This is a genomic window from Borrelia sp. RT5S, from assembly GCF_021165755.1.
Lineage (GTDB): Bacteria > Spirochaetota > Spirochaetia > Borreliales > Borreliaceae > Borrelia.
Window position 1 is genome coordinate 57,672 of sequence record NZ_CP088936.1, and the last position, 230,686, is coordinate 288,357.

Below are 230,686 nucleotides of genomic sequence, written 5' to 3' on the forward strand. Positions count from 1 at the left end.
TACCAACTTAACTGATATTAAAATAACAACAACCAACGCTGCTGTCCTGATTGGTCCAGAGAGAGGATTTGCAGAAAAAGAGATAAACTTAGTAAGAGAAAGAGGATTTCTGTCGTATTCCATATCAACAAACACATTAAGAACAGAAACAGCTGCGATCATATCTTCCGGTATTATTGCATCCAAGATAACCAAAAAGTAAATTCCTCAAAAAGAATTACCACTAGATGCTTTAGCTAATTTACCACTGTTTGGTTTACAAGTTTATCGTAAATATAAAGCTCAATTACAGAGCCTTTTGCCGCTTCATAAGGCAACTTAATGGAGCCTCCCTTAGTTTTAAAAGAATAAAGCAAAGAACTATTCCCACTAGAGTCTTTTACTTTAACCATCACATCTACACTAGAGGGGTACCTATCCAGCTTATAAGTTAAAATACCAAAAACACTTAAATTATCTACTTTTGGCTCATTAATGGTAATTATCAACTTGCTTGAATCCTCGATCCTAGCGTTTACTGGCAAAGATTGCAGGACAACGCTTCCAAAGTTATTGCCCTTCACCAGCTCTATATCAAAAACAATCTCATCATTTAAAAGGAAAATAATTGCATCTTTATAATAAAGTCCAATATAGTTCTTCACATGCTTAACCAAATCTTTCGATTGTCCCTTGCTTACCAAAAGCTGAAGGTCAACTAGGCCCGTGATCTTAGTGCCCGGAGATGGTCCTTGTCGTATTATAGTCCCCTTTGAAAACTCACTCTCAACTTCAATAGGCTTTAGCATATGGTAAAACAATCTGTTATTGTTTATCGAATTAGCCTTTAAATTAATAAGCACATCATCAATATTTTTCCCAATAAAACTATCAACCTTGTTAACCACTGCACCTTTGCTTATAAATATCGTAACCTTATTGTCAAGTCTTAAAGCAGTACCAGCCTTAGGCCTCTGGTCTATTACCTTCCCTTTATCAAGGGAAGTTGATGAAAATTTAAGCTCAATATAAGGAATAAGATCTTTATCTTGAAGCTCGGTAATCGCATCTTCAAGATAAAGCCCACCAAGATTTGGAACAACAACAAGATCACTACTCTTTAAAAAAATAAAAAATATTGCACATGAAATAACCAAAGACCCCAAAATGGTAAGAATTAGCCCCTTAACTATGTAGCCAGACAAGAAAAAAGTTTCTTCATTAAAATTTCTATCTTCTTTCCGCAAACTACGCTGACTGCCCAATTCTCTATTATCCGAAAATAAATTATTCTGTTCTTTATTGTCACTCAATGCTAAACCATCTCCTTATGCTCAAGCTTTAAGAAACGCTTCCCTACCAAACCTCTGTTTCCATTATAAAAAGACTTGCAATCTAAAACTTTTCTTCCAGCCCTTTGAAGCTCTAATAACAAGAGAACCCCATCGCCTGTTTTTACAAAAAGACCCTTGTTGGGACAAAATGAAACAATTTCTCCTACTGCTTGCTCACAATAATTATTATCCTTTATAAAGTCTGCTCTATGAAAAATAATCTCATCTTCTTCTAACCTAGCTCTTACAAGTGGCCAAGGATTGCAAGCATTGATCTTATTCTTAATTTCAAAGGCACTTAAAGTAAAATCAATAATCCCATGATGCTTACTCAGAAAAGAACAATATGTTGCCTGGCTTGAATCTTGAGGAATTCCAACACTTCCCTTCTCTACCTTATCTAAAGCTTCCAAAACAATATCAGCACTATTTAGAGAAACGTATTTAAAAATATCAGCACTTGTGTTAAAGCCCTCAATCTCAAATTGTCTTTGAGCCAAGATATTCCCACTGTCCATTTCTAAAGCCATTTTTTGGACTGTAATTCCACTAGAGCTGTCACCATTTAAAATAGCTGTCTGGATGGGAGAAGGCCCTCTGTACTTCGGTAAAAGCGAAGGATGAACATTAATACTACCCAGTGGAAAAATATCTAAAAATTCCTGCTTAAATATTTTTCCATAAGAGAAAACCAACATAACATCCGGCTTTAATTCCTTAATCGCCTTTATTGTAGACAATTCAAGTACAAGAGGATCTAAAACTGGAATACCTTTCTTAATAGCTTCAACCTTAACCTCGTTTGCTTTTAAATTCAAGCCTCTGCCGCTCGGCTTGTCGGGCGATGTTAAAACACCAACAACATCATATCGATCCCTAACCTCCTTAAAAACTTCTAAAGAAATACTACTAGAACTTGCAAAAAAAACTCTCAACCTCTCACAATCTCCTCTTCTTCATATAAGATCTTAACAATTTACTTCTAAGTTTATCCTCATAATAATCAATAAAAAGAACCCCCTTTAAATGGTCCACCTCATGCTGTACAATCCTGGCTAAAAATCCCGAATTTTCGATTTTAAAAAATTTACCATTCTCATCGTAAGCCTCTACCACAATAGCCCTAGGCCTCACGAGATCATAAAAAACTCCAGGAATACTTAAACAACCCTCCCTCATAACAGAAAGCTCAAAGGAAGTCTCTGTTACTAAGGGATTAATAAAAATTAAGGGTTTTATTAACCTATCTTCTCTTACAACAAAAATAGACAAGTCAAGGCCTACCTGAGGAGCCGCTAAACCAACCCCACCACTAGCGTCCATCAAGTCTATCATCTTAAAAATAGTACTTCTGGCCTCATCATCAATACTCAAGACCGGCTGAGTCTGAACTCTAAGCAAATCATCGGGATACAAAACCATCTTCATAAATCTCTAAACCACCTATCCAAGACTATGTCTTTATCTTCCCAAAAAGCTTCCACTCTTCATTCCCTACTTCTGAAAAATAAATACTACCTCTTCTAGATTTGGGAAAAGCATAAAGTTTATCTTCGTTTTCATCTTTAAGTACCAAGTATTCCTTAAGTTCTATTTTTGACGAAAAGAGCTTTTTATCCTGTCCATTCATTCTCAATCTCCAATTACCATCCAGTGTTTTATAAAAGAAAACCTTGTCGTCATAAGTGTTAATCTCATAATTGCTTCCCGCATGAACAATATCATCCAGTTTAGAAGTTCCTAAAACATAGCTTAAAAAATCCTTATCAAACTGAACAGTGTCCTTAATAGACCCCACATAAGCGGCCTTAATCTGCTCACTTTTTGAATCAACAAAAAATAAAGTAGGACTTTTTTTCAAACTAATTTCACTAAAAATCTCATTGTGAACATCAATAACTAAAAAAATATTATTTTGCGTCACAATCTCAAGAGTTTTATCATCTTCAAAAGAATTTAGAAAATCATTTATTAAATTATCCCTAATATCCTTTCCAACCAAAATTAAAACATTCTTATTTAACTTTCGAGCCTCACTTATGGCATCTCTGTAAGAGCTATTAAACACAATACCCGATCTTAGTGCATATAAATCCACCAACCCGAAAACAATAAACATTATCAATAAGGTCATAATTTTCATATTTTACTGGTCAAACCCTCTAAGAATTTCAATTCTTCACTATTAAGATGTTCTTTTAAACTAAAGTATACGTTCTCATGATACCTGTTAATATACTGTAACTCATCTTCTGAAAGCATCTCACTTAAAATCAATTCTTTCTCAAAGGGAACAAGGGTTAAATGCTCAAATTCTAAAAAATTTCCAAATTCATTTAAATAACTTTGCTTTACAAAAACTAAATTTTCAATTCTAATCCCATGCTTAGAATCACGATAAAGTCCGGGTTCAATTGAAGCAATTTCAGACCCCTTAAAAGAATAAGTGGAAAAAGGACTAATAGAAACTGGAAGTTCATGCACATTTAAAAAAAAACCTACTCCATGACCAGTCCCATGAGCAAAATTTAAACCCCTCTTTAACAAAGGAAATCTAGCAATCCCATCAAGAGAGGCGCCTGAGGTGCCAAATGGAAATTTTAAAGATGCAAGGGAGATAAAAGATTTAAGAACCAAAGTGTAATCTTCCTTCTCCTCGTAAGAAGGTTCTCCAATCGAAATGGTCCTCGTAACATCTGTTGTGCCAAGTTCAATATAGGAACCCCCAGAATCTATTAAAAGCAACCCATTAGAATCCAATTTCCTAGCTCCTTTCTTGGGGCTGTAATGAGGCAATGCTCCATTTTCCTTAAATCCAACTATTGAGCCGAAGCTAGAACTAAAAAATTCATTATTCAATAATCTAAAACTCAAAAGCATATTTGCAACATCAACCTCATCCAATCTAAGTAACTCATCTCTATTTAAACTCTTGAAGCTATGTAGAAATTTTATTAAACTCACCGCGTCAATAATATGCGCCTCTTTCATCTTGCTAATCTCATAATCGGATTTTATCGCCTTAAACTCACTCACAACGCTCTGACCAAGAATTGCGTTCGACTCCCCAATAGATTTTAACACTTTAACATTGCTATCAACTGATACAAAAAACTTCCCTTCATGTCTAATTTCTCTTAAGAATGAATAAAAACTACCATAGTCTTCAATCTCAAATCCCTCCCCCTCAAGTATCTCTTTTAAGTCAGCGCCCAGATTTAAAACGTCAACAAAGAGAACATTTTTATGCCTCTTGCTTCTTGTAATAAATAAAAAAGCATAAAACAAAGCAGATGATTTAATATCCAACCCTCTTAAATTCAAAATCCAAGCTATTTCGTCTAAAGAACTTACAATGTAAAAATCGACCACTCTTTCTTCCAACTTTGATTTAAGATTATCAATCTTATCCGCTCGCTTATTGTTTCTCTGTGCTTCAGTTAGTTCAAATATTTTATTTCTTTCCAATGTAGGTCGATCATGCCAAATACTTGAAATCAAATCTTCATCTAAAGCCTCAATATCTGTATTCCTACAATTTTTAACCAGATCATTGTAAAGTCTTATACTAATATCTTCAGAGTAAAACCCAAGCCTCAAGCCCTTAAGATTTATGTTGATATAACTAAAAAGATCCGGATATCCTTTAACCCCAAGTTTCATTAGCTTAAACTCAGTACCCTCAAGTTCACTCTCTGCCTGTAAAAAATACCTGCCATCCGTAAAAAGGAGCACCTCTTTCTCAGTAACAATCACTGTTCCAGAGCTCCCTGTAAAACCTGTAATAAATTCACGAGCACTAAACCTCACATGAGAATACTCACTCATATGAGGGTCATAACTTGCTATTAGATAGGCATCAACTCCACTTCTCACCATTAAATTTCTTAAAAACAATACCCTAGTCTTAATATCCATAATAAGCAAGCTCCTTTAAACCAATAACTTAGCAATTTTCGTTTATTATAACAAATAATTCAATTTTAAAAAAATTCTTTATTTGTTATAATTTGGATCAAGAGTAAAATTCAAGGATACAATATGGAAAATATTAAGGCTGTTGTTTCTGATCTTGACGGAACACTTTTGCTTTCAAAGAGCCAGTTGGGTGCTTTTAGTGAGCTTGTAATAAAGAAGCTAACAAGAGAGAACAAAAAATTTATTATTGCAACAGGAAGAAGCAGAAGCGAGGTAATGCCTTTTACAAAAAATTTAGACTCAAGTGTTTCATTCTTCATAACATTAAATGGTGCTAGGGTTTATGATAATGAGTGGAAATTAATCAACAGATATGATTTGTCCTCTGAAATTGTAAATGAAATCTTAAACCTTAGAGAGGACAGGTATAGCGACATACCTCATTTTTTACAAAAATCCGATGGTGTGGACGACAGTCTTTATACTGACAGAGTAACTAACAACGCTGTTAACAAGAAGATAAGTGAATATGAATTATCAAGAAAACAGAAATACATGGAAAAAGAGTTAAAGGATAAAAGCATAAAATTTCATGAAGTCAATCACTTCAGAGAGCTTAAAAACTTCAACAATGTAGCAAAAATCCTTTTGTACGATGACGAACCAAACCTAATCAAATATGAGGCTATGATCCTAGAGAAATATAGACAAGAAATAAATGTTTATTTATCAACACCTCATTCACTTGAAATTGTTAATAAAAAAGTTTCAAAGGGAGGCGCACTGATGGATGTCTTAAAAATTGTTAACATTGACTTGAGTGAAGTAATTGCATTCGGAGATGGGTTTAATGATGTTGACATGCTGGAAAATGTAAAGAAGGGACTATTAATGGGAAACGCAAACTATAGGCTTAAGGTGATGCTATCTTACTTGGAAGTAATAGGGACAAATGATGATGAGGCCGTTGCTCACTACATTAATGACAATATTTTGGAAGAGCCTGTATAGGAGAAAGTATGGAAGAGGATTTAATCAAATATGCAGAACTTATTATTTTAAAAGGTATCAACTTACAAGAAAATCAGTGCGTACTCATTACGGGTTCCATTGGAAACTACGAATTTTTAAGAATTCTTACAAAAAAAGCTTATGAACATGGTGCTAAGTATGTGGAGCTAAATATTGAAGATGTTGATATTTTAAGAACCAGGCTAAAATACTCATCAGAAGATTTATTGGAATTCACCCCAAGGTTTAAGCATGAGTTTTTCAAAGAAGTGGTAGATGAAAAGTGGGCAAAGATACGAATTGATGATACGGAAAATTTAGATGGCCTGAAAGATGTTGACAGCAAGAAAATGTCGAAATACTTTAAGCAACTAAGACTAGCATCTAAAAATGTTTCAACTGCAACAATGAATAATGAACTGTCTTGGTGTGTGGTGTGTGCACCGGGCCCAAAGTGGGCCTCAAAAGTTTTAAACAAACCTAATAGTCAGAAAACTTTGGAAGAATTTTTTGAAATTCAGAAGAAGATACTACTACTTGATTCAGAAAATCCAATAAAGACTTGGGAAGATCATGGCGCAAAACTTCACCAAAGGTGTGCAGTTTTAAATAAACTTAACCTGGAAAAATTAGTCTTTAAAAATCAGAAGACAAATTTAGAGGTATATCTTCTAGAAACTTCTATCTGGACAGGAGGAAGCGAAAAGATAAAGGGCACAGAGCTTGAATTTAATGCAAACATACCTACGGAAGAAGTTTTCACGACACCAGACTATAAAAAAACTAAAGGAATTGTGTATGCTACTCGACCGGTTATGATACTTGGCAACTTAATAGCTGGGATATGGATGAAATTTAGTGAAGGGAAAGTAATTGAGTTCGGATGTGATGATGAGAACTCAAAAATAATACTTAAAAGACATATAGAAACCGATACGCAATCAAAATACATAGGAGAGGTTGCATTGGTAGACAGCAGCTCTCCAATTTATCAAAGTGGACTTACATTCTACAGCACGCTATACGACGAGAATGCAAGTTGCCACGTTGCACTAGGTAGTGCTTATTCTTCTTGCTTAAGTAATGAAGAAAAATTAAAGACTGATGTTGAAAAATTGGATTATGGATGTAACGTTTCTCTAATTCATACCGATTTTATGATTGGAAGTTGTGACATGGATGTTGTTGGAATTGATAGGAAGGGAGCAGTGCATCCAATAATGCGGAACGGAAGGTTCGTATTATGATGGATGGGTTGGAGTAGTTAGTGATGATAAAGGAGTTATTTACAAATGACCTTTTCTTGTCTTGTTTCGTTTCAGGAATTGTTGCGCAGGTTATTAAATATGCTATTCAAACAATGAAAACTAGAAGACTTAAATTAAACCCAACGTATCTTATAAAGAGCATCTTTTTAGAAACTGGAGGAATGCCTAGCAGTCACTCCTCAACAGTTACAGCTCTTGCAACTTCAATATTTATAACAGAGGGGATAAATACGAGCTTCATTATTGCCCTTGCTTTTGCCTTAATAACAATAAGGGATTCCTTTGGGGTCAGATACATGGCAGGTGTGCAAGCAGAATATCTTAATGATTTATCCGAACAATTAAAAATTGCAATTGAAATCGAACCTCTGAAACTCAAAGTTGTCAAGGGCCACAAGAAAAAGGAAGTATTTACAGGAGTGATTATCGGAATAATTTCCGCATGGGCAGTATGCTATCGAATAATATAGGCAGCAAGTTACAAGGGCAAAAATGAATCCATTCAAGCTTTTATGTATATTAACACTTTTCTTTTCTTGTAGTATGGCAGAGTTTGGGGATTACAAACCAATATACTTTAAAGGGGAGGAGGATTTAAAGATTGCAAATGATTATATAAATTCATTAGGGTACAGAACAATATCTGAATACACGACAAAAGTAAAAATACTGGATTTTCCAGATTTCAAGGAAATAGTGATCCGTGAGCTATTAAAACTTAATGATTATGACCTAAGAAAGGATCTATTTTTAAAAAATCTCCCTAATCTATTTAACCTGTCCAACAAAAAAATACTCTATGTTGATTCATCATTTACAAGTAACGAATTAAAGAAGCTTAAACGAGCAAAAAAAGTTGAAGGAGAGTTACACTCTTTTAACTACAAAACCAAAATTAACTATTTTTCAAATATGGTGTTCATGGTGATGATAACACTTTTATTGCTACTAAATATTCAATATTCGCCCTTTATGTTGTTATTTTTAATAAGTTCATGTACCATCCTGTTATTCAACAATGAAATGCTATACTTCTATCCTTTAACTATTCTTTCCTACTTACTATTTGTACTAATCGACAATTTCAATAAAAATTACAATAAGATATGCTTGCAAGATATCAGCTTTTTATTGCTAATTAAAAGAATAAAATTCCCAGTCTTTTTGTTTTTGTTCGTAGTGTTATACTATATTGTGATAATTAGTTTTTTAACTACTAATCTTGAACCAATTTTTATTATCTTTGTGTCAGTAACAACTCTTTGCATTTTCCTAATATTCACTTGGATCAAAACTGAAAGAAATTTTAAAAATACATTCTTGTTTTTAATTGAAATAAAGGAACAGAAGCGAAAATCAAGGATTATAAAATTAAAAATTATCGCGCATCTAACGCTATTTATAGCTTCTCTGATGCCCTTCTTTTATTCGCAATACATGATAACTTCTTACCAAAACTCAAATTATCTTTACAGCAAAAAATTAAACTATTTCGATTATTTAAACCCTAACAGCATTTATTTAATGGTGGGGTACAAAGAGGAAATTCCAAATATTATGGGATACATGTCTCATATTATTTATCAAAATGAGCTTAAATATAAAATAACATCTAGGTATGGTGAATCTAACAAAAATGTAGAGGAAGACTATTTTGAAATAGAGAATAACAGAATAACTATCAATCCAAAGCCTGTATATAAAGTAGACAAAGAATTCATATCCAAACATCTCAATCAAGAGCTTTCAAAATTATTTTTATACAACGGAAATCCCATTTTAATATACAAAGAAACAGATAGCAGCATTTTAACGGAAAAGAACAACTCCACAATTTTATTTTTTCTTTCTCTGCCTTTTTTCTTATTGCTATTCCTATTTAAGGCAATAAGATTTACAATTCTTCTAAATATTAACAAAAAAATATAGAAATACACTAAAGACTAGAGGAAAAATCTAAATGTCTAACTCAGAAGAACCAGAAATAAAAACGGCAATAAAAATAAGGTACATGGTAAATATAGACGAAATTCAAATTCCTGAATATGTTTTAATTCCACTAGAAACAGAAAATTCAAGGTCTACACTATACGTAATTGAGAATCAAAGAATTGAGGAAGGTCAAATATTATCAAAAAATATAAATGTAGATTTATACACATACTCTCCAATATCTGGGGTAATAGAGAAGATATACGTTGCTAATCTTCCAAATGGACAACAATTAAAATCAGCATTAATACGGTTTCAGGGAAGAATAAAAAATGAAAGAGAACAATCAGATGAGGTAGAATCAAGAGAAAAAACATTAGAAAAATTGATCAGATTAGGAATTCCTTGGTTTAATGACAATTCACTATTTCAATATGTAAGCAAATGCAAAAAAATAGATAAAATGATTTTATTAATAAATGGGAGAGATTCTTTTACGAACATCTCAGAAATACTTATAAAAGAAAAGTTAGATGAAATTCTTTATGGACTCGAAATAGTCGACAAAATCTTTAAGTTCAAAGAAATATTGATAGTGATAGGCAATTGTAGCCTAAAAAAAGAGCTTGAAAATTTAATTGATTATCAAGACAAAAGATTAAGAATTAGACTCATTCCAAATGTCTCACATCCATATTCAAACCACGAAATTATAATGCACTTTTTGTATAACGAAGAGAATATTCAAGAGAGCATAAACCCAAACAAAAACATACTCCTAGCAAATGTTGAAGACCTTTATAATGTGCACAGCGCAATTAAAACAAACATTCCATATAAAGAAAAGTTCATCACTATAAATGGTAATCAAAAAATACAAAGCAAGATAATAAAAGTCAAAATTGGAACATCAATCCGGCAAATAATAAATGAAGACATTGATATGACAAAATACGATGTATTTTTAAATAACCCAGTGAATAAAATAAAAATAAATAACCTAAACGTCCCTATAACAAGAGACATATATAGCATTACAATACTTAAGAAGAAATCAGCGTTGTTTAATCTAAAATTTTTTAAGATACCCAGTTTCTCCCCCATATATATTGAAGAGGTCATTTTTTCAAAAATCAAGGGCAAAAATAAACATGAGAATAAAAAATTTCAGTTCCTACAATACACTGAAACTGAGATAGAAGAAGAAATAAGCAAGGTTCAAAGAGAAATAAAAGAAAAGATATTAAATATCACTCCAAAAAATGAGCCAATATACACTGAGAATAATCTAAAAGACATCTACTTAACCATTGTACTAGCTCTAGCTCCTAGCCTAATTTTTTCTTTTTCAAACAACACAAAATTTTTAATTGATACTTTCACACTAATAATAGTAAGCCTAGTGGCTTACTCCCCAGTAATGTTTAAGGCAAAACATAAATGTCTATCATTCTTCATATATACCGCATTAATTACTAGCATGATATTTCCCTTAACCCTCTCTATCACGTTAAAAATAATGTCGCTACTTTTTACATTTTTAGTATTTTTTTATTTTTCTAAACTTTCCAAATTCCTTGTAAATCCCATATTAATTTCCTTTATGTTTTTATTACTCAATTTCCCCTCAAGCTTCAAACAAACATATTCGGAAGAACTATCAAGACAAGAAGATATGATTCCAACTTGGGATAAGGTAATGAAGAAAAACCCGAATATTAAGGGATTAGAAAGCTTAGCAGAAGTTAAAAGACATGAGAACAAGTACATTAATATGATTGAAGAGTTTACAAATGAGCAAATATTATCTCACTTAAACATCATCATACCGAGATTCCAAATTGAAAGCTTGTTTGGACTGCAAAACGAAAAATATCTATCTCCTATCTTGCTTTATATTGGATTTTCATTCATCCTTGGGAAATTTATTCTAAATAAATTAATACCATTATCTTTTTATGCAAGCCTTCTCCTCCTTGCTTACATATTTAAAAATATGAATATTTACAGTCATATTACTCTTGATATGTTGTCCCTAGCAACCTCGCCAATTCCAATGCTCTTAATATTTGCAATAAGCACAGAACTACAAACGGCACCCTCATTTAAATTTGAACAAATACTATATGGATGCATGCTGTCTCTGTTTTACCTTATGATACTAAGCCATATTCCATTTGAGACCCTATCGGCTATAATGTCCATTTTCGTACTACAGGTAAGTTCAACTTTAATTAAGAAATACAGCTTAACGTTTCAAATCAAAAAAATATTACATTATCTAAGCATAAATAAAGAAAAAGCAATAGAACACAAAAATGAAAATGGAGAAGAAATTATAAAATTATGATCAATAGCTTAACGATTTACTTATTAGTTAATAATCTATTATTAATACACTTCATCGGTATTGAAGATGTAAAAATAAAAGATAACCGGAAGTTAGCTAAAAAATATTTAATAATAGTAATAACTTCTTTACTAATTTACTCATTTCTTTTCTATTTTTATAAGTTGTTTACAGAACACGAATTATTGTTTATAATGCCGATCATATATGTAATATTACTCTATATAATAATAATGGGACTTAAAACTCTAAATAACATACTGATTGTTTACAACAAAAAATCTAAATACTCAAATGATTTTCTGTTATCCAACAGTGGGTTAGTAGCAGTGGTATTTTTTGCCCTAGATAAAAGTCATAGTTTCCTTGGAGGACTTGGAATAATTGTTTTATCTTCACTAAGCGTCTTAACGTCACTTATGTTAATAGTCTTAATAAAAAGAAATTTTGAAAAAAGACTAACATCTAAAATATTAGAAAATGAAGCAATGTATTTTTTTATAATGTTCATTTTATCTTTAATTCCAAATATAATTATACTAATAAATAGTAGCGAGAATTTATAATGCAAGAAAGAATTGATGAATTGCTGAAACAAATCGAAAATGTTTGGAGGAATCTTTGACAGTCATAAGATTAAGGCACAAATCAAAGAATACGACATACAGAAGAATGATAAAGATTTCTGGAATGACAACAAAAGAGCACAAGAGATTCTTAAAAAGCAAAATATTTTGAAAAATAAAGTGGAGCCTTGGGAAGATTTAATCTACAAACTCAAAGACTTGAAAGAGCTCTGCAAGCTCACAGAGAGCGATGAAGACATAAGACTATTAGAATGCGATTTTAAGGCAATAAGCGATAAATATAAAACCCTTCTCACATTGTCTTATTTTAAAGAAGAAATTGACATAAATAATGCCTTCTTAACAATACACTCAGGCGCAGGCGGTACAGAAGCATGTGATTGGGTAAGTATGCTGTATCGAATGTACTCAAGGTATGCAGAAAGACGAGGATATAAAACAGAACTTATAGACTTACTTGAAGCTGAGGGCGGAATTAAATCTGTTACGGTTGAAGTAAAAGGAGAATACTCGTATGGTCTTTTAAAAAGCGAGGTGGGAATACATCGGCTTGTAAGAATTTCTCCTTTTGATGCCGCTAAAAAAAGACACACCTCTTTTGCTTCTGTTTTTATTGCTCCTGTAATTGATGACAAAATCGAAATAATAATTAGACCAGAAGACATTAGAGTAGACACATATAGAGCCTCTGGTGCTGGAGGCCAACATGTTAATAAAACATCATCAGCAGTAAGAATCACTCACCTTAAAACGGGAATAGTAACTCAGTCTCAAAGCGATAGAAGCCAACATAAAAATAAAGAATTAGCAATGAAGGTACTCAAATCAAGGCTTTATGAGCACTACAGAGAAGTTGAACAACAAAAAAATAGATCTAAACAAGAGGAGAAAAAGGATATCTCTTGGGGCAATCAAATAAGATCTTATGTATTTCAGCCTTACAATTTAGTAAAAGATCACAGAACAAAATTTGAAAATCCTAATGTTATCTCTGTTATGGACGGGAACATTGATAACTTTATAGAAGAATATCTGAAGTGGAAAAGTTTAAGCTAAATACAATAATATTACTTTTAAGTTTAACAGCAAGTCTATTATATTCTCAAAGTAACATTGAGTACGGCTTCTCTTACATAATCAATGCAAAAGACAAAGATGAAAATCTTAAAGGAGGAATTGAAAAAACTCTAGATAAAATCTATGGGACAATAAATGAACATGTTGTTAATGACAATGACAAGGATTTTATCAGAAATCTCTACATACACCAGCATATAATAAGCAAAGAAAAAGAAATTAGCAGTCTTAGAGAAGAAATGGATAAAAAAAGACTTAAAAATTCAATAAGTTCAAGAGAAGAAAATAACACAGAAATAAAGATCAACGATCTTAGGCAAGATATTGACAATATTAAAATTAAACAAAAAAACCTTGAAGAGTATCTTAGTAATTTAAAGAAAATGAAAGCAAAATACAAGAAAATAAAAGAAAAAGTCAACTTATCAAATTTGAACTCAGAATTTTTAATAAGTGAAGAACTGTTTTTTATGAACTATATTAATTTTAAAAGAGTAGAAAAATATTATATTCTTGAAATTAATAACGTCAAACCTACGGGAGTTAAGGTTAAAAGAGAAGTTTTCAAATTGTCATCATCCGTTGATGAGATTGCGCACAGGATAGCCGAACTTAGTCTTGAAGAAATATTGGGAAGAGAATTTATCAGAATTAGGATAAACGTCCTAAATAATCTGGATGCCAAAATATATATAAACGAAAAATTTGTATCAAAAGGGATATACAACGATGATATATTCGATATTTCGGAGTTAGAAAAAAAAGAAATTAACATTCACATTACAAGCGCCTCTTTTAAACCCCATTCAGCAAATGTAAAGGTAAAAAACGGAGACAAAATTAACTTAAATGTTAGTTTACAAAAAGAAAACTCTAATAAAATATTAGTAACCAGTAATGTAGAGTCTAGAGTATTTAGGAAGGGAATATTTATAGGAGAGACCCCACTTGAGATTGAGGAGCCTAAAGAAATAGAGTCTATTTTACTTCAGGCTGAAGGATACAAAAACATGTTTAAATTACTAAAAAAAGAGGATAAAGAAATACATGTAGAAATGCTGAGAGATAATAAAAGCAAACTTATTGTTGCCAGAGACCTATTTTATATAAACCTTGGCGTTTTCACACTAAGCTTAATAGGCACTGTATTTGCAGGTACTCTGTACAGTGAATCATCAGAGCTTTACAATATGGCATCAGACCACCTCATTAGCAAAAAAATAACACCACAGGACCTATATAATGCAAAATCAGAACAAATGGTTATGACATTTTTATTAGGCACAGGCATAACCTTATCTATCGGTAGTTTTATCCCACTAGTAATCCATTTGGTGAAATATATTCAAGAAGCCAGCGAAGGTGAATAAATTATTGTAAAATTTATGAAGAAACAGGAGGATGGGGTTTTGGGCATTTTTAAGAAGATAAAGAACCTATTCAAAGATCAAAAGGAAGAAAAGATACTTAAAAATCTGGAAGATATCCTACTAGAAGCTGATATTAAAAGTGATATAGTAATTGAGATAATGGGAATAGTCAAAAAAATGAAAGTTAAAGGAGAATCTGAGATAATTTTTAAACTGAAAGAGTTATTGAAAGGCTATATAAACCAAGAACCCCTTAATTTAGCGAATGAGACTTTAAATATATTATTAATCGTTGGAGTAAACGGTGTTGGAAAGACTTCAAGTATTATTAAACTTGCAAACAAACTTAAGATTGAGGGCCAGAGTGTATTAATAGCGGCAGCAGACACCTTCAGAGCAGCTGCAATAGAACAAATAAAAATACAGAGTGAAAAAATTGGCATTAAAGTAGTGTCTCAAATCCAAGGCAGCGATGCGGCAGCAGTGATATTTGACAGCATTTCAAGTGCAAAGGCTAAAAATCATGATACCTTGCTCATTGATACTGCAGGAAGGCTCCAAAACAAGGATAATTTAATTAAGGAACTTCAAAAAATGGATAATGTAATTAAGAAGCAAATAGCTCACACAAACGCTAACTATAAAAAAATACTGGTAATAGACTCTACCTCTGGAAAGAATACAAGCAACCAAGCAGAAATATTTAACAAGGCAATAGAAATTGATGGCATCATAGCCACAAAGTTTGACTCATCCTCTAGAGCTGGTGGAATAATAAACATTTCAAAGTTATTTAGAAAACCAATATATTTCTTTACATATGGAGAAGAAGTAGATCATATCAAAGAATTTAATATTGATGAATACTTCGATAAACTACTATGACAAACAAGGCATTAATACTATTTTTAATATTTTCAATTCCCTCATACGGAAAGAACTATTTTTTATCAGATGTATTTTTTAATCAATATCAAGAGATATACGAAATCCCAGAAACAGGGTTTTATATTGAATATGAAAAAATCCACGAGACAGAAAAATTCAGTCTCTTTAAAGACCTACAACTAATAAAGTATAAAACAAAAGAAATAATAGAAGATACTCAGAGGGTAGTACACTACAATGAAAAAGAAATCAAAATAAAGGAAGAAACATATGACAATTTACATAATAAAATACAGGAAATGAGGTATAGCAATAAGGGAATAATACTTGAATCTATAAAGTACTTTTATAAAAATAACGATTTAATTTATAAAGAAATTAAATTTCTAAATCAAGAGCCGAGAAAACTACAGTATATGAGAAACACCGATGGAAAACTTTTAAAAATAACCGGATCGAATTTTCAAGTTTGGAATTACGACATCAATGGAGAAATAAAATCAACATACTTTGACATAAACAAATCTAGTGCAAAAGCAATAAAATATGACGAAAACAAAAACCACCTAGAAAGCGTAATAACAACCGACAATAAAATAAAATCTAGAGAAAAAAATCAATACATGGAAGATGAAACAATAAATACAGTTGAAGAAGGAGATATAAAAACTATATCCAAATACAAAGGAAGTAACTTAATGAAGAGAGAAGTGTACAAAAACGACTCAATAATTAAGGTAAGTGATTTTGAATATAACGCGTCTGGATTCATTACGATAGAAAATGTGACTGTAAAAGAAAAAAAAAAGGAGTACAATACTAGAACAGAATATGAGTATGAATATGATAATAAATTAAAGTTGAAAAGAATTTATGAAGATGACTTAATATCATTAAAAATTGAATACTTTGGTGAGAATGAGTATGAACAAGAAATGTACTACGGCGGAAAGGCTATCTTTAAAGTAAGATATAAAGATGACAAAGTTATTGAAGAGGTGAATCACAATATTACCAGAGACGGCAATGAAGCTAGATAAATTATTATTAAAAAGACTAATACTGGATGAGAGAAATAGCCTGTCGCTTACTGTCGTAATAATACTGAGTATAGTGCTTGGTCAGGTACTCATTATTATCATAATATCAATAATGAATGGGTTTCAAGATGACTTTTTTACAAGTGTATCCGCTTTGGAAAGTGGAAATTTAAAAATTGAAGGTAAATTAAATGAAGAAGAACTTGGTCATCTTAAGAAGATTCAAGAAATAATCCATATCAACAAAATATATGAGACACAGGGAATCGGAATTGAAAATTACTACTATCCAAGTATTTTAAATATCATCGCTATTGATACAAGAGATGTCATAAAGGATGAGAATTTTCTTCTTCTGACGGGTCTTGAAAAATTTGAACTTGAACTTAATGAAGATGAAATCATAATAGGAGATGTGCTTTCTTACAACCTAGGACTATCTGAGGGTGATCTGATAGGATTAATAGTAAGTGATGAAATACAGAATATTAAAACATTAAAGGACCAAATCAAACATTTTAAAATAAAATCCGTCTTTAAAAGCGATTATTCAAAAATTAACGAATCCACAGTATTTATAAACATTAACTACTTTTACAGAAAAGGGATTATAAAAGATTCAGACATCAGTTATCAAGTAAAAACACTAAACCTATATCCAAGTCCAAAATTAATAAATGATATAGAAAATATCAATCCAAACATAAAATTTAAAACATGGAACGAATACAATAAAGAACTCTATAAGGCGCTAAAAATAGAGAAAAACACAATGCTCATAATTTTAACATGCATATTTCTTGTTATTGCCGTTAATACATATTATTTACAAAAAAGAATACTGATAAACAAAAGCAAATCAATCTCAATACTATTATCTATTGGTCTTAAAACTCAAAAGATTAGGCAAATTTTTCTAATTCACTCAGCGATAATTTGCATTATAGGTAGTATTATTGGCCTTATTGCAGGTATTCTTATATCATTAAACATTAATGAAATACTAAATTTAATAGATCTCCTGATAAACAGTTTAATCAATGCTGTTAACTACCTATTAAACTTAAAAGTGCAAACTGTTGAGATCAAAATAGTGAAAAATATCATTACTCCTAAAATATTCTCAAGCGATTTACTATTTACATCTTCTTTTGCTTGTTTCTTTACAATGTACTCAAGCTTTAGGTTAACAACAAAGATTAAATACATCCAGAAAGTAAATGGGGCCATATAGATGACAAACATACTAACTATAAAAGAAATACACAAAACGTACATCAAAAATAAAACAAAGATAAAAGTGATAGAAAATTTAAGCATAAACGTAAAAAGTGGAGACTTTATTTCCATTCAAGGAAAAAGCGGATGCGGGAAATCAACACTTTTTAACATCATATCAGGAATTGATAAGATGGATTCAGGTGAAATAATATCTTGTGGAATTTCTTTAAAAGGCGCAAATGAAAAAACACTAAGTTTTTACAAAAATAAAAAAATAGGTCTTGTTTTTCAAAATCATAATTTAATTGATGAATTTAATGTGCTTGAAAATATCATTTTACCTAAAATAATTGAAGGACAAGATCACTTTGAGACAATAAATAGAAAAGCTCTAAATTTAATGAGAATATTGGAAATAGATTTAAGAGCAGAACATTACCCTTCAGAACTTTCGGGGGGAGAGGCGCAAAGAGTAGCGATTGCTAGAGCATTAATAAATGAACCAAATATGATATTATGCGATGAACCTACTGGTAACCTGGATATTAACACCGCAAAGACAGTTGAATCTCTATTAATAGATACTGCTAAAAAATTTAGAAAAACATTAATTCTAGTTAGTCATAATCTAGAATTTGCCAATAAGGCAGATGTAAAATACGAGCTTAAAGAAAAGAAATTGAAGAGAATATGATGCATCCCAATATTAAAGAACTTGCAAAAATAGCATATATAATCTTTATAAATTCAACAAACAAAAAGGCATTAATTGGTTCTGGGGTATCTTTAAGTTTAGTAATGATTCCTCTAATTATTGTTTATTACATGTCAACTAGTATCATGAACTCAACAATAAACAAATACATTGAAAGTGAAGGGTTTTCTTTACAGATTGAACACAACGAAACTCAAAAGTATGAACTTCTTAAAGAAAGATTAGAAAAATTTAAAAAAGAACATCAGTATGATCATACATTAAGATACTTTTTTGAAAAAAGAACCTATGGAATAATTGGGAACCTAAAAAAACAAGGAGCCTTAATAAGAGCAGTGGAGCCCAGATTCATTGACGAAAATAGGCATATAAAATTAGTAGATGGAAAGAAAAGTTTAAAACAGGATGAAATAATAATATCGAGACAAATCAAAGAGAAACTTGATCTGAATATAAACGAACCTATCTACGTAATGGTACCCAATAGTAAGCACCAAAGAACATTACCTAGAGTAAAACAGTTTAATATATCTGGCATCGTTGAAACAGGATTAAGAGAAATTGACAAAAACTTAGTTTTCATATCGCTACAAGATTCACACATAATGGCAGAGGAATTTTCTAAAGGCATCATGGGACTATCCCTTAACTTCACTACTAAAGAACAAATTGGTGACTTAAAGGAAGTTCTTGCAAAAGAATTTACAGAATATAGAATCAAAACATTTTATGAACTTTACTTTAACAAATACATGAATCTAGAAACCAGCAAAAAACTATTATTGTTCATAATGGCATTTATTGTAATATTTGCAAGTATCAATATATCCTCATCTCTTTGTATGTTAATACTTGAAAACAAAAAGAAAATTGCAATATTTAAATCAATTGGAATGAATAATTTAAGTCTTAAAATGATATTTATACTAATAGCCCTCGTTTTAAGCTTCATATCTTGCATCATGGGAATAATCATTGGCAACTACATAACCATTAATATCGAATATCTAATCAATATGATAGACATCATTACTAATATAATTTCAAAAATAATATTTGGAGTTGAAAATACGGAACTTTTAAGCTCTGAATATCACATCTCTGAATTTAACGTTCAGATAAGCATAAAATTTAGCCTAATTGTCCTAGTGTCCTATACCCTATTAAGCATTGCAACAACACTCATTCCCTTAAACATCATTTCAAAGCTTAAAGAAAAAGAAATTCTGAGGTAAATCTTTTACTTACGACTAAAAATTAACTTGAATACACATTAACAATCTTAATGGAAGATAACTCTTCTTTAATATTAGGATAGATCTCTGCTGGGAAAATAGTCTTTAATACAAAATTTTGCCTGGTATGTTTCTTAAGAGAAGAATTTGATTCAGAAATTAATCTTCGTCGCAAAGATCTAATAGTCAAACCTCCCTTATTAAGATAAGCAATCTCAACTTCCAAACTTTTAATATCATCTTTTAAGTTATTAAACACCTCTATTAAAGAATTTGCCTCATAAATTCCAAAAGATTGTTTGAAATAACTTCCAAGATATTTAAAACTTAAAATTGAAGAATCTGTGTTTAAATTAAAACCAGAAATATTGTCAATTCCACTAAAAAATTCAACCAAAAAAATATCAAGAACTATCCTTTTGGGGTGCCCTTTAATCTCTCTAGAAATGTTACATACAAAATCAAGTGGAACGTACACCCCTCTGCCCCATCTATTAGGCAAATCACTTATCCTTTCAAAAACTTTACTCAACATGGGTTTATTCAAATCATCATAAACAGTAACACCATAAGAAATTTTTTTAATAGGTTCTTTATTCGAAATAACCCCTGCTTTCAACTGATAAGAATGCGCATCTTCAAAAACTAATACCTTGGCCCCCTCAACTTCAACATGGTATAAAGCATAAGGGTCTGAGGCAAGACTAGCAGATTCAACGACTAAATCAGACGCCCTTGTAATGGAAGGCAATCCCTGTTTTATGACGGTCTCCGGTACTTCTTCCTGTTCTCTGCCAAAATTCTCCTCCCCACCAATAAAAGAATGTGCCATTGTATACGTGAAAAAAGAGACAATACCTATTAATACAAGACCCAACAATAATACTAGTATTATATGTTTAAATTTTATATTCTCATCATAAGAGCTTAAGTCAACTCCCCCCGCTATTCCAAATTCCCTGGCTTGTAATCCTACATGTACTAATCTGTTGTTTCCGTTTCCATTATTCAATTTTCTCACAACTTTCTCATAAAGATTTAAAAACGAAGTAAACATGTTCTTATTATGAAAGGCATACAAGTATATATCCTCGAGTTCTTTTAAAGCAGAATTCAATTGCCCCCCCTGTTCTAATCTTTGTGCTCTATCATATCCCCTAGAAAAATGTACTCTAATATTTTCAATATCATTATCAGACAAATCCGCCCGTAAAATAATATCTCTCATACTCTTTTCTCTTAATACCCTACTCCTATACTTACTTAACCTAGATAAATAAATCTTAATTCGTTCTTCAGAAGTCTTACTCATTATCCTCTAACTCATCAACCTTCTTTAAAAGCCAATAAGCAATATTCTTAGCGGTATCTTTTGTAATAGAAATTCCAACGAAAGAATTTATTAAAATCACCCTTTCCTTAGAGCCCTTCGGCCCTCCAGATATTTCTTCCAACGCTCCTTCTTTAGTCTTAGTAAACACAATCTCCTCAGGTATTTCTGTGGATTCAAAAACAAGATCACAAAAAATCTCTCCAGTATTAGTTACATTCCCATAAATATTATTAACAGGTACTAACTTATAATCCTCAGCCTTCTCAAACTTATAAATCATTTCTTTCATAACAACACGAATTATAACATAAAGATATACTCAAAATATAAAAGCTGAAGTCCACCCCCGCCTTAAAAGTAAAATACCAATTGCAAAATGATTCTCATTATAAAAATAAAATAATAAATAGTGTTATAATCTTTAAAACAAAGCCTTTCATTTTAGAATGAGTGAGCAAGGAAGCTTTTTAAAGATGAAACTTAATCAAATAGGCGATACAAACAAAAAAGCTAAAATTCTGAGGAAAGATTTTCCCATTTTAAATAAAACTGTAAATGATAAGCAAATTATCTATTTCGATAACGCTGCCACTTCTCAAAAACCACAAAATGTAATTTTATCTGAGGTTGAATTCTATGAAAATTACAATGCAAATGTGCATAGAAGTGGTCATGCACTTGCAATTCAATCCAGCCTAAAAATAGAAGAGACAAGAAAACTTGTAAAAAAATTTATTAATGCAGAATCTAGTGAAAATATAATATTTAATTCTGGGACAACAGATGGAATAAATACAGTGGCAAATTCATTACTTTTTTCAAAAATTTTAAAAGAAGATGATGAAATTATTGTAACAACTCTTGAGCACAACAGTAATTTGCTCCCTTGGGTTAATATTACTAAATATCTAAATCTAAAAATCAAGCTTGCAAGATTCAACGAAATGGGCCTTATTCTACCCTTGCAAATAAAAGGCCTAATTACAGATAAAACTAAAATTATTGCTATATCGGGTATAAGCAATATGCTGGGTACTACTCAAGATCTAGAAGAGATTGGAAAAATTGCTAGGGAAAATAAAATTATCTTTTTTGTGGATGCGGCTCAAATGGCACCCCATACAGAAATAGATGTGCGTAAAATAAACTGTGACTTTTTAGTATTTTCAGGACACAAAATGCTTGCTCCAACAGGAGTAGGAGTACTATATATATCCAATAAAATTATAAATAAACTCAATAGCTCCAAAATAGGCGGCAATACCATAGAAGATGTTTTTATAGAAAATGAAGATATTTCCTTTAAGCCTCTTCATCCACCAAATAAATTCGAATCAGGAACACCTAATATTGCAGGCATAATTGGTCTTGGCAAAGCAATAGAATACATTAATAGTATTTCAATGAAATTTATTAAAGATCATGACGAGGAGCTCATTAAATACTGCGTTGAAAAATTAGGAGAAATCGATGAAGTTGAATTTCTCCTAAATCAAAATATTAAACGAAAAGCAATAATATCATTTACAATAAAAGATATCCACTCACATGACATTGAAACATATCTTGATACAATGGGAATTGCAATCCGAGCTGGGAGAATTTGTTCCTACCTTGCATTCCTCTCAGAAAACATAAAAAAAAATCATCTCTTACGGCTGAGCCTCTATTTTTATAACACAAAAGAAGAAATTGATACTTTTATACTTTCTCTGAAAAGAACAATAAAGGAATTTAGCTAAATGCTTTCCAAGAATCACCATTGATTTAATTAACTAAACCCCTTAAAATTGAGCTATGCTATCAGAGAAAGTAAAAAAAGAACTAATAAGACTTAGCAGAATAAGTAAATACACATTTAAAATGGATAAGAATCAAGATTTGGGATATCAATCCAAATGCGGCGATCAAATAGCTTTTCAAATAAATATGAAGAATGGTAAGATAGGACTGAGATACAGTGCGTCTGGATGCATCATTCTTCTTGCAAGCGCTTATACATTAACTAGAATATGCAATAACAAACCAAAGGAAAAAATACTAGAAATCATAACAAAAGCGATTGATAAAAATTTTGAAAATTTAGAAGAAATTGACGCAAGTCTTAGAAATTTTACAAATTTCATACATACAAATAGACAAGATTGCTTCATGCTACCTTATCGAGCCCTAAATGAAAGCCTAAGCACAATTAAATAACTTAAAATAAAGGAGAATTTACATGAAAATATACTCCCACTCACCCATAGGATATGATGGTGAGCTAATTGAGATTGAAGTAGATATTAGAAAAGGAATGCCGGGAATTGATATTGTTGGACTTGCTGGAAGTGAAATTAAAGAATCAAGAGAAAGAATAAAAGCAGCCATTAAAAATTCAGAATTTGGTTTTCCAAAAGACAGGATATTAATCAATCTTGCACCAGCAGGTATAAAAAAAATTGGAACAGCTATTGACCTGTCAATTGCAACAAGCATTATCGCCATAAATGAAAACAAAAACAACGGTTTAGAAATTTTAATGTTAGGAGAGCTACAATTAGACGGTAAAATAAGGGCAATTAGGGGAGTATTACCTGCGATCTCACTTGCAAAGGAGAGAGGGATTAAGTGCATCATAATACCTTTTGATAACATAGAGGAAGGTCTTCTATTGGATAATCTAAACATTTGGGGAGTTAAAACCTTAAAAGAAACGCTGGAGATAGTGGAGCACCTAAACAATAACACATTTCCAAGAAAACAAACAATTGATTCTACAATGAAAGGTATAACAGAGATACCCAAAGAAAAATTTGAATATGATTTTAACAACATAAAAGGACAGCATAGAATAAAAAGGGCACTTGAAATAGCAGTTGCAGGCGGGCACAATCTAATGCTCTTTGGTCCACCTGGTAGTGGAAAAACTCTGAGCATCAAATGCATAAAGTCAATTTTACCGCCACTTACAAATAAAGAGTTGATTGAAACAAACAGAATTTGGTCAGTAGCCGGCAAACTAATAGATACAAAAATAATAAAAGAAAGACCATTTAGACAACCCCACCATACTGCAAGCAAAGAAGGTATAATTGGAGGGGGATCTAATGCATTGCCTGGCGAAGTATCGCTAGCACACAATGGAATTCTATTCCTAGATGAAGCGTTAGAGTTTCAAAAATCAATCTTACAATCACTGCGCGAGCCCATTGAAGATAAAACAATCTCAATTGTAAGGGCAAGCTCAAGATCCTTTAAGTATCCTGCGAATTTTCAGTTAGTCATTGCCACAAACCCTTGTCCCTGTGGTAATCTTGGTAAAAGAGATATAGAGTGTTTCTGTTCCCAACAAGAAGTTTCAAACTACTGGAAAAAACTCGGAGCAGCAATGCTTGATAGAATTGACATCAGAGTACCGACCAAACCAGTAGACAACGAAAAATTATTCCAGGAAGAAAGGGAAAGCTCAAGTGAGATAAGAAAAAGAATACTAAAGGCAAGAAATATACAAAGCAAAAGATATGAAAATACTGAAAGCACACACAAAAACTCCGACCTTAAACCGGAACAAATCACCCTATACTGTGAATTAGATAAAATACTACAAGACGAACTGATCTACATTTTAAATAAACTTAACATATCATCAAGAGCTACCCATTCAATGCTAAAAATTGCAAGAACCATTTCCGACTTAAGGGAAGAAGAGCACATCTCAAGAGAATCACTGCTAGAAGCCATTGAACACAGAAAAAGCGGTGAACAGCTTATAGAATTTTAAAGCCCACTGGGCTTTAAAATTCTATTTTATCAATATAACTTTTAAGCTGATTGGCAGAAGCCTTAAGCTTTTCAATTTCTCTATCACTTATATCAAAATCAAGAGTCTCCCTTACACCACCTTTACTTATCACAGAAGGTGCTCCAACATAAATACCGCGCCCAACCCCACCGTATTGACCATTAATGTATGAAGATATAGGCAGAATAAGATTTTGATCACTGATTATCGCATTTACAATATTTTTAATTCCAAGTCCAATAGCATAATAAGTAGCACCCTTAAGTTTAATTACCTCATAAGCAGCATTCACAACCCGACTATGAATCTCATCAAGCTCTTCTTCCCCTATTTTCCCCTCACTAATGTATTCAGATAAAGGCTTCATAGCTATTTTTGTTTCATCCCAAGTAACAAAAGAACTGTCCCCATGCTCACCCATAACATACGAATGCACATTCTGAGTATTTACACCAAAACGCTCCGCTAAAAAATATCTAAGCCTTGAAGTATCAAGTGTCGTTCCTGTTCCAATAACCCTATGCACTGGAAACCCAGAATACTTCATCGTAACATAAGTCATAATATCAACAGGATTACTTGCAACCACGAAAATACCACTAAAACCACTTGAAACAATGCTTGTTACAATTTCTTTAAATATTTTAGTATTCTTACTTACCAAGTCCAGCCTTGTCTCGCCCACCTTTTGGTTAAGACCTGCAGTAATTACAACAATATCAGCATCAGAACAATCTTGATAGGTTCCAAAGTTTATCTTAATATTCTTCCCCAAAAACATCTGTCCATGGTTTAAATCCATAACCTCACCCTTAGCCTTATCTTGCGCCACATCAATAATGACAAGCTCATGGACAAGCGAATTATCTATTGTTAAAGCATAAGCAAAACTCGAACCGACACCCCCAGCCCCAACAAGAACCACCTTATTACACTTAAGCATACACAAATCTCCATATAGAATTATTTAATACCAATAAGATAATCTTATAACATTTCGAAATACTTTTCCAATATTTTTAACAAGAACCACATGCCCAATAACCCACCAAAAATGCATTAAGCGCAACTCAAAGGCAAAACTATAAAAATAGACAATCTAGATAACAAAAAAATTAAATAATCTTAATAAATCTCTAATTAAAATTGACGTTATCATAACTTAATTTTATAAGTCTTTTAACATCTTCAAATTTAGATCCATTGCAAACAATTTCGATATTTCCAATGCCATGATGACCAATACCACTAATATCACGAGTAAAACCCTCCTCTATAAGCACCTTTTCCAAAGGAAGTGTAACAGTAATTATTATTACATCCCTCATAGGCTTAAATACCAAATCTGCAAAAAGTTTACCCCCAGCAACCCTAAATCCTGTATAATGCTTAGTATCGTATTTTTCAACATTACCCAAAGTAAAAATAAAACTCTCCAACATTCTATTTAGATTCTGTAATTCAACACTTGACATTGACAATTTCCTCAGATTCTCTGTTAATAAAAAATTATTGTCATTTTTTTGAGGAACTACATCACGCACCATTTCCGCTTGAGTCACAACCTTATTTTTTTTATTCCCAAAAACTTTACTATCGCTAACACCAGCTGCTGGATAAGTAGTTAATTTTAATGTTATTAAATTATCTTCATACATGTCATATTCTACAAGAATAATTTCCGAAGGATCTCTTTTGGCCTGATTTCTAGCTGCTACCTCAAATTTTCTGGCGACACAAACAATTTTAGTTAAATCAAAATCTACATTATTGTATCTCTCAGAACTTTGTCTAAATGTCTCCGACATCACGTACAAAAAATCACGCTTTCTGTCTTTCAATACCTCATCATACCCAACAGCCTGCAAAACATGCATAGGACTCGCATCTTTTTTATATTCAAATATCACAGGAACAACACAACTATTTGTCACCATAATTCCAAGTGTATCTATTCTTTTATCTCCTATCTTAAATTCAGTCGCCACTAACTTCACTTTGAAAAAAGCCTCTAAATTAGACTCAAATACTTTTTGTATATCTTTTTCAGCTTTAATATGTAGATTATTTAACTCCACCACTTTATTTTCAGAAAAAAGCTTAAAAAGTTTAACTGTATGCGTTAATTCTTTCATATCCGTAAATTATATACATAATCAATAAATAAATCCATGGATCAGGACCTAACATCATGAACAAAACCTCCCCTTAAAATTACCAAATTCAGTCCCTTTTTACTTCGTAACTAACAATTTGAAAAGGATCCTCACTAAACACTTCCTACAATTTAACATCCAACAACGATGGCTTTTTATTTTCTATTTATAAATCTAATAGATTTCAAATATTGAGAAATAAATCCTCTTTTATTTCCCTTGCAAATGATCTCATTACTCTTACATCAAAATTTCTTAAATTATCTCTACTTATCATCTGACTTAAGCACAGAAAGAAAAGCACTCTGTGGTATCTCAACATTTCCTATCATCTTCATTCTCTTCTTCCCTTCCTTTTGCTTTTCCAAAAGTTTTCTCTTGCGAGTAATGTCCCCGCCATAACATTTAGCAGTAACATCTTTTCTAACAGGTGAAACTGTCTCACGTGCAATAATACTCGACCCAATGGCCCCCTGAATCGCTATTTTAAACTGTTGTCTTGAAATCTCTTCCTTTAATTTCTTACAAATACTTGTAGCCTTTGCTCTTGCATTATTCCTGAAAACTAATTGAGATAACGCATCGACTCTATCCCCATTAACCAAAATATCCAATTTAACTAAATCCGTTGCCTCATAACCTAACAGTTCATAGTCAAAAGACGCATAACCACGACTTACGGATTTAATTTTATCGTAAAAATCAAAAAGTATTTCCGCAAGAGGCATCTTGTAAATGACCTCGACTCGTTTTGTATCAAGATAAATCAAGTTTTCTTGTACTCCCCTCTTAAGTAAACAAATACTCATAACATTACCCAAAAATTCGGTAGGAACAATAATATTAGACCTAATATAAGGTTCAAGAGCATATTCAATATGCTCATTTCCAAGAAATTGCTCTGGACTCTCAATAAAATAAGGATCTCCTTTTTTGGGAACAATTCTATAACGAACCGAAGGAGAAGTTAAGATTACATTAAGATCAAACTCACGCTCAATCCTTTCCTGAATTACCTCTAAATGCAATAACCCCAAAAATCCACATTTAAACCCATGGCCAAGGGCAGCTGAAGCATCCTTTTCAAAGGTGAGTGATGCATCATTAAGCTTAAGCCTGTCCATAGCCTTTAAAAGGTCATCATACTGATTAGCATCAACTGGATAAACAGAAGAAAATACAACAGGCTTAACTTCCTTAAACCCCTCAAGAGGAAAATTTGCAGGCTCATCGAAAAGAGTTACAGTATCCCCAATCTTAACATCTGATATATTTTTTATTCCCGCAATGAAATAACCAACATCACCAGCTTCCAAAAAATCTCTTCTTTCAAGCAGTATTTTAAAGACTCCAATCTCTTCAACTAAATAATCCCTATCTGCATGCATAAATTTAATCTTGTCGCCCGTCTTGATTCGACCTTCAAAAATTCTAAAATGAACAATAACACCGCGATAAGAATCGTAATGTGAATCAAAAATTAAAGCCTTTAATGCATTGCTAACACTACCCTCAGGCGATGGAACGTACCTACAAATAGATTCAAGTAACTCATCAATTCCCACACCATTCTTTGCAGATATTGATACAGCAATACTTGAATCTAGCCCCAAATCGCGCTTTATTTGTTCTTTTACAAAATCAACATTTGCACTCGGTAAATCTATTTTATTAATGACAGGAATAATTTCAAGATCATGTTCAAACGCCATATAAAAGTTAGAAACAGTTTGAGCTTCTATTCCTTGGCTAGCATCAATAAGTAAAATTGCCCCCTCACAAGATGAAATTGCCCTTGAGACCTCATAAGAAAAATCGACATGTCCCGGTGTATCTACAAAATTAAGCTCATAGGTATTGCCATCACTGCTATCATACTCGATAGTAACAGCTTGACTCTTAATAGTAATACCTCTCTCTCTTTCAATATCCATGCTATCAAGCATTTGACTTTTAAAATCTCGATCTGAGACTATTTTGGCCTTTTGTATAAATCTATCCGCCAAGGTTGACTTACCATGGTCGATATGAGCAATAATGCAAAAATTTTTCTTATAAGAACTAATCCCAAACTCCCTAAACTAACGTCCTCAGAAACAAAACAACTACACACTTTTATTGACTAAAAAAGTTTTGATCTGATTCTTTGATTTTAATACATAAGGCGAAGATTTAGGAGCAAGATCAACAATTAATTTCCACGTATCTATGGCCCTAAATTTGTTCTTGTGATTATCATACATATAAGTGGCATACGCAACTCTATATATTACTTCCCAAAAATTGGCAGATTCAAAGCTAGCTCTAATGTCCTTATACTCATTTATTTTGTGAACAAAAGACCTCAAATTTTTAAACTTGTAAAGAGGCTCGTGATAGCTAACATACTCATCCATCATAGTCAAAATACCAACAGCAGCAATAAGCCCGTGGGTAATTGAAAGCTCATAAGCACCTATCTTTAAGTATACTTTAGACAATAACTGATGAATATCGATAACATTATAATTCTTGAATCTATAAAGATTAAAAGTAAAATCAAGCCCAGAAGTTCCTCTTATATTCTTTAAGTAAGAATCCAGATAAAACCCCATGCTAAATTTACCACTCGACGCGCTTTCGCGCTTGTGCATAACATAATGATATTTATAGTAATCATCCTCGTTTGAAAACCTATCTAAGACTTCATTTAAGTAATCAATCATGTCTACATAATTATTTTCAAACTCAGCCAATGTGGCCAAAGAAAAAAGTATCTTTTTCTCAAAAGATTGATCCAATAAATAATCTTTGTCTTCCAAAGCTTTCCGAAGATGCAATTTTTCAAGGACAATATTACCAGTCCTTCCATAAACTATTGATAAATAATAATTAGCCTCGGGATAAATTCCCTTTCTAAGCAAAGCCTCTTGCAAATAACTAATAGCAACAGTAAGATTAGATTTAATGAATTTTTCCTTGGAGTAGATAAGCTGTCTCCCTCTCTCAAGCAAAATCCAATACGGCAACTCCCCACCTACCGAAGCACTTAAATTCAAGATCAAGCTGAGACCCAAGAAGGGTAAAAAACTCCTCACCATACCTACAAATATACTAAATCTTCTCATAAATTACGAGGAAACTTAACATTTAACTTCTCAAAATTTAAATATCATTAAGAACACCATTACAAAAAGGGCAACAGACTCAATTAATCCTAAAACCAAAAGATTTGTCGCAAACCCCCTTCCAGTCTCAGCAAATGCGTCACAAGCCCCAGCAGCCGCTCTCCCCTGTGCAAAAGCAGAAATAGAAATGGCAAGTCCTCCCCCAAAACCCGCTCCAAATAATAACCAAGGATTTACTTGCATCATTATACCCGATAAAGTATTCATCAATATATACCCATATATTATCTGAGTCAAAGGCGCTGAAACAAAAACAATTAACAAAAACGGAGCTGGTTTCCCCTGCACATAGCATCTCTTCCATGCTCCAATAGCAGCACTGCCCGCAGCCCCCATACCCAAAGCTGACCCTATTGCAGATATTGTTAAAGCCGAATTTACTCCTATTAAACCTATATCCATATTTATCTCCTTATTTATTTTTTATTTTTCTAAAGGGCTTATAAGAATATCCATTCCATTCTTGACCCAAATGGTTTGAAAATTCAAGCATATTAAGTCTTACTCCATGAACAACAACAGACAGTAAAGATAAAACTATATTTAAAATATGTCCAAACAGTATTACGACAATGCCACCTGTTATAAGACCAATATTAGACGATTTTAATAAAGATGCCGACATACTATTAAAACTATCAGAAATTGCAAGTCCTGCAAGCCCAACAGCAAAAAGCCTAATGTAAGATATTATGTCTGCAAATCCTGCTACCGTAGTCAAAAATTGTTCTATTACCCCCCCAAAACTCCTCAACACACATATAAAAAAGTTTGAACCATCTTGCCTCTGAAAAATAAAGACAAGAGCAACCCCAATATATATCATGTTTAAAACACCACCCCTCATGGGAAATCGATCCTCACCAAGTATTAAATTGAGAACCAAATAATAAAGACCAGCAATACCAACGAGCCAACCAATTTGAGAAATTGAATGTATATAGGGCCTTTCTTTTATTTGTCGGATAAAATTCCATACATGGGCTACAGATATTTGCAAAAGACCTATTGTAAAACATATAAACATAATATTTTGCATACTATTGCTGCCTGTTAAATATTCGAGTTGAAGAGACCTTAAAAAAGGAAATACCTCAAGCACAAAAGGACCACTCCCAAACCAAGTACCAGTCATCGATCCATATATAATCGCTGATATACTCAGATAAAATATTAAAGCATGCACGGACGTTAAAGGCTTCTTCTTTATAAAATTACGCACACTCAACACAACCCCTACTACCAAAAATAGTACCCCATAAGCCGCATCACCAACTATCATTCCAAAAAACACAAAGAAAAATAACATAAAAATAAAACTAACATCACGCTCTTTATATCCGGGAATTGTATCTAGCACATCAAAAATAGGCTTAGCAAGTCTAGCTAGACCCCTTCTTTTAACATAAGTCGGCACAATATCCCCATCTGGATCTGCAAATTGCACAGCAAATCTGCCCCCAGCTACCCTCTTAAGCTCATCCTGTTTACCTTCTGGAATAAATCCCGTAATATACACAAAATCACGACACTCCACACTCATGTCAGCTAAAACCTGCTCAAACTCAATAATCTGATTGCATTCTCCTACCTCATTTCCCAAAACATCTCTATATTTATTTAAAAGTGCTAACTGAGTTAATTTCCGCTCCAAAATCTCATCAACAATCCTTAATTTATTCTCAGCCAAGGCAAGATCAAACTCAAACCTATACTCTTCAGCCGTCTCTATTGTTTGCATAGAATCATTAACAGCTATAAAATAAGCCGTCCCTTTAACATTATTAATAAGGGCAACCTTATACTCAGAAGACGATAATAATTTTCTATATTCACTAATATGAGCCTTGAAAAATTGTACATAAACATCCCTCTCCCTCAATTCATTTACCAAATCAAGGGAGAAATATCCCCAAGGAGACACCATATTCCTCTTATGCAACAACTCATGTCTTGTATCTTTAAGATCTTTAATCTCAGCGCCCAAATTAACTACATCTTTTGCAACATCTAAAAAATTCTCACTCGAAGATTTTAAAGTTTTTACCTCGCAATCATCTTCAAGCAAGGATAAAGCCTGAATAAAAATTCTTCTAGTTTCAACAACCTCTTCTAAGGACCTTGAGACCTTGTTGTAAAAATCAACATGAACAACTCCCACTTCTCTTAAAGCCTCAACAGCCTCTCTTTTATATTTTAACAAAGTCAAAAGTAAAACTTTCTTCATTTTTACAATCATAAATTCAATCCCTATCCCCTGCTAATCAAGCTATCCTTAGCCATCTTCCCTCTTACAACAGCTGCTGTTTGCTGATCTCCAAGATACACATTAATCTTCTTTATGTTAATTTTAGTGGCAGGTATCATGACCTTCTCAAATAAATTTACTCTCTGAGAAGTAGTATTAAGCTCTGCCTCCAGCAACCTAACCTGCTCGCTTAAAACCTCAAGCTCCGCTTCTATCTGAATTACACTCTTAATAACTTCTATTCCTCTATCTACCCAATAAGGAGTCAATAAAAGATCATGTCTAATGTCTAAATACTCAACAGAATCAAAAACAGGAATAGAAATGCCTGCGATATTTGTATATCCTCTAACTACTCTCTTAATCTGAATCCAATCCTTGAAAGGAAACTCTTCCCCAAACAAAGAAACCCAAGAACCAATACTCTCCCTTATTACATCCTTTTCAAGCTCACGCTCTCGCTTAATACTCTCAATCTTCCTAATCTCCAAATGAAGCTGTTGTTTCTTAAGCTGCAACGTAGGCAAGTACCTATTAAACATCTTAAGTCCATCTTTTTGCTTCTTAAGCTCATTTTTGGTTAACCTGACTTTAGCCATGCCCTGCCTCTTTTCTAGGCCAATACTTTTCTACAAGCTCTGTCCTAATTCCGGTTTCCCTCGGCTCAAAACAACTGGAAAGTATCTCCCACCCTAAATTCAAGGCTTCTTCTAGAGGAATATTAACAGACAAATCCATCAATTTGCTTTCAAACATCCCACTGTACTTAAGTAACTTTTCATCCCACTCTGTCATATTAAATCCCATGGCCTTTTTTTCTATAGATTCCCTTGAAGATGCATAAAGTTTAATCATTGAATCCATAATTACCCTATGATCGTCTCTAGTCTTACCATTAACCATCTGCTTAAGTCTTGAAAGAGATCCAAAAGGCTCAATTCTTCCCCCTCTTAAATAATACTGCCCCTCGGTAATATATCCCGTATTATCAGGTACCGGGTGAGTAACATCATCGCCAGGCATAGTAGTAACCGCAAGTACAGTAATAGAGCCCGCCCCTTCAAAATCAATGGCCTTCTCGTATCTAGACGCAAGCTGTGAATATAAATCACCAGGATAACCCCTATTAGAAGGAACTTGCTCCATAGTAATAGCAATTTCTTTCATGGCATCAGCAAAATTAGTCATATCGGTCAGCAACACTAAAACCTTTTTCCCCTGAAGGGCAAATTTCTCAGCAACAGCAAGAGAAATATCAGGAACAGTTAAAGACTCAACAACAGAATCATTAGCCATATGAACAAAGAATATCGTTCTACCCAAAGCCCCTCCCTTCTCAAGAGAATCCTTGAAAGTCAAATAGTCATCATTCTTAAGTCCCATCCCTCCAAGAACAATCAAATCAACTTCAGCCTGAAGAGCTATCCTTAAAAGCAGTTCATTATAAGGCTCCCCAGATACAGAAAATATTGGCAGCTTTTGTGACTCAACAAGAGTATTAAATACATCTATCATCGGAAGTCCAGTTCGTATCATATTCCTCGGAATAATCCGCTTCGCCGGATTAGCAGAAGGCCCTCCAATTTCAATCAAATTGTCCTCAAGGCTAGGTCCTCCATCTTTTGGATTTCCAGCTCCATCAAAAACCCTGCCAAGCAAGTTCTCAGAAAATGCAACCCGCATCGGATGCCCTAGAAACTTAATTTGATCTGAAGTTGAGATACCTCTTGTCCCATTGTAGACCTGAAGAGAAACCTTATCCCTATCCAATTTAATAACCTCAGCTAAAGAACTCATATCCTTTGTCTTTACAATAGCAAGTTCTCCATACCTAACATCACATGCCGTAACAGTTATCACATTCCCTACAATAGATTCTATCTTACTGTATACCCTTTTCATCCTTAACACCCCTAAAATTTAATTTCCTAGAATTGATTAAATCTGTTAAAGCAAATTCCAATCTATTAAACTTTTCTTCTTTAAAGGGTATAAGATTCATATCTAAAATATTTTGCCTTAACTCATTAATAAAATTTCTTGCTTCCAACTTACTCTCAAATTTAAAATCTGACTTTAAAACATTATAAATTATATTAAACATATAATTCTGACGCTCAGGACTTACCGCTGCATCAACACTATCAAAAGAATTTTGCTGTAAATAGCATGCATCCAAAAGCTCTGCTTTCAAATAAACCAAAAAGTCATCATTACTTATTCCTTCCTCACCAACAACCTTCATCATTTGATTCACCTCATTACCCTTAATTAAAAAAGACTTTGCATACTCCGTCCTCTCCGCATCAACAACTCCCCCATATCTACTCCAAGATTCAAGAGGACTAATAGCCGGAAATTTTCTAGCATCCGATCTCTCTCTCGTAAGCCCATGAAATGCCCCCACAACCTTTAAAGTCGCCTGAGTCACCGGTTCTTCAAAATTACCCCCAGCAGGGCTCACAGATCCACCCACAGTCACAGAACCAACACCGCCATCTCTTAAAACAACGATACCCGCTCTCTCATAAAAAGATGCAATAACAGACTCAAGATAAGCAGGGAAAGCCTCATCCCCCGGAATTTCCTCAAGACGACCAGACATTTCTCTCATAGCCTGAGCCCATCTTGAAGTTGAGTCTGCCAGCAAAAGAACATCAAGCCCCATCTGTCTATAATACTCACCAATAGTAATAGCTGTATAAACCGAGGCCTCTCGAGCAGCAACTGGCATAGAGGATGTATTACAAATAATACATGTTCTCTCCATCAACGACTTACCCGTCCTTGGATCCGTAAGCTCAGGAAACTCCTTAAGAGTCTCCACGACCTCACCTGCTCTTTCTCCACAAGCAGCAATAATTACAATATCAACATCAGCATTACGGCTTGTGACCTGCTGAAGCACTGTCTTGCCAGCACCAAAAGGCCCAGGAATACAAAACGTGCCTCCCTTTGCAACCGGAAAAAAAGTATCTATTATCCTTGTTTGAGTCACCATGGGTTCACTAGGCATAATCCTCTCCCTATAGTTCGCAATAGGAATTTTAACGGGCCAGTGAAATGACATAGTTACAATATGCCTATCCCCAGCATCATTCTCAATAACCGCTATTTTGTCGTCTACGGTGTAATTGCCCTCATCAACAATTTCCACAAGAGTATAAAAATCCCTTCTATCAAATGGAACCATTACCTGATGATTAATCGTACCTTCAACAACAAATCCAAGATAATCTCCCGCAGTAACAGCGTCTCCTACTCTCGCAGTCACCTTAAAATTCCATTTCTTTTTCTTATCAAGAGCTCTTAAATACAAGCCTCTTTCTAAAAAAAATCCACACTGCGCTGCAAGCTCCGGCAAAGGATTCTGAAGCCCATCATACACCTGTGTTAAAAGCCCAGGCCCAAGCTCAACCGTTAAGAGCTTATCTGTAAACTCAATATCATCCCCAACAGAAATTCCCCTAGTCATTTCAAACACCTGAGCATCAACTTCCCCATCCCTAACACGAATTACCTCAGCTTTCAACCTCTTTCCAGCACTCTTAACAAAAATAACCTCATTCATGGCAACCGTGCCAACAACTTCAATAGTAACCAAATTCCCAATTACCCCTACTACTTTTCCTCTAGTTTCCATTAAAATTCCTCTTCTAAAACTTTTTATTCATATCAATGCTTAATTTTTGACAAATGTCTGCAAAATTCCTCTCGCCTAGCTTTTCCACAAACAGACTCCTTCTTGAGACTATCATCAACTTCAAAAAATAGATTACCAACCTCTCAAAATTAAACTCATTCCCCACTTCAAGATCTGTCAGAAATTGCCACTTCAACATATCAAGTCCTAATTCCACCTCAAAAGGATCTTCCTTAAGGCAAATAACTTTCAAAATTCCTAAGAAATAGCCTGAAAAATAAGAAGATTCCAAATAAACATCCCTTGAAAGACCCAACTTCTCGGCCCTAATGCAAGCTAATGCGTACTTCATTTTTTCCTCAAAATCAAGAAAACAATCAATAACCCCAAAACTCCCTCTGGCAGCACCAAACTCTGATAAATTCTTCAAAAAGACAAAATCCTGCTGTCCCAAAGCAATCTCAACATTCTTGAAAAAATCTGATACACTCCACACCATCCCACTCTTTATGTCAAGATAAGGCAACGACGACATCACATAGTAATAAGGACTCAGCATAACACCTCTCCCTAAACCACCTTAATCAACTCTTTAAATCTTGGATTTAAATACTCAAAAAGGATATCAGAAATAGTCTCTGAAGTGAAATCATAATGCAGACTACTATTCCTTTGCTGTATTTTAAATCCCTTATTTATCCCCCTGAAGGGCTTAATCTCAACATCACCCTTAAGTTTCTCTCCTATCTCCGACCTTAAAAGAGACAATAAATCAGAAAGATCAGCTTCATTAAGCATAACATCCATCTTATCTCCTCTACTCCAACCATCTACAACCCTAACAATAAGTTCGCTTAAAAAATTATTATCATAACTTCTAGAAACAGAATCCGTTAGCGCGGCTTCAAACAAAGACTTAATGCTTTTCTCAGCTCCAATAATCAAATCCCTAACTGCCTGGCGCGAGGCCTCCAGAGCATGCCTCCTATAATCACTAATTTCTCTCTCAGCCCTTATTTTTAACTCCCTAGCATCACTCTCAGCCTTCAAAACAATAGCCTCAGCTTCCCTCTTTGCATTATCAACAATCTCACTAGCCAACCTATCAGCTTCCTCAAGTCCATCCTTCTTAATCCTATTTATCAAATCCTTAACTTCAAACTGCATGAAAACCCCTTAGGTAAAGATAAAATAATTGAAAACATTCAATAAACAAAAAAACAGAGAAATTATATTAATAAATTTCAACATTGAAATACTAATACTAATACTTGAAATATTCAAGTGCATCTCACGTATTATTAAGTATAAACCAAAATTAAATAATTAAAATAAATATAATTTTAATTATTTCGATTCCTTTTAAACTCAACAGTTAATAAATTCAAAGATTAATTACCAAAAAAATCTCCAACAATTTTGTACACATTAATATCATGTACTATACATAGTTTTTTCTCTGGGAATTTTTCTCTCAACCTCTCTCTAAAAATTTTAATACCCCTCTCTGTCACTCTTTTAACAAACTCCACATCAATTACATCAAGAGTTATTACCTCAATGATAACCAAATACCCCCTTCCAAAATTAGAACCATATCCAGGGGTAAAAGACGTAGTTACACGAAAAAGCCCATCCAAAATACCATTAGCAGCTTTGCCCCTAGGAGGTCTGTTTGGATGCACCTCATAAGCACTACCAAATTCATTCTCAAGAACAGAATCAACATCAAGACATATGTTGAACAGTACATTCTCAAGCTCTTCAAACTTTGCTATGCCCATTTAAATCTCTACTATTGTCTTCCCAACCCCTCCATCACTAGGATGAGAAAAATAATACTTCTTAACAAACTTTAAGCTCTTCAAAAATTCATGAACACCGGCCATAAGAAGACCCTCCCCCTTGCCATGAATTATTTCAAATTTACCAACATTGCCTAATAACATATTATCTATTTTCTTACTCAAAAAATCTATGGCCTCAACTACTCTCATTCCTCTAATATCAAGCGTAAGCTCCAATGACTCACTACCGTAAGACTGTAAAGGAAAACTGAAGTTTTTCTTTACAGTCTTACGGTCTTCTTTTTTAATTAATACTCTTTCTAAATTAGAAGACGAAACTGTAATATTAAAAGCACCAGTATTTACCACAACTCCTTTTTTGGTAATACCAACTATTTCTCCTAAAACACTTGGATTAGATACCCGAACTCTATCCCCCACTTTAAATTCAACATCACTAGCAAACTCCTTAGCAAGAAGCTCGACCTTAGATGTCTTGCTCTCTATCCTGTCTGTAACATTGCAGATAAACTCTTTATTCTTGCGCAAATCAACCTTCCCTTCTTTGAGCTCTCTAACCAAATTTTCTAAAGTTTTCCTTGAATAATTTAAAAATTCTTTTTGTTCATTTATAAGTGTTTCTTCTATATTTTTCTCCTTAAGAATAAGGCCTTCTTGTAAGTCACTAAGTTTAATTTCTTTAAGTTCAATGAGCTTAAGTTTATTTTTCAATTTTTCTTCATGCACATATATTTCCCTTTCTTTATTTGCAAGTTTTGCAAGTAGTTCATGCACTTCCGTCTTATTGGATGAATAGATCTCTTGTGCTCTGAGTATAATGTCAGGATGAATAGAAGAATTGCTTGCTACACTGAAAGCAAAACTTTCCCCTGGAAGAGAAAAAATTAAATTGTAATTCGGTTCCATTCTTTCTAAATTCATCTGCATAGATGCATTAATGACGCCTTCGTGAGTATACGCGAAATACTTAAGAGCATTATAATGAGTGGATATAATTACATGACAGTTAATGTTGATTAAATGCTCAAGGATAGCTATAGCTAATGCCTGGCCTTGTTCAATATCCGTTCCAGAACAAAATTCGTCAAATACTACAAGACTATCTAATGTTGCTTGCATTAAAATGCAAGCAACATTCCTCATATGACTTGAAAAAGTTGAGAGTGAATTTTCAATTGATTGCTCATCTCCAATATCGATGAAAATATTATCAAAGATCTTAAAAGTACTACCCTCACCAACCGGAACAGGTATCCCAAACTGAAACATAGAACTCAATAGAACAACTGTCTTTAAAGTCGCAGTCTTTCCTCCAGCATTAGGGCCTGTAATAACTACAACTTTATTCTTTAAGGGACAAAAATTTATCTCCTTCGCATTCTGTATTAGAGGATGACGAGCATTTAAAATATTAAGTCTAGTACCAATATTGGGAAATATTCCTCGGGTTTTCATGCCATAAATTGCCCTAGCCTTAAGGGAGTCATAATATAAAAATTTATTATAAAGCTCTTTTAAGAGAACAATTTGTTTGCGAATTTCATCTGAAAGATCATGCAGTATTCTTAAAATTATGCGCGTCTTTTCTAGTCTTAAAAAAGTTAATCGACTGTTCTGGCTCACTATCTCACTTGGTTCAATATAAAATGTCTCACCAGAAGCTGAAATAGATATCACATTTCCCTTAATTTTATTTTTAAAACTAGCTTTAAGTGCAACAGTGTATCTATCTGATTTATAATAAACAAGGGTTGATGTTAAATATTCTGAATTTAAAGCTATTATTCCCTTTACCTGTTTTTCAGTTCTTTTGTCTAGCTTTTTAATCTCAAAATCAATCTCATCATAATCTTTAGAAACGCCTCCTCTTATCTTAAGCTCATCAGTATCAACGTACTCAGATAAAACCTCCAGTAAATGCCTAAGACTTGAATCTAGAAATAATAAATCTTTTAGACTTTCATTTTCATTCTTGGCTTTAAATTCATTTCTATCTAGGAAAAAATTTATTCTTAAGACTTCTTGAAGAAAAAAAATAATATTACTGATTTCTTCAATAGAAACCCTTGAATTTTCCTTAAAAAGAAAACTAATAGAATCACCTATACTTTCTAAATAAGAATTTGGATATTCATCATAAATTTCAACGAGATTTCCAATCAAATTAACAAGAAAACATATCTTATTAAGCTCTTCCTCCCTGCTCAGCATTTTCTGGCTGTTTAAAAGACTAATAGTATCTGGGATAGCAACATAAGAAGAAACTGAAGATAATATTTGATAAAAATTAATTTTTTCTAGATATTTATCTTGCATAGTTTCTATATCTCCTAAGCTCATCTAAGATTTTCAAGTAACTTTTATATCTAGCTTGTGAAACTTTAAATCCAATTTGACCTACTACAAAGCAATTTGGCTCATTTATATGCAGACAAGAATTAAACCTACATAAATCATTTAAACCTCCAAACTCTCTAAAACAATGTTTGAGTTTTAAGTAATCTAGTGTCTCAATCCCAAACTCTTTAATGCCTGGAGTATCCATTATTATCCCATTGTCTGAACGAAAAGCCACCGCATAAACTGTAGTGTGCCTTCCCCTCGCATATTTGTAAGATATTTCATTTATAGCCTGTGATGCATTTAAACTAACCAAATTTATAAGTGAAGATTTTCCCACACCAGATTGTCCAATAAAAGCAGTTTTTGAATTTTTAATAATTGATTTTAATTCTTCAATGCCCTTTAAAGTAGTAGCAGAAGTTTGAACAACTCTATAGCCTAACTCTTCGTAAACTCTAGCCAAATCTTTAACTTTATTACTTACATCCTCGTCCACTTTATTTAGCAAAATAATCGGAGTAATTCCTTGCTCCTCGGCAACTATTAGCACCCTGTCAATAAATGAACTTTTAATCTCAGGAAGACTAGCAGAATTAACAATTAAAATACTATCAATGTTTGAGACAATAATTTGCCTGATGTCAGCTTTTCTGTTGTAACGCCAAAAAATGTTCTTACGCTCTAACCTTTCCTTAATATACACTTTACACTCATCATAAACATTTCCTACCACAAAATCTCCAGGAACCAAAGGACTATATTCTTTATTTTGAATATTTAAGATCTTACCCTTAATGACCCCTTCATAAATTAAATTGGTATTAGCATCGATAATAGAATAAATATTGTTAACACCCCAAAGAACCTCAAATTTAAGGTCATTCAATCAATTACCCCCTTAAACTTAAGCCCATATTTCTCGCAACAATTCTTATAAAAACATAAATTTTCATCTTTCGTTAAGTAAAATGAGTTTATAAAATCACCACTATCGCTAATGCTAGCTTTAGCAACAGCCCTAGCAAGTTCATCTGTTACACATGCACGGTTTTCATAAACAGAAATTCCTAGAAAATTTTCAATCATATTTTTGATATGTAGATAATGAGTACAACCTAAAAAAATTACATCTCGTCTGCTAGCTTTAACCTCCAGTTTCAATGATTCTAAACACCCAAGCGCATCCTCTTTAAACTTATCCCCATACTCTACATAATTTATAAGCTCTCCAGCGGACTTTAAAATCAAATCACCATGTAATCTCTTTTCGTCCTGCACAAAGGTGCTATTAATAGTAGTGTCTGTTGCTATTAATAACACCTTTCTAGTCGCTAAGCTCTCTATTAAACTAATTGAGGGCAAGGTATATATTATAGGGAAAGCAAACTTTAACTTACCATATACACTAACAGATGCCGTGTTGCAAGCAAAAACCAATGAAGAAATATTACAAATCTTTTTCAATTTAAAAATCAATTCTAGAATCTCTTGTAGAAGAAACTCTGTGGTTTTCTCTCCATAAGGAAAATTTTTATTATCTGCAACATACAGATAGTTCATATTACCAAGTCGCCTACTTATATATTCAAAATAAGAAAGGCCACCGATCCCTGAATCAAAAATTACTACCACATCTTTTAAGTTGCCCATAGTCTTGTTCAATTCCAGTATAGATTATTAATTTATTTGCTTTCAATAATAGCAATAATATTTAAGCCACCATACGCTACCATATTCTAAAACTACCATATGTTTAAGATATAATAATTATAAATTAAGTTATATTAAGAGGAAATATGCACAAGAGTATAAAAGAAATTCTGGATAACCCAGTAGTAGAAAGTGAAGTTACAGTAAAAGGATGGGTTAGAACAAAACGTAGTAGTGGTAAAATTTCATTTGTCGAAATTAACGATGGTTCAAATATTAAGGGAATTCAAGCTGTAATTGATGAAGAAAATTCTAACTTTAGGGAGACAGAACTTAAAAAACTTGCGACAGGAGCCAGCATATCCTTAACAGGAATTTTAACTTTAAGCCCTGCAAAGGGCCAAACACACGAAATTAAAACGATAAATTTCAACATAATCGGAGAAGCAGACCAAGAAACATATCCTTTGCAAAAAAAAAGGCACTCCTTTGAATTCTTAAGAGAAATTTCTCATTTAAGAATACGTACCAACACATTTGGAGCTATCGCCAGGGTTAGGAATCAAATTTCTTATAAAATCCATGAATACTTTCAAAAAAATGGATTTGTATATGTAAATACTCCAATAATCACATCGAATGACGGAGAAGGATGCGGTGAAATATTTCGTGTATCCACTCTGGACCTTAATAAGATTTCGAAGAACAAAGAAATTGATTTTAAGGACGATTTTTTTGGAAGAGAAGTGTTCCTTGCTGTGACTGGACAGCTACATGGAGAAGCTTATGCGATGGCGTTGTCAAAAATATACACATTTGGACCAACATTTAGGGCAGAAAATTCTAATACAACACGCCATGCTTCAGAGTTCTGGATGATTGAACCCGAGGTAGCGTTTTTCACCCTTAAAGACAATATTAAATTAGCAGAGGATTGCCTTAAATATATCCTAGAAGGAGTGCTAAATAATAGTCGTCAAGACATGGAATTTCTTGACGACTATATTGAGAAGGGACTAATCAAAAAAATTGAAAATGTAATAAACTCAAACTTTGAAGTTATCACATATACTCAGGCCATTAAAAAACTTGAAAGTACAAATAAAATATTTGAAATAACACCCCGTTGGGGTATAGACTTGCAAACAGAACATGAAAGATATCTAACAGAAGAGATTTTTAAAAAACCCATAGTAGTTATTGATTATCCAAAAGAATTTAAAGCATTTTATATGAAAATGAATGAAGACAATAAAACTGTTAAAGGAATGGACATTTTGGTTCCACGCATCGGAGAAATCATTGGAGGTAGTGAAAGAGAAGATAATCTAGAAAAGTTGAATAAAAGAATAAAAGAGCTAGACTTGGGAGTTGAGACCCTTAATTGGTACCTGGATTTAAGGAGATTCGGTTCAACTCCTCACTCTGGGTTTGGGCTCGGACTTGAGAGATTGGTGCAGTATGTGACGGGGATGGCCAATATTCGGGATGTAATACCGTTTCCGAGAACCCCTAGAAACATTTGTTTCTGATCAAAAGTTAGGAGTGAATAAGATTGAAATTTTTGTACGCAACAATATTACTGCTATCGTCTTCTTCGGTGTTTTCTTCGGAAGGCCCAAGAGACACTCTGAAGTTGTCCTCAGACGTAGAGAAAGAGATTTCAGGCGGGGAGGCAGGCAAAAATAAAGGAAATGTCAACATTAATCGGTCGACTAGGATCAAGTATCCGCAGTCAAGGAGAGTTTACGGTCGTGACTTCGAGTTAGAAAATGATTCTAGAGAAATGGGTAAAGATTTATCCTATGGCAAGAATGAAGACGCAGGAATTGCTGTAAATAATGAAGACGCAGGAATTGCTGTAAATAATGCCATAGAAATAAGGCGATCAGACAAAATACAGTACCCACAGGTTGATATGCTGGGCAAGACAAGAAAAAAGTCAGAAAGGGGTACTTGGTATACCATCAAAATTTATCCAAACCACAACAGTGACAAATTTAAAGGAATAAAAACAATAAACGCAATCAACAGAGAGATGAAAACACAAGTAAATAAAAATTTTGCTTTAATTGGTCCAATCTCAGAGGACAATCTAGGGGCGATAACAAAAACATTAGCGACAAGAGGATATAATGAGTTGGAGTACATAAAAGTTAAATAAGCTTAGATTTTTTTGATAAAAATTTCAAGATGCTATTCAGTTCATCGTCTACATTCTCGAAGTTTAACTTGTATTCCTCCTCTGTTAACCCCGCAAGCTCGTGGTTACGATAATGGATCCAAGCATTTACTTCTGTGTTTGAGTATTTGTTAACATAGTAATCAGGCTCATACTTCACATTCCCCCGTTCCTTATAATCATAAACAGCGATTTTAATGTTTTGACTATCTATCCCTCTATTTAAAACCTCTTCCCGCAAATGGATAATTGTACGTCCAGTATCAAAAACATCGTCAACAAACAACACATTATCCCCTGTTCTTAAATATTTGGGATCATAAGTCCAACCATCTATCATTATCCTTTTTTGGTCATTGCAAACATCGTAAGACCTTGCTACAACGGCAGCATAAAGAAGGGGCTTTTCAATCTTAATAAATTTAAAAAACTCGCTAATAATATTACCAAGATAAGCCCCTCCCCTTAAAGAGACATAGATAATATCAGGAATAAATCCATCTTTATATATTTTATAAGCAAGTTTAAATCCATTTACTCTTATTTCTTCATAAGAAATGAACTTTTTCATCAACACGGCCTCTTAAAATAACACTAACAACCTCTAGCCATACCAACCCGTTGATGCTACCTAAACCAAATAACATCACCTGCACAGTATGAGTATTTAATAAAATCCAAGGTTGACGTAAAAGAAACAATTTTTACGTCAACTCCTAAAAAAGTCTATTTAAAAAGATACTTTTACAGTTTGGCCACCCCTTAATACACTGTATGTATTTTTCCCAAACTCAATAGCATCATAAAAATCCCTTAAGCTCTTAATATTTTTTGAATTAACAGCCGTAATCACATCTCCTGTTGAAATCTTAGCATTTTTCTCTATGCTCTTATCAACATTGTCAACAACAACTCCGTTGATCCAATTCCTTAACCCAAGTTGTGCCTTAGCCTCACTAGTTAAAGGATAAACAACAAACCCCGGGACCAATTTACCGTTTGTTAAAATTTCCTTATCCTCGGGTCTCACGGCCAACACAACCTCTATTTTCTTCTTCTCGCCCTTCCTTAAAACCTCAATCTCAACCTTTTCGCCTGCATAAAAATCACTAAGATAATGAATAACATCCTGAGAAATACTCATTGCTACTCCATTTACTTTAAGCACTATATCGCCAGGTTTAAGTCCAGATTTTATAGCAGGCGAGCCCACATAAATGTTTACAATAATAGCAGACGAAATAGAATCATCCTCATAGCCTAAGCTTTTAAGAACCGCCATGTCCTTGTCTCTATAATTATAAAAAGAAACTCCAAGCCAAGCTGATTCGATATTCTTCCCACTCATAAAAGCATCTACAATATTTTTAGCGTTATTAATAGGAACAGCAAACCCAAGCCCAACATTACCCCCAGAAGGAGAAGATATCCATGTATTAATTCCAACAACTTCGCCTCTAATATTTACAAGAGGGCCTCCAGAATTTCCACGATTAATGGCTGCATCTGTCTGAATAAACAGATTCCTAGCCTTTAAATTGGGATTTGCTGATCGATGAAGTCCACTAACAATGCCTGCAGTTACCGTAAAACTAAATTGATGGGGACTTCCAACAGCTATGACCCAATCCCCCACCTCAAGACCATCGCTATCTCCAAGTTCAGCTATTTTAATTTCCGCATCATCAGCCTCAAAACTAATAAGTGCAAGATCCTTCTTATCATCTTTACCTACTAATTTTGATTTATAAGTTTTATTACCATAAGTCCCAATCTCGAATTCAATAGCTTTATCTACAACATGACTATTTGTAAGAACATAAAACAAATTTGATTTCTTAGAATCCTTCCCAATTATTATCCCAGATCCAGCCCATTTAGCTTTCCTCTCAATATTAAACCCTGGCATATCAAAAAAGAAAAAATGAAAAGGATCTCTTTCCTTAATCACTCCAGTAGCATAAACTTCCACAGTAGACGGCAAAATTTTCCTAGACGCTTTTCTAAAAGAATCTTGAAAAGACTGTAAAGCATCTCCTTTCTCTTGCGCAAAAACAATAGTATTCTTATCGGGTTTTAAATAATGTATTCCAATAAAAAATCCAATACTTAAGGCTAAAAAACTAACACAAAATATAGAAAAAAAATTTTTCTTCACTTAAACACCTCCATAATATTCAACCAAATCTTTTAAATAATTTTTTAACACTCATTAAACTTCACTTAAAATCAAAGGAGATCCATCTACAACAGCAACAGTGTGCTCAAAATGAGCAGAACAACTTAAATCAGACGCAAAAACCGTCCAACCATCTTCCTTAACAGAAATTTTATGATCACCTAAATTCACCATCGGCTCAATTGCTAATACCATTCCCTCCCGTATTCGAACATTCTTAAAAAAAGGAGCATAATAATTAGGCACACTAGGCTCCTCGTGTAAAGCAAATCCGACTCCATGTCCCGTATAATCTCTAACTATCCCAAACCCAAACGGTTTAATATAATTCTCTATAGCTCTTGAAATATCTAAAATGCGATTGCCAACCCTCATCTCAGAAATACCTCTATAAAGAGCCTCTTCTGTCACATCTAATAACTTACTAATCTCGGGCTTTACCTGACCCACCTTGAATGTCCTAGCCATGTCGCTATAAAACCCATCTAAAATAACCCCACAATCAATACTAACAACATCACCATCCCTAAGCTTTCTCAATCCTGGTACCCCATGAATGACCTCTTCATTTACAGAAGCACAAATGACTCCCTTAAACCCATTATACCCTTTAAAAGCAGGTTTAGCCCCTCTGCTAGCAATAAAATCACCAGCAATAAAATCAAGATCCTTAGTGCTCACTCCAGGCGCAACACTCCGCTCAACCTCCAAAAGAGTTTGCGCCAAAAGACTTGCCGATGCCTTTACCTTTTCAATATCCCCCCTACACTTTAACCTTACCCCCAAGTTCAATTCCTTTCCTTAAAAACTTCAATCATATTCATATAAATCTTGCTCTCATTAGTTTCATAAAAACTATGAGAAGTTAAAATGGCTTCTCGCCCCTTGTCAAACTCACCCAAATAAAGATAGTTAATTCCCCTCTTTAAATAAACCTTCGCCGCACTCTCTCGCTCTTCTAAACTCATCTTACTTTTATCATTAAGAGTAAAGGGCAGAAAAGAAATTGCCTTCTTAAAATAATCCTCAGATTCTTTATAATTCTTTTGATGAAGTTTCAAAATTCCAAAATTGTAATACACGCCATATAAGTACTTTTGCACTTGTTTCTCAAAAACTACCTCCTTTGAAAAATCCAAGTCTTTTTTAAGAAAATCATAGTAAAACCTATAGAAATAATACCAATCATGCTCCTTATCAACGGGCTTATAAATTTTGAAAAACAAATCCAAGTCCCTTAAATCAAAATGAAGAAGCAAATTCCAAGCCAAAAGCTGAGCAATATCGGAACTATAATTTGACCTATAAAAAAGGCGCCACAAAAAAGATTTTTTAGCCTCATAATCAAGGTTTGAATAATTTAATACAAAGTAAAGCTTAAAAAATAAAGGGTCGTCTTTATTTTTTCTTGCAATTTCATTCGCACTAAAATAATCATTAGCTTCAAAATATGTATTAGCTAAATAATAATTCATCATCTTACTATCTTTAAACTTACTATTTGCTTTGTTCAAATAAGTAATCGCTCTTTTAAGATCGTTCTCCTTCCTAGCAATAAATGCCAAGCCAAGATAAATCATCATACTGTAATCAGGAAATCTAGTATAAAGCTTTAAATATTCAGCCTTAGCTCTAAGAATATCACCCCTCTTAAGATATGCGTCCGCTAGTAAAAACATCAAATTCGGTTCGTTGTTATCATTAATAAGTTTAAGGTTAGCAATAGCAAAATCCAAATTACCAAGACCATAAGAAATATAGGCAAGTTCCCTAGCAAAATCTTTATCTTCCCCTATTTTTAAAAGTATCCTCTTAGCAGAAGATAAATCTTTGTTCTCTACGTACAAAAGCATCGCATTAATCAAAAAAGCATTATTCCTAAGACTTAAACCTAAGTTTTCGAAAGTAAAAGCATCCTTTTCTTTCGCTATTTTGACCAGAAAATCTTTAACATTTCCCAAATCATAATTTAAAGATAAGTCCCTAATAAAAGCTTCCTCATACAAACTCCTATATTCTTCATGCTCCATAAGATATCGCTTTGCAATGACACAAGCCTCTGTAACAGAACCTAATTTTAGCTTAGAATACACTTCAAGGGCCCTAAGCTTTAAATTCCCAGGCAAGCTTTTGACCCCTAAATCAACAACATCTCTCATTAGCGAATAATCCTTAGCTTTAAGAGAATAAATCTTTACTTGCTTGATTAAAGAAATCCATTTAAACTCAGTATCTGCATAAGATGCAGCTAATCTTACAGTCCATTCCGCACTATATAAATCATTCTTCAAAAGATGTTTATCAACTTCCGCAATAAGTTCATTAAAATCTCTCTTTCCCTTTAACATATACAAAACATACAAGTTTGAGTTAAGGTAAAGAACACCCCCTGAAAGAATGACTAAAAACACAAAAACAAACATCAATTTTTTACTTGCTTTCAAATGAGCTCTCCATATCCTTCAATAAGCCATCAAGGATGCCATTAACAAATTTATAAGAATTCCTACTTCCATACTTTCTGGCAATTAAAACGGCCTCATCTATTACGGCCCTCTTAGGTACTTCCAAATCTTGAAATTTAAGCGAAAACACACTCAGCCTTAATATAGCAAGATCCACCTTATCCATACGTTCCAACCGCCAATTAAGGGAAATATCACTGATCAATTTGTCAATAGACTCCAAATTTTCATAAGTACCATTAACTAAGACAGAATAAAATAATTTCAACTCTTCGATATCCAACACATCCTCAAGGCTAAAAATATCATAGATATCACCCCCTGAATTGCGATTAATATCAATACTGTAAATCTTTTTGAAAGCTAACTCTCTAGCCTTATACCTCAAGTCCATAACTAAATAGTAAACATTCTCTCTATTTTAAATCAGAATCCAAAATTTGCACATTTGCAGATTTATTAAGTTTATCGTACATCTCCTGCTGCACCCTAGCAACAATCTGTTGTTGCTGAGCATTAACCATATTATTCCTTATAGCATCCCTTACGGTCATATCTACATTAGGAGATATCTTATCCTTAAGCCCCAAAAACTTTTGAGAATATGTCTCAGTGACTTTAATTATATGAAATCCCTCTTTTGACGATATCGGGTGAGAAATATCTCCCTTCTTAAGAGAAAAAACTTCTCGAATAAAATCCATACCAAGTACATTTTGTGCATTCTGCTCACCCCTTGCCAAAAACCCAAGATCCCCATTCTTAGATTTAGACCCCTCATCTTCTGAATACTTCCTTACGGCTTCCTCAAAGGTAATCTTTTTTGTCTTTATCTGACTTGCAATATCCTTCGCCCTAGCAAGAACATCCGATCTCTTCTTATCCTTAGAAGTAAAGAAAACATGACTCACCCTTGCTATATCTGGATTAACAAATTTAGTCTTATTAGCCTCATAGTACTCTACCACATCTTTCTCGTCCGGGGTCTTTACCTCCGAAAACTTAGGCTGAGCAACTTTTAAAACCAATTTTTGAGCAGAAAGAGACCTCTTCATCGAAGACAAAAGACTACTCCAATTAGTACCCTGATTCTCTATCATCTGCTTAATCTGCTCATCCGTAAGAGTTGTAAGTCCAAATTGAGTTCTAATCGTTTGCATAACCTCCGACTCTTCAACTTTGATCCCCTGCTTTAACGCTTCCTGACCAAAAAGAATATCAGCTATTAAGACCTGCAAAACCTGCTTTCTCTCGGAGGTACTCAAATCCCTTCCCTGCGTCTTCTTCAATGTATTAACCCTAGAATCAAACTCTGTTTTAGTAATAATTTCATTACTGTGCAAATTAACAACCACAACAGGCGCATTTTGAGCAAAAGAACCTGTTCCCACCACGGCAACCAACAGAAAAGATAAAAAATCACGCATAAAACCAACCTTACATCAATAGTCAAGATTCTAGCAAAACATTAAATTTAAATCTAGTTTTAAAATAATTAAAATAACTTATCTATACAGGTAAGAAGCTATACCCTGGCCTCCTCCTACACAAAGAGATGCAATTCCTTTACGTTTGTTATTAATCTTCATAAGACGCGCCAAAGTTAATAAAATTCTTGCCCCACTAACCGCAAACGGATGTCCTATTGCAATAGCCCCCCCCTTAACATTAACAATATTATCTTTAGTACCATAATTCTCATACAAAGCTTTCAAAACAGTTAAGGCTTGAGCCGAAAAGGCCTCATTTGTCTCAATAAAATCAATTTCACTAGGAATTAAGCTAAATTTCTTTATGATCTCGTCAATAGCAAGATATGCCCCAAACCCCATATGAAGAGGGCTAAGCCCAACGCTCCTAAATCCCCCAACATAGGCTAAAGGTTCAATTCCCATTTTTTGCATAACATCGTCGCCCGCCAATATCAAAAAACAAGCTCCATCGTTTAAACTGGAGGAATTACCTGCAGTAATGGTACCCCCCTCTTTAAAGATTGGTCTTAAAGCTGAGAGCTTGTCTAGAGTCAAATTATCTCGTATCTCCTCGTCACTAGATATAGTACTCTTACTATTCGTTTTCTTATCAACAAGAGATAGTGGATATATTTCATCATCAAAATACCCACTATCTCTTGCCGCTCGCGCCTTCATATGCGAATTATATGCAAATTCATCCTGCATCTCTCTTGTAATCTCATGCATTTCCGCCAAATACTCTGCTGTAAGTCCCATAACAGTACCACTCAGAGTATCTACTAAAGCATCTTTATATATTGAATCCTCTATCTTAAAGTCTCCAAATTTTAAACCATCAAATCTCACACCTCTTGGCAAAAGATAAGGTGCATTACTTAAATCCTCAACGCCTCCAGCCAAAACAACATCACTATTACCAAGAGAAATAGCGTTAAACGCAAATTCTAAAGATTTAAGCCCTGAACCACAAACTTTATTTACGGTACAAGCAGGTATATTTTCACTCAAACCAGCCTTTAAAACAATTTGCCTAGCTATATTCTGCCCAAGCCCTGCAGATATTACACTCCCAACAACAACCTCATCCACTTCATCAATATTGTTTCTCCCAAGCAAAGCCTTAACAATGTCCGAGGATATACCAACAATATCCAAACCCTTCATTGCCCCCCCCAACTTAAAAATCGGTGATCTAAGTCCATCAACAATTGCTACTCTTCTCATTTAAAACCTCGAATAAAAATTTCATTCAATCATATAATAACAAAATATCATCATAAAAAACAAAGCTCAAATATTAATGTATAATTGGAAAAAGTCATTACAAATGCTCCTCCTTTATACCCAAATATGATATAATCTTCCGTTAGGTGTGCTCGGTAGGATTCGTGTAATTATACTAATGACAATATTGGCGGTTGATGCCCATCCTTACAATCATTCGATAAGATATAAAAATGACAGGGTTGACAAGTACCACTTTGAAACACTAAATGATGGCTTTGGATTCTCGTTTAGTGATTTCTTTGATGACCTTAGAAGTGGTTCTTTAATATTTACTTATGAATCAAAATATAGTTTCATAATAAATGCAGAGGCTCATATGTTAACCTTTAGAGGATACAAAGATGACCCAGAACAAGTTAGAAAAAGAGTTGATCTTTTCGAGATTGGCTTTATGTATTATTTCCCATTCCTAATGCAATCGGGGGAAAAATATTTTGGAGAAATTAACATAGGCGTCGGTATTAAAAATCTACTTTATGGAAACTGGGGCGGCAGATTGATGCAGCAATTGGTACACTTCGTATTAAGGCAAATGCGCCCATTTCCTGTAAATTATGAAAAATATAACTACAGGGGGTTCCTAAGTGCGGCATTAAGCTATTCCTATATGAGGTTCTTAAATTTTGAAACTTACATTGACTTGTCTTACTTTATGGATTATTTTTTCAAAACGAGTATCGGAATGGATCTTAAAAATGAAGTCATGGGGCTTGAAACTAGAATATTTTATCAGACTCAAAGTAAAATACGCAGCATAGAAACATATGCAAAAGTACAAAAGGCGGAAAACGGAATCGGAATCCAATACAGACTTTACTCCAAAAATTTTTTTACAACAAATAATCTTAATTTAATAAACTTTTCAAATAATGAAAATTTCTTAAGCGTCGGGGGCTTTGGTATATCCTTAACCCAAGAATATGAAAATAACTGGGAAAATGATTTTCATATTGACAACCAAAATTTTTCTTTCGGATATGAGCTTATGATTCCACTACAAATAAGAAGTTTGGTATATTACAAAATCATGCCTGAATTGGACTGTTACTTTGCTATTGCCACAAACTATGATATTGATATAGCCGAAACAAATAGTTTTGCAAGTAGATTCTCATCTGGAATAAAATACGCATTATTTACAAAAAATTTATTCACACTGTACGCGGGATCCGGGATATTTTTATCTTACAACAAGGACAACAAGGATATCAAATCCATTTACAGGCCTTTAAAACTAAGAGACACACTTCAACTGGGTCTTGAATTTGAACCTGGTATACTAGTAGAGGCATTTAAATACAACAAAGCAAGATACAATTTTAAAATATTTACAAAAATTAACTACTCCCCACTCGTTTATAACACAGGCACCAGCAGATTAGATAAACACAAACTAACCTTTCATTATATCGGAATCGGCGTAGAAATTAAAACATAAACCTCTCCACACTACTCAACATGGAAACCAAAATAAAATATATTTTAACAAAATCCTAGTATTCATTCTCGTTATCTTTATTGACAAAACTAACAACATGAGGCAAAAACAATATATCAACCCTACCCGTTGGCCCATTTCTATGTTTGGCAATAATAACCTGAGTTTGTGCTACTGGATTCTCCTCATTAACAGAATTGCTTTTTAAATCTTTGTCTCTGTGGAGTAATATAACAATATCAGCATCCTGTTCCAAAGCCCCTGACTCTCTTAAACTTGCAAGATTAGGTTCTCTACCCTCAGTATCTCTTGTAAGTTGAGACAGTGCAACAATAGGAATTTTAAGCTCCCTTGCTAGCTCCTTAAGCGCCTTACTAATTGAAGCCACTTGCTCATGCCTTGGAATATTTTTAGCCTCAAGCGAAACAAGGCTAATATAATCAATAAATATTATATCCACACCAGAAAACTTCTTAAGCTTCCTAGCTTGAGCCGCTAACGCCAACAAACTTATATTAGCAGTATCTGCTATATAAAGCTCAGCGTTACTAAGATCATTCGCTGCATTATTTAATGCCTGAATTTCACGCCCAGACAATATGCTATTTTGAACCTTAAAGCTATCAATATTTGCCCTAGAAGCCATTATTCTCTTTACTAAAGCATCTGAAGTCATCTCAAGAGAAAAAAAACCTACCTTACGCCTTTTGTCACTTCTTAATGCAATATTTGACGCAATATTTAATGCAAATGCTGTCTTTCCAACACTAGGTCGAGCACCAATAATAATAAAATCGCTATCTCTAAATCCTCCTATAAGAGCATCAACTTTCCTAAACCCGCTTAAAATTCCAAAATTAGATTCTTTAGTCTTCATGCTTCTCTCATATATTTCAGCGTGTACTCTCTCAACAATAGTTTTTGCATGATGCAAATTCTTACTATCATAATCTAAATCAATCGAGAGCACCTGTCTTTGCGCTTCTTCTATAAATTGGTCAACTTTCTTTGTAGAATCATTTGCCAAATCATTAAGTTCTCTAGAAATTTTAGAAACATCCCTTCTAATGCGATATTCCTTAATAATTTTTGCATGTGCATTTACTGTTTTATCTGTCGGAAGGTATGCAGACAAAAGACCTAAATAATCCTGAAATCCAGTTAAAGTTTTAAAATCACCCAAAATCTGAGACTTAGGAGTTAAAGCAGACACCTCCTCAAAAACAGTTATTGGATCAATGTTTTCTCTCTTATCATAAAGAGATAGCATAGCCCTAAAGATCATCTGATGTGTGTTATTATAGAAGTCATCCGACTTTAAATACAGGGAAGCTTCTTCCAACTTCTCAGGGTTATAGAATATACTAGAAATAACCGCCTTCTCCGCCCCATCATTAAAAAAAAGCATAGGAGTATTGCTCATGGAAGCCACAACTCACACCCTCTCTAAATTTCCTTTTCGACCTTCTTAACTTTCTTAATATTACTCTTCTGCTCTTCTTTTTTTATCTCAACCTTAATAGTAGAACTAATTCCCTCATAAAGCTTAATATTCACCTCATAGAGCCCAAAAGTTTTTAACATACCATGATGTATATCTATTTTTCTTCTCTCAATTTCAAATCCAAGCTTTAAAAGTTCATCAACAATATTTGAGCTATTAATGCTATGGAATAATTTTCCTCCCTCACTAGACTGCATCACAAACTCTAACTTAACAACATCAAGTTTCTCCTTAAGCTCAAGAGCCGCCCTTTTCTTCGTCTCCTGTCTCCTAAGTATCGCCCTTTTCTTTTGACTAAAAATATCAATGTTATGCTTATTTGAAAAAACAGCGAACCCCTTAGGCAATAAATAATTCCTTGCAAAACCGTCCTTCACATCAACAGTATCACCTTCTTTACCAAGATTGACAAAATCTTCCTTCAAAATTACTTTCATAATCTCTCCTCAACCGCCCACTATCTCTTCACAAAGGGGAGCAATGCCATATACCTAGCCTTTTTAATCTCTAATGCAAGGCGCCTCTGATGCTTAGCAGATGTGCCCGTAATCCTTCTAGGCAGTATCTTACCCTGTTCCGTAATAAATTTCCTAAGGAAATCAAATTCTTTAAAATCTGGAACTCTGTCCATATCGCAAAACTTACATGTTTTTTTCTTAAAAAACCTAAAATTAGGATTCTTCTTAAAACCATCCTGATGTCCATCAGACCTCGAATCTCTCTGATGAAATTCTCTATCCTTATACATAACTTATCCCCCTAAAAAGGTATATCTTCGTTAAAACTGTCATCAAAGTCAATATCCTTAAATGTATCTGTCTTCTTATATCCTTCAAACCCAGAACTACCAGTACTCTGAGTAGTAGTTGATGCTCCAAACATCTGAAGCTCATCTACTAAAACACTAATCTTACTTCTTTTATCTCCAGTGTTTCTGTCCTGCCAACTCTCATATTTCAAAGAACCACTTACCACGACCTGCTTCCCCTTCTTAAGAAAAGCACTAAGACTTTCTGCCCTCTTTGAAAATACAACACACTCAAAAAACTGAGCATGATCAATCCATTCATCATTTTTCTTCATCCTTCTGTTATTAGCCAAACCAAACTTAAGAATAGCCATACCAGTCTCGGTATATGTAAGCTCAGAATCCCTAGTAAGCCTGCCAGACAACACTAACGAATTAATATCTGCCATCTAAACTTCCTCAACATCGGCAACACAGGAATTAGTACTAGTTCCTGCCATCTCCTTTTCCCTATTATCCCTAAAATTCTTTCTCTTAAATTTCCTAGCGTTAATCTTTTTATTAGCCTTAATCAAAATCATGTATCTTAACAAATTTTTAACAAGCTTTAATTGAACTTCAAGTTCTCTTAAATTATCACCCTCCATTTTAAATTCCATTATCTCATACCTACCACGATCCTGCTTTTTAATGGGATACTCCAACGTCCTCTCCCCAAGAGAACTTTCAACAACATCACTAGCACCGAAAGCCATCAATTGTTTACGCACTTCCTCCAAGGCTGCCTTGTATTCGAGCTCTTCACTCCTAAACAAAAAGCAAGACTCATACTTTCTTATCATCCTAACTCCTTATGGTCTCATTCGCACCACAAATCCCCTGAGGACCTGCGGCAAAGGTTACCTAAGTAGTATATAAAAGTGTCTAAAATTTTTCAATATCGAGCGAAACCCTTTTAAAATAAATCTCCCAAAACAACCAACCTCCCCTCCCCATTCTTCATTAAATTTTCTAAACAAACTACAACCCGAGACACCTCTCCCCGAACACCCCCCGCTTTTTCAAGCCTTTAAAACAAAATTAAAAAGAGATTATGTCATATCTCAACAGTTTAACTGCATCCAACCCAAAGATTCTACTCATTCTCTTCTTCTTTAGTAAGCTTATATTGCTTTCCTGTCTGCCCTTTCTTCTCAAGCTTGTCATCTTCCTTCATTTCCATATAGGCTTTAATTCCTTGTTTCACATGATCAGATGCAACAACAACACTAGATCTGAAAAGCTTCCTAGGGGAATAATTTTCAATAGCTTGTTTTATATAATAAACATGAGTTCCATAAGAAATTCTAATTGTATTACCATTCGCAATAACGTTTAAAGCCCCTGTTTCATTAAGTAAATCGCAAGACACAAGTTCGGGACTAAACACCACAAATCTTAGATCCGTTGACACAATATCAAACTCCCGTATATTATCAAGACCCCCTAACCCTTGCACCATAAGGTGTGCCACTCCAATTCCTTCGACTTTCCCCTCATTGCCCCCAAAAAATGGTTCGTCAACACCAAAAATCTGAAAATCAAAATAATTATAAAGCCACTTAAAAGTAAAATAATACAAACCGAAAAAGGCAAACCCCAAGGGCAATGCATAAATCCAATTTGTCTTATCGTGCCCCTGCAATACCCCAAACATGCAGAAGTCAAAAAATCCAGTAGAAAACGTGGCCCCAATAGCAATACCAAAAACATTGGCAATCAATAAAGCAAGCCCTGTATAAATAGCATGCACAAAGTAAAGCAAAGGTGCCGTAAAAACAAATAAAAACTCTAAAGGTTCTGTAATTCCCATTAGAAAGGCAGTAAGAGCACCTGAGAAGAGAATAGAAGAGACCTTGCTATTTTCTTCACAAATAATCCCCTTATAAACTCCAAGAGCAGCTCCAGGCAGCCCAAACATAATAGAAAGATAGAATCCACCGCTATATCTGGCAATACCTGAATAAAATTTGGCAAGCTGTGGGTCGGACAACTGAGCATGAAATATATTTTGAATACCACCAACCGCTTGGCCATTAATCATTTCTGTTCCCCCTAAAGAAGTGAAATTAAAAGGAAATGTAAGAATAGAATGAAGCCCTAAAGGGACTAATATCCTGTTTAACACCCCATACAGGAAACTACCAAAATAATCAAACCTAGAAATAAGAAGCCCACAAGAAGTAATTATCTCATCAAGATTTGGCCAAACCAAAGAGAATATCATTCCTAAAAAAATACAAAAAGGAAACACCAACACGGGAACAAACCTGGGACCAGAAAAAAAACTAAAAGGCAATGGCAACTTAATCCCACAAAATCTATTGTGTAGATATCCAACTAAAAGCCCAACCGATAAAGAACCAAAAACACCCGTATTTAAAGTTTGAATACCAAGGAAATTGACTTGCCCGATGGAAGACATCAAGCCGGGCTCAGCAAGCTCTGAAAACATATCAAGAAAATAATTCCCAGTCACATTGAAAAGCAAATATCCAACAACCGCCGAAAGCGCAGCAGGACCCTTTTGGACTCTTGCTACTCCAACAGCAATACCCACAACAAGCAACAATGGAATATTTAAGGTAATAATATTACCCGCAACCCTCATAAGGCCTAAAGCACCTTGCAAAACAACATTATCGATATAAATCAAACTAGAAGGATTCGACATCGCAGACCCAATCCCTAGCATCAAACAAGAAATCGGTAAAATAGAAATTGGCAAACTTATTGCACTTGCAAACTTCTGTAGCTTTGCAAACCCAAGCACTCTTAAAAAATTTATCACTCCCTTCCTCTCCACTTGAAAACTTAAAGTAGTAATTGTATAACTTTTTTCCAAATTTGAGAAGGAAATTGTGTGCTAGAGGTAAACTTAATCTTATCCTAACCGAAACTTGCATGTTGATTTCCTGTTATTACTTGAATTATAATTTTTTTGCATTAATAATGCTGGTGGGGACGGGTTTAAATTTACAAAGAGTCGGAATAGAGGGTAGGTTTATGTTTCTGAAGAACGAAGGCCATGGGCCTTGTGTGTGTCAGGTACCTAGAAATGAGTTGTTTAGTGCGTTGTCCCACTTGTTTGGGGTTGTTTTGTCAATAATAGGGAGTACCGTCCTTATTACTCTGTCGGTTGCTTCAAGAAAGCAGTTTCATGCGCTGATATTTTTTGCTTATGGCCTTTCGATGATATTGCTGTACACAATGAGCACTTTTTACCATATTTGCCTGAAAGGAAGTAGGGTAAAGAAAATATTTAGGAAGCTTGACCATATTTCCATATTTTTATTAATAGCGGGTACTTATACTCCACCTTGCCTAATTCTCATACCCAATATTTATGGAAAGATGATTCTTTCGACTGTTTGGGGCCTTGCCATCCTAGGGATTATCTTTAAATCGGTGTACGTGAACAGTCCTGGCTGGGTTAATGGACTAATATTCATACTTATGGGGTGGCTGATTGTGTTTGGGATTAAGTTTATTTATAATGCCCTCCCTTTAAGAGGATTTTTGTGGCTGGTGCTAGGAGGGGTTCTTTACACAATAGGAGGCGTGGTGTATGCGATAAGTAAAAAATTCAATCCCATAGTAAGTATGAGGGTGCATGACGTTTTCCATATTCTAATATTGATGGCTTCTTTCTCCCACTTTTGGTTCATGCTAAACTATGTATTGCCTGTAGATTAAATCTATCTTAGAATGTTGCTTAAATCATTAGAGAGTCCCAGAATAAGGAGTCCCAATACTAGAAAAATACCGACGCTGTAAAGGCGGTAAATGGATTTCGCTTTAAATCTCCTTCCACGCAAGATCTCGATCAAACTGATAAAGATTTGCCCCCCGTCAAATATTGGAATTATAACAAAGAATAGGTTCATACCAGCAACTAGCAAATTAAAAACGGCAATGGTATTAAGCCAATACAAGACCCCAAAGGCAGAAGAACTAGAAAGAACACTAATAACCCCAACGGGACCCACAACGTTTTTAAAGTTTTTTTTAAAATTCGTTAACAAATCAAAAATAGAATACAGAATGTTACTTAAAATATCCAAAACTTTATTAAAAGAATTTACAATAGCAATCCCTAAATTGTCTGCCCTAACCAATCTTTCCAAGCGAGGCAAAAAATAAACACCTAAAATTTTATTCGTATCTTGAAATACCAATTTTGAAGTTAAAATTTCTCCATTTCTATCGTATTTAATCTCTGCTACATCAACATCGAGATTCATAATGCAATCTTGCAACTGCTTGTTATTATTTAAAATAACATTATTGATGCTTACTATCCTATCATTCTGCCTAATACCTGCAACTTCTGCTGGAGAATTTGGTTCAACTTTAGAAATAATAAGGTCCACCCAAGGAGCAATTTCCTTGAGAAATTTTTCTAAATTTAGATGCTCTTCGAAATCAATTTTCTCATTGTCTCTTAAAACTGTGAAAGCTGTTTTGGATTCCTCCACAGGAAGAACTTTCTTTAAATCGGAAAAAGAACCTACATCCTTTTTATTAACACTTAAGATAATATCTCCATCTCTAAATTCACTCAAACCATTATTACTTAAAACGGTTATTTTGCTAGGATAATCAAGAGATATAACTCCTATAGTATCTATTACAATAAAAATAATGAATGCCAAAATCAAATTAAAAAGAGGGCCTGCTAAATATATTAATATTCTCTTAAAATTGGAGATCCCAAAAAGAGAATCCCTGTCTGCTTCAATTTGCCTATTTAATTTAAGCTCATTTTCCAAATGCTCAGCTCCTTTAAGCTTGCAATACCCCCCCAAAAAAATCGGGGAAAATCTATATTCCGTATCCCTTACCTTAAATTTAAAAATGCTAGGACCTATTCCAATAGAAAAAACTTCAACCTTAACCTTAAAAAGCTTTGCAAATAAAAAATGACCTAACTCATGGATGAATATTATTAAGGTAAAACCCACAATACTAAGCAAAATATGCATAAATCTCTCCTAACACTTTATGATAGACACAAATAAAATATGGGACCTGCTAAAAGAAATGAATCAATTGAGTCAAGAGCACCTCCTCTGCCAGGAATAATATTTCCAGAATCCTTAACCGATGCACTACGTTTAAGCCCAGATTCAAATAGATCACCAACAATAGTAAAAAATCCCATTAAAATACCAAAAATTACAGCTTCTCCATAGGTTAAATTTATAACTCCCAAAAATACTACAACTAACGCAACAAGAACGGAAAATAATATTCCACCCAAAAATCCCATTATCGTTTTATTGGGACTAATAATAGTAGGCCTATAGCTATTCTTTCCCAAAAAGTAACCAACGAGATAGGCAAAAGTATCATTACCACTCACCATAGAGAAAAGTATTAGCAAAAGAACAGGAGCTTTTGGTAAAGTAGTAATAGCAACAATAAATGAAATTAAAATACCGGGATATATAAGTATAAAAACTATTGAAGTAGCCTGCGATAGAAAATTGACAATTTCATGTTCCTTAATGAAAGCCAAACTAACGATCCAGTTGCTAAAAATCAAAGTTATTACTAAATAAAATATTATATTGATACCTAAATCAAAAATATTAAAGTGTACATATGTTAAAACTGGAGGCGCTATTCCTAAAAAAAATGCTAAAGCGTTTGAAATAGAAGAAGACTTAACCTTCAGCAAATCATTAACTTCCTTTGCGGAAATCCCACTAAAAATAAAAATTAAAATATTGATAAATAAATAATCTTTGAACTCTAAAAATATTAAAAACAAAACCAAGGGCACAAAAAATAAAAATGTCCCAAGTCGCTTAATGAAAGCCAACCTTTTAGACTTAAGTTCATACAAATTTCTATCTCCCAAAATTTCTTTTCCTTTTTCTAAAGCACCTTAAGTCCTCATTATAAAGAGAAATAGAATATTCTGGCCATAAAATATTTGAAAAAATAAATTCGCAATAAGCAACTTTCCACAAAAGAAAATTACTTACCCTCATCTCCCCTCCCGTACGTATTAAAAGATCAAGTTCACGAAGCTCCGGATTGTCTAAAAATCTTGCAAATTCAATCTCACTTAAAGAATCGTATTTTAAATCACTCTTCAGGATTTTCCTAACTGCCCTAACTATTTCATTTCGACCACCATAATTAATGGCTAAATTTAAAACAAGTCCACCAAAATTTTTAGTAAAATCAACAGCAGCAACAATCGCTTCTCTTACTTTTCTTTCCAAAGCCCCAATATCCCCAGAAACTACTATCTTTATGCTATTTTCACTATAAAAAGCAAACTCAGATTTTAAGTAATTAGCAATCAAAAACATCAAATATTCTACCTCACTCTTATCTCTGTTCCAGTTTTCTGTAGAAAATACATAAAGGGACAAACATTTTATGCCTATTTTACTAGAATGTTGAACTATGTCCCTAGCTCTCCTCAAGCCTTCTTGATACCCCTCAAGTAAAGAAACGCCCCTCTTTAAAGTCCACCTCCTATTACCATCCATTATGATGCCAACATGCATAGGAAGAGAATGTCTATTCATAAATTTAAACTTCCATGATCTCTTTTGTTTTTAAATCCAAAATTTCATCTATTTTCTTAATATAAGAATTAGTACCCTTCTGTACATCGTCTAAAATCCGACGTAAATCATCTTCCGTAATCTCAGAATCCTTTTCCTGGTTCTTCGCTCTACCATTTAACTCCTGCCTAATATTCCTAGCCATAACTTTGTGTTCCTCAGCGATCCTTTTTGCCTGTTTAGCCACCTCTTTACGCCTTTCAACAGTCAATGCAGGTACTTTAATCCTAAGTACTGATCCATCGCTTGAAGGATTCATAGAAAGATCTGAGTTAAGTATAGCCTGTTCTATTTTACCCAATAACGTCTTATCCCAAGGTTGAATTACAACAAGCCTTGCCTCTGGAATACTAATATTGGCAACCCTGGTTAAAGGAGTTTTTTCCCCATAATAATCAACTAGTATCCTATCAAAGAGAACACTACTCACCCTACCTGTTCTTAAGGATTTATACTCACCCTCAAGAGACAAAAGAACTTTATACATCTTTTCATCCAATAAAGCCTTATACTCCTCCACTAAAGCCTCCTTAAAATTGAAAGGAAAATATCAAATTATTACCCAACACATATACACTTAAAATCTATCACCTCTATCTTGCTTAGAATTAACCTTGAGATCTCTTCAAGCTTTTCTTTAACAGTAAATTTATCGTCCTTTACAAACCCCTGCTCTAAAAGAGCAATCTCCCCTAAATGCTTTTTAAGCTTCCCGGCCACAGTCCCCTTAACTATACTTTCAGCCTTTCCACTACTTTCCATTTGCTTAGTAAACACCTCTTCCTGTTCCCTAACGTAATCAGGACAAATATGATCAACACTTAAATAAAGCGGAGCAAAAGCTGCAACATGTAAAGCCAAATCCATCGCAAGACCATTCAGTCTCTCATCCTCTACCTTAGAAGCATCATCAACCCTTAATTTAACAAATACTCCTATTTTAGCCTGTTCCCCGTGAAGATAATTCTTAACAAGTTCATTGGATGAAATATCTGTAATAAAAATCTTCTTTACCTGAATATTTTCCTTTATCGTAGCCGCTAAATTCTTAATTCCATTTTCTTGTTCTTCATCTAAAGAATCTCTACCATTCTCAACTAGTTCTTTTACCAAAGAATTCCCAAAAGCCACAAAATCACTATTCATAGCAACAAAATCCGTTTCACATGAAATAAGCAAAAGACCCACTCTCTCTTTGTTTGCATAGGAAAACACGCGTCCCTCTTTAGCGTCTCTATCACTTCTCTTATCAGCCGACGCAATCCCCATCTCTTTAAGTTTTTTCCTAGCCAGTTCAAAATCACCACTAGCAAGCTCTAAAGCTTTCTTACAATCACCAAATCCAGCTCCAGTTGCATCCCTAAGTTTTTTTACCTCTTGAGGACTAATACCCATACCATTCTCCTTCTACTCTTTTAATTCTTTCTCATTATCATTCTTAACTTCAATTTCATTTACTAAGTCTTCCTCGTTCAAATTCTCAACTATTTGAATCCCAACTTCCTTGTCACTCTCAAGGATGGCATCAGATATAATTTTGGTAAATAAAGCAACAGAACGAATCGCGTCATCATTCCCAGGTATCGGACAGTCAATGACATCTGGATTACAATTTGTATCAACTACTGAAATAATAGGAATACCAAGATTCCTCGCTTCGTTAATAACTATTTGCTCCCGTTTAGGATCAATAATAAAAACCGCACCCGGAAGATCCTCCATATCCTTGATTCCCGTCAAATTCTTAGCCAGTTTCAACTTCTCACGATTAAGCTGAGAAACTTCCTTTTTGCTAATCATATCAAAAGTCCCATCAACTTCCATCTTCTCCAATTTTTTTAACTTTTGAACCGATTTCCTTATAGTATTAAAGTTTGAAAGCATACCCCCAAGCCACCTATTATTCACATAAGGCATATCACTTCTTTTAGCCTCTTGTTCAATTATTTCGCTTGCCTGTTTCTTAGTCCCAACAAACAATACCTTTTTACCGCTCTTGACTACACTCTGAACAAGCTCGTAAGAATCCTTAATTCCTTGCAAAGTTTTTTGTAAATCCAAAATATGTATTTCATTCCTCTCAGAAAAGATAAACCTCTTCATCCTTGGATCAAGCCTCTTCACCTGGTGCCCAAAATGAACTCCAGCTTCCAAAAGACTCTTCATAGTAATAACTGCCAAAACAACCCCCTAAATCCTTCTCTTTTACTCGCTACACACATAGCGGATGCTACTTATTCTCCAGTAAGAATATCACAAAATAAAACAATTGATAAGTACATTGTATCCAATCAGATTAATAGTGGCAAATAACATTTAAATTAGCTCCTTCTCTTTAAGAGTAAAAATAGAAAAACTAGTTCGTATCTAAACAAGGCTATCATTCCTGCTGTCAAGATAGAGTCATGAGGTCAATGCGATTATTGTACTAAAAGATTCTTTTTTATTTTTCACTACTTAATCGTCCCTATTTCTTATATTCAACAGCTCTAGCGAGATTAAACGAAAATGTTTTAAAAAACTTTGCTGTAAAAAATCAGAAACAAGGATTCTTGGATCCTTTACTATAAGTCGTTCTTATTTCTCTCAGAAAATCTTAATAAAGATATAAAAACTATTGAACCAATCATTGGAAATAAATAGAATAGGAAATCTATTTGTCTATTGTAGTAATCGGAATAAAAAAAGGATATAAAAAATAAAAATAAGACACTACCCAAAAAACTTACAGAATAAACCAATAAAAATCCAAACCTTAATACACCGAAAAAAATAACAAAAAAACTTACCAAAAAAGAAACAACAATATTGGTCAAAATCAAATGAAAAAAAAATGTTATCATGCAACTCTCTTACCTAAGGCTCTAATCTAAAACTATCCAAACTACCTATATCTAGAATAACACCATAAAAATCATCCTCTATCACATTACCCACAGCCATAACAAAAATTACTAAATTGTACTTAGGGGAAACATCTCGTGTGAAAAAATCATTACTAATATGCTTAAGGTCCAAAGGCCTTTTATCCCCATCCAAAACTTTACTCTTCTTAAGAGCTTCAGAAAACTCAGAATATAAACCATCAACAACATGAGATCTATATATGGTTTTAATATCAGTAAGGAGAGGTGCAGAAGAATCACTACCTCTCCTTACACTAATGAAAGCAGACCCAGGGGTACTCTTTCTTAAATCCTCAAAATTAAGTTCAAAATACAAAGGAAGCTTCCCATCAATCCAACTTTTATCTAATTTTAAAGTTGGCCTCCCTGAAAAACGCCGCTCATTTAAATTTATCTTATAAAATCCCCTATTATTAAACTCAGAAACATTATTAAAAATTCCCTTCAAAGCATCAAAATCTTTCTGTACCGTCTTTGCAAAACCATCGGAATGATAATTTGAACCTTCGGGGTAGAACTTGTAGTATATATCAAACCCCCTAATTTTAGCTGTATTCGGTTTGTTAAAATACCCAAAAGGTAACAAAAAAGCAAGAGTATCCCTGGAAGCCCTACTATCAACCTTAACAGGAGAGTCAACTATGACAATATCCTCAATGCCACACCCTAAACCCAACAAAAAAAAACTTAATAAACTACTAAAACCTTTTCTCACTTCACAATAATAAAATTGAGTCACTTAAGCTGCAAAAGCTTATTCCTAGCTATATTCACATACAAATTATTTTCATAAGAGAAGTTAGAAATCTGCTCATATATCTTTATAGCCATATTTTTATCCTTCCCCTCAACGACTAACGCCTTACCAAGCAAAGCCTTAACCTTTATAAACTCAAACTTTGTCTTCTTGATAATGTTATCATACGCTAACAAAGCATCTTCCATCTGTCCCATTTTTTCATAAATCACAGCCTTATTAAGGTAAGCGATTTCCTTCTCAATCCATTTTGACTTAAGAACAACATCCAAATCATCAAGAGCTTCCTTGTATAACCCCTTGCTCTGTAAATAAGTAGACCTTGCAAGATAAAATCTGGGAAAAAACTCGTGTGAAACATCCTCCATCTTACCTATAGATTCTTTTATCCTAAGTTCTATCTTATTTCTTTCCTCATCGCTTCTTTCCCTTAAGTAAAGATTTAAATCGCCCTCAAGTTTCTCTACTATCTCTCCTCCCGTCTTAACATAGTCCACATCCATAGAGCTATAAAAAACAACCACAATACCCGCAAGAACAACAGCAGCAAGAATACCTACAAAAATCTTACCCCTAAACATCAGCATTCCTCTTCAGTAAATTTGCAAACGGTTTATAAGACTCATCGTCATCTTCCTTAAACAAATAAGAAGAAATCTCCTCCCTTGATTTTTGACTCTCATACTCTTTATAAGAAAGCAAGACCAATTTATTCCTGGAGTCAATATTTGTCAATATAACTTTAAGCTTATCCCCAATATTCAAATTATCAAAAGTACTCATGCTAGATTCTTTAGTATCTCCAAGTTGTATTTTACTAATAAACCCCATGATCTTATTATAAACTCTTACTTGAAGCCCCTTAGACTTCTTCTCAACAACTTCCACCTCAAGAGAATCCCCCTTCTTATAGCTCCTGGCAAAATCATCCCAAGGATTCTCTTCCAACTGCTTAATTCCCAGTTTAATATTTTGTCTCTTTGCATCAAATTCAATAACTTTTCCACTAACAGAGCTTCCCACCTCAAAATAATCCTCTGGATTAACGTCGTCTACCCAAGAAATATCAAATTTACTAATGTAAGCATCTATACCCTCTTCGATATTAACAAAAGCACCCGTCTTCGTTATATTTTTAACAACCCCCTGTATAACTTTCCCAACAGAAAATCTCTCAGACAGATTATCCCAAGGATTCCCATTAACCTGCTTAATTCCTAAAGATATTCTTTGCCTTTCCTTATCTATCTCTAAAATCTTAACCTCCACAATTTGCCCAATCTTAACTACCTCTTGTGGGCTCTTTATCACTCTTACCCAAGAAAAATTACTTACATGAAGAAATCCTGATATCTCATTATCAAGTTCAACAACAGCACCAAAGGGTAATATCTTAACAACCTTTCCTTTAACAATGCTTTCAACTCCATACCTAGATTCAATAGAATCCCAAGGATTTGTCCTTAAAGCTTTAAGCGATAACTCCATCTTTGCTGTCTTCAAGTTCAGCTTAATGATTTTTAACTTCAACCTATCACCAATATTAATAAAATCCTCAATATTTTCAACACGAGTGTAGGCAATATTCCTTTTATTTAATATTCCTAAAACAAACTCCCTAACCCTTATAATAGCTCCATACTCTATGATCTTCTCAACAACTCCATCAACGATATCCCCCTCATTGTAAGAACTAACAAACTCTTTCCTTTTTTCAATCTCTCGTTCCTTTTCCAAAGTCCGCCTATCAAGAATAAGCTTCAAACCATCAGTCTTATTCGCTTCAACAACATAAAACTCAACAATAGATCCTCTTTTTAATTTCTCATCTTTAGACCTAGAGCTTAAATAAAGAGGCATAAATCCAGTAGTATTTTCATTAATCTGTACCTTATACCCACTAGGCATCTCAAACATAATCTTGCCCTTAACCACTTTCCTATCTGCAATATACTCATCAACCTTATCTTGAAAACTCAAAGAATCAAGCTTCTCTACGCTAAGAACCAAGCCCAACTCACCCCCTATCCTCGTAACTACCGCATCAATCCTATCTCCAATATTTGGAACGTTCTCAAACTCATCAACTCTAATAAATCCTTCGGATTTATAACCAACATCTACAAGTACATAATCTTTCATGATATTTACAACAATGCCAGTAACATTACTCCCAAGATCTACCCTTTCAAGAACCTTCAGATAATTTTCTTGCAAATCTTCTTGATTTTCCATGCTCACCTCTCTATATCATTTTTTTCAAATTCAAAGTTTCCACGATGCTATCACACGCATCTTCCAAACATTTATAACTTGTGTCAATATAAAAAACATCCTCAGCTAATTCTAGCCTGCCATACTCTTTATTCTTATCAATCTCATCTCGTCTCTCCAGTGCATGTTCCAACTCACTTAAATCCATATTTTCATTTCTTTGTACATGCCGCCTTAAAGCACGAACCTCAACAGAAGCATCCAAATACACCTTAAAATCCGCCTCTGAAAAAACCACAGTAGTAATATCCCTACCCTCTATTATATAATTGCCACCTTCTAATTTAACTATTTCTCTCAACTTTTTATTCACAATATTCCTAACACCCACATAGGAAGAATAAAGTGAAACTTGAAGATCTATCTTTTCATTAAAAATAAGATCGGTCACACTCTTACAATTAAGCAAAAACTCAGAGCCGTCAAACTTGATATCATTTTGGGAAATAAGTTCCAAAATTTTACCCTCGCAAAGTAAATCATACTCGTTTAAAGTAAATTGTTGAGCAATTAGAGTTATTATTCTATAGAGATAACCAGAACTAATAAACTTAAAGCCTAACCTCGCTCCCAATTCTTTCGCAATTGAACTTTTGCCCGAAGCTGAAGGACCATCAATCGCTATGATCACTTAATATTTCCTAAGAGTTCAGACTTTAATCTATTAACTGTAGCCAAAGGAATAATTCTGATTTGTCCTTCTTTTAAATCATCTAATCTAACACTCCCTACTCTAACTCTGTGAAGAGTTTTTAAAAAGATATTTCTACTTAAAAACACTTTGCGAATCTCCCTGTTCCTACCTTCTGTTAAAACCAATCTAGCAGAATTCCTGCTAAGCACGACGTAAGATTTTAATCTAAATATTTCCCCTTCTATTCTTATTCCACGTTTAAAATCAACAAGCAAACCCTCATCAATAACCCTCTTCGACTCAACCAAATATTCCTTTTCTACAGCACCCCTTGGATGAACAATATCATTTGCAAACTGCCCATCATTAGTGAAAAGCAAAAGACCAGAACTCTTAAAATCAAGTCTACCCATTGAAAACAACCTCTCTTTAAACAAAGGCTGAACTAAAGATATCGCCAATCTCCTACCATCTGGATCAAAATTAGAACACAAATAATTCCTGGGCTTATGTAGAGCAACATAGAGCTTGTTTCTAATTCCAAAGCCCTTAAAAACAAATAAACGCCCCCTATATTCTACGCTATCTCCCAAGCTAACTTTATCTCCAAGCCTCGCAAGGCTACCATTTATTCTAACATTTTTTTTTTAATGAGATCTTCGCAACGTCTCCTTGAGCCTACACCCTTTCCTGCTAAAAAAACATGAACCCTAAGTCCTCTAGTTTCTTCTTTCAACACTTTCCTCACTTAAAGCCAAATTAGCTTTCTCTTTCAAATTCCCAGGTTCAAAAAAATCTTCAAAAATTATCTTCCTAAGCTTACTCTCAAGTTCGCTAGTAAGTTCTTTTTCCTTAACAAGATAGTTAATAACACTTTCCCTGCCCTGTCCTAATTTATCATTTCCCATAGAATACCAAGAACCCGTTTTCTGTATCAAGGCATATTTAACCGAAGCATCCAAGATGCTAGCCTCCCGAGAAATACCTTTCCCAAAGTAAATGACAAGCTCCACCTTACGAAAGGGAGGAGCCACTTTATTCTTAACAACCTTAACCCTTATCTTATTGCCAACAACATCATCAGAAGAACTTCCCGTGACCTGCTCAATCTTCCTAACCTCAAGCCGAAGCGAAGAATAAAACTTTAAAGCATTCCCCCCCGTAGTAGTTTCCGGATTTCCAAACATAACACCTATTCTCATTCTTATTTGGTTAATAAACATAATACAAGAGTTGGCCTTAGATAATATCCCCGTAATCTTTCTTAAAGCCTTGCTCATCAATCTTGCCTGAAGCCCAATGTGAGCATCCCCCATTTCCCCATCTATCTCGGCCTGCGGAGTTAAAGCCGCAACAGAATCAACAACAATTAAATCAACACCCCCACTTCTAATCAAATATTCAGCAATTTCAAGCGCCTGTTCTCCCGTATCAGGCTGGCTAAGCCAAAGCTCATCAGTATTTACACCCAAAGCCCTTGCATAGGCAGGATCAAGAGCATGCTCAGCATCAATAAAAGCCGCTATCCCCCCTGTCTTTTGTACTTCAGCAATTGCCTGAAGAGTCAAAGTGGTCTTCCCAGAAGACTCTGGTCCAAATATTTCTACTATTCTTCCCTTAGGGTAACCCCCAACACCCATTGCCTCATCCAACAAAATAGAACCACTTGATATGCTCTCTATTCCCCTACCCACAGGAGACGCTCCCATCTTGATAAGGCTTCCTTTTCCAAAATCTTTTTCTATCTGAATCCTAGCGAGCTCAATAGCCTTTTCTTTATTTAATTTGTCACTCATACTCTCCTCTCTAGTCTTTATGGCCCTTAAATTCGACACTTTCTCTCTTCTAATTTATTTTGGCAGCCTCTATTTTTTTAACACAGTATCTAAACCGCGCATCATTTATCACAAAATCAAGATCATCGCCTTCCTTAGCATCCAGTAAATTTTCTCCAAAAGGAGATTTATAAGAGATAACACCCTCATCCGGCTTTGATTCCCAAGGTCCAAATATCAGGTAAGATTCCTCCTGCCCTGTGTCCTTATTAAAGATAGTAACTTTCGTTCCAAATCCAACAACAGAACTTTGAAGCTCTTTAGTATCAATAACTTTAGCTACTTCTATCTCTAACATGAGAGAATTCAATTTTTTTGTTAAAAATTGCTGCCTTTCCTTTGCAGAGTGATACTCCGCATTTTCCTTCAAATCACCAAGTTCACGAGCCTTACCAATCTCTTTCGAATTCTCCGGTATTTCCACATCCTTCAAATATTGCAACTCTTTCTGCTTTCTATTCAAGGAGCTTAAAATAGTTAAAAACCCTACTTCAGATTTATCTCCTGAGACTTGAATTTTCTCATCCTCAAATTCAACATCGCCAAACACAGATCTTATTACATCCTTAATAGCTAGGAGGTCTTTTGGTGGAAAATCTTTTATATAAAAACAAGTCATATATAACCTCTTAGCAAGCTCCTCATCCATAACTTCACCCAAAACTGAGCTAAGATACCTATCCTTAATCAAAAGATTAATAACCATTTTATAAGTCCTCTTGTTAGCAACAGAATTGTTCTTATTGTTAATCTTAATAACGCTGTCAGCTAGGATCTTGATTAAATTCACCAATAACTCTGAATCGGTATATTCCAAATTAAGTGAATAAGAACTATGATGTTTTAAAAGCCAAATATATGCGTCTTTATATACCTTATAATTTTTTATGATATAACCGAAAAGTTGCTCCGTCTCCCCCACGTCTTCCCTATAAAGGGCATCGACCAGCTTTTTGTTAACAAAGTATGGAAAAAGCTTCTTATAATAAACAACCCAATTACCCAACTCTTCCTTAACGAGAGCAACCAATTCCCTTTTAATTTCTGCATTCAAAATCGAATCAAAAAGATCAACAATATCTCTAGGGTACTCCCTTAAAAGAACCTCCAAATTGATGTCCTTCTCCATATTAACCTTCAAAGCAAGTGTACTTTCAGAATTTCTTAAAGATTTAAGTATTACATAAGAACTTATAACATAATGATCAACTTTTGTAAAATTATTCACATAAATTAAAAAATAATTAAGCATTTCCTCCTCAACATGCAAATTCCTTACAACACTACTAACGTTACAATAGTTCATAAAAATCTCATATCTCTTATAAAAATCTTTCTCCACTTTAAACTTGTCGTAGACTTTTTCATTGAAATTAGAAGCTCTTTCGTTATATACATAATAATCAATTTTGCCAGACGCCATCACAAAATGAGGATTATCCTTTAAAATTTGCTTCGCTTTAATACTCCAAGCATTCCAAACATTTTGAGTCATTAAACTAGGAACAAGCTCCTTTTTAATCCCCTTAAGGTCGATTGATTTATAGCTCTTAATGATTACCCTCAATGCCCATTCAACATCCTTTTTAATATTTTCTATAAGCTCTTCCCTTGGTCTAGTAGCCTTTAAAACCCTTATATCTTCTCTCTCAAGGGGAGCCAGCGCAGATATAGCCATATCAAAACTAATAAAATGCCCCCTCTTAGATACAAAATCCACCACAATACCCTGATCATTTACGTCCTTAACTATTCCAACAGACCAAGTTTGATGATGTACAAAATTACCCTTAGCAAAAAACAAATATTTTTCAAAATCAGAGTAAACATCGACAAAATTCTTATCCAGGTTTTCAATATCGGATTTTTCAAGATACTCTTCAATATTTTTAACGCCCTTATACTTCTCCCTTAAAAAGATAGCTAAATTTTCCCTAGCCTTCTGGTTTTTATTGTCAAGCTTTAAAATTCCCTTTAAAATCTCTATCGTTTCATCCACATTCCCATTTACAGAATAATGTTCATACAAGTCCTCATAAAGAACTACAACCTTTTTAAAGCCAAGCTCCTTCTCAACCTTTGCCAGTATAAGAAGAAAAGAATCAAAATCGTCAGATACATATCGAGTCAGCTTAGTCCATATTTCTCTAACACCTGACATCTGCTTTTTTTCAATGAAACGATAAATAGCTTTCCTAAAAAAATATATAGACTTTTGTAAATCAATATTTTCATAATGAGCAGCAAGTTGTCTTACAAAAGTAGTATCATCAGCATCAGCCTCAACAATACGAACCCAGATATCCGGGAGTTTGTCATTCTCGTTATTTTGAGCATATATCTTTGCAAGAGTATAAAGAGCGTGTTTATTCTCAGAAATTAAAAGCATTTTATTACATATATGTTCAACAAGAGTCCACTTAAGATTTTGAGAAAACAAATCCACAACTGTAAGCAAACTCATATCATTAAGAGGCCTTCTGCTATATATAAGCATACCCGAAACATAAAGACCAGCAATACTCTTCTTGATATCCTTTAAATGCTTACCACAAATATCTAAAGCTTCCTCTGTCAAATTTTCAGAAATTATATCCTCTATTAACTCATCCAATTCCTTTATCTTAGCAAGAGAATAATTATTAACAACTATCCTTGTCCACTTGTCCTCTTGTAAAACATCATCTAATTTTTCCATAGTAATATTAGACATTAAACTCTCCTAATATCAATTTTATTAAACCTAATTTACGTATTGCTGATATATCCCTATATCTATCTCTTTGATATAAGACAAAATTTCATCAATCCGAACCCGATCCTCTTTTATCCTCACATAGTGATCAATAAGCCAAAAATACTTATTAATAAGCCTTGGAAGCAATATGCTCTCGTTTATTGACCTATAAGATTTTGCCCTAAGCTCATTACGCAAACTATAAACAGACTGTTTCAAATGTCCAAGTTCAATAGGCCTTAATTCTCTTTTTATGTTAAAAACACCATTCAACGTCCCATAAACGGGTATCCACTCCTTAATAAGAGTATCTGATACATTCCTCTCACACTTAATGGTTTCTATTAATTTAAGTATCATCTCAGATTCAAGAGCATCTATATCTATCTTTTGAGGATTAATAAAAAAAGCTTCTCTAAACAATACCTTAGCTTCCTTAATCTCATCAATAAGGGCATAAGAATCCGCAAGCTCCGCTAACACATCTGAATTTTCCTTAGCATCTCCCAGTATCTGCAAGAAAACAGTTATAGCCTTCTCATAATTGCCCATCCCCTTGTAAGATTTAGCAATCTTTGTTAAAACATCTAGGTTTTCTGGTTGCAACTTGTATATATTTTTGTATATTTCCAAGCACAACTGAAACACAAAGTGTTTGATTGAATTACGTCCTTGAATAAAATCAAAATCCATCTTCTTTAAATATCTTCTTGCAAAATTATTCCATTCCCTTATTAAAAACTCAGCCCTTTCATACTCCTTGCCTATTCTATCAAGGCTTTCAACCTGACCATTCCAATACACAGAACTCTTAAGCGCAGTCAAAATTTCAACATTATCAAAATCAAGAGAATGTGCTTCTTCCGATTTTATCAAAGCTGCCTTAAAATCACCTTTTCTGAAGCTTAAGTAAATCTCCTTAGTTAATTCCGTGATTTTTTCCGATGACACATTCCCACCACTTTACAATTTAAATAAATCCCAAAAGAACTTGTATAAATTATATCATTAATCATTCTTTAGTCAAACCTGACTTTTTTAAACAAAAAACAATATTTTATTTATTATTTTTTTAAGATAAAATCTATGTGTGGCGATGTTAAAAATAAAATCATGAGGGTATCTTCCACTTATATGAAGCCTAATAAGATTATCAGTAAATCCATTTACTATTACAACTCTCAAAAATATTCCGAGGTTGTCAAGCTTTTAGAAAAGGAGATCTTTTTATACAAAAATTACTACTTCTATCATTATATTTTGGGGATGACTTATCTTAGAATGGGCAATTTAACAAACTCTCAAACATATCTAAAGAAGGCCTACACCTTAAACCCAACAGACCCGAATGTTAAGCAGTCGATTGCAATATTATTAGTAGCTCAAGGCAAGGAAGACAAAGCCGTACGGATATGGCTTAAAATGCTAGAAGAAAATCAAGACACAAAACGCGCAGAACTTTCTTTAGAAACTATCCGAAGAAATCCAATTCAGGGAACGCTATTTTTAAACAAAAAAAACACGTATGATAAACTGTTTCCAGAAATCAAAGCAAAAAGAGAGGAAGCCCTATCTGGGTTGATCAAAATATCATCAGCAGTAATGGGACTTATTGCCCTAGTACTAGCAATATTACTACTTATAAATTCTAGAGAGTTATTTACTCTGAAAGTTAGTTCAAAATCAAAAAATAAAAAAGGTATCAATAACATAACAGCATACATTGATGACATTAAAATAAATAACAAAGAAAAGATCGAAAACGATGAAGGACAATTTATATTCATACTTACCGAAACCGAAATTAAAAATTCATTTCAAAAAATAAAAACTCACCTAAAGGAAAATAAAGATAACTTTGCAAGAATTGAAATAAACAAAATACTAAACTCAAACGCATCAGAATCAATTAAGCTTAAAGCTAAGAATCTTGCCAGTTTCATCTCACGGCCAGATTTTATTACATTTGATGACTATTTGGATTTAAAAAAAATTAAAGAAACTCCATTAATTTACTCAAATGCATATGTAAAATGGGAAGGAATTGCAAATAATATCGAGAAGAGAGATAACATAATTTATTTTGATTTTTATGTAGGGTACAATAAAAACACCCTTGAAGGCATAATCACAACAAAAACAACTTTTGACATCGACATCGACTCTAGAGATTCAGTTGAAATACTCGGTCAGATAGACTACAACAAAAACAGACTTGCTTTAAATGCAATTACAATTCGAACAATAGAGAAATCAAAAAGCTAATTTCCTTTCATGCATACACTTAAGTAAGTTTGGCCTCATTTAAATTAAAAAGGTGTGCATAAAAATTTATCATTCCCCTTAATAGCCTTTATAGCCTCGCTGAAAGATAATAACAACTCTTCCTTTTTAGTTAAATCTCTCACTCTCACCTTATCCTCTCTATATTCCTCTTGACCAACAAAAACTAAAAATCTTATATCCTTATGAAGAGCATATTCAATTTGTTCCTTAATATTTTTGCCCTCTTTGTTCTTTGGATACACCTCGCAAGCAATATTATTCGACTTAGAATAATCATGCCTCCTAAACCTATCTGCAAGTTTGTAATAATAAGCTTCCAGCCCACTATCTATATTAACAATCAATACTCTAGAACTGGCTTTAGTAACAAACAATTTGATATAACTAAACTTTTCATTCTCAATCACATCTTTGATTCTATCAACCCCAAAAGAGCCCCCAACGCCTGAAACCTTTTGTAAAGAGCTAGAAAATGATGATACCAAATTATCATATCTGCCACCGCTACAAATGCTACCCATATCAATTCCTGATATCTCTGCTTCAAATACAACCCCAGTATAATAATCAAGCCCACGAACTATCTTAAGATTTAAATTAAAAGCATCTTGAATTCCTAATGAACTTAAATGCACAAAAATACCTTCAAGCCTCTTAATAGCATCATTATCGCCCAGAATGTTTTTCAAAGCCTCCAATTTTTCCCAAAAAGTTCCTTGCAAATTTATAAATTTCAAAATTAAATCAACATGCTCTTCGCTTAACTCCGTAAGCAAATTTTTCCTAACGTTTTCAATTCCAATTTTATCTAATTTATCTACATTTCTTAAAATAAAAATACTCTTGCCCTCTAGCCCCAACATGTTTACATAAGAATTTAATATTCCAACGTGAGAGAAATGTATAATAAACCTTCTATCAATACCTTCTATAAAATTTAAAAAAACCTCCTCAAGTCCACAGTAAGCAATGGATAAAATTTCAGCATCACTTTGAAAAGTATCCTCACCTATCATGTCAAAATCAAACTGCATAAATTCTCTGTATCTTCCCTTTTGCGTATTTTCACCTCTGAATACCTTTCCTATCTGAAACCTTTTAAAAGGAAACCTAAGCTTAGCTCTATTGGTAGCAATAAATCTTGCGAAAGGAACCGTCAGGTCGAAACGCATAGCAACATCTCTATCACCATTATCCTTAAACCTATAAGCTTGTTTTTCTACTTCATCTCCGCCTTTCCTGAAAAGAAATTCGGAATATTCAAGTACAGGAGTGTCTATTAAATCAAAATTATATGACATAAGAACACTATATATTTGCTTTATCACATGGGTACGGATCAAGGCTTCCTTGGGTAAATAATCCCTAAAACCTTTCAAAGTTCTAACGTTCACTATATTTAAACCTCTATTAATTTCAAATTTAATCTCATCGTAATATGATATTATAAATACGAGAAAAATTTAATATTTAAATTCTTAACAATTTAATGTTTATTATACATGAGGAGCACTAACAGCACTTAATGCGAAAAAATTCTACTAGCAAGTTAAGATTAAATATAGTTCTTATAGCCTTCTTAATAATTACAATATTATCAATATACAAGTACTTTGTTCTAATGTCTTTAAAAAACACAATTTATTTCCCTAAAAATATAGACTCTACTTCAAAAAGAGGAAGCATTTATGATAGAAACGGCAAAGTAATGGCATTCTCTTCACAATCATATTCAGTTGGTACAGACATAAGTAAAATAAAAGACATTGTAAATACATCAGAAACCCTTGGAGCAATTCTTAAGATTGAACCCGAAATACTTAAGAAAGAATTATCCGAAAAAAAAGGATTCATGTACATAAAAAGAAAAGTTCCAAGAGAAGAATCTGATTTGGTTAAAAGAATTCAATCAGAGGGTAGATTAAAAGAAATCACTCTTTATCCGGACCATACAAGAATTTATCCTTTCAGAGGATTATCGAGCAATATTACAGGATTTGTCGGCACTGATAATATTGGGCTTAACGGAATTGAATTATCTCTGAATAGCACACTAAATAAAGACCCCACCAAACAACAATCCATAAACGAAAACCTGAGTACAAACAACATATACTTAACAATAGACATGGACTTACAAAGGAATGTAAATCAAATAACTAAAAAATACTTTAAAGAAAATAATCCTGAAAGTATGCTTGCTATAATAATGGACGCAAAGAATGGAGATATTATATCTATGCTTCAATTTCCACAATATGATGCTAACTATTATTCAAAATATCCTAAAGATATATGGAATAATTTTGCCACTTCTTTGACTTATGAACCTGGCAGTATTAACAAAATTTTTACAGTTGCAATTATATTGGACAGTGGCCGCCTAAATTTAAATGAAAAATTCTTAGATAACGGAATATATCAAAAAAAATTTAAATCCGGAGAATTAATTACAATAAAAACCTTAAATCCTCCTTATGATTACATTGATTCTAGTGGAATTTTAATCCATTCATCGAATGTGGGGATAGCTCACATTACAGACAAAGTAAATAATGAATATTTCTACACAAAACTCCTTGATTTCGGTTTTGGAGAGAAAGTTGGATTTCCCTTTCCTGGAGAGACAAAAGGACTGCTAAAGCATCACTCTAAATGGTCAGGAAGAAGCAAACCCACAATAGGATTCGGACAAGAAATAGGGGTTTCAGCAATTCAAATACTGCAAGCCGCCAGCGTACTAAGCAACAATGGAATCATGATAAAACCCAAAATCATAAAAAAAATTAGTAATGAAACGGAAAATACGATTCAAGAATTTCAAAAAGAAGAAGTCAGAAAAGTAATATCCAGCCGTACAGCAAAAGAGGTTTTAAAAATGATGAGAGAAGTTGTAAATAAAGGGGGAATACCAAAACTTAAGATAAAAAATCTAAATATCTCAGCAAAAAGTGGCACCTCACAAGTTATTGACAAAACTACGGGAAAATATTCAGAAGAAGATTATACATCGTCAATATTAGTCATATATCCCACAGAAGAGCCCCAATACATCATATACATTGTGTATAGATACCCTAAAAAAATAATATATGGAACAAGAATTGCTGCACCGATGGCAAAAGAAATAATAGAATTAATTGAACATCGCAATAATAAAGACAAACATAACAAAATTAAACTACCCTCAAAAATTAGCTTGCCAAAGGCTACAATAAAATATAAAAAAACAGAATACATGCCAGACCTTACAGGAATCTCTAAAAGAGATTTAATGGAAATACTAAAAGACTACACAAACATAAAAATTAATACAAAAGGAAACGGATTCGTATACAAACAATCACACCCCCCTAGCACGAAACTAGAAGACATAGATACTCTGGAAATAAAGCTCAGGTAAACTTAAGAAAACAAATTCTTTATCTCATTCCTATAAAAATTTAAAATATAGTTACGCTTAATATCCATCTTAATCGACATCTCTTTACCCACCTCAAAAGGCTTCTCTAAAAGAGTAAATTTTAATATCTGCTCAAAAGACTTAAACCCATTGGCTTTGCTGATAAGTTTTCTTATCTCGTCATTAATAGCCTTGAGGACGACATTATTAGCAATAATCTGACTCCTGTTATCACGGTCAAGTATTTTCTGCCCCATATTCTCTAAATATTTATTTATCTCTTCAAAGTTAGGAAGAATCAATGCCCCCAGAAATTTTTGATCCTGCCCCACCACAACAGCCTTTTCTATCAACAAAGACTCTTCAAGTTTAACTTCAATTGGCGCAGGCTCGATATTCTCTCCATTATTTAAAACAATCGTATCCTTCTCTCTCCCAATAACTTGAACAACATTATCCTTTGATAACCTAACAATATCTCCCGTATTTAAAAATCCATCAGGACCAATAACCTGCCTTGTGGTCTCCTCGTCCTGATAATACCCAAGCATGATCTGAGGTCCCTTAACAAATAAAATACCCTTCCCCGGCTTCCTAAGTTTATTGCCATCCTCATCCCTAATCTCAGCAATAGTCCCAGGTAGGATCTTACCACAGGTTCCAAGTATAGTTCTTCCCTGCTCATTAGAAGCAACACCAGGGGCCGCCTCCGTTAACCCATAAGCATTAGCAAGCTCAATCCCGATTGAATTAAAAAATCTTACAACAGACAAAGCCATACTACCACCTCCGGTAATACCTACAACAAAACTACTACCCAAAACCTTCCTTATCTTCTTAAAGATAACTGAATCACCCAACATCCTAAGAGGAAACAACACAACTAAACCCAACACCCCTAATACCTTCTTTATAGGCATTAATAAATCGAATCCATTATCAGGATATAGCCCCCTAACCATCCGATAACAAATATCATTCAAACAGGCCACACTAACGAAAAACCCAAACAATAATCTAGCTAAGAAAGACTTCTTTGCCACCTCTTTGTAAATATTCTGTCTTATAGCAATCCAAAGCCTAGGCACAGCAGCAATATAATGAGGATTAATATTCCTAATATCATCAAGCATATTCCTTGGCACGATACTTGAAAATAAACAAACCATACCTTTAAGAAAAATATTGTAAGAAAATGATCTTTGAAACGAATGCCAAATCGGCAAAATACACATAAATATCTGACCTTCGCTAGTATTAGCCATCCGACTAAAGCTAGACACCTGATAAAGAAGATTAGAATGCGAAAGCACCACTCCCTTAGGGCTTCCCGTAGTACCAGAAGTGTATATTATAGTGGCCATGTCATGATTATTAATGCCACCTAAAGCCTTAATAATCTCATCATCTCTCCTCCCCCTATCCCCAATCGAAATACACTCCCTGTAAGAGTAAACCTTAAAGTCACCAAACCTTTCCCTGTCTTCATCCGATAAGTCATCAATAACAACAATAATAGGCTTTACCTGAAACTTAATCTGGGAAACCAAACTAAGTAAATTTAGACTCTCAACTATCACTACTCTAGACAGAACAGAATTAACAATCACCTCCGCCTCAAGAAGCGTAACATCAGCCCCTTTAGGCACATCCACAGCACCCAAAGACAAAATCGCAAAATCTACAACGGTCCACTCACTTCTATTCTCGGAACAAATAAACACCTTATCCTGATATCCCAAGCCCACTCCCTTCAAAAAAGAAGCAAACCTTAAAACATCATCTTTTAAATCCTTGTAAGTAGCCCTCAAATAGCTCTTGCCGCTCCTATATATCTGAGCAACCCCATCACCACGCCTATCGGCAACTTCAAAAAATGACCTTACTATTGACATACAATCTCACTCAACACCTAGGGTGTTATGCTCTAATTATACCATTTTAAATCAATAAATTGTAACTCCATTCTTCAACAACATCCCGCACCCTGGAATGATATCACATAAAACAACTATTACCAACAATGAATGATAAAAACACTAAATTAACAAAATTAGAAGATATCGCTCTTCTGACTCCATACATCATAAAACGTACCAAGATATCAAACACCCATAACAAAGAATCTAATCCCCTCTGTAGGATATTCTTTATCCAAACTCTCCACAACATTTTTTAACCTTTCTATAACAATTAAATTGCCAGTATAGACTATAAGAATAAAATTTTCTTCAGGCCAAACTCCGTTAGCCTGTTTTTCACCCTTTCTTCCTTTGCCATGGACATTATATATCTTAGAATAGTATATAGACTCACCCAACTCTTTTTCTATCCCATGAATACGTTCGTGAAGATCGTGCTCTAAAGATAAGTTAGAAATTATTTCTACTCTACACATATAAAACCCCCACTAATCATCATCCTCTTCAATAAAGAGGTTATTAACCTTATCATCATGCTTAACATAACCAACATTATTCCTCAAAGAACTCTTATTGGATAATTTTAATAACTTTGAAAAGATGAAATTTTTTACAGAGATTTTGGAAAAAATCTCAAAAACCATAGGAATAAAAAGTAAAGTAAGAAACGTACTGGCTGTCATTCCGCCTATAAAAGTAATAGCAATAGGCTTTACAAGAACACCGCCACTAGTATCTGAGAATGCAAGAGGAATAAGACCTATGATTGATGTTAAAGCAGACATTAAAACAGGCCTAAACCTAGACCTACCACCTTCAAGTACTGCTTCTTCAAGCTTAAAGCCCCTCTTAACTAATAAATTAATATAATCTATTAAAACAATACCTGTATTAACAACAACTCCAACAAGCATAAGCATACCAATACCTGTGAAAACAGAAATAGTTTCTCTTGTTATAAGGTGAATAAGCACAACACCCACTACAGTTAATGGAATTGTAAAAAAAATAATAAATGGCTTTAAAAGAGATTCAAATTGAGATGCCATTATGCCAAATACAAGCAAGATAGCCATAAAAATTACGGCCTTGAATTGTTCCATATTTTTAGTAAATGCGTCATATTCCCCTTTAAAATCAACCAATACACCGTCTCTTTGGGGAAATTTATTAGTCACAAAATCTGTTACCCTTGATGTGATTAAAGCTAAATTCTCACCTGGAGGAATACCTGCTTTAAGACGAACTACTGGAGATTGATCTTCTCTAGAAATAACTCCAACTCCCTTTGTTTTTCTAAACTTAGCTACTGAAGAGAGAGGAATTTTAACTCCTAATGTATTTTTAATAAATATCTTATCCAAATCTTTCAAATTAGTAATGTCACGCCTATCAAGCCTGAGTAAAATATCATAATTTAAGCCGCTCTCCGTGTATTTACCTGCAGAAATACCATCAATATTAGCCTTAATCTCTCTGGAAAGAGCACTCATATTAATTCCATAAGAATAAACCCTGTCTCTATCTATATCCACACTAATTTGGTTTTCTTCTTCCTTTACATTAAGTCTAATATTTACAAGGTTAGGGAATTCTCTCTTTAAAGCACTGACCAACAAATTCCCATAATCCCTTGCGGCCTCAAAATCAGAAGCAATAATCCTAATGTCAATAGGAGAGCCCCCAAAAAATCCACCCCCTCCCGAAGAAGCTTTAGTGCTCAAATAAGGATAAAGCTCTGCAATTCGCTCGTAAACTCTATATTGAAGAATTTCCGGTTCCGCAACAATTTTCTCACCTCTCTCCGCCTCTGAAAACAATCTAACTTGAAACATCACTTCACTTGAATACACTTGAGTAACAATACTTTTGTAAACTTTAATTTCGTCTTTTATAACTTCTAAAAATTTACCCGCATAAAATTTTGCACTTTCCAAATTTATCTTATCCGGAAACTGAAAGGAAAAATTAATGGAAGGTGACGTAACGCTAGGCCCAGAAGATACATTTAAAACCAAAAAAGAACATAAACTTAAAAAAAAACTAAAAATAATAATTAATGAAAAAATTACTTTGTGAGCCAAAACATACTTTAGTAATTTAACGTAAAAAACTTCTCCAACATAATAAATTCCATAAAAAAAATCATCAACTCTTTTAATAAATCTATTTTTGATGGGTTTTTGAAAAGTAGTGTAGAGTCCTACATAGTGAGTCGCAAGAACAGGAACTAAAAAAATTGCAACAAATAAAGAAGTTGCTAAAGATATAACGATAGTAAAGGCAAAATCCCTAACTAGATCGGCAATAAATCCTAACTCAGATCTAAAAACAAGAACGGGGGCAAACACACAAATTGATGTTAAAGTCGAGGATACAATCGGAAGCATCATTTCTTGAGCCCCAAGAATCGCAGATGGAATAAGCTTTGTCCCCTTTTGTCTATACTTGTATATATTATCTATTACAGAGATAGAACAATCAACAAGCATACCAACGCCCAAAGCAAGCCCCGAAAGACTTAACAAGTTAAGTGAAACATTTGCAAAATACATTAGACAAAAGGTAATAATTACAGCCAATGGTATTGAAATTCCAATAATAATTGTCGCCCTAAAACTTCTTAAGAAGAAAAAAATAATAAATATTGCAAGCATTGCTCCATAATAAGCTGAATCTGTGACAGAAGAAATAGACTCTTTAATAAATTCAGATGTATCTGATACAAGATCTAAGGATATATCTCTTGGAAGCGAAGGCTTGATTTTATCAATTTCTGCATTAACTACATTTGAAACTGCAATAGGACTTGCATCGCTATGTTTCTGCACACTTAACACAATAGAGGGTTTACCATTATAGTAACTGTAATCTGCTAGCTCCTTAAAAGCACTCTTAATTGTTGCAATATCTTTAAGCTTAACCTGAACAGGAGATATATTGTCTGTAGAATGGTTACTAGGGTTCCTATAAGAAACAACCACATTCTCCAAATCGTTAATTGAAGCAAATTTTGCAGTTACTTGTGTAAGGTACTCCAACCCGTTATCTATCATATTGCCAACCGACAATTCAAAGTTTTGAGAAGAAATTGACGCTGCTATCTCTGACAAGGTCAACCCATATGCCTCCAGTTTGTTTTGAGAAATTTCAATTAAAATATTCCTATCACTCCCGCCTAAAACCTCAACGAGGCCAACCCCATTAAGACTTTCTAATCTAGACTTGACAATACTAACAGCATATTTTCTAAGCTCTGAGACGGACCTATCTGAATAGATAACAAAAGTCAATACTGGTATATCACCCGAACGAAATCTCATAATCTTAGGTGAGCTAGCCTCTTTAGGTAAAAGATCTTTGAAGGATTCCAATACATCTCTTATCTCATTTAAAGCTAAATCCAAATTAGATCCATGATGAAATTTAATAAAAATATTGCTTGCTCCCTTAGAGGATGAACTGTCTATTTTCTCCACATTCTTTACAGAAGCAAGACCACTCTCAAGAACGCTAGACACTCTCTCCTCAACTTCTTTCGGAGAAGCCCCAGGATAGGATGTATAAATAGTGATTACACTATTTTCAATTGCCGGTAACAAATCTACCTTTAGCCTTGTAAAGGTGTAAACACTGACCATAGTTATTAATGAAAACAATATTAACATGGTTATTGGCTTGTCAACAACCTTCTTTACCAGCATACCTTTCTCCAATAAAAATTACACATTGTCTTCACTCGCAAGCCCTTCTCTAATCTCTGCTATATTTACATAGGCCCCATCGGAAAGAGCCGACATACCTTCAATCACAATTAAATCATCTTCATTAATCCCATCCCTAACAGACACGATATTATCTACTTCAAATCCCATTAGAGGGAACAACATCTGAACTGTTTTAGCATCTTCACTTATCCTGAATACAAATCGCCTACCTTCTCGCTCCACAACAGCACTACTTGGAATTTTTATTACATTTTTTAAGTGACTAGTGACAATTTTTACCTTTGCAAACATCCCAACAATCATTTTTTTTGTATTCTTCCCCACAGGATCAAGATATACTTCAGCTGCACGACTCTTAACATCAAGCACAGGCGACACTTCCGAAATTCTTGCTACAAACTTTTCACCAGGATAAGATTCAATCTCAACAACTGCATTATTACCAGGCTTAACATCTAGGATATACCTCTCAGATACATAAGCCCTAATCTGAGTTGTATCTATTCTACCTATTAAAGCAATACTTGTTTGAGGCCCAACTGTCTCACCAATTTTGCGATTAACAGTTAAAACATACCCAGAAATTGGTGCTTTTACTGGACTCTTTAAATAAAGAGCTCCTGGTTTTGATGGATCAAGCATTGCAATCACTTGTCCTTTCTGCACATAAGTTCCAAGCCTCACATTAAGAGTTGTTATTTTACCTGCAGTATCTGGAAATACATCTGCCTTAACCTTGGTATCTATATCTCCATTTAAAGCAATATAATCACTTAAAGTCCCTTTCCTAGCTCTCATGGCAATAACTGGGAATTTATAAGGATCATCAACGCCCTTTCCCATCGCCCCTTCTTGAACTTCTTTCCCAGAGCTCCTGTTACATGAGCAAAGAAACAACACACTTAAGCAAAATAAACAATACCTAACGCTAAACATAATATTCAAAATTAAATTCATAAAATATTCCTATCAATCCAATGCATTTATCAAATCTTTGTATTCAAGGATTGCATTCGCATAATTTAGTTTATCTCTTACAAACTGTAAATCGCTCTTTTTATAAGAAACTTCAATGTCATTTAATTTTAAAAGATCTATTCCACCTGAATTAAACGCATCAAACGCCATCTGATAATTTTTCCTAGATAATTCCAAATTCATCTTTGAGGCATCTAGGATAGATTTATATCTTCTAACATCTTTACGTTTATGCACAACACTAGACTTAAATTTACGAATTTCATTTGAAACTTGATTTTTCAAAATTTCTAATTGATAATCCTTATCCCATATATTTGTAAAATTTCCTGAAAATGGCATCATTCCCGTTAAATTATATTTCAGCCCCAATGAGGCAGTAAATCCATTCTTTGAAAAACCACCCAAACTGCCATTAAAAGGAATAGTAGCAGAATAAGAGACCCCTAAAGAAAAACTCGGCAGAAAAGTATCTAACCAAATAGAATCAAGAGATTTTTGAATGCTACTAGAAGAATTATTTAATGCCCTGACGTCTGGCAACTCATTCACATCTATGACTTCACTAAGTAAAGAAAAATCCAGCACCTCGTCTGACAATTCTCCTACAGTCTCAAAATCCTGCAAAACATCCAACCCTATTAGCATCTTGAATGCTTCTTTTAATTTTTCAAAATTAATAATTTGCTCATCTAAAGCAGGTTGAGACTTGTCATACTTAAGCTTAGCATCAAGATAGTCTAATTCAGATAAAAGCCCGTTATTATATGCAATCCTAGCTTGCTCAAATTTGAGCTTGCTATTCTTAAGCTGACTTTCTAAAACTTCCAAAGCAATTTTTAAAGCTATCAACTCATTATACATCTTAAGCACACCCAATCTAATACCCTTAACAGCCTTCTCTCTATCTATTCTAGCCCTTTCATAGTCAAGAATAGTCAATTGAAGTCTTTTGAAAACGGACGGAATTAACGCAAGATCAGCAGAAGCTCCAAGCCCCACTCCCCAATGATCTTTTTCCTCTGCATTAGGAATAGAAGAACCTGACCTTGAAAGCCCCGCATTAACACCCAAATTCGGTATGAAAACATTCCAAGAATTATCTTTATATAATTTTTTGATCTTCTCTCTATACTCGGCGCTCCTAGCATCTAGACTACTCTCCAAAGCCATACGAACAGCTTCTTCAGGAGCTATTTGAATGGTTTCTGCATAAGACGAAAACACTAAAACAAAAACCAATATCAATTTTTTAATATTCTCCCCCTAAGACACAAAGGCACATTCAAACTATATTAATTACACTACTCGGGTTCTTAGTGTCATGGATAAATCATAACATAGTATAATTTCAAACATGAACATCCTAAAAAAATTACTTCTAATACCCAACCTGACATTCATATTACTAGTCCTAGCATACCAAAAAACTTTTTCCAAAATTGTTGGGTTTCATTGCATATACGAGAATAGCTGCTCAAATTATGCCTTAGAATGCTTAAGAAAACACAACATTGTAACAGCGCTAATTTTAATCACGCTAAGACTACTGAGGTGTAATTCATTGTTTAAAGGAGGATACGAATCACTGTCAACCGAAAAGCCGATACTAAACTCGTTAAGGGAGTTTAAAAAAAGACTAATCAAATAAATTTTTATACCCCTCCGGCACCCAATTCTTAACAAGTTCCCTGTTATTATCGACAAATTCAATCGCATTCCTATATTCACGTCCAGGTTCCTTATAGTTCTTATCTATTAAAGGCAACAACAAACTATCATCCCAATAAAAGTTGTCAAATAAATAAAATACGTCAGGATCATACTCTTTAAGTCCAAACCTAACAAGAGTATGAACGCTTTCAGATCCACCCATTGACGCTAAGGGATCCTCTAAGAATTTAACATCATACCTGGCAAATGCCCAATGGGGTTTCCACAAAGGAACTACAATCCATTCATTCTTCTTAATAGCAGCTTCCAAACTTGCAAGCATAACGGTCTCGCTTGAAGGAATAAGTTCATATTCCTTCTCTAATTCGTAAAGCCTAAGAGTTTCCTCTACAGAAAGTTGAGTACCCGCCCCAGCATCTATTCCTACTATCTTGTTTTTAAACCCAGCTCCCCTTCCCTTAAGCTCAGCAATACTAGAAATTGTAACGTAACTTGGCACCACAAACCCCTGCAACGTTCCTTCATAGTTAGCGCCAAGATCAATAAACTTATCTTTAAGCTTTTCATAATAAAATTTATCGGCTGTTGGGAGCCAAGCAGAAACCATTCCGTCTACCTGACCCATCGCCAAATATTGATACATCACAGATGTTGTAACGGGAAATATTTCAACTTTGTAACCCATTCTCTCTAAAACTACTTTAACAACATTAGTAGCGGCTGTTTCCCCTATCCAATTAACATATGCAATTTTGACTGTTTTTGTATCTTCAGATACATCACCCTTATCGCAAGAAAACAGAGAAAAAATAAGAACCGGTAAAATAATGCTAGCTGGCTTCATCATCACAAACCTCCAACCACTCTCACAAACAAATATTGCTTGTTGTAGTACTACTTATTATACATTTCTAAAAATCTCTTAAATTTATTTTCTTTCTTAACTCCGTAATTATCAGTATTTAAATAGCTAAATTTAATAAAAATAGTTTGCATAATTCTATCCAGAATAATAGCTATCACAACGACAGCTAACCCCGATATTAAACCTTCTCCAAAATTTAACCTTTCAACAGAATATATAACAGTCCTCCCAAGGCCTGATGATCCAACCATCGCTGCAATAACTATCATAGATATAGCCATCATTATTGACTGATTAATTCCCTCTATTATGCTCTGAAGAGCCAATGGCAGCTGTATTTGAAAAAGAATACGGAAATTACTACTCCCAAAAGATTTTGCAGCCTCAACTACCTCTCCCGGCACCTGAACAATCCCTAGTCTTGTATACCTAATAACTGGAGGCATTGCAAAAATTATTGTAGCAAAAATAGCCGAAGAGGTTCCCATCCCAAAAAAGGGTATGGCCGGTATTAAATAAATAAACGGAGGCATTGCTTGCATTAAATCCAATATGGGCTTTAAGAATACATAAAATTTGGAATAATAGCCGCCTAAAATACCTACTGGAATCCCCAAAATTACCGAAAATAACACAGATACAAAAATAATCGATATAGTATCCATTGAAACTTCCCAAAGATTGAAGTACAAAATGAAACAAAACCCCAACATAATCAATAAAGCCAATCTTTTCTTTAAAAAGAAAACACTGAAAACACAAATAATAACAATAAAAAAAATAGGATTAATGAAAATAAATAATTTCTTTAAATTTTCGTAAAATAAAAGAACAACCCTTGAAAACCCTATACCACTAGAATTCGCAAAATTGTCAACCAAAAAGTTAAAAAATTCATCTATAGTAGACACTACAAAATCTCTGTCCATAAGCCCTATCTTGATAACAAAGTGGCAATTTCTCCCAAATCAATATATCCAACAATACCGTCTTGATCATCCGTTATTATCAAATAATTTAATTTATTCAAATACTGCACAACCCTCTTTATCTCATCATCCAACCCTAATCTTAAAGAAACAAGATTACTAAACCTTACTTTGCTAGCTGTGTTGTACAAACTAAACCCATCGCCACTCCTTTCAATGATAACATTAAATCCACTAGAACTCATGTTAAGAGAAAAATCTACCTTAATAATATCTTTAATCTTTAAAATGTTTAAAACAGGAAGATTTTTAATAAAATTAGCTATAAAGTCCGTACTAGGATTTGCTAATATTTCTAGAGGCTTTCCTATTTGAATAATTTCTCCATCTTTCATAAAAGCTATCCTGTTGCCCAACTTAAAAGCCTCAATTAAATCGTGAGTAATAAATACAACTGTCTTCTTTAATTTATCTACCAACCTTAAAAGCTCATCTTGCATTTCCCCTCGGATTAGAGGATCAAGAGCCGAGAAAGCCTCATCCATTAAAAGTATATCTGGATCGACCACCAAAGCACGTGCTATTCCTACCCTTTGTTTCATTCCACCTGAAAGTTCGTTTATATATTTATACCGAGCATCCTCAAGCCCCACAAGTCTTAACACATCGAGAGCTTTCTGTATTCTAATTTTTTTGTTAACCCCCTTAACTTCAAGTCCATAAGTCACGTTTCTTAAAACATTCATATGTGGGAAAAGTCCAAAATTCTGAAACACCATAGCAAATTTATCCTTCCTTAACGTAGAAAGATCTTTTTGATTAATATCATTCATCTCAATATTGTCTACCAAAATAGATCCGGAATCTAGTTTATGTATACCATTTAGACATCTAACAAAAGTAGACTTACCACAACCCGACATCCCCATAATAACTAAAATTTCATTTTCATAAACATCAAGACTAATATTAGCATTCGCAATAAAAATGGAAGATTCCTTATAGATTTCCGTTCTATCTTTACCCGCCTCATAGTCGTTTATCGCCTTAACTATTTGCCTTTTATTACCACTATAAGAAAATGTTTTATAAAGGTTCCTGACTCTAACGCTAGCCTTGTACAAAGCGAACTCCTAATTAAAACATCGCAAGCAAAACATACTAACATAAACTAATGCTAAAACATCATTATAATTTTCTTGATGTAAGCAAAAATAAAGGGTCTTTTAAAAGACCCTTTATACTTAAAAATCAAATTTATCTAAGAAGTGACAACACATACTGCGGAACTTGATTTGCTTGCGCTATCATAGCCATAGCAGACTGTGTCAAAATACTATTAGTTGTAGATGAAACGACCTCATCTGTCATAGTAGCGTCTTTAATTTGAGCATAAGAAGCCTTTAAATTTTCAATAGAGTACTCCGTACTATTCTTAATAGACTCAAGTCTATTTTGGAAAGCACCAAGATTAGCTCTCTGATCGCTTACCATCCTAATAGCATTCTCAATCTTAGCAAGTGACATGTTAGCATCAACAGTAGTTGTAACATTAATCGGAGAATTAACCCCACCCTGTGTCGGTGCTGCCACCGCCGCCGGTGCCTCTGCTCCACCTTCCTGTTGATTCCCTGCTTGAGCTGGAGCCTGCTGAGCACCCTCTCCCGCAAAAAGATTAGGAACATTAGCCGCATAAATATTAACAGCAATAGCCTCATCCTGATTTGCACCAACATGCACCCTCAAAGTCCATGAAGCCTGAGCCCCAGACAATGAAGCAGGTGTATTAATCTTAGCAGGTTGCATACCAAGCTCCTCAGCTGTTCTTACGTTTTGAGCAGCAGATTTGTTTGATAACATGTGCATCTGGTTATATTGAGATTGATCAGCAATTCTATTAATCTCATCTGTAAGTTGTTCAATTTCAATCTGAATAGACCCCCTGTCCGCATCTGAATAAGTACCATTACCAGATTGAACCGCAAGTTCCTTCATTCTTACCAACACCTTCTCTACTTCATTCAAATTTCCTTCTGTTGTTTGAACAAAGTTTATGGCCTTTGAAGTATTTCTAGATGCCTGAGACAATCCTCTAATTTGAGCATTAATTTTCCCAGCAACACCCATACCAGCAGCATCGTCAGACGCACGATTAATTCTATACCCACTAGAAAGTTTCTCCTGAGTCTTGCTAAGATTAGCAGCATTAATACCATTATTTCTTGAAGCATTAATAGCTGAAGTGTTATGATTTATAATCATATAATGTTCCTCCTTGATTCATAACGCATTTTCGGCGAATCCCTTCACCTTTTAAGAAGGATATCACAAAAATAAGAAAAAGATAAATACAATGCCAATTAAATATGAATTCATTACTTATTTTGTCTTTGTAAATCAAAAGATTTAAGAACCCCTTCTTGTTCTTTCATTCTCTTCACAGTAAAATCCAGAGTGTTAAGCTCGCCCTCCACTTTCCTCTCTCGTTCTTCATATTGCTTCCTATAATCCTCAACTACACTCTTCTGATTAGGAATCTTAAGATCATAACTCCTTATTTTATTGTAAATAAACCCTCCAGAGCTTACTAAAGGAAATAAATAATCCCCAAGTACCTTAGCAAGTCCATCATCATAAATTCGGTCCTCATTAAGATCAAAAGCAAAAAGTTCTCTTACAGAGTCAATGTTGTTTTGTATTATCTCCTTGAATTTTTTCTCATCAAGTTGTAAATAACGAGATAGTCCACCAGAAGAAGATATAGAGTTAGTAAACACTCCTATTTGACTTATTATGGAGAAGTTAGGGTCATTAGTCCTGTAGCTATTGAACATGATCGATTCTAACCTTGCTTTCAGATTCTTTAGTGCGTATTCTGTCCTAAGAATTCCTAAATTCTTATAGGCCTCTTCTTTATTTTCTTCGCTTAAGTAAGTTAACTCCTCTAGCACATCTGACTTCTTACCCTCCGTATTATCTTCATTAGAATTTACAATATTAATTTCAGCAAGAACTTCATTGTAAGCCACAAGAAAATCCAATAAAAGTTTTTTAATTCCCTCGTAATCTGGCTCAACCTGAGCAATAATAATTTCATCCGACGCTTTTTTCAAATTTAGCGTAACATTAGGAATTAAATCATTAATAACATTAGAATCACGTTCAACATCTATCCCATCAAATCTCACCTTCGCATTCTCTGCAAAGCTTTTAGCGTTTATTGGTAAATAACCATCCCTATTTCTTGGGTCAAAAATTTCAACGCCACGAATAGTAAATACCTTGTTATTAACTTTATTCTCAATATTTATCTCCTTTAGATCTAAAAGCGCTCCAATTTCAACTTCAACCTTCTCAAACTCACTGGAAACATTTATTGGTGGCAATTCTAGAGACCCCGAATTGCTATGTATTTTAATCATATTCAGTTGAATATACTTCTTTTCCCTTAAAGGAAGCTTATGATCAGGTCCAAGATTAATTATGCTATCTTCGCCCTCAACCCTAGCGTCCTCAAATGTAGCCTCACCGGGGTTAAAAACAATCTTGTTTAAAACACCCTCATCTTCAGTATCATGATACTTAATCTCAAATTTAATTTTGCTCCCTCCGCTGACCTCAATATTTTCCGGAATACTTATTGAAATCTCCGAAAGGGGTTCCAATGTAATATTATTTTTACTGATAGAAATGTTATTACTACTGTTCTGCTGAGTGTTAATAATTTCTGTAAGATCTGGGATGAAATTCGTTTCATGTTCACTTAAAATACCTATTTTTTTAGCAAGCCTTAAAGCTTCATCCCTCATAATAAGTTTATTGGACTCACCTTCTTTTAAAGATTGGAAAATCAATCTACTATTCCCAACGTTATCACTTTTGACAATTTTTGCAGATAAAAATCCCTTACCTCGACTATTAATATCCCTTACAAGAGAGACAATATCACCACTATTTTTAAACTTAATCTCCTTAGTGCCAACTAAAAACGTATAATCGCCCGCAGGGACCTCGACCTCTTTTTGTTTAAAATTTGCAGATAAGAAAACATCCGAATTTGCTACTTGATTAACATTAATTCTATAAGTTTCATTCCTAGCTCCGTAACGAGCGGACATAGACAGTACATCGCTGTTACTAGACTTTCCTGACATGTTATTGAAAGGGCTATTAAGAGATGTAATTTGCTTTGCGAGCGAATTTAGAGTAGACACCTTCCTATTAATCACCTGCCAAGCACTCTTTTCCTGCTCTAGGTGTTCAAGTTTCTTCAAAGATGTATCTATCCTAGCCTTGTCGCCCTTAAGCATTGACTCTCGGATCTCCTTAGTATTATACTTGCTATCCACACCTGGAACAAAAAATCCAGAAGACATCAAAATACCCCCTGTGAAAAGTTTAACACAGAAGGCTCGAAAATTAATGACGGGATCTGTCTAGAAAACCAGCAAAGTGGAAAATACGTAAGATTGAAAGCACACTGGAGAAACAGATGCATGCCTTTAAAAACATGTTCGCTTATAGTAAAATTTAAGTCAATAGGAGAGTAAATATGGCAAATTTCTGCTTATTCAACTCAAAATCTGTGCTGACAGGGAATGATAAAATAGAGGATTCGGCTGTCCTTACTAGAGACGGTAAAATTTTTGACATCGTAACGGCTGATAGACTTGAAAAAATTGACCTAAGAGACTATGAGATGATTGATATTAAGGGCAACTACGTAACACCAGGCCTTTACGATAATCACATACATGGCTTTTGTGGTTATGGAACTGATCAATGTTCTACGGATTCTATAATTCAAATGTCGCATCATTTGGCAAAGTATGGCGTAGTGGGTTTCTTGCCCACGCTTTATCCTCGTCCTATTGATGAAATGATTGCAACTATTAGTGCATGCACGGATGCGATGGGCAAAGAAAAGGGAGCAAAGATCTTAGGACTTCACCTTGAGGGACCCTTTTTCTCTCCTGAAAAAAAAGGTGTTCATCCTATCTCTTATCTTCAGGAACCAAGTATTGAAATCATGAAAAAATTCATAGACGCAGCGGGCGGGCCTTTTACAGACTCTTTTGGGAGGAAGAGAACAAATATCGCCACAATGACGGTTGCTCCCGAACTTAAGGGAATGAGAGAGCTTGCAATGTTTTGCATGCAGAACAACATAACACTTCAAGCAGGTCACACTAACGCAAAATATGAAAATATGATTGAAGGTTTTCAAGTAGGAATACTCCACACAACTCACTTCTTCAATGCAATGTCAAAGCTTGATCACAGAAATCCAAATGCAATAGGGGCTGTCTTGATCCATGGCGATATATCTTGCGAAATTATTGCTGACGGATATCATATTCATCCGAAACTTGTTTTAATGCTTAGAAAGCTTAAGGACATAAGTAAATTGATTCTTGTAACCGACGGATTAACACCAACTCTGCAAGCAACTGGAAGGTTATTCGCTAATGGAGATGAAGTCTACCTTAAAGACGATGGATTATTTCATACAGTAAGAGGTGACACAATTGCAGGATCAGCTCTTACAATGGAACAAGGTGTTAAAAACTTAGTAGAATTTGGCTATAGCTTAAGCGACGCCATTCAAGCAAGTTCATATAACCCAACAAGAATAATTAATCTTGAAAAAAAAGGATTAATATGCCATGGTTATGATGCAAACATAAATGTTATTGATAAGGACCTAAACTTAAAACTGACAATGATAGAATCAAGAATAATATTTAACAAACTTTGATTCTAACTAGCAGAATACAAGGAGACAAACATAGATGAGATTAATCATTAGACCCGAATATAGAGATATTTCAAGATGGGCTGCCAACCATGTAGCTGTGAGAATAAAAGAATTTTCACCAACAAAAGAAAAACCCTTTGTCCTGGGCCTTCCGACAGGTAGTTCTCCTCTTGGAATGTATAAAAACCTAATTGAAATGCACAAAATTGGAAAAATTTCATTCAAAAATGTGGTTACTTTTAATATGGATGAATATGTAGGACTAGATAAAAACCATCCCGAAAGCTACCATTCATTTATGTGGAATAACTTTCTATCGCATGTAGATATAAAGAATGAAAATGTGCATATTCTAAATGGCAACGCTACTGATCTTTATCGAGAATGTGAAGACTATGAGAAAAAAATTAAATCCTACGGTGGTATTGCGCTTTTTGTGGGCGGAATTGGCCCTGATGGCCATATTGCTTTCAATGAACCAGGATCATCTCTTAAATCAAGAACAAGAATTAAAACCTTAACTCAAGACACAATTATTGCAAATTCTAGATTTTTCGACAACGATGTTAATAAAGTTCCCAAAAGTGCACTAACTGTGGGAGTAGGAACAATTATGGATTCAAAAGAAGTGTTAATTATTGTAAGCGGACACAACAAGGCAAGAGCCCTAAAACACGCAATTGAAAGCGGAGTTAACCACATGTGGACAATTAGCGCTCTACAGCTGCACGCAAAAGCAGCTATCGTCTCGGACGTACCTGCAACATATGAGCTTAAAGTCGGCACGGTAAAATACTTCGATGACATTGAAAAAAACAATTTCAATAACGACGTATAACATACCCATCCCAGCTTAGCTTGCAAACCCTTCAAACAATATCACCCTATTGCCTCATTGTATACCCTTGAAACCTCTTCCCAATTTAGGACCTTAAAGAACGCATCAAGATAATCTGCCCTTCTATTTTGATATTTAAGATAGTATGCATGCTCCCAAACATCAATACCTAAAACAGGTTTATAGCCCTCCATCAAAGGACTGTCCTGATTTGGTCTTGTTACTATTTGCAATTCCTTTTTTGCATGAATCACTAGCCATGCCCAACCACTTCCAAAAATTTTCATAGCTGAATCCTTTAAAGCCACCTTAAGCCCATCAAGACTTCCAAAAGTAGTATTAACGTGCTCCTCAAAACTTTCTAAAATATTATCCCCATTCCCAGGCCTCAACACCCTAAAATACATGTCATGATTAGCATACCCGCCTCCATTATTTCTTATAGTCGTTTGTAATTCCTGAGGAAAACGTTGAATATTCTTTAATATACTCTCAATATCTTTAGAATAATTCATTTCTGCTTTCTCAAGGGCAGAATTTAAATTTACTGTGTACGCGTTGTGATGTTTACTATGGTGAAGTTCCACAGTTCTAGCATCAATATACGGCTCCAATGCATCATAAGCGTAACCAAGTTCTGGTAACTTAAACACAAAATCCTCCTCTCTAGCCTTTTCCATGGCAATTTTTATATTTCTTACCACTCCCGCAGTAACAAGGCTCATTTCTTCCCACTTTGGGACTACTCCTAACTATTTGCACGCCTCCTTTATTCCCTTCTCCAGAAACGAAATCTGCAAATTTTTTATGGGTAGCTTTTATTTTCTTAAGAGGTTTATTTTCATAATCACTAGAATCAACGTCAACCTTCATTTGCAAAGTTCGTCTTATAGTCTCAACCTTAATATCTTTTACAAGCTCACTAAAAATTATAAATCCCTCTTCCTTGTACTCGGTAATCGGATTCTTATTAGCATAAGACCTAAGATAAACAGACTCTCTTAAAGAATCGAGATTTGCTAGATGTTCTTGAAATCTAGAATCAATATTTTTCAAATACTCGTATCTCAGAAATTCGTTTAAAAGCTCAGGGCCAATTAAACTTTCCTTCTCAACTAAGTTAGTCTTAGCAACTTCCATCAACCTATTTTTTAAATCTAAAATACCAGCTCCTTCCACAGAACCAATATCCCCCATCATGTGAGCAAAAATCGAATTTATCTCGCCTAAAACAGAACCCGTGACCACGTCACCTTTAACATCATCAAACAAAAAGTCAAGATATTCCCTTAAAGAAAGAAGAAGGCGCTCCTTAATGTTATCATCAGCAAGGATTGAATCTCTTTGTGCATAAATAAATTCTCTATGTTTTGTTATAACATCATCATATTCCAAGAGATGCTTTCTAATTTCAAAATTCCTATCTTCCACTCTCTTTTGTGCATTAACTAGGGATCTTGTTAACAAAGAATGTGCAATAGGTTCACCTGTGGCCATCCCAAGCTTTCCCATTAACGACCTTAAACTATCACCTGCAAAAAGACGCATCAAGTCGTCTTCAAGGGACACATAAAACCTTGATCGCCCTGCATCTCCCTGCCTTCCCCCTCGCCCTCTAAGTTGATTATCTATTCTTCTTGATTCATGCCTCTCACTACCAATAACATAAAGCCCACCAAGTTTCTTCACTTCCTCATAGTCTTTAAGATACTGATCCCGTTCTTCCCAAACAGCTCTTTGAAACTCCTCAAGACTTGCCCCCGTCCCAATCTTCTTACGAACTCGATGCTCAAGATTACCCCCAAGCTTAATGTCAGTACCCCTACCAGCCATATTAGTAGCAATCGTAACAGAATGCTTTGCTCCTGCCTCAGCAATAATTAAAGCTTCACGAAAGTGATTCTTAGCATTAAGCACCTCATGCCTAATACCTCTACTCTTAAACATATTTGACAAAATTTCAGATTTCTCAATAGAGACAGTCCCAACAAGCACAGGCTGACCCCTCTTGTAAGCCTCATAAACTTCTTCAGTAATCGCATTAAACTTGAATTCTTCAGTGTAATAAATAATATCATCCTCGTCTATTCTTGCCACCACTCTATTGGTAGGCACAACAACGACATCAAGATTGTATATCCTATGAAATTCCTTAGCCTCCGTATCAGCAGTACCTGTCATACCAGAAATCTTCTTAAACATCCTAAATAAATTCTGAAATGTAATTGTTGCCATAGTCTTGTTTTCACTAGCAACCCTAACACCTTCCTTTGCTTCAATGGCCTGGTGCAATCCATCAGAATATCTTCGTCCCGTTAAGACACGACCCGTAAACTCATCAACAATCTCAACTCCAGAATCTCCAACAATATATTCTCTATCTTTTAAGAAAAGCAAATGAGCTTTTAAGGCTTGAGTCATGTAATGAACATAGTTAAAATTAGGATCAACATACATAGACCCTTTGATTATGCCTCTTGAAACCAAAATTTTTTCAAGATTATTCAATCCGTTCACCGTAAAAGATATCCTCTTGCTCTTCTCATCAACCGTAAAGTCCCCGTCAAGGTCATCAATCTCTAAGGGATAATCTCCAGTTTTTGGGTTCCTAGAACATTCCTTTAAAAGAGATACAAGAGAATTAACTTCAAGATAAGCCCTAGTATCCCCCTCAGTAGAACCAGAAATAATTAAAGGAGTTCTGGCCTCATCAATTAAAATAGAATCAATCTCGTCAATGATACAGTAATTAAAATTTCTTAAAGACTTCTGTGCTAAATCAAAGCGCATATTATCTCTTAAATAATCAAACCCAAGCTCATTATTTGTAACATAAGTGATATCCCTACCATACTCCACCTTCCTTCTACCATAATCCATATCAGAAAGTACAACACCAACACTAACCCCCAAAAGGTCAAAAACTGGCCTCATCCAATTTGAATCACGCTCAGCAAGATAATCATTAACAGTAACAATAATAACCCCATCACCTGTTAAACTGTTCAGATAAGCAGCCTGAACAGAAGATAAAGTCTTACCCTCTCCCGTCTTCATTTCTACTATTTTACCTTGGTGAAGTGCAAGTCCTGCAATAAGCTGAACATCATAAGGCCTCTCCTTAAGCCGCCTTCTAGCTGCTTCTCTGGAAAGCGCAAATGCTTCCTCTAGTATATTTTCCAGAGTCTTACCTTCCCTAAGTTCACTTTTAAATCTATCCGTCTGCCTACTAAAGTCTTCGTCAGCTAAAGAAAGTGCCCAAGACTCAAGCCTATTAATATTCCTTAAAGCAGGAAGATAATTTTTTAAATCTCTTTTATTCTTCGAGCCAACAGTCGTCTCAAATATTGCTCTTAACATACCAGGTATCAATTCTCCCAAATAATTGACTTTTAACCATTTAAAATAATACCATCTAAATATGAGAAAGTTTTACAAAGTTTACATACTAAATTTACTCCTCGTAATTATATCATGTAACACTAAAACTTTAAACGAACTAGGAGAGAAGCAATTCAAAATACCATTTGGAACCCTACCTGGAGAAATTGCACCACTTGAGGATAGATTTAATAACTCAAGTTTTGATGTTAAAACATACAACGGCCTTGTGTACATCGTAGAGACAAAAGCAAACAAGTTAATGATTTTTAATTCCTATGGAAAATTAATTCAAGCCTACCAAAATGGAATATTTAAAACAAATCAAGATCTTAAGATCAAAAAAGTAGATTTTGAAAATATCCAAGCCATCTATCCATCAAAGGATTTTATTGTAGTGTCAGACAAACTCGATAGTGGAAAATCTAAATTCGATGAGAAAGAAAATATTGCGTACTTTACGAAAATATTCATTTTAAATAAAGATTTATCCATAGAGGTACTAGGGCAAGAAGGCAAAAATGGAACACCATTCCCACAAGTTTACGACATAAATATTGACGATGGAAATCACATAGCTATAATAACAATATATAGTGAAGGATATATCATATATTCTTATGATAACGAGTTATTGCCCCTTTACAAGGTTTATGTTAACAAGCATATGTTACAAATACCTGAAGATGAAACCAAGAAATATAACATATCAATAGATAAAGTATTTTTTGAAGTAAGCAAAAAAATTATTTATGTAAAGACAACCTATTATGAAAACATCGGAACTAATGAAAATATTAATGACCTTGGGGTGAGAATTAAAAATCAATATCTTTACACAGTAAGTCTAAACAAAAATAAAAAATTTGAAATAAAGAGCAAGGTTGTCCTGCCTAAAAACTTGTTAGATGATCAACAGGAAAGTTTTATAAATATCATTGGAATTCAAAAAGATAAGATAATAGCATCCACTAGCATAAAGAATCTGCTCAATACTTTAATATGGAGCCTTGATAATGAGGGACAAATTAAAGAGCAAATGATTTTAATTGAACCTCCAAACCTTACATTTCTCGCTGAAAGTCTATCTAGGGATGGAATACTTAGCATACTTTATGGCGAAAAGAGTGGAGTGAGTGTCTATTGGTGGAATTTAAATACCCTGCTTAAACTATGACCCTAGGCGTTTAAACCTATGCGACAAGAAAATTGTAAGACTCAGACACAAAGCAACTATAACAGAAGACTAAAAAAGCACTTAGTCACAGGGGCATTTTTTGTCATAATGTTATTTGTTATAAAAATAGTATTTATTCCCGACTTTAAAAAATCAGAACTAAAATATAAACCTAGAGTAACAATAGAGTACACGAAAGAGAATAAAAATTTATATATTAAAATAAATATCCAAAGCCCAAACAAGGAGTTAGGAAAAGCTAACTTGGAAATATACTTGGATGACAAGCTCATTGAAAACAATATGATTTACATAGACAAGATCAATTATACGTTATATACTAGTGTTGCGTACAGAAATGAGGTTTTATTAAATGTAATCCTGATAAATGAAAAAGGGGATCGGGTCTACTTTAGTAAGCTGTTAGATTTTGGGGGTTGAGCGATGTTGCAGATGTATTTCATATCAGTCTTGCTTAATATATTGGGAGGCATAGTTTTGGCATTTCCAATTTTAAGGGAGAAATTTAAGTTTTTCGTTATATTTGAGGAGTTTGTAAGTTTGATTAATGATAACAAGAGCATAAGAAGTATTTTCGGTACAGTGTTTTTAGTAGCTAGCATTTTTGAAATAATTACGCCTTATGGGTTACCGATAATTGGGAATTTATTTCCTGCTGTTAGCTTATTTTTCATAGGATTCATCTTTTTCTTAAGCCAAAAGATCCCAACAAACATTCAAAACAGCAAAGAATATGGAAAGTTCAAGTCCATACTTGAAGGCAATAAAAGGTTGATAGGGATCCTTTCAATAATTATTGGAATAATCCATTTTTTTGCAGCAAAAGTGCCCTTGCTATAATTTACCCCCAATATAACCGTCTACGATTCTAACTAAATTTGCACAAAATGACTAAAAATCCATATAATTGTGCTATTATCTTTAACATTATTGTATGAATTTAAAATGATAATTATTCTTATAAAAGAAGGAGAATATGACGACTCAATTTATGCGTGTAATTCCTATCAATATGTTTAACACTATTGCTTAAATGACTAGTCATAAAAGGAGAAAAATATTATGGCGAACAAAATAGATATAAAATTAATAGTATTTCTTACGTTGGTTTTGTTAACAATTGGGTGTTCCTTTTTCAGAGGCCCCAAAAAAGCTGACTTTGATAAAGAAAAGATTGGAATACAGGCAGGTAATGAAAAATTAGAATTCATTGATGGAGCAAAATACATAGAAAAACTACCCGTAATAAATAAAAGTGCGACTGTGACTTGGAAAAAGACAAAAGCAATGCCAATTTTTGATAAACAGGGACAAGAAATTCCTGCTCTTAAGGAAAAATTAGGATACTCTTACGTAATCTCTCCTATTAAAATGAATGAAGAATTAAGTGCTACTGCTTCATTTTTTATTCTCATTGAGACTACTGCAAAAGGGGATCCGGAATATACAGTTGACGACTTAAGACTAGTAACATCAGGAAAAAACCTAGACATTAAAGACTCCGCCTTATTTCCACCTGAACCATCAGGAGAAACAGGTTATGTAACATCCTTTCCTTTCGGACTACCAATAACTAATGAAGTCAGATTGGCGTTTGATAATACATATATAGACGATCAATGGACATATATGATCGCTAAATTAACTTTGAGAAACAAAAAAACTCAAAAATTAGAGATCTATGACATATCTCTTAATTCAAGATTTGTACATGATCTGCTAAAGGAAGTGGCCAGACTGTATCCAGAAATCAAAGAAAAAAATTATGATTTATTTGATGACTTAAAATAATGTGCCTAGCGCATTATTTTTTAGTCTCAAATGCCATAAGGGCGTCTTCTATCTTGATCGTAGCCGAGGCTCAATATTGCAAACGAACAACTCAGCATGCCCTCTTTAGACAAGGTCTAAACTCTATTGCTGGATCAGTGCTAATTAGAATCTCAGATATGGTACAATTGAATGGTTTTACATTTAAAACAATACATCACTTAAAAGGAAACGAATGCTAAAATGCCGAAAAAATCAATCTTATTTCTTATCTTCATAGGGTTAGGTCGATTTCTGTTTGCAGCAGACACGATCGACCCATTTCAAAACTCTAAATACATTGTAAGGGAAAATATAAAAGTAAATGTTAAAACATTGCAACAAAGCATCTTTTTTATAACGGCTGAAGTTGCAATTAGCACACCTTATATGGACTTAACAGACCCTGAAGGGCAAAAAATAAAAGAACTTGAGGGCATAACCTACTCATTTGTCAATGCTTTTGTAGTAATTGGCTCAGCAGCTACCATTTCATTTGACTTGTCAAATGAGGCCTCAGAAAAATACGAAATAACACAACTAGAATTTCTAACTCCCGATGATGGAGATTTTATATATTACTTAAATGGAATGGCAACTGGAAAACAAAGCTCACAAAAAGAGGGCTGCACAGACGCGTATTCTTTTGGAGTATTAAGAACTCCCACGCTGGCAAAAACGATCGCTGGATACTACAAGAACTCGAACTGGTACTATATTATCTCAAGAATAACAGTAAAAAATAAGGAAGATGGTTCAGAAAAGCAATATAAAATAAGAATCAATCCCCAGATATATAATGAGTTTCAAAAGGAACTAAGGACAGTTTATGAGGATCAAAATTTTAATCATTTTCCAATACCGGTAGAATAGAAAAACTTAGGGAATGAAAAATTTATTTCAAATCAACTAGTATATAATGTTGGGGATGGGCAAGCGGAAAGAGATTATCATAAACTTTAAAAATTTGGAGTGTAATTTAACGTCAATTAGGAATCACATTCGAGGTAGGGAATTAGCAGCTACTCTGAAAGCCGATGCTTACGGACACGGACTGATTGAAACATTTAATTTTTTAAAAGAAAAAGGGGTAAATTATTTTGGTCTTTTCTGGATAGATGAGGCTATAAGGGTTAAAAAAATCGACAAAAATGCAAAAACATTGCTCTACATTAACACAGACAGAAGCGAGATAAAAAATCTGGTTAAGTTTGATATTACACCCTTTGTAGCCGACTCTTGCTACTTATCTTTAATAGAACAAGAATGCTTAAGGCAAAATAAAAAAATAAGGGTTCACTTAAAAGTTGATGTTGGAATGAACAGATATGGAATTAAGATAGAAAATGCTCTAGGCCTGGCTGATCAAATACATAATTCAAAATCAGTAGAATTAGAGGGGGTTTGCACTCACTTACCCACAACGGAAAATACAAAAATCACTAAAGAACAAACAGAAAAATTTACATGTTTCATAGATGAGCTTAGCCAAAACAACATAAATCCCAAATTTATCCATGTATCCAACTCAGCACACACAGAGAACTACACCATAAGTAAAAAATTCAACATGGTAAGACCTGGACTTATTTTGTATGGATACCATTCAAATCCAAATAGGTCAAAAAACAATCTAAATCTCAAGCCTGTATTAAGTTTGTATTCAAAAGTTGTATTTCTTAAAAATATAAGCCAAGGAGAATCAGTATCATACTCAGGCCTATTTACAGCAAAAGAAGACATACAGATCGGACTCGTGCCTGTTGGATACTTTGATGGTATTCCACAAAATACATCCAATAATTTTTGTTATCTAATAAAAGACAAAAAGTGTCCAATCAGAGGAAAAGTATGTATGAACACAACGATAATCGAGATACCTAAAGATTTAAAAATAAACATAGGAGAGAAGGTAGAAATAATCTCTGAAAATTTGACTCTAGATGAACTTAGTAGAGAATCTGGGGTGAGCAAGTATGAAATACTGTGTTCAATTGGCAAGCATGATGATAAAAAATACTTATATTAAATTACCCAAAGAATCAAACTTTTGAAAGTCAACCAAATTGCCCTTGCTATCGTAAATCCATTTGAAAACCGAGATACCCCCAATATCATCTCTTAATCTTAAATCGGGTCCGTGATTTGTTTTCCTAGCAATCTTCCCAAACTTATTATATTCATATTTGTACACACTAACACCATGCGCATCATCTTGCAATTGACCTAAGTTTCCAAAATTTTTCTGACTAATAAGCCTATTTTGTTTATCATACTCATAAGCATACTCAAAAACAGAGTTAAGATCTGCAACCAAAACACCACTCCTAGAATAATTACTTTTTAAGATCATATTACCATTAACATCATAAGCGAACTTATATCTGAAAACACCTTCGATGTTTTCTATAGGATTATCAAAATCCCCATAATGCTCTTGAGCTGCAAGAAGCCCATCCTCATCATAAGAATACTTATAAATCATGACACCATTTAAATCACTTATTAAATTAAAACTTTTATCAAAAAAAAGGCTCTCAATCAAATAAAAGTTGCTGTCGTACTTATAACTATAAACTGCAATGCCTTTAAAATTGTTCATTATTTCATACTTTTCCTCATAGGTAGCAGGAACATCACTTTTGTAATTTTTATTTACTTTATTGCTATAATTTATTACTCTTTTTTCATTATTTTGTATATAAAAAATGGTCTTCTTCATGGCATAACCATTTTGACTAATAGTTAACTTATTACTGGGGTCATAGTTGTATTCTTTATGAAAATAATCCTTTTCCTTCAAATTATAATCATACCTATATACCGCTACATTATTCTCATCAGGAGTCAGATTATGCTTAAGGTCATAATTTAAAATTTCAATAACTCTCCCCTCAACATCATAACGATATGTCTTTAATGCAACAGAGAAAGGATTTCCATACAAATAAGATGACTGATCTAGGTATTCCTCCTTTATAACATTATGCTCACCATCATAGGTTAATCTAAACCCATATATTCCATTCTTAGCCTTCATACTATAGTTGCCATCATCATGATAGAAAACCGTCTTTGTACGAGCAGAATCATCATAGGTAACCCTAGTATAATAAACATCATTTAAATCTTTAATTTGAAATCCAGCCTCACTAAACCTGTAAACATCAAAGCTGTTATTATCATGATAAACAAAATAATAATAAAAAACCCCATACTTATCCTTTATAATTTCATTAGATTTATTATAGTTGAAAATATTCTTAATTCTGTTGCTCGACAAATACTCTATCTGCTCAATATAAACTCCCTTTGAGTTCTTAGCGGCAAACCCGCCGTTTAAAAACGAACGCCTTTCTACATTCTTAGAATATTCTATTCTAATCTGATTTGCACAAAAAAAAGAGGGAATTAAAATGTTAAGCTTGCCAATATAATCAACAAATACAAGCTTCCCCTCACCATTATAAGTAAACTTATATCCACATTCTTCCTCAGCTTCTTCCTTGCTTATCTTATATTTTCCCTTTATTTTATAGTTAATATCATAATCAACATACCTGTAATAAACATCTTTTGAAAAAAGATTATATGATATAAAAACCATTATAAAAAACATAGTCGTTCCTTGATCAATTAACATTATTTTGATAGATTTATTATACAGCAAATTAGCATCTCAGTGAGGAGTTTAAGATGGCAAAGCTTTCCAAGAATGCCCAAAGGGGCGGGTTTAAGGAATTGTTGAGTAGGTGGGGCGGGAAGATTGTAATGAAGTCTAGATTTGAGAACGGTAAAATAAGGCACTATGCGGAATGCCAGACTTCAAAGAACACAGCAAGGAGACCTAAAGACCTGTTTTAGGTCACTTTTTGTTAAGTCTGTCACCAAACTTGGACCAGGCTTCGTCTTGCTCTGTTTTACTATAGTTTTTAGCCTCTGCTTCCTTGAAGGGAGGAGTTTCCTTGCCCTTTCTAACATAAGAATTTCTAGCCTGTTCTATTTTGTCCTCCCTTTGCTTTTGTCTCTTGTCACGCTGTTTCTGATCTCTTTCATTCGGATCGAAGAGCCCCACGCTACTCTTCATTCCTACCTTAATATCTAGTCTAGATAGAGCTTCCTTGTAACTTTGATGCCTTCCTGTTAAGAACAGAAGAACTTTTTTTAGCAAGCCCAGTTCCTTATAAGCAGATTTTAAAATACCAGGCAGGTCAATCTTATACACCCTGTAAAGTGGCAAAAATTCATTACTATTCTTAAAATATTTAGCTGCTTCCGTTTTTATTATATCCTTAAGATGAGTCTGAATATTTTGAGTTTTAGAAACTCGTCTATAATGAGAGACAATAAAATCAAGAAACGCAACTTTATTTCTAAAACAATAATCATTAATACCATAATTTAAAATGAATTCTCTTAAAGTTTTATCCAATCCTTCTTCAGTAAGAATAGAAGAAGAATCTCGGTCACCTTTAAGAATTTTAAACAACCCATCTCTCAATTCATCCTTAATATCAATTAAGATTCGATCAAATTCTTTTAAAAACATAGAATAAACACATGGTTTATATAAGTACACCCCAGACTTAATACTAAACACCCTAGGTAAAACATCTTTAATCTTGGACTCAAAAAAATATTCATTGGCAACTTTTAAAAAGTACTCAGGATCCGATAATTCTCCAGAATGCTCTTTAAGAATTTTCTGAAACTCCTCCATATTAATATACCCAGGCCTGAATTCCATTGTTTTTTCAATTGATTTTAAAGTTTCATCTATCCTAATACTTTCCACAGCCTTAAGCTCTTCTAAATTTTTCTCATTGGAAATATAGGTACTCAATATTTCTAAAAAAGTAAAGTAATTCTTAGGAATATTAACTCCCTTCTTGTTTAAAATTTCATCCTTATTTTCCAAAATCCCCAAAAGAAGATTATGAACAACCCCTACCCCACTTATACCATCTTCCAAAATTCGATCATACTCACTAAGTTTTAAATTTTTAGCTCTAACAAAAATATCTTTAACAATGCTATTGGACGCAATGTTAAATAATACTTTCTTAATAAATTCAATGAAATACAAAGCTTTTCCTGATGGAATTATTAAAGAATTTAAAACAAATATCTTGTTAAATGAAGAATTTTCCTGAAAGTATTTAAAATTGATGTCTACATCGGATATAGGAATAAATTTTTTCTCAAAAGCCAATAAACTTGAATCTATGTTCTTAACCGTAAGCAAAGCACTAAAAAGTTCTATCCCAACGTAATGTTTTAAAAATAAATCTTCAATAGCATAATAATAAAAATCATAACTCCCTTCATCTGTTACGATTATCCGAAAAGGCACAAACTCCCCTTCCGAAGTTACTCTATTAACAATAATTCCTCTCTTAACTTCGTAAAGCTTACGAAACAAAAAATCAAGCTCACCCTTAAGGCCACGAATCTTAACAGAATAATCCTCTATAAACTCGGCATAATCCAAATCATTTTGCTTATGCTCTACAATAACTCTTAAAATCATCTTCTGAGCATCTGAAGAAATTCCTATCTGAGATATCAATATGTCCAAATCTTTATCATTCAGGTAGAAAATTTCGGGTAATTTTTTCATTATATACTCTCAACCTCCCCATACGGAAAAATAATAACACAAAAAGGACCACATTAACATAGTACTGATGTGCTAAACAACTACAAATAAAAGCATATTATATATAGCGTACAACAACAAAAAAAGAATAGAAGGCCCCTTGCTAAAGACCCCCTTAAACTTAACTATTAACAATAGAATTAAAGCTACAGCGACCATTATACTAAAGTCAATAAAATAAATATCACTCATCAGTACTGGTCTTACAAAGCTACTACTAGCTAAAATCAACCCAATATTGAATATATTACTCCCAATAATATTTCCAATAGCAATCTCTGTTTCTTTCCTAGCCACAGAAAACAGAGAAACAACAATTTCTGGTATGCTAGTCCCGAAAGCTACAAGAATAATCCCAATAACCTTTTCACTAACATTAAAAATATTGTGAGCAATGTAAACTGAACTATCTACTAACAATTTTGATCCTAAATACAAAAAATAAATACTTAAAAATAATGAAAACGCATTTAATAATAAAAATCTAACGCCATAACCACAACTAATTTCTTCCGCCTCTTTTAAAACAAAATTATATTTCCTCTCTTCTTTGTAGAACAAAAATAGATAAAATAAAAAGAAAATGAAAATTATTGATGAACTAGTCTTATGATAAGGCATCTTAAAAAAAGCTAAAGCATTTGGATCAAATGAAAACAGCAAGAGAAGAAACATTAACAAAAACAAAACTATAAAAGAAAGTCTAAGCCTCTTAAACTCCGTCTCAATACTCAAAAAAATACCCGTTAAGGGAAGTGCAAGCAACATATTAATAATATTACTTCCAATAATATTAGAAACAATAATTTCATTTTTACCCTTAAAAGATGCTATTAAACTTGTGAAAAGCTCTGGTGCACTGGTTGAAAATGACACCACGGTAACACCAATTAAAAGACTAGGAACTTTAAAATAAGTGGCAATACTTACAGAACTCTTTAAAAGATAATCCCCACCGAGATACAACAAGAATATACCAAATGCTACATAAAAAAAATGAACGTATTCCAAAATAATCTCCCCTTAAATCACATTAATTAGGTAAAAATTCACTTAAATCACTCTTAACCATATAGTAAGTATTAGATGCATTCCAAAGACTAAATCCATTGCCTAAGGATTCCTTAATCCCTCTTAACTGATGAGAAAAATACCCCAAATATGTTTCCTTACTTACACCTCGTTCTTGTCCAAGCAAAAAAGCTTGTACATAAGGCCTAATTATAACCTTATTGAAAGAAAACACAGCAGCCCTATTGCTACCCTCCTTATAAATCTTATAAGCACGGGTCGTGTAATACAACTCATTATCAAGGAAATCATTAGTATAATGAGAAGGATAAAACATAGGAGAGACAACATCAACATAATCTGAAATCATTGAAATGTTTTGTCCAATGCTATTTGTAATAAACCACCCATTGTTGCCATAGATATCAATGGAAATAGGAATAGAAATATTTTTTCTAGCTATAATTAAAAAGGACTCAAGAGCATCAATTGCTCTCATGCTATACTTACTAACCCTCGAAGATATAAGAGAAATAGGCCCATCTGTTGGAAATCTAATATAGTCAAACTGAACCTCATCAACCCCCAAAGACTGGATCTCCTTCGCGATAGATACATTGTAATCCCATACATCTTTTAAAAACAGATCTACCCAGTGCTCCCTTTGAACGTACTTAAAAGAATTACCCTCACTAACCCTTATCATATTTGCCCAAGGTTGATTAGTTGTTTTATTCCAAAGAGCATACTCAAAATTGTTATAAGAATAAAGTTTTTTATCTTTAAAGACAACAACTCGAGCAATAACGTATATGCCAAATTCCTTCGCCTTCTTTAAAATGTAAGGTACATCAATTAAGTTTCTAACAGCCTTCATCTTATTTGGCAGAGCTAGCTCACTCGGGTAAGTCAAAATACCGCTATCATCTTTAAAATCAATTATAACGGCATTCATTCCTAATCTTTTTATAAATTCAAATCTACTATCAATAGCAGTCTTATTTCTAAGGGTATATGCTGTTAAATAAATAGATCCTTTATTAGAAGCAAGATTTATCCTCTCTGTTTTTTCAAAAAAATCTTCCCTATAAACAGAAAATTGGCCCTCAAAAACCCATTTACCATCAACACAAGAATAAAAATGATTATCATAAGTTCTAACCAACAATTTTTCTATCTTTGAACTAGACAAATCAATAATTCGAACTATCTGTTTCTTGAAGGGAAAATCTAACCTTTTAACAGTCCCTACGGCAGTATTAATTAAAATAATATCTCCATAAATTCCATAAGAACAATACAATTCCCCTTGGTTGTTCTTTGAAAACTCTATAGCACTGATAATGTCATAATAACCGGCACTTAAATAGGTTGTAGAAATTAAAGAATTTAAGCTTTTAAAATCCAGACTACCATTGATATTTAAATAGATTCCGCTATTAGAAGTTCCAATAGCAATATGTTTATTCTCCCCTTGAGATAGTGCACTAGATGTAATATAAGAATTTTCATTAAAGCTATCTCTCCCGAATAACTTTACAAAGCTTTTAAAATAGTTATGAGAAAAATAAACAGAATCGCTCGTTGTTAGAAGAGCACTAGATGAATAAAAATCTTCATAAACTGAAGTTATCCTTCTAGGAACGGGTTTTACGAAAGGATATACCCATCTGGTCTCCAGCCCTTCCGGCTCAACCTTAAATATTGTATTATTATGCCTCTTATACAAGGCACCCTTGTGAACAAAAAATAAATCATTATTATTAAAATACCCAGCTCCATCCAAAGAATACAGATGAAAGCATAGAAAAAAACAGAAGACAAGAAAATAAATCGGATAAAAAAATATCCTACACACATTAAACTTCATACAAACAATATCCAACCCTTTTTAAAATAAGTATTATCTGAAAACAGATACTATTTTAACAAATTATTGAAATTGTTATTAAATTCTCCCATAAAGTTTTGTAATGTCACTTATTCTCTTGCTTAAAGTATCAGTCAGGTCGTCCTCAATCATTCTAAAAGTCCAATTGTTAAAAATTGTACCCGGTGTATTCATCCTAAATTCAGCTCCTAAACCAAGATAATCTTGCATTGGAACTATTACGCTATCAGCAACACTAGCCATCGCGCCTCTTATCATATCCCAAATAACAGAATCTTCATCGGTGTTGAAATAATTAAAAATATACATCTTGTGTTTATCATTAAGGGAATTAATAAACCCACGGGTAGTATCATTATCATGCGTCCCTGTATAGACAATGCAATTTCTTACATAATTATGAGGAAGATATGGATTTTTAGCATCAAAATCAAATGCGAATTGCATTACTTTCATCCCTGGAAAATTAAAATAATCTCTCAATTTAAATGTATCTTCAAGATCCACTCCAAGATCTTCTACCCAAACTTTCAGATTATCAATTTTATCTAAAAGATGTTTTAAAAAATCTTTACCTGGACACTTAACCCAATGCCCCTTAACAGCTGTAGATTCTCTTGCATCCACCTCCCAAGTCGATACAAATCCCCTAAAATGATCAATTCTAACAATATCTACATATTTCTGCAAAAAACCAATACGATTAATCCACCATTCATAGTTATCTTTCCTTAAAGTTTTCCAGTTGTAGGCTGGACTACCCCAAAGCTGTCCTTCCTCAGAAAAATAATCAGGCGGCACACCCGTTACCTTATCTTTACTCGCATCAAACTTTAGCTTAAAATACCTTTGATGAGCCCAAACATCAGCAGAATCATAAGAAACAAAAATAGGCATATCCCCTATTATGTTAATTCCTGCAGCATTAGCGTAACTCTTTAAATCCTTAAATTGCGAAAAAAAGAAGTACTGCAAAACCTGCTGGACTTTAATATCAATACCAAGGATCTCTCTAAGCTTGTCTAGAGCCTTACTGTCTCTTTTAAGAATTTCTCTACTAAATAAAACATTAAAAGTTTCTGAAGATTCTGGTTTAGAATAATACTCTTTAAAAACAACAAAGCTTGAAAAATCCAAAAGCCAATAGGAAGCAGATTTTATAAATTTTTCAAACTTTTTCATCTCACCCTCAGTTGCTCTATGCAAAAAATTCAAAGCAGCTTTTCTTAAAATATCTCCCTTAACCCTTATGAGCCTATTATAATCAACGTACCTACTCTCCAAGCATTCAAGACTAGCTAAATCTGTATCAATAAATCTGGAAATACCCTCTAGATCAATGTAGTTAATATTGCCAGCGAAGGCGGAACAACTAGAATAAGGAGAACCCACAAAATCCGTAGGAGAATAAGGCAATATTTGCCAATAAGTTTGCGATGACGCAGCTAGAAAATCTATAAATCTGTACGCCCCCTTGCCCAAATCTCCAATACCATACTTAGAAGGCAAAGAACTAATACTTAGTAAAAATCCACTTTTTCTCATAAATTCACACCTCAAAAAAATATTTGGTTTAATTAAAAATTTAAAACAATAATCTATATATAACTATTATAGCTAAAATGAAATAACATTAAAGCTTTATTAAAAAGATTTAATGAAATATTTCAAGATATAAGACATCACCAAAATTGTGATATACTTTTTCAAGTGAATCTTAAAATTGTTACCTTATCGTTGTTAGTACCGCATCTATTATTTGCTTCTGAGACATTAGAATTTAAACACGCTAAAGGGACTAAATTCAGAATAGAAACCACAGACAATCAAATAATTTATCTGAATGGAACACTTAATGCAAAAACTAAGACAAACATTCAGGTCTCAAGCGAGGTAAAAGACATAAAAGGAAATTTTGCTGATATTAGATCTTATTTTAGGATACTAAAAAGAGATGATGAGCGTGATGTCTTTTTACTTAAAGAAGAATTTGAGGGTAATTTCAGTATAAATGGGCAAGGTGAATATAGAATAAATAACAATCAAAAGAGGCCCTCTGTCAGAGGCATTCCAAGATTCCCAAAAAGACCCATAAGGATAAATGAGACCTGGACATATCCAGCAGAGGAATATGTTCAAGCGTCTACTATCTCAGAAGAAATAAAAGACTTCATTGTAAAATTTGATGTACATTACGTATACAAGGGCAAGGAAAAAATAAAGGGGAAGAATTACGATGTAATTCATTCAAATTACGAGTCTAGATATGATGTAAAAAGCATTTCGTTCTCCCAAAAAGTTAGTCAAACAATTTACTTTGATTCAACAGCAGGAAACACATATAAGTACAATGATACATATGTATTTGAAATGAAAAACGAAAAAGATAGTATCAGGATGGTCGGCAATTCATCCGGAGAGACGATCTCTGTTGAATTACAAAATGACAGCCTAGTGGAAAATGAAGTCAAAGAGTATATTAAGAATAAACAAATAGCCTCTGTTGATGTAAAGAAAGGCGAAAAAGGAATTAACTTAAGCTTAGATATTGAATTTCATCCTGATTCTTTTCAAGTAATGAAAAAGGAATATACAAAGCTAAACCACATAGCCAAGCTACTAGAAAAATTTAAAGACAACAATATTCTAATAGAAGGACATACAGCAAAATTTGGAACAGAAAAGGAAATGCAAGAATTGTCTGAGAAAAGAGCTCATTCAATTGGAAACTACCTACTAAAAATGAAAGTAAAAAACAAAGATCAAATATTTTTCAAAGGATGGGGTGCTAAAAAACCTAAGTACGAGAGCTCATCTCCTTTAGCATCAAAAAATCGAAGAGTAGAGATTACAATTCTGAATAATTGAATGCAATTTTACCTTCTCATCTTTTTTTCCTTTTTAGTCTGACAGCCTATGCACAAGAATGCATAAGGGATAGCTTCAAGTCTCTCTTTTAAAATATCCTTATCGCATGCTAAACACCTTCCGTAAGTATTCTGAGAAATACGATAAAGTGCCTGATTTATTAAATGAAGATTCTTTTTCTCAACAGAACTTAAAGCTTCAAGGTTATTTCCATCCATGTTGTCAAACGCAATATCAACCACATCTTTCAGATGAAGATCATTGCTAATAATTTCCCTCTTGCTATCCTCAACAGATTTAATAGAATTCAATATTTCTTTTTTTGCTTCCAAAAGAAGATTTTTCATCTTTAAAACAAACTCATGCTCAAAATTACTTTTCTGCATGATCCTACCTCCCTACAATAAATTACAATCTTTAAAAAACTTCGTGTAATTATATAAACAATCCCATACAATGTAAACTATCACATTAATTTTTATTAAAAAATAATTGCAATGATATTCTTAATTGTGTACAATTTATCATGTTATATAAATAACAAGGAGGCATTTTGGATATTAAAGAAGAAGCCATTGAGACCGAGGGTATTGTTAAAGAATCTCTTCCTAATACAATGTTTAGAGTAGAACTTAAGAATGGGCATTTGGTTTTGGCTCATTTATCTGGGAAAATGAGAAAGCACTTCATTAAGATAGTTCCCGGTGATAAGGTTAAGGTCGCTCTTTCGCCTTACGATCTTACTAAGGGAAGGATAATATATAGAGAGAAATAGCTCACACTGCTATATTAAGTTGTCCTTAACAGACGAAATAAAGTTTTTATAAACCCACCCCTGAAGTCCATGGCTTGTTTGGATAAGCACAAAATCGTCCTTTCTATCGAGCACATAAACGCTTACGTTGCCCTTTATAAACTTCCAGCTCCTTGAGAAGTTGTCAGGAACTTTATAAAGAGAGACTAAATCTCCTTTAATGATTCCAATTTCAGCCTGTTGCTCCGCATAAAAATAATATGTTTGAAACAAAGCAAAGCAGGTAACAGAACAAAGCAAGAATAAAATTATCCTCTTTAAATTCTTTGCATAAAATCTATAAGAAAGCACTATCATTAAAATATTTATTAAAATCAAACTAAAGATGAAAAATGCATTAGAAAACACAAAACTATTATTCCTAATATTCTCACTAACACCACTCCTAGCTTCAATCAAATCAACAACTTTGTAAAAAGTCTCGTTACTCGGTGAAGTGAAAAATGCTTTATAAGCCGAATAAGTTGCATCAAAATCTTTTTCCATCTTGCTCAAAATAAGTGCTCTATTTAACCAAAGCCCAGAATAACTTGGATTTCTCTTTATGATATTATCCACTTTATTAAGCGAATCCTCATAATTTTTCAATTCATAACTTTCAATCAGATCATTCACACTTTCTTCTGAAAAAGAACCATCACTTATAGCATTAAGACTAACGCTAAAAGTTAATATTAAAATCACTAATCCTAAACCTGAAGCAATAAAAAATCTTTTATATTTAATCAAAATAAATAAAGAGAATAAAAATCCTGGTACCAAAAGCAAATAGCAAGCGGGCACAAAAAACAAAAAGGTTTTATTCTTATAATTTAAAATTTCATAATATGAAAGCAACCTAAAATCAGAAAATAAATCCCTAGCAGATTCATCGCTATTTTTAGATTCTCCATAATATTCATATTTTAGTCGTTTACCTTCAAGCCTATAAACCCTGCCCTCTTCGGGTTCTAGGTAGGTAAACTCACCAATGCTTAAAAATAAATTGCCTCTATTATCCGGCTTAATGGTATATATTCTAGATATATTACCCTTATATCCATCTTTAGAAGGTTCAAAGTTATAATTCTCTTTCTTGTAAATGACCCTTGCATTATAGGTTTCAATCTCTGGGAAACGAATATGTGGAAGATTTCCTTGGCCTGTTATTTTTATCAAAACAGTAAAAGTGTCCTGATCAATAGAACTTGAATTTGGAAACTCATATTCAATCTTAAAGCTACCAACAGCTAAAGACTTAACTTCTTCAGGAATAGGTTTAACTTTTAAAAAAAGTTCAGAAACCGCACGACTAATATTCCCATCCACATGGAAAGAAATACTAGGAATAATAACATCTTTTGCTCCCCTGAGAGGAGTCAAAATAAAATTATAAAGAGGTACATCCAAAATTTCTCTACTATTGAAAGTCCTATACCTAATGTTTCCAAATATAGGAGTTCTATCAATCATCGCATCTTTAACAGCGCTAAAAGCACCGGTAACAAAATTTAGGTTACTGCTTGTAAGCCAATTTGAACGTAAAACAAATCCAACACTCTGATATTCATAAATTTCCTTTTCTCCAAAATCCCAATATAGTTCAACCGGCAAACCAAAAGATTGCATCTCATCATCTCTTAAGACACTCACTTCAAACTCTGAACTCAAATAAACTTGATCAAGATAAACTAACTTTAACGGAGGAATTTTAACAAACCCCAACTTTTCAAGGTAATACTCAATCTTTACCACGATAACATAACCACTTCCTTCTGAAACCCTAGATATCGACGCGAGTCTAGTCTTCCCGTCCATATCCTTGCTTACTTCTACCTTTAATAAATTCTCATCAAATCCATGAAACAGATCTAACTTAATGACATGAACAACGTTATCACCTTTAAGAACCTTATCCGACAACAAATAATCGCTACCAGATAAGGCTAAGACTTTAAAATTTACAAAAAAGAAAACTAAAAATGTTAATGCTACCAATCTTCTTTTGGAGACACAACACCTTCCTCTGATCTTGTTATCCATAAAACCCTCTCAAGGTTTTCAATATACCTTAAAAAATTCTCATTATTCTCAATAAAATCTTTATCCCTATTAACACTTAAAGCTTCCAAGCTATCCGGAACGCTCCTCTTTTTAATTATTGCAAGTTCAAGATTGTACTTAGCATTGTAGCTTGCAGGGTTAATTCTTAAAGCTTCTTTGAAAGCTACCTCCGCCTTCCGATAAAGTCCTTGGTTATAATATATTATCCCCTCGTTATAATTTATGTTAAAATTCAAAAAAACATCATCCTCTCTTCTTGCATATGAAAACATTCGAAGAGAACTCTCGTACTCACCCAAAGAATAATACACAACTCCAAGGTTATAATAACCCCAAGAAGAATTCTCAAAATCATCTACAAGATTATAGTAAGTGGAGATCGCACTTTGATAATTACCCCTAATGTATTCATAATTTCCAACGGCCATAAGGGACATGGCCCTAACATTAGTACAAGAAAAAAAAGATATAAACAAAAAACCTAGCAACAATATGACTAAAAAGTTTCGTCCCACTTAATAACCCTAACGAATATATACAATAACGTAGACAAAAGAGCACCAACCAAGAAGATTTTATACCTTAGAATTCTAACAACCATAATATCACTCGAACTTTTCTTCATTATATCATTTCTTATCTCATTGATAACGTAATTTGTACCTTCTAAATATAAATCATAATAAGCACCCTTAAGAGAAGAGGCAAGAAGATGTAAATTATCCTCATTAAACAAAGCTTTAACCACACCTCCCTCTTTATCTTTAACAATCAAATCATTGTCAACTAAAGGAGATGGATTTCTACTCCCAATACCAACTACAAAGCTCCTAATACTCATATTATCAACTAATTTAGAAAATCTATAATAATTATTCTCACCCCATTCATCCCCATCCGTTAAAATTATCAAAAAATTATAATAAGAATCGTCTTTTATTCCCTGTATGGCACTAAGCACCCCTTCACCTAAAAAACTACCAGGCGAACTTATCAAATTAGGTTCAACATAATTTAATACTTTGTGTAGACTAGTCTTGTCTTTAGAAAAGGGTAATAATAGCACCGGCTTGCCCTTAAAAATAGTAAGCGAATACTCAGCACTCTCAAAATTGTTCAAAATTAAACTAATAACATCCTTAGCACCCTCAAGTCTGTTAATCGATCTGCCCTCATCCAGGCTCAGCATACTACGAGATATATCAAAAACAAAAGATATTCTTAAATTTGACCTCTCGTCTTCAGTAACTTTCTGTCCCCAAGAAATATTTAAAATAGAAAGAATCAAAAACCCCAAACTCAATATGAAAAAAAATATCATAAGTATTTTTTTTATGTAGTAGTTCCTTATGTATGCGTTATTAACATACATAAGGCTTAAATTCTTAAAAAATGGAAGACCTCTTTTAAAATTACAGATATAGATAATAAGAATCAAAAATAAAACTACAAACAAGTATAAAGCGTAATAATTTTCTATGCTCATATTACCTCTTTTAAAAAGACCTTAGAAAATACAAAATGAAGAACCAGTAGACAAAATGTTATAAATAAAAATCCATTGTAGATGTCCTTATTTTCAACAGAAATTTTAATCTTCCTCTCCACATTTTCTTTTTTCGAAAAATCCTGAATTGCAAATTTAAATGAAAAATCATCGTTTACAGAATAAAAAAGGCCTCCTGTTTTATTTGAAATCTCAGAAAGCATACTAGAATCGTAAACTTCTTTTAAAGTACCCTGATAAAACTTACCAGACCTCATTTTAAATTCAACATTAAGCTCCTCACTACTACCAATTCCTATAGAATAAATTTTAACATTCAATCCCTTAGCGAGATTTATTACTTGATCCTTGTACACTTCATCCGAATTAACAACTCCATCTGTTAGAACAATAACGGACTTACTAGAAGCTTCCGAATGTCTTAGATGAGAAAGAGCTATCGAAATTCCAAGACCCAAAGCAGAACCATTGCCGAGATCCATGATATAAATATCGTCTAACTTTTTAGAAAAGAAATCCCTATCAACCGTAAGTGGAACTATTAAAGAGGCCTCTTTTGCAAAAGCCACTAAACCAATATTATCATTCTCTCTTTGAAAAGAAAAATACTTAACCAATTCTTTTGCAAATTCAAGTCTATTTTTAGAGGAAAACTCGACAGCACCCATACTAGGTGATATGTCTAATACAATAATGATATCTGCTCCATCACTGAGATAAATCATCTTCTTTTTTGAAATAGAAGGCCCTGACAAGGTCAAAATCATACCTGTTATTGCTAGATAAAGAAAAGAATAAGTTGTAAAATACAACAAATTTAGTCCATAATCCCTAAATTTTAGAGAACCAACATTACCATAAAGAGATATTGGAAACTTAACTTTCCCCCCCCTGTTCCTGAGAAAATGACTACAGTAAATTATCAGCGGAAGAATTATAAGTAAAAATAAGTATAGAGGGGAGTTAAATGTTAGCATTATTACTCCTATTAAATTCTTCAAAACTCAGAGCTGCTCTTTTAAGATCCTCTAAAACAAGCGACAGATTTCCACCTAGTAAATTAGACCCACTAAACTTACTAAAATCAGACATCCTAAGCATACTAATCAAAGTTGAACGAATTTCATAAGGCACATTAAGATTTTGTAAAATTTCAGAAATTTCAGTTGTGGTAATTGCATTAAAATCAAAGCCTGTTTTTTTTGATAAATAAACTCTTAAAGTAGAATTTAATAAATTATAAAAAACAATTTGCTCCTCCTCATTCTTAACATAATTAGACAAGATAACAAGCTGTTTTTGAAAAATTCTATATGGCTTTCTCAAATTGTGTCTCATTATTAAAAATACTAACAAATACCCTATAAGCTTTAAAAATTTAATAAAAAGATAAGGAACAAACACAAGTGCTGAGATAAAAATAACAAGATAGGTGCTTGTTCCTGGAAGAAAAAGAACACCTTCTACATTTTGTATTCTAAGAGAATCATCTGCAGAGATCAACTTACTAGTGTTTATTTTTACATTCTTAAGAATAACCCTAGTCGATCTATCGTCCTTAATAACATCTCCAACATAAATGGGCGGCAAGTTATTACTTCCAACATAAAATGAAACAAATTGCATTATTATCTCTCCCCTTTCGGGCCTGTAGATACATGAATTAACTTCAACAAACTCATTCTTAATTTCCTTAAAATCAACTGGAAAAAATTTTTCATCTTCACTCAGAATTAAAGACAATTTAAGCTCAACAGTATCCCCCACATAGTAACGAATTGGAATAAATATCTCGTCCCTTAATTCATATGAGAATAAATTAAGAGATAAAAAAGATGAAAAAACAACCATTATGTTTTTCAAACCTTACTATCCTTTCTCAAAAGGGCTTTTATCTTCCTAAATACATCATCCTTTGTACTAATTTCTACAAAATTAATACTTCTCTTTACGCACTCTTGCTTCCACCTTATTTTATCTAGTGTCCAATAATTTTTATAACTACCCGCTATCGCCTTACTAAAGCCTGAGGCCAAAAAATCTTCACCCGTTTCAATATCTTCATAAGTTAAAAATCCATACTGAGGAAGGTTTTCATCAAAAAAATCTGAAAGCCTTATTGCAATAATGTTATGCCGCTTGCTAAGCACAGTTAAAGATCTAAAATAATCGCTCGCCTTAAAATCCGAAATAATAATAATTAAAGATCTTTTTTTATAATATTCAGCCGTATTTTTAAATATATAAGTCAAATTACTGCCCCTTTGAAGCTTCCTATTTATTGTTTCGTTTAAAATTAATCCCAAATGTGAATGACCTTTTCTGGAAGGAATGAATTTATCCGTCTTATTTGAGAAAAAGGTTATACCTATTTTATCATTGTTAAAAAAAGCCATATGAGCAAAAATAGAAACTAAAAAATCCTGAATTTCTTTTTTATTAATAGTGCTACCTAAACTCATTGAAAGCGAATTATCAACAAGAAGATGAAGATTCATTCCCTTATCTTCTTTAAAAACCCTTGAAAATATGCTATCTGTTTTAGCACTAACATTCCAATCAATAAACCTAGCATCATCAGTCTCCTCATAAGGTCTAAATTCATGAAATTCAAGACCAAGCCCTTTAAAGATTGAACGATATCCGCCAAAATTAAGTTCTAAAAGCATTTTTCTTGAAAAAAATCTTAAAGCCTTTATTTTAGTCTTCGTGCTAGTGTTTAATTCATTATTCTCATGCATATCACATCCTATTCCTTAAGGAAGTGCCACCGCTGAGAGGAGTATCTTAATAATATCATCTGTATTCATCTCTTCAACTTCTGCTTCATAAGATGGAGTAATTCTGTGTCTTAACACGTTATAAGCCACAGCCTTAACATCTTCTGGAAGAACAAATAATCGACCCTCATAAAGAGCATTCACACGAGCACATTTAAGCAAACTAATTGATGCTCTAGGAGATGCGCCAAATTCAATATATTTAGTAAATGGATAAGTTTTCTTGTCATTTTCACGAGAAGCTGCGATTAGGGTAACGATATAAAGCATTATCTTATCATCTACCTTTACCCTACTGATTATGCGTTTAAGATCGGACAAAGAGTAAGAATTCATTATCTTTGCAACCTTAATATTCTCAAGACCACCTCCAACTGAGAATATCTTAAGAAGTTTTATCTCATCCTGAATAGCAGGATAATTCACATTAACTTTCAGTAAAAATCTATCAAGTTGAGCTTCTGGTAAGTTATAAGTCCCTTCTTGCTCAATTGGATTTTGTGTTGCAAGCACGAAAAATGGATCTGGCAGTTTATGTGTTTCATCACCAAGGGTCACTTGACACTCAGCCATTGCCTCAAGAAGTGCCGCTTGAACCTTTGCAGGCGCCCTATTAATTTCATCCGCTAAAATAATATTTGAAAATATAGGACCCTTTCTCACCCTAAAAGTCCCCGTAGTATTCTTGTAAACCATATTTCCCGTAAGATCTGAAGGTAAAAGATCTGGCGTAAATTGAACTCTTTTAAACCCAAGATCAAGAACATCTGAGACCGTCTGTATTGTTAATGTCTTTGCAAGTCCTGGTACACCCTCAAGCAACACATGCCCCTCAGTCAAAATTCCCATCAAAATAGCATCAATCATTTCTTTTTGCCCAAGGATCCTGCTTGAAACCTCTCTTCTAAACTTATTTATTAAACCTAAAGCATTCTCTACTTCTGAATCTATTTGAAAACTAACTTTCATACCACTCCTATCACCAAAATTTATTTATCATTGAAAACAAACATAAAATACATAAACCTATGCATAAAACAGAAGGAAATTCCTCTCTTTTTCGTCATTAATTAATACTGGCTTTATTTCTATTTTTCTAAATAAGGATCCAACAGACTCAATTTCAAACTTAATCTTATTAAGTCTTCCCTTATAAGCCATAATCAAACCTCCTTCTTTCAAGACCAACCTCAAAACATTTGCATATTCCCTTATATCCCCAAAAGCTCTAATTGTAATAAATTCATACTTACCATTCTCTTCTCTAAGATCATGCTCTAATATTTCCACATTGATCATGCCAAGCTCTATCTTCATCATTCTTAAAAAAGTAGCTCTTTTATTGCTACGCTCAAGGAGAAAATACCTTCTACGTTTATCAAAAAGAGATAAAACAATCCCCGGAAATCCTGCACCACTACCCACATCAAGTACTTGATTAGGGTTATTAGCCATGACAACAGGAAGGCCAGTCAAAGAATCCAGTGCATGCAATATCATTGCGTCAAAATTTCTATCACTTCTTGACACTAAATTAAACCTGCCGCTGTACAATAATACTCTTTTAATATAAATCCTTAATTTATCAATACTTTCTGCAGTAAAAGAAATCCCTAACTTTTTCAAAGTAGATTCAAAAAAACACATTACAAAGCCAATTTAGGTACTATCTTATTTTTAGGATTTGAGAAATATATAAGCAAAACTTGAATATCCGTATTCCTAACACCAGAAATTCTGCTTGCCTGCGCTAGATTTGACGGCTGTATTTTGGCAAATTTTTCCCTTGCTTCCCTTGACAAGCCATCAATTTCATAATTGAAATCAAGAGGCAGCTTAATAAGCTCAAGATTGTCCATTTTCCTAATTAAGTCCCTCTGCCTATTAATATAACCTTCATACTTAATATCCAATTCAACCTGCTCAAGGATAACTTTTGAAAAATCAAACCTAGAATCTATCTTAACAAGATCATTTAGATTAACGTATGGATCTCTTAATATATGATAAAAATCTTTATTAACATGCTTCTTTAATTGCAAAGTACTAGCTTCTCTGTCCCTAAGACGCCTCTGTCTCAAAAGCTCCTTAATTTCTTCTATTTTTTGTTCCTTTAAAAGATATGCAGAATATTTTTCCTCCCCAACCAATCCAACCTCGTAGCCTAATTTTATCAACCTCTTATCGCTAGTATCATGTCGCAAATTAAGCCTATGCTCGGCCCTTGAGGTAAACATCCTGTAAGGTTCCCTAGTCCCCTTAGTAACAAGGTCATCAATGAGTACGCCAATATAAGAACTTGTTCTTGCAAGTATAACTGGTTCTTTGTTCTGAATTTTAAGTGCTGCATTAATTCCAGCCATCAACCCCTGAGCTGCAGCTTCCTCATACCCCGAAGAACCATTAGTTTGCCCCGCAATAAAGAGACCCTCAACTCTTTTAGTTTCAAGGCTTGCATAAAGCTCAATAGGATTAACATAATCATATTCAACCGCATACCCAGGCCTTGTAATAATAGCATCCTCAAGCCCATCAATACTACGAATTAACTTTAACTGAACATCCTCGGGCAGAGAAGTGCTTAAACCGTTAAGATACATCTCCCCAGTATTTGCTCCCTCAGGCTCAATAAATATTTGATGCCTATCTTTGTCCCTAAATTTAACTATCTTATCTTCAATTGAAGGGCAATACCTAGGACCATTTCCAATAATCTCCCCAGAATAAAGCGGTGAGCGATGCATATTACTGCTTATAATTTCATGAGTTTTACTATTGGTATAAGTAATGTAACACGAGAGTTGAGACTTATCTATTAAATTATTTGAAAAAGAAAAAGGAATAATATCAGAATCTCCAAATTGAATCTCCGTTCTTGCAAAATTCACACTCTTTCTGTGTATTCTTGCAGAAGTACCTGTCTTAAGTCTGCCCATTTCAAATCCAAGATCAAATAAAACATTCCTAAGCCCAAAAGTCGCAGGCTCAGAAAGCCTCCCCATAGAGGCTTTATACTCACCAATAAATATTTTACCTCCAAGAAAAGTTCCAGTTGTAAGCACCACAACATGAGATGTAAATTTATTTCCTCTTTCTGTAATAACTCCTTCAATCTTATTTTTCAAAGAATTAAGCAAAAAGTCACTAACAGTATCTTGAAAAAGATCAAGATTGCCCTGACGCTCCAATGTTTCCTTTGCCTTGACTTGATACATTAATTTATCGGCCTGAGCCCGAGGGGCCTGTACAGCAGGCCCCCTACTTTTATTTAAAATTCTAAATTGAATCATGCTAAAATCAATAATGCGTCCCATTTCTCCGCCAAGAGCATCAATCTCACGTACCATATTCCCCTTAGCAAGGCCGCCAATCGCCGGATTACATGAAAGCTTTCCAATCGTATCCAGATTCTGAGTAATCAAAAGTGTCTTAAAGCTCAATCTAGCAAGAGCAAGGGATGCCTCAATACCAGCATGTCCTCCTCCAATCACAATAGCGTCGAAATCCATATCTATTTCCCCAAACAAAAATTCTTAAACATATTGACAAGCACATCCTCATTAGTAACTTCCCCCGTTACTTCACCCAAGAGGTTAAGAATTTCGTAAACATCAAATGCCAACATATCATAACTTACATGTTGTTCAATCTTATTCAATAACTCAATAACCAAACCATAAGCACTCTTTAGAAGTTCTGCCTGGCGCCCTGAAGCAATTACAACGTCATAAGAATTAATATCAACATAACTAAAACATGTAAACGCCCTTATTTTATCATAAAGAGAATCTATTCCAAATAAAGTCTTAGTACTAATTTTGACTAAGTTTAATGTATTCATAGTACCTGAATCAAAAAATTCAACCGTATGCTTATTCTGCTCTAAATCCACCTTATTTATAACAAAAAGGACCTTTGAACAATCTCTATAAGAATTAATAAAGTTCAAATCATCCTCAGTTAACTTTAAACTTGAGTCAATAACATAAAGAACTAGGGATGCTTCCTCAATCAAAGAATTACTCCTATCTATACCCAATCTTTCAATAAGATCCTCAGTCTCCCTAAACCCTGCTGTATCAAATACATTAAATAAAATTCCATCAAACTCGAAACTTGCCTGAATATAATCCCTTGTAGTTCCCGCATAAGATGAGACTATAGCCCTATCTTCTTTAAGTAATAGGTTGAAAAGAGAAGATTTACCTGCATTAACAGACCCAGCTAAAACCAAAGTAATTCCATGATCCATCTTTCTTGAAATATCATAAGAATCAATCAATAACTTAAGTTCATCTCTACTTTTCAAAACAACCTCAAAAGGAATTACAACCTCATTCTCACCTGTCTCATAATCAAGGTGAACACTAAGTGCTGAGAGAAAGTTTAAAATATCTCCTTTTATTAAATCTATTTTAGAAAACAAAGAACCTGAAAGTTTATTAACAGAAAGAGCATGAATCTTATTCGTTTTAGCAAAAATTAGTTCATTGACTGCCTCTGCTTTAGTAAGATCAAGCTTGCCAGCCAAAAAAGAACGAAGAGTAAACTCCCCAGGCTCAGCCAACCTAAAATCTACTTTTAAAAACAAATCTATAATTCTCTTTATTCCAATAGGAGAACCATGAGCCATAACCTCTACTGAATCTTGTCCTGTAAAACTTTTTGGTGCTCTGTAAAGGCAGACAATAACTTCGTCCAATTTTTCACAGGTCTCATTATCTATTATGTATCCATAGTGGGTAGTATTGCCACATGCCCCAATAAGCCGCTTGGGATCTGAAAATATTTTAGAAAACTTCTCAATCGAAGAGATTCCACTACTACGAATCACACACAAAGCACTGCTCATAAAGGGTGTGGCAAGTGAAACAATGTCATCATCTCTTTGAAAAAGCTTGCTCATATCTTAAGACAAATTATACCATAGCGTAAAAACTGAAACATCCCATAGTAATACTCTTAAATTATTAAACTCTTTCTAACTTGAATCTAATTTGTAAATCTTGTTAATTTAGCTTATAATTCACTCTACAGGATGAGAGTTAAACTAGAAACTGAGCTAAGAGATACTCTAGAAGAGGAAGTTGATTTAGTGGAGGGTATTTATTCTTTGTGTCTGAAAATAAAGAAACATCTTGATGAGAAAAATGAGATACTTCTTAAAGAAACGGTAAGCAAGACCAACGTTTGTCTTGGCAGGTTTAAGGATGTAGAGGAGAAGAGAAGTAGAATTTGGCAGGAATTTACAGGACATGAAAAGTTTGAGTCAACCTATGTAGCAATAGAAAGGTTGTGTGCTGTTTATAAAAAAGAGATATACAATTACTCTCATCGATTAAGGATAGGGATGATAAATATTAAGAACCTGAATTATTTAATATCAAGTTACGTGGAAACGTCTCTCGGTGTATTGGATTTAATATTCAAAGATGCTCGCGAAAGTGTCGAGAATGGCACTTACAGGAACCCTTATGGACCTAAAAGCGGAAACTTAAATGAGGCGTCTGTTTTAATAAATAAAAAACTTTAAGGAGTTTAAAATGGATTCAACATTCTCAGGAATAGAAATCGGAAAGAGGGGTTTATTTGCCCACAAAGACGCCATGAACACAACTGGACATAACTTAACTAACGCGTCAAAACCCGGATATTCGAAGCAGAGGATCATAATGAAGACCGAGATGCCAATTTATACTCCTCATCTAAATAGAGCACAAAAGACTGGTCAACTGGGTCAAGGAATAATGGTTCAATCTATTGAAAGAATGAGAGATGAACTGCTAGACGTACGAATAGTTGAAGAGTCACACCGACTTGGATACTGGACCTCGAGGAATAAATTCATTTCTTTGCTTGAGAACATTTACAACGAACCAGAAGAGCAATCAATTAGAAGAAGACTGAATGACTTTTGGGAAGGTTGGCAGGATCTATCAAGGCAGCCTCAAGGGTTAGCTGAGAGAAATATTATCTTGGAAAGAGGGAAATCCTTTGCAGAAGTAGTCAAAAATAGATTTCATTCCCTTGAGCGCATATATATAATGGCTAATGATGAAGTAAAGATTACTACCGAAGAAATAAACAACTATCTTAAAAACATTGGTGAGCTTAATAAGCAAATTAGTAAATCGATTGCAATGAAAGATCATCCCAATGATTTATTAGATGCTAGAGATTTGATAGTTGACAAGCTAAGCAGCCTTATTGGTATATCAATAGAAAATAAACAAGACCCCAACGAATTCTTAATTCATACAGAAGGGAAACACCTTGTTCAAGGTGCAATTGTAAGCGAATTCACAGTAGAAGCCTCTAATGGACCCACCAGAACCAAATGGAATGTTTTGTGGAGTAATGGAGAGTTGGCTAATATCAATACAGGAAAGCTAGGAGCTCTTATTAATGCAAGAGACAACGAAATTAAAAATGAAATCAATGAGCTAGACAACATGGCAATTAACGTTACTGAGCTTATTAATGAAATTCATATATCAGGGCATGGGCTTGATAAAAAAAATGGAAGAGCTTTTTTTGACCAAGTATATGAGTTAACAGATGAACGTGGACGTTATGACAGCAGTGGAGATGGGCAATTTGATTCTGTGCATCTGTTTAAAATAAGCGGTGCAAATGAAATCTTTCCAGAAGAAAAGCTAGGATTTTCAGGGATTTTAAGATTTGAAGTAACAAACAAAAACGAATTTATAGAAATAGCATATGATGCAACAAACACTGTTCAGGACGTAATAAATAAAATCAACAACTCTCATGCACAAGTGACTGCAAGAATCAATACAGAAGGAAAGTTTGAGATTAAAGCCGTCCGGGAGGAAGACAAGGAGAATGCTGTATTTAGAATTAGGCATATTGAGGACTCTGGGCTTTTTTTAACAGGGTACACGGGTATTTTAAATGCATCGGGTACTGGAGGTGCTTATAATTATCAAGATATTAATACAACCAATCAACTAACGAATGCGTCTAGTTACTCTGTCTCTCCTTTAAAAAACCCGTCGGCATGGCTTAAGGTAGCTGACGCAGTTGTAGAGGATCCATCAAAGATTGTAGCAAGTCTCAGGAACCCTACTAATGATATTGCCGTTGGCGATAACGAAGCGGCATTGCGCATCGCATCTTTTATAAGTTCACCGATAATGATTGGAAAAAATTCAACATTAAACGACTATTTTGCAAATACAGCATCTAACATTGCAATAAAGGGACAAATAGCGGAAGTTACGAAAACTAGTCAAACACAAATACTTAAGGACCTAACCGATCTAAGGCTGTCAATTTCCGGTGTTAATGAAAATGAGGAACTTACCAATATGATAGAATTTCAACAAGCCTTCATTGCTGCAAGTAAGTTCATTGTTGTTTCTACAGAGTTGATAGACACAATAATTAATAAAATGGGAGTATGATTATGATAAACAGAGTAAGCCACCCTCTAACGTATGATAATTTAAAAGCATCTTCAACGGAACAAGAAGTAAAGATAACGAAGCTTTTGGAGAGCTTAAACAGAGGTGGGAAAAGAATTGGAAGCTTGAGGGATGATCCTACGGGAGTTACTCATGCCATAAGACTAGATAGCGATGTTTTCAAACTTAACGCTTATATAAAGAACATCAATAGTGCTAAAGGGAAACTTAGATATACGGAAGGATATTTGCAATCTTTGTTAAATATCTTAACTCGTGCGAAAGAGGTAACTGTTCAAGGAGCAAGCGGCACTTACGGTCCTGATGATAAGAGAATAATAGCTAAAGAAATAAATGCAATTCTTGAAGATATTATTGCAATCGCAAATGTAAAGGGTTCAGACGGCTATAGCATTTTTGCAGGAACTAAAATTGATGCTGAGGCTTTTAAAATAACTAGAGAAAATAGAGTGAATAATCTTACTCAAGATAGAGAGGCTCCCCAAATAATAAGAATAGATTACAACGGTAATCAAGCAGAAAAAGAAATGGAAATATACAATGGGATTTATATTCCAACCAATTATCCTGGGAACGAAGTATTTTTTTCACAAAATCACCACATAATATCATCAACAAATATCAACGGATTTATTGTAAAAGAAAATACAAAAATTTATATTGATAATGTTGAGATAGCTTTGGTGGCAGGAGATACAGCTTCTGATATTATTGCTAAGATTAATGAGTCATCTGCCCCTGTTGAAGCCAGTCTTAATCGAATTTTAAATTCGATCGCAATACAAACAACTACACCACACCAAATATGGATTACAGAAGAAGGCTCAACTGTACTGCAAGACCTTGGCATTATTACCACAAATAATGATACTAAATCCCCTCCTTACAATATTGCAGGGAATTCTGAAGTTAGAAGCAGATCTATTTTTGATACCTTAATTGAATTGAGGGACAATTTAGAAGAAAACAGAGAAGAGCTTATTGGAAGTAGGAGTTTAGCCGAAATTGACGAAAGTTTAAATAGAGTGCTTACAACAATAGCCGACCTTGGAGCTAAAGAGAATAGACTTGATTCAAGTTATGAAAGGATTAGTAAAGAAGTAATGGACATGAAAGACGATATGGTTAAATATACTGACCTTGATGTGACGAAAGCTATAACAGATCTTAATATGGCAAGTCTAGCTTATCAAGTGTCTTTAGGAGTTTCTGCAAGGATAATGCAAACAACCTTACTAGACTTTTTAAAATAAGATGAGAGACGACGGGTATGATATAAAGTTTAAATTTCCTGAAGGAATACTGGGATTTGAGGATATTAAGGAGTTTATAATTAAGGACTCTGATCATAAACCCTTCTCGATTATGCAATCAGTGGACGGCGAAGTAAGTTTTTTGTTAACCTCCCCCTTTAACTTTATGGAGGAGTATTCGCCCAATGTACAGGAGGAAGATTGGTCAGATATTAAGGCAGAGCATGAAGATGAAAGAGTAATACTTTGCATAATAAATATGCATGTCGAAGACTATAGGAATATCACAGCAAACTTGAAAGCTCCTATCATATTGAACAAAAAAAAACTGATTGGGAAACAAGCCATATCTACAAATGAAGAGCATTATCTCAGATATAAGGTCTTTAAGGGAGAATCATGCTAGTCTTATCAAGAAAGGTAAACGAAAGCATAAGAATAGACTCTAATATTGAAGTTTCAATACTTGAAATAAAAAAAGATAGTGTTAAAATAGCAATAAAAGCGCCCAAGGAAATTAAAATATTTAGATCTGAAATTTATGATATCATTAAAGAGGAAAACAGGAAATCACTCCTACAGGACAAGTGCAATATAGGTAAGAGTATGAATAAAATCAAGAGTTTGTTTGATTATTTTACTAAAGAGTAATTAGTCTCAGCATCGCTTCTTTTTGCATAAAAAGGACCGGATAAAATATCATCCCCCTGCCCATTTTTCAGATACTTACATCTCCCAAGCTCTGTCAAGACTTCACCGAAAGAATCCATACCACTGACGATATTATATCTGTCTTTAAGTTTATCATAAATAAATTCAATCCCATTCCCAACAATAATCAAATTAGAGTCAAGCTTTTCCATGTGCTCAAATAATTCTTCTTCAGAGAAACAAAAAACCCCATCGCGCATTTTAGAATAGCTATAATACGCCAAAAAGTACCTACCTGCAGTAAAACTCAAAGTAACTACATCCGATTTCTTACGTACCAAGTTTGCAAAAACATCAAGAGTAGGAATATTTACAAAAGGAATAGCAAGTCCTAATGAGAGACCCTTAATAAAACTTAAGCTAATTCTTAAACCTGTAAAAGAACCAGGACCAGAAGAATTAATAATTAAATCAAGTTGATCAAGATTAATATTATTCTTTAATATAAAGTCATTGAAGATCTTTGGAACATTAAGACCACAACCGCAATCATCTTTTTCTGCAAGCAAAGACGATACCTCATCATTCACTTTAAAATAAACTAACAAAAACTTATATGAATAATCAAACGCAAGAGTATTCATCACTAATTTCTAAAACTCTAGCAGTTTCCTCTATTTTAAATTTCAAAAATACCAATCTACTTTTAGGTAAAATATCAAGAATAATACCCGGCCACTCGACAGCCATTATAGATGAAATATCTGATAAAAGCTCCATCCCACCAATAAGGTCAAACTCCTCTAAGCCATTTAAACGATACAGGTCAATATGATAAAATTTAAAATTAGGAAACTCATAAACATTAATAATATTATAAGTCGGACTCACAAAAAAAGAAACACCAAGGTTTAAAGCCAACCCCTTCAAAAATGTCGTCTTTCCAGCTCCCATGCTACCACAAAGGGCGAATACCCTACCAATAGGCAAAGGACTAAAAAAAGACCTAGAAAAGTCTAGCATTTCTCCCTCTGACTTGAAATACAAAATCAAGGAAGCTCACCCTCCACATCAATCTCGATTATATGCCTTTTTATTGCAACCATTAAATTGAGCACAGGATAGTCCAAAGGATCTAGGAAGTCAATAGTTATATGTTTTTCACCCAAAGGAGTTGTTTCTATCGTAAATTTAATCCGCTTAGCTTCATTAGATCCCTTATATTCATAAAGGACGTCGGCAAAATATACACTCCTGTAATAGATATAACTACCCTGTTTTTTAATATTTTCAAGAGAAATAAATTGCACAATAACAACCCTTCAAACTAAATCCCAAGAAGCCAACATAAGAACACCTTATTTAGCGCTATTTTACAAGATGGAACTTTCATTCTTAACCTCTGATTAGCCTTAAGCGATCATCAATTAAAAAAATACTCAAATTCCCAATTTTAGTGAGATGTCGCAAAAAATAACTCTAATTCCTATAATTGAACTTCTCAGGAAATTCATTAATCATTTACTTCGTATACTATCTTTTTAAAAGTCTCCATATCCTCAATTGCCAAATTAGACAAAATCTTTCTATTAAGCCTAATGTCAGCCTTTCTTAAACCTTCAACAAACCTTGAATAACTAATTCCCATACCCGCCAGGGCAGCAGAAATTCTTGCAATCCACAAACTCCTAAAATCTCTCTTCCTAGTCTTCCTATCCCTAGTAGCGTACATCATCCCCTTACGAAGAGTATCCTTAGCCTTCTTGTAATTACTCTTCTTGGTTCCCCAAAATCCCTTGGTTTGCTTTAGGATTCTTCTCCGTCTGGCAACATGAACTGCCCCATTCTTAACTCTAGCCATATAAACTCCTCAAATCGAACACTAAGCATAAGGCAGCAAGGTCCTAATCCTTTTAACCTCAGAACTCGAAAGCACTCCCGCTTTTCCCAAATGCCTCTTCCTCTTGGAAGACTTCTTTGTCAAGATATGCCTCAAATCCTGCTTCTTATACTTCACTTTCCCCCCAGCAGTAAAAGAATATCTCTTACTCGCACTCTTGCGCGTTTTCATCTTTGACATCCGTATCTCCTATCATTTACTTCCTAGATTTAGGTGCAACAACCAAAAACATCGTCTTGCCCTCCATCTTAGCTGGCGATTCTAAATTATAATTAATGTCCCCAACCTTCTCAAGCACACTGTCCAAAATTCCATATCCCAAATGCGTATGAGCAAGCTCACGCCCCCTAAACCTTATAGTAACCTTTACCTTGTTCCCCTCTTTAAGAAATCCCAAAATATTTCTAGACTTAAAATCAAGATCATGAGTATCTATTTTCGGCTGCATCCTAACCTCTTTAAGTTTAACTACCCTCTGGCTCTTCTTTTGTTCCTTCTGTTTCTTCTCCTGATGGAACTTGTACTTTCCATAATCAATAATCTTACACACTGGAGGCAGCACATTCGGGGAAACTTCAACCAAATCAAGTTCAGCCTCCCTAGCACGTCTAATGGCTTCCTCAATTGGCAAAACAGATTGAGTCCCATCTTCAAAAACAACCCTAACCTCACTAGCCTTAATTTTATGGTTAATTTTTAACTCCCGCTCTCCCGCCTTAACTCTATCCCTATTGGAACTCCTATTTATCATCTAAAAATACATACTCCTCAAACGATATTAACTAATAACTAATTCTAATATACCTTCATAAAAAAGTAAATTACAATACGTCTCTATTTAAAAACAATAACAAAAAGTATCTTGCAAACAATCAAAAATCAATTGATTAATGAGTAATTTAAAAGTAGAATTTACCTTGTAATGAATGTGTTCTTACTAACAAGTCTGCCCTTGGTTTTAAAGATTTACATATCAATAAGGTATCCTCAGTTGAGAAAAATTAAACAAAATTATGCATATTCGGCAATGGCATTACTTGGCATGGCTGTTTTTTCCTCGCTATACCTAACGGAAGAATTCATTTTGTACAAAATATTAGAAATAAACCATAAAACAAGCTTAAGCTTAGCAGTCTCAGTATTGATCAAAGAACATTTGTATTATTATGTCTTCCCAATATTAATTTTTGTATTCTTCTCTACATTTAATCCAAATTCACAGCTTAAAAACAACCCGATATTTTTGCTATATTTCGCATTCGGAATTATTTTTTCCAAAAATTTAGAAATAGTTATTATGAATAGCAAAGTTTTCGGTATGTATGAGTACATTAAGATACCTATTTTACACATGATGGAGTTAGTGTTTACAGCTCTAATATGTGAGAGAGGAGTACGCCTAACTGTAATACACAATACAAACGGATATAAGCTCATTTTTATGCCGCTCCTATTGCTAGAGGTAACGATTACGATTTTGAAAGTATTAATTTTGATTAATATGCAATTCTACTCTTTAGTCATAGCAACAATACTGGTGGGAGTTGTATTTTTAAACAAAAACTCATTGAAACTTTAAACAGATGTTAAAGACAAAGACCGTTTTCATTATATTGTTAACTCTACTTTCATTGCTCTGCTGTGAAGGAAATACGATTTCAGACAGACATTTCGACTATATAATCATTTTCTCAGATGCAACGGCACATTTCTTCAAAATTAAAGACGATCCATTCGCGCAAGAAGATGTATTGTTCATAAATGAAAAAGATATTGAAATGATTAAAGATAACTTAGCTAATGCAGAGAAGATACTATTAACGCACAGAACAACCAATGAGATTCTCAATGAAGATGAAATAAGGAGAAGAATTTTCCTGCTCTCTGATGTCAAATTTTCACTAAAAAAAGCTGTTGATTTTATATTCACCAACTCTCTAGCACACCCTACAGTCTCATTAATAATGAGAGACAACACTTTAAGTAACGAAGACTTGGAGCATCTAGAAAAAAGTGCAAAAGAACAAAATACAAACATCACTGCTATCAATAGCGAAAACATACAGTACTTAAAGAATTTCATTACTCCTGAAATAAAAATAGTGATTCTATTTTCAATGAAAAATAGCCATATCTACCTAAAAAGATTATCAAGTTCACCATTTTTTAAACAAATAGACTTTATGCTTATTGGAAATACTGAGAAAAATTTAAAAAAAATTAATTCAAAATACACAGTCGGACTTAATAAGTTAGATCTGATGGATATCATAAAAAAAATTGATAAAAATTTTCACTATGAGTTAAACATATACAAAAGATAATATAAATCTGTTATCCTACATATAACAAATAATACTTAGTTTCAAATTAGAAGGATTTTAATATGATAAAGATTTTAATGGTGTTACTTACTTTAGTTAATACCTACATATTCGCACAAAATACTGATCAAAAAAACGATAAAAAAGGAGAGCAAACAGAATATATTCTCTCTACAATGGAAGATCCATTTGATTTTCATTTAAGATTTTTTACTGAAAGGATTAATCCTCTATTTGTTAGATTTAAAAATAATAACAGTGCAACTCAAGATAAAAAATTTGTATCAGCACTTAAATATATTACTTCTAGAAGCGATAGCGAAATGAATCTAGATCCAGACAAGCAGATGATAATACCCGGGATTATCAAAAACATCTCTTTATGGATAGATGGAAGAGAAACTAACACAGAAATTTTTGCAATATTAAAAGATTCATCAGGTACTTTTCACTCAATACCCTTTAGGTCAGAAGATGGTAGTTCTAAACTTAACTTTCTTGGATGGAGAAAACTCACCGCATATATTCCAAAAAATTTCGTCCAAAAAAAACACAAATTTAAAAAAGAGACTAGAAATTCGGAATTAATAAGAATAAGAATAATACCTGAACACAGAATAAATCACGAACCGCAATACATATACATTTCCGAGCTAAAGGCAATGATTAGTGAACAAAATGCATCAACTACTTATGATGATAATTGGTAAGAATTTTTAAATAAATCTTTAAAGTTGTGATACAACATAGTTGAAATACTTTCTGCATCGCAACTTTTAATTCTTGCGACCTCACAACATATATATCCTAAAAAAAGAGGAGCATTCATCTTCCCTCTTAAGGGCGCTGGTGCTAAAAATGGGCTATCTGTTTCAATCAGGATGTCATTAATGCTTAATTTTCTTAAAACCTCTCTTAAAGATTCTGCGTTTTTAAAAGTTAAATTGCCCGCAAAAGATACTTTAAATCCAAAATCAATAAACTTCTTAGCACATTCATAAGTACCAGAATAACAGTGAAGTATTCCCCTGTTTAAAAATTTGGAAGATTTAATAATGTCATAAACATCATCATAAGCCTCTCTAATATGTAGAATAACAGGTTTTCTATATTTACTAGCCATATCTAACTGAATATTTAGGGTTTCAATCTGTTCTTTTCTATTATCTGCTTTTAAGTAATCAAGACCAATCTCACCAACAGCAATAACATTTTCACTTGCCAAGATATTATCAAGCAATTCAAAATCATCTTTTAAGGCCTCATTTAAAGGATGGATGCCAGCTGTAAGCGAAATATTAGAATAAGCACCTAAAAGTTGCTTTCTCTCATAAAAATCACTAGGATGTAAACCGACATCAAGAAAATAAGAAAATCCGCTACTCAAGCACCTATTAATAACATAATGAACGTCTATAGAATTCTTCCTAAGCTCATTAAAATGAACATGAGTATCTACCAACTTATTAAAAAAAATAGATCTTTCAAATTCAAGATTCATAGGTCCATCTTCTTTCTAAGCTCATTAATGTAGTCAATAATGGCAACATTTTTCATTCCTAATTGTAAAAACTTTGATAAAATACCTAAAGCATTTTCAATTTGCCCCATTGCTTCATAGCACTCAGCAGCATTGACGTACAATATTGAATTTTTAGGATTATTTTTTATAAGACTCTTAATGGCAGCTAGTGCCTCTTCATATTGCCCCTTTTCTTTTTGCAATAAAGCAAGCCCCAGTATGGCAAACATATCAAAATCAACATCAAGAGCTTTTTTATAATACTCTTGTGACTTTTCGTAATCCTTCAAGTATCGATATATATCCCCCACCCTTGTTAAAACCAAGTTGTTCTTCGGATCTTTTTCTATTATTGCAAGCCAATATTTTAATGCTTCATGATAATCCTTATTCCCCCTGTAGCAATCAGCAAGCCCAAAAATAGCATAAAAATTATTCGGAGAAATTTCTAATGCTTTTTTAAAAAAATAAATTCCTTTGGTATACTCCTTTAACTTTCTATAACAATTACCAATGGAGGTCAAAACACGCACATCAATCTTAGCCAGATTTATCTCATACATCTTAAGCCAATACTTCAATGCTTCCTTGTACTCTTTAAAGTCATAATATAGGTGCCCAATGCCAACAAGAGCATAGTCATTCTCAGGAGCAAGTTCTATTACCCTTAAATACGCTTGTCTAGACTTTTGAAAATTCTTTAACTTTCGATAGGAAGCAGCAACTCTCGTTAAAACAGTAATATTTTCAGGATCATACTTTAAATACTCCTCCCATATATCTGTGGCTCTCTTATAGTCATCTAAACTTCTATAACAATCCCCTAAACCAAAAAGCGCATAATTATTACTTAAATGTTTGGAAAGGCATTTCTGATAGTAAGCTATCGCCTTATCAAAGTTCCTCTTCTTCCTTTCAATATCCCCAAGTCCAACAAGAGCGTAATTATTATCATTATCCTTTTCTAAAATATCGTTAAACAACGTCTCTGCCTCAGCAAGCCTTTCTTCCTTTATTAACTGGTATCCCCTCTTAGATTTCTCAGTAACATCAAGAAGTTTATTATCAGAAACTCGCGACACATCTTCAATATCACCTAGAAGTTCCTTTTCCAACATAAATACCCCTTTTAACTGGTTTATTAAAGATATAACGCAACTCACTCCATATATGCTACCCAAACACACAAATTATATTTATACATAAACACTAAGGTATTAAATCTTTAATATCCAATCTTGATAATACATATTATATAAAAAATTAAAAAAAATATACTTAAATTTACACACTAAAAATTCTACTTAAATCTAAACTAAAACCCTTATATATAAAATTTAGGGTCAATTGTAACAAAAATGTCAAAATTAGGATAAGATATTAATACCCGTTAGGAGAAAGATTAGAATGTTTTTAAACAAACCAGATCCGATTGAAAATAAAATAAAAACGCTTGAAGATAGATTGCAAGACACAAGTTTAATTAAAAATCAAAAAGAATATGCAAAGGTAGTGAAAGAATATAACTATTTAGAAAAGATTAAAGAACAAAAAGATAAATATGAAAAGATATTGCACCACATTGAGGAAAATAAAAAAATCCTTTCTGAAGAAGAAAATTTAGAAATGAGGGAATTAGTAAGACAAGAACTGATCACTTTAAATCTTCAAAAAGATGAGACTGAGCATAGAATTAAAGTGTTGCTCTTGCCTCAAGATGAAAATGACAGTAAAAACATTATTGTTGAAATCAGAGCTGGTACGGGTGGAGAAGAGGCCGCACTTTTTGCCAATAATCTTTACGAGATGTATACAAAATATTCTGAGAAAAAAAAATGGAAAACAGAGCTTATTAACTTTAATGAAACAGAACTTGGGGGGTTTAAAGAAGTAAGCTTTGAAATAAAGGGTGGAGATGTATTTAAAAAACTCAAACATGAAAGCGGAGTCCATAGGGTTCAAAGAGTACCCATAACCGAATCTAGTGGAAGGCTTCAAACCTCTGCTGCAACCGTTGCTGTGCTTCCTGAGGTTGAAGATACAGATATTGAAATTAATGAGAAAGACTTAAGAATAGACGTGTACAGGTCTTCTGGAGCGGGCGGCCAGCATGTTAACACAACAGACTCTGCTGTTAGGATCACACATCTACCTACAAACATTGTGGTACAATGTCAAAACGAGAGAAGTCAACACAAAAACAAAGATCAAGCAATGAAAATTTTAAGAGCTAGACTCTACGAATTTGAAGACATCAAGAAACAAGAACAGCGCTCAAGTGATAGAAGGCAACAAGTAGGGTCAGGTGATAGGTCTGAGCGAATTAGGACATATAATTTCCCACAAAACAGAGTAACGGACCACAGAGCAAACATTAGTCTTTACAAATTGGAAGAGATTATGCAAGGAGATCTTGATTCTCTTCTTGACATGCTAGCTTTGGAACTTCAAGAAAGAGCCTTAAAAGCCAATTCAATATAATTCCTTTCAATGACAATAAATGAAGCAATAAAAGATTCCAAGCAATACAAAATAAGTACTCTTGAGGCTTTATTACTACTTGAAAAAATCTTAAAAACCAAAAAAGAATTTATTCTTGCCAACAAAGATCAAAACTTAACAAAAGAGGCAGAGTATAAATTTTTAAATCAAATAAATAATATAAAGTCAGGAACCCCAATATACCATATACTTAAAATAAAAGAATTCATGGGGATAAATTTTTATATCAACAAAGATGTACTCATTCCTAGATCAGACACAGAATGTTTAGTAGAAGAAGCTTTACTGCAAATTAAAAAGAATAACTTAAATAAAATTCTAGACTTATGCTGTGGAAGCGGATGCATTGGTCTTGCGATTGCTTATTATCTTAAAAAAGAGGTAACATTGTCGGATTTCTCCATTAAGGCCCTTAAGGTGGCATTTAAAAACACAAAAAGACTAAAATTAGCAAATTATATAGAAATAATATATTCAAATCTGTTAGAATGTGTAGACAAAGAGTTTGAAATAATAATTACTAACCCTCCTTATTTGAGTGAAGAAGAATTGAGGATAAAAGAAAGATCAGAAAGGGAACCAAGGGTGGCTCTTTTAGGTTTTGGAACGGATGGACTTGAGCTTTCAAGGAAAATAATACAACAATCAAAACATAGACTTACTAAGAATGGGCTTTTAATAATGGAATTAGCTCCATGGCAGGTGGAACCCATTAGAGAGTTTGCAGTACGGGAAGGGTTTTTATATCTCAAGACTCTACGTGATATTGAAACAAGGGAAAGAGCACTAGTACTGAGGATAACAAATGATACAACCCTATGAAATTGCATACTTAATGAAAATCAATGATATTGATAAAATAAAGAATATTTTCAAAGATACCATTAACAGTATCTACAAAGATGATATTCAAAAAAAATTAATTTTTAAAGCTCTTGAAATATCGGAGCAATTACACTACGGACAATATAGAGAAAGTGGAGTTCCTTATGTAATCCATCCAATAACGGTTGCATTATTTCTTGCAAAGTTTCAATTGGATTTCAAAACAACAATAGCTGGGCTGCTACACGATGTGCTTGAAGATACAAGTGTTTCTAAAGAAGAAATAATTAAAGAGTTTGATGAAGAAATCTTAAGCTTAATTGATGGTGTGACAAAAATTCATGATTTACACAACAAAACAAGGACAATCAAAGAAGCGAACACAATTTCAAAAATGTTTTTTGCAATGACTCATGACATTAGAATAATAATCATTAAGCTTGCAGATAAGCTACATAACATGACAACCCTTTCTCACTTACCCAAAAATAGAAGAGAGAGAATTGCAAAAGACTGCCTTGCCACTTATGTGCCAATTGCAGAAAGGCTTGGCATTTCATCTCTTAAAGTATACCTGGAGGACCTTTCATTAAAATACCTTTATCCAAAAGAATATAAGGAGATAAAAAATTTTTTAGCTGAAACAAAAATAGAGAGAGAAAAAAAATTATATAAGGGAAAATTAATAATCGAGAAGGAACTTAAAAAAATTGGGATTGAAGCAGAAATTACAGTACGATCGAAACACTTCTATTCAATATTTAGAAAAATGAAAACAAGAACCAATAACCTTTCTCAAATTTTTGACACCTTGGGCATAAGGATAATCTGCATGCAACAAAAAGAATGCTATGAAATACTAGAGATTGTACACAAAGTATGGAAACCAATACCTGGGAGACTAAAAGATTACATAGCAATACCTAAGGATAATAAATACCAGTCTCTACATACCACTGTAAGAATACCAGAAGACAATCAATTAATTGAAATACAAATTAGAACAGAAGAAATGGACAGAATTGCCAAATATGGCGTTGCCGCCCACTGGATCTATAAAGAACAAATTGAGCTTAAAGCTGATGACCTTTCCTTTATTAGTCGCATAAAAAAATGGCAACAAGATTCGGCAAATAAAAATCAATACTCAATGAATGACATACACAAAGAACTATTAAACACATTTATATATGTGTATACACCAGAAGGAGAAATAGTAGAACTTCCATTCGGATCAAACTCAATTGACTTCGCCTACTCAATACATACAGATATTGGAGATCAAGCACTTTATGCAAAAATTAACGGAAAGATTAGCTCTCTGACCAAACCGTTAAGAAACGAGCAAATTGTTGAAATATTTACCTCACCAGAAGCAAAAGCCGATGTAATTTGGCTAAATAGCGTTAGGACAAAAAAAGCACGCTCAAAAATCAGATCTTGGCTTAACAAGAATGATGATACAATATTCGTAGACAATAATATAATTGCATATCTTATTGGAGAGTCTAAAGAGCAGAAAAGACTTTTTAGCCTCTTTAAATCCTTAACAAAATCTAGAATAAAAAGAATTGCCATATCTCCTGAATGCAATCCATCAACAGGAGAAGACATTATTGGAATCATACAAAAAGATGAAATCATAGTACACAACGATAATTGTCAAGCAGCAAAACATTACAAAAAAAGCCACCTGGTTGAAGTAGAATGGGAAGCAACACCAACAAGAAAAGTGTATCACATTGTAATATTCTTAAAAAATTTGAAAGGCCTTTTCAATTATCTGGATAGCATTTTCACAACTTTCAATATAAGGCTTATTAGTGAAAAAATAGAAGACTGCGGAAATGGGTACGGCATAAGCAACATAATTATCTCATCGAATGCAAAAAATGTAGCAATGGTCCTCTCATCTCTTAAAGAAAATCCCAATATACTTAAAATAATGCAAGTAGAAGAAGATATTAAAAACTATGAGAATTAAGATATTATTCTTAGTTCTATTTCACGTGTTTGTTGCATACAAAACAATAAAAGCAAATGAAACAAATTCATACAGTCAACAAATAAAAAATCATATTAAGAATATCAATGAATTAAATGAAGCTACAGAAAAAATAACAAGTACTTATGACTACATAAAAAAATATTTGACAGAAAACAAGATTGGATATAAAGAACATTCACTTCAAGAGATCGGATTTATTGGATACTCACAAAAAACAATTCACTCGCAGATAAAGGGAAATGGCAAAATTACGTATAACATTATCATCCCTATAGAAATACAATATGATTTGAAAAACAATCTTGCAATTTCAATTGCAATCACATTACTAACTGAATTACAAAATATCAAAATTGAAAATACTCTAAACATATACTTTATCGAAGACGATTCATATAAACAAATGTCAACAATAAGCAGTAGATTACTTCTTAACAACAATATTCTTGTAAAAAATACAAGAACAATATACTTGATGTTAAATGCCGAGAAAGAAAATAATATAATAGAATTTAAGAATCAATCAAACTTAATGAACTCAAAAACAGACCTAAATTTTCTAGAAATACTCATTAAAGCATTTGAAGACAACAAAGTGAATTTTGTTGTCTCAAAAATCCGCGATAGGAACATAAACGAAATATACAACTTGTACCTAGAAGAAGAGATTCCAATTTTAATTATCAATAACAACCAGAAGGCCCCTTTGCTGGCACACCCAAAAAATAATAATCTTTCTGATATCTACAAGTCAATTCAAGAAATAATAACATCTGAACAAATTGCCAAAACTGAAAATCACCTGCATTATATCATCATAAACACTCCAGCTAAAAAATTGATCATAAGCGAAGGCACTCTCATTGTATTAATATATGCAATCTACAATTCCATTATATTAATGTTTCTCAGAAAGTTTACAAAAAGCAGTATAATGGTTAAGAGAATTAAAGACAACTACTACAAAATAATAAGACTGTTTTTTATATTATTCTTAAGCACATACATTTCAGTCACCATCACAAATAAAATACTCACAGAGTATGAAAGCGCGATAGACTATAGCATAATAAACCCAATCTATCTGGTAAATTTCTTCTTGACTTTATTTAATTTTAACCTGCTTTCCTACTTCACATATAAATTTAAAATATATCTAAATTTTAGAGAGCTTAAGTATCTAGCAATAGCAATTTCTGTTATTGAACTTATTATGCTGTTATATATTAAGATAGAGTTTATCCTGATCATACTGCTTAAAAATATATTAATAATACTTATCCCTAACAAGAGAAACATTACAAAAAAGATAATAGTAACTCTTATTTGGACAGTAAACTTCATACTAACGACATCTTTACAAACAACTTCTCTTATTTCAAGACCAGTGGCGTTGAGCTACTTAATATCGATATCACTCTTCTCACCAATACTTACTGATATCGTAGAGCATTTAAAGTACAAGACACCGCCAATGCTACAAGAATTTAAAAAGGCTGAAAAGATGGTGTCTATAACTTTTTTCCTAATAATCGCTACGATAATAATCTCAAATAACATAAGTACAATTTCAACGATCAAAATAGACCAAATAATAAGCTTTCCAGAAAAAATCAATAAAATTAATGTAGAATATCTTAAAGAAAATAGAAATACAATTCAAATATCAACAAAAAGTTTCAGTCTAGAATTAAATAAAGACGAAAAACAAGTGGAAAAAGCATTTAAAATACAAAAAGATTTAATAAGTGTACATTTTCAAAAGATAGATATTGCTGAGAGGAGCATATATGGAATAAAAATTAATACTGGAAATATTGCAAAACAAATCAACCTATCTTTACAAAATGCATCTGAACTTATCATATATCAAAGCAATACCCCATATAAAATAGCGTCTAATAATGTGACGTTTACAGTAAACAATATCAAATCAAATACAATAAACATTGCTTTTACAGTCAAATCTCAAGAAGACATTAAATACGATGCATTTGCCTATTTCGACACCAACGATTATTACGTCAGGATACACGACAAGGAAACCAAAAAAGAGTATAAAAACATAAAAGCAGACTACTCATATTCCATCAAGTATTCAGGTATACTTCCTAAACCCGAAAAACAAGATCCAGATATCTTCTTTAAACTCCAAGGTGATAGAGAAATAGAAAATTTGAAGAATTTAAAATTCTAAACTAGTTTTCTAACTTTGCAAAATCAATCCTTTTCTTTTTCTTTTCATAACTATTAAAGGCAAAGTCCACTAGTTTATCAACCAAACACTCATAATCCACCCCATCATGTTCGCACATCTTAGAAAACATAGAAATATCCGTAAATCCTGGTATTGTATTTATCTCGTTAATATAAATTAACCCAGTGTCTTTTTCAACAAAAAAATCAATCCTTGCCATCCCCCTGAGTTCTAAACATTTATAAACCAAAAATGCATATTCTTTAATGTCTAGTAAATGCTTTGTGTCAAGATAAGCAGGAATATTAAATACAACAGAATTCCCAGGAATGGTAGCGTACTTGGCATCATAGTCATAAAACACAAAATCCTGCACAACGACCTCTCCGGGAGTAAATATTTTAATTTGATCGTTTCCAATAACAGAACATTCAATCTCCCTAACCTTCATAAATTTCTCTATAATAATAGTTAAATCATATTTAAAAGCTTCCTCGATACACTTTTCAACCTGACTGTCCTCATATGCAACATTTATTCCAATTGAAGAACCCAGTATAGCTGGCTTAACGATCACAGGATATTTTAAATTTTGTCTTATATTATTTTTAACCTCTTCCTTATCTAACAGATAATCATATTTTCTCAGTCCAATAAAGGGTACTAGAGGAATATTAAAACTTTTAAGAAAAAGTTTACAGAAATACTTATTACTAGAAATAGCACTTCCTAAGATACCAGGCCCAACACAAGGAATATCCATTATTTTCAAAAGTCCCTGAATAGAGCCATCCTCACCTGTCCTACCATGTACAATAGGAAATACAACATCGATTTCTAGATTTCTGTCTCCTACAAATATTCCAACGCCAGGAACTAGACTAATAACAGAAGAGCCATCTTTCTTAATTAATTCAAAGGCATCGGGTACAAATTCCAATAAGTACCAAGTTCCAGTATTCTTATCAATAAAAACTGAAAATATATTATACTTATCTAACCTCCTAAGAGCCATATAAACCCCATAAGCAGATCGACAGGAAATTTCATGCTCAAAAGAAACCCCCCCGAATATCAGCATAAGATTTTTCTTCATAAAATTAACCCCTATTTATTAAACGTAAAATAATATCTTTAATAACAACTTTTTCATCCCAAAAGACACTCCTATCCTCATATATTATAGAATCTTCATGCCCCTTCCCAAGAGTAACGACTAAATCATCAGCACCCGCAAGACTTATTGCTTTCTCAATTGCATCTCTCCTATTAGAAATGAAAAATAAGTTCTCACCCTGCGTCTTATTTAAAATTCCTTCTGCAATATCGTTAATGATCTGTATGCTATCCTCCCCCCTTGGATCTTCATCACAAAGTACTATTATGTCCGCATACCTGTCTGCAATCTCTCCCTGCAATTTTCTCTTTGCAACATCTCTCTCCCCAGCAGAACCAAAAACAGCAATTAATCTATTTTTTGAAAGTCTTCTAAAGATAGGAAAAAGTTTAAGAAAAGCACCCGGAGTATGTGCATAATCAATAATTAAAGAAAAATTCTGCCCAAAATCAACACTATCCATTCGTCCGCAAAGACCCCTAATATTCACAAGACTATCAATAAGTTCTGCTATACCAATATTTGCAACCTGACTTACGGCAACTAGAGCAGCAATAACATTCTCAACGTTAAAACTACCCGTCAAGTCAACCCTAGCATCATACTTAATATTGTTATTAAAAAATTCAAACTCCGTAAAACCCATTTGTTCACTAATATTACTTACAAAAAAATCAGCATTTTCATTCTCTAAACTGTATGTATAAGATCTGTTAATAGAATTTAAAAATATAGAAGAATTCTTATCATCAATATTGACAACGCCAAACCCATCACTAGCAGCAGCAGCAGCAAAAAGATTAAGTTTAGAACTCAAATAATTTTCCATCGTACCATGAAATTCAAGATGCTCATGGCCAACATTAGTTAAAACAGCAACAGAATACTTAACATCAACAAGCCTTGCCGTTCTGGGATCAAGCCCATGTGATGTTGATTCGACAATAGCATACTCAACATTATTATCAACCATCCTACTGAGAAAAAAATGAATTTCTGTTGACTCTGGGGTTGACTGCCTATAAGGATTTTTAATGAAACTTCCACTTCCATCATCAAAAAATACTGTTGAAATAAATCCAACCCTAGCCCCAACAGACTTTAAAAGAGTATATATATAAAAACAAACAGAACTCTTACCGTCTGTTCCTGTCACTCCAATAATTTTAAGCTTTTTTGAAGGCTCATCATAAAAAATGCTAGAAAAATTTGACATAAATCTCTTTATGTTACAAGAATCAACTTTGATGTATGTTACATTTGGAGCACAAAAGTCAACATTATTAGTATGCACAATAACATTACTGCCCCTCTGAATCGCTGCCTCAACAAATTTTTGCCCATCAAAATGAAACCCTGGAAGAGCAAAAAATACAAAATTAGACAAAACACACCTTGAATCATATGCAAGTCCCATTATCTCCACATCACAAGATCCTCTAATTTCTTTAACCAGATTTTTATCCAACCTAGACAAAATACCATGAAGTCTCTTTTTTCTATTCATACTTCTAGATTGTACAAGAATAAAAATCATTTTGATATAGAACGCAAGAGAAAAGCCTTTTAAAGGATTAAGAGCTGTTACGCCTTTAGCACGACAAAGGCTATAAACATTGTTTACAATTCAAACATTTTTTAATAAACTAACTAGTGTTTAATGGCGCTGTACCCAAGTGGCTAAGGGAGAAGTCTGCAAAACTTTGATTCGCCGGTTCGATTCCGGTCAGCGCCTTAAGAGCCGATAAAAGCCATGCATTATTTCACGAAGGTAGCCTTAGAATAACGGATATGTTGGAGTTATCATTAATAATCGTATCTATAGTACTCTCGGCAGTTTTTTCAGCATCAGAGACAGCATACACCTCGTTAAGCTTAATGCAGCTCCAAGATATAAAGAAGAAGGGTAAATTAGGTGCAATTGTGTATTACTTGGCTCAAAATCCGTCGAAACTTGTCACGACAATTTTGATTGGAAACAATATTTCCAATATAACAACCAGTGTTCTTGCGACAAAATTTGTTCTTAATAGGTATGGAGACACTGCTCTCGCTTTTTCAACAGGAATTGTGACAATAGTAGTTCTTATATTCTCCGAAATATTTCCCAAACAGATTGCAATATTAAATAATGAAGGCATAGCCTTGTCAACCTCAATCTTACTTAAAACATTAACGTTCATATTCACACCCATAATATACGTGATTAACGGAATGACTAAAGCTCTATTAATCCTATGCAAAATAAAAACAAGTCAAAAAATGAATAAAGATACCATAAGAAATATGTTGTCTCTAGCTGAAAACTTAGGGATCCTAGAAAATGATGCTAGAATATTCATGCAAAAGATGTTAAATATAGGAGAAGTTAGAACCTCTGAAGTTATGACTCACCGTACAGAAGTATTTTCCCTATCAAGCACATCAAAACTGAAAGATAAGATTAAAATAATTAAAAAGGAAGGATATTCCAGGATTCCTGTGTATAGGGGGCAGAATAGAGAACAAATAATAGGAATTTTAATAACCAAAGATTTAATTGAGATAAGTAAAAAAGAACTTGAGAAAAGCATCATAAAATTTGCAAAACCTGCTGTCTTTGTACAACAAAACAAAAGAATAAAAGATACTCTAGCAATTATGAGACAAAAACAGAAAATAATGGCAATTGTTATTGATGAATATGGAGGTTTTTCGGGAATACTTACAATAGAGGATATAGTCGAGAAAATATTTGGAGCAATATTTGATGAGTATGATTTAGAAGAAGAAAAACAGTTTATTATTAAAAGGAGTGAAAACATTTACCTAATACTCGGTGAGACCACCTTTGATGAGATCGAAGAAATTATTGGAATAAAAATTCAACACAAAGATTACATAAATACAGTTGGTGGATACATAATGGATTTACTTGATAAGATTCCTAAAGGGGGAGAACAAGTTAATACAGAACATGGAGAATACTTAATAGAGGAAGTGAGGAATCATAAGATTAGAAAAATAATCTTTAAAAAATTTGAAAAGGAGTAAAAGTGTATAAAAATCTTTGGAGAATGGTTTTTAATTTTCCAGAACCTAGATTGAACACAAAACATGGCTTTAACGGAACACCCGCTTATTTGCTAACAATACAAAATTCAATGAAAGTAGTGAACTTTAATATTATTAAAAATTTATTCTTAATTTAACATCAAAAATAAAGAAGAAGATGTAGATTTTTTTCTTGCTAAATAAATAAAAGGAGGATAAAATGCTAAATATTCCAAAATTTTTCAATAAAACATACGAATACACAATAGTGCTCATTATATTGATAATAATAGCGGTAATAGTCATCTCAAATGTTTTCGTAGTTGGTCCATCAGAGGAAGCAATTGTTCTTCGCCTTGGAAGACTAAATAGAACACTTGAATCGGGAATACATATAAAAATTCCACTAATTGAGGAAAAATTCATTCTACCAGTAAAGATAGTACAAGAGGTGAAGTTTGGATTTAATTCAGACAATAACAGAGGAATTAATGTTGGTGAGGATGAAGGAGTAATTATTACTGGAGATTTAAACATAATAAATGTTGAATGGCTAATACAATATAAAATAAACGACCCATATTCTTTCATGTTTAAAGTACAGGACCCAGAAGAAACCATCAAAGACATTGCAAAGTCGTCAATGAACAGGTTGATCGGGGATAACACTATTTTTGAGATAATTAACGACAACAGAGTCGGTGTTACAGAAGGAGTAAAATCCTCTATGAATGAAATTATTAAAACATATAATTTAGGGATAGATATTGTGCAGGTACAAATCAGAAATGCTATGCCACCGAAGGGCAAAGTTTATGAAGCATTTGAAGATGTTAATATTGCGATACAAGATAAAAATAAGTTCATCAATGAGGGAAAGAAAGAATTTAATCAAATCGTTCCCAAAATTAAAGGAGAAGCACTTAAGGTACTAGAGGAAGCTAAGGGATACAAAGAGAGTAGAATAAATAACGCCCTAGCTGATACTAAGATTTTTAACGCAATTTTAAATGCATACATTAAAGATCCAGAAATTACAAGAGAGAGGCTCTACAATGAAACAATGAAGGAGATCCTTGAAAATAAAGATAACATTGAAATAATCGACAAGAATTTCAAAAACTTCCTTCCGTTTAAGGAGATAAAGTAAATGAAATACATGGTAAAATTCTTATTCTCTATTGCTAAAACTGCTGTCTTTACATTACTATTTGCTTTAATCTCACTTTCCATAATGCAACCAATTTATATCCTAAAAGAAAATGAGATATCAATCACTACAAGACTTGGAAAAATTGAGAGAACTGAAAACACAGCAGGACTTAAATATAAAATTCCATTTATTGAACATGTGCAAATATTTCCCAAAATCATACTCAGATGGGACGGGGAGCCCCAAAGAATTCCAACGGGTGGAGAGGAAAAGCAATTAATATGGATAGATACAACTGCTAGATGGAAAATTGCAGATATTAATAAATTCTACACATCAATTAAAACAATGGATAGGGCTTATGTAAGAATTGATGCTGCCATTGAACCTGCTGTTAGAGGTGTTATTGCTATGTATCCTTTACTTGAAATGATTAGAAGTTCAAACGACCCAGTTCAAAGATTATCTCACGGAATTTTAACAGCTCAAGAGGCTAAGAGTGACACAACTTATCAGATAACAAAGGGTCGAAAAACCATCGAAAATGAAATAATTCAGGTTGCAAATAAAAACACTAAAGATATTGGAATTGAAATTGTTGATGTTCTTATTAGAAAAATTAGCTACGACCCAAGCTTAATCGATTCAGTACATAACAGAATGATCTCAGAAAGGCAACAAATTGCAGAAGAACAAAGAAGTACGGGAATGGCTGAGAAAACGGAAATACTTGGTAGCATTGAAAAAGAAAAACTAAAATTATTAAGTGAGGCAAAAGCTGAGGCAGCTAAAATTAAAGCTGAGGGAGATAGTGAAGCGGCACGTATTTATGCAGCCGCATATGGGAAAAGTGTTGAATTTTACAGATTTTGGCAAGCACTAGAAAGCTACAAGACAGTACTTAAAGATAAGCGAAAAACATTTTCAACAGATATGGACTTCTTCAGGTACTTACATAACAGAAAATGAAACGATACGTTAGATTTAATAAAAGTTTTATTTAAAAATGATATTAAAGGTTTATTATAACAATTCCCTATTCTTTAATGGCTACAGAGTCGTTGCTCCGATTGTTTAGAGTCAAATTCACAGAAAAAGTGGACAAACGAAGTACTATCATTTTTGCTAGTATTACGGAGAAGACAAAACAAACCCCATACTTAGTAGGCTATGACATAAAAAATATGCCTTATTCATTCTGAATAATGATTGTAAAGCTCGCATTATTCAAAATTATTCAAAATGTACTTTAATACAGCATCATTATAATGGTAATCTATTACTTCGCAAGCCTTATCCTTAAGCGCATCAATACCATTCTGAGGAGTGACCTTGTGAATTTCATTTTCGTTAAAGACAGAGATATCATTGTCAGAATCCCCAAAATAAACAATATCTTTGTAAGAAATAGACAAATAATCAGCTAAAAATTTAATCCCATTTATCTTCTCAGCACGAACGCTTTGTATTTCAATAACACTAATCTTGTCATTAAATTCTACTCTTCCATACTTAGAAACCTTAAGTTCAGAATAACTTTTCATATTCAAAAAAATATCTTCGATTCTTTCCCGAGTAGCAATAATGGTAACAGACAAAACATCATAAAGAGAAATATCACTAAGTTTATCTATTTTGACAATATTTGAACGGCAATAGGTTTGCTTAAATGTAAGATACCAATGCTCTAAAAAATTATTAATACCATCATAAACATTAAACACCTCTCCTTTTTGTATCACTTTAAAAAATACAGAAAACCCATTATGCTTAAAACAAGAATAAATATCATCAACACAATCCCAACTTATGTTTTCTACATAAAGGGGCCTGCTCTGATCTACAGATGTGACATAAGCACCGTCATGACTAATTAAAGGAATCTTAAAATTAAATCCTCTCAAAGGAGACCTCATAAGATAAAAATCTCTGCCTGTTGCAACCGTAAAATTAAAATCATCTCTCTTCAGAAGTTCCCTCAGACTATTCCTTGAAAAATCTGATAAGGATCCCCTACTATCAAGCAACGTACCATCTAAATCCGTAATAAAAACTTTGCTCACAAAATTACTCCTATGTTCCTAAATAGAGCGCACAAAGCTAATTGTACAACTTTAAACATAAAAACAAAAATTGCCCTTCCCTATTTGTGTTTATTGACAAAAAAAAATGTTTGTGAAAAAATTATGGTGTTACATAACAAGAATGGCCGCTGTAGCTCAGTTGGTAGAGCATAGGACTGAAAATCCTTGTGTCAGGAGTTCGATTCTCCTCGGCGGCAATGTTTCATTGGTTTTGTTTGTTGCATTATTGGTTAGTGACAATGGTCTTGTCTTGGGGTTTTGATTTCTCTTTAATGCGAGGGCGCCTGTGGAACAGCAGAGCTTAAAATCGTTCCTCGGGGAGTTTGTTCTCTTGGGGCTGCTATTTAAAATTCTACTTAAGAGGGCTCAGGATGATTCTCAAAGAAATAAAAAGGATAGAAGACTTAACAGAAGATGATATTATTTTTTCAAATATCGGAAATTTGTCCAAACTGAGTGCACGAGTAAATGATAGAATCATTAAAGCTTTAAAGCAGGGAAGTGTTTCACACATACCCGTAATTAATAACTATACAAACATGCCACATGAAAAATTGATAAGTATGGTCAATGAGGAGCTATTAGACAACGAAATAAATTCTTTAAAGGAAGATTTAATACAGGCTTTAAAGGACGTATACAAGCCCTTCTCAGAAAGAGATAAAATATTTGTAATTTCCGGTAAGAAGAGCTTGATCAATCTAAACATTCTTATGGAAGAAGCACCCGATTCAATTTACTTTAAAGAGATCATTGAGGGTAGTTTTAAGATTTTACCAACACATAAAATGATATCTATTCAAAAGTTACTACTGGAAGTGTATGATTACTTTGATCTTCAAAAGATTAGGAATAAAGATAATCTTTCTAACGCAAGAACAATCAAAAAGCTATACCTGCATTCGATCAGAAGAGATTGGGAATTTTTTAATGGAAAAGTAAAAACATCAGGAGATTCTGTCTTATTACACGCAATTGACACTACAATTTATTTTTTAATGACAATTGCACACTTAAATAAGGAGAGAGCAGCAAAAGATGCCCCTCGTTCAACAACAAAATTTTTTATCGACAAAGGACACTATACACAATTCACAGAATTTTTCTATGACAACAACATAATAATACAAGCTGCTCTTGGTGTGCTTTTGCATCCCATCGGACTCATGCATACTACTATACTACAAAACTTAAAAGACAAAATTAGCTTTAAAAACAAGGATGCAGAGGAAAAATACAGGCTTAAGGTGGAGAATTTAGAGAAAAGCATTAATGTATCTAAGAATCTATTTAGACTCAGAGAAGACATATCTCCCATTACAAAGATGATAATAAACGGACAAAGAAGTTACCTTGACAGTAAAAATCATTTGGATATAAAAATTAAAAGATTCACTCACGAACTTATTAGAATTTTTTGTTTAATAGATACTTACGATGAAATGGTCAATCCTATTACGATAAAAGAACCCGTCAACCCCCTGGAAGCTATTGAGTTTCTATTGCAAAATAGCTCAAAATACCATTGGGACACAGGCAAGCCGAATGAATACTTAAAGAACAAAAAATTTGATGCAAAAATGTTAAAAATTTTTCTAAAAATACTTGCACCCTTTGACTATGGGGAAATTCTAGACATTTGCACAAAAGATTGCAATGAGTCCTTATTCAAGGTCGTTGTTTGCGATTACAATATGGGCATGATGCCCATTTTATCTGTCATAAGAAAAAAAGATAAAGCCTATAACATTGGAGATGTGGTACTTAACCTTGATTCCAAAGAGATAATCGTTAAGGGAGAAAAAGGAGAGATAAAGAAAAGTTCACTAAAAAATGTTAGCAAATTTGAATTAAAGCGCAATATCGAGGAACTCAGAAGTCATGAGTTTAATCTTTTTGCTCTCTAAAGATTGAATATTGAGATTATTAATGATCGAACTTGTAAAAATCAAGTTTTGAATCGCCGTATCTCCTGGAATCGTATTTAGAAAGACTCAAGATACTGCTACTTAAATGTTCCCTAGAAGGATGATGGATAATAATCTTTGCTTTTTTATTTAAGCTCCCATTTCTTGAAACTGCTTCAAACAGTTTTTCTTTAAAAAGATAATCAAAAGGTGGGTCAAGATAGATAAAATCATAAAAAAGATTACTTCTTTTGATGAAAAACTCGGCCTCATTGAAAAAAAATTTATAAGGCTCCTTTATGAAACCAAAATTCTTAACCAAAACGCTCCTAGAAGCCTTATTGCAATCAACAAGATGAGCAAGCCGAGCTCCTCTACTGAGAGCCTCAAGAGACATTATCCCTGTACCCGCAAACACGTCAAGAAAATTTGCATCTAAAATCTGATTAAAAATAATGGAAAACAGAGCCTCTCTAACAACAGCCATCACAGGACGCACACCGCCCGTCCTAGGAAAAGCAACTCTTCTCCCCTTGTACTTGCCTGCACTCACATGCATGAGCACTAATTTTAAATTATTTTAACAAAATATTAAATATTTAAAACTTGAATTTTGATATAATTTTTCCTTAAGAGGGACATGCTATGAAAGGTATAATCTTAGCAGCTGGATATGGCACAAGATTTTTACCAGTAACAAAAACCATTCCAAAGGAAATGTTGCCAATTTTAAACAGACCGGCCATTGATTACGTCGTTGAAGAATTTATTAATTCTGGCATTAAAGACATATTAATAATAACTTCAAGAAGAAAGGAAGTTCTAGATAATTATTTCGACAGAGAAATTGAACTTGAATCTATATTTAAAAAAGAGAATAGGCGAGATTTACTAGAAATCATTGATCTTAAGGACATCAATATTAGCTTTATAAAACAAAATGAGATGATGGGCACAGGACATGCTTTACTGCATGCAAAACCTTGGATTGGGGGTGAAACCACAGTGGTGGCATACCCCGATGATCTACACATTGGAAACCCTCCCCTAACAGCACAACTTATAGGATTACATCAAGAAACTGGAAAAAGTATACTGTCTATTATTGAAAATCCCAAAAACATCAATAGATATGGAGTAATAGAATTAGACAAAGACAACATTCATGTCAAAGACATCATAGAAAAGCCAGAAATCGGAAAAGAACCAAGCAATAAGGCTTCCATTGGGAGATTTTTATATACTTACGAATTTTTTAAGTACTTAGAAGAAGGATTTAAAATTCACAAGAGGGGAGAATATCATCACATTTATGCTTTAAGGAAACTGATGTCTGAGGGCAAGGTACTGTATAAAGAAATAGAAGGTGAAAGACTTGATACAGGTGATATTGAAGGCTATTTAGAGGCAATAATTAAAGTTGCTAAAAGAGACGACAAGTTACTCAAGATAATTAAGAATTTAGTAGAGGCTAAGTGAACACAATAAAAAAACGCCAAGAATTTTATGCTTCTCTCAGCTTATTGAGAAAATACATAGATGAAAACATAGAAGAAAAAATTTTAAAATATAGCATTTTCTCAAAACTTTACATGCTAAATGAAGAAGAGATTAAAAATCTTATAGAAATAAGCAAAGAATACGAACTTGAAAAAAACAAAATAAACAGTACTCTTGAAGAATATTACTATGAAAAAAATAAAGACACAAAAATTAAAGATTGGCTGTTAGGGATAATTAGGGAAAAAAATTCATTACAAATACGAAAAGAAACAAATCTTATTAGTAAAAGACTTGGAATAACATATAAATTGAAATCAACCCATTATTTAAAGTTAATTGAAATACAAAATAATCCAGAGTACCCCTTGTGCAAAAGGGAATTATATAAACAACTGATATTAAACTTCTCAAGCAACATAAAAGCAGAAAATTTAGAACCAACAGTAGATATACTAGTAGCTGTAAGAAATAGAAACAAGGAAGAAATTAAACACATCTTAAAGCAACCCCAAACACTACAAAGACTCTTCAAGTCTAGCTTGACAAGAAAAGAAAGTAGAGTAATAAAACTGCAAAAATTGCTTATCTTAACGTACTGGCCGGTAGGATGCTTATCTAGACCTCTTTTTAATAAAATTTTAACAAAAAGTTATAAACACACGATAGGTGAAATCTTGACCTTAACGTACGATGAGATTCTTAAATACCTTCGCACAATGAAAACCTTAAGCCTTAATGAAATTTTTTACAAAGGATCAAGAAAAAATATCAATTTTAATTACTTTTTCAGCGACTTTACAAAATACACCCCCAAGGATTTTCAAAATGCACTAAAAATGTATTTGTCTTTGTTTGAAAAAATTGCAATAAGCAAATATTTACAGTGGTTCTTTAAGGATAAAGTACCAAACGAATGGGAAGATTTTATTTTTGCAATTGAATACATAGCAAAACACAGGTTGTTAAACTTAAGTGAAAAAATAGAAGATATCATTGCAGCAAAATTTCAAGCAGAGGACTTCTTTGTGTCTTTTGAAAAAATGAGCTTTAACCCATACAGGAATGCAAACGCATTTCAAAACAAACATATAAAGAAAACATTTTTACAAAATGTGATCAATTACATTAAAGACAATACGAAAGAAATAAACACATATGGATGGATAGCGTTCTACATTTATGCAGATAAAGATGACAAGGAAAATTTCTCAAACGATATAAAAACATTCTTTAGGAACAAAGATTTTGAAATTCAGAATCAAATACTTGTACACTTTTTGTCCCTTTATCCGAATATTGGTATGGAGCATTTGCAATTCATATCGGAAATGATACTCCATCTTGACGAGAATAAAATTACCATACCTAAAGAAATAATAAGAATGCAGAAGACCCTTGCCCAAGAATTAGACTACTATGAATCATACATTTTCATTAAATCATTAACCTTAAGAACAAGAGTACTTAAAATTTTACATAAGAATATTCAACCAAACCCAATGTTAAACTCGGTAGAGTTTAGGAATGAAAAGCTACTACCTGCATTGTGTTATGTTATTTATTACTTAAACCCAAATGCGTTAAAAGAAGAGAAGTCGATCCACTCTACGCAAAAAGAAGATATAATGAAATTCATTTCATTTTTGGATAAAGATCAAAATAAATTTATCTCTAGAACAAAATGAAATATAGCAATATTTACACTAACATAATACAATGTTAATGATAAAAGATATGAAGACTCATTTTTTACTGCTCAAAAACTCGATAATCTTTGCTTTGTTTCTAGTATTATTGTTAAACCCTAATTTCGCGTATGCCCAAAGATTAATTAGAATTGGACAGGAAGAGATTAAAAATAAAAACTACTCAAAGGCAATAAAAATTCTCAGTGATGCTATTCAAAAGTATCCAAAAGCACAAAACGGATATTATTTTCTGGCAATAGCCTATAGGGAAAATAACCAGTTAACAGAGTCAGAGGGTGCTTTGCTTGATGGAATTGCAGTTGGAGGGAGTATTGACTATAAGCTATATTTTGAACTTGGAAACATAATGTTTAAAAGGGGCGAGGGGTACTACAATCTAGCAATCAAATACTATTCCAACTCCGTTAAAAACATGCCTAATTACGACAGGGCACTGCTTAACAGAGCAAACTCTTATGTTGAACAAGGAAAAGTCAATTTTAAGGAAAAAGATTACAAAAATGCATGGGATTCCTACACTATGGCGATTCACGACTATTCACAATTTATTACCCTGAGGTACGAGACTGAAAAAAAAGACGACATTCTCCATATGATAAACCTCTTAAGAGATAAAAAAGCGGACCTGGAGGAACTTGACAAAAGTCTAAAAAGCGGAGACGCCCTTATTCCTAAAGATAGTAAAGATAGTAAAGATAGTAAAGATAGTAAAGATAGTAAAGATAGTAAAGATAGTAAAGATAGTAAAGATAGTAAAGATAGTAAAGATAGTAAAGATAGTAAAGATAGTAAAGATAGTAAAGATAGTAAAGATAGTAAAGATAGTAAAGATAGTAAAGATAGTAAAGATAGTAAAGATAGTAAAGATAGTAAAGATAGTAAAGATAGTAAAGATAGTAAAGATAGTAAAGATAGTAAAGATAGTAAAGATAGTAAAGATAGTAAAGATAGTAAAGATAGTAAAGATAGTCCTGAAGAAGAATTTGAGAGTAATTTAAAGACAGATTCTTTAATTGAGCTAGAAAAAATTAATTTGCAAGAGGAGTTAACAATAGATGAATAACAGAAAAAGCTTACCTATACTATTAGTTTTAATATTTCTGCTTATTTCTTCATTCGCGTCGCTTGGTTACTATATATATAAAGACCGACTAGACAAAAGAAACCAGGAGATAATGCTAAATGAGGTAAAGAATAGTGTTATGGATAGAAATTACAAAAAAGCTTATTCAATAACGAAAATCCTGAAAGATAAGTATCCAAAAAACACGGATATTGTGATGCTTGAAGGGACGTTAGCAGAACTTGCTAATAACAGTCCCTTTGAATCGAAAAGCTTGCAAAGGGATACCGCTAATCAAATAATAGATAAAATACAAGGAAGAGAAGAATTAATACCTATTAACAATGGAAACTCTGATATTGCTTTTAATAATAGATACATTAAGGATAATACAGAAGTGGAAAACTATGCCGACAGAAAAGAAGATACTGGTATTGAAGACGAAGATATTTTAGAGTTTAGGCACAGTAAAGTACCTAAAAATTTAGGTAATAATAAAGGTAAAATTGAGGATAATCAAAAGTCAAACATAGACAACAAAGAATCTACTGATAACCAAAAAAATTTATTTAACTTAAAAAAATTAAAAGACAACTTAAGTAAAGAGTTAAATAATAAAGATAAGCATTTAGAAAATCAAAGAAAAGAAATAATAAAACACAAACGGAATGAAGATGCTTCTAGAGAAAAACTTACAAACGATCCCAAAGCAAAAACAACAAGCCAAGATGAACACCCTAAAGAGAATCTTGATTCTTTGCCCCTAAAGTCCCCAATAAAAACAGAGCAACCCACTCCTTCAAGAATTCTTCCTAAACCACAAAGTCAGACTGTTGAAAAGATAGAAAGACCCTATGACTACTTTATAAAAAAAGAGCTGTATGAAATACTAGACAATATTAATACCGGAAATCCTTCTACCGGCAAGAGCAGACTTAATGAACTCATCAAAAGGGGATTAAGCGATAGTTTCAATAGGGTGAATGCTTTAATTGACAAGTTGAAATATCAGGAAGCCGCCCAGGTATTGCTTGAACTAATAAAGCAACATGTTGAGTTTAAATCAATTAGCCTACAAAAAGCTCCTTATTTAAAGGAGCTTTTTGTAGAAGAGGGCCCTGAGCAAGAAATTCTTGCCACAAAAGATATTTCATTGGATGATAAAATCAAAACAGAAGAGACCCCTAAAAGCTCTCCAACAGATTTAACCTCCCTTAAAACATTAGCACTAACAAATGAAAACAAAGGTAATTTAAAGATAGCTGAAGAAATTTATGAAAAAATTGCAAGCATTACAAAAAGAGCAGAAGACTACTACAAAATTGGAATAATTAAATTTAAACTAAAAAAACATAAAGAAGCAATTAAAGCTTTCCGTGATACACTGCTAATCCATCCAAACAACAAAAGAGCATACACAAATATAGGAACAATCCTGCTAATGTTAAATGAAAACAAGGAAGCAATCCAAGCTTTCGAAAAGGCAATTGCAATCGACCAAAATTATGGTACTGCTTTTTATAAAAAGGGAATAGCGGAAGAAAAAAATAACGATAAAACGCAAGCCTTCATGAGCTTTAAAAGAGCTCATGATATTACTAAAAATCCTAACTATGCCATAAAAACAGGAATTGCTGCAAATCATATTGGAGACTTTCAAAACGGAGAAAAATACCTAAATATGGTAAGTGCTTCATTGCAGGAGGGAAATGACATTGTACTTTACAACCTAGCAATGGCAAAATTTGAAAATGACAGTCTCAGCGCATCACTAGAAACCGTAAATAAAGCTCTTGCCATGAACCCAGCCAAACCCGAATATTTGTATTTAAAAGCATCAATCTTTTTAACTAAAGGAGACTATAACAAGGCAATAACACTATATAATAATATCATTTCAAAAACCCCTGCAAATATTACAGCCCACATAAATTTAGCAAGAGCATACGAAAAATTGGGTAATGAACGCAAAGCGATTGAAATACTTGAAAAAATTAGTAACAAGAATCATCCAGTGGCATTAAATAATCTTGGAAAACTTTATAAAAAACAAGGAAATTACCAAAAAGCAATAGATATTTTTCAAAAATTAGAAGCTAGCTCAGATATTGAAGCAAAGTATAATCTAGCCGTTACACTTTTGGCTGCCAAGGAGAACAAAAAAGCAATGGAAAAACTAAAAGAGTATATCAAACTAGATTCAAACAACCCAGAGGCCCTCCATGCATTGGGGATAATAGAATATAATGAAAACGGAAATGATAAAAGACTTAAAGAAATCATTAAAAAATTTCCTAATTACTCACAAAATAAGAGGATAATAAAAATTGTGGGACAATGAATAAGATAAAATTCTTAAATAAAAGCTTAGTACAAAAAATAGCAGCAGGAGAAGCCATAGATAGACCTTCCTCTGTTTTAAAAGAATTACTTGACAACTCGATAGATTCTGAAGCAGATAAAATAGAGGTTTTTCTTGAAGAGGGAGGTATGCGAAGAATACTAATAGTAGATAATGGAAGCGGAATAAGCCCAGAGGACTTAAAAATATGCTACCTACCCCACACTACTTCAAAAATTAATACAGAACAAGATCTTGAAAAAATCGAAACACTAGGCTTTAGAGGAGAAGCTCTCTCCAGCATTGCGATTTGTTCTAATCTCACAATAACAAGCTCAACAACAGGAGAAGAAAGTTATCAAATTGAAGTTGAAAACGGAATTGAAAAATATTTTAAAAAACAATCTCCAATAAACGGAACAATAGTAGACGTTACAAATTTATTCCACAAATTTCCCGCAAGGAAAAGATTTTTAAAAAAAGAATCTATTGAGACGAAAATGTGTTTAAAAGTTTTTGAAGAAAAGTCCGTTGCTCATCCCAAAATTGATTTTAGGCTAAGCATAAATAATGAACTGAAAAAAGTTTATTTTAAAGAAAAATTAATAGACAGAGTTCAAAGTGTGTACGGAGAAATAATAGAGCATAATAAGTTTGGGAAAATAGAAGCAGAATATGAAAACGTCAAAATTAAAATTTTTTTTGCTCCTCCAAATTTTTCAAGAAAAGATAGAAGAAATATAAAAATATTCGTCAACAGAAGACCCGTTGAAGAGAAAAATTTATCTGAAGCAATAATTGATGGACACAGCAGAGTATTAACACCTAGAAATTTTCCAATATGCTATCTATTTTTAGAAATAGAACCTAGACACGTTGATTTTAATATACATCCTCAAAAAAAGGAAGTAAGATTTTTCAACCTACCTTTCCTTCCCAAACAAATCGCAAGTAATATCAATGAGTTCTTTAACAGAGAACAAAAAGATATTTTACAAGACTATCACAACATAATAATCAAAAGACAAGTGACAAATGATACTCACCTGTTAGCTCCTGAAGAAAATGAATCAAAAGATGCAAACTTCCAAGCCTATGAAATTACAAAAAATGAAGAATTAATTTTAGAAAAACCTCAAAGCAATAAAATAACGAATATAATAGAAGACAAGATCAAATTTGAAAGCCACAAACCAACTCAAAGCGATAAACCGTCCTTTAAAGCCCATATTCAAAATGTTTTCCTAAAAGCTTCTGAAATGCTGACTTCAATTAACAAACCAGGAGAGAAAAAATACAGATACATAGGACAAATATTTTCTGAATTCCTAATGGTAGAAAAGGACGATGAACTCTTTTTCCTAGATCAACATGCACTTCATGAAACGATCATATATAACAACCTCAAAAACTCAAAAAAAACTATACAAAATCTTCTAATACCAATTGAGTTTCAAGTAGATTGTGAAGATGTGGACAAAATACTTGAAAGCGAGATAGAAGAATATAAGCGGATAGACATAATAGTTATTAAAATAAAGAACCAAACTTATCAGCTTAAGTCAATCCCAAATATTTGCAACAAACATGAAAATGCTATTATTCAATTCTTCCAAAAAAGGAAAAGCAAAACTATTAATTCCTTGGAGGCTGATTTGTATGCAGCTGTTGCCTGTAGAAAGGCTATTAAAAAAAATGACACAATAAGCTCTGATTTTAGCAATTTTTTAATAAATGAATTTTTCAACTTAAACCTAAAATATTGTCCACACGGAAGAAAAATTTACCATAAAATTTCTAGATTTGAACTTGAAAAAAATGTCAACAGAAAATAAAATAAACACAGATGTTGTTTATGGTGAAGAATCTTAAGTCTAAAATTCAGGAGATAGAGTTAGAGAGGAGTAAGAAATTGGCTGAGCTTGGTAGGACTCTTAGAAGCAGCAATGTAATAGAGCTTAAACAATTGGTCTCTTATACCTCTTTGAAGTTAATTGAGAAGGAATTGGCTCAACTTAAAGCGAACTTAGGCAAAGCGGAAGACAGTGAAAATAAACTAAAAGAATTATACAAAAATCTTACAAATTGCAAAGCCGTTCGAAAGAATATTCTTAAAGCCTACAAAATTAAGCTTACTAAAGCCATAGGAGCATTAATAAATAATTACCCAAAAAATTTGCAACTAATTCTAGAATACAAGATGAATTTTACCAAATCAATTCTTGAGAAAAGTGAGCATAAAAACCCGGAAATAATAAAACCCAACGAAAGACCAAATTTCTTTGAAAAACTTATTGGAAATGTTGCACTGGTGATAAGAAACATCCTAAATAAAGTAAATATGGGGAAAATAGCAAAAGAATTTGAGAAAAAAATATTAAAGGAATATCTATCTTCAGAAAGCTTAGAAAATTTAGTCAATGAATTTGTAGAAAATAGAGAATTAAGCGGAGAACTAATTGAAGAAGTTAGATTAATGAATGAGGCTGGTACAAGTATAGCAACACTAACCAATACAATAAGAGAAACAAAAAATAAAAGCATAAAATATAAAATCAATAACAAAAATAAGATAGAAAGTAAGATTAGTGTTGTTGAAACAAACAAAGAAGATGTTTTAAAGAAAATAGGCGAAGAATTTATTGAGATGACAAAGGTGGAAAAAGGATTAAACAAAGTCGGCTCAATTAATCCATTATTAAAACAAATAGAAAACCTAGATCAACAGATACTGGAACTGAATAAAGAATTGGCAAAGACAATTAGAATAGATGAAATAGCAACAATTAAAGCAAAAATGCAACAACTCATAAGACATAAAGAATCAATTGAAAACAAATTAGATAAATTAAATTCGAAAATAAAAATTATACAAGATGAAATTGATGAACTTGACAATAAATAAAAAATCAATATAATGGCTTAGAGTGTGGAGAGGCACCAGGGAGGCTATATTTAATCCTTTAGGGCCCATAGCTCAGTTGGTTAGAGCGCCCGACTCATAATCGGTAGGTCCCAGGTTCAAGTCCTGGTGGGCCCATTAGTTTAGTTTAAAGAACAGATTAGAGTTCTTTCCTATGTAGTAGAGTCCTATGTAGTTATCTAGGTTGTCATCCACTTGGATGTCGCCCATGTATTCGATCTTGGTAACCAGATCTGAGAATTTAATCTCATCCTTGGGTGTTTTAATAAAGTACAACTTATTGCCGCTGATCTCGTTCAATTTTGCCGTATTTTTGGATTCATATACGTAACTGCGAATTAAGGCTAATTCTTCACTTGATAAACTTAAATTTATGACAATGTCTTTTCCATATACTCTCATACCAGTATCGAAAAGATGTACTTGGGCCACAAAACTTTCAAAAGTCTTATCAGAAACATTAAACATTAAATCTTTACAATAAAGGATATCTTTACCCAAAATAGATTCAACGAAGAGAGAAGAATACCTATTCTTGGAGACCTCGATAAATTCTTTACTATCTACATTTTCAATAACAAATTTAGTGATATCCTTAGCATTTAAAACTCTAATAGCAAAATCAAAAGACATAACATAATCGACACTATCCTTGGTGAAATAATAATTAATTACGTAATCCAGTTCTCTTATCTCAGGGTAGCTTATCTCACAAGAACAGAAAATAACAAAACCCAACAGGAATATTTTATTCTTTAACTCTTTCAGCATATTCTTTTGTTTCAGAATTAACTAAGATCTTATCTCCAACATTAATAAAAATAGGAGCTTTTACTACAAAACCCGTGTGAAGAGTTACATTCTTCATTGCATTAGTTACAGTATCGCTCTTAACAGCAACCTCAGCATCAACAACCTCAAATGCAATTTTAGGAGGCAACTTAATATCAATAACTTCATCTTCCCACTTAACAAGAGAATAAACTTCTGCTTCTTGTAAAAACAAAACCTTATCCTCGAGATTTGAAACCTCTCTTAAATTGACACTAAACTGATCATAAGTTTCCAAATCCATAAAAATAAAATCTTCACCCTCTCTGTAAAGATACTGAGATTTTACCTCCAAAACCTCAATTTCTTCCGCTGTATCTGCCCCCTTTAAAGCTTCCTTAACAACAGATTTATTTTTTAAGTTTTTAAGTTTCAATTTTACAATAGCCCCTCCTCTACCTGTTTTAGAAAATTCTCGCTCAAGGACAACATGTGGTACGCCTTTTAAAAGCAAAAAACTACCCTTTTCAATCTTTCCAGACTTAATTGCACCCATCTAATACCCCATCAATTTACGACTTGTATAGTAATTTATATCAAAAAATTAAAATATTTACTATTTAATTGACTTATCTAAAATTAATGATATTATATATAGTCGTAAAAGGAGTGAGTTTAATGATAAATATCAGAGTACTCTTTATTGTTTCATTATTCTTTTCGTTTGTCGGCTGTACAACTAAGGGCAGCGAAAATGTCATCCCTGTTGGTGGGTCTACCACTGCTACTTCTGTTATGGATGAGATGATATTGAGCTATAGAAAAATAAACGATCAACTTAAAATAACTTATGATGCTCAGGGAAGTAGTGTCGGAATTAAGGGATTGTTTGATGGTATTTACAAGATGGCAGTCTCATCAAGAGATGCTACCGAGGAAGAGGTGGCTAGGGGAGCTAAAGTGACTGTTATTGCTTATGATGCTTTAATATTTATCACAAGCCCTGATGTTAAGATTACAAATATTGCAGAATCCGATTTAGCAAGGATACTCAATGGGAGTATTACAAACTGGAAACAAATTGGGGGTCCTGATGCTAGGATTAATTTCATAAACCGAGATTCATCATCCGGGTCATATTCATCTGTTAAAAACCTAGTTCTTGAAAAAATATTTAAAAATCCCGAAGAGGCTCAATTTAGGCAAGATGGCATTGTGGTAAAATCTAATGGAGAAGTGATTGAGAAAGCAAGTCTTACTCCACACTCGATTGGTTATATTAGCTTTGGATACGCAAGAAACTCTATGGAGAAGGGGTTGAGCGCGCTTTCGATAAATACTGTATACCCTACAAAGGAAACAATAATACAGAACAAATACAATATAAAGAGAAGCTTAGTTGCAATCACAACTGACGTTTCTGAAAATGAGAACATGCTCGACTTTATTGAATTTATTCTAGGTCCGGGAGGCCAAGATATCATTGAAGAACAAGGTTTCATTGGGGTTACAACCCCCAAATGATAATGCCTAGGAAACTCCCTTTTTCTTAAAGAGATTTAGCCAGAAAGGGAGTTTCTATTGAAATTCTATAGAGAGATTCTTGTAGGAAATGGCGTTGAATTTAAAAACTAGAAGAAGTGTTGTTAGTCTGGGGTTTAACTGCTTTGTTTTTGCATCCGCAGCAATTAGTGCTTTGTCAATATTACTATTAATTTTATTTGTTGTTAGCAACGGAATAGCGCCTTTCCTTCACAATAGAATTAAGATTTCCAATTTTTTATTTAGCACTGACTGGGATCCTACCAGCAATATACAAAAGTCTTATGGAATACTGTCGTTTATTATAAATTCAGCATTAACGACGCTTTTTTCTGTCCTTATTGCACTACCAATTGGTCTTGGATTTGCGATTTATCTTTTTGAAAAAGCTAGAGGAGTTTATCAAAAGGTACTACAAACCATAGTGGAATTGCTAGCGGGTATTCCAAGCGTAGTGTATGGTTTTTTCGGAAGTACGTTTATATCCACTTTCATAAAGAACACATTCAAAAGAGAAGACAACTTAGGGTACAATCTAATAAGCTCAACTATAGTTTTAAGCATCATGATACTTCCTACAATAATTAGTGTCTCTTACACATCACTTAAAGCGGTTCCAAAATCGTATAAACTGGCATCTCTTGCACTAGCTGCAACAGACTGGCAAACAACATATAAAGTAATGATTCCGTCCGCTGGAAGAGGAATTCTAGCAGGAGTAATACTGGCCATTGGTAGAGCTATTGGTGAAACAATTGCAGTTTTAATGGTCGGTGGTGGTTCGCCTTTATTTATAAAAAATATATTCTCGCCTATTAGAACTCTTACGATAAACATTGCAATAGACATGGGATATGCTTCTGGTACCCACAGAGAAGCCTTATTTTCAACAGCCTTGGTTTTGTTACTATCAGTAATAATTATAAACTCAATTAAATACTTTATTCTCTCTTCATCTAAAAGGCTAAAAATCAAGTGAATACAGTTCAAATAAACAAACTGTTAAACAAAATTTCATTTTCCATAATAAAATTAATCTCTTACTCTTTAATAGCATTATTGTTCTTCTTAATATCTTATATATTATACAATTCGTTATTTTTTTCTGTTAAAAAACAAACATTGTTTTTAAGTGAATCAAGCCATTTCCTACCTTTAGCGTTTAAGGGCAAGACAGTCAAAATTGCCTTTATTATAAATAAAAGCATTAAAATAGATGAACTTACTACCAAAGACATCCATGACATATACAATAATAAGATCTCACATTGGGGAAGCATCTCTGATCAAGTCATAGACACAGCACCAATTGCAAGTTCAGAGTCAAATCTATCCGGAAAAGTTATACTGAAAATTTTTACACAGAATAACAAATTTAACAACAGATATATAAGAGTTGAAGAATCTAATGAAGAAATGATACGAACCGTCAATGAAACTTCGGGTGCTATTGGGTTTCTAACAAAAGAAGACCTTGAAAAATTAAATTTTAAGAAATATCCAGAGATTAAATCCATAAAAATTAAATCTATGTCTATTTTGGTAGGCAAGAAAACACTACAAAGAGGCGAAAATGAAATTGTCAACACGTTGTGCCTAGAAATGGCTGAAAAATTACTCAAAGGGAAAAAAACTTGGAATGACTTAATACTTAAAAATATTGACTCAAATGTTATAAAATACTCAGCTTATAATCAGAATGCAATAAGGGAAGTAGAAGAAAAAGAGGGTACGGTTGCCATTGTACCCTGGCATTCTTTCTATAAAAGCCATGCTCCCTTTCTCAAGCTATACTACATAAAAAAGAGTATGCCCTTAAATTTAAATTTCATATTATCCACCCCAAGAAATTCTGGTGCATATGGAGGTATTTCTTATTTAATCGTTAATACCTTTTATGTGATATTATTAACGGCCATAATCTCAATTTCGATAGGAATTGGTACAGGAATACTGCTTGCAGAATACACTTCAAATAAAATATTCTATAAAACAATATCTATGAGTGTTGACATTTTGTCCTCGATTCCTGCAATCATCTTCGGGCTCTTTGGACTCATGTTTTTTGTTCCAATTTTTGGGATGGGGGTCTTTTCTGGAGCCATGACAAGCTCTTTGATGATACTACCAATGATTATTAAAACAACCGAAGAAGCATTTAAGTCAATCCCCAAATCATATAAATACGCTTCGTTTGCTCTGGGAGCAAACAAAACAGAAACTATAGTTAAAATTTTACTACCCGCTGCTAGTCCGGGCATTTTAACGGGAGTAGTTCTTGCAATAGGTCGAGCACTTGGAGAAACAGCAGTGCTTTTATTTACAATGGGAACAAATTTAGGCCTTGCAGGCGCTTTAGATGAACCTGCAAGAAGTTTAACCGTACACTTATTGTTACTATTTCAAGAAGGACACCTAGACAAGGGGTTTGGAACAGCATCAATACTTATCATAATGGTGCTCTTAATAAACTTGATATCAAAATTTCTAATTGGTAGACTATATAGGATTAAATAAATGAACAAAGACAACGCAATCATTCAAACAGAAAACTTGAGCTTATTTTATACGGACTTTAAGGCATTAAGTAATATTAATATATCTATACTGAGAAATAACATCACAGCCTTAATAGGTCCATCGGGCTGTGGAAAGTCAACATTTCTCAGAACGCTTAACAGAATGAATGATCTTGTGGAAGGCGTTAAAATAGAAGGGAAGGTACTTTATGAGGGTAAAAGCATTTACTCAAATAATTTTGATGTTCTTGAACTTAGAAGAAAAATTGGAATGGTATTCCAAACTCCTAATCCATTTTTAATGTCTGTTTATGACAATATAAGTTATGGACCCAAAATTCATGGCATTAAAGACAAAAAAAAACTAGATGAGGTTGTTGAAAAATCTTTAATAAAATCTGCTCTTTGGAATGAAGTAAAAGATAAACTTAACAGAAATGCACTAAGTCTTTCAGGAGGACAGCAACAAAGACTCTGCATTGCAAGAACTCTTGCCATTGAGCCAAATGTCATACTGATGGATGAACCCACTTCCGCTCTTGACCCAATATCGACGGGAAAAATTGAAGAGTTAATAATTAATTTAAAGGAAAGCTACACTATTATAATAGTTACTCATAATATGCAGCAAGCTGGAAGGATATCTGACCAAACCGCATTCTTCCTTAATGGATACATTGAAGAAGAAAGCCCAACAGATGAATTATTCTTCAATCCTAAAAACATTAAGACCGAAGAATATATCACTGGTAAGTTTGGCTAAATTAACCCAAAGAAACATCAAGGAACATCATTAAAGTAAATCCAATGATTCCAAATATGGTTGGCACCTTACTGTCAATATCTTTTCTTTTAGATTCAGGTATTAACTGTTCAATTGAGACATAAATCATTGCTCCTGCAGAAAAAGATAAGGCAAAGGGCAAAATTCTGGTAAAAGTATAAACGGCATAAGCACCTAAAATACCTCCAAAAATTTCTACCAAACCTGACATCTGTCCATAATTAAAACATTTCCATAGAGGAACATTTCCTCGTCTTAAGGGCAAAGAAATAGCTGCACCTTCCGGCATATTTTGAATACCAATTCCTAACGTAAGAATCATAGCACCAACCAAGGTATGTATATCAGGAGTAGCAACTAAAGCCCCAAATGCGACACCAACAGCAAGTCCTTCCGGGAAATTATGTAGAGTAACAGCCGTAAAAAGTAAAAAGTCCTTTTTTCCGTGTCTTGTTAAATCTTCATCAATAAATGTAAGCTTATCAAGATCCGGCACAAATACATCCACAGTATATATAAAAAAGGCGCCTAAAAGAAATCCAAAAACCGCAGGCATCCATGTAACATAACCAAGCTCTTCCGCTCTCTCTATTGCAGGTTGAATAAGTGAAAAAAAACTAGCAGCAATCATAATACCTGCTGAAAATCCAAGCATAGCGTCCATTATTTTATTATTTACTCTTCTGAAAAAAAAGACAGCTGCTGCTCCAAAAGCTGTAGTAAACCAAGTAAAAGTGGATCCTAGAAACCCCAATAAAACAGGATGCAAAGTCAATAGATATTCCCCAAAATGCTCAAACATAAAATATCCTCCTAAATTTCATTAATTATCAATTGATCAATTATTGTTTATTAATTAAAGAAGCAAAATTACTGTCCATCAGTCAGTTAAACCTGCCCTTATTCTTCTTATACCTGAAGAAGAAGCCTGTTCTTTTTGTATTTTAAAAGTACCAAGCTCACTAGTATTCTTAACATGAGGACCACCACAAACTTCAATTGAAAAGCCATCTATCTCATAAACACTCACAATATCGTCATATTTTTCACCAAAAAGAGCCATAGCGCCTCTGGCTACAGCATCATCCAAGCTCATTATAGATTTTTTCACAGACAATGCATTCTTTATTTGTAAGTTGACCATATCCTCGACCCTTTTTATCTCATCATCCGTCATTTTGTGAGGATGACTAAAATCAAATCTCAGTCTTTCTGCCGTAATATTACTTCCCCTCTGCCTTACATGCTCACCCAATACCAATTGAAGCGCCTTATGCAGCAAATGAGTGGCTGTGTGTAACTTAGTGGTTTCATATGTACAATCAGCAAGTCCCCCCCTAAAAACCCTATCACCTCCCTTCTTAGAAACCTCTTGATGCTTTCTAAAATGTTCTTCAAATCCTAATCTATCTACACTAAACCCGTGTTCAGATGCAAGTTCCTCTGTTATTTCAAAAGGAAATCCATAAGTATCGTAAAGCTTAAAAGAAAACTCACCAGGAATCTCCCTCAACGATAATTTTTGAATCAGTTTAATAAATTCTTGCTCACCCTGCCGCAGGGTTTTAAAAAATTTTTCCTCTTCCTTATCAAGCTCATTCTTAATAAAATCCTTCTTTTCCATTATTTCTTTATAAAAAAATTTATAAATTTGCTCAACAGAATCAACAAGATTTGCTAAAAAATGAGACTCTATACCAAGCTTTTTTGCATATCTAATAGCTCTTCTAATAATTCTTCTTAAAACATATCCTTGTCCTACGTTAGAAGGGAGAACTGCAAAATTATCAGCTAGAATAAAACAACTTGCCTTAATATGATCTGCAATTATTCGAATAGCCCTATCGTCTGCCAAATTTTGTCCATAAACTCTTCCAGATACTTTCTCAATTCCTTCTATTATAGGTCTAAAAGCCTCTGTGTCATAAACTGAAGATTTCCCTTGCAAAAATGTAATAGTCCTCTCAACTCCCATGCCCGTATCAACACACTTTCGAGTCAGTTCTTCATAACTACCATCTTCATTTTTCCTGTATTGCATAAAAACGTTGTTCCAAATTTCGAAATATTTACCACAACCACACGCAATATCACAGTTAATGCAACATTTATCTATTCCCGTATCAACAAATATTTCAGTATCTGGACCACAAGGCCCCACATTCCCAACAGGCCCCCAAAAATTATGCTCCCTTGATAGATAAAATATCCTATCACTAGGAATTCCAAGACTCTCCCAAACACTTGCCGTCTCTGTATCTCGTGGAACGGCATCATCACCCTCAAAAACGCTAACATAAAGTTTATTTTTTGGTATATTTAGATAGCTAGGCGAGGTTAAAAATTCAAAACTATACTTCACAGAAAGTTCTTTAAAATAACTACCAAGAGACCAATTCCCAAGCATCTCAAAAAAAGTTAAATGACTAAAATCTCCAACCTCATCAATATCTCCCGTTCTTAAACATTTCTGAACATCGACTAACATATCTCCAGATGGATGTATTTCTCCAAGAAGATAAGGAACAAGAGGTTGCATACCTGCTGTATTAAAAAGTACAGTAGAATCATTGTCGGGTATTAAAGATTTACCCGATATCTCAAAATGCCCCTTACTCTTGAAAAACTCTATATACTTTCTGCGTAGCTCATCAAGTTCCACTAAACAAACTCCTCGTTCTTTCTATATATTATTAGTGCACCCTTTAAGGTCAACTCCTTAACATAATCGAGAAAGGATGTAGTCATTTGCCTAATATCCTTTCTCTTTACTCTTCTTAAAAAAGACTCTTCTTCTAAAATAATTTCTTTACGCCTCCTTGAGACGTTTAAAAGAATCTTATCTCTAATCTCATCACTCTTATCCTTAATAAGGATAGCAATATTATTGTCTGTAAATTCCCTTAAAATATTATGCATATCATTATCTGAAATACGTAGTATTATATCAATATCAAATATCTTCTCCTTAATCTCACTATCTTTTAATGGATTAAAGGCCTTCATATCAATATTATTTAAAAGATTCTTCTCATCCTCAGAGTCCATGTAGCTTAAAATGTCAACCAATATCCTAGACCCATCTAATTTCTCAGTCTTAAGCTTCCCCTGCATCTCAAACCTACTCTTCAGTCTATCAGAAATAATCTCAACCATATCCACATTAAATTGCCTTGGCTTAGCAAGTTCTTTAATAAATTGTTTCTTAATGTCCTCTTCTAGCATAGAAAAAACATACTTTTTCTGTTCTCTAGCCAAGTAGTTGTATACTATAAGAAGGGTTTTCACATTCTCATCCCTAATTAAAGCCCAAAGCTGTTCATGCTCAACACCAGATAAATAACTGAAAGGCACAAAAGGATCCACTCCTGTAACTCTTTTATAAATCTCCTTTGCTTTTGACTTACTTAAAGACTTATTCAACAGCTCATAAGTAAATTTACTATCAATCTTTAAACATCTGCTCTCATGCCTGACCAGCTCTTCAAATTCCTCGATAATACGCTTCTTATCACTAGGAGTAATATACTTAATCTTGGCAATTTCTTCGGTAATAGAGATTATGTGAGCATCATCAAGCTCACACATAATCTCTGAAGATTTCTCAAGACCAATAGCTAGAAAATACTTTGCTATCTTTGTAACCTTACCCTCTTTACGAATAAATCCAAGTCTTTGAGCTCCCCCCTTAAGAGACCCCTGTTTGCCCACAGATGCACTCTTACCTTTCCTAACAAGATTAATCCAAGACTTCAGCATCGAACCTTGCTTCTCTTCATCAGAACTTTTGCCACTCAAATTTCCTCTGCCAGTGGCGCCAAGAGTTTTGGTTCCTAAATTTTTCGCATTCTGATACTTAGAAAGTCTAGGATCCTGCATAGACCCCCTCAATATTTGTAAGAACTAATAAACGAGAACATCCATCAAAAATCTTGGCCGGACAATCCTTTAAAGAAATCTCTGTATTTAAAAAATTTTCCAAAGCGCCCCTCTTCTCCTCGCCCATAAAGAGCAAAACACAAGACTTAGCCAATCTTAAAGACTTAGGAGTTAAACTCATTCTTTTAACTGGAGGCTTTGGAGCATCATATTCATACTGATATCCTTCCATCTCAGAAAACAAAAGCTTTCTTGATGGGAAAAGTGAAGCAATATGCCCATCTTCACCAACAGACAAAATGATTAGATCTAATCTTGTAAACCTAGTATTGAACTCAATGTTATAATTATGGATAGAAGAGACTTCATCGAACTCATTATAAATAAACGGATGTAGATTAGAACTGTGAATTAAATTTTTTCCTATCATTTTCAAAAAAAACCCTTCGCTTAAAAGCCTAAAATTACTATCGTCACTACTCAGATCAACGCACCTTTCATCTACTAAGAAAAAATGAGACTTCTTAAGTGCATAGTTACCCTCGTTAAAAATATTTAAAAAAGAAATAATATTGCGTCCACCACAAACCCCAATGCTAGTAAAATCATCCTGACTAACGCTACTTAAAAAAAAGTCAAAAAATCTTCTACCTAAATCACTTTCTTTATTAGAATATAAAAATTCCATCATCCTTCCTTTAATCAACCTTCCTAGTCCAAGTAATAAGAAACTGTGGTAACAACTCTTAACATCTTCCTTAAATAAAGCTCATGGCTTCCCATACTTCTATCAATTGGAAGAAACTCAAAGTACCCTTGACTTGCATTTTTAATTTTCCCCAAAGTAGCACCCGAATTCTTTGCAAACTCCAAGGCTGCCAATTTGGCGTTCTTAATGGAATCTGCTAGCATTTCAGGCTTAACGTCATTAATTTTGTCAAAATAATAACTTGGCCCAAAATTACTAGTTAAGAGCACTCCCTTATTGTAAAGTTCAATGATATTATGACTTGCCTGTTCCATCTTATCAACATCATTAGTATAAACATTTAAAGAAGCATATGCGCTATACTTGTAAAGAGTTCCTTGATAGTTTCCAATATTAAAGTTCATAGATCCGATCTTTATGTCACTTTCATTAAATCCGTACCCAACGAAAAATTCTTTTACTGCCATTAAATTTGCATTATTCAACCTATTAATTTCATCCACAGTATTACCAACTAATTCGTACTGTAGATTCCAACTTGAAGAATTTGATATAACTTCTCTTTCACTTAAGCCCTTAACAGTAATGTAATTTTCATTCTTAATTCCAATATTTCTTATACCATTAGACAAGATTAATGATGACAACAAAAAAGCCAATGACGACAACAAAACCAACACCCGTCCCGACATTACACCACCTCCTAGCTCTTAAGAAAAACAAATTGTTAAATCAAGGAATTTATTTTAACATATTATGCAATGTTAATAAAACGAAAAATATCAATAGCACCCATGGTGGATGTTACAGATGAACATTTTCGATATCTAATAAGATTGTTGTCGAAAAAAGTTACCCTATATACCCCCATGATTTCTGCAAAGTCAATTACAATGGGTAACTTAAACAAGGTTATCAAACAAACGCCTACGGATTCTCCAGTTGCGCTTCAGATAGCAACAAACTGTGAAAATGATGCTGCTAAAGCAATAGAAATTCTTGAAAACAAATTTAATTTTGATGAATATAATCTTAACATTGGCTGTCCTTCTTCTCGAGTCCAAAATGCTAATTACGGAGCCTGTTTAATGAAAAATCCAACTCAAGTGGGAAAAATCTTGCAGGCAATGAAAAAGAACACAAACAAGCCAGTCTCAATTAAAAACAGAATAGGAATAAGGGACCATGAAAAAAACTATTGCGAAGAAACCTACACAGAACTTAAACAATTTGTAGACAAAATTACAACATTTGAAATCAAAAATTTCATTGTACATGCACGGTTAGCCATATTAAATGGATACTCCCCTAAAAATAATAGAAATATTCCAAGACTTAGGCACGAATTTGTTTACAAATTAAAACAGGAACATAAAAATTTATTTATTGAAGCAAATGGAGGCATTAACAACAACAAGCATATCAGAGAACATCTATTGCACGTAGACTCCGTAATGATTGGAAGAGCCGCAGCAGAAAATCCTTACTTTATTGCCACAGCTTCAAGAGAATTCTTAGAAGAAAAGGAAGAGATCCCAACAAGAGCAGACCTGCTATTACAAATGACAGAATACATTAAAGAGTATAATGAGTGTTTCTCAATCAGCACTGTTCTAAAACACATAATGGGAATAATGTTTGCTAAAGAAGGTGCTTGTAAATTCAGGCAAGCCCTAACAGCCCCCTTTCCTAAAAACCTTAAAAACCATGAAATACTACTGAAAGCAATTGAAAACTTAAAAGATAACATCCTTAGTTCTAATTCTTAGATGCTATATAATCAAATCCCGTGTATTTAATCAAATTCTTAGGGATTCTAACACCCCCTTTTTCGTCTTGAAAATTTTCAATGATAGCAATAATGGCTCTTGTTGAAGCTATTGCTGTTCCATTTACCATGTGCACAAACTTATTTTGCCCATCCTCCCTATATCTAATCCTAAGGCGCCTTGCCTGATAATCTGTACAGTTTGAAGTTGAAGTAACCTCACCATATTCTCCCTTTTCTCCCCTACCCGGCATCCAAGCCTCAATATCATACTTTTTATAAGCTGGCGCTCCAAGGTCAAAAGTACACACATTTAAAACTCTGTATGGAATCTCAAGCTCACTAAAAATTTCCTCTTCTAGTTCCAAAAATTCATTATGAATACGATCAGACTCTTCCCTTCTACATAAACAAAACATTTCGACCTTACTAAATTGATGTACCCTATAAAGACCCCTAGAGAATTGTCCAGCTGCTCCTGCTTCTTTTCTAAAACAATGTGAAAGTCCTGCCATTTTTATTGGAGACTTAAGATCAAGTATCGTGTCATGGTAATATCCTCCTAGAGTAATCTCAGCTGTACCAATAAGATATTTATCCGTATTCTCAATCTTGTAAATATTACTTTCACTCCCACGAGGATTAAATCCAATTCCATCAACTATAAATTCTCTTGCAACATCTGGTGTGATAAATAAATCAAAACCCTTAAGCTTAAGTTTATTTAAAGCAAAATTAATCAATGCAAGCTCCAACAAAACACCCTCATTTTTAAGATAATAAAACTTATTGCCACTTACTTCACGAGCTCTTTCAAAATCAAAAAGGCCCAAATTGTCTCCAATTTCTAAATGATCCTTTGGCTTGAAACTAAACTCTGGAATAGCCCCCGAAGTTTTCATTAAAACATTTCCGTCTTCACTACCGCCAACAGGTGCATCGGGAGCAGCCATGTTTGGAATCTTTTTGTGCTCAACTAAAAGCTTCGCCGTTATATGTTCTAATTTTTCTTCTAAAGCCGTAATTTCTGCCTTTAAAGCTCTCCCGCTTTCTACCAAAGACTGCCTATGCGTATCATCAACCGCTCCTTTCATGGAATTGGCATTTTCATTCCTAACAGCACTAAGCTCACTTATTCTAGTAACAAGCTTCTTGCGTTCATCATCAAGAACAACTAGAATGTCAATATCTAATTGTAGACCTTTATCTTTAATATTTTTACGAACAAGATCCATATTATCTCTTATAAACTTCAAATCAAGCATTAGGGAACTCCCACAATAAATTTAACTAAAGTTAATCCGCTAATTAAAGCAAAATAAAATTTAAATCGATCTATATTAATTAGCACAAGAATTATTATATAATAACTTGAGAATAATAGTGGGTTGCCTTTGCAGCGGGAGGTTGGTTTATGCTCGAATTATTAACGGTAAAAAAAAAATTAGTGTTGGTGTCTTTGTTGGTAATTTTTATAGGTTGTACAAAGAAAAATAAAGACATCGATTTTGGTAGTATTAGTACAAGCTACAGTCAAACCGATGAATTAATTATTACATCGATTTCCGCAGAAGAGAACTCCGAATTATTTAAATACCAAATTAGACTACCTAAGGTGATAGGTAAATCAGAATCGGTCGGTGGCATTCAAGAGTTCAACGACGATGTTCAAAATTATGCAAACGAAGTTGTTAAAAATTTAGAAGGCATTGTGTACAATTCCGGGCAAGACCATAAAAAGCCGAGTTTAAAGCTAGATTATGAAATCTACCATGGATACAACATATATACAGTAATAATATCTGCAACTCAAGACATAAAGGACATATCCATTACAAACTATAGAAGCTACTATATTAACGACAACGGAGATTACATACAGAACATAGATGAAATTATTGAAGTGGAGAGCGCCTTTCCTTTCTTTATGAGTAAAATTCAGGAAAGAGTCCAATCAAACGATTTGCTTTTCGATTTACAGCAAGCCGTGATTTATTTTAAGAATAAAAGTCTAGTAATAAAATTGCCCGCTTATGTATTCAATTTGGATGAAAAAGAAGATACAAATAATATATTCGAATTTAATGAAAAGGAAATATCAAAATATATTAAGGATAAAATCGATCAAAAATGAAGAGAAAAAAAAAATTCGAATTAATCTCAAAAACCTATCTAGAAGAGTACGGTGCTGAGGGTTATTATTTTCAGCATGAAAGTGGTATAGAAGTATTTGAACTTAAAAGCAACTCATTTAAAGAAAATGCCTTTGGTATTGCATTCAAGACAATTCCTCTAGATAATACTGGGGTTGCCCATATATTGGAACACGCAATTTTTTGCGGTTCAGGTAAATACAGAATAAAAGATCCTTTTCTTCATTTAATGAAAGGAAGCTTAAATACTTTTTTAAATGCAATGACATTTCCAGATAAAACCCTGTACCCAGCAGCTTCTACAGTAGAAAAAGACTATTTTAACTTATTTAAGGTATATGCTGACGCTGTTTTTAATCCATTACTTAAAAAAGAAGCTTTTATGCAAGAAGGGTATAACATTAATCCTAATCACTTTAAGTTGTCTGGAATTGTTTTAAACGAAATGAAAGGCATTTATTCTAGTAAAAATTCTTTGATTAATGAAATCTGTACTAACTCTTTATTTTGTGAAGGAGCCTATAAATACGACTCTGGAGGCAATCCAGTAGACATTATAGACCTTACATATGAAGGATTTATTCAATTTTATGAAAGACACTATACACTCAATAATTGTAAAATATTTTTATTTGGGAATATAGAAACTGATAAAAACTTCAATTTTATTGAAAAATATATAATAAGACCATACAAAAAAGAGAAATCAAATGTTACCTATCACATAGACAAAGCAGAAAGATGGAAACAGGGCAAGACACTAAGTTATTGCATTCCAAAAGAAAATGAAAGTACACTAGGAGTATATGCAATCAATTGGTTATGTGCTGATATTCAGGATATAAGAGAAAGCGTTGGTCTTGAAATTTTATCAGAAATTCTTCTAGACGACTCTTGTCAATTTACTATAAATATGTTAAGGAGCAAAATTGGAGATAGCATAGATGACATTAGCGGCATCAACACAGACATCAGAGAATGTATATTCTCGTTTGGATTACAAAATGTAATTCCAGGAAAAGTGGAAGAATTTAAAAATATGGTTTTCAAAGAACTTAAAGATCTTGTTAAGGTAAAGATTCCAAAAGAATTAATACAGGGTGTCTTATTCGGTTACGAATTTGCATTAAAAGAGGAAAAAGGACAAGGACTAGCTGTATCATTAATGATCAAAAGTCTTAGGGGATGGATGCATTCCATGCATCCATCTGACACTTTAAAAATTAATTGTCATTTGGATGAAATTAAAAGCAAACTAGAAAAGGGAGAACTTTATTTTGAATACCTAATGGAGAAATACCTGATAAATAACAACCATTACACATTAATCAACTTCACGCCTTCTGATCACACTCTTAAGGAAATGGAAGAAAAAATAGAAGAGAAATTAATGAATAGAGAGATCAAAATTAAGAAAGATCCCGAAAAACTTGCAGAATTTACTAAAGACTATAACCAATTTAAGGATTACCAAAAAAAAGGAGACATTAAGTCTGACATTAGTAAACTTCCTATGCTTAGAATAGAAGATTTACCAAAAGAAGTTGATAAAAGCTTAGATCTTAACGAAATCCCCGAACTTAAGACACATACATTTGAATTAAAAAATAACAACAACATTTTTAATGTATATCTATTTTTTAGATTAGATTTTCTAGAAAAAGAAGATTTTATACTTCTATCTTTGTTCAGAAGAGCTATTCAAGATTTGTCTACTAAAAATTATTCTTATGTGGATCTAAATAATAAAATTCAAAATACTCTGGGACAGTTAAACATATACGAAAGTTATGATGAAGACATTGATGGAAATATTGTAAATTTGCTTAACATAAACTTTAAATCATTTAATAACAACATTAAAGAATCATTTGAACTGATCAGGGAAATTTTAACTAATATAAATTTTAATGATTACGATAGGTTGAAAGAGGTGGTGTTAAGTCTTAAGAATGATTTTAAATCGATTTTAATCCCTAAAGGGCATACTTTTGCAACAACACGATCAGAATCAAAGCTAAGCTTGAACAACTACTTAAGAGAACTCCAATTAGGAGTTACGGGAAGAGAGTTTTGGCAGAAAATTAAAACAGATGCAGAATCTCTGAAAGAACTTGCCAGTAATTTAGAAAAAGTAAAAAATAAAATAATTTTAAAAAATAATTTTTTTTCTCTGGTTATGGGGGATACAAGCGATGTGATTAAAGCTTTGGAAAGTGAATTATTTATACTGAAAGAAAGTTTAATTGAAAAAATATACACAAATACCTTAAATACAATACGCTTGGTCGATAAACCACTAAAAGAAATAATTATTATTCCATCAAAAATATCTTTTAATTGCATGAGCTTCATAAGCTATAAAATCACAAACGAAAATTATCCAAAAATAAGCTTCCTAGCTCACATATTAAAAAGTGGGATTTTTTGGGAAAAAATAAGGGTTATGGGTGGAGCGTATGGAACGTTTGCGTCTATTACAAACGGAATATTTTCTTTCGCATCATATAGAGATCCAAACTTTGTAAAGACGTATCAGGCATTTGAAAAATCATTAGAAGAATTAGCTAATAACAATAAAATGAAGAACGAAGATCTCTACACTTACTTAGTAGGAGTAATCGGACTCAGCACCAATGTAAAAACAAAATCTAGAGAAGTACTTGAAAGTTACAAAAGAAAGCTATTAAACATTGATGACGATCTGAGACAAAATATCAGAAACTCTTACTTCAAAGTAACAGTCAAAGACATCAAGAACATATCTGAACAAGTATTGAGCCAACTAAGGCAGAAGAACAGCATGACATCGCTCGTTAATAACGAAACCTACGAAAACGAGAAGGAAAAACTGGAAGGACTAATCGGGACTAGATACAAAATAAAAAAGATATACTAAACGTGTACAAGAAATATAAAACACGCCTAAGCTTTTTTATATTTCTTGTTAAATCTATCAATCCTACCCGCAGCGTCAACAAATTTTTGCTGCCCCGTGTAAAAAGGGTGCGACTTGCTCGTAATCTCAACAGTGATCAAAGGGTACTCCCTACCATCGCTATACTTAACCGTCTCCCTTGAAGTTAAAGTGGACCTAGCTAAAAACATAGCATCGTTAGACCCATCCCTAAACACCACCAAATTACCCCTAGGATGTATATTCTTCTTCATAAAACCTCTCTACTAACCCAACTAAGTTTAGTTTAAATTTAAAACAAAGTCAATTTTTATTAATCTCCATTACTCATGGTCTTTAAAAAGATTTCATTATTTTTACTTTTTTTCATCTTTTCAACCAAAGCCTCCACTCCTTCGTAATCATCAACACCCCCTAAAATCTTTCTGATGAGCAAAATTTTAGAACGCTCTTCCTCATTTAAAAGCAACTCTTCCTTTCTCGTACCTGATTTCTTAATATTAATAGCAGGGAAAAGCCTCCTGTCTGCCAAACTTCTATCAAGGATTAACTCCATGTTACCAGTACTTTTAAATTCCTCAAAAATAACCTCATCCATCCTACTCCCAGTATCAACTAAAGCCGTAGCTATAATGGTAAGACTCCCCCCCTCTTCAATATTCCTAGCAGAACCAAAAAACCTCTTTGGCTTATGCAAAGCATTAGAATCAACCCCCCCAGAAAGTATCTTACCAGAAGTTGGCATGGTCTGATTATAAGCCCTTGCAAGTCGTGTAATAGAATCCAAAAGAATGACAACGTCTTTCTTATTCTCAACAAGCCTTTTTGCCTTCTCAATCACCATCTCTGCGACCTGTACATGTCTACTAGCTTGCTCATCAAAATTAGATGCAATTACCTCGCCCCTAACACTACGAATCATGTCAGTAACCTCTTCCGGCCTCTCATCAATAAGTAAAATCATCAAAATAATATCTGGATAGTTAGTAGTTATTGCGTTAGCTATTTTTTGAAGCAAAGTAGTTTTGCCAGCCTTTGGAGGTGAAACTATTAAAGCCCTCTGTCCTTTTCCAATGGGAGCAAAAAGATTAATAAGTCTCGTAGAGATATTACAATTCTCATACTCAAGATCTAACTTTGAACTGGGGTACAAGGGCGTTAAATTATCAAAAGGTATTCTATTTTGTGCAAACGTAGGATCTTGGTCATTAATACTCTTAATCTTGATCATGGCAAAAAATCTCTCCCCATCTCTGGGAGACCTAATCTGTCCATACAAAATATCACCTGTCCTTAGGTTAAAAAGCCTAATCTGAGAAGGTGAGACATAAACGTCATTGCCACCTGAGAGATAAGAATTAGATGCTGTACGCAAAAAACCATACCCATCACTTAAAACATCAAGCACCCCTGTAAATAAAACACCAATATTATGTTCCGTTAATATCTTAACAAGTAAAAATATTAACTCTGTCTTCTTCATTGTTACCGCAATAGTATGATTAGTCCCAAGACCTTCGACAACTTTCCTAACCTCGGTAATCGGCTTATCATAAAGAGTATTAATAGTTGTGCTATCCTTACCTCCTAAGAAATTAACAATGTTACCCTGCTCAAGATCTTTAATACTGCTTTCCAAGTCAGGATTAGACATATCGTAATCAAAATCCGAAGGCACCCCGTTGACTATCCTCAATCGATCATTATCAGCTTTTTTAGACGCACCACAAGCCTCCTTTTTAGCCACAACCTTAACTATCTTCTTTCTAGAACTATCTTCAATTTTTAATTCTCTAGAAGAATTCAAACGCTTCATTTCATCCTCTAAATCAAATTCCTCAAATTTTTTATCCATAATCTCCTCTATGAGACAAACTTTTAAGAAGGGCCTCTTAAAAAGAAACATCTAAACAATTAATTAAAAAAACATAATAATGCTATTTCACTGAAAAGTATCTTTTATCTGTGAAACCGTAAAAGCAAACAAATCTACGCTCTCATTAGACTTAACCATTTCACACTTACCATCAAAAACTATATTATCATTAATAAATATTTTTCTTGTCTTAATATCACCGTATATCTTACAACCGCTATTTAAATAAACCTTACTGCCGGCACTCACATTCCCCTTCAAAATCCCTTCAACGATCAAAGTATCACAAGTCACCACGTCAGTAATAACCTTACCGTTTCTCCCTATAAAAAGTACCCCTCTTTCTGAAAATATCTCACCCTCAAAAGACGAGTCAAGGTACAGGGCACCCTCGAACTTCAACTTCCCCCTAAAAATCAAACTTGCATCCAGCCTGCAATCCCACTTGTAATCATTTCTAACATCAGGAGACATCAACTATCCCTTAATCCCCAAACTCGCTCTTTCAAGTCTTTCCCTGGACGAAAATAAGCCACATGGTGATCGTCAACCCTAACATATTCCCCGGTCTGAGGATTGCGAGCATTCTGCCTCCCCTTCCTCTTCCTCACCTCAAACGTACCAAAAGATCTAAACTCCACAACATTATTAAGACAAAGCCTATTCTTAAGCTCTTCAAAAAAAGTATCAACCACAAGCTTTATACACTTTTTTTCTATCTTACCACCATTATTCTTAATATTTAAATCTATCAGATCAACAATATCCGACTTAGTGATCTTGGTTCTTCCTGAAAAAGACATAAACCATTTCCTTATCTTAAAAGCAAAACACTCAAACTCGACTTCTTACGGGCAGCTTTATTCCTATGAATAATTCCCTTCCTAGCAGCAGTGTCTAATTTCTTTGAAACAAACCTAAAAAATTCCAAAGCCTCCTCGCGCCTCCCCTCCCTCAACATACCAACACAACGCTTCTCTACCGTTCTTAACTCACTCCTAACACCTGAATTTCTCAAATTCCTCTTCAAATTTTGCCGCACCCTCTTTAATGCCGATGGATTGTTTCCCAAATTAAACTCCTTAATACAGCCAATGTAGTAGTAAATATACCAACTAATCAAAATATAGTCAATCTACGAATTAAGTTGTATTGATACAATACTTGTAAACATACGCAAAAGAACCTTGCATAGAATAAGACATACCTTTTTCGCTAATAAACACCCTGCTAAGTTGTTTCCTATTTTTACTATCATCACCATAAATAAAAGATAAATAATCATTCGTATTTAACCCACCAGCATTACTAAGGCATACATCGTGGAAAAATTTATAAAAATATTTTTTACTATAAAACACCTTCCTCTGACAAACAGAACTTTCTCTGAATTCATAAAAAATAACTAAATCCTTTATGCCTAAAATATCCCTTAGTAACCCCTTAATGTCAATGAAAAAAATAAACAGAAATATCATTATGTTACTAAACGAAATATAATAGATAAAGAGGCTAATTAAAATTTTAGATAATAGAATCACCACATAAACACCAGATATATAATATCTCATCGGCAATTCTTGTGCTTTTACAACAAACAAATCATTTCTTGTACTTTTAAGTTTCGTAAAAAAATCAACCAAATATTCCTTTCTTAAAAAACAAAGTTTTACTTTCTGTCCATTACTTAATCCCAAAATTAACATATTATCTAATAATCTCTTCTTGACCCACAGAATATCACCAAAATCAAAATTAACCTTGGAATATAAATTCTTATACAAGATATCATCATTTTTAAACTCAATGTCGTAGTGGTACCTCAAGTAAGAAATAATTACAAAAACATTTACTAATATTAAACAAAATACAAAAATGCCAAACATATCTGCATAAAAAGAAATATAAAAAACAGAAAACCCAACATTTAACACAAAAATAAAAACTAATCTTCTTACATAAAAGGACGATCCACCCATATTGACAACATTATTTAAACATTAAATTTAAAGAAAATTATATCACCATCCCTTACTAAATAGTCTCTTCCCTCAAGCCTAATCTTTCCCTTCTCCTTTAAATTTTGAATATTCCGAAATTCAACCAAATCATCAAATGAATACACTTCTGCTTTAATGAAACCCCTCTGAAAATCACTGTGTATTATACCTGCAGCTTCTGGAGCTTTCATTCCATTAACAAAAGTCCAAGCTCTAACCTCTTGCGCCCCAGCAGTAAAATAGGTCCTAAGGCCTAGGGTATAATAAGTTTTCCTTATTAAATTGTTCAATCCACTATCCTCTATTCCAAGAGAATCAAGCATTTCTTTTCTAGAATCCAAATCATCAATTTCAGTAAGCTCAGCTTCAATCTTTGCACACAGAATCAAATAATCATTTCTTTCTCTTAAAGCAATATCCTTTACAATATCTGTATATTTATTACCACAAAGAGAATTTTCATCAACATTACATACATATATAACCTTCTTGATGGTCAAAAGATTTAAAGATTTAATGTACTCATTTTCAAACTCATCAAATACAAACTCACCTGCTGGCCTAACATCCATAAGATGCTTTTCAAGTCTCTTAAGCATCAAAACAACCTTCTTTGAGTCCTCGCTAACTTTCTTATCAGCACTCTTCGTGTTCCTTTCATTTTTTAAAATACTCTTTTGCACAGTAGCAAGATCTGCAAGACAAAGCTCCGTATTAATTGTGCCTATATCTCTTCCCGGATCTATATCACCATCAACATGAATAATTTCTCTATCTTCAAAACATCTAACAACATGCACAATAATAGAAACTTCACGAATATTAGCTAAAAACTTATTACCAAGCCCCTCACCTCTAGAAGCTCCCCTAACAAGACCCGCAATATCAACAAACTCCATTACAGCCGGCACTGTTTTTTCAGGAATAATCAAATTTACAATTTTTTCAAGTCTCTCATCAGGTATTGACACCATGCCTATATTCGGCTCAATAGTACAAAAAGGGTAATTAGCTACTCCCGTTTTTGATGAAGTTAACGACGAAAACAAGGTAGACTTGCCCACATTAGGCAACCCTACTATCCCTACATTAAGTGACATAAACAAAACTCCTAAAAAAGACAACTCAAAATCTAATTAACAAAATATGCAAATTCTCCCCTACCTGTCTGCTGATTAAAATTGACCTCGACCGCCAAATTTAAATATCCACTAGGCTCCTGGGTACCTGGATAATTGTATTCAAGCAAATAAGTTCCCGTCCTCTGCTTCACCATCAAATCGCAAACCCTAGTCACTCCTTCATAAGATGAAAAAGGAACCACAGCTCCTCCAGTTTCATCCACCAAATATTGCAATTTAGGATCAATGGGATTATTCCCAAACAATATCAAATAAAATCTAATATCATTATTTTTATAATAATTTAAAATGGTACCCACAGAATATGTATCAAAAGCAGAATGACCTAAAGCTCCATTATTAAAATAAAGAACAGCCCTTTTTGCGCTCCTTGTCATAAGTTCAGAACCCGCTAGCTTTAAGCTAACATCTGTCTTTACATAAGTTGAATCATAAGACCCAAGGGAATTTGCTTTATTAATGGTACTTAACAAGCTATCAATATTATCTATTAAGGGCACACTTGTTGCATTTACAAAGCTAAATTTCTTATCCCTTTTGTCCTTTATAAGAGCATTTATACCCATAATCTGCTCTGCTTCATAATTCTTCATACCCGAAGACTTATCAAACACAACTGCAATATCCATTTTACTAGAAATATTAACATCATAAGAAACTTTAGGGCTCACAATGTAGTACTCTTCATTAGCAATCGCAAAATTTTCACTCTTAAGACCTACAACCGGTAATCCATTTCTACTGCTGACATTAAGTTCAACATAAATCTTAGAATTCCCATCTCTAATTACTCGTCTCACATCAACATTTAGGCTATCGTAGATACTAACATCACTTTTATAAATCGAAATTTTAGCATTATTGAAATCCGAAACAATAATTTGATTGTTGACATCAATAATTGAAGATGAAATTTTTGAATCGATTCTATCTGCTTTTAAAAGCTTTGCAAACATCTTGCCTGAAACATCATATTTATAAACACCATATTTTGAAGATATAATGATATTGTTACCCACAATATCATTGCTGAGTCCCTCTATGCCTTCAATGGAGGTTTGAGCAGTGTACAAATGATTACCACTGGTATCGAAAACCTCAATAGAACCCTTAAGTGCATCGGCAACGTAAATATTCCCGCCTAGATATGTAACACCCGTAGGTCCTAAAAGTCCCATAAAACCCACTGTCTTGGCACCAAAATGTAGAATAAAATTACCCTCAGCATCAAATTTACTTATTCGCTTATTTCCCCACTCACTTACATAAATATAATTTCTATTATCAATAGCCATATACTGGGGAGCAAGCAACTCTCCAACCCCTGTTCCCTTCTTTCCAATAGAACCCCTCTTAACCCCTATCGTTTTGTCATATATACCAATCTCATCTCTTGAGTAAAGAGTAACGTAAAGCAACCCATTAAGTTCAACTAAATCATAAGGAGACTTTAAATAATTAACACCATCCTTAACCAAAATACCAATGTTATTGTTCGCATCAAAATGAAGTATTTCATTCCCTACAAAGTTAACAGCGTAGTATCCACCATATTGATCTGCTCTTAAAGACGTAATCTGATAACCATGCGGCCTCCCATAAATAGAGTTGTCAAGAGAGGCTACCCTAATAAGTCTTTCAACGCCAAGCTCGTGATCCAAAAATACACCCCTTCTTTGCTCGATTGTAGAGACTAACTGCCTAAGATAAGCAGCCTTGTACCCCTGGGCCTCCAAATTTCTCCATTCCATCAAAGCTTCTTCAATATACCCCAATCTATAATAAACATTACCCGTCCAAAAATGATAATCGGGATTATTCGGATCAAAACTTAAAACCTTTTTAAGGGATAACAAGGCATCATCATAAAGTCCGTTATTATAGGAAGTAAGAGCCCACTTAAACTCTTCCTGAGCATCTTTATTTGTAACTATTCCCTGAGAATTTAAAACGAACGCATTCCCAATAAACAAAACAACCACATTCAAAAACAACATCATTCTCTTTTACCTAGGCAATACTATTTAAACTTAAAGCTATTATGCATTGCATGCTATATATTATACTATGCAATATTGCATATCAACACCTACACACCGACTGTGCAATATACATTTTTAAATAATAAAAAGAGGAAATATGAAACCAAGATACTTTTATTTAGCCCTATTCTCTGGCCTTCTTACATCTTTAGCAATTCCAAATGAAATAAAAGATACAGGATACTCAATTATTGGGCTTTGTGCTTATGTGCCGCTTTTCATTGCATTAATTCAAGTGGAAGACAAAAAAAAAATAATTATTCTAACAGTCTTTTATTTTTTGGTGGCCAATAGCCTTCAAAATTTTTGGCTTGCGTTTTTTCACTCATTCGGTCTATTTACCTTCTTGGGAGCAATAGTTGGATACATGCCTTACTCTCTGGCATTAGGTTATTTTCTATATTATTCTCTAAAGGCTTTTAAGAGCAAAACATTAACCCTAGCCATACTTTTTACACTTTACGACTATTCAAAATCAGTTGGATTCTCTGCGTATCCTTGGGGATTTTCTGCATTCATGGTAAACAACTTTAATGATTTAATACAAGTAGCTGATGTTTTTGGGGTTTTTTTTGTATCATTTGTTGTTTATTTTTTCAATGCGGGGCTTGCGACCCTTTTTATCAAACAAACTAAAATAAATACATTAAGCACCATACTCCCCTTTGTGTTGGTAGGTACATCTTTTGCTTATGGAATTATTAAAAAAATAGAAATAAACCCATTGCTAAATAAAGAAATAGATACACTAAATATTTCAGCAATTCAGCTCAATATTGACCCTTGGTTACCTGGGAACTACAAAGAAAGCATTAAGAGATCCATTAGCCTTACCAGAGAAGCTTTAAAAGAAAACCCAGATACAGAACTTGTACTCTGGAGCGAGGGGGTGCTAACCCTTCCGTTTAATTCCTACAAAGACTACGCGTACTATAATCCAGAAATACTCAAATTATACGATTCAATAAATGAATTGATAATAGAGAGTAAATCGTATTTTGTTATCGGCTCACCATCAAACATAGACCTAAGATCAAGAACACACCAAAATTCGGTCTATGCAATAAAACCTAACCTTGATATAGCAAATATATATTCCAAGATATTTTTAGTTCCATTTGCAGAAAAAGTGCCATTTCACGATTATGAACTCGTAAGAGAATTTTTTCTTAACAATTTCGGAATCTCAGGACAAACTAGTGGAGACAAGATTGAAATCCTTAAATTGAAGAAATTCCGGTTAGCTCTTTTAATATGCTACGATGATGCATTCACCGATCTTGCAAGAGCTTATAAAAAACAAGGTGCAAATTTACTACTAAACTTCTCAAACGACTCCTGGTCGAATACAAACTCATCGGAATGGCAACATTTCGTAGTAGCGAAATTTAGAAGCATAGAAAACGGAATTAAAACCGTAAGAGCAACAAACTCCGGCATAACCACAGCAATCAACGAATACGGAGAAAACACAGAAAGCCTAGAAACATTTAAAGAAGGATACCTAAATTCCAAAATCAAACTGTCTCCAAGGATCACAACGATCTATGAACACATAGGAGACTCTTTTGTATATATTCTAGCGATAATGCTTACGATAATGATATTCAGATCCTATCTTATTGAAGACAAAACCCATCTATCTCCATCTCTTACAAAGCCCAAGGTCTGACTACCACTCCAAAATGGGATGTTTTTAGTAATACCATTTTTCCTAGTCTTGACTCGAACATTGTAGCTTGCATCGGAATCTTTAACAATCTTTAAGGATTTCAAGTCATAAAAATCATCAACTGAAAGATAACCCAGCTCATCCTTATCAATACCACCTGAAGCAACCTCAAAATTTGAAATAAGAACACCCTTAGCTTCAACCTTATCCAAAACTTTAACCTCATCTGCTACAACAGAATTTAGTAAATCAACATTTTGTAAAAGAAGAGCTCTTGCAAACTTGTTAAACTGAAACTTAACCGCCTGCTCCTTACTACCCTCTCTTGCCTTCTGGGCAATATACTCTATCTTAGGAGCATTTGTTAATTCATTAATCTCAATCTTATCATGAACTATTCCCGGTACTTCATCAAGCTTAACGTCCTCAAACGCAAGGGACTTAACCTCTCCTTCCATATTCATCCTAGAGTCGATTTCCTCTATGGCAACCTTAAAGTCAACCTCTTCCCTAAGTCCAGGATAAATCTTTAAGGCCTTCTTTTGAAATAAATCCCCCTTCTTAACCTTGCCAACCTCAATATACCTCTGTCCTACTTCATAGTAAAAAATAGCAAGCTCCCTCTGCTTCTCATCGACTAAAAAACTACCCTTCGCAAACAAGCCCACAAGAGTCAAAGAAAAAAATAAAAAAGATAACGCCAATTTTCTCACACCAACCTCCAACAAAACATAGAATTCACTAAAGCAAAAAACAACAAGTCGTAGCCAAATTATATTACAAGTTTGTCTTTAATCAAAGAAACAAGATTGTTTTTGTGCTCATCACTAAAGATATTGATACTATCATATTCAAGTCTCAATTTAGGAGATAAATCATAATTACAATACCAACTCAAATACTTATCGTTAAGATTGTCAAGGTATTCTCTGGAAATTCCCACCTCAAAACTTCTATTTCTATTCTTAATCCGCCTTTCAGCCTCCTCAACACTACAATCAAGATATACCATCAATGTAGGTATCTGAGAATGCTCTAACATACTGTTGAGTAAATCAAGATATATTCTATACTCTTCATCAGAAATACATCCCCTTTCATTTAGAAGAGAAGCAAAAACACGATCACCATAAATAGATCTATCAAGTATGCCTCCTTTAGTTCTAAATATGGCCTTTATGAGCTTAAATCTTTCATTTAAAAAATTAATTTGAACTGGAAAAGCCCACCTAGACTTATCCCTGTAAAATTTATCTAAAATTGACAGTGTAAATTCATTATTCAACTCACTATAAAAAGGAATATCAAGTTCCCTAGACAAAATATCTCCAAGAGTGGTCTTTCCTGCTCCAATTAAACCCTCAATTATAATCACAAAATTTGCCTCCAAACTTTAAATCAACATCCATAATATAGTTAAAAAACAAAATTATTTAAACACTCAAAAAAATGAAATGGCCAACAAAAAAATTCCAAAAATCATACAACTGTCTCAAACAAAGCAATTTATTAGACGCAGAACTTACAAAACCATTGACATTAGTAATGATAAAAAATAGAATCTCTAAGTGTAAGAATTACTCGACTGTTGTGGCTCTATTTTAGGAGAATGTTTGGGTGAATATCAAGACCATAGTAACTGATTTTAGTGAAGCAATGCTTCTTCTTGATGATGCGGTGGTAATCTTGACGGAAAGCGTAGTTGATCGACTCACCGGAACGGCTGCGTTTAATGCCTCGAACAGATGCAAAGTGAGAGCAATAGAAGAATTGGCACGAGATCTTAGTTTGAGTGGAACAACCTTTATCACTCTGGACGAGACGCTTCGTGGTTTTAGATGGCAAGATCTTGAGCATGACCACAGTTCCACGGCAGAAGATATGTTGCGAGACAAAAATTTTAAGCACCAAGCCTTTACTCACTACTTATACAGAGAAACTGGCCCAAAAAATGAACTATACGGTTTACAAAGGGCAAATACAGAAATGGACCCCGTTTGCGGTTTAGGCAAAAGTTTTGCAAAGATGAATGCAGATGAGATCCCGAAAAAAGCATTACCTGACACTAAGCTAATTCCACTAGATTGGAATGACCCTGTGGATAACCACACAAATAATAGCATTTTAATAAGTTCAATAAAAAATCACAGAAAGTTAATTTTAAAGTAAACCTATATTAAACATAAGGAGGTTCAATATGGTTTATACACGCTCTAAAGAGTTTGCTTCAGAATTCTTGGGGACATTCATTCTCTTGGCACTTGGAACAGGTTCTGTGGCCATGACAGTCTTATTCCCGTCAAACCCAGCTATAGCAGGAGAAGTAATAAGGGGAGGCTATACAAATATAGTATTTGGATGGGGATTAGGTGTAACGTTTGGGGTTTACACAGCTGCAAGAGTTAGCGGAGCTCACTTAAACCCTGCTGTTAGTATTGGGTTAGCTGTCACCGGGAAATTCCCGATGTCAAAACTCCTCCACTATATCACAGCACAAATGCTTGGAGCTTTTTTTGGAGCTTTAATGACACTAATGGTGTTTTATCCTAAATGGATAGAAATAGATCCTACGTTTGAAACTACCCAAGGCATTATGTCTACTTTCCCTGCGGTTGTTGGGTTTCTGCCCGGATTTGTTGACCAAATATTTGGAACATTTTTACTTATGTTTCTGGTTTTAATTGTCGGACAATTTGTAAAGGAAGGGACTGAAAATCAATTCTTTCCGTTTATTATTGGGGCAATAGTGCTAGCTATTGGAATAAGCTTTGGAGGAATGAATGGTTACGCTATTAACCCAGCAAGGGATTTGGGACCAAGGCTACTACTTCTAGTGGCAGGCTTTAAAAAACACGGTCTTGATGATATCAATGTAACGCTCGTCCCTGTTTTGGGGCCAATAATTGGTGCCATTCTAGGTGCTGTGGTTTACGGGTTTACTTTAGAAGAAAAGGGAAAGCCATAGACATAAGACATAGTTCCAGACACTAGTTATTCAAATAATGTTAAAGAAGGAGAAATTATTATGAAGTACATCCTATCTGTTGACCAAGGCACAACCAGTTCAAGAGCAATAGTATTTGATAAGAATGCTAACATAAAAGGGCTCGCACAAAAAGAATTTACACAAATTTACCCACAAACAAGTTGGGTTGAGCATGACCCTAATGAAATATGGGGATCCCAGCTGGGAGTTATGGCAGAAGCATTAGCAAATGCAAGAACTTTTCCCAATGAAATTGCAGCAATTGGAATAACAAATCAACGAGAAACAACCATTATCTGGGACAAAAATACAGGATATCCAATTTATAATGCAATAGTCTGGCAGGACAGAAGAACAGCATCGATGTGCGATACCCTCAGGGCAGAAGGAAAAGATAAAATCATTTTTCAAAAGACAGGACTCGTTCTGGATGCTTACTTTAGTGGTACGAAAATAAAATGGATACTTGACAATGTTAAGGGAGCCCGAGAGCGTGCGGAGAAAGGAGAATTGTGCTTTGGAACAATAGACACTTGGCTACTCTGGAATCTTACTAAGGGGAAAGCACACATTACAGACTACTCTAATGCATCAAGAACTTTACTCCTAGACATCAAAACGCTCGAATGGGATGATGAGATTCTACAAATATTGGACATACCAAAAGCAATTTTACCTGAACTTAAACAAAGCTCTGAAATATATGGCAAAACTGACTCTTCGCTATTTGGAGCGGAAATCGCTATTTCAGGAATCGCTGGTGACCAATTTGCAGCTACATTTGGGCAGGCTTGTCTTAAGAAGGGGATGGCTAAGAATACCTATGGAACTGGTTGCTTTGCTACTGTTAACATAGGTAAGGAAGCCGTTATCAATGACAAAAATCTTTTAACATCGATTGCATGGAAAATAAGCAACTCAACAACTTATGTACTTGAAGGAAGTGTTTTTATTGGAGGGGCTGTAGTTCAATGGTTAAGAGATAATCTTGAATTTTTCAGAAAAAGCTCTGAGGCAGAAGCATTGGCAGCTTCCGTAAATGACAACGGGGGAGTTTATTTCGTTCCAGCTTTCGTAGGGCTCGGAGCGCCTCACTGGGATTCCTACGCCAGAGGTACGATTATTGGACTTACAAGGGGAACGACAAAGGCACACATCACAAGAGCCGCCCTTGAAAGCATTGCACTACAAAGCTTTGATGTACTAACCGCAATGAAAGACTCAATTCAGAACTTTGAAATACAAGAACTCAGAGTTGATGGAGGCGCTAGTAAAAATAATTTACTCATGCAATTTCAAGCCGATATCTTACAATGTAATGTTGTAAGGCCAAAAATTACGGAAACAACCGCTCTTGGGGCTGCTTACCTTGCGGGACTTGCAGTGGGATACTGGGAAAGTGCTGAAGAGATTACAAGCCTTTGGAAATCAGATAAAATCTTTGAACCTTCAATGGAAAAAAGCAAAAGAGAAGATTTACTTTATCATTGGAGCAGAGTCATTGACAGAGCAAAGGCCTGGATTAAATAACAACTAAATTTACCAGTCTGTTTTAAATGCTAACGGACTGGTAAATTTGAAATTCTGTGTTTAGTATTTAACGAATATGTGTGTTAATAGACACAGAGGAGATAAAATATGAAAAGGTTATTTAATTTTCTAGATCCAGCACTCCACATCAAAAGAGTAGATAAAAGCATAGAAGATTCGTTGTACAAAAGACTAAGGCTTCAGATATTCGTGTCGATATTCATTGGATATGCTGGGTTTTATTTGACAAGGAAGATTTTTTCATTTGCCATGCCAGAACTTGAAAAAGATGGCTTTGGGAAGGGTCAATTGGGAATAATTTTGTCTGGCGTTTCTATTGCATATGGCTTCTCTAAGTTTATAATGGGAAGCGTATCTGATCGAAGCAATCCCAGATATTTTCTGTCACTGGGATTGCTTTTAACAGCAGCAATCACTATTCTATTTGGTTTATTTCCGTGGAAATCAATTGATACTATGTCAGCCGTAGTACTTATGTTCATTCTGATGTTCTTAAACGGGTGGGTTCAAGGCATGGGATGGCCCGCTTGCGGGCGTACCATGGTTCACTGGTGGTCAACAAAAGAAAGGGGGATAACTGTTGCTACTTGGAACGTGGCACACAACACAGGCGCAGCCCTCTCCGGAATCATATCTTCTTGGGCCCTGCTTCACTTCAATGAATGGGAAGCTGTGCTTTACGTACCAGCAGGAATAGTAGTAGGAATTGCAATATTTGTTCTTCTAACACTAAGAGACACCCCTCAGTCTGTAGGGCTACCTCCAATTGAAGAGTATAAAAACGATTATCCTGAAAACTATACAAAAAGTGTTGAGAAAGAGCTTAACGCAAGGGACATATTTATAAAATATGTTTTTAACAATAAACTACTTTGGTATATAGCTATTGCTAATGCATTTGTATACTTTGTCAGATACGGTGTTCTGGACTGGGCTCCCACATATCTTTTACAAATCAAAAATTTTTCCATAAAAAACTCCGGGTGGGCGTATTCCCTTTATGAGTTTTCAGCTATTCCTGGAACAATAATTTGCGGATGGATATCCGACAAAGTTTTTAAAGGGAGAAGGACCGAGACTGGAATAATTTTTATGACTGCCACTCTCGTAACGATAGTTATATACTGGCAATTACCAGAAAATACTCCAACACTTACAACTATCCTTTTGGCAATAATAGGGTTCTTAATTTACGGACCTGTTATGCTCATTGGCCTTCATGCTCTTGATCTTGCGCCCAAAAAGGCTGCCGGCACTGCCGCGGGATTTACAGGATTATTCGGATATATAGGAGGTTCTGTAGCTGCCAGTGCTATTACAGGTTTTGTGCTGCAATACTTTAATTGGGATACCTATTTTTATCTGTTAATAATTTCTTGCACACTTGCAATAGCATTTATGGGTTTAACGTTTAAGCAAGAAAAAAAGTGGACAAAAAGCAAAGTAAATGAAAACAACAAAAGAACATAATGATTACATGGAAATAGAGGATTAACAACTATATAATGTAGTGATTATAAATATGAGAGGTTCAGTATGAAACGAATAAATCCCCAATTATTACTAACAGTAATAGTTTCTTTTCTCGCTTTTTCTTGTGAGGAGGAAAAAATGGGTGCAAATAAAGCATTACCTTTAGTTATAGCTCACAGGGGCGCTAGTGGCTATTTACCGGAGCATAGCCTAGAAGCTAAGGCATACGCCCATGCTTTAGGAGCTAATTACCTAGAGCAGGACATTGTTCTGACAAAAGATAATATCCCCATCATAATGCACGATCCAGAAATTGACACAACAACAAATGTTGCAGAAATATTTCCTAGAAGGATCAGAGAAGACGGTAGGTATTATTCCGTAGACTTTACACTAAAAGAGATCAAATCACTAAAACTTAGAGAGAGGTTTGATCCTAAAACTGGAAAACCAATATACCCCAACCGTTTCCCCTTAAATGAATATAATTCCCGAGTTCCGACTCTGGAAGAAGAAATACAATTTATACAAGGATTAAACAAAAGCACGGGAAAAAATGTTGGGATTTATCCTGAAATTAAAAAACCTTTTTGGCATAAACAACAAGGCAAGGACATCTCTAGGATTGTGGTAGAGGTTCTACACAAATATGGTTATAAATCAAAAGAAGACAACATTTATCTTCAAATATTTGACTTCGAAGAACTTAAGAGAATAAGAGAGGAACTTGGTTATAAGGGAAAACTTGTAATGCTTATTGGCGAAAATGATTGGAATGAGGCACCAACAGACTATGAGTATATTAAATCAGAGGAAGGCATGGCAGAAGTTGCAAAATACTCTGACGGGATTGGCCCTTGGATACCTCAAGTCATAATTGACGGCAAGGTAACAGGCCTTATTTCTTTAGCACATAAACACAAAATGGAAGTTCATCCCTATACTGTAAGGATTGATGCATTGCCTTCTTATGTAAAAGAAGCAAACGAATTATTAAATTTACTATTTAACAAGGCAAAGGTAGATGGAATATTTACAGATTTCCCTGATGTGGTATTGGGCTTTATGAGAAAATAAATTTATTATTAATAACAAGGAGAATATTTAATTTTTATGAGTGGAGAAAACGAAAAAAAAGAATTAAGGGATCTTGATGGCCAAGATTTTGACCTGGTAATAGTCGGCGGGGGTGCAACAGGGCTGGGTATTGCAATAGATTCCATTACAAGAGGGTATAAAACCTTGCTTGTGGAGAAATTTGACTATGCTAAGGGTACATCTTCAAGATCAACTAAACTAATACACGGTGGAGTAAGGTATTTAGCTCAATTCAATATACCTTTGGTAAAAGAGGCGTTACATGAGAAAGCTTTATTGGAACAAAATGCACCTCACTTGGTTAATGAATGTGCGTTCGTTACGCCCATATACAACATCTTTAGCCTCCCTTACTACTATTTTGGATTAAGTTGGTATCATAGTCTTCTTGGAAAGCATAAAAAAACCAAATACAAAACAAGGCTATTATCAAAATCCGAAACAATAGAAAAAATACCAAACATTAAAACAGAAGGACTCAGATGCTCCGTCTTGTACTATGATGATTCTTTCGATGATTCTAGAATGGCTATAAGCATGCTTAGAACCTTTACTGAAAAAGGAGGCCTTGCATTCAATTATACAGAACTTGTAAAGTTTACTAAAGAGAATGGCAAAATATCAGAAGCTGTTATTAAAGACAGAATGACTGATACACAAGTTACTATAAAGAGTAAATGCATAATCAATGCAACAGGAATTTTTGCAGATGAGATTAGGAAAATAGATGAGCCTAATGCCCCTAATATCATTAGGCCTTCTCAAGGAACACATCTAATAATTAAGAAAGATAAATTTCACACAGACTATGCGATGCTTATGCCCAAGACAAGTGACAATAGAGTATTATTTGCCCTACCTTGGCACGATGGAGTTGTTTGTGGAAGCACAGATATCCCAATAAATAAAATTGAAGAAGAGCCTAAGTGTCTAGAAAGTGAAATTGAATTCATAATAGACAATATGAACGATTATTTAAATACTAAAATAAGTAGAAACGATGTTAAGAGTGCCTACACAGGCATTAGACCGCTCATAGTAGACCCTAAAGGAGAGCAAAACACCTCAAAAATATCGAGAGATGAAAAAATATTTATCTCAAACTCGAATCTTATTACAATCGCTGGGGGGAAGTATACCACTTTCAGAAAAATGGCTGAAAAAGCACTAAAGACAGCAATAGATGAAAAGTTAATACAGAACTCAATCTCTAATACAGAAAACCTAAAGTTGCACGGGTACATGACAAAGGAAGACGTACTTAAAATCCCTGAGCCCTTTAGAGTCTATGGAAGTGATTTTAAAATTTTAAGTGAAATGGAAGGCTTTAATAATAAGATCCATGCAGATTTATCCTTAAATGAAGCCCAAATCACATTTGCCATTGAATTTGAACAAGCAAAAACCATAGAAGATGTTTTAGCAAGAAGAACAAGATCACTACTATTGAATGCACAAGCTACAATCGAGGCTACACCAAGGGTTGCTGAGTTTATGATGCAAAAGCTTGGCAAATCCGAAGAGTGGAAAAATGACCAAATAAAAACTTTTAAAGAGACGGCACAAAAATATTTAGTCTAGTTAAGAAGGGGTATTTAATAATCCCCTTCTTAACTTTAAAAGTGTTGCTTTTACAAAAATGATATGCAATTTGTTACAAAATCTTTTGTTATTACAAACTCAGATAAAAGCAGCATAGCAACTTTGAAATAGCAACAAAACAGCTAAAACGCAAAGCACAGAAAACCATTGCATAAACGGTACACCTCCTATTATTAACCATCCAAATACAAAAACAAACAACCAACATTCATAAAATCAAAACACCTAGTAAGCCAGAACATACACTACCCAGCACCTAAAATAAATTAAGTGCACTACATTAGCTTTATCTAAGCAAATTTACAAGCAATCCCTGTATTTCTTCAAGGCTACTTAAAAGTTTAATTTGAGAACCTTGATTCTGCAGTACCGAATACGCAAGCCTATCAAGCTTTTCATTAATAATTTTAATAATGCGATACTTTGGTCTCTTTGTTTCTCCTATACTCCCTCCTTTTTGCTCTTTAAGAGAAACAGAAGACGATAAAACAACAGATAAAAATTCAGATATAGTTTTCTTATAAAAAATTACATTCTGCCGAGAGGGCTCACTTAAAAGCTTTTCTCCAATATCATTAATCTCATCCAACATATCCTTAATAAAATCAAGATTAAATTCCCCGTTTTCAAGCAAAATAAAATGTTTATCTTCTCTTACAAATTCTGATTTAAATACCGAGGAAAAAACATTTGACCTACCCAAATCAACCTTTTTCTTATTTTTTTTATAATCTCTTGGTTCAAGACTTAAAGCACCTGCTACTAAATTATTAATCTTCATCTGCATTGCTCATATCATTGAATAAGTATTTGTTGCTATTGTCTATTTGAAAACTCTTACCAACTCTCTCTCTTTTAATTTCCTTATTCACTTCAATCAAAATATCCTCATTTACCTTATAAGAACCCGTATAAATAAATACATCCTTCTCAGAAAGCCCAAGGTTTCCAGTGCCTATATTCATATATCCATCGATAATGGCACCTTCTTCAACTTCAATTGACCTGCACGAAATATTACCAATCACACATCCCGACTGGAAAATCTTAATTTTGTTGTCAGCATAAATATTTCCAAAAACTATTCCAGAAATAACAATCTCATTTGCATTAATGTTTGACTTAATTCTTCCCGTTTCTCCAATTATGACTCTCTTAGTAGAATTAATGTTTCCAAGAAAATCTCCATCAATACGAATAAAGTTATTTGAGATTAACTCTCCCTTAAAAAAATCATTCTTCCCAACTATCGTTTTGATTTCATCAAAAACAAAAGTTGATGTTATCTTCTTCCTACTATTTAGACTCAAAAAATTCAACATTTATTTTGAAGCTCCCGTTGATAGATTTAAATACATATCCGGATTTACAACTTGAGACCCTATACGAACTTCATAGTGAAGATGGGGCCCTGTCGAATACCCCGTCTGACCAAGAAATCCAATCACCTGCCCTTTCTTAACATAAGAACCCTTTGAGGTGTTTAAGCGAGACAGGTGTGCATAAAGAGTTGAAAGTCCATATTTATGCTTAATTTGTACAAAGTTTCCATAACCTGTCGACTGATGGCTAGCCCTAATAACCTCTCCATCAGCGGCTGCAACAATAGCTGTCCCGATTCTCACACCCGCAAGATCTATTCCCTTGTGAATATACCACTGTCTAGTAAAAGGCTCAATAGCGGGCCCAAAATGCAGAGAAATAATACCATCCCCTTTAACGATAGGCCAAAGAGAGGGAATATCATTTAACAATTTATTTTGTGAATGAAGTAATTTAACTATGCTCTTAAGAGGAGGGATCGAGCTCTCTATTGTGCTTTTAACATTTTTAAGATCACTCAGTTCTTTAATTGCGTTAGCCTCTAATATCTGAAAATCAAGAAAATCCGAAAGATCGCCATCAAATTTGTTACGAGTTAAATCAATATTACTCTCCTTTATTTTCAAGGCAGTTCTAAGCTCGTCTAATACTTTAGAAAAATTACCAGCAACAGAATTAATCTCAACAACCGTGTTTCTGAAATCCTCAATCTCAGTTTCAGCAAGTTCATAATTTTTCTCAGTAGATTTAACAATAGATGTAAGAGCAACATAATTAACAGCCAGTAAAACGAACCCTATAAAAATAACAAGAAAAAATAAAAAAAATAAAAAAAGAGTTAAGAAAGAAATCTTTATATTCTTAACATTCCCCTTAACATGAGGAACAATCATAAAGCTAACATTTTGACTGAAAAAAGAATAGGTATTATTTAAAAACTTAAGAAACGAGCCAAAGACTGCAAAAAAAACTTCAACTAATACCTTAAAAAACAAGATGATTTTATATCTCATTCTCCTTTTCATCAAGAACCCTACCTCACTAATTCCTAAAAAAATCCAGCAAACTCGATTCCAATCCAGACCTCAACTACCTTGAAAATATCATTCTATTGCAAAATCTGCCCACCTTGTAGTCATTATCTCATAAACAACTCACAAATTAATCACTAAAAACCATTAATGACAACACTAAAAGCGAAGCAAAAATATACAAACCAAAATAAATGGTTTATTATTTATACAATGAGAACATTATTCTTTGCAACTGCGAATGTTAACAAGATAAATGAGGTGAAAAAGATTTTAAATATCCATAACATAAGACTTGAAATTCCTAAGAGTTTTGGTATAAGAGAAACAGGTACAACTTTTAAAGAAAATTCTTTACTCAAGGCAAAAGCTCTATTTGAACTCTTAGACAGAAAGTATCACGTCTTTAGTGAAGATTCTGGTTTATGCATTGAAGCTTTAAATCTAGAGCCTGGTATTTATTCCAAAAGATATGGCAAATATAAACTTGGGAAAAAACTTACCACTCATGAAAAAAATCAGCTCATCATCGATTTAATGAAAAATAAGACAAATAGAAAGGCATATTTTGTATGTATGGTTAGCCATATTTCAACAGACGGACAAATAAATAATTTTGAAGGCATCTTTAACGGTAGTATTGCTCCTGATGTTAACGGTTGCCAAAAGAATGGATTTGGGTATGATCCAATATTCCTGACTAGTAACAATAAAAGACTCAGTGAATTAAGTCTTGCAGAAAAAAATAAGATATCTCACAGAGGAATTGCATTTACGAAATTTAAAAATTTTATAATGGATAGTCTGATTTAATACTAAAGTTCAAGGGTAGCCCACATGTAAATTTTCCGTTTCTTGTAAAATTGAAAGCAAAGATTTAAAATGGTTACTATTCATAATAACAGGTGTTGTGTTAAATAAAGGGGAAAGTTTAGTGGTAGATAGGGACAGAATCAATGAAGATGATAAGTGGAATTTATCTTCTCTGTTTAAGAATGATGAAGAATACAGACAGAAAGTAGTAGAAATCAAATTAAAACTCGAAGAGTTTAAGGAATATGAGAATTTGGTATTTGATTTAAATATATTCAAGCAAGCCCTAAATGCCTACTACGAAATTGGGGAAGAATTAGAAAGAACAACTTATTACACGCATCTCCAATTAGAAACAGATGTAAGTAATAAAACTTCAAATGAACTTCGAGCAATGAATGTTAATTTGGAAACGGAAGTATCCAATGCTACTTCATTTTTTATTCCAAAGATACTAAAGGCAGATACGAAACAAGTAAAGGAGTGGCTTGAGGATACAGAACTTAAAGATAAAAAAGTGGCTGTTGAAAACATCTTAAGAGAAAAAGAACATATTTTAAGTGAGGATGAAGAGAAAATATTAGCCAACTATACCTCCCTTTATTCATCTTATAACGACATATTCTCTGCGCTGACCAATGCTGACATGGAATTTGGAGAAATCGATGGGCAACCTCTAACTAATTCCACTTACAGCTTGTTTCTTCACAATGAAAACCAAGAAATGAGAAGAGACGCTTTTTTAAAATTTTATAAAGAATATCAAAAGCATGAAAATACATTGGCCAATCTTCTAATCGCTGATATAAATAAAAATAGGTTTCTGGCCAAAACGAGAAAATTTGAAGATACTGTTTCAATGAAGCTTTTTGGAAATAATATTGACAAAAAGGTTTATCTAAATCTAATTGAAACAGTTAACGAAAGTTTGCCTGTTGTACATGGATACTATGAATTTAGAAGAAAAATACTAAATCAAGAACATCTTAATCACTATGATGTTTACGTCCCTCTGACGAAAGACATCAAATTTAAAAATTCCTTTAATGAAGCTTGTGACAACATATTACAATCTCTAGCAATACTGGGAAGCGAGTATACTGAAGTGCTCAGGAAAGGATTTTTTCAAGAGCGTTGGGTTGATAAATATGAAAACAAGGGGAAAAGGTCCGGTGCTTTTAGCGCAGGATCTTACAATGGCAAACCCTATATACTTATGAATTATAAAGACGAATCGATAAGAGAGATGTTTACCCTAGCACACGAGGCAGGACACTCTATGCATTCTTATTTCAGCATTAAAAATAATCCATTCCCCCATTATCAATACTCTATTTTTGAAGCAGAAATAGCATCCACAGTGAATGAACAGATACTCGCCGATTACTTACTACAAAATGAAAAAGACACTGAAAAAATAAAATACATAAAACTAACCCAAATTGACGATCTACTTGCAACATTTTTCAGGCAAACGATGTTTGCTGAATTTGAATACATTATTCACGATATGGTTAATAAGGACAAGCCTGTGGTAAAAGATACACTGAAAGCAACTTATGCAGGGTTACTAGAAAAATATTTTGGTTCAAGCCTTAGGTTTGATGAAAATAGCTCCCTGGAATGTCTGAGAATTCCTCATTTTTATTCGCCCTTCTATGTATATCAATATGCGACAGGTATTACAGCTGCTCTTCTAATATATAAAAACATAAAAGAAGAAAAAAAGGATGCAATAAAGAACTACATAGAATTTTTAAAAACAGGAGGTTCAAAATATCCTCTAGATTCTTTAAAAGTTACCGGTGTTGATTTAACGTTAAAATCAACAATAGAGAATACAATCAACACATTTAAAGAACGTCTTGAGAGCGTAAAACAATTATTCTAAGGAAGGGGAGGCTTTTGAAAAACTTAAATCTCATCATAGCTTGGTCGGTACATATTCTAACGACCTCTGGGCTAATAGTTAGTTTTTACTCAATAATTGCCATAGTAAATGAAGATTATTCTCTTCTATTAAAGCTTACAATCATTGGTCTTCTGGTTGACGGAATTGATGGCACATTAGCAAGAAAATTTAAGATAAAAGAATTAATACCAACCGTTGACGGTGCACTTCTTGATAACATTGTAGATTATATAAACTACACGTTTATTCCTGCAGTATTTTTTTATTACGGCTCCTTTTTAAAAAGTGAACACAAAATAATAGCTTGTATTGGTATCTTATTCGCATCAGCATATCAATTCTCAAGGACAGATGCAAAAACAAGCGATGATTTCTTTAGGGGCTTTCCCTCTTTATGGAATTTTTTAATAATTTTCAATCTCATTTTCGATATAGGACAAAGTGCAAATTTTATGATGATATTGACATGCATTACCCTAAGTTTTGCGCCCATTAAATTCGTTTATCCATCAAAAACCAAAGAATTTAAGTTTCTAACAGTTCCTCTCACAATATTAACTTCTTCTGTTTTCACACTGACAATATTCATAAACCTACCGGAGGCTTACTTGAGTATATCAAAAATGTTGATTGTTTTTTATTTTTTGTATCTCACCTTAATTAGCTTGTATTTGACATACAGGTCAAGAGAAAAATAACGAGAGTTTATGAACCTAATACTAGAATTTATAGATCTAAACATAGGCTATGCCCCGATAGTATTTTTTACGCTGCTTATTCTTGCGGGGTTTAATATTCCAATCTCTGAAGATGCAATAGTTATAATGGGAGGCATACTTTCTAGTCGAAGAAGTGAATACACAATCTTCATATTTTTAGGGATTTTCTGGGGGGCCTATATTGGAGATATAATTTCGTTCTACATAGGAAAACTTTTGGCATATAAATTGTTTAAAGAGAAAACAAGAGTTAATAAACTCATTAATACAATGAATTACTACTATGGGCAGTATGGAAGCCTAACTCTATTTTTTGGAAGGTTTATCCCATTTGGAATTAGAAACGCAATATTCATGTCAGCAGGCATGGGAAACATGAGATCTCGTCATTTTTTCTTAGCTGATTTTTTTGCAGCTATTACATCCATCACAATTTACTTTACACTAAGTTTTAAAATAGGTGAATCATTTAAGGTGATATTTCCCAAAATAAGAATGATACTACTAATAGTATTTATTGTTTTAATGATCATTATTTTAGTTTGTTTTTTTATAAAAAAGAAAAAAATACAACAAGTTGACAAACATTTTGAATAAAAAATATAATTGCTTGTACGCTGTGGTGGTGGAAGTGGTAGACACGCTAGCTTGAGGGGCTAGTGGGTGAAAACTCGTGCTGGTTCAAGTCCAGTCCACAGCATGGTCGAGGAAGCCCTCACCTTCATGTTCAAGACAGTGTGGAGTTGAAGAGTTGATTTACTTTTCAACGAAATAGCTGTAGAATGGGGAGATGGTGTGAAAATTTTGGGACACAACGAGTATCTTACTGAGGGGCTGGATGTCTGAGTACAATTTCAGAAAAATAGAGAAAAAATGGCAGCATTATTGGGATAGACATAAAACGTACAAAGTTGATGAGGATCCTGGTATTCCTAAAGAGAAAAGAATTTATATCCTTGACATGTTTCCTTATCCTTCTGCTGATGGGCTTCATGTCGGACATCCCTTGGGTTACACTGCTACTGATATATTGGCAAGATATAAACTTTTGCATGGATTTAATGTGCTTCACCCAATGGGATTTGATAGCTTTGGACTTCCTGCAGAGAACTATGCAATACAAACAGGAAAACATCCAAGAAAGATAACAGAAAATAACATTGAAAAATTTAAAGAACAGATTAAAGCTTTGGGATTTGCATACGATTGGGACAGAGAAATTAGAACCCATGATGAGCACTACTACAAATGGACACAATGGATATTTTTAAAATTGTACAAGAAGGGTTTAGCTTATACAAAGGAGATGCCTGTTTGGTATTGCCCTGCTCTTGGAACAGTACTATCGAATGAAGAAATAGTACAGACATCTAGTGGTCCTAAGTCTGAACGCGGCCTCCACGAGGTAGAAAGGAGACCTTTAAGACAATGGATACTTAAAATTACAGAATATGCGGAAAGATTAACTGAAGATCTTCAGGAAGTAGACTGGCCTGAGTCGGTTAAAGAAATGCAGAAAAACTGGATCGGTAAATCAATAGGAGCTGAAATCGAATTTGAGGTAAAAGACAGCCGAGAGAGGATTAAAGTATTTACAACAAGACCGGACACAATATTTGGGGTGACCTACTTAGTGCTAGCACCAGAGAACATTATAGTGGATAAAATAGCAAAAGATGAAATTAAGTCTTTTATATCAGATTATAGAAATAAGGAATGCCTTAAAAGCGATCTGGAGAGAACTTCTCTTGAAAAAGATAAAACAGGATTATTTACGGGAGCATATGCTCTTAATCCAATTACCCAAGAAGAGATTCCTATATGGGTAGGTAGCTATGTGCTTGGATCCTACGGCACTGGTTCTGTGATGAGCGTTCCAGCTCATGATGAGAGAGATTTTGAATTTGCTAGAAAGTACAATTTAGATATAAAACAGGTAGTTTTAAAGCTAGGAGATAACGAAATAAACAAAATATTAGAAAAACCATTTACTGAAGATGGTATTTCCATTAATACGCCTAGGGAATTTAATAATCTACAGACTGGTGAAGTAAAGGAAAGAGTAGTAGAATGGCTCATTAAAAATGATAAGGGAAGAAGAAAGACCAATTATAAGATCAGAGATTGGATTTTCTCGAGGCAGAGATATTGGGGCGAACCCATTCCTGTTGTGCTTGACGAGAATCTAGTTGCAACACCACTAGAAGAATGTGAATTGCCTCTAAAACTTCCAGAAATAGAAAATTATAAGCCATCTGGCACAGGTGAGTCTCCTTTAGCAAGGATTCACGACTGGGTAAATGTAGAATATAGAGGGAAAAGATACAAGAGAGAAACAAATACAATGCCTCAATGGGCAGGTTCATGCTGGTATTACATTCGCTATCTTGATCCGAACAATGAAAAAGAATTTGCTAGTAAAGAAAAAATTAATTACTGGTTGCCAGTTGATCTCTACGTTGGGGGTGCTGAACATTCGGTGCTACATCTTCTGTACGCAAGGTTTTGGCACAAAGTATTGTACGATTTAGGATACGTTAATACAAAAGAGCCTTTTATAAGACTTGTAAACCAGGGAATGATAACATCATTTGCTTATCAGGATGAAAACGGAATTCTAATTCCCAATGATGAGGTTATACAGCGAGATAATAAATTTTTTGCTAGAGATAGTGATAAAGAACTAAAGCAAATAATCGCTAAGATGTCAAAATCGTTAAAAAATGTCGTCAACCCTGATGATATTATCAATGAATATGGAGCAGATTCAATGAGAATTTATGAAATGTTCATGGGACCTTTAACTGATTCAAAGCCCTGGAATACAAAAGGATTAATTGGAGTTTTTAGGTTCTTAAATAAGATTTGGACTATTAAAAATAAAGAACTAACAACACAAACAGCACCTAAGGAAATAATGTCCCAACTTCACAAAACGATAAAAAAGGTGACAGAAGATATAGAAAGTCTAAATTTCAACACCGCAATATCATCACTGATGATATTTGTGAATGAACTTTTAAAATATGATAAAAACTATAAGGAAATATTTAAACCTCTTACCATCATACTGTCGCCTTTTGTCCCTCACTTGGGAGAGGAGTTGTGGGAATATATGGAAGAAAGGCCTAGCATATTTAAAAGCGCAAAATGGCCCGAATATGATCCAAGTCTCATTATTGATAGTACAAGAGAAATTGCATTACAAGTCAACGGTAAAATAAGGGATAGGATTGTACTAGATAAAGGAATAAATGAGGATACTCTTAGGGAAATAGCACTAAAAAATGAAAAGATTATGAAAAATATCGAAAACAGGCAAATACTTAAGATAATTACGGTTAAAGATAAACTTATAAACATAGTAACAAAATGAAGAGGCAGAAATGAACTTTGAGAAACTAACCATTAAATACAGAGCCCTTATATTCCTGGTATTCACGTTAATAACCGTTTTTTTAGGAATTTTTTGGAAAAACATAGAATTCGACTCTAACATTTTAAAGCTTATTCCAAAAACCAAAGAAACTGAGAGAATAATAGACATAGACAAGAGTAATTCACTCCTATCAACAATCGTAATATTTAAGGATAAAAAGAGTATTTTTAATAAGGAAACCTTTGAGAAGATTAATAAAGCAGCAGATGATATAACTGGAATACTGAAAGTGACCTCTAACTCTGTTACAAGCATATTTACCTATTTTCCGCAATTTAAAAAAGATAGATACACAGATGAAGAAATAGCTGAAATAAGAAAAAAGGTAAATTCGACATCATTTGTAAAAAACACATTCTTAAACAATGATGAAAACTTGACCTATTTCATAGTAGTACCCACAGAAACTGAAAAAATAAATTTTAGTAGAAGCCTGAAGAACGAACTTGAAGAAATGGAAGCCGCAATCAAAAGGTATGAAACTGATGAACTTAAGCTTTACTTAACAGGCGATCTTGTGGTAAGAGAAAAAATACTCAATTATATGGCTGACGACTTTACCTTTTTAGGTCCCCTAGCTACTCTTGTGGTGATCTTATCTCTTTATCTTGTTGTAAAAAACATAGCAGGAGCTCTCATCCCTGTACTCATTGCAACATTTGCATTAGCTTGGACTTTTGGAATTAAAGGCCTTGTAAGGTCTCCTATTACTGTTCCGGAAACGACAATGGTTGTATTACTTATTTCAATTGGATGTGCTAATGCTGTTCACATAATAAATGGAGTACTTAAGAGAATAAAAAGCGAACCTTTATCTAGAGAAACAATAGTTACTACAATAAAGACTTTAAGAGTACCAATACTTCTAACCTCGCTTACAACAGCTCTTGGCTTCTTGTCATTGATGGCTTCATCGATTCATGCATACAGAACGATGGGAATTTTTATGGCAACAGGAGTGCTTATTGGAATGATCATGTCTTTGTTATTGCTGCCTGGGATATTGGTCTACATTCCATTCAAGTGTAGAGCAATAAAGGGAAGTAAACCTGCCAGAGACGGTTTTCTTGAAAAGCTCTCAACTAAAAACAAGAAGATCACAAATTGGATATTAAGCAACAAGTATCTCTCGTTTGTCATAACTTTATTTATTTTATTCATATCCATAATGGGCCTTCTGAGGATAGAAATTAACTTTGATGAAAAAGATTATTTTCAAGAATATACGAGTGTAAAACAAACACTAAATTTGATGCAAAAGGAGATAGGAGGAATTTCAATTATTAAAATTGAACTAAATGGTACTCCTGGAGCATTTAAAAACGCAAAAAATATGCAGAATTTAGATTTAATTACAGATAAGATTGATTCATTTACTGATAGAACACAATCTAGTTCGATAAATGGGATAATAAGATTTATGAACTTTAAATTTAAAAAAGAAAATCCGGCTGAATACAGGCTCCCTGAAAATCAGTCTATATTAAACAAGCTAATTTTACTAATCAGTAGAAGTAGCTCCATGAAAGACCTGACAAAAATGTATGTCAATGACGATTGGTCTCAAATATCAATTATTGTAAGAATTGATAAAAATTCAACCGAGGAAATAAAAATTTTCGCGGCTTATGTAAGTAATTTACTCAATAAGCATATGCCAGGATATGAATATCACTTCTCGGGAGCATACGACAAAATATTAATATCTAAAACTATGGTAGCAGAACAAATTACTAACATTATTACAACACTTAGTGCAATAACAGTATTGCTAATGTTATTCTTCAGATCAATTAAAACTGGGATCATAATTGCTATTCCAGTCGCATGGTCCGTATTCTTGAATTTCGCCGTAATGAGACTTTTTGGAATAACACTAAATCCTGCAACAGCAACAATTGCATCTGTTAGCATGGGTGTAGGAGTAGATTACTCTATCCACTTCTTTAATGCATTCAAATTAAACTACAAAAAAATTAACGATTATAAAAAGGCTTTGCTTGAATCAATTCCGAATGTATTTAATGGAATTTTCGCAAATTCAATCTCAGTAGGCATAGGATTCCTGACATTAATATTCTCTACTTACAAAATAATTGCAACGCTTGGAGCCATCATAGCTTTTACAATGCTAACCACTTCCCTTGCCTCACTAACACTGCTCCCACTGCTCATTTATCTATTCAAACCCAAAATCAAAACAACAAAGACAGCAGATGAGAGAAAGTACCACGACGTCGCAAAGCTTAACCCAAACGTCTAGAATAATAACTTGATGACATCACCCATATTACTAACTGGATGAAAATTTATTCCGCTCTTGATGTTGATAGGAATCTCATCAAGATCTGATTTATTTGCCATAGGAATAATAATATGCTCAACCCCGTTTCGTTTAGCCGCAATTATTTTCTCTCTTAGCCCTCCAATAGCCATCACATTACCCGTTAATGACAATTCCCCAGTCATAGCCAGATGAGGCCTGACCTCTTTATTAAGAGCTAGCGATATAAAAGCACTAGCAATTGTAATGCCAGCAGAAGGCCCATCTTTAGGAATAGCTCCCTCTGGAATATGTAAGTGAATCATATACTTTTCAAAAAAAGATTTATTTATACCTAAAGTATTTCTAATGCTGTTTACATAGGTAAACGCAATGTTAGCAGATTCCTTCATAACATCACCAAGTCTACCCGTCAATTTAATTCCAGCAGACTTAGCTTCAGTTTTAACAGTCTCAATTATCAAGGTTGAACCACCATAATTAGTCCAAGCAAGACCCATTACCATGCCTGGAGACATAGCCTTTTTTAAAAATTCTTCTCCTCTAAATATAGGCACACCAATATATTCTTCCAAATTCTCCCTAGATATTTGGTACGATTTAATAGAATCGTCCTCAACAAGCTTTCTTGCAACTTTTCTTACAATCTTCTTTATATACTTTTCAAAATTTCTCAGCCCATTGTCTCTTGCGTATTCTCTAACAATCTGAACAAGAGCTGATCCTTGAAATTTTAAGGAATCTTTACTAACTCCATTCTCCTTTAAAACCTTAGAAATTAAATATTTTCTTGCTATTTCTATTTTCTCATCATCAACATATCCTGATAACTGGATCACTTCCATTCTATTTAATAAAGGATTGGGGATCGTTTCAACAGAATTGGCCGTTAAAATAAAAAACACATTAGAAATATTGAAAGGCAGGTCAAGATAATGATCCCTAAAATTAATATTCTGCTCCGGATCTAAAACCTCAAGAAGAACTGAAAATGGATCCCCGTAATGCGATACTGAAACTTTATCAATCTCATCTATTAAAAAAACGGGAGAATTCGTTTTTGTAATCCTTAATCCCTGAATAATCTTTCCGGGCAAGGCACCAACATAAGTCCTTCTATGCCCCTTAATCTCTGATTCATCTCTCATACCACCCACGGAAAACCTGAAAAATTTTGTCTTAAGAACCCTAGCAATAGCTGTTCCTATTGAAGTCTTACCAACACCAGGAGGCCCAACTAAAAGCATGATAGCTCCCCTTTGGGATTTCCTTAGCTTAAGCACAGAAATATATTCAATAATCCTATCCTTAACTTCCTTCATTCCATAATGTGTCTTATCTAGTATCTTTTTTGCTTTCTGTAAATCAAACTTATCAAAATCAATTCTAGATTCTTCCCAAGGAAGATTGGTAATAAGTTCAAGATAATTTCTAACCACAATATACTCTGAAGAATTTGTCTCAAGAAATGAAAATTTTTCAAGCTCTCTTTCAACTGCTTCCAAAGCTTCACCCTTTAAAGCCAAAGAGTTAATTTTGCCTTTAAGTTTCATAAAATCGCTATTCTTATCGTCTCCCAAACCAAGTTCAGCCTTAATAGCTTTAAGTTGTTCTTTTAAAAAGAATTCTTTTTGTTGTTTTTCTAACTTTTCTTGAATACCTCTAGTAATTTTATTTTGAATTTCAATTAAATTTAATTCTTCATAAATCAATTCCAAAACCTTTCCAAGCCTATCTTTTACACTTAAAGTTTCAAGAATTTCTTGATGAGACTCTTTAGAAGATGAAATCATTCCTGCAACCACATCACATAATCTACCCTTATCCTCAATATTGACCATATTTAACTGAACTTCAGGCATTTTTCTATGCGAAAATATCTCTTTTGTCCTGAGTAAAATGCTACTGTACATAGCCTTCGCCTGTACATCATCCTTCCTAACAGGAATCTGTTTTAAATAATCAACTTCAATTATCGGAAAATCTTCGTTAAGAACAACCTTAACAAATTTAACCCTGTCAATAGTTGAAACAAAAATATTGTATCCACCATCAGGAAGATTAATTTTTTTCACTATCTTAGCAGTAATGCCTACAGAATAAACATCTCGTTTATAATTGATAGCTACTTTATCACTCTTATTGTCAGTCTTTTCTAAGAATTTATCACGCAAAACAAATAAGGAGACAATACCACTACCCTTATTAACATAATCAACAGCTTTCATATCAGAATCAGAAACTATAATAATTGGAATAAACATCCCAGGAAATATAGGATGAGACGGAACTGCGACTAAAGGAACTCTCACGGGCTTATCAGAATGAGGCAAAATGGCAGCAGAACCACTTGAACGCTTCTTACCCTTAGAGTCATTATTTTTTAGTTCTCCCATAAAAGATTAAATCTCCTTAACCTCAATTATAACAAAAGAAAATTTTTATGAAAATTCATTCAATATTGAATTTTTTTATTATACAATAATGTATAATGCAGTTTGACAAAATTAATGCCATTGTGCTAACTTCTTATCACAAAAAGAATTATTATCTTTTAAATCTATTTTATTCAAAAGGAATTATTAATACAATAATTTACGGCTCCACAATAAGAAAATTCAAGTCAAATATTAATAATCTGGTAAAGGCTAATTTTGAGATTGTAAAGGAAAATAATTTGTGTAAAATATTAGAAGTCGATGATGAAGAATTTATTTTAAAAGATCTGACTTATGAAAAGCTAGTAATTGTTCATCTTTGGACAAAGCTAATCAGCTTAAGCTTTGATGACGGTGAGTGTTTTGTGTTATTTACAGAGGCTACGGATGTTCTTAACGATTCGTCTGTTGAGAAGGCAAATTTAGTCGATTTACAATACAAGATAAGATTTCTGGGCATAAAAGGGTTTTTATGCTTATCAGATTCGTGTTTCACATGCGGCAAACGAATAGAAAATCTTTATTATTACGACATGCATACTAACGGTTTCAACTGCATAAATTGTACTAGCAATAAAAATCATTATATTGACTCAGAAAGTTTTAAATATTTAGAATTTACGATTCAAGAGAACATAAAGTCTTCCTTGCTCATAGATATAACCAATAAATCAAAAGCACTTATTGAATTTATGATAAAAAATAAAATAAATACAGAATTTGAACAAGCATTACTCTAAATAGATCAAACTGGAACAAGAAATGAAAATTTGGAAAAAAAAAGAAATTGATATAAAAAAAGAGAATGTAATAAATATCGCAAAGAAATATAAAATCAGCCTTCTTGAAGCAACGCTACTCATGAGAAGAGAGATTAAAGAGGAAGACTTTTTATTCTTTATTGAAGATAGCGTAAATTTAATGCACAGTCCATTTTTACTAAAAAACGTAGATAAATTTATTTACAGGATCAATGAAGCTATTGAAGAGAATGAAAGTGTATTAATCTTTGGAGATAAAGACGCTGACGGAATCACGGCTACGATCATCATGTATGAGACGCTTAAAGATTTTGGCATTAATGTAACCTACAAGATACCCTCTAATGGGGAGTTTTATGGAATTACAAAAGAATTGATTGATAAAGCATCTGAGGATAAAATATCAATCGTAATTACCGTCGATTGTGGCATTTCCAACATTGAAGAAGCAAATTATGCGAGATCGAAAAATATAGAAGTAATTATTACAGATCACCATCTTCCCAACAAGGAGCTTGATACAGAAATTATCATCATTAATCCCCATTTAAAAGGCGACCTATCTCCATTTAAAGAAATAGCTGGATGCTATGTCAGCTTTAAAGCATGTCTTGCCCTATATCTTTCTACTACCGATCTTTATAATAAAAACATTGTGTTTTTATTCTTAGAAAAACTGAATGATAAAATTGTTATTAATGCCATAGAAATACACAACTACATTTTAAAAAATCATCTCTTACTAGAAAGCACTGATGATCTACAAATTAATATCAACAAACTAGAAGAGTTTTCAAAAGGCAAATACATAATTGTATTTAACAAAAATGAACAAAATCAACTTTTAAATGAATTCTTTAATCAAAAAATAGAAATTGAAACAATTGATATTGGTGAGGCTTTTATAAAAAAGTATCCAAAATTCGCTAAGAAAACGCTCAAAGAACTCATTCAAATTACAAAAAATTTTAAATATAGAGAAATTCATATTAAGGACAAGCTTTATTACGTTTTTTATAACATTATATTTGAGACAAATAAAGCTTTGCTAAAAAAATGTCTTAAGAACCTTAAATTTGTTGCCATAGGAACCATTGCTGACAATATGCCAATTATTAATGAAAATCGAACTGTTGTAAAAGAAGGACTTAAAGAAATTGCGTTAAAGGAAAGAATTCCCATTAACTGTTTACTAAAAGATGCTAACATATTAACAAAACCAACAATAAGCGCATCAGACATCGCTTTTAAGATTGCCCCTATATTAAATTCAACAGGAAGGCTTGAAAAAGCAGATATTACGATTAAGTTTTTGTTAACCGAAGACGTTAATAAAATAGAAAACAGGTTTAAAGAAATCAAGAGTATAAATACTTTAAGAAAACGTAAGGAAGATGTTTCTTGGAACACACATAACGAGAATACCATTTTCAAAAATGATAAATTCATTGTATGCTATGACAAACATACTCCAAAGGGAATTAGTTCTAGAATGGCAACAAGACTCTCCTCTTATTATCAAAAAGTTGCCGTTTTCTTAACAAAACAAGACAACATAATCAAGGGCTCTATAAGATCAAACAACAAAATCAACTCTAAAGATTTAATCTCAATGGTACCATGTTCTTTACTAATAAATTCTGGAGGCCACAAAGCAGCCGCTGGGTTTACGCTTTATGAGAATGTCTTAAACGAGTTCATTAAGGAACTTGAACTTGCTATTAATAAAATAGAATACAGCGACCAGTATGAAGACTCTATACTCATTGATGCCGTTATACCTAAAGACTTTAAAAAACAAGAGCTTTTAAAAATAGTCGACTTATTTGAGCCTTATGGACATGGATTTAGAGAATTTACCTTAGCAATGGAGGACGTGCTCATCCAAGATCTCAGAACAATTGATAAAAATGGCACCTCAAAGCATATAAGCATGAAAATTAAAAATAATCAAGACCAGTACAGGGCCATTTACTTTAATGGGACCCAAAACATTCAAGATCTCGGCATTAAGGATGGACAAAATATAGACATAATATTCACAGTTAGCGAAGACTTCTACAGTCAAGGTGATAAAATACTAAAAATTATGGACATTAAAAAGAGATCAAATTAATGTTTATCGTAAAAAGTTTCTTGCTTATGTTTGTAATCCCATTCAACCTAAGTGCGGTAAGGAATGACGTAGTAAAGGGCTACTATGAAAGGGAAGTCTTTCAAGGAGAAGTCACTTACTTTGCAAGCAACAAAAATTTTAAAAAAATGTCTCTCCTGAGTAAGAACAAAAATCCTATTTTAAGCTCTTATCCTTTCAAATTTGAGGTAGCTAACAAAACATATTACGTAGCGTTATTAGGAATTACACCGATGATTAAAGAAGGAATGAGAGAAATTGAAATAGAATTCGAAAATGGAAAATATATCAAGGAAATAGAAATAAAAAAATTTGAATTTAGGAAAACAACTGTCGAGCTAGACAAAAAAAAAGCAAAGATTTTCAAGCGTCAAAAATCCGTAAAAGCGAAAGAACAAGCTCTTATATTATGGAATATAATTGGAAACACAGGAGATACGTCAATATACCACTACGATACCTTAGTTCACCCTATCAAAGATCAATATAGAATAAGCAGTCCTTACGGAGATCAGAGAGTTTATATACAAGACAATAAAAAAATATCAAGTCTCACAATGCATAAAGGAAAAGATTATGCCTCTTTTAAGAAAGAAAAAACACCTATTTTCGCAGCTGGCAGAGGAAAAATAGTATTTGCAAAAGACAGAGAAATTACCGGAAAAACTGTAATTATTCAACACTTACCAGGTGTATATACAATTTATCTACATCTATCAAAATTTGGAGTTAAAGAAGACAAAATAGTTCATACCGGAGAGTATATTGGAAATGTTGGAAACACGGGTATTTCTACAGGCCCTCATCTACATTTTGAAGTTAGAGTTAATGGGGTTGCTGTAAATCCAGATTTCTTCCTAAATCATATGCTTATTGACAAAAATAAAATAATCAATCATATTGAGAAGGTGAGGTAGTAAAGGGGGTGATTTTTTGGTAACTGTCAACGTGGACAAGAATGAAGGCCTAGAAAAAGCATTGAAACGTTTTAAGAGGATGATTGAGAAAGAGGCGATAATTCGAGAGTGGAAAAGAAGGGAATATTATGAGAAACCGTCTACCATTCGGGTTAAGAAAGAAAAGGCGTTTAAAAGAAAGCAGGCAAAAAAAGTCAGAAAATTGAAACAAAAAATTGGAAGACAGTAAAAAGAGGTATTCAATTCTGAGTACCTCTTTTTATAAACTAAATGAGGACATCTCGTGGCTTTGAGCCTTTCGCAACACCCACATATCCCATCTCTTCCATAAGCTCGATGATTCTTGCGGCTCTGTTGTACCCTATCTTTAGGCGTCTTTGCAGATAAGAAGCAGAGGCTTTTCTTGTAGAGCGAACGATTTCAAGAGCTTCATCGAACATGGGTTCGTCTGCCGAGCTAATAGCTATCTTTTCCGCTCCACCTACGTTGTCAATGAATATTTCATCGTCAATATAATTTGGAACGCCGAATTTCTTAACCTCCTCAACTAGCCTATATACTTCCCTTTCATCTAAAAATCCACCTTGAATTCTTTGAGGAAAAGGAGTCGTAGGACTCACATAAAGCATATCACCCTTTCCTAAAAGCTTCTCGGCCCCTGAAACTCCAAGAATTATTCTTGAATCCATAGCACTAGCTACCATAAAAGAAATCCTTGAAGGAAAATTAGCCTTTATTACCCCTGTAATAACATCAACGGATGGCCTTTGAGTGGCAAGGACTAAATGTATCCCAACAGCCCTAGCCATAGCTGCAAGTCTAGAAATCAAATTCTCCAAATCTTTCCTTGCAGAAAGAATAAGATCCGCAAATTCATCAATAATAATTACGAGATAGGGAAGAGGGACTTCATTTAATTCCTCTTCCCTCACCTTTCTATTGTAAGAATTAATATCCCTTACAAGGAAATTATCAAGAAGTACATACCTCCTCTCCATTTCATCAAGACACCAACGAAGAGCCTCTAACGCCCTACGCACATCAGTAATAACAGGAGTTAGTAAATGTGGAATATCATTAAAAAGCTTAAGTTCAACTATTTTAGGATCTATCATTATAAGCTTAATCTCATCTGGAGACTTTGAAAAAATAATGGAGGCAATAAGTGAGTTAACACAAACGGACTTACCAGCCCCAGTAGCTCCTGCTATTAAAAGGTGAGGAGCATTAACAAGATCAAAAACAACATTATCTCCACTAATCTCTTTACCAAGTGCAAAAGGAATTTTGAAATTATCTCTGAATTCTTTACTATCTATTATCTCTGAAATTAAAATAAACTCACGTCTTTTATTGGGGATTTCAATCCCCACAGCTTCCTTACCAGGTATAGGAGCAATAATTCGAACCCTAACTGCTGCAAGCCTTAAGGCAATGTTATCCGATATGGAAGTTATCCTTGAAAGCTTAATGCCCTTATCTGGACGAACGGCATACATAGTGACAACAGGGCCTTTAATAACGTCAATAAGCTTAGCGTTAATACTAAACTCCCTAAAAGTTTCCTGTAGAATCATTGATTGTTTTTGTATCTCTCTCTCATATTCGATATCTTCCGTCTCACTCTTGGGTTCTCTTTTATTGAAAACAGAAATATCTATAAAATAAGCACTACCAACCTCACTTACTAGTAAATCATCATCTGAAAGTCTGGCAATACTATCTATTATTCCTCTATGCCTTATATCACTGGCCTTAATTTTTCCACTAGCTACTAGCTTGTTACTATCAGACTTCAACAACGGTCTATGCTCAGATTCATCACTACTTAAATCATACTGCTCACTTCGTAAAGCATGATCTCTCATCAAGCTCTCATCTGGGAATGACCTATCCAATTCCTTTGGCTGACCAAAAACAGTTTTATCTAAGTTAACACTAGAAGGTGTACTAGATTTTCTTGAAAATGTATTAAAAGACCACAAAGCCTGATACTCCTCGCCATTAATAACATTACCTTTCCCAACATGAGTTTCATTCCTATCCAAATCATTATCAAAATCTTCATAAACCTTAATGTCTTTTTTAATCCTTAAAGAGCTCAAAAAAGGAAAATAAGCAAATAAACTTTCAAACAAGACTTGGACCCTAAACACTAAAAACCGAATCGCATCTAGGATAAAGTCACTTCTCTTAAAGAATAGGTAATTCAAATAACCCCAAATAACAAACTCTAAAATTAACAGAAGAAAAACAAAAAGATTCCCCATCTCTATTCCAAAATTACTCAAAAACCAATTAATAAAACTAGAACCTTCAAGACTAGAGTTAATTTTTAACCAAAATGTTAGAGTAAAAAATAAAATAACCGTATAATTCCAATTAAATATAAATCTCTTACTAAGCATATTGTTCCTGTAAACATACCAATTTACAAGAGGATAGAGTATTAAATAAAATGACAGAAACGAAAAGGTATTTAGTAGCATTTGCCCTATTAAATTGAAAATAAAAAACACAAATATATTCCCTATGGGAGTTAAGGCCACGCAAAGTGAAAATGATATAATAGCCAACACAAAAAAAAATAAAAATTGAAAATACTGGTAAAACCCCTTCATGCACCACTAGCCCTATTAAAATCAAAGAAAGAAATAAACCACACCAGAGAGAAAAAATAAATAAGCTGAAAAATAATAAGCCCTGCTTTCCTTAAGTACTCTGACAAATAAACCTATTGAAAATAGCCCAATAGCAAAAGCAACAGCCGCTCCTAAGTTTATTTCAAAAACACTAAAAACCATATTCAAAGCAAACAATTCCTTCTGTTTTAACAATAAACTCCCTAACACAATGGGAATCAAAGATAAGAACGAAATTTCAAATGCTTTTAACCTGTTAAACCCAAGAAAAATTGAAGCAAAAATTGTAATCCCCGAACGAGAAATACCAGGCATTGCGCCAATTCCCTGCATAATCCCAATAAAAACCCCTGAAAACAGAATATTATTTTTCAAATTAAAAATCAAAAGCCTAAATTCAAGTAACAATAATAAAATACCCGTTAAAACGAAATTTAATAAAACAACACCAAGAGTAAATACTTCTTCAAACATTTCTATAAAAATTCCAACAAACGCCGTAATAAAAGTAATCGTTGCTATAAGCAATATAGTCTTTAAATTCTCCAAGTCCAGTAAAGTAGTCCTTCTTAAAAAAACCCTCACTAAACTCAGGGAAAGTTCTAATATTCGACTGCGATAATAAATCACTACGACTAGAACAGTTGCAAAATGCAAATAAACATCAAATACTATCGGAATCTCTAGTCCCATATACTTCTTCAAAAGCAACAAATGACCCGAACTAGAGATAGGCAAAAACTCAGCAATCCCTTGAACAGCTCCTAAAATAATAACCTTAAAAGGATTCACCAGCACTTCTCAACAACCTAGGATGCCTTGGGCAACCTACCCACAATATACTCCACTACAGAATTCATTCCCTTACCCTCATACAACGCATCATACATTACAGAATAGACCAATATTTTCTTGACATAATTTCTAGTCTGTCCAAAGGGAATCGCTTCGATGAAAAGCTCCCTAGGCATATGCCCGTAGGCCTGTTCCCACTTACGAACATTCCCAATACCAGCATTATAAGACGCAAGAGCCTTATAAACATCCCCCAATGTTCCTATTCTTTTTTTCAGATAATAAGTTCCTATAATAACATTGTCTTTCGGCTGCTTCAAATCGTAATCATAATACTTAATCTCTCTAGATATATCAACTGCCGTAGTGGGCATAACCTGCATAAGCCCAACAGCACCAGGCTTAGATACAGCATCTCTTTTAAAACTACTCTCGGCCTTTATTAAAGAGAAAACAAGACTGGGTTCAAGAAGCCTCCTCTTTGACCAATATTTGACCAAGGAACTATACAAATAAGGATAGAGACGCTTATAATCGTCTCTTTTTAAAGCAGATTTATCTTGCCTTGCAAGGTAATTAATAGCAAGCGTGGCATCATAGTAATACTCATGCCTTACAAGTTCATCATAAAGACCACGGTAAAAATTAGGAGAAAATCTGTAACCATTCTTAAAATCATCTGCAACAAAAACACTAACATAAGAATGCAAATTAAATCTCAGAAACCCCTCCAAAAACCTTTCATAATCAGACTGGCTATAATCAATATCCAAAGTATTTTCAAAAAAACCATCAACATCTTGATCCAACAAATATTTACTCATAAAAGAAGAATAAGATGTCTTATTATATTGAACAGAAGAACGCAAAAGATCCTCATATTCATCATCCGACTTAGCCCTAACAAATTTGTGATATATAAGTCTTGCGTTAATAAAAGCAAGTCTAGATAAAACGACATCACCAAGTACATCCTTGCCATTATGATAGAGCGTGTACAGATTATCATAATCTTCAAGTTGAATGACTTCTAAAATATATTCATCCAATACCTTAATAAATCCAGGATTATTACCATCTTCATTTGTATAAAATCTAGATATGTTTTGAGAAAAATAATCTCTTGTATTTTTTGTAAATATTAAATTGCTAAACACCTCATTTAGCATCTCCAGCCTATGTAGTTCATTTTTTAAAGAATTATTATCCAAATACTTAATCACAGTAGAAAAGCCCAATTCTGTTCTTAACCTCAAACCTATGAGACCCAAATAGTAATCTTTATAAACACTATCTAGATTACCAAAGAAAGAAAACGCCTTACTTATACGCCCTGAAGCCAGAAAAGCCTTATAAACATCATTTAAAAATATGAAATTGTTAAAATACCCCTTTAGCTTATTGCTTAATATATTTATCGCACCCTCTGGGCTCCCATTGGCCAGTAAGGCCTTAAACTTAACAAGATTTAAAAACTCTGTACTTAAACGTCCACCCCTCTCATCTGCAACGAGATAATCATGAGCCCTTACATGTAGATGACTTGCTGGTAAATCCTCAAATAATTTTCTAAAATGAACTAATGACTCATTAACACTTGAAATATTGAAATAAAGAACAGCTTTAAACAAAATATTCTCACTCACCTGTGTCTCTAAAAGATTCATTTTATCTAACTTATTTAACACTAAAAGAGCCTCGGCGTTCTTTTTTTGCCAATAAAGACTTCTAAAATATCCCAATACAATATATTTATTATCTTCATATTTATCGTAAAGCTTACGCCCAACAAGTTCAGCATCAAAATACTCTCTCCTTGCATTATGATATTCCAGAAGCCTAACACCAGCAAACTGAGCAACAATATCATTTCCACTCTCTATAGCTTTAAACATATATTCCTTAAATTTTTCTTCATATCCTATTTTCCTGAAAAGATAGGCAACATACAAATACGAATTTGGATCTATACCAAAATACTCATCAAAATCTTGCCCCTCATAATCAAAATTCCATAACCAGTGCAAATGATTCAAATCAAAATTATTTGCATTCCTCTGCACAACACCATTTAAAGATTTCTTTTCAAAAGAACAAAATAATAAACTTAGTAATAACAAAAAAGAAAAGACAGCCTGACCAAACAACAAAAATACTTTCTTAAACACGAGAACTTCTTTCATACTTCTCAATCTTTCCTTCCTCAAACACACAATGATAAGAAACCCCCAAATTTCTGGGGTTTAAAACTTTAGAAAAAATCAAAAGTAATGAAAAAAACATCAACAAAAATAAAGAAGTAAGACTTAAATAAAGCATAAAAGTTCTCGCAAAACCTTCCCTTAAATCCGTATTTAACTGCTCATTTCCAATACCCACACCAAATCCCTTGCTGTCATCCCAAAAGACATCATCAACCACACCCTCTTCTAAATCCTTATCAATATCTGCAATAATATCATCAACACTCAAATCATCAGCATCTCTATAATCTGCAATATTAATACTACTAAAATCAATATCCTCATCCTCAGCGAATCCCGCAGCATAATTATTAGAATCAAAACTAATATCACTGCCAACAGAGGAAAAACCATCTAAACTAGCCGCATCTACCCCTAAATCACCCAATTCATTCACAGCATGGGAAGACCCATCAGAATCAAAAATATCTCCCTCAAGCTTAACGTCCACCTCTTTTAAATCAGTCCCAGACTCGAGTTCTAGCGCACTAGATGAATCATCGCCTGTGTTTGGTGAGCCAGTTCCCCCTAAATTTTCTTCATTAACTAAACTAGATTCACCTAAAGAATACAAATCTCCTGTATTAGGTAAGTTATCAACATTATCTAGGATGTTTGAAGAAGAATTATCTTTATCTTGCTCAAACATACCATCTAAATTTTCAGAAACCCCGCCCCTAATATCTAAATCACCAGCATCAGAGACAATCATATCTTTAAGTTGCTCTCCATCAAATTCCCCTGAATTTATGCCAAGATTCACCAAGCTCAAATCAAATCTAACTTTACTCTCAAATCCTCCGCACTCGCCATAAACATAAAGTATCTCAGAATCCACTTTAAAATAAACATTTATATCAGAACTCTCCTTGGTAAGACCATCCAAGAAAAAAGATCCGAGAAGAACAGGATTAGGAAAATTTTCAAACTCACTAACATAAAAATCCAACTTCACATTAGTTTCATCTAAAAGCTTACCCAATACCACTTTTTTTACAGAAACATCCTCCAAGCCTAAAACCTGAAAATAATCCTTACCAGAAAGCCTTATTGCTAAAAACCCTTTCAAGAAATCCAACCTTTTCGTTTTCTTGCAAAAACAAATTTATTCATAGTAGTTATAATATAATATAAGTAATGTTATATTCAACTTATAGCTAGTTTTTATTCAAAATAAGAACGCTGTGACTATTATTTACGTTTTTCATGTGATATCACCAAATATAGGTTTAGGAGGAATTTAGGTGTATTATGTAGGTTTAGGAGGAATTTAGGTGTATTCATTTTTCATAATAGTTCCCTCGTTGATAGTATCCATTTTGTTGATTCTATTTTTCAGGCTTACAACAAAAGCCACACAAACAAAAGACAGAGAATCAGAAAGAACCAAGAAGTTAATAGAAAAAGCTACAAACATACTAAAAACAAATCCAAACGAAATAAGAGCTCTTCAAACCTTAAACAATTATTATTATGACAACAAGGATCCTGAGAATGGTATTAAGTATGCAAAAAAGTTATGCCACCTTATAGCAGAAAATCCTATAAGCCAAGATATAGACTCTCTTAAGGCTTTTTTAAGTTATGGGTTTTATAACCTTGAGAGAAATTTTAACAGAGAAGCGCTGGAATACCTCAAAAAGGCCTATGCAATAAAAAAGAATGATACAGAAGTTAACTTCTATCTTGGAATAGCTTTCCTAAAAAATGACTATTATAAGGAGGCTCTCCACTATCTTACAAAGATATACAAATTTGATAAAGAAAATCAGCAAGCCCTAAAATACATAGGAATAGTTCTTTTCCATATGGAAAATTATCATAAGGCAGCTGGAATATTTAATAACATAAAAAATTACATACAAAACGACGTAAATGCTCTTTTAATTTATGCTAAATGCTTATTTAAACTCAATAAAGACCGTCTTGCTCTTGAGATTGCAGATAACTTAAGATACAGAGACGGAATGCTATACGAATCTCTTTTAATTGAGTCTGAGGTTCATGCGAAAAATAATAACCTAGAAAAGTTAGAAAAAAATGTTAAAGAGATCATTAAATTGAAACCTGATTTACCCAAAAAAATATTTCTTGAACTGTTTTATAAACTGGGAGAGCTTTACATGGAATGTGAAAACTATCAAAAGGCAACCGACGTTTTTATTCAAGTTGAAAGAGCTGACGCACACTATAAAAAAGTCGGCGAAAAACTAGAATTTAGTAGAAAGCTAAACGAAAATCTGTCTCTTAGAACATATCTTAAATGTTCTAAAGAAAAATTTGAAAAATTGGCCGGTGAAATTGTCGTTAGGATATACAAAAATAAATTTCAAGTAAGAGATGCTAAGACAAATGAGGTTACTTCTCAATTTATAGACATAAACTTTCAACTTGCAAATAATCAATGGGAGGAAAATTTAATAGTGCGATTTGTTAGAACGGAGCAAGAAATCGTAGGAGAATTATTCTTAAGAGATCTTATTTCAAAAACTAAAGAAAATAAGTTAAAAGGTCTCTGCATAGCACCAGCCGTATTTTCCTCTAAATCCAAACAAATGGTTGAAGGCCGACTAATTGATCTGATAGAAGGAAAGAAATTAATACAAATATTGAAAAAGGTAAATATATCGAAGTACCACTAATTTATCTGAGATATTTCATAGGATTCTCTGTTTTTCCATCCTTAAAAATAGTGAAGTGCAAATGGTTTCCTGTACTATATCCTGTGCTCCCCATGTGCCCTATCACCTGCCCTCTTGCAACTCTTTGTCCTACTTTGACCGCAAAAGAACCTAGATGAGCATAAAGAGTCTGAAAGCCACTACTATGTGAGATAACAATATATTTTCCATATCCCCCAGCATTAAACCCAACCGTTACTACAATGCCCTCTTTCGCTGCCTTAATAGGTGTATTAGCCGCATTTGCAATATCAATCCCATTATGAAAACTAATAACCCTCGTGAAAGGATCTGGCCGATATCCATAACCAGAGGTAATAACTCCTTGCGTTGGAAAGAGAAAAACCTCCCCTAAAGCATCTCTGAGCGCTTCCCTAGCCATTCTTCCACCTGGGATAAAGAGATCTTGCCCCAAAGATAGTACTTCATTATCAAGATTATTAGCATCAAGAATATCTACTTTGGTAATGTTATATTTTTTTGCAATTGAAGATAAAGAATCATTCTTCGCGACAGTATGAAGAATCCCTTTCATATTAGGCACATTAACCACCAAATTGGGTCTAATATTTCTTACATCTTTAATTCGATTATAAGAGATTAAAGTTTCACTTGTTATGTTATATCTGGAAGCAACATGAGAAAGCGTCTCTCCTGGCTTAATCTTATGCTTAACGACTTTTAAAATCAAAGGCTTTTTTAAGCCTTCATAATTATTTCCGTTTGCAGTAAATAGATCATTATTAATCTGATTTAAATCTTGATCGCCATAATATAAAAAAGTATCAATAAAATAATCCTTGGGAAAGCTAAGCCTATTGAGAAACATATAGGAACCATAATAGGAAAAAATATTTAAATAAAAGACTAATATTAAAACAAAAATTACGGCATTCAATCTAAAAATAAAACCATAACCTAAACTAACATTGAAAGCATTCCCAAGCTTAACTCCAGGATGCTTATAGGAATGCTGATACTTATAACCCCTAGTAACTATCGTTCTAGGATTAACTAAAGCTAAAAATAAATTAATCACATAAAAAGGTTTTCTGAAAAAATTTACAAATCTAAAAGACCTACTCCTTCTTTTTCTAGTAGGTTCTAAAACATTACTAAAATCTTTTAATTCAAAATCACCTCTATTGGTTTTACTAAACAAAAAATTTCTATTTCTTTTCCCTACACTCTGTCCCTTTTTTGGTATAATCATATTATGCCTTATTATACACTAGGGATGCATATTTATAAAAAAACATTCAATGGAAGTTCTTAAGACAATAGTAAAACTATATAAAGACAATCTGGTCTCTGTTGCATTGGCTTTACTGCTAATGTTAGTCACCGTTAAACTATCGTTATCTTTTTACTTGGTTAAAGGTTCTTCAATGTTGCCTACACTTATAGAAAAAAATTGGATCATAAGCAACAATTTAGCCTACGGTATAAGACTAAGTAAAAGAGGAGAATACATGGTGCTATGGAACGCGCCTAAAAAAAACGATATGGTGATTATTAAAGATCCCATAACAAAGAAGACCTCGGTCAAAAAAATTTTCGCTACACCAGGTGCATCTTTTATAAAGGTAAAAAAAAACGTAATAAGTATAGACAACCTGAACTTTAACATAAGCGAGAAACATTTAGAAACACTAAAGAACGAATCCATTCCAAAAAACTACTACCTAGTAATAGGAGAAAATAAACAAGCCTCCCTTGATTCTAGAGAATATGGATTTGTAGACATAAACAACATAACTGGCAAAATAATATACAGTCTACAATAAGCCACAGGATTAATATCCTATCAAAATCAACTTATCAAGAATCACTCTCATCAAAATCGATGATATCCTCATACATACTCCCAATGCTACTACTATCAAAGGAACTAGTTATTCTTATTTCAATGGATTTAGAGATATTAGTATCTAAATCTCTCGCAGCAACATTTAAAATACCACTTTCATCTAAACTAAAAAGTATCTCTATCCTTGGAATACCCTTTAACGCTTTTTGTATATTACTAAAAAAAAACCTACCTATGGAATAATTTAAAGAAGACTTTCCATATTCACCCTGTAGCACATGTATCTCAATCTCTTCTTGATAATCATTCATTGTTGTAAAAATTTTTCTCTCACAGACTGGCAACGGAGTATTTCTCTTAATTAAAGTAAAAAATCCATCATTGCGAGTCTCAATTCCAAGGGAATAAGGTGTTATATCTTTAAAATTGATGAGAGTGCTTTCATTTAATAAACTAAAGGCCTGAATACTCGCCCCCATTGAAACAACCTCGTCCTGATTTAGAGAGTCTAAAACCTCAATTTCAGGAAAAGCATTCTCCAACTTCTGCTTGACCAGAGGAATCCTGGTTGAACCTCCCGAAAGCACTATTTTTGAAACACTCTCAGGGTTAATTCCCGAATCAGAAATGCAATCATTTGTAAGATTAACGGTCCTATTTATGAACTGGTCAATCATTGCCTCAAAATCTTTCCTTGTAAGCTTATAATCTAAATGTTTACCATCAAGAAAAGGTAACACAATACTATCTTCATCCATAACAGATAAATTCTTTTTAGCTTCCTCGATTTTATCTCTTATCTGCTCAAGAAGAACAAAATCATCCAAATCAATACTGGGGTATTTTTCTCTAAAATTACTTAAAACACCCTTTTCTATTTCCTCATTAAAACTATTACCTCCAAGTTTATTCTCACCCTTGGTCGAGAGGACAGTATAAGCATCGCCTCGCTTTTCCAAAAGAGCAACATCAAAAGTACCACCACCAAGATCATAAACGAGAAAAAAACCCTCTACTTGCTTTTCAAAAGCGTAAGATATAGCCGCCGCTGTTGGTTCATTAAGGATTGCTCTACAGCGTAATCCTGCAAGACTTGCAGCCTCCACTATGCCTCTTCTTTGCACCTCAGCGAAATAAGCAGGGACCGTTATTACAGCATCACTTATTTCTTCTTCCAAAAATTTCTCAGCGTTCTTCTTGATATGCAAGAGCAAATAAGAAGCAATATCCTCAGCCCTATATAAATCCTCTCCTACCCTATAAGAAATCCCAGTACCTATATTGACTTTAAAATTGTAAAAAGTTTTATCCGGATTTACCAAGATCTGACATTTAGCACAATTACCTACAACAACACCAGAATCTGTAAAAGAGACAACAGAAGGTGTCATTCTCTCGCCCCTATCATTTAATATCACTCTAGCGCCACTGTCAAAATAGGACACCACAGTATTTGTAGTGCCAAAATCTATCCCTATCCATCTTTTCATTAACTACCCCTATGAATCGAAATAATCAACTCAATTTCACCCAAATCTAGCTTCAACTTCTTAGAAATAATTTCCAAAGACATCCCTTGTTCATAGAGTGAAATCACCTGCTGCCGTATATCATACCCTTCCCTTATTATATTTTTCTCAATAGTAGGTATTGAATAATCCAAATTATTCTTATAAACACTAGAATCATTTCTAATTCCAAAATCATTATTCCCCATTGAAATTGAATGAGGATTAAATCCTGATAACCTGTGATCAAGTATTTCTATTCTCTCATCAACCTCTTTAATTATTCTATTTAAACTCTCAATTTTTATTTCAATGATATTTATATTACGATCAGTGGCCTGATTAATCTCAATAATAGTTTTATCTACCTCACTCCTAAATTTCCTGAGTATGCTATTAGACTTTATTTTCAAGCCAATATAAACATGAAAATATATGAAAACAAAACAAATCAAAACAAAACAAAACAAAATAAACATGTAAAATGCCCCAATCTACCTCTCAATATCAACATTCCTTCCTATTTTTGGATCGTTAAATCCAATTCTACATGCACTCTCTTTATCCCTTTCATTAACTCTAGCCCTTACCAATACGGTAAAATTTATATCCTCACCCCTTATGCCACTAGCAGGGTATATGCTGTTTACCTCAGAATCCACATGGTAACTCTTATTTGGATTTAAACTCAACCTCTTGTCGTCCCTTATCTTCTTATTTCTCAAGTCCTCATTTGAAATTTCACTAACCTTAAAAGCACTCTGCGTGATTACATTTATACCCTCAGGTACACTATTAATATCCATAAAGCACCTCCTATAGTCTATAACCCATTACTACGGTTAAAGGGAATATAAGCTACCGTCTTAATAATCTCGTCATCTTCCACAAAAGTCACATTATTATAATCTCTTGAAAGTTCATAATAAACACCCTTAATATGTATCTTAACTCCAGCATATGCAATATGTTCAACAAAAACCCTACCATCTACCATGCTATCTTCAAGTTCACCCTGTAAGCTTTCTTGCTTGTTCTTCACCATCGCTATCTCTGCAACTAGAACCTCTTTCTCATTAAGAAGTTCATTACAACTGTCAATTTTTAAAGACTTCTCCGCCTTATCAGTAGCAACTAAGGCGCTCTTCCTTAAAACAGAAATATCCTTTAACACGACCTCTAATCTCCTCTCAATTTTTACAAGATACTTAGTAAACCTAGATAGTAAATCTTTTATCTCAGGATCATACCCAACCTCAAGAGAAGTCTCAGCATTACCTTCAGATCCAATAGAATACGCCCGCACCTCCTCTCTCGCATGTATATTAGAGCCAACTATCTTAGACTTCTTCCCGATGCACAAGACCCTCCGCTTACAAGATACCACAGAATTAACAATACCCCTTACAACTTCAATATCACCATGACACTTTATGCTAACATTTTCCAAAAATTTGGCCTTAATGCCAGTCTTTGAATAAATCTCAGAGCCTCCCTTCCCATTAGCACCACTACTTAAAATAAGGGGCCCATCTGTCCTTAAATTACACCTACCAACAAGCCCACTTACTTCTATCCCACCTTTAGCCATAATGTTATATCCATCCAAAACACTCCCTTTAACAAGAACCATACCATTATTTATTATATTACCAGTACCAGGTCCAACATCACCCTCAACAACATAAACATCATGAACAGTAATCACCCCACTCAAAACAGTCACATATCCACCACATTTTGCAATAATTTTATTTCCTTCCCGTACGGTATTCTCACCCAGAGTAACTTCCAGCTCACTACCATCTTCTGCTTCTAGTACTTTCCCAAAAACAGTATACCCATCAATACCCTCTGAAAAGGGAACAATCTCTGCCAACTCCTCCCCTTCATTAACATTCCTAAATTCAACACCCAAAGTACCAGACTCACCAAGATTTTTATTATCAAAGATTAAATTAACACAAGAATCCTGCCCCCTAACAGGAGCTACCCCTCTTGCCATCTCGACTGGTTCACCGTAAATAGGAAAATCAACAAAATTTTCTATCTTTTCCCTAAGGAATGCCTTCTCTGATATTCCATATTTTCTAAGAATATTAAAAATGTCTTTATCTAATATCTCACAGCCGTTATCCCCAGGGCTAGTAAATTCAATGGTCACTGACATTGAATCTTCTGATATCTGAACCATCATAGTTACACTCTCAGAAGGATCAGCATCAAAATCACCTACCCGCTCATAACTCCCATTGGCGTTCTCAACTAGGGTTCGCACAAAATCCATATTCAAATTTTCAATGTTACACTCCAAGTGTAGCCTATTAATCACATCCTCAAACTCAACAGCACTTCCCTGCCCCTTGGGTGCCACAACTTTTAAAAATAGACCCCTAGTAGATCTTCTGATGAAAAATAAACCATCCTTTGACACAATTTCTTCATCTCTCTCTTCCGCGCCTAAAACATCAGAAACACCAAGCTTTGTATAAGAATTCTTATAAGCGACTATTCTCCATTTTTTCCTACCATATCCAAATATTCCATTAGTTCCTCGTTCCAAAACCTCATAGTCTAAATCTTTATAAGGGATTGCAAGCTCTAAAGAAGCATCATTTAAAGCCTCATCAAGAGTGTCTGCCTCTACCTCTATTAGATTGACATTATTCTCTCTCTCTAAATAATCCTTCATCTTGCTGCAAAAATCAGAAAAATTGACACTATTAGGCATACCTACTCCTTCCTGTTAATCAAGGTTTTAATAGCTTTAGCGACAATTTTTGGATCATTGGCTTCAAGATATGAAAGTTGACTTGATAGTTTATCGCTAAACTGCATGTTACCACTAGGCCTGTTATTACTATGCTCTACATTATATTTCTCAATCTCTTCCACAAACTGAAAGTCACCGCCACTCTCCCGTTTCTCATCAAGAAAGTCACTACCACTCTCACGCTTCTCATCAACAGGAACACTGTTGGACAAAGAACTCATCTCAACTACACCAGTTTCATACTTTCCGCCCTTGTCATGATCATCATTCCCCTTACTACTAACTAGTGCATCTTTAAAAAGATCACATAAATACTTTTTGTATATAAACTCTATTAAAATCCCAATAAAGAAAAAAAATACAAATTGAACAAATGCTCTAAACAATATTGTAAAAAAATACACTCGGGCAAGCAGGCCAAAGATAACAGAAACAACAAACGCAGCCGTACTAAATAATAAGACATATCTAATTTCTCTACCGAACAACATATCACCTTTCCATACCAAAAAACTTAGATATAAAGCCTATAACCCCCCTTCTCTTCTTACTATCCAGAGAAACCTCTTCAAGGGTAGCCACAATAGAATCAAGACAATAACTAGCCCTACTGTTAGGAGTTAACAAGATAAAAGGCCTCTGTTTGAAAACAGAATTTCTAATGTTCTGGTCTTCGTAAACATATCCCAAATAATCAATATTTAAATTTAAAAACTGACTTGATATATCAATAACTTTCTTAGCAACTACCTTGCCCTCACTTACATTAGCAACCCTGTTAACAACAAGCCTTAAATTCTTTAAATTTTCCATCCTGTGAGCTAAAACCTTGATGATACCATAAGCATCCGTTATAGAAGTAGGCTCTGGGGTCGTAATAATAACTACATCATCACTAGAAAACAAAAATGAAATTACCTGTCTTGAAATCCCTGCACTGGTATCTATGATAACTATATCATACTCATAAACTTTTAATAACTCTTTTATAAACTGACTCATCTCAGAATCTGAAAGATCTAAAAGTTCCGTTGTTCCAGAAGCACCCGCTAAAAGATCAATATTATATTCTGTCTTTGTTATTACTTCTTTAATATCTCTACCCTGCATAATCATGTGATAAATATTGTACTTTGGTATAACTCCAAGTAAAATATTGACATTAGCCATCCCAATGTCGGCATCAAAAATTAAAACCTTTTTTCCAAGATTTGAATACTTAAGGGCGAGTCCCACAGCAATATTGCTCTTACCAACTCCACCCTTACCGCTAGTAATAGCAATAAATCGAGTTCTACTATTTTGAATTTTATCATCAACAACAAAATTAGCCTTACTATTCAATCTCATAATATCTCTTAAACTTTGAGCCTGATCTTCCATTTTATATTATCCTCAATAATAAGATTTGCTTTTAATCCTTCGAATGAATTCAACGTCATCGCTTATTCTGTACCCATTTATCTTCTTTATGAAAGTGAGCGGATCTGCCACACTAATGTTATGAGGAACTATTTGTCCATCTGTAACATAAGAAACTTCCTTTTTCATCTCATGAATTAAACTTATTAAATTCCCAACACATGTTGTCTCATCTAATTTGGTAAAAATTATAGTTCTATAATTAAAGGGAGAAAATTGATGAAATATCTCCTTAATATCCGCTGTTTTTGTAGTAGAACTTACGGCCAAATGAAACTCAGCATCACTACCACAAGCATTCAAAAGTTCTTTCATCTCAGCAAGTTTCATGAAATCCTTAGGGCTCTTGCCTATAGTGTCTATAAGAACAAGATCAAAATCCTTTGACTGTGTTATCTCTTCCTTTAAATCCTTAAAAGACTCAATTGCCTTTACCGGTATTCCCATAATATCACCATAAGTCTGAATTTGTTTCTTAGCCCCTATACGATAATTATCAATAGTAATAATCTTAATATCTAAATTCTTATTATCGCCATTGATCCCATAAATTGCTGCAAGCTTTGCAATTGTGGTCGTCTTCCCGACCCCCGTTGGGCCTACTAAAATAAAAATCCTCTTCTTAAGATTATCAATAAGAGACCCCGA

Annotated in this window: 205 protein-coding genes, 4 tRNA genes and 3 pseudogenes (2 of these 212 only partly in view); 87 read left to right on the forward strand and 125 right to left on the reverse strand. The window is 33.5% G+C overall.

Annotated elements, in window-relative coordinates:
* Window positions 1-202: the 3' portion of a 16S rRNA (uracil(1498)-N(3))-methyltransferase gene (locus LSO06_RS00315; protein WP_231760112.1), read on the forward strand. Its footprint begins 521 nt before the window's first position; 202 of the gene's 723 nt are visible here — the last part of the coding sequence; its start codon lies off the left edge, out of view; the stop codon is at window positions 200-202.
* 34 nt (window positions 203-236) lie between these two features.
* Here LSO06_RS00315 and LSO06_RS00320 read toward each other — a convergent pair whose 3' ends face one another.
* The 5 genes from LSO06_RS00320 to LSO06_RS00340 form a co-directional block, all read right to left on the reverse strand.
* Window positions 237-1,184, reverse strand: a complete 948-nt coding sequence (locus tag LSO06_RS00320; RefSeq protein WP_370639789.1) for a PASTA domain-containing protein — start codon at window positions 1,182-1,184, stop codon at window positions 237-239.
* 110 nt (window positions 1,185-1,294) lie between these two features.
* The gene (fmt, locus tag LSO06_RS00325; RefSeq protein ID WP_231760114.1) at window positions 1,295-2,248 is read right to left on the reverse strand and encodes a methionyl-tRNA formyltransferase; all 954 of its coding nucleotides are present in this window, start codon (window positions 2,246-2,248) and stop codon (window positions 1,295-1,297) included.
* Between the two features lie 4 nt (window positions 2,249-2,252).
* Window positions 2,253-2,741, reverse strand: coding sequence for a peptide deformylase (def, locus tag LSO06_RS00330; RefSeq protein WP_231760115.1), 489 nt, complete (start codon window positions 2,739-2,741; stop codon window positions 2,253-2,255).
* A 25-nt stretch (window positions 2,742-2,766) separates the two neighbouring features.
* Window positions 2,767-3,456: a hypothetical protein gene (locus LSO06_RS00335; RefSeq protein WP_231760116.1), complete on the reverse strand. Its 690-nt coding sequence runs from the start codon at window positions 3,454-3,456 to the stop codon at window positions 2,767-2,769.
* Window positions 3,453-5,231, reverse strand: coding sequence for an aminopeptidase P family protein (locus tag LSO06_RS00340; RefSeq protein ID WP_231760117.1), 1,779 nt, complete (start codon window positions 5,229-5,231; stop codon window positions 3,453-3,455). The genes LSO06_RS00335 and LSO06_RS00340 overlap by 4 nt, the downstream gene beginning before the upstream one ends.
* Before the next feature lie 123 nt (window positions 5,232-5,354).
* Here LSO06_RS00340 and LSO06_RS00345 point away from each other — a divergent pair, with 123 nt between their 5' ends.
* From LSO06_RS00345 to LSO06_RS00405, 13 genes are all read left to right on the forward strand, one after another.
* Window positions 5,355-6,242 (forward strand): HAD family hydrolase, encoded by an 888-nt coding sequence (locus LSO06_RS00345; RefSeq protein WP_231760118.1) that lies wholly within the window; start codon window positions 5,355-5,357, stop codon window positions 6,240-6,242.
* Between the two features lie 8 nt (window positions 6,243-6,250).
* Window positions 6,251-7,489, forward strand: coding sequence for an aminopeptidase (locus LSO06_RS00350; protein WP_231760119.1), 1,239 nt, complete (start codon window positions 6,251-6,253; stop codon window positions 7,487-7,489).
* Between the two features lie 23 nt (window positions 7,490-7,512).
* Window positions 7,513-7,980: a divergent PAP2 family protein gene (locus LSO06_RS00355; RefSeq protein ID WP_231760120.1), complete on the forward strand. Its 468-nt coding sequence runs from the start codon at window positions 7,513-7,515 to the stop codon at window positions 7,978-7,980.
* Between the two features lie 22 nt (window positions 7,981-8,002).
* On the forward strand, window positions 8,003-9,439 hold the full coding sequence (locus LSO06_RS00360; RefSeq protein WP_231760121.1) for a hypothetical protein: 1,437 nt from the start codon (window positions 8,003-8,005) through the stop codon (window positions 9,437-9,439).
* 31 nt (window positions 9,440-9,470) lie between these two features.
* Complete coding sequence (locus tag LSO06_RS00365) at window positions 9,471-11,792, forward strand: RnfABCDGE type electron transport complex subunit D (protein ID WP_231760122.1); 2,322 nt, start codon at window positions 9,471-9,473, stop codon at window positions 11,790-11,792.
* Window positions 11,789-12,358: a hypothetical protein gene (locus LSO06_RS00370; protein WP_231760123.1), complete on the forward strand. Its 570-nt coding sequence runs from the start codon at window positions 11,789-11,791 to the stop codon at window positions 12,356-12,358. Before LSO06_RS00365 ends, LSO06_RS00370 begins: the two co-directional genes overlap by 4 nt.
* A protein-coding gene (gene prfB / locus LSO06_RS00375) for a peptide chain release factor 2 (RefSeq protein ID WP_370639778.1) occupies window positions 12,358-13,435 on the forward strand; the annotation gives its coding sequence in 2 pieces (ribosomal slippage) (window positions 12,358-12,414 and window positions 12,416-13,435; 1,077 coding nt in all). The genes LSO06_RS00370 and prfB overlap by 1 nt, the downstream gene beginning before the upstream one ends.
* Window positions 13,417-14,826, forward strand: coding sequence for a hypothetical protein (locus tag LSO06_RS00380; protein ID WP_231760125.1), 1,410 nt, complete (start codon window positions 13,417-13,419; stop codon window positions 14,824-14,826). The genes prfB and LSO06_RS00380 overlap by 19 nt, the downstream gene beginning before the upstream one ends.
* Window positions 14,827-14,865: 39 nt before the next feature.
* Window positions 14,866-15,711, forward strand: a complete 846-nt coding sequence (gene ftsY, locus LSO06_RS00385; RefSeq protein ID WP_231760842.1) for a signal recognition particle-docking protein FtsY — start codon at window positions 14,866-14,868, stop codon at window positions 15,709-15,711.
* Window positions 15,708-16,754, forward strand: a complete 1,047-nt coding sequence (locus LSO06_RS00390; RefSeq protein ID WP_231760126.1) for a hypothetical protein — start codon at window positions 15,708-15,710, stop codon at window positions 16,752-16,754. Before ftsY ends, LSO06_RS00390 begins: the two co-directional genes overlap by 4 nt.
* The gene (locus tag LSO06_RS00395) at window positions 16,741-17,988 is read left to right on the forward strand and encodes an ABC transporter permease (RefSeq protein WP_231760127.1); all 1,248 of its coding nucleotides are present in this window, start codon (window positions 16,741-16,743) and stop codon (window positions 17,986-17,988) included. The genes LSO06_RS00390 and LSO06_RS00395 overlap by 14 nt, the downstream gene beginning before the upstream one ends.
* Window positions 17,989-18,669, forward strand: a complete 681-nt coding sequence (locus tag LSO06_RS00400) for an ABC transporter ATP-binding protein (protein ID WP_231760128.1) — start codon at window positions 17,989-17,991, stop codon at window positions 18,667-18,669.
* Window positions 18,666-19,925: an ABC transporter permease gene (locus LSO06_RS00405; RefSeq protein WP_231760129.1), complete on the forward strand. Its 1,260-nt coding sequence runs from the start codon at window positions 18,666-18,668 to the stop codon at window positions 19,923-19,925. Before LSO06_RS00400 ends, LSO06_RS00405 begins: the two co-directional genes overlap by 4 nt.
* Window positions 19,926-19,947: 22 nt before the next feature.
* Here LSO06_RS00405 and LSO06_RS00410 read toward each other — a convergent pair whose 3' ends face one another.
* Together LSO06_RS00410 and LSO06_RS00415 are read right to left on the reverse strand one after the other, a co-directional pair.
* Window positions 19,948-21,237 (reverse strand): hypothetical protein, encoded by a 1,290-nt coding sequence (locus tag LSO06_RS00410; RefSeq protein WP_231760130.1) that lies wholly within the window; start codon window positions 21,235-21,237, stop codon window positions 19,948-19,950.
* Window positions 21,230-21,547, reverse strand: coding sequence for a hypothetical protein (locus LSO06_RS00415; protein WP_231760131.1), 318 nt, complete (start codon window positions 21,545-21,547; stop codon window positions 21,230-21,232). The genes LSO06_RS00410 and LSO06_RS00415 overlap by 8 nt, the downstream gene beginning before the upstream one ends.
* A gap of 184 nt (window positions 21,548-21,731) precedes the next feature.
* Here LSO06_RS00415 and LSO06_RS00420 point away from each other — a divergent pair, with 184 nt between their 5' ends.
* The 3 genes from LSO06_RS00420 to LSO06_RS00430 are packed head-to-tail and all read left to right on the forward strand — an operon-like array spanning window position 21,732 to window position 25,021.
* Complete coding sequence (locus LSO06_RS00420; RefSeq protein ID WP_231760132.1) at window positions 21,732-23,000, forward strand: cysteine desulfurase; 1,269 nt, start codon at window positions 21,732-21,734, stop codon at window positions 22,998-23,000.
* A 55-nt stretch (window positions 23,001-23,055) separates the two neighbouring features.
* Window positions 23,056-23,457 (forward strand): iron-sulfur cluster assembly scaffold protein, encoded by a 402-nt coding sequence (locus LSO06_RS00425; protein WP_231760133.1) that lies wholly within the window; start codon window positions 23,056-23,058, stop codon window positions 23,455-23,457.
* Between the two features lie 22 nt (window positions 23,458-23,479).
* Window positions 23,480-25,021, forward strand: coding sequence for a YifB family Mg chelatase-like AAA ATPase (locus tag LSO06_RS00430; protein ID WP_231760134.1), 1,542 nt, complete (start codon window positions 23,480-23,482; stop codon window positions 25,019-25,021).
* A gap of 13 nt (window positions 25,022-25,034) precedes the next feature.
* On the opposite strand, the gene LSO06_RS00435 is transcribed toward LSO06_RS00430, so the two are convergent.
* From LSO06_RS00435 to murI, 15 genes are all read right to left on the reverse strand, one after another.
* Window positions 25,035-25,985, reverse strand: a complete 951-nt coding sequence (locus LSO06_RS00435; protein ID WP_231760135.1) for an L-lactate dehydrogenase — start codon at window positions 25,983-25,985, stop codon at window positions 25,035-25,037.
* 193 nt (window positions 25,986-26,178) lie between these two features.
* Window positions 26,179-27,177: a DUF5655 domain-containing protein gene (locus LSO06_RS00440; RefSeq protein WP_231760136.1), complete on the reverse strand. Its 999-nt coding sequence runs from the start codon at window positions 27,175-27,177 to the stop codon at window positions 26,179-26,181.
* 287 nt (window positions 27,178-27,464) lie between these two features.
* A complete protein-coding gene (lepA, locus tag LSO06_RS00445) occupies window positions 27,465-29,264 on the reverse strand; it encodes a translation elongation factor 4 (RefSeq protein ID WP_231760843.1) in 1,800 nt (599 codons plus the stop codon).
* 39 nt (window positions 29,265-29,303) lie between these two features.
* Window positions 29,304-30,305, reverse strand: a complete 1,002-nt coding sequence (locus tag LSO06_RS00450) for a hypothetical protein (protein ID WP_231760137.1) — start codon at window positions 30,303-30,305, stop codon at window positions 29,304-29,306.
* A gap of 30 nt (window positions 30,306-30,335) precedes the next feature.
* The gene (locus tag LSO06_RS00455) at window positions 30,336-30,767 is read right to left on the reverse strand and encodes a V-type ATP synthase subunit K (protein WP_231760138.1); all 432 of its coding nucleotides are present in this window, start codon (window positions 30,765-30,767) and stop codon (window positions 30,336-30,338) included.
* Between the two features lie 10 nt (window positions 30,768-30,777).
* The gene (locus LSO06_RS00460; protein WP_231760139.1) at window positions 30,778-32,604 is read right to left on the reverse strand and encodes a V-type ATP synthase subunit I; all 1,827 of its coding nucleotides are present in this window, start codon (window positions 32,602-32,604) and stop codon (window positions 30,778-30,780) included.
* An 11-nt stretch (window positions 32,605-32,615) separates the two neighbouring features.
* The gene (locus tag LSO06_RS00465) at window positions 32,616-33,212 is read right to left on the reverse strand and encodes a V-type ATP synthase subunit D (RefSeq protein ID WP_231760140.1); all 597 of its coding nucleotides are present in this window, start codon (window positions 33,210-33,212) and stop codon (window positions 32,616-32,618) included.
* Complete coding sequence (locus tag LSO06_RS00470; RefSeq protein WP_231760141.1) at window positions 33,205-34,515, reverse strand: V-type ATP synthase subunit B; 1,311 nt, start codon at window positions 34,513-34,515, stop codon at window positions 33,205-33,207. The genes LSO06_RS00465 and LSO06_RS00470 overlap by 8 nt, the downstream gene beginning before the upstream one ends.
* Window positions 34,496-36,256: a V-type ATP synthase subunit A gene (locus tag LSO06_RS00475; protein ID WP_231760142.1), complete on the reverse strand. Its 1,761-nt coding sequence runs from the start codon at window positions 36,254-36,256 to the stop codon at window positions 34,496-34,498. The genes LSO06_RS00470 and LSO06_RS00475 overlap by 20 nt, the downstream gene beginning before the upstream one ends.
* A gap of 13 nt (window positions 36,257-36,269) precedes the next feature.
* Window positions 36,270-36,815 (reverse strand): DUF2764 family protein, encoded by a 546-nt coding sequence (locus LSO06_RS00480; RefSeq protein ID WP_231760143.1) that lies wholly within the window; start codon window positions 36,813-36,815, stop codon window positions 36,270-36,272.
* An 11-nt stretch (window positions 36,816-36,826) separates the two neighbouring features.
* Window positions 36,827-37,423, reverse strand: coding sequence for a V-type ATP synthase subunit E (locus LSO06_RS00485; protein WP_231760144.1), 597 nt, complete (start codon window positions 37,421-37,423; stop codon window positions 36,827-36,829).
* 224 nt (window positions 37,424-37,647) lie between these two features.
* A complete protein-coding gene (locus tag LSO06_RS00490; protein WP_231760145.1) occupies window positions 37,648-38,040 on the reverse strand; it encodes a hypothetical protein in 393 nt (130 codons plus the stop codon).
* Window positions 38,041-40,380, reverse strand: coding sequence for an endonuclease MutS2 (locus tag LSO06_RS00495; protein WP_231760146.1), 2,340 nt, complete (start codon window positions 40,378-40,380; stop codon window positions 38,041-38,043).
* Window positions 40,370-41,293, reverse strand: a complete 924-nt coding sequence (gene rsgA / locus LSO06_RS00500; RefSeq protein WP_231760147.1) for a ribosome small subunit-dependent GTPase A — start codon at window positions 41,291-41,293, stop codon at window positions 40,370-40,372. The genes LSO06_RS00495 and rsgA overlap by 11 nt, the downstream gene beginning before the upstream one ends.
* On the reverse strand, window positions 41,290-42,057 hold the full coding sequence (gene murI / locus LSO06_RS00505; protein WP_231760148.1) for a glutamate racemase: 768 nt from the start codon (window positions 42,055-42,057) through the stop codon (window positions 41,290-41,292). Before murI ends, rsgA begins: the two co-directional genes overlap by 4 nt.
* 146 nt (window positions 42,058-42,203) lie before the next feature.
* Between murI and asnS the strand changes: the two genes are divergently transcribed.
* Both asnS and LSO06_RS00515 read left to right on the forward strand, forming a co-directional pair.
* Window positions 42,204-43,589 (forward strand): asparagine--tRNA ligase, encoded by a 1,386-nt coding sequence (gene asnS / locus LSO06_RS00510; RefSeq protein ID WP_231760149.1) that lies wholly within the window; start codon window positions 42,204-42,206, stop codon window positions 43,587-43,589.
* A 23-nt stretch (window positions 43,590-43,612) separates the two neighbouring features.
* Window positions 43,613-44,221, forward strand: a complete 609-nt coding sequence (locus tag LSO06_RS00515) for a hypothetical protein (RefSeq protein WP_231760150.1) — start codon at window positions 43,613-43,615, stop codon at window positions 44,219-44,221.
* Here LSO06_RS00515 and LSO06_RS00520 read toward each other — a convergent pair.
* From LSO06_RS00520 to LSO06_RS00550, 7 genes are all read right to left on the reverse strand, one after another.
* A complete protein-coding gene (locus LSO06_RS00520; RefSeq protein WP_231760151.1) occupies window positions 44,214-44,810 on the reverse strand; it encodes a phosphoribosyltransferase in 597 nt (198 codons plus the stop codon). The two genes, LSO06_RS00515 and LSO06_RS00520, sit on opposite strands and share 8 nt — an antisense overlap.
* A 159-nt stretch (window positions 44,811-44,969) precedes the next feature.
* The gene (locus LSO06_RS00525; RefSeq protein ID WP_231760152.1) at window positions 44,970-46,397 is read right to left on the reverse strand and encodes a trypsin-like peptidase domain-containing protein; all 1,428 of its coding nucleotides are present in this window, start codon (window positions 46,395-46,397) and stop codon (window positions 44,970-44,972) included.
* Window positions 46,398-46,451: 54 nt separating this feature from the next.
* Window positions 46,452-47,204 (reverse strand): type I methionyl aminopeptidase, encoded by a 753-nt coding sequence (map, locus tag LSO06_RS00530; RefSeq protein WP_231760844.1) that lies wholly within the window; start codon window positions 47,202-47,204, stop codon window positions 46,452-46,454.
* Window positions 47,205-47,206: 2 nt separating this feature from the next.
* The gene (locus LSO06_RS00535) at window positions 47,207-48,862 is read right to left on the reverse strand and encodes a tetratricopeptide repeat protein (RefSeq protein WP_231760153.1); all 1,656 of its coding nucleotides are present in this window, start codon (window positions 48,860-48,862) and stop codon (window positions 47,207-47,209) included.
* Complete coding sequence (nusB, locus tag LSO06_RS00540; RefSeq protein WP_231760154.1) at window positions 48,849-49,277, reverse strand: transcription antitermination factor NusB; 429 nt, start codon at window positions 49,275-49,277, stop codon at window positions 48,849-48,851. The genes LSO06_RS00535 and nusB overlap by 14 nt, the downstream gene beginning before the upstream one ends.
* 22 nt (window positions 49,278-49,299) lie before the next feature.
* Window positions 49,300-50,310, reverse strand: coding sequence for a peptidylprolyl isomerase (locus LSO06_RS00545; RefSeq protein ID WP_231760155.1), 1,011 nt, complete (start codon window positions 50,308-50,310; stop codon window positions 49,300-49,302).
* A gap of 78 nt (window positions 50,311-50,388) precedes the next feature.
* Window positions 50,389-51,582: a thiolase family protein gene (locus LSO06_RS00550; RefSeq protein ID WP_231760156.1), complete on the reverse strand. Its 1,194-nt coding sequence runs from the start codon at window positions 51,580-51,582 to the stop codon at window positions 50,389-50,391.
* A gap of 178 nt (window positions 51,583-51,760) precedes the next feature.
* Between LSO06_RS00550 and LSO06_RS00555 the strand changes: the two genes are divergently transcribed.
* Window positions 51,761-53,083, forward strand: coding sequence for a hypothetical protein (locus LSO06_RS00555; RefSeq protein ID WP_231760157.1), 1,323 nt, complete (start codon window positions 51,761-51,763; stop codon window positions 53,081-53,083).
* A gap of 55 nt (window positions 53,084-53,138) precedes the next feature.
* On the opposite strand, the gene dnaB is transcribed toward LSO06_RS00555, so the two are convergent.
* The 6 genes from dnaB to LSO06_RS00585 form a co-directional block, all read right to left on the reverse strand.
* Window positions 53,139-54,506 carry a replicative DNA helicase gene (gene dnaB, locus LSO06_RS00560; RefSeq protein WP_231760845.1) on the reverse strand — a complete coding sequence of 456 codons (1,368 nt, stop codon included), beginning with the start codon at window positions 54,504-54,506 and terminating at the stop codon, window positions 53,139-53,141.
* A 23-nt stretch (window positions 54,507-54,529) separates the two neighbouring features.
* A complete protein-coding gene (gene rplI, locus LSO06_RS00565) occupies window positions 54,530-55,024 on the reverse strand; it encodes a 50S ribosomal protein L9 (RefSeq protein ID WP_231760158.1) in 495 nt (164 codons plus the stop codon).
* 20 nt (window positions 55,025-55,044) lie between these two features.
* On the reverse strand, window positions 55,045-55,335 hold the full coding sequence (gene rpsR, locus LSO06_RS00570; RefSeq protein WP_231760159.1) for a 30S ribosomal protein S18: 291 nt from the start codon (window positions 55,333-55,335) through the stop codon (window positions 55,045-55,047).
* An 11-nt stretch (window positions 55,336-55,346) separates the two neighbouring features.
* The gene (locus tag LSO06_RS00575) at window positions 55,347-55,784 is read right to left on the reverse strand and encodes a single-stranded DNA-binding protein (RefSeq protein WP_231760160.1); all 438 of its coding nucleotides are present in this window, start codon (window positions 55,782-55,784) and stop codon (window positions 55,347-55,349) included.
* Window positions 55,785-56,177, reverse strand: a complete 393-nt coding sequence (gene rpsF, locus LSO06_RS00580; protein WP_231760161.1) for a 30S ribosomal protein S6 — start codon at window positions 56,175-56,177, stop codon at window positions 55,785-55,787. It lies immediately after the preceding gene.
* 293 nt (window positions 56,178-56,470) lie between these two features.
* Window positions 56,471-58,165, reverse strand: a complete 1,695-nt coding sequence (locus LSO06_RS00585) for a PTS transporter subunit EIIC (RefSeq protein ID WP_231760846.1) — start codon at window positions 58,163-58,165, stop codon at window positions 56,471-56,473.
* Window positions 58,166-58,380: 215 nt separating this feature from the next.
* Here LSO06_RS00585 and trhA point away from each other — a divergent pair, with 215 nt between their 5' ends.
* Window positions 58,381-59,070, forward strand: a complete 690-nt coding sequence (gene trhA / locus LSO06_RS00590; protein WP_231760847.1) for a PAQR family membrane homeostasis protein TrhA — start codon at window positions 58,381-58,383, stop codon at window positions 59,068-59,070.
* Window positions 59,071-59,072: 2 nt separating this feature from the next.
* Here the strand turns inward: trhA and rseP are convergent, their stop codons facing one another.
* From rseP to LSO06_RS00665, 15 genes and pseudogenes are all read right to left on the reverse strand, one after another.
* Window positions 59,073-60,359, reverse strand: a complete 1,287-nt coding sequence (gene rseP, locus LSO06_RS00595) for an RIP metalloprotease RseP (protein WP_231760162.1) — start codon at window positions 60,357-60,359, stop codon at window positions 59,073-59,075.
* Window positions 60,360-60,376: 17 nt separating this feature from the next.
* Window positions 60,377-61,225, reverse strand: a complete 849-nt coding sequence (locus LSO06_RS00600; protein ID WP_370639790.1) for a phosphatidate cytidylyltransferase — start codon at window positions 61,223-61,225, stop codon at window positions 60,377-60,379.
* A 4-nt stretch (window positions 61,226-61,229) separates the two neighbouring features.
* Window positions 61,230-61,922, reverse strand: coding sequence for a polyprenyl diphosphate synthase (uppS, locus tag LSO06_RS00605; RefSeq protein ID WP_231760164.1), 693 nt, complete (start codon window positions 61,920-61,922; stop codon window positions 61,230-61,232).
* A 4-nt stretch (window positions 61,923-61,926) separates the two neighbouring features.
* On the reverse strand, window positions 61,927-62,481 hold the full coding sequence (gene frr, locus LSO06_RS00610) for a ribosome recycling factor (RefSeq protein ID WP_231760165.1): 555 nt from the start codon (window positions 62,479-62,481) through the stop codon (window positions 61,927-61,929).
* 38 nt (window positions 62,482-62,519) lie between these two features.
* The gene (tsf, locus tag LSO06_RS00615; RefSeq protein ID WP_231760166.1) at window positions 62,520-63,356 is read right to left on the reverse strand and encodes a translation elongation factor Ts; all 837 of its coding nucleotides are present in this window, start codon (window positions 63,354-63,356) and stop codon (window positions 62,520-62,522) included.
* Window positions 63,357-63,368: 12 nt separating this feature from the next.
* Window positions 63,369-64,142, reverse strand: a complete 774-nt coding sequence (gene rpsB, locus LSO06_RS00620) for a 30S ribosomal protein S2 (protein WP_231760167.1) — start codon at window positions 64,140-64,142, stop codon at window positions 63,369-63,371.
* A gap of 383 nt (window positions 64,143-64,525) precedes the next feature.
* On the reverse strand, window positions 64,526-64,804 hold the full coding sequence (locus LSO06_RS00625) for a hypothetical protein (RefSeq protein ID WP_231760168.1): 279 nt from the start codon (window positions 64,802-64,804) through the stop codon (window positions 64,526-64,528).
* 13 nt (window positions 64,805-64,817) lie between these two features.
* The gene (locus LSO06_RS00630; RefSeq protein WP_231760169.1) at window positions 64,818-65,546 is read right to left on the reverse strand and encodes a hypothetical protein; all 729 of its coding nucleotides are present in this window, start codon (window positions 65,544-65,546) and stop codon (window positions 64,818-64,820) included.
* 56 nt (window positions 65,547-65,602) lie between these two features.
* Window positions 65,603-66,205 (reverse strand): tetratricopeptide repeat protein, encoded by a 603-nt coding sequence (locus LSO06_RS00635; RefSeq protein ID WP_231760170.1) that lies wholly within the window; start codon window positions 66,203-66,205, stop codon window positions 65,603-65,605.
* Window positions 66,198-67,859: a 30S ribosomal protein S1 gene (locus tag LSO06_RS00640; RefSeq protein ID WP_231760171.1), complete on the reverse strand. Its 1,662-nt coding sequence runs from the start codon at window positions 67,857-67,859 to the stop codon at window positions 66,198-66,200. The genes LSO06_RS00635 and LSO06_RS00640 overlap by 8 nt, the downstream gene beginning before the upstream one ends.
* A 10-nt stretch (window positions 67,860-67,869) precedes the next feature.
* Complete coding sequence (cmk, locus tag LSO06_RS00645) at window positions 67,870-68,529, reverse strand: (d)CMP kinase (protein WP_231760172.1); 660 nt, start codon at window positions 68,527-68,529, stop codon at window positions 67,870-67,872.
* Window positions 68,526-69,268, reverse strand: a pseudogene (locus LSO06_RS00650) (pseudouridine synthase). The gene cmk and the pseudogene LSO06_RS00650 overlap by 4 nt, the downstream one beginning before the upstream one ends.
* The gene (gene recA / locus LSO06_RS00655) at window positions 69,252-70,328 is read right to left on the reverse strand and encodes a recombinase RecA (RefSeq protein ID WP_231760173.1); all 1,077 of its coding nucleotides are present in this window, start codon (window positions 70,326-70,328) and stop codon (window positions 69,252-69,254) included. Before recA ends, LSO06_RS00650 begins: the two are co-directional and overlap by 17 nt.
* Window positions 70,329-70,377: 49 nt before the next feature.
* Entirely contained in the window at window positions 70,378-73,080 is a 2,703-nt protein-coding gene (greA, locus tag LSO06_RS00660; protein ID WP_231760174.1) for a transcription elongation factor GreA, read from the reverse strand.
* A gap of 30 nt (window positions 73,081-73,110) precedes the next feature.
* Window positions 73,111-74,055 (reverse strand): tetratricopeptide repeat protein, encoded by a 945-nt coding sequence (locus LSO06_RS00665; protein ID WP_231760175.1) that lies wholly within the window; start codon window positions 74,053-74,055, stop codon window positions 73,111-73,113.
* A gap of 183 nt (window positions 74,056-74,238) precedes the next feature.
* Here LSO06_RS00665 and LSO06_RS00670 point away from each other — a divergent pair, with 183 nt between their 5' ends.
* Window positions 74,239-75,369: a tetratricopeptide repeat protein gene (locus tag LSO06_RS00670; protein ID WP_231760848.1), complete on the forward strand. Its 1,131-nt coding sequence runs from the start codon at window positions 74,239-74,241 to the stop codon at window positions 75,367-75,369.
* 44 nt (window positions 75,370-75,413) lie between these two features.
* Here LSO06_RS00670 and hisS read toward each other — a convergent pair whose 3' ends face one another.
* A complete protein-coding gene (gene hisS, locus LSO06_RS00675) occupies window positions 75,414-76,784 on the reverse strand; it encodes a histidine--tRNA ligase (protein ID WP_231760176.1) in 1,371 nt (456 codons plus the stop codon).
* A 131-nt stretch (window positions 76,785-76,915) separates the two neighbouring features.
* Between hisS and LSO06_RS00680 the strand changes: the two genes are divergently transcribed.
* A complete protein-coding gene (locus LSO06_RS00680) occupies window positions 76,916-78,793 on the forward strand; it encodes a penicillin-binding protein (protein ID WP_231760177.1) in 1,878 nt (625 codons plus the stop codon).
* A gap of 2 nt (window positions 78,794-78,795) precedes the next feature.
* Here LSO06_RS00680 and LSO06_RS00685 read toward each other — a convergent pair whose 3' ends face one another.
* The 5 genes from LSO06_RS00685 to LSO06_RS00705 all read right to left on the reverse strand — a co-directional run bounded on the left by LSO06_RS00685 (window position 78,796) and on the right by LSO06_RS00705 (window position 86,594).
* Complete coding sequence (locus tag LSO06_RS00685) at window positions 78,796-80,688, reverse strand: AMP-binding protein (RefSeq protein WP_231760178.1); 1,893 nt, start codon at window positions 80,686-80,688, stop codon at window positions 78,796-78,798.
* A 209-nt stretch (window positions 80,689-80,897) separates the two neighbouring features.
* Window positions 80,898-81,191, reverse strand: coding sequence for a PG0541 family transporter-associated protein (locus LSO06_RS00690; protein ID WP_231760179.1), 294 nt, complete (start codon window positions 81,189-81,191; stop codon window positions 80,898-80,900).
* A gap of 12 nt (window positions 81,192-81,203) precedes the next feature.
* Window positions 81,204-84,419 carry an efflux RND transporter permease subunit gene (locus LSO06_RS00695; protein ID WP_231760180.1) on the reverse strand — a complete coding sequence of 1,072 codons (3,216 nt, stop codon included), beginning with the start codon at window positions 84,417-84,419 and terminating at the stop codon, window positions 81,204-81,206.
* Window positions 84,420-84,437: 18 nt separating this feature from the next.
* A complete protein-coding gene (locus tag LSO06_RS00700; RefSeq protein WP_231760181.1) occupies window positions 84,438-85,400 on the reverse strand; it encodes an efflux RND transporter periplasmic adaptor subunit in 963 nt (320 codons plus the stop codon).
* A gap of 12 nt (window positions 85,401-85,412) precedes the next feature.
* On the reverse strand, window positions 85,413-86,594 hold the full coding sequence (locus LSO06_RS00705) for a TolC family protein (protein WP_476375331.1): 1,182 nt from the start codon (window positions 86,592-86,594) through the stop codon (window positions 85,413-85,415).
* A 184-nt stretch (window positions 86,595-86,778) separates the two neighbouring features.
* On the opposite strand from LSO06_RS00705, the gene yidD reads away from it, so the two are divergent.
* Complete coding sequence (gene yidD, locus LSO06_RS00710; RefSeq protein WP_231760182.1) at window positions 86,779-87,072, forward strand: membrane protein insertion efficiency factor YidD; 294 nt, start codon at window positions 86,779-86,781, stop codon at window positions 87,070-87,072.
* Here the strand turns inward: yidD and LSO06_RS00715 are convergent.
* The 5 genes from LSO06_RS00715 to fliD form a co-directional block, all read right to left on the reverse strand.
* Complete coding sequence (locus LSO06_RS00715; protein ID WP_370639779.1) at window positions 87,061-87,942, reverse strand: glycine betaine ABC transporter substrate-binding protein; 882 nt, start codon at window positions 87,940-87,942, stop codon at window positions 87,061-87,063. The two genes, yidD and LSO06_RS00715, sit on opposite strands and share 12 nt — an antisense overlap.
* 47 nt (window positions 87,943-87,989) lie before the next feature.
* Window positions 87,990-88,889, reverse strand: a complete 900-nt coding sequence (locus LSO06_RS00720) for an ABC transporter permease (RefSeq protein WP_231760183.1) — start codon at window positions 88,887-88,889, stop codon at window positions 87,990-87,992.
* Window positions 88,890-88,894: 5 nt separating this feature from the next.
* Window positions 88,895-90,013 (reverse strand): ATP-binding cassette domain-containing protein, encoded by a 1,119-nt coding sequence (locus LSO06_RS00725; protein ID WP_231760184.1) that lies wholly within the window; start codon window positions 90,011-90,013, stop codon window positions 88,895-88,897.
* A gap of 133 nt (window positions 90,014-90,146) precedes the next feature.
* Window positions 90,147-91,151, reverse strand: coding sequence for a flagellin N-terminal helical domain-containing protein (locus tag LSO06_RS00730; protein ID WP_231760185.1), 1,005 nt, complete (start codon window positions 91,149-91,151; stop codon window positions 90,147-90,149).
* A 113-nt stretch (window positions 91,152-91,264) separates the two neighbouring features.
* A complete protein-coding gene (fliD, locus tag LSO06_RS00735) occupies window positions 91,265-93,265 on the reverse strand; it encodes a flagellar filament capping protein FliD (protein WP_231760186.1) in 2,001 nt (666 codons plus the stop codon).
* A gap of 176 nt (window positions 93,266-93,441) precedes the next feature.
* Here fliD and nagA point away from each other — a divergent pair, with 176 nt between their 5' ends.
* Window positions 93,442-94,647 (forward strand): N-acetylglucosamine-6-phosphate deacetylase, encoded by a 1,206-nt coding sequence (gene nagA, locus LSO06_RS00740; RefSeq protein WP_231760187.1) that lies wholly within the window; start codon window positions 93,442-93,444, stop codon window positions 94,645-94,647.
* Window positions 94,648-94,681: 34 nt separating this feature from the next.
* Entirely contained in the window at window positions 94,682-95,485 is an 804-nt protein-coding gene (gene nagB / locus LSO06_RS00745) for a glucosamine-6-phosphate deaminase (protein ID WP_231760188.1), read from the forward strand.
* 41 nt (window positions 95,486-95,526) lie between these two features.
* On the opposite strand, the gene LSO06_RS00750 is transcribed toward nagB, so the two are convergent.
* Window positions 95,527-96,138 carry a superoxide dismutase gene (locus LSO06_RS00750; RefSeq protein WP_304502606.1) on the reverse strand — a complete coding sequence of 204 codons (612 nt, stop codon included), beginning with the start codon at window positions 96,136-96,138 and terminating at the stop codon, window positions 95,527-95,529.
* Window positions 96,139-96,151: 13 nt separating this feature from the next.
* Window positions 96,152-98,845 carry a preprotein translocase subunit SecA gene (gene secA / locus LSO06_RS00755; protein ID WP_231760190.1) on the reverse strand — a complete coding sequence of 898 codons (2,694 nt, stop codon included), beginning with the start codon at window positions 98,843-98,845 and terminating at the stop codon, window positions 96,152-96,154.
* A 61-nt stretch (window positions 98,846-98,906) separates the two neighbouring features.
* Here secA and LSO06_RS00760 point away from each other — a divergent pair, with 61 nt between their 5' ends.
* From LSO06_RS00760 to alr, 6 genes are all read left to right on the forward strand, one after another.
* Window positions 98,907-100,043, forward strand: coding sequence for an LIC_12708 family protein (locus tag LSO06_RS00760; RefSeq protein WP_231760191.1), 1,137 nt, complete (start codon window positions 98,907-98,909; stop codon window positions 100,041-100,043).
* Between the two features lie 108 nt (window positions 100,044-100,151).
* Window positions 100,152-100,484, forward strand: coding sequence for a hypothetical protein (locus tag LSO06_RS00765; RefSeq protein WP_231760192.1), 333 nt, complete (start codon window positions 100,152-100,154; stop codon window positions 100,482-100,484).
* 3 nt (window positions 100,485-100,487) lie between these two features.
* Window positions 100,488-100,904: a hypothetical protein gene (locus tag LSO06_RS00770; protein WP_231760193.1), complete on the forward strand. Its 417-nt coding sequence runs from the start codon at window positions 100,488-100,490 to the stop codon at window positions 100,902-100,904.
* 222 nt (window positions 100,905-101,126) lie between these two features.
* A complete protein-coding gene (locus LSO06_RS00775) occupies window positions 101,127-101,855 on the forward strand; it encodes a S2/P23 family protein (RefSeq protein ID WP_231760194.1) in 729 nt (242 codons plus the stop codon).
* A gap of 222 nt (window positions 101,856-102,077) precedes the next feature.
* Window positions 102,078-102,746 carry a BB0158 famile outer surface lipoprotein gene (locus LSO06_RS00780; RefSeq protein ID WP_231760195.1) on the forward strand — a complete coding sequence of 223 codons (669 nt, stop codon included), beginning with the start codon at window positions 102,078-102,080 and terminating at the stop codon, window positions 102,744-102,746.
* A gap of 55 nt (window positions 102,747-102,801) precedes the next feature.
* On the forward strand, window positions 102,802-103,902 hold the full coding sequence (gene alr / locus LSO06_RS00785; protein ID WP_231760851.1) for an alanine racemase: 1,101 nt from the start codon (window positions 102,802-102,804) through the stop codon (window positions 103,900-103,902).
* On the opposite strand, the gene LSO06_RS00790 is transcribed toward alr, so the two are convergent.
* Window positions 103,894-105,492, reverse strand: coding sequence for an RHS repeat domain-containing protein (locus LSO06_RS00790; protein WP_231760196.1), 1,599 nt, complete (start codon window positions 105,490-105,492; stop codon window positions 103,894-103,896). The genes alr and LSO06_RS00790 overlap by 9 nt on opposite strands.
* A gap of 77 nt (window positions 105,493-105,569) precedes the next feature.
* Between LSO06_RS00790 and LSO06_RS00795 the strand changes: the two genes are divergently transcribed.
* Window positions 105,570-105,737 carry a hypothetical protein gene (locus tag LSO06_RS00795; protein WP_231760197.1) on the forward strand — a complete coding sequence of 56 codons (168 nt, stop codon included), beginning with the start codon at window positions 105,570-105,572 and terminating at the stop codon, window positions 105,735-105,737.
* A 1-nt stretch (window position 105,738) separates the two neighbouring features.
* Here LSO06_RS00795 and LSO06_RS00800 read toward each other — a convergent pair whose 3' ends face one another.
* The 4 genes from LSO06_RS00800 to malQ form a co-directional block, all read right to left on the reverse strand.
* On the reverse strand, window positions 105,739-107,493 hold the full coding sequence (locus LSO06_RS00800; protein ID WP_231760198.1) for a hypothetical protein: 1,755 nt from the start codon (window positions 107,491-107,493) through the stop codon (window positions 105,739-105,741).
* A 72-nt stretch (window positions 107,494-107,565) separates the two neighbouring features.
* On the reverse strand, window positions 107,566-108,543 hold the full coding sequence (locus LSO06_RS00805; protein ID WP_231760199.1) for a calcium/sodium antiporter: 978 nt from the start codon (window positions 108,541-108,543) through the stop codon (window positions 107,566-107,568).
* Window positions 108,544-108,565: 22 nt separating this feature from the next.
* Complete coding sequence (locus LSO06_RS00810; RefSeq protein WP_231760200.1) at window positions 108,566-110,413, reverse strand: putative glycoside hydrolase; 1,848 nt, start codon at window positions 110,411-110,413, stop codon at window positions 108,566-108,568.
* A gap of 78 nt (window positions 110,414-110,491) precedes the next feature.
* Window positions 110,492-111,979, reverse strand: a complete 1,488-nt coding sequence (gene malQ / locus LSO06_RS00815) for a 4-alpha-glucanotransferase (RefSeq protein ID WP_231760201.1) — start codon at window positions 111,977-111,979, stop codon at window positions 110,492-110,494.
* Between the two features lie 165 nt (window positions 111,980-112,144).
* Between malQ and LSO06_RS00820 the strand changes: the two genes are divergently transcribed.
* Window positions 112,145-113,302: an OmpA family protein gene (locus tag LSO06_RS00820; RefSeq protein WP_231760202.1), complete on the forward strand. Its 1,158-nt coding sequence runs from the start codon at window positions 112,145-112,147 to the stop codon at window positions 113,300-113,302.
* Between the two features lie 8 nt (window positions 113,303-113,310).
* Here LSO06_RS00820 and LSO06_RS00825 read toward each other — a convergent pair whose 3' ends face one another.
* Window positions 113,311-113,688: a TraR/DksA family transcriptional regulator gene (locus LSO06_RS00825; protein WP_231760203.1), complete on the reverse strand. Its 378-nt coding sequence runs from the start codon at window positions 113,686-113,688 to the stop codon at window positions 113,311-113,313.
* 167 nt (window positions 113,689-113,855) lie between these two features.
* Between LSO06_RS00825 and infA the strand changes: the two genes are divergently transcribed.
* Window positions 113,856-114,077: a translation initiation factor IF-1 gene (gene infA / locus LSO06_RS00830; protein ID WP_229088699.1), complete on the forward strand. Its 222-nt coding sequence runs from the start codon at window positions 113,856-113,858 to the stop codon at window positions 114,075-114,077.
* Between the two features lie 9 nt (window positions 114,078-114,086).
* On the opposite strand, the gene LSO06_RS00835 is transcribed toward infA, so the two are convergent.
* From LSO06_RS00835 to mnmE, 10 genes are read right to left on the reverse strand one after another with little or no spacing between them, the layout of a single operon-like run.
* Window positions 114,087-116,138 carry an SH3 domain-containing protein gene (locus LSO06_RS00835; protein WP_231760204.1) on the reverse strand — a complete coding sequence of 684 codons (2,052 nt, stop codon included), beginning with the start codon at window positions 116,136-116,138 and terminating at the stop codon, window positions 114,087-114,089.
* Window positions 116,087-116,674: a tetratricopeptide repeat protein gene (locus LSO06_RS00840; RefSeq protein ID WP_231760205.1), complete on the reverse strand. Its 588-nt coding sequence runs from the start codon at window positions 116,672-116,674 to the stop codon at window positions 116,087-116,089. The genes LSO06_RS00835 and LSO06_RS00840 overlap by 52 nt, the downstream gene beginning before the upstream one ends.
* Entirely contained in the window at window positions 116,656-117,645 is a 990-nt protein-coding gene (locus LSO06_RS00845; protein ID WP_231760206.1) for a vWA domain-containing protein, read from the reverse strand. The genes LSO06_RS00840 and LSO06_RS00845 overlap by 19 nt, the downstream gene beginning before the upstream one ends.
* Complete coding sequence (locus tag LSO06_RS00850) at window positions 117,642-118,643, reverse strand: vWA domain-containing protein (protein WP_231760207.1); 1,002 nt, start codon at window positions 118,641-118,643, stop codon at window positions 117,642-117,644. The genes LSO06_RS00845 and LSO06_RS00850 overlap by 4 nt, the downstream gene beginning before the upstream one ends.
* A complete protein-coding gene (locus LSO06_RS00855; protein WP_370639780.1) occupies window positions 118,630-119,529 on the reverse strand; it encodes a hypothetical protein in 900 nt (299 codons plus the stop codon). Before LSO06_RS00855 ends, LSO06_RS00850 begins: the two co-directional genes overlap by 14 nt.
* Window positions 119,526-120,407: a DUF58 domain-containing protein gene (locus tag LSO06_RS00860; protein WP_231760208.1), complete on the reverse strand. Its 882-nt coding sequence runs from the start codon at window positions 120,405-120,407 to the stop codon at window positions 119,526-119,528. Before LSO06_RS00860 ends, LSO06_RS00855 begins: the two co-directional genes overlap by 4 nt.
* Before the next feature lie 15 nt (window positions 120,408-120,422).
* A complete protein-coding gene (locus LSO06_RS00865; protein WP_231760209.1) occupies window positions 120,423-121,415 on the reverse strand; it encodes an AAA family ATPase in 993 nt (330 codons plus the stop codon).
* A 57-nt stretch (window positions 121,416-121,472) separates the two neighbouring features.
* On the reverse strand, window positions 121,473-122,093 hold the full coding sequence (rsmG, locus tag LSO06_RS00870; protein WP_370639781.1) for a 16S rRNA (guanine(527)-N(7))-methyltransferase RsmG: 621 nt from the start codon (window positions 122,091-122,093) through the stop codon (window positions 121,473-121,475).
* Window positions 122,093-123,955, reverse strand: a complete 1,863-nt coding sequence (mnmG, locus tag LSO06_RS00875) for a tRNA uridine-5-carboxymethylaminomethyl(34) synthesis enzyme MnmG (RefSeq protein ID WP_231760211.1) — start codon at window positions 123,953-123,955, stop codon at window positions 122,093-122,095. Before mnmG ends, rsmG begins: the two co-directional genes overlap by 1 nt.
* A 2-nt stretch (window positions 123,956-123,957) precedes the next feature.
* Window positions 123,958-125,352: a tRNA uridine-5-carboxymethylaminomethyl(34) synthesis GTPase MnmE gene (gene mnmE, locus LSO06_RS00880; protein WP_231760212.1), complete on the reverse strand. Its 1,395-nt coding sequence runs from the start codon at window positions 125,350-125,352 to the stop codon at window positions 123,958-123,960.
* A 132-nt stretch (window positions 125,353-125,484) separates the two neighbouring features.
* Between mnmE and LSO06_RS00885 the strand changes: the two genes are divergently transcribed.
* The 5 genes from LSO06_RS00885 to csrA are packed head-to-tail and all read left to right on the forward strand — an operon-like array spanning window position 125,485 to window position 129,798.
* Window positions 125,485-125,979: a flagellar protein FlbF gene (locus LSO06_RS00885; protein ID WP_231760213.1), complete on the forward strand. Its 495-nt coding sequence runs from the start codon at window positions 125,485-125,487 to the stop codon at window positions 125,977-125,979.
* 10 nt (window positions 125,980-125,989) lie between these two features.
* Window positions 125,990-127,873, forward strand: a complete 1,884-nt coding sequence (flgK, locus tag LSO06_RS00890) for a flagellar hook-associated protein FlgK (protein WP_231760214.1) — start codon at window positions 125,990-125,992, stop codon at window positions 127,871-127,873.
* 2 nt (window positions 127,874-127,875) lie between these two features.
* Window positions 127,876-129,147, forward strand: coding sequence for a flagellar hook-associated protein 3 (locus tag LSO06_RS00895; protein WP_231760215.1), 1,272 nt, complete (start codon window positions 127,876-127,878; stop codon window positions 129,145-129,147).
* A 1-nt stretch (window position 129,148) separates the two neighbouring features.
* Complete coding sequence (gene fliW, locus LSO06_RS00900; RefSeq protein WP_231760216.1) at window positions 129,149-129,553, forward strand: flagellar assembly protein FliW; 405 nt, start codon at window positions 129,149-129,151, stop codon at window positions 129,551-129,553.
* A complete protein-coding gene (gene csrA, locus LSO06_RS00905) occupies window positions 129,547-129,798 on the forward strand; it encodes a carbon storage regulator CsrA (RefSeq protein ID WP_231760217.1) in 252 nt (83 codons plus the stop codon). The genes fliW and csrA overlap by 7 nt, the downstream gene beginning before the upstream one ends.
* On the opposite strand, the gene tsaB is transcribed toward csrA, so the two are convergent.
* From tsaB to infC, 6 genes are all read right to left on the reverse strand, one after another.
* Window positions 129,780-130,445 (reverse strand): tRNA (adenosine(37)-N6)-threonylcarbamoyltransferase complex dimerization subunit type 1 TsaB, encoded by a 666-nt coding sequence (gene tsaB / locus LSO06_RS00910; RefSeq protein ID WP_231760218.1) that lies wholly within the window; start codon window positions 130,443-130,445, stop codon window positions 129,780-129,782. The two genes, csrA and tsaB, sit on opposite strands and share 19 nt — an antisense overlap.
* Window positions 130,423-130,851 carry a tRNA (adenosine(37)-N6)-threonylcarbamoyltransferase complex ATPase subunit type 1 TsaE gene (gene tsaE / locus LSO06_RS00915; RefSeq protein WP_231760219.1) on the reverse strand — a complete coding sequence of 143 codons (429 nt, stop codon included), beginning with the start codon at window positions 130,849-130,851 and terminating at the stop codon, window positions 130,423-130,425. The genes tsaB and tsaE overlap by 23 nt, the downstream gene beginning before the upstream one ends.
* The gene (locus LSO06_RS00920) at window positions 130,848-131,108 is read right to left on the reverse strand and encodes a hypothetical protein (RefSeq protein WP_231760220.1); all 261 of its coding nucleotides are present in this window, start codon (window positions 131,106-131,108) and stop codon (window positions 130,848-130,850) included. The genes tsaE and LSO06_RS00920 overlap by 4 nt, the downstream gene beginning before the upstream one ends.
* A gap of 203 nt (window positions 131,109-131,311) precedes the next feature.
* Window positions 131,312-131,659: a 50S ribosomal protein L20 gene (gene rplT / locus LSO06_RS00925; protein WP_231760221.1), complete on the reverse strand. Its 348-nt coding sequence runs from the start codon at window positions 131,657-131,659 to the stop codon at window positions 131,312-131,314.
* Between the two features lie 21 nt (window positions 131,660-131,680).
* Window positions 131,681-131,878 carry a 50S ribosomal protein L35 gene (rpmI, locus tag LSO06_RS00930; RefSeq protein WP_231760222.1) on the reverse strand — a complete coding sequence of 66 codons (198 nt, stop codon included), beginning with the start codon at window positions 131,876-131,878 and terminating at the stop codon, window positions 131,681-131,683.
* Window positions 131,879-131,894: 16 nt separating this feature from the next.
* The gene (gene infC / locus LSO06_RS00935; RefSeq protein ID WP_231760223.1) at window positions 131,895-132,449 is read right to left on the reverse strand and encodes a translation initiation factor IF-3; all 555 of its coding nucleotides are present in this window, start codon (window positions 132,447-132,449) and stop codon (window positions 131,895-131,897) included.
* A 171-nt stretch (window positions 132,450-132,620) separates the two neighbouring features.
* Between infC and LSO06_RS00940 the strand changes: the two genes are divergently transcribed.
* The 3 genes from LSO06_RS00940 to LSO06_RS00950 all read left to right on the forward strand — a co-directional run bounded on the left by LSO06_RS00940 (window position 132,621) and on the right by LSO06_RS00950 (window position 134,732).
* Window positions 132,621-133,277, forward strand: coding sequence for a hypothetical protein (locus LSO06_RS00940; protein WP_231760224.1), 657 nt, complete (start codon window positions 132,621-132,623; stop codon window positions 133,275-133,277).
* A 52-nt stretch (window positions 133,278-133,329) separates the two neighbouring features.
* Complete coding sequence (locus tag LSO06_RS00945; RefSeq protein WP_231760225.1) at window positions 133,330-134,022, forward strand: hypothetical protein; 693 nt, start codon at window positions 133,330-133,332, stop codon at window positions 134,020-134,022.
* A 62-nt stretch (window positions 134,023-134,084) separates the two neighbouring features.
* Window positions 134,085-134,732, forward strand: coding sequence for a flagellar filament outer layer protein FlaA (locus LSO06_RS00950; protein ID WP_231760226.1), 648 nt, complete (start codon window positions 134,085-134,087; stop codon window positions 134,730-134,732).
* Here LSO06_RS00950 and LSO06_RS00955 read toward each other — a convergent pair.
* Together LSO06_RS00955 and LSO06_RS00960 are read right to left on the reverse strand one after the other, a co-directional pair.
* Entirely contained in the window at window positions 134,714-135,523 is an 810-nt protein-coding gene (locus LSO06_RS00955) for a TatD family hydrolase (RefSeq protein ID WP_231760227.1), read from the reverse strand. The genes LSO06_RS00950 and LSO06_RS00955 overlap by 19 nt on opposite strands.
* A complete protein-coding gene (locus LSO06_RS00960) occupies window positions 135,520-136,662 on the reverse strand; it encodes a tetratricopeptide repeat protein (protein ID WP_231760228.1) in 1,143 nt (380 codons plus the stop codon). Before LSO06_RS00960 ends, LSO06_RS00955 begins: the two co-directional genes overlap by 4 nt.
* A 289-nt stretch (window positions 136,663-136,951) precedes the next feature.
* On the opposite strand from LSO06_RS00960, the gene prfA reads away from it, so the two are divergent.
* The 4 genes from prfA to LSO06_RS00980 are packed head-to-tail and all read left to right on the forward strand — an operon-like array spanning window position 136,952 to window position 143,076.
* Complete coding sequence (gene prfA / locus LSO06_RS00965) at window positions 136,952-138,025, forward strand: peptide chain release factor 1 (RefSeq protein WP_231760229.1); 1,074 nt, start codon at window positions 136,952-136,954, stop codon at window positions 138,023-138,025.
* 9 nt (window positions 138,026-138,034) lie between these two features.
* Complete coding sequence (gene prmC / locus LSO06_RS00970) at window positions 138,035-138,868, forward strand: peptide chain release factor N(5)-glutamine methyltransferase (protein WP_231760230.1); 834 nt, start codon at window positions 138,035-138,037, stop codon at window positions 138,866-138,868.
* Window positions 138,852-140,855, forward strand: a complete 2,004-nt coding sequence (locus LSO06_RS00975; RefSeq protein WP_231760231.1) for a RelA/SpoT family protein — start codon at window positions 138,852-138,854, stop codon at window positions 140,853-140,855. Before prmC ends, LSO06_RS00975 begins: the two co-directional genes overlap by 17 nt.
* The gene (locus tag LSO06_RS00980) at window positions 140,845-143,076 is read left to right on the forward strand and encodes a hypothetical protein (protein WP_231760232.1); all 2,232 of its coding nucleotides are present in this window, start codon (window positions 140,845-140,847) and stop codon (window positions 143,074-143,076) included. The genes LSO06_RS00975 and LSO06_RS00980 overlap by 11 nt, the downstream gene beginning before the upstream one ends.
* 1 nt (window position 143,077) lies before the next feature.
* On the opposite strand, the gene LSO06_RS00985 is transcribed toward LSO06_RS00980, so the two are convergent.
* A complete protein-coding gene (locus LSO06_RS00985) occupies window positions 143,078-144,172 on the reverse strand; it encodes a D-alanine--D-alanine ligase (protein ID WP_231760233.1) in 1,095 nt (364 codons plus the stop codon).
* 4 nt (window positions 144,173-144,176) lie between these two features.
* A complete protein-coding gene (locus tag LSO06_RS00990; protein WP_231760234.1) occupies window positions 144,177-145,700 on the reverse strand; it encodes a UDP-N-acetylmuramoyl-L-alanyl-D-glutamate--2,6-diaminopimelate ligase in 1,524 nt (507 codons plus the stop codon).
* A gap of 155 nt (window positions 145,701-145,855) precedes the next feature.
* Between LSO06_RS00990 and LSO06_RS00995 the strand changes: the two genes are divergently transcribed.
* The 4 genes from LSO06_RS00995 to hflC all read left to right on the forward strand — a co-directional run bounded on the left by LSO06_RS00995 (window position 145,856) and on the right by hflC (window position 149,348).
* Window positions 145,856-145,928 (forward strand) — tRNA-Cys (locus tag LSO06_RS00995).
* Window positions 145,929-145,984: 56 nt separating this feature from the next.
* Window positions 145,985-147,226, forward strand: coding sequence for a hemolysin family protein (locus LSO06_RS01000; protein ID WP_231760235.1), 1,242 nt, complete (start codon window positions 145,985-145,987; stop codon window positions 147,224-147,226).
* A 220-nt stretch (window positions 147,227-147,446) separates the two neighbouring features.
* Window positions 147,447-148,376 (forward strand): FtsH protease activity modulator HflK, encoded by a 930-nt coding sequence (hflK, locus tag LSO06_RS01005; RefSeq protein WP_231760236.1) that lies wholly within the window; start codon window positions 147,447-147,449, stop codon window positions 148,374-148,376.
* Window positions 148,377-149,348 (forward strand): protease modulator HflC, encoded by a 972-nt coding sequence (gene hflC, locus LSO06_RS01010; RefSeq protein ID WP_231760237.1) that lies wholly within the window; start codon window positions 148,377-148,379, stop codon window positions 149,346-149,348.
* Between the two features lie 254 nt (window positions 149,349-149,602).
* Here the strand turns inward: hflC and LSO06_RS01015 are convergent, their stop codons facing one another.
* Entirely contained in the window at window positions 149,603-150,442 is an 840-nt protein-coding gene (locus LSO06_RS01015) for an HAD-IIB family hydrolase (RefSeq protein WP_231760238.1), read from the reverse strand.
* Between the two features lie 145 nt (window positions 150,443-150,587).
* Between LSO06_RS01015 and LSO06_RS01020 the strand changes: the two genes are divergently transcribed.
* Both LSO06_RS01020 and LSO06_RS01025 read left to right on the forward strand, forming a co-directional pair.
* A tRNA-Phe gene (locus LSO06_RS01020) sits at window positions 150,588-150,660 on the forward strand.
* 174 nt (window positions 150,661-150,834) lie between these two features.
* The gene (locus LSO06_RS01025) at window positions 150,835-152,370 is read left to right on the forward strand and encodes a hypothetical protein (protein WP_231760239.1); all 1,536 of its coding nucleotides are present in this window, start codon (window positions 150,835-150,837) and stop codon (window positions 152,368-152,370) included.
* Window positions 152,371-152,389: 19 nt separating this feature from the next.
* Here LSO06_RS01025 and rsmD read toward each other — a convergent pair whose 3' ends face one another.
* A complete protein-coding gene (rsmD, locus tag LSO06_RS01030) occupies window positions 152,390-152,929 on the reverse strand; it encodes a 16S rRNA (guanine(966)-N(2))-methyltransferase RsmD (RefSeq protein WP_231760240.1) in 540 nt (179 codons plus the stop codon).
* 86 nt (window positions 152,930-153,015) lie between these two features.
* Between rsmD and LSO06_RS01035 the strand changes: the two genes are divergently transcribed.
* The 7 genes and pseudogenes from LSO06_RS01035 to LSO06_RS01065 all read left to right on the forward strand — a co-directional run bounded on the left by LSO06_RS01035 (window position 153,016) and on the right by LSO06_RS01065 (window position 162,026).
* A complete protein-coding gene (locus LSO06_RS01035; protein WP_231760241.1) occupies window positions 153,016-153,849 on the forward strand; it encodes a sugar phosphate nucleotidyltransferase in 834 nt (277 codons plus the stop codon).
* Window positions 153,846-155,558 carry a BB_0208 family protein gene (locus LSO06_RS01040; RefSeq protein ID WP_231760242.1) on the forward strand — a complete coding sequence of 571 codons (1,713 nt, stop codon included), beginning with the start codon at window positions 153,846-153,848 and terminating at the stop codon, window positions 155,556-155,558. The genes LSO06_RS01035 and LSO06_RS01040 overlap by 4 nt, the downstream gene beginning before the upstream one ends.
* A gap of 49 nt (window positions 155,559-155,607) precedes the next feature.
* A pseudogene (locus tag LSO06_RS05815) lies at window positions 155,608-156,234 on the forward strand (tetratricopeptide repeat protein); the annotation flags it as partial.
* A gap of 403 nt (window positions 156,235-156,637) precedes the next feature.
* The gene (locus tag LSO06_RS01050; RefSeq protein WP_231760244.1) at window positions 156,638-158,986 is read left to right on the forward strand and encodes a tetratricopeptide repeat protein; all 2,349 of its coding nucleotides are present in this window, start codon (window positions 156,638-156,640) and stop codon (window positions 158,984-158,986) included.
* Window positions 158,983-160,821 carry a DNA mismatch repair endonuclease MutL gene (gene mutL, locus LSO06_RS01055; RefSeq protein ID WP_231760245.1) on the forward strand — a complete coding sequence of 613 codons (1,839 nt, stop codon included), beginning with the start codon at window positions 158,983-158,985 and terminating at the stop codon, window positions 160,819-160,821. Before LSO06_RS01050 ends, mutL begins: the two co-directional genes overlap by 4 nt.
* Window positions 160,822-160,832: 11 nt before the next feature.
* Window positions 160,833-161,891 carry a hypothetical protein gene (locus LSO06_RS01060; RefSeq protein WP_231760246.1) on the forward strand — a complete coding sequence of 353 codons (1,059 nt, stop codon included), beginning with the start codon at window positions 160,833-160,835 and terminating at the stop codon, window positions 161,889-161,891.
* A gap of 61 nt (window positions 161,892-161,952) precedes the next feature.
* A tRNA-Ile gene (locus tag LSO06_RS01065) sits at window positions 161,953-162,026 on the forward strand.
* On the opposite strand, the gene LSO06_RS01070 is transcribed toward LSO06_RS01065, so the two are convergent.
* Window positions 162,027-162,680 (reverse strand): hypothetical protein, encoded by a 654-nt coding sequence (locus tag LSO06_RS01070; protein WP_231760247.1) that lies wholly within the window; start codon window positions 162,678-162,680, stop codon window positions 162,027-162,029. It abuts the tRNA gene before it with no gap.
* A complete protein-coding gene (gene efp / locus LSO06_RS01075) occupies window positions 162,658-163,236 on the reverse strand; it encodes an elongation factor P (RefSeq protein WP_231760248.1) in 579 nt (192 codons plus the stop codon). The genes LSO06_RS01070 and efp overlap by 23 nt, the downstream gene beginning before the upstream one ends.
* 122 nt (window positions 163,237-163,358) lie before the next feature.
* On the opposite strand from efp, the gene LSO06_RS01080 reads away from it, so the two are divergent.
* The 4 genes from LSO06_RS01080 (at window position 163,359) to pstB (ending at window position 167,504) form a co-directional block, all read left to right on the forward strand.
* Window positions 163,359-164,204, forward strand: coding sequence for a substrate-binding domain-containing protein (locus LSO06_RS01080; protein ID WP_231760249.1), 846 nt, complete (start codon window positions 163,359-163,361; stop codon window positions 164,202-164,204).
* 88 nt (window positions 164,205-164,292) lie between these two features.
* Window positions 164,293-165,201 carry a phosphate ABC transporter permease subunit PstC gene (gene pstC / locus LSO06_RS01085; protein ID WP_231760250.1) on the forward strand — a complete coding sequence of 303 codons (909 nt, stop codon included), beginning with the start codon at window positions 164,293-164,295 and terminating at the stop codon, window positions 165,199-165,201.
* A 56-nt stretch (window positions 165,202-165,257) separates the two neighbouring features.
* On the forward strand, window positions 165,258-166,739 hold the full coding sequence (gene pstA, locus LSO06_RS01090) for a phosphate ABC transporter permease PstA (RefSeq protein WP_370639792.1): 1,482 nt from the start codon (window positions 165,258-165,260) through the stop codon (window positions 166,737-166,739).
* Window positions 166,740-167,504 (forward strand): phosphate ABC transporter ATP-binding protein PstB, encoded by a 765-nt coding sequence (gene pstB / locus LSO06_RS01095; RefSeq protein WP_231760252.1) that lies wholly within the window; start codon window positions 166,740-166,742, stop codon window positions 167,502-167,504.
* Window position 167,505: 1 nt separating this feature from the next.
* Here pstB and LSO06_RS01100 read toward each other — a convergent pair whose 3' ends face one another.
* The 5 genes from LSO06_RS01100 to LSO06_RS01120 form a co-directional block, all read right to left on the reverse strand.
* Window positions 167,506-168,327 (reverse strand): ZIP family metal transporter, encoded by an 822-nt coding sequence (locus LSO06_RS01100; RefSeq protein WP_231760253.1) that lies wholly within the window; start codon window positions 168,325-168,327, stop codon window positions 167,506-167,508.
* Window positions 168,328-168,405: 78 nt separating this feature from the next.
* Window positions 168,406-170,187, reverse strand: a complete 1,782-nt coding sequence (locus LSO06_RS01105; protein WP_231760254.1) for an alanine--tRNA ligase — start codon at window positions 170,185-170,187, stop codon at window positions 168,406-168,408.
* On the reverse strand, window positions 170,187-171,404 hold the full coding sequence (locus tag LSO06_RS01110) for a flagellar motor switch protein FliG (RefSeq protein ID WP_231760255.1): 1,218 nt from the start codon (window positions 171,402-171,404) through the stop codon (window positions 170,187-170,189). Before LSO06_RS01110 ends, LSO06_RS01105 begins: the two co-directional genes overlap by 1 nt.
* Window positions 171,391-172,092: a 6-phosphogluconolactonase gene (locus LSO06_RS01115; protein WP_231760853.1), complete on the reverse strand. Its 702-nt coding sequence runs from the start codon at window positions 172,090-172,092 to the stop codon at window positions 171,391-171,393. Before LSO06_RS01115 ends, LSO06_RS01110 begins: the two co-directional genes overlap by 14 nt.
* Window positions 172,093-172,115: 23 nt before the next feature.
* Complete coding sequence (locus LSO06_RS01120) at window positions 172,116-172,805, reverse strand: SIMPL domain-containing protein (protein WP_231760256.1); 690 nt, start codon at window positions 172,803-172,805, stop codon at window positions 172,116-172,118.
* A gap of 69 nt (window positions 172,806-172,874) precedes the next feature.
* Here LSO06_RS01120 and dusA point away from each other — a divergent pair, with 69 nt between their 5' ends.
* Complete coding sequence (gene dusA / locus LSO06_RS01125; RefSeq protein ID WP_231760257.1) at window positions 172,875-173,882, forward strand: tRNA dihydrouridine(20/20a) synthase DusA; 1,008 nt, start codon at window positions 172,875-172,877, stop codon at window positions 173,880-173,882.
* Here the strand turns inward: dusA and serS are convergent.
* Window positions 173,872-175,146, reverse strand: coding sequence for a serine--tRNA ligase (gene serS / locus LSO06_RS01130; protein WP_231760258.1), 1,275 nt, complete (start codon window positions 175,144-175,146; stop codon window positions 173,872-173,874). The genes dusA and serS overlap by 11 nt on opposite strands.
* Before the next feature lie 149 nt (window positions 175,147-175,295).
* On the opposite strand from serS, the gene LSO06_RS01135 reads away from it, so the two are divergent.
* Window positions 175,296-176,015: a hypothetical protein gene (locus LSO06_RS01135; RefSeq protein ID WP_231760259.1), complete on the forward strand. Its 720-nt coding sequence runs from the start codon at window positions 175,296-175,298 to the stop codon at window positions 176,013-176,015.
* Window positions 176,012-178,933, forward strand: coding sequence for an insulinase family protein (locus LSO06_RS01140; RefSeq protein WP_231760260.1), 2,922 nt, complete (start codon window positions 176,012-176,014; stop codon window positions 178,931-178,933). The genes LSO06_RS01135 and LSO06_RS01140 overlap by 4 nt, the downstream gene beginning before the upstream one ends.
* Before the next feature lie 26 nt (window positions 178,934-178,959).
* Here the strand turns inward: LSO06_RS01140 and LSO06_RS01145 are convergent, their stop codons facing one another.
* The 8 genes from LSO06_RS01145 to LSO06_RS01180 all read right to left on the reverse strand — a co-directional run bounded on the left by LSO06_RS01145 (window position 178,960) and on the right by LSO06_RS01180 (window position 185,966).
* Complete coding sequence (locus LSO06_RS01145; protein ID WP_231760261.1) at window positions 178,960-179,205, reverse strand: type B 50S ribosomal protein L31; 246 nt, start codon at window positions 179,203-179,205, stop codon at window positions 178,960-178,962.
* 59 nt (window positions 179,206-179,264) lie between these two features.
* On the reverse strand, window positions 179,265-180,806 hold the full coding sequence (gene rho, locus LSO06_RS01150; RefSeq protein ID WP_231760262.1) for a transcription termination factor Rho: 1,542 nt from the start codon (window positions 180,804-180,806) through the stop codon (window positions 179,265-179,267).
* 87 nt (window positions 180,807-180,893) lie between these two features.
* Complete coding sequence (locus LSO06_RS01155) at window positions 180,894-181,301, reverse strand: bactofilin family protein (RefSeq protein WP_231760263.1); 408 nt, start codon at window positions 181,299-181,301, stop codon at window positions 180,894-180,896.
* Complete coding sequence (locus LSO06_RS01160; RefSeq protein WP_231760264.1) at window positions 181,301-181,630, reverse strand: HU family DNA-binding protein; 330 nt, start codon at window positions 181,628-181,630, stop codon at window positions 181,301-181,303. Before LSO06_RS01160 ends, LSO06_RS01155 begins: the two co-directional genes overlap by 1 nt.
* 11 nt (window positions 181,631-181,641) lie before the next feature.
* A complete protein-coding gene (rpsT, locus tag LSO06_RS01165; RefSeq protein WP_231760265.1) occupies window positions 181,642-181,899 on the reverse strand; it encodes a 30S ribosomal protein S20 in 258 nt (85 codons plus the stop codon).
* A gap of 70 nt (window positions 181,900-181,969) precedes the next feature.
* On the reverse strand, window positions 181,970-182,806 hold the full coding sequence (locus tag LSO06_RS01170) for a hypothetical protein (protein WP_231760266.1): 837 nt from the start codon (window positions 182,804-182,806) through the stop codon (window positions 181,970-181,972).
* Window positions 182,807-182,820: 14 nt separating this feature from the next.
* On the reverse strand, window positions 182,821-183,927 hold the full coding sequence (gene ychF / locus LSO06_RS01175; RefSeq protein ID WP_231760267.1) for a redox-regulated ATPase YchF: 1,107 nt from the start codon (window positions 183,925-183,927) through the stop codon (window positions 182,821-182,823).
* A gap of 32 nt (window positions 183,928-183,959) precedes the next feature.
* Window positions 183,960-185,966 carry a tetratricopeptide repeat protein gene (locus LSO06_RS01180; RefSeq protein WP_231760854.1) on the reverse strand — a complete coding sequence of 669 codons (2,007 nt, stop codon included), beginning with the start codon at window positions 185,964-185,966 and terminating at the stop codon, window positions 183,960-183,962.
* A gap of 142 nt (window positions 185,967-186,108) precedes the next feature.
* Between LSO06_RS01180 and lnt the strand changes: the two genes are divergently transcribed.
* Window positions 186,109-187,683 (forward strand): apolipoprotein N-acyltransferase, encoded by a 1,575-nt coding sequence (lnt, locus tag LSO06_RS01185; RefSeq protein WP_231760268.1) that lies wholly within the window; start codon window positions 186,109-186,111, stop codon window positions 187,681-187,683.
* Here lnt and LSO06_RS01190 read toward each other — a convergent pair.
* Window positions 187,626-188,396: a hypothetical protein gene (locus LSO06_RS01190; protein WP_231760269.1), complete on the reverse strand. Its 771-nt coding sequence runs from the start codon at window positions 188,394-188,396 to the stop codon at window positions 187,626-187,628. The two genes, lnt and LSO06_RS01190, sit on opposite strands and share 58 nt — an antisense overlap.
* 59 nt (window positions 188,397-188,455) lie before the next feature.
* Entirely contained in the window at window positions 188,456-189,058 is a 603-nt protein-coding gene (locus LSO06_RS01195) for a deoxynucleoside kinase (protein ID WP_231760270.1), read from the reverse strand.
* Between the two features lie 242 nt (window positions 189,059-189,300).
* On the opposite strand from LSO06_RS01195, the gene LSO06_RS01200 reads away from it, so the two are divergent.
* The 6 genes from LSO06_RS01200 (at window position 189,301) to LSO06_RS01225 (ending at window position 196,372) form a co-directional block, all read left to right on the forward strand.
* Window positions 189,301-189,852 carry a hypothetical protein gene (locus LSO06_RS01200; RefSeq protein ID WP_231760271.1) on the forward strand — a complete coding sequence of 184 codons (552 nt, stop codon included), beginning with the start codon at window positions 189,301-189,303 and terminating at the stop codon, window positions 189,850-189,852.
* 28 nt (window positions 189,853-189,880) lie between these two features.
* Window positions 189,881-190,648, forward strand: coding sequence for an MIP/aquaporin family protein (locus LSO06_RS01205; RefSeq protein ID WP_231760272.1), 768 nt, complete (start codon window positions 189,881-189,883; stop codon window positions 190,646-190,648).
* Window positions 190,649-190,708: 60 nt separating this feature from the next.
* A complete protein-coding gene (gene glpK / locus LSO06_RS01210; protein WP_231760273.1) occupies window positions 190,709-192,199 on the forward strand; it encodes a glycerol kinase GlpK in 1,491 nt (496 codons plus the stop codon).
* Window positions 192,200-192,307: 108 nt separating this feature from the next.
* Complete coding sequence (gene glpT / locus LSO06_RS01215) at window positions 192,308-193,690, forward strand: glycerol-3-phosphate transporter (RefSeq protein ID WP_231760274.1); 1,383 nt, start codon at window positions 192,308-192,310, stop codon at window positions 193,688-193,690.
* Window positions 193,691-193,756: 66 nt separating this feature from the next.
* Window positions 193,757-194,770: a glycerophosphodiester phosphodiesterase gene (gene glpQ, locus LSO06_RS01220; RefSeq protein ID WP_255673276.1), complete on the forward strand. Its 1,014-nt coding sequence runs from the start codon at window positions 193,757-193,759 to the stop codon at window positions 194,768-194,770.
* Window positions 194,771-194,806: 36 nt separating this feature from the next.
* A complete protein-coding gene (locus LSO06_RS01225; protein WP_231760276.1) occupies window positions 194,807-196,372 on the forward strand; it encodes a glycerol-3-phosphate dehydrogenase/oxidase in 1,566 nt (521 codons plus the stop codon).
* Between the two features lie 307 nt (window positions 196,373-196,679).
* Here LSO06_RS01225 and LSO06_RS01230 read toward each other — a convergent pair whose 3' ends face one another.
* From LSO06_RS01230 to LSO06_RS01240, 3 genes are read right to left on the reverse strand one after another with little or no spacing between them, the layout of a single operon-like run.
* Window positions 196,680-197,174 (reverse strand): YaaR family protein, encoded by a 495-nt coding sequence (locus LSO06_RS01230; RefSeq protein ID WP_231760277.1) that lies wholly within the window; start codon window positions 197,172-197,174, stop codon window positions 196,680-196,682.
* A complete protein-coding gene (locus LSO06_RS01235) occupies window positions 197,164-197,715 on the reverse strand; it encodes a bactofilin family protein (protein ID WP_231760278.1) in 552 nt (183 codons plus the stop codon). Before LSO06_RS01235 ends, LSO06_RS01230 begins: the two co-directional genes overlap by 11 nt.
* The gene (locus LSO06_RS01240; protein ID WP_231760279.1) at window positions 197,716-198,741 is read right to left on the reverse strand and encodes a M23 family metallopeptidase; all 1,026 of its coding nucleotides are present in this window, start codon (window positions 198,739-198,741) and stop codon (window positions 197,716-197,718) included.
* Window positions 198,742-198,960: 219 nt separating this feature from the next.
* On the opposite strand from LSO06_RS01240, the gene rdgB reads away from it, so the two are divergent.
* The 7 genes from rdgB (at window position 198,961) to LSO06_RS01275 (ending at window position 207,893) form a co-directional block, all read left to right on the forward strand.
* Window positions 198,961-199,560 (forward strand): RdgB/HAM1 family non-canonical purine NTP pyrophosphatase, encoded by a 600-nt coding sequence (gene rdgB, locus LSO06_RS01245; RefSeq protein WP_231760280.1) that lies wholly within the window; start codon window positions 198,961-198,963, stop codon window positions 199,558-199,560.
* A 121-nt stretch (window positions 199,561-199,681) separates the two neighbouring features.
* Window positions 199,682-201,451 (forward strand): oligoendopeptidase F, encoded by a 1,770-nt coding sequence (gene pepF / locus LSO06_RS01250; RefSeq protein ID WP_231760281.1) that lies wholly within the window; start codon window positions 199,682-199,684, stop codon window positions 201,449-201,451.
* A gap of 14 nt (window positions 201,452-201,465) precedes the next feature.
* Window positions 201,466-202,170 (forward strand): phosphatidylcholine synthase, encoded by a 705-nt coding sequence (pcsA, locus tag LSO06_RS01255; protein WP_231760282.1) that lies wholly within the window; start codon window positions 201,466-201,468, stop codon window positions 202,168-202,170.
* Window positions 202,171-202,179: 9 nt separating this feature from the next.
* Window positions 202,180-202,788 carry a DedA family protein gene (locus LSO06_RS01260; RefSeq protein WP_231760283.1) on the forward strand — a complete coding sequence of 203 codons (609 nt, stop codon included), beginning with the start codon at window positions 202,180-202,182 and terminating at the stop codon, window positions 202,786-202,788.
* Window positions 202,789-202,807: 19 nt separating this feature from the next.
* A tRNA-Leu gene (locus LSO06_RS01265) sits at window positions 202,808-202,891 on the forward strand.
* A 138-nt stretch (window positions 202,892-203,029) separates the two neighbouring features.
* Complete coding sequence (gene leuS / locus LSO06_RS01270) at window positions 203,030-205,567, forward strand: leucine--tRNA ligase (RefSeq protein ID WP_231760284.1); 2,538 nt, start codon at window positions 203,030-203,032, stop codon at window positions 205,565-205,567.
* A 10-nt stretch (window positions 205,568-205,577) separates the two neighbouring features.
* Window positions 205,578-207,893 carry an efflux RND transporter permease subunit gene (locus LSO06_RS01275; protein WP_231760285.1) on the forward strand — a complete coding sequence of 772 codons (2,316 nt, stop codon included), beginning with the start codon at window positions 205,578-205,580 and terminating at the stop codon, window positions 207,891-207,893.
* Here the strand turns inward: LSO06_RS01275 and lon are convergent.
* Complete coding sequence (gene lon / locus LSO06_RS01280; protein WP_231760286.1) at window positions 207,890-210,310, reverse strand: endopeptidase La; 2,421 nt, start codon at window positions 210,308-210,310, stop codon at window positions 207,890-207,892. The genes LSO06_RS01275 and lon overlap by 4 nt on opposite strands.
* 95 nt (window positions 210,311-210,405) lie before the next feature.
* On the opposite strand from lon, the gene LSO06_RS01285 reads away from it, so the two are divergent.
* Genes LSO06_RS01285 through rpsU form a run of 4 tightly spaced genes read left to right on the forward strand, consistent with a single transcriptional unit; the run spans window position 210,406 to window position 214,393 of the window.
* Complete coding sequence (locus LSO06_RS01285) at window positions 210,406-211,092, forward strand: DNA repair protein RecO C-terminal domain-containing protein (protein ID WP_231760287.1); 687 nt, start codon at window positions 210,406-210,408, stop codon at window positions 211,090-211,092.
* A gap of 22 nt (window positions 211,093-211,114) precedes the next feature.
* Window positions 211,115-213,229 carry a single-stranded-DNA-specific exonuclease RecJ gene (gene recJ, locus LSO06_RS01290; RefSeq protein WP_231760288.1) on the forward strand — a complete coding sequence of 705 codons (2,115 nt, stop codon included), beginning with the start codon at window positions 211,115-211,117 and terminating at the stop codon, window positions 213,227-213,229.
* On the forward strand, window positions 213,229-214,164 hold the full coding sequence (locus LSO06_RS01295; protein ID WP_370639782.1) for a M23 family metallopeptidase: 936 nt from the start codon (window positions 213,229-213,231) through the stop codon (window positions 214,162-214,164). Before recJ ends, LSO06_RS01295 begins: the two co-directional genes overlap by 1 nt.
* Window positions 214,165-214,180: 16 nt before the next feature.
* Window positions 214,181-214,393, forward strand: a complete 213-nt coding sequence (rpsU, locus tag LSO06_RS01300; RefSeq protein WP_120104064.1) for a 30S ribosomal protein S21 — start codon at window positions 214,181-214,183, stop codon at window positions 214,391-214,393.
* A gap of 37 nt (window positions 214,394-214,430) precedes the next feature.
* Here the strand turns inward: rpsU and LSO06_RS01305 are convergent, their stop codons facing one another.
* The 4 genes from LSO06_RS01305 to LSO06_RS01320 are packed head-to-tail and all read right to left on the reverse strand — an operon-like array spanning window position 214,431 to window position 220,913.
* On the reverse strand, window positions 214,431-216,785 hold the full coding sequence (locus LSO06_RS01305) for a DNA translocase FtsK (RefSeq protein ID WP_231760290.1): 2,355 nt from the start codon (window positions 216,783-216,785) through the stop codon (window positions 214,431-214,433).
* 21 nt (window positions 216,786-216,806) lie between these two features.
* A complete protein-coding gene (locus LSO06_RS01310) occupies window positions 216,807-217,601 on the reverse strand; it encodes an undecaprenyl-diphosphate phosphatase (RefSeq protein WP_231760855.1) in 795 nt (264 codons plus the stop codon).
* A gap of 14 nt (window positions 217,602-217,615) precedes the next feature.
* Window positions 217,616-219,784 carry a flagellar assembly lytic transglycosylase gene (locus tag LSO06_RS01315; protein WP_231760856.1) on the reverse strand — a complete coding sequence of 723 codons (2,169 nt, stop codon included), beginning with the start codon at window positions 219,782-219,784 and terminating at the stop codon, window positions 217,616-217,618.
* Window positions 219,762-220,913, reverse strand: a complete 1,152-nt coding sequence (locus LSO06_RS01320) for a hypothetical protein (RefSeq protein ID WP_231760291.1) — start codon at window positions 220,911-220,913, stop codon at window positions 219,762-219,764. The genes LSO06_RS01315 and LSO06_RS01320 overlap by 23 nt, the downstream gene beginning before the upstream one ends.
* Before the next feature lie 205 nt (window positions 220,914-221,118).
* Between LSO06_RS01320 and LSO06_RS01325 the strand changes: the two genes are divergently transcribed.
* Window positions 221,119-222,486, forward strand: coding sequence for a tetratricopeptide repeat protein (locus tag LSO06_RS01325; protein ID WP_231760292.1), 1,368 nt, complete (start codon window positions 221,119-221,121; stop codon window positions 222,484-222,486).
* A gap of 1 nt (window position 222,487) precedes the next feature.
* On the opposite strand, the gene LSO06_RS01330 is transcribed toward LSO06_RS01325, so the two are convergent.
* Window positions 222,488-223,738 carry a peptidoglycan DD-metalloendopeptidase family protein gene (locus LSO06_RS01330; protein ID WP_231760293.1) on the reverse strand — a complete coding sequence of 417 codons (1,251 nt, stop codon included), beginning with the start codon at window positions 223,736-223,738 and terminating at the stop codon, window positions 222,488-222,490.
* A gap of 49 nt (window positions 223,739-223,787) precedes the next feature.
* Here LSO06_RS01330 and lepB point away from each other — a divergent pair, with 49 nt between their 5' ends.
* Complete coding sequence (gene lepB / locus LSO06_RS01335; RefSeq protein WP_255673277.1) at window positions 223,788-224,312, forward strand: signal peptidase I; 525 nt, start codon at window positions 223,788-223,790, stop codon at window positions 224,310-224,312.
* Window positions 224,313-224,346: 34 nt separating this feature from the next.
* Here lepB and LSO06_RS01340 read toward each other — a convergent pair whose 3' ends face one another.
* From LSO06_RS01340 to flhF, 7 genes and pseudogenes are all read right to left on the reverse strand, one after another.
* Window positions 224,347-225,825 (reverse strand): Hsp70 family protein, encoded by a 1,479-nt coding sequence (locus LSO06_RS01340; protein WP_231760294.1) that lies wholly within the window; start codon window positions 225,823-225,825, stop codon window positions 224,347-224,349.
* Window positions 225,767-226,322, reverse strand: a pseudogene (locus tag LSO06_RS01345) (hypothetical protein). Before LSO06_RS01345 ends, LSO06_RS01340 begins: the two are co-directional and overlap by 59 nt.
* 15 nt (window positions 226,323-226,337) lie before the next feature.
* On the reverse strand, window positions 226,338-226,649 hold the full coding sequence (locus LSO06_RS01350) for a hypothetical protein (RefSeq protein ID WP_231760295.1): 312 nt from the start codon (window positions 226,647-226,649) through the stop codon (window positions 226,338-226,340).
* Window positions 226,650-226,666: 17 nt separating this feature from the next.
* Entirely contained in the window at window positions 226,667-228,574 is a 1,908-nt protein-coding gene (locus LSO06_RS01355; RefSeq protein ID WP_231760296.1) for a FapA family protein, read from the reverse strand.
* Window positions 228,575-228,576: 2 nt separating this feature from the next.
* On the reverse strand, window positions 228,577-229,107 hold the full coding sequence (locus LSO06_RS01360; RefSeq protein WP_231760297.1) for a hypothetical protein: 531 nt from the start codon (window positions 229,105-229,107) through the stop codon (window positions 228,577-228,579).
* Between the two features lies 1 nt (window position 229,108).
* Window positions 229,109-229,999 (reverse strand): MinD/ParA family protein, encoded by an 891-nt coding sequence (locus LSO06_RS01365; protein WP_231760298.1) that lies wholly within the window; start codon window positions 229,997-229,999, stop codon window positions 229,109-229,111.
* A gap of 12 nt (window positions 230,000-230,011) precedes the next feature.
* Window positions 230,012-230,686 carry the 3' portion of a flagellar biosynthesis GTPase FlhF gene (gene flhF, locus LSO06_RS01370; protein WP_231760299.1) on the reverse strand. It continues 492 nt past the right edge of the window, so the window shows 675 of its 1,167 coding nt (coding positions 493-1,167); the start codon falls outside the window, past its right edge; the stop codon is at window positions 230,012-230,014.

Coding starts and splice junctions, on each gene's coding strand:
- LSO06_RS00465 (WP_231760140.1), bottom strand. CDS start 33,212: ATGGCTAAAGTCAGGTTAACCAAAAATGAGCTTAAGAAGCAAAAAGAT.
- LSO06_RS01305 (WP_231760290.1), bottom strand. CDS start 216,785: ATGAAGGGGTTTTACCAGTATTTTCAATTTTTATTTTTTTTTGTGTTG.
- alr (WP_231760851.1), top strand. CDS start 102,802: ATGGGCAAGCGGAAAGAGATTATCATAAACTTTAAAAATTTGGAGTGT.
- LSO06_RS00415 (WP_231760131.1), bottom strand. CDS start 21,547: ATGAAAGAAATGATTTATAAGTTTGAGAAGGCTGAGGATTATAAGTTA.
- rho (WP_231760262.1), bottom strand. CDS start 180,806: ATGGATAAAAAATTTGAGGAATTTGATTTAGAGGATGAAATGAAGCGT.
- malQ (WP_231760201.1), bottom strand. CDS start 111,979: ATGAGAAAAAGTGGATTTTTACTAAGTATTAGTTCTTTGCCTTCTAAG.
- yidD (WP_231760182.1), top strand. CDS start 86,779: ATGAACATCCTAAAAAAATTACTTCTAATACCCAACCTGACATTCATA.
- LSO06_RS00440 (WP_231760136.1), bottom strand. CDS start 27,177: ATGAAAGAATTAACGCATACAGTTAAACTTTTTAAGCTTTTTTCTGAA.
- LSO06_RS00775 (WP_231760194.1), top strand. CDS start 101,127: ATGGCGAACAAAATAGATATAAAATTAATAGTATTTCTTACGTTGGTT.
- LSO06_RS00370 (WP_231760123.1), top strand. CDS start 11,789: ATGATCAATAGCTTAACGATTTACTTATTAGTTAATAATCTATTATTA.
- LSO06_RS01225 (WP_231760276.1), top strand. CDS start 194,807: ATGAGTGGAGAAAACGAAAAAAAAGAATTAAGGGATCTTGATGGCCAA.
- LSO06_RS01155 (WP_231760263.1), bottom strand. CDS start 181,301: ATGTCTCCTGATGTTAGAAATGATTACAAGTGGGATTGCAGGCTGGAT.
- greA (WP_231760174.1), bottom strand. CDS start 73,080: ATGTCTAATATTACTATGGAAAAATTAGATGATGTTTTACAAGAGGAC.
- dusA (WP_231760257.1), top strand. CDS start 172,875: ATGTTAATAAAACGAAAAATATCAATAGCACCCATGGTGGATGTTACA.
- LSO06_RS00550 (WP_231760156.1), bottom strand. CDS start 51,582: ATGAGAAGAGTAGCAATTGTTGATGGACTTAGATCACCGATTTTTAAG.
- mutL (WP_231760245.1), top strand. CDS start 158,983: ATGAATAAGATAAAATTCTTAAATAAAAGCTTAGTACAAAAAATAGCA.
- recJ (WP_231760288.1), top strand. CDS start 211,115: ATGAAAATTTGGAAAAAAAAAGAAATTGATATAAAAAAAGAGAATGTA.
- LSO06_RS01315 (WP_231760856.1), bottom strand. CDS start 219,784: ATGAAAGAAGTTCTCGTGTTTAAGAAAGTATTTTTGTTGTTTGGTCAG.
- LSO06_RS01360 (WP_231760297.1), bottom strand. CDS start 229,107: ATGTTGTTCGGTAGAGAAATTAGATATGTCTTATTATTTAGTACGGCT.
- LSO06_RS00940 (WP_231760224.1), top strand. CDS start 132,621: ATGAATGTGTTCTTACTAACAAGTCTGCCCTTGGTTTTAAAGATTTAC.
- LSO06_RS01160 (WP_231760264.1), bottom strand. CDS start 181,630: ATGTCTTTTTCAGGAAGAACCAAGATCACTAAGTCGGATATTGTTGAT.
- dnaB (WP_231760845.1), bottom strand. CDS start 54,506: ATGAGCAATACTCCTATGCTTTTTTTTAATGATGGGGCGGAGAAGGCG.
- LSO06_RS00410 (WP_231760130.1), bottom strand. CDS start 21,237: ATGAGTAAGACTTCTGAAGAACGAATTAAGATTTATTTATCTAGGTTA.
- fliD (WP_231760186.1), bottom strand. CDS start 93,265: ATGTCTTCTGGATTTTTTGTTCCAGGTGTGGATAGCAAGTATAATACT.
- LSO06_RS00955 (WP_231760227.1), bottom strand. CDS start 135,523: ATGAATCTTGAATTTGAAAGATCTATTTTTTTTAATAAGTTGGTAGAT.
- LSO06_RS01180 (WP_231760854.1), bottom strand. CDS start 185,966: ATGTTGTTTTTGAATGTGGTTGTTTTGTTTATTGGGAATGCGTTCGTT.
- LSO06_RS00810 (WP_231760200.1), bottom strand. CDS start 110,413: ATGAAGTTTAATGTGTGTAGGATATTTTTTTATCCGATTTATTTTCTT.
- rsmD (WP_231760240.1), bottom strand. CDS start 152,929: ATGCATGTGAGTGCAGGCAAGTACAAGGGGAGAAGAGTTGCTTTTCCT.
- LSO06_RS01145 (WP_231760261.1), bottom strand. CDS start 179,205: ATGAAGAAGAATATACATCCTAGGGGTAATTTGGTGGTGTTTAGGGAT.
- LSO06_RS00865 (WP_231760209.1), bottom strand. CDS start 121,415: ATGAAAGTTAGTTTTCAAATAGATTCAGAAGTAGAGAATGCTTTAGGT.
- LSO06_RS01025 (WP_231760239.1), top strand. CDS start 150,835: ATGATTCTCAAAGAAATAAAAAGGATAGAAGACTTAACAGAAGATGAT.
- prmC (WP_231760230.1), top strand. CDS start 138,035: ATGACAATAAATGAAGCAATAAAAGATTCCAAGCAATACAAAATAAGT.
- LSO06_RS00335 (WP_231760116.1), bottom strand. CDS start 3,456: ATGAAAATTATGACCTTATTGATAATGTTTATTGTTTTCGGGTTGGTG.
- LSO06_RS01060 (WP_231760246.1), top strand. CDS start 160,833: ATGTTGTTTATGGTGAAGAATCTTAAGTCTAAAATTCAGGAGATAGAG.
- LSO06_RS00640 (WP_231760171.1), bottom strand. CDS start 67,859: ATGGAAAATCAAGAAGATTTGCAAGAAAATTATCTGAAGGTTCTTGAA.
- LSO06_RS00400 (WP_231760128.1), top strand. CDS start 17,989: ATGACAAACATACTAACTATAAAAGAAATACACAAAACGTACATCAAA.
- LSO06_RS00780 (WP_231760195.1), top strand. CDS start 102,078: ATGCCGAAAAAATCAATCTTATTTCTTATCTTCATAGGGTTAGGTCGA.
- LSO06_RS00430 (WP_231760134.1), top strand. CDS start 23,480: ATGAAAATATACTCCCACTCACCCATAGGATATGATGGTGAGCTAATT.
- LSO06_RS01110 (WP_231760255.1), bottom strand. CDS start 171,404: ATGCAGGATCCTAGACTTTCTAAGTATCAGAATGCGAAAAATTTAGGA.
- LSO06_RS00495 (WP_231760146.1), bottom strand. CDS start 40,380: ATGCAAGATAAATATCTAGAAAAAATTAATTTTTATCAAATATTATCT.
- glpK (WP_231760273.1), top strand. CDS start 190,709: ATGAAGTACATCCTATCTGTTGACCAAGGCACAACCAGTTCAAGAGCA.
- flgK (WP_231760214.1), top strand. CDS start 125,990: ATGGATTCAACATTCTCAGGAATAGAAATCGGAAAGAGGGGTTTATTT.
- rplI (WP_231760158.1), bottom strand. CDS start 55,024: ATGAAAGTAATTTTGAAGGAAGATTTTGTCAATCTTGGTAAAGAAGGT.
- LSO06_RS01135 (WP_231760259.1), top strand. CDS start 175,296: ATGCTCGAATTATTAACGGTAAAAAAAAAATTAGTGTTGGTGTCTTTG.
- LSO06_RS00800 (WP_231760198.1), bottom strand. CDS start 107,493: ATGAAAAAATTACCCGAAATTTTCTACCTGAATGATAAAGATTTGGAC.
- LSO06_RS00635 (WP_231760170.1), bottom strand. CDS start 66,205: ATGTTTAGGGGTAAGATTTTTGTAGGTATTCTTGCTGCTGTTGTTCTT.
- LSO06_RS00450 (WP_231760137.1), bottom strand. CDS start 30,305: ATGAGAAGATTTAGTATATTTGTAGGTATGGTGAGGAGTTTTTTACCC.
- LSO06_RS00845 (WP_231760206.1), bottom strand. CDS start 117,645: ATGAGCATAGAAAATTATTACGCTTTATACTTGTTTGTAGTTTTATTT.
- csrA (WP_231760217.1), top strand. CDS start 129,547: ATGCTAGTCTTATCAAGAAAGGTAAACGAAAGCATAAGAATAGACTCT.
- LSO06_RS00365 (WP_231760122.1), top strand. CDS start 9,471: ATGTCTAACTCAGAAGAACCAGAAATAAAAACGGCAATAAAAATAAGG.
- LSO06_RS00545 (WP_231760155.1), bottom strand. CDS start 50,310: ATGCGTGATTTTTTATCTTTTCTGTTGGTTGCCGTGGTGGGAACAGGT.
- LSO06_RS00425 (WP_231760133.1), top strand. CDS start 23,056: ATGCTATCAGAGAAAGTAAAAAAAGAACTAATAAGACTTAGCAGAATA.
- LSO06_RS01100 (WP_231760253.1), bottom strand. CDS start 168,327: ATGTTTGAGCATTTTGGGGAATATCTATTGACTTTGCATCCTGTTTTA.
- LSO06_RS00680 (WP_231760177.1), top strand. CDS start 76,916: ATGCGAAAAAATTCTACTAGCAAGTTAAGATTAAATATAGTTCTTATA.
- mnmE (WP_231760212.1), bottom strand. CDS start 125,352: ATGAGCAAGCTTTTTCAAAGAGATGATGACATTGTTTCACTTGCCACA.
- LSO06_RS00670 (WP_231760848.1), top strand. CDS start 74,239: ATGAAGCCTAATAAGATTATCAGTAAATCCATTTACTATTACAACTCT.
- LSO06_RS00950 (WP_231760226.1), top strand. CDS start 134,085: ATGATAAAGATTTTAATGGTGTTACTTACTTTAGTTAATACCTACATA.
- LSO06_RS01050 (WP_231760244.1), top strand. CDS start 156,638: ATGAATAACAGAAAAAGCTTACCTATACTATTAGTTTTAATATTTCTG.
- LSO06_RS01140 (WP_231760260.1), top strand. CDS start 176,012: ATGAAGAGAAAAAAAAAATTCGAATTAATCTCAAAAACCTATCTAGAA.
- secA (WP_231760190.1), bottom strand. CDS start 98,845: ATGTTAAGAGCAATATTTGAGACGACTGTTGGCTCGAAGAATAAAAGA.
- LSO06_RS00825 (WP_231760203.1), bottom strand. CDS start 113,688: ATGCAGAAAAGTAATTTTGAGCATGAGTTTGTTTTAAAGATGAAAAAT.
- hflK (WP_231760236.1), top strand. CDS start 147,447: ATGCTAAATATTCCAAAATTTTTCAATAAAACATACGAATACACAATA.
- uppS (WP_231760164.1), bottom strand. CDS start 61,922: ATGAATAGACATTCTCTTCCTATGCATGTTGGCATCATAATGGATGGT.
- efp (WP_231760248.1), bottom strand. CDS start 163,236: ATGGGTGCAATTAAGTCTGGAAAGATTGAAAAGGGTAGTTTTTTGCTT.
- rpmI (WP_231760222.1), bottom strand. CDS start 131,878: ATGTCAAAGATGAAAACGCGCAAGAGTGCGAGTAAGAGATATTCTTTT.
- rpsF (WP_231760161.1), bottom strand. CDS start 56,177: ATGATAAGAAAGTATGAGTCTTGCTTTTTGTTTAGGAGTGAAGAGCTC.
- LSO06_RS00975 (WP_231760231.1), top strand. CDS start 138,852: ATGATACAACCCTATGAAATTGCATACTTAATGAAAATCAATGATATT.
- LSO06_RS01330 (WP_231760293.1), bottom strand. CDS start 223,738: ATGATTATACCAAAAAAGGGACAGAGTGTAGGGAAAAGAAATAGAAAT.
- LSO06_RS00435 (WP_231760135.1), bottom strand. CDS start 25,985: ATGCTTAAGTGTAATAAGGTGGTTCTTGTTGGGGCTGGGGGTGTCGGT.
- LSO06_RS00475 (WP_231760142.1), bottom strand. CDS start 36,256: ATGGAAACTAGAGGAAAAGTAGTAGGGGTAATTGGGAATTTGGTTACT.
- LSO06_RS01275 (WP_231760285.1), top strand. CDS start 205,578: ATGAACTTTGAGAAACTAACCATTAAATACAGAGCCCTTATATTCCTG.
- lepB (WP_255673277.1), top strand. CDS start 223,788: ATGGAAGTTCTTAAGACAATAGTAAAACTATATAAAGACAATCTGGTC.
- LSO06_RS00350 (WP_231760119.1), top strand. CDS start 6,251: ATGGAAGAGGATTTAATCAAATATGCAGAACTTATTATTTTAAAAGGT.
- LSO06_RS00720 (WP_231760183.1), bottom strand. CDS start 88,889: ATGGACAGAGATTTTGTAGTGTCTACTATAGATGAATTTTTTAACTTT.
- LSO06_RS01035 (WP_231760241.1), top strand. CDS start 153,016: ATGAAAGGTATAATCTTAGCAGCTGGATATGGCACAAGATTTTTACCA.
- LSO06_RS01000 (WP_231760235.1), top strand. CDS start 145,985: ATGTTGGAGTTATCATTAATAATCGTATCTATAGTACTCTCGGCAGTT.
- LSO06_RS00490 (WP_231760145.1), bottom strand. CDS start 38,040: ATGGGCATAGCAAAGTTTGAAGAGCTTGAGAATGTACTGTTCAACATA.
- tsf (WP_231760166.1), bottom strand. CDS start 63,356: ATGGGTATTAGTCCTCAAGAGGTAAAAAAACTTAGGGATGCAACTGGA.
- LSO06_RS00700 (WP_231760181.1), bottom strand. CDS start 85,400: ATGAATTTAATTTTGAATATTATGTTTAGCGTTAGGTATTGTTTATTT.
- prfA (WP_231760229.1), top strand. CDS start 136,952: ATGTTTTTAAACAAACCAGATCCGATTGAAAATAAAATAAAAACGCTT.
- LSO06_RS00360 (WP_231760121.1), top strand. CDS start 8,003: ATGAATCCATTCAAGCTTTTATGTATATTAACACTTTTCTTTTCTTGT.
- LSO06_RS00625 (WP_231760168.1), bottom strand. CDS start 64,804: ATGATAACATTTTTTTTTCATTTGATTTTGACCAATATTGTTGTTTCT.
- LSO06_RS00690 (WP_231760179.1), bottom strand. CDS start 81,191: ATGTGTAGAGTAGAAATAATTTCTAACTTATCTTTAGAGCACGATCTT.
- LSO06_RS00960 (WP_231760228.1), bottom strand. CDS start 136,662: ATGTTGGAAAAGGAACTTCTAGGTGATATTGAAGATGTGTCGCGAGTT.
- LSO06_RS01070 (WP_231760247.1), bottom strand. CDS start 162,680: ATGCTGAAAGAGTTAAAGAATAAAATATTCCTGTTGGGTTTTGTTATT.
- fliW (WP_231760216.1), top strand. CDS start 129,149: ATGAGAGACGACGGGTATGATATAAAGTTTAAATTTCCTGAAGGAATA.
- LSO06_RS01240 (WP_231760279.1), bottom strand. CDS start 198,741: ATGAAAAGGAGAATGAGATATAAAATCATCTTGTTTTTTAAGGTATTA.
- LSO06_RS01170 (WP_231760266.1), bottom strand. CDS start 182,806: ATGGGTGGATCGTCCTTTTATGTAAGAAGATTAGTTTTTATTTTTGTG.
- LSO06_RS00860 (WP_231760208.1), bottom strand. CDS start 120,407: ATGCATGAGAATAATGAATTAAACACTAGCACGAAGACTAAAATAAAG.
- LSO06_RS00850 (WP_231760207.1), bottom strand. CDS start 118,643: ATGCTAACATTTAACTCCCCTCTATACTTATTTTTACTTATAATTCTT.
- LSO06_RS00420 (WP_231760132.1), top strand. CDS start 21,732: ATGAAACTTAATCAAATAGGCGATACAAACAAAAAAGCTAAAATTCTG.
- def (WP_231760115.1), bottom strand. CDS start 2,741: ATGAAGATGGTTTTGTATCCCGATGATTTGCTTAGAGTTCAGACTCAG.
- murI (WP_231760148.1), bottom strand. CDS start 42,057: ATGGGCAACTTAAAAGATGTGGTAGTAATTTTTGATTCAGGGATCGGT.
- LSO06_RS00345 (WP_231760118.1), top strand. CDS start 5,355: ATGGAAAATATTAAGGCTGTTGTTTCTGATCTTGACGGAACACTTTTG.
- rseP (WP_231760162.1), bottom strand. CDS start 60,359: ATGCATATTTTGCTTAGTATTGTGGGTTTTACCTTAATAATATTCATC.
- LSO06_RS00340 (WP_231760117.1), bottom strand. CDS start 5,231: ATGGATATTAAGACTAGGGTATTGTTTTTAAGAAATTTAATGGTGAGA.
- LSO06_RS01205 (WP_231760272.1), top strand. CDS start 189,881: ATGGTTTATACACGCTCTAAAGAGTTTGCTTCAGAATTCTTGGGGACA.
- infC (WP_231760223.1), bottom strand. CDS start 132,449: ATGATAAATAGGAGTTCCAATAGGGATAGAGTTAAGGCGGGAGAGCGG.
- asnS (WP_231760149.1), top strand. CDS start 42,204: ATGCACAAGAGTATAAAAGAAATTCTGGATAACCCAGTAGTAGAAAGT.
- glpT (WP_231760274.1), top strand. CDS start 192,308: ATGAAAAGGTTATTTAATTTTCTAGATCCAGCACTCCACATCAAAAGA.
- LSO06_RS00455 (WP_231760138.1), bottom strand. CDS start 30,767: ATGGATATAGGTTTAATAGGAGTAAATTCGGCTTTAACAATATCTGCA.
- LSO06_RS01120 (WP_231760256.1), bottom strand. CDS start 172,805: ATGTCGGGACGGGTGTTGGTTTTGTTGTCGTCATTGGCTTTTTTGTTG.
- nagB (WP_231760188.1), top strand. CDS start 94,682: ATGAGATTAATCATTAGACCCGAATATAGAGATATTTCAAGATGGGCT.
- pstC (WP_231760250.1), top strand. CDS start 164,293: ATGGCGTTGAATTTAAAAACTAGAAGAAGTGTTGTTAGTCTGGGGTTT.
- LSO06_RS00480 (WP_231760143.1), bottom strand. CDS start 36,815: ATGCTGAGTCCTTATTACTATGTGATGTCGTCGTTGCCTTATCTTGAC.
- LSO06_RS00895 (WP_231760215.1), top strand. CDS start 127,876: ATGATAAACAGAGTAAGCCACCCTCTAACGTATGATAATTTAAAAGCA.
- LSO06_RS01115 (WP_231760853.1), bottom strand. CDS start 172,092: ATGGAATTTTTATATTCTAATAAAGAAAGTGATTTAGGTAGAAGATTT.
- LSO06_RS00990 (WP_231760234.1), bottom strand. CDS start 145,700: ATGAATAGAAAAAAGAGACTTCATGGTATTTTGTCTAGGTTGGATAAA.
- LSO06_RS00770 (WP_231760193.1), top strand. CDS start 100,488: ATGTTGCAGATGTATTTCATATCAGTCTTGCTTAATATATTGGGAGGC.
- LSO06_RS00520 (WP_231760151.1), bottom strand. CDS start 44,810: ATGAAAAAGTTCATTTCTTATGAAGAAATAAGAGTAAATGGATTTAAA.
- nagA (WP_231760187.1), top strand. CDS start 93,442: ATGGCAAATTTCTGCTTATTCAACTCAAAATCTGTGCTGACAGGGAAT.
- LSO06_RS00985 (WP_231760233.1), bottom strand. CDS start 144,172: ATGAAGAAAAATCTTATGCTGATATTCGGGGGGGTTTCTTTTGAGCAT.
- LSO06_RS01340 (WP_231760294.1), bottom strand. CDS start 225,825: ATGAAAAGATGGATAGGGATAGATTTTGGCACTACAAATACTGTGGTG.
- serS (WP_231760258.1), bottom strand. CDS start 175,146: ATGCTTGATTTGAAGTTTATAAGAGATAATATGGATCTTGTTCGTAAA.
- rdgB (WP_231760280.1), top strand. CDS start 198,961: ATGAGAACATTATTCTTTGCAACTGCGAATGTTAACAAGATAAATGAG.
- LSO06_RS00730 (WP_231760185.1), bottom strand. CDS start 91,151: ATGATTATAAATCATAACACTTCAGCTATTAATGCTTCAAGAAATAAT.
- LSO06_RS00390 (WP_231760126.1), top strand. CDS start 15,708: ATGACAAACAAGGCATTAATACTATTTTTAATATTTTCAATTCCCTCA.
- rsmG (WP_370639781.1), bottom strand. CDS start 122,093: ATGTGTTTTTTTGAATCTACTTTGAAAAAGTTAGGGATTTCTTTTACT.
- glpQ (WP_255673276.1), top strand. CDS start 193,757: ATGAAACGAATAAATCCCCAATTATTACTAACAGTAATAGTTTCTTTT.
- pstB (WP_231760252.1), top strand. CDS start 166,740: ATGAACAAAGACAACGCAATCATTCAAACAGAAAACTTGAGCTTATTT.
- LSO06_RS00885 (WP_231760213.1), top strand. CDS start 125,485: ATGAGAGTTAAACTAGAAACTGAGCTAAGAGATACTCTAGAAGAGGAA.
- lnt (WP_231760268.1), top strand. CDS start 186,109: ATGAAACCAAGATACTTTTATTTAGCCCTATTCTCTGGCCTTCTTACA.
- LSO06_RS00395 (WP_231760127.1), top strand. CDS start 16,741: ATGAAGCTAGATAAATTATTATTAAAAAGACTAATACTGGATGAGAGA.
- LSO06_RS01285 (WP_231760287.1), top strand. CDS start 210,406: ATGCAGTTTGACAAAATTAATGCCATTGTGCTAACTTCTTATCACAAA.
- LSO06_RS00765 (WP_231760192.1), top strand. CDS start 100,152: ATGTTATTTGTTATAAAAATAGTATTTATTCCCGACTTTAAAAAATCA.
- LSO06_RS00705 (WP_476375331.1), bottom strand. CDS start 86,594: ATGGCTTTGGAGAGTAGTCTAGATGCTAGGAGCGCCGAGTATAGAGAG.
- trhA (WP_231760847.1), top strand. CDS start 58,381: ATGTTTCTGAAGAACGAAGGCCATGGGCCTTGTGTGTGTCAGGTACCT.
- LSO06_RS01080 (WP_231760249.1), top strand. CDS start 163,359: ATGATAAATATCAGAGTACTCTTTATTGTTTCATTATTCTTTTCGTTT.
- recA (WP_231760173.1), bottom strand. CDS start 70,328: ATGAGTGACAAATTAAATAAAGAAAAGGCTATTGAGCTCGCTAGGATT.
- LSO06_RS00555 (WP_231760157.1), top strand. CDS start 51,761: ATGACAATATTGGCGGTTGATGCCCATCCTTACAATCATTCGATAAGA.
- LSO06_RS01365 (WP_231760298.1), bottom strand. CDS start 229,999: ATGGAAGATCAGGCTCAAAGTTTAAGAGATATTATGAGATTGAATAGT.
- LSO06_RS00695 (WP_231760180.1), bottom strand. CDS start 84,419: ATGCTGGTAAAGAAGGTTGTTGACAAGCCAATAACCATGTTAATATTG.
- LSO06_RS01235 (WP_231760278.1), bottom strand. CDS start 197,715: ATGTTGAATTTTTTGAGTCTAAATAGTAGGAAGAAGATAACATCAACT.
- LSO06_RS01355 (WP_231760296.1), bottom strand. CDS start 228,574: ATGCCTAATAGTGTCAATTTTTCTGATTTTTGCAGCAAGATGAAGGAT.
- LSO06_RS00575 (WP_231760160.1), bottom strand. CDS start 55,784: ATGGCAGATATTAATTCGTTAGTGTTGTCTGGCAGGCTTACTAGGGAT.
- nusB (WP_231760154.1), bottom strand. CDS start 49,277: ATGGACTTGAGGTATAAGGCTAGAGAGTTAGCTTTCAAAAAGATTTAC.
- rpsR (WP_231760159.1), bottom strand. CDS start 55,335: ATGTATAAGGATAGAGAATTTCATCAGAGAGATTCGAGGTCTGATGGA.
- rplT (WP_231760221.1), bottom strand. CDS start 131,659: ATGGCTAGAGTTAAGAATGGGGCAGTTCATGTTGCCAGACGGAGAAGA.
- hflC (WP_231760237.1), top strand. CDS start 148,377: ATGAAATACATGGTAAAATTCTTATTCTCTATTGCTAAAACTGCTGTC.
- LSO06_RS00685 (WP_231760178.1), bottom strand. CDS start 80,688: ATGTCAATAGTAAGGTCATTTTTTGAAGTTGCCGATAGGCGTGGTGAT.
- LSO06_RS00355 (WP_231760120.1), top strand. CDS start 7,513: ATGATAAAGGAGTTATTTACAAATGACCTTTTCTTGTCTTGTTTCGTT.
- LSO06_RS01350 (WP_231760295.1), bottom strand. CDS start 226,649: ATGGATATTAATAGTGTACCTGAGGGTATAAATGTAATCACGCAGAGT.
- LSO06_RS00980 (WP_231760232.1), top strand. CDS start 140,845: ATGAGAATTAAGATATTATTCTTAGTTCTATTTCACGTGTTTGTTGCA.
- LSO06_RS00835 (WP_231760204.1), bottom strand. CDS start 116,138: ATGGATAACAAGATCAGAGGAAGGTGTTGTGTCTCCAAAAGAAGATTG.
- LSO06_RS00485 (WP_231760144.1), bottom strand. CDS start 37,423: ATGCAGTTTGAAGTTAAGGATTTGATAAATAGGATTAAGAAGGATGGA.
- LSO06_RS00405 (WP_231760129.1), top strand. CDS start 18,666: ATGATGCATCCCAATATTAAAGAACTTGCAAAAATAGCATATATAATC.
- LSO06_RS00790 (WP_231760196.1), bottom strand. CDS start 105,492: ATGTTTTTTATAATGGTTTTTATATCATATAATCTTTTTTCAAAAGAT.
- LSO06_RS00760 (WP_231760191.1), top strand. CDS start 98,907: ATGAGAAAGTTTTACAAAGTTTACATACTAAATTTACTCCTCGTAATT.
- LSO06_RS00715 (WP_370639779.1), bottom strand. CDS start 87,942: ATGATGAAGCCAGCTAGCATTATTTTACCGGTTCTTATTTTTTCTCTG.
- LSO06_RS00795 (WP_231760197.1), top strand. CDS start 105,570: ATGGCAAAGCTTTCCAAGAATGCCCAAAGGGGCGGGTTTAAGGAATTG.
- mnmG (WP_231760211.1), bottom strand. CDS start 123,955: ATGGATTTCGACGCTATTGTGATTGGAGGAGGACATGCTGGTATTGAG.
- LSO06_RS01230 (WP_231760277.1), bottom strand. CDS start 197,174: ATGAAGATTAATAATTTAGTAGCAGGTGCTTTAAGTCTTGAACCAAGA.
- lon (WP_231760286.1), bottom strand. CDS start 210,310: ATGGGAGAACTAAAAAATAATGACTCTAAGGGTAAGAAGCGTTCAAGT.
- LSO06_RS01260 (WP_231760283.1), top strand. CDS start 202,180: ATGAACCTAATACTAGAATTTATAGATCTAAACATAGGCTATGCCCCG.
- LSO06_RS01295 (WP_370639782.1), top strand. CDS start 213,229: ATGTTTATCGTAAAAAGTTTCTTGCTTATGTTTGTAATCCCATTCAAC.
- leuS (WP_231760284.1), top strand. CDS start 203,030: ATGTCTGAGTACAATTTCAGAAAAATAGAGAAAAAATGGCAGCATTAT.
- ychF (WP_231760267.1), bottom strand. CDS start 183,927: ATGTCACTTAATGTAGGGATAGTAGGGTTGCCTAATGTGGGCAAGTCT.
- LSO06_RS00460 (WP_231760139.1), bottom strand. CDS start 32,604: ATGATTGTAAAAATGAAGAAAGTTTTACTTTTGACTTTGTTAAAATAT.
- LSO06_RS00470 (WP_231760141.1), bottom strand. CDS start 34,515: ATGAAAAGGGTATACAGTAAGATAGAATCTATTGTAGGGAATGTGATA.